Annotated in this window: 149 protein-coding genes, 1 other RNA gene and 2 pseudogenes; 118 read left to right on the forward strand and 34 right to left on the reverse strand. The window is 64.8% G+C overall.

All coding sequences use genetic code 11. The annotated features are described in order from the left end of the window. Positions 1-111: 111 nt before the first annotated feature. The 5 genes from FHY19_RS14045 to FHY19_RS14065 all read left to right on the forward strand — a co-directional run bounded on the left by FHY19_RS14045 (position 112) and on the right by FHY19_RS14065 (position 4664). Positions 112-489, forward strand: a complete 378-nt coding sequence (locus FHY19_RS14045; protein WP_259166774.1) for a hypothetical protein — start codon at positions 112-114, stop codon at positions 487-489. 363 nt (positions 490-852) lie between these two features. Further along, positions 853-1473, forward strand: a complete 621-nt coding sequence (locus tag FHY19_RS14050; protein WP_259166775.1) for a DUF4142 domain-containing protein — start codon at positions 853-855, stop codon at positions 1471-1473. 393 nt (positions 1474-1866) lie between these two features. Continuing rightward, positions 1867-2322: a hypothetical protein gene (locus tag FHY19_RS14055; RefSeq protein ID WP_259166777.1), complete on the forward strand. Its 456-nt coding sequence runs from the start codon at positions 1867-1869 to the stop codon at positions 2320-2322. A gap of 261 nt (positions 2323-2583) precedes the next feature. Beyond that, positions 2584-3132, forward strand: coding sequence for a hypothetical protein (locus FHY19_RS14060; RefSeq protein ID WP_259166780.1), 549 nt, complete (start codon positions 2584-2586; stop codon positions 3130-3132). Between the two features lie 1316 nt (positions 3133-4448). Next, on the forward strand, positions 4449-4664 hold the full coding sequence (locus tag FHY19_RS14065; protein WP_259166782.1) for a hypothetical protein: 216 nt from the start codon (positions 4449-4451) through the stop codon (positions 4662-4664). Here FHY19_RS14065 and FHY19_RS14070 read toward each other — a convergent pair. The 10 genes and pseudogenes from FHY19_RS14070 to FHY19_RS14110 form a co-directional block, all read right to left on the reverse strand. Further along, positions 4645-5723 (reverse strand): IS3 family transposase gene (locus FHY19_RS14070; protein WP_259166952.1). Its coding sequence is split into 2 segments (ribosomal slippage): positions 4645-5492 and positions 5492-5723, totalling 1080 coding nucleotides; the frame shifts between segments, so codons are not numbered across the junction. The genes FHY19_RS14065 and FHY19_RS14070 overlap by 20 nt on opposite strands. 122 nt (positions 5724-5845) lie before the next feature. After that, complete coding sequence (locus FHY19_RS22385) at positions 5846-6262, reverse strand: hemagglutinin repeat-containing protein (protein WP_326521141.1); 417 nt, start codon at positions 6260-6262, stop codon at positions 5846-5848. Further along, positions 6241-6414: pseudogene (locus tag FHY19_RS22390) on the reverse strand (hemagglutinin repeat-containing protein); the annotation flags it as partial. The gene FHY19_RS22385 and the pseudogene FHY19_RS22390, both read right to left, overlap by 22 nt. Then, on the reverse strand, positions 6366-6611 hold the full coding sequence (locus tag FHY19_RS14080) for a hypothetical protein (protein ID WP_326521136.1): 246 nt from the start codon (positions 6609-6611) through the stop codon (positions 6366-6368). The pseudogene FHY19_RS22390 and the gene FHY19_RS14080, both read right to left, overlap by 49 nt. 91 nt (positions 6612-6702) lie before the next feature. Further along, positions 6703-7278: an immunity 42 family protein gene (locus FHY19_RS14085; protein WP_259166786.1), complete on the reverse strand. Its 576-nt coding sequence runs from the start codon at positions 7276-7278 to the stop codon at positions 6703-6705. 484 nt (positions 7279-7762) lie between these two features. Continuing rightward, a complete protein-coding gene (locus FHY19_RS14090; RefSeq protein WP_259166788.1) occupies positions 7763-9106 on the reverse strand; it encodes a hypothetical protein in 1344 nt (447 codons plus the stop codon). An 86-nt stretch (positions 9107-9192) separates the two neighbouring features. Then, positions 9193-9570: a hypothetical protein gene (locus tag FHY19_RS14095; RefSeq protein WP_259166790.1), complete on the reverse strand. Its 378-nt coding sequence runs from the start codon at positions 9568-9570 to the stop codon at positions 9193-9195. After that, positions 9567-21026: a hemagglutinin repeat-containing protein gene (locus FHY19_RS14100; protein ID WP_259166792.1), complete on the reverse strand. Its 11460-nt coding sequence runs from the start codon at positions 21024-21026 to the stop codon at positions 9567-9569. The genes FHY19_RS14095 and FHY19_RS14100 overlap by 4 nt, the downstream gene beginning before the upstream one ends. Before the next feature lie 22 nt (positions 21027-21048). Then, a complete protein-coding gene (locus FHY19_RS14105) occupies positions 21049-22791 on the reverse strand; it encodes a ShlB/FhaC/HecB family hemolysin secretion/activation protein (protein ID WP_259166793.1) in 1743 nt (580 codons plus the stop codon). A 239-nt stretch (positions 22792-23030) separates the two neighbouring features. Next, a complete protein-coding gene (locus FHY19_RS14110) occupies positions 23031-23189 on the reverse strand; it encodes a hypothetical protein (protein WP_259166795.1) in 159 nt (52 codons plus the stop codon). Positions 23190-23683: 494 nt separating this feature from the next. Here FHY19_RS14110 and FHY19_RS14115 point away from each other — a divergent pair, with 494 nt between their 5' ends. The 8 genes from FHY19_RS14115 to FHY19_RS14150 all read left to right on the forward strand — a co-directional run bounded on the left by FHY19_RS14115 (position 23684) and on the right by FHY19_RS14150 (position 36248). Further along, positions 23684-26797: a maltotransferase domain-containing protein gene (locus FHY19_RS14115; protein WP_259166796.1), complete on the forward strand. Its 3114-nt coding sequence runs from the start codon at positions 23684-23686 to the stop codon at positions 26795-26797. Next, positions 26794-30144 carry a maltose alpha-D-glucosyltransferase gene (treS, locus tag FHY19_RS14120; RefSeq protein WP_259166798.1) on the forward strand — a complete coding sequence of 1117 codons (3351 nt, stop codon included), beginning with the start codon at positions 26794-26796 and terminating at the stop codon, positions 30142-30144. The genes FHY19_RS14115 and treS overlap by 4 nt, the downstream gene beginning before the upstream one ends. A gap of 11 nt (positions 30145-30155) precedes the next feature. Further along, positions 30156-32339 (forward strand): 1,4-alpha-glucan branching protein GlgB, encoded by a 2184-nt coding sequence (glgB, locus tag FHY19_RS14125; protein ID WP_259166799.1) that lies wholly within the window; start codon positions 30156-30158, stop codon positions 32337-32339. 389 nt (positions 32340-32728) lie between these two features. Further along, positions 32729-33028: a hypothetical protein gene (locus FHY19_RS14130; protein WP_259159653.1), complete on the forward strand. Its 300-nt coding sequence runs from the start codon at positions 32729-32731 to the stop codon at positions 33026-33028. Further along, positions 33018-33290 (forward strand): hypothetical protein, encoded by a 273-nt coding sequence (locus tag FHY19_RS14135; RefSeq protein ID WP_259166800.1) that lies wholly within the window; start codon positions 33018-33020, stop codon positions 33288-33290. Before FHY19_RS14130 ends, FHY19_RS14135 begins: the two co-directional genes overlap by 11 nt. Continuing rightward, positions 33287-34840 carry a PepSY-associated TM helix domain-containing protein gene (locus FHY19_RS14140; RefSeq protein ID WP_259166801.1) on the forward strand — a complete coding sequence of 518 codons (1554 nt, stop codon included), beginning with the start codon at positions 33287-33289 and terminating at the stop codon, positions 34838-34840. The genes FHY19_RS14135 and FHY19_RS14140 overlap by 4 nt, the downstream gene beginning before the upstream one ends. Before the next feature lie 167 nt (positions 34841-35007). Further along, positions 35008-35475, forward strand: coding sequence for a metallophosphoesterase family protein (locus FHY19_RS14145; protein WP_259159648.1), 468 nt, complete (start codon positions 35008-35010; stop codon positions 35473-35475). Between the two features lie 230 nt (positions 35476-35705). Continuing rightward, on the forward strand, positions 35706-36248 hold the full coding sequence (locus tag FHY19_RS14150; RefSeq protein WP_259166802.1) for a hypothetical protein: 543 nt from the start codon (positions 35706-35708) through the stop codon (positions 36246-36248). 509 nt (positions 36249-36757) lie between these two features. Here the strand turns inward: FHY19_RS14150 and FHY19_RS14155 are convergent. From FHY19_RS14155 to FHY19_RS14165, 3 genes are all read right to left on the reverse strand, one after another. Beyond that, positions 36758-37738, reverse strand: a complete 981-nt coding sequence (locus tag FHY19_RS14155) for a rhamnogalacturonan acetylesterase (RefSeq protein WP_259166803.1) — start codon at positions 37736-37738, stop codon at positions 36758-36760. A 185-nt stretch (positions 37739-37923) separates the two neighbouring features. Beyond that, on the reverse strand, positions 37924-39546 hold the full coding sequence (locus tag FHY19_RS14160; RefSeq protein WP_259166805.1) for a carboxylesterase/lipase family protein: 1623 nt from the start codon (positions 39544-39546) through the stop codon (positions 37924-37926). Further along, the gene (locus tag FHY19_RS14165; RefSeq protein ID WP_259166806.1) at positions 39543-40595 is read right to left on the reverse strand and encodes an alpha/beta hydrolase; all 1053 of its coding nucleotides are present in this window, start codon (positions 40593-40595) and stop codon (positions 39543-39545) included. Before FHY19_RS14165 ends, FHY19_RS14160 begins: the two co-directional genes overlap by 4 nt. 138 nt (positions 40596-40733) lie before the next feature. On the opposite strand from FHY19_RS14165, the gene FHY19_RS14170 reads away from it, so the two are divergent. From FHY19_RS14170 to FHY19_RS14225, 12 genes are all read left to right on the forward strand, one after another. Further along, entirely contained in the window at positions 40734-41555 is an 822-nt protein-coding gene (locus FHY19_RS14170; RefSeq protein ID WP_259166807.1) for a 2-keto-4-pentenoate hydratase, read from the forward strand. Positions 41556-41592: 37 nt separating this feature from the next. Continuing rightward, the gene (locus FHY19_RS14175; protein WP_259159635.1) at positions 41593-42591 is read left to right on the forward strand and encodes a TRAP transporter substrate-binding protein; all 999 of its coding nucleotides are present in this window, start codon (positions 41593-41595) and stop codon (positions 42589-42591) included. 10 nt (positions 42592-42601) lie between these two features. Beyond that, the gene (locus FHY19_RS14180; RefSeq protein WP_259166808.1) at positions 42602-43123 is read left to right on the forward strand and encodes a TRAP transporter small permease; all 522 of its coding nucleotides are present in this window, start codon (positions 42602-42604) and stop codon (positions 43121-43123) included. Continuing rightward, positions 43123-44406, forward strand: coding sequence for a TRAP transporter large permease (locus tag FHY19_RS14185; RefSeq protein WP_046965389.1), 1284 nt, complete (start codon positions 43123-43125; stop codon positions 44404-44406). Before FHY19_RS14180 ends, FHY19_RS14185 begins: the two co-directional genes overlap by 1 nt. A gap of 216 nt (positions 44407-44622) precedes the next feature. Then, a complete protein-coding gene (locus FHY19_RS14190; protein ID WP_259166809.1) occupies positions 44623-46206 on the forward strand; it encodes a family 43 glycosylhydrolase in 1584 nt (527 codons plus the stop codon). 141 nt (positions 46207-46347) lie between these two features. Then, positions 46348-47406, forward strand: a complete 1059-nt coding sequence (locus FHY19_RS14195) for a LacI family DNA-binding transcriptional regulator (protein ID WP_064507993.1) — start codon at positions 46348-46350, stop codon at positions 47404-47406. A 766-nt stretch (positions 47407-48172) separates the two neighbouring features. Beyond that, positions 48173-49027: a 5-dehydro-4-deoxy-D-glucuronate isomerase gene (gene kduI, locus FHY19_RS14200; RefSeq protein WP_259166810.1), complete on the forward strand. Its 855-nt coding sequence runs from the start codon at positions 48173-48175 to the stop codon at positions 49025-49027. Positions 49028-49209: 182 nt separating this feature from the next. Next, complete coding sequence (kduD, locus tag FHY19_RS14205; RefSeq protein ID WP_259166811.1) at positions 49210-49965, forward strand: 2-dehydro-3-deoxy-D-gluconate 5-dehydrogenase KduD; 756 nt, start codon at positions 49210-49212, stop codon at positions 49963-49965. Positions 49966-50244: 279 nt separating this feature from the next. After that, on the forward strand, positions 50245-50910 hold the full coding sequence (locus tag FHY19_RS14210) for an RpiB/LacA/LacB family sugar-phosphate isomerase (protein WP_259166813.1): 666 nt from the start codon (positions 50245-50247) through the stop codon (positions 50908-50910). 274 nt (positions 50911-51184) lie between these two features. Beyond that, positions 51185-52300 (forward strand): GDSL-type esterase/lipase family protein, encoded by a 1116-nt coding sequence (locus FHY19_RS14215; RefSeq protein WP_259166814.1) that lies wholly within the window; start codon positions 51185-51187, stop codon positions 52298-52300. A gap of 435 nt (positions 52301-52735) precedes the next feature. Continuing rightward, on the forward strand, positions 52736-53479 hold the full coding sequence (locus tag FHY19_RS14220; RefSeq protein WP_259166816.1) for a hypothetical protein: 744 nt from the start codon (positions 52736-52738) through the stop codon (positions 53477-53479). Next, complete coding sequence (locus FHY19_RS14225; protein WP_259166817.1) at positions 53464-54471, forward strand: hypothetical protein; 1008 nt, start codon at positions 53464-53466, stop codon at positions 54469-54471. The genes FHY19_RS14220 and FHY19_RS14225 overlap by 16 nt, the downstream gene beginning before the upstream one ends. 186 nt (positions 54472-54657) lie before the next feature. Here the strand turns inward: FHY19_RS14225 and FHY19_RS14230 are convergent, their stop codons facing one another. Together FHY19_RS14230 and phhA are read right to left on the reverse strand one after the other, a co-directional pair. Continuing rightward, positions 54658-55302, reverse strand: a complete 645-nt coding sequence (locus tag FHY19_RS14230; protein WP_259166818.1) for a DUF4375 domain-containing protein — start codon at positions 55300-55302, stop codon at positions 54658-54660. Between the two features lie 299 nt (positions 55303-55601). Next, entirely contained in the window at positions 55602-56492 is an 891-nt protein-coding gene (gene phhA / locus FHY19_RS14235) for a phenylalanine 4-monooxygenase (RefSeq protein WP_259166819.1), read from the reverse strand. A 128-nt stretch (positions 56493-56620) separates the two neighbouring features. Here phhA and FHY19_RS14240 point away from each other — a divergent pair, with 128 nt between their 5' ends. Then, positions 56621-57103: an Lrp/AsnC family transcriptional regulator gene (locus FHY19_RS14240; RefSeq protein ID WP_055853825.1), complete on the forward strand. Its 483-nt coding sequence runs from the start codon at positions 56621-56623 to the stop codon at positions 57101-57103. Between the two features lie 344 nt (positions 57104-57447). Continuing rightward, entirely contained in the window at positions 57448-59649 is a 2202-nt protein-coding gene (locus tag FHY19_RS14245) for a TonB-dependent siderophore receptor (RefSeq protein ID WP_259166820.1), read from the forward strand. A 732-nt stretch (positions 59650-60381) separates the two neighbouring features. On the opposite strand, the gene FHY19_RS14250 is transcribed toward FHY19_RS14245, so the two are convergent. From FHY19_RS14250 to FHY19_RS14260, 3 genes are all read right to left on the reverse strand, one after another. Beyond that, complete coding sequence (locus tag FHY19_RS14250; protein ID WP_259166821.1) at positions 60382-61419, reverse strand: patatin-like phospholipase family protein; 1038 nt, start codon at positions 61417-61419, stop codon at positions 60382-60384. 378 nt (positions 61420-61797) lie between these two features. Continuing rightward, complete coding sequence (locus tag FHY19_RS14255) at positions 61798-62817, reverse strand: TIGR00266 family protein (RefSeq protein WP_259166822.1); 1020 nt, start codon at positions 62815-62817, stop codon at positions 61798-61800. 249 nt (positions 62818-63066) lie between these two features. Further along, a complete protein-coding gene (locus FHY19_RS14260; protein ID WP_259166823.1) occupies positions 63067-63903 on the reverse strand; it encodes an ATP-binding cassette domain-containing protein in 837 nt (278 codons plus the stop codon). A 151-nt stretch (positions 63904-64054) separates the two neighbouring features. Here FHY19_RS14260 and FHY19_RS14265 point away from each other — a divergent pair, with 151 nt between their 5' ends. The 4 genes from FHY19_RS14265 to FHY19_RS14280 all read left to right on the forward strand — a co-directional run bounded on the left by FHY19_RS14265 (position 64055) and on the right by FHY19_RS14280 (position 67900). Continuing rightward, complete coding sequence (locus FHY19_RS14265) at positions 64055-65260, forward strand: fatty acid desaturase (protein ID WP_259166824.1); 1206 nt, start codon at positions 64055-64057, stop codon at positions 65258-65260. A gap of 67 nt (positions 65261-65327) precedes the next feature. Beyond that, positions 65328-65645, forward strand: coding sequence for an EF-hand domain-containing protein (locus tag FHY19_RS14270; RefSeq protein WP_259166956.1), 318 nt, complete (start codon positions 65328-65330; stop codon positions 65643-65645). A 48-nt stretch (positions 65646-65693) separates the two neighbouring features. Further along, complete coding sequence (locus FHY19_RS14275) at positions 65694-66431, forward strand: ATP-binding cassette domain-containing protein (protein ID WP_259166825.1); 738 nt, start codon at positions 65694-65696, stop codon at positions 66429-66431. Next, entirely contained in the window at positions 66428-67900 is a 1473-nt protein-coding gene (locus FHY19_RS14280; RefSeq protein ID WP_259166826.1) for a glycine betaine ABC transporter substrate-binding protein, read from the forward strand. The genes FHY19_RS14275 and FHY19_RS14280 overlap by 4 nt, the downstream gene beginning before the upstream one ends. 125 nt (positions 67901-68025) lie before the next feature. Here the strand turns inward: FHY19_RS14280 and FHY19_RS14285 are convergent, their stop codons facing one another. Then, positions 68026-69207 (reverse strand): aminotransferase class V-fold PLP-dependent enzyme, encoded by a 1182-nt coding sequence (locus FHY19_RS14285; RefSeq protein ID WP_259166828.1) that lies wholly within the window; start codon positions 69205-69207, stop codon positions 68026-68028. A gap of 65 nt (positions 69208-69272) precedes the next feature. Between FHY19_RS14285 and egtB the strand changes: the two genes are divergently transcribed. From egtB to FHY19_RS14300, 3 genes are read left to right on the forward strand one after another with little or no spacing between them, the layout of a single operon-like run. Continuing rightward, positions 69273-70562, forward strand: coding sequence for an ergothioneine biosynthesis protein EgtB (egtB, locus tag FHY19_RS14290; RefSeq protein ID WP_259166829.1), 1290 nt, complete (start codon positions 69273-69275; stop codon positions 70560-70562). Then, on the forward strand, positions 70559-71545 hold the full coding sequence (gene egtD, locus FHY19_RS14295) for an L-histidine N(alpha)-methyltransferase (RefSeq protein ID WP_259166830.1): 987 nt from the start codon (positions 70559-70561) through the stop codon (positions 71543-71545). Before egtB ends, egtD begins: the two co-directional genes overlap by 4 nt. A 15-nt stretch (positions 71546-71560) precedes the next feature. Further along, the gene (locus FHY19_RS14300) at positions 71561-71830 is read left to right on the forward strand and encodes a DUF3253 domain-containing protein (RefSeq protein ID WP_259166831.1); all 270 of its coding nucleotides are present in this window, start codon (positions 71561-71563) and stop codon (positions 71828-71830) included. Positions 71831-72027: 197 nt separating this feature from the next. On the opposite strand, the gene FHY19_RS14305 is transcribed toward FHY19_RS14300, so the two are convergent. Beyond that, positions 72028-75720, reverse strand: coding sequence for an indolepyruvate ferredoxin oxidoreductase family protein (locus tag FHY19_RS14305; protein ID WP_259166832.1), 3693 nt, complete (start codon positions 75718-75720; stop codon positions 72028-72030). 194 nt (positions 75721-75914) lie between these two features. On the opposite strand from FHY19_RS14305, the gene FHY19_RS14310 reads away from it, so the two are divergent. From FHY19_RS14310 to FHY19_RS14370, 13 genes are all read left to right on the forward strand, one after another. After that, positions 75915-76550, forward strand: coding sequence for a tetratricopeptide repeat protein (locus tag FHY19_RS14310; RefSeq protein ID WP_259166833.1), 636 nt, complete (start codon positions 75915-75917; stop codon positions 76548-76550). 460 nt (positions 76551-77010) lie between these two features. Then, positions 77011-77928 carry an AEC family transporter gene (locus tag FHY19_RS14315; RefSeq protein WP_259166834.1) on the forward strand — a complete coding sequence of 306 codons (918 nt, stop codon included), beginning with the start codon at positions 77011-77013 and terminating at the stop codon, positions 77926-77928. A 66-nt stretch (positions 77929-77994) separates the two neighbouring features. Next, positions 77995-79053 carry a hypothetical protein gene (locus FHY19_RS14320; RefSeq protein WP_259166835.1) on the forward strand — a complete coding sequence of 353 codons (1059 nt, stop codon included), beginning with the start codon at positions 77995-77997 and terminating at the stop codon, positions 79051-79053. A 151-nt stretch (positions 79054-79204) separates the two neighbouring features. After that, the gene (locus FHY19_RS14325; protein ID WP_259166836.1) at positions 79205-79837 is read left to right on the forward strand and encodes a ParA family protein; all 633 of its coding nucleotides are present in this window, start codon (positions 79205-79207) and stop codon (positions 79835-79837) included. A gap of 15 nt (positions 79838-79852) precedes the next feature. Beyond that, the gene (locus FHY19_RS14330) at positions 79853-80329 is read left to right on the forward strand and encodes a histidine phosphatase family protein (protein ID WP_005992684.1); all 477 of its coding nucleotides are present in this window, start codon (positions 79853-79855) and stop codon (positions 80327-80329) included. A gap of 3 nt (positions 80330-80332) precedes the next feature. Next, positions 80333-80905 carry a YceI family protein gene (locus FHY19_RS14335; RefSeq protein WP_259166838.1) on the forward strand — a complete coding sequence of 191 codons (573 nt, stop codon included), beginning with the start codon at positions 80333-80335 and terminating at the stop codon, positions 80903-80905. Then, positions 80902-82923, forward strand: coding sequence for a phospholipase D family protein (locus FHY19_RS14340; RefSeq protein ID WP_259166840.1), 2022 nt, complete (start codon positions 80902-80904; stop codon positions 82921-82923). Before FHY19_RS14335 ends, FHY19_RS14340 begins: the two co-directional genes overlap by 4 nt. Before the next feature lie 72 nt (positions 82924-82995). After that, positions 82996-83070, forward strand: a non-coding RNA gene (locus FHY19_RS14345) — sX9 sRNA. Between the two features lie 237 nt (positions 83071-83307). Next, the gene (locus tag FHY19_RS14350; RefSeq protein ID WP_259159571.1) at positions 83308-83736 is read left to right on the forward strand and encodes a hotdog fold thioesterase; all 429 of its coding nucleotides are present in this window, start codon (positions 83308-83310) and stop codon (positions 83734-83736) included. A 21-nt stretch (positions 83737-83757) separates the two neighbouring features. Beyond that, a complete protein-coding gene (locus FHY19_RS14355) occupies positions 83758-84657 on the forward strand; it encodes a lysophospholipid acyltransferase family protein (RefSeq protein WP_259166842.1) in 900 nt (299 codons plus the stop codon). A gap of 63 nt (positions 84658-84720) precedes the next feature. Further along, on the forward strand, positions 84721-85707 hold the full coding sequence (locus FHY19_RS14360; protein WP_259166844.1) for an alpha/beta fold hydrolase: 987 nt from the start codon (positions 84721-84723) through the stop codon (positions 85705-85707). Positions 85708-86153: 446 nt separating this feature from the next. After that, complete coding sequence (locus FHY19_RS14365) at positions 86154-88226, forward strand: tetratricopeptide repeat protein (protein WP_259166845.1); 2073 nt, start codon at positions 86154-86156, stop codon at positions 88224-88226. 745 nt (positions 88227-88971) lie between these two features. Further along, entirely contained in the window at positions 88972-89583 is a 612-nt protein-coding gene (locus FHY19_RS14370) for a YbhB/YbcL family Raf kinase inhibitor-like protein (protein ID WP_259166846.1), read from the forward strand. Between the two features lie 523 nt (positions 89584-90106). Here FHY19_RS14370 and FHY19_RS14375 read toward each other — a convergent pair. Beyond that, positions 90107-90913 (reverse strand): META and DUF4377 domain-containing protein, encoded by an 807-nt coding sequence (locus tag FHY19_RS14375; RefSeq protein ID WP_259166847.1) that lies wholly within the window; start codon positions 90911-90913, stop codon positions 90107-90109. A 132-nt stretch (positions 90914-91045) separates the two neighbouring features. Continuing rightward, on the reverse strand, positions 91046-91840 hold the full coding sequence (locus tag FHY19_RS14380) for an undecaprenyl-diphosphate phosphatase (protein ID WP_259159565.1): 795 nt from the start codon (positions 91838-91840) through the stop codon (positions 91046-91048). A gap of 224 nt (positions 91841-92064) precedes the next feature. Between FHY19_RS14380 and glnA the strand changes: the two genes are divergently transcribed. The 8 genes and pseudogenes from glnA to FHY19_RS14420 all read left to right on the forward strand — a co-directional run. After that, positions 92065-93474: a type I glutamate--ammonia ligase gene (gene glnA, locus FHY19_RS14385; RefSeq protein ID WP_104611882.1), complete on the forward strand. Its 1410-nt coding sequence runs from the start codon at positions 92065-92067 to the stop codon at positions 93472-93474. Positions 93475-93748: 274 nt separating this feature from the next. Then, complete coding sequence (locus tag FHY19_RS14390; protein ID WP_002808480.1) at positions 93749-94087, forward strand: P-II family nitrogen regulator; 339 nt, start codon at positions 93749-93751, stop codon at positions 94085-94087. Between the two features lie 22 nt (positions 94088-94109). Next, positions 94110-95552 (forward strand): ammonium transporter, encoded by a 1443-nt coding sequence (locus FHY19_RS14395; RefSeq protein WP_259166848.1) that lies wholly within the window; start codon positions 94110-94112, stop codon positions 95550-95552. Positions 95553-95817: 265 nt separating this feature from the next. Further along, positions 95818-96873 (forward strand): ATP-binding protein, encoded by a 1056-nt coding sequence (locus FHY19_RS14400; RefSeq protein WP_005992718.1) that lies wholly within the window; start codon positions 95818-95820, stop codon positions 96871-96873. Further along, complete coding sequence (gene ntrC, locus FHY19_RS14405; protein WP_259159535.1) at positions 96866-98293, forward strand: nitrogen regulation protein NR(I); 1428 nt, start codon at positions 96866-96868, stop codon at positions 98291-98293. The genes FHY19_RS14400 and ntrC overlap by 8 nt, the downstream gene beginning before the upstream one ends. 904 nt (positions 98294-99197) lie before the next feature. After that, entirely contained in the window at positions 99198-99797 is a 600-nt protein-coding gene (locus FHY19_RS14410; RefSeq protein WP_259166849.1) for a superoxide dismutase family protein, read from the forward strand. Between the two features lie 47 nt (positions 99798-99844). After that, positions 99845-100492, forward strand: coding sequence for a superoxide dismutase family protein (locus FHY19_RS14415; RefSeq protein ID WP_259159533.1), 648 nt, complete (start codon positions 99845-99847; stop codon positions 100490-100492). Between the two features lie 67 nt (positions 100493-100559). Next, positions 100560-100796: pseudogene (locus FHY19_RS14420) on the forward strand (superoxide dismutase family protein); the annotation flags it as partial. A 434-nt stretch (positions 100797-101230) separates the two neighbouring features. Here FHY19_RS14420 and FHY19_RS14425 read toward each other — a convergent pair. After that, entirely contained in the window at positions 101231-102115 is an 885-nt protein-coding gene (locus FHY19_RS14425; RefSeq protein ID WP_259166850.1) for a hypothetical protein, read from the reverse strand. An 88-nt stretch (positions 102116-102203) separates the two neighbouring features. On the opposite strand from FHY19_RS14425, the gene FHY19_RS14430 reads away from it, so the two are divergent. Both FHY19_RS14430 and FHY19_RS14435 read left to right on the forward strand, forming a co-directional pair. Next, a complete protein-coding gene (locus FHY19_RS14430; protein WP_259166852.1) occupies positions 102204-103499 on the forward strand; it encodes an acetyl-CoA C-acetyltransferase in 1296 nt (431 codons plus the stop codon). Positions 103500-103614: 115 nt separating this feature from the next. Beyond that, on the forward strand, positions 103615-104157 hold the full coding sequence (locus FHY19_RS14435) for a hypothetical protein (RefSeq protein WP_259166854.1): 543 nt from the start codon (positions 103615-103617) through the stop codon (positions 104155-104157). A 56-nt stretch (positions 104158-104213) separates the two neighbouring features. Here FHY19_RS14435 and FHY19_RS14440 read toward each other — a convergent pair whose 3' ends face one another. The 3 genes from FHY19_RS14440 to FHY19_RS14450 all read right to left on the reverse strand — a co-directional run bounded on the left by FHY19_RS14440 (position 104214) and on the right by FHY19_RS14450 (position 107402). After that, a complete protein-coding gene (locus FHY19_RS14440; protein WP_259166855.1) occupies positions 104214-105479 on the reverse strand; it encodes a heme biosynthesis HemY N-terminal domain-containing protein in 1266 nt (421 codons plus the stop codon). After that, positions 105476-106453 carry a uroporphyrinogen-III C-methyltransferase gene (locus FHY19_RS14445; RefSeq protein WP_259166858.1) on the reverse strand — a complete coding sequence of 326 codons (978 nt, stop codon included), beginning with the start codon at positions 106451-106453 and terminating at the stop codon, positions 105476-105478. The genes FHY19_RS14440 and FHY19_RS14445 overlap by 4 nt, the downstream gene beginning before the upstream one ends. Positions 106454-106556: 103 nt before the next feature. After that, a complete protein-coding gene (locus tag FHY19_RS14450; RefSeq protein ID WP_259166958.1) occupies positions 106557-107402 on the reverse strand; it encodes a uroporphyrinogen-III synthase in 846 nt (281 codons plus the stop codon). Positions 107403-107687: 285 nt separating this feature from the next. On the opposite strand from FHY19_RS14450, the gene FHY19_RS14455 reads away from it, so the two are divergent. The 6 genes from FHY19_RS14455 (at position 107688) to FHY19_RS14480 (ending at position 111850) form a co-directional block, all read left to right on the forward strand. Further along, on the forward strand, positions 107688-108497 hold the full coding sequence (locus FHY19_RS14455) for a glycosyltransferase family 25 protein (RefSeq protein ID WP_259166860.1): 810 nt from the start codon (positions 107688-107690) through the stop codon (positions 108495-108497). Positions 108498-108749: 252 nt separating this feature from the next. Then, positions 108750-109220, forward strand: coding sequence for a YiiD C-terminal domain-containing protein (locus FHY19_RS14460; protein WP_055853726.1), 471 nt, complete (start codon positions 108750-108752; stop codon positions 109218-109220). Between the two features lie 30 nt (positions 109221-109250). Continuing rightward, positions 109251-109673: a hypothetical protein gene (locus tag FHY19_RS14465; protein WP_259166861.1), complete on the forward strand. Its 423-nt coding sequence runs from the start codon at positions 109251-109253 to the stop codon at positions 109671-109673. 76 nt (positions 109674-109749) lie between these two features. After that, entirely contained in the window at positions 109750-110184 is a 435-nt protein-coding gene (locus FHY19_RS14470) for a rhodanese-like domain-containing protein (RefSeq protein ID WP_104611868.1), read from the forward strand. A gap of 109 nt (positions 110185-110293) precedes the next feature. Then, on the forward strand, positions 110294-110809 hold the full coding sequence (gene secB / locus FHY19_RS14475; RefSeq protein ID WP_055853720.1) for a protein-export chaperone SecB: 516 nt from the start codon (positions 110294-110296) through the stop codon (positions 110807-110809). Between the two features lie 15 nt (positions 110810-110824). Continuing rightward, positions 110825-111850 (forward strand): NAD(P)H-dependent glycerol-3-phosphate dehydrogenase, encoded by a 1026-nt coding sequence (locus tag FHY19_RS14480; protein WP_259166864.1) that lies wholly within the window; start codon positions 110825-110827, stop codon positions 111848-111850. A gap of 268 nt (positions 111851-112118) precedes the next feature. On the opposite strand, the gene FHY19_RS14485 is transcribed toward FHY19_RS14480, so the two are convergent. Next, complete coding sequence (locus FHY19_RS14485) at positions 112119-112715, reverse strand: diffusible signal factor-reguated Ax21 faimly virulence factor (protein ID WP_064507944.1); 597 nt, start codon at positions 112713-112715, stop codon at positions 112119-112121. A gap of 291 nt (positions 112716-113006) precedes the next feature. Between FHY19_RS14485 and FHY19_RS14490 the strand changes: the two genes are divergently transcribed. The 6 genes from FHY19_RS14490 to FHY19_RS14515 all read left to right on the forward strand — a co-directional run bounded on the left by FHY19_RS14490 (position 113007) and on the right by FHY19_RS14515 (position 128777). Next, complete coding sequence (locus tag FHY19_RS14490; protein WP_259166865.1) at positions 113007-113564, forward strand: hypothetical protein; 558 nt, start codon at positions 113007-113009, stop codon at positions 113562-113564. A gap of 125 nt (positions 113565-113689) precedes the next feature. Continuing rightward, the gene (locus FHY19_RS14495) at positions 113690-113956 is read left to right on the forward strand and encodes a hypothetical protein (protein ID WP_259166866.1); all 267 of its coding nucleotides are present in this window, start codon (positions 113690-113692) and stop codon (positions 113954-113956) included. 30 nt (positions 113957-113986) lie between these two features. Further along, positions 113987-114781 (forward strand): glycosyltransferase family 9 protein, encoded by a 795-nt coding sequence (locus FHY19_RS14500; protein ID WP_259166867.1) that lies wholly within the window; start codon positions 113987-113989, stop codon positions 114779-114781. An 89-nt stretch (positions 114782-114870) separates the two neighbouring features. Beyond that, complete coding sequence (locus tag FHY19_RS14505; RefSeq protein WP_259166868.1) at positions 114871-128283, forward strand: zincin-like metallopeptidase toxin domain-containing protein; 13413 nt, start codon at positions 114871-114873, stop codon at positions 128281-128283. A 47-nt stretch (positions 128284-128330) separates the two neighbouring features. Continuing rightward, on the forward strand, positions 128331-128513 hold the full coding sequence (locus FHY19_RS14510; RefSeq protein ID WP_155273475.1) for a hypothetical protein: 183 nt from the start codon (positions 128331-128333) through the stop codon (positions 128511-128513). 24 nt (positions 128514-128537) lie between these two features. Then, on the forward strand, positions 128538-128777 hold the full coding sequence (locus tag FHY19_RS14515; RefSeq protein WP_259166869.1) for a hypothetical protein: 240 nt from the start codon (positions 128538-128540) through the stop codon (positions 128775-128777). 96 nt (positions 128778-128873) lie between these two features. On the opposite strand, the gene FHY19_RS14520 is transcribed toward FHY19_RS14515, so the two are convergent. Further along, a complete protein-coding gene (locus FHY19_RS14520; RefSeq protein ID WP_259166960.1) occupies positions 128874-129173 on the reverse strand; it encodes a hypothetical protein in 300 nt (99 codons plus the stop codon). Positions 129174-129592: 419 nt separating this feature from the next. Between FHY19_RS14520 and FHY19_RS14525 the strand changes: the two genes are divergently transcribed. The 33 genes from FHY19_RS14525 to FHY19_RS14685 all read left to right on the forward strand — a co-directional run bounded on the left by FHY19_RS14525 (position 129593) and on the right by FHY19_RS14685 (position 158563). Next, on the forward strand, positions 129593-130696 hold the full coding sequence (locus FHY19_RS14525; protein ID WP_259166871.1) for a LysM domain-containing protein: 1104 nt from the start codon (positions 129593-129595) through the stop codon (positions 130694-130696). Between the two features lie 276 nt (positions 130697-130972). Beyond that, positions 130973-132130 carry a tetratricopeptide repeat protein gene (locus tag FHY19_RS14530; protein ID WP_259166872.1) on the forward strand — a complete coding sequence of 386 codons (1158 nt, stop codon included), beginning with the start codon at positions 130973-130975 and terminating at the stop codon, positions 132128-132130. Positions 132131-132140: 10 nt separating this feature from the next. After that, entirely contained in the window at positions 132141-132404 is a 264-nt protein-coding gene (locus FHY19_RS14535; RefSeq protein WP_003488414.1) for a flagellar biosynthetic protein FliQ, read from the forward strand. Positions 132405-132406: 2 nt separating this feature from the next. Beyond that, positions 132407-133177, forward strand: a complete 771-nt coding sequence (locus FHY19_RS14540; protein WP_259166876.1) for a flagellar biosynthetic protein FliR — start codon at positions 132407-132409, stop codon at positions 133175-133177. Next, positions 133177-134250, forward strand: a complete 1074-nt coding sequence (locus FHY19_RS14545; RefSeq protein ID WP_259166877.1) for an EscU/YscU/HrcU family type III secretion system export apparatus switch protein — start codon at positions 133177-133179, stop codon at positions 134248-134250. Before FHY19_RS14540 ends, FHY19_RS14545 begins: the two co-directional genes overlap by 1 nt. Then, positions 134247-136310, forward strand: coding sequence for a flagellar biosynthesis protein FlhA (locus tag FHY19_RS14550; protein WP_259166879.1), 2064 nt, complete (start codon positions 134247-134249; stop codon positions 136308-136310). Before FHY19_RS14545 ends, FHY19_RS14550 begins: the two co-directional genes overlap by 4 nt. Beyond that, the gene (locus FHY19_RS14555; RefSeq protein WP_259166880.1) at positions 136307-136978 is read left to right on the forward strand and encodes a flagellar basal body rod C-terminal domain-containing protein; all 672 of its coding nucleotides are present in this window, start codon (positions 136307-136309) and stop codon (positions 136976-136978) included. The genes FHY19_RS14550 and FHY19_RS14555 overlap by 4 nt, the downstream gene beginning before the upstream one ends. 13 nt (positions 136979-136991) lie before the next feature. Continuing rightward, positions 136992-137759, forward strand: a complete 768-nt coding sequence (locus FHY19_RS14560; RefSeq protein ID WP_259166881.1) for a flagellar hook-basal body protein — start codon at positions 136992-136994, stop codon at positions 137757-137759. Beyond that, positions 137759-138466 carry a flagella basal body P-ring formation protein FlgA gene (locus FHY19_RS14565; protein WP_259166882.1) on the forward strand — a complete coding sequence of 236 codons (708 nt, stop codon included), beginning with the start codon at positions 137759-137761 and terminating at the stop codon, positions 138464-138466. The genes FHY19_RS14560 and FHY19_RS14565 overlap by 1 nt, the downstream gene beginning before the upstream one ends. 10 nt (positions 138467-138476) lie before the next feature. Further along, positions 138477-139040, forward strand: a complete 564-nt coding sequence (locus tag FHY19_RS14570; protein WP_101364505.1) for a flagellar basal body L-ring protein FlgH — start codon at positions 138477-138479, stop codon at positions 139038-139040. Further along, positions 139037-140152, forward strand: coding sequence for a flagellar basal body P-ring protein FlgI (locus tag FHY19_RS14575; RefSeq protein ID WP_259166885.1), 1116 nt, complete (start codon positions 139037-139039; stop codon positions 140150-140152). The genes FHY19_RS14570 and FHY19_RS14575 overlap by 4 nt, the downstream gene beginning before the upstream one ends. 7 nt (positions 140153-140159) lie before the next feature. Continuing rightward, positions 140160-140537, forward strand: coding sequence for a hypothetical protein (locus FHY19_RS14580; protein WP_259166887.1), 378 nt, complete (start codon positions 140160-140162; stop codon positions 140535-140537). Beyond that, positions 140534-140917 (forward strand): flagellar basal body rod C-terminal domain-containing protein, encoded by a 384-nt coding sequence (locus FHY19_RS14585; protein WP_259166888.1) that lies wholly within the window; start codon positions 140534-140536, stop codon positions 140915-140917. Before FHY19_RS14580 ends, FHY19_RS14585 begins: the two co-directional genes overlap by 4 nt. Further along, positions 140917-141213 (forward strand): flagellar hook-basal body complex protein FliE, encoded by a 297-nt coding sequence (fliE, locus tag FHY19_RS14590; protein ID WP_259166889.1) that lies wholly within the window; start codon positions 140917-140919, stop codon positions 141211-141213. The genes FHY19_RS14585 and fliE overlap by 1 nt, the downstream gene beginning before the upstream one ends. A gap of 10 nt (positions 141214-141223) precedes the next feature. After that, positions 141224-142600: a flagellar basal-body MS-ring/collar protein FliF gene (gene fliF / locus FHY19_RS14595; RefSeq protein WP_259166891.1), complete on the forward strand. Its 1377-nt coding sequence runs from the start codon at positions 141224-141226 to the stop codon at positions 142598-142600. Positions 142601-142604: 4 nt separating this feature from the next. Continuing rightward, positions 142605-143051 (forward strand): hypothetical protein, encoded by a 447-nt coding sequence (locus FHY19_RS14600; protein ID WP_259166892.1) that lies wholly within the window; start codon positions 142605-142607, stop codon positions 143049-143051. Further along, a complete protein-coding gene (locus tag FHY19_RS14605; protein ID WP_259166893.1) occupies positions 143048-143692 on the forward strand; it encodes a FliH/SctL family protein in 645 nt (214 codons plus the stop codon). Before FHY19_RS14600 ends, FHY19_RS14605 begins: the two co-directional genes overlap by 4 nt. Then, positions 143692-145017, forward strand: coding sequence for a FliI/YscN family ATPase (locus tag FHY19_RS14610; protein WP_259166894.1), 1326 nt, complete (start codon positions 143692-143694; stop codon positions 145015-145017). The genes FHY19_RS14605 and FHY19_RS14610 overlap by 1 nt, the downstream gene beginning before the upstream one ends. Further along, the gene (locus FHY19_RS14615) at positions 145010-145471 is read left to right on the forward strand and encodes a hypothetical protein (protein WP_259166895.1); all 462 of its coding nucleotides are present in this window, start codon (positions 145010-145012) and stop codon (positions 145469-145471) included. The genes FHY19_RS14610 and FHY19_RS14615 overlap by 8 nt, the downstream gene beginning before the upstream one ends. Further along, positions 145461-146204: a hypothetical protein gene (locus FHY19_RS14620; RefSeq protein ID WP_259166896.1), complete on the forward strand. Its 744-nt coding sequence runs from the start codon at positions 145461-145463 to the stop codon at positions 146202-146204. The genes FHY19_RS14615 and FHY19_RS14620 overlap by 11 nt, the downstream gene beginning before the upstream one ends. Next, positions 146194-146610: a flagellar hook capping FlgD N-terminal domain-containing protein gene (locus FHY19_RS14625; protein ID WP_101364513.1), complete on the forward strand. Its 417-nt coding sequence runs from the start codon at positions 146194-146196 to the stop codon at positions 146608-146610. Before FHY19_RS14620 ends, FHY19_RS14625 begins: the two co-directional genes overlap by 11 nt. A gap of 11 nt (positions 146611-146621) precedes the next feature. Beyond that, positions 146622-147785: a flagellar hook-basal body complex protein gene (locus FHY19_RS14630; protein WP_259166897.1), complete on the forward strand. Its 1164-nt coding sequence runs from the start codon at positions 146622-146624 to the stop codon at positions 147783-147785. 54 nt (positions 147786-147839) lie between these two features. Continuing rightward, positions 147840-148529: a FliM/FliN family flagellar motor C-terminal domain-containing protein gene (locus FHY19_RS14635; protein ID WP_259166898.1), complete on the forward strand. Its 690-nt coding sequence runs from the start codon at positions 147840-147842 to the stop codon at positions 148527-148529. A gap of 27 nt (positions 148530-148556) precedes the next feature. Then, on the forward strand, positions 148557-148811 hold the full coding sequence (locus tag FHY19_RS14640; protein ID WP_259166900.1) for a FliM/FliN family flagellar motor switch protein: 255 nt from the start codon (positions 148557-148559) through the stop codon (positions 148809-148811). A gap of 8 nt (positions 148812-148819) precedes the next feature. Beyond that, positions 148820-149143 carry a hypothetical protein gene (locus tag FHY19_RS14645; protein ID WP_259166901.1) on the forward strand — a complete coding sequence of 108 codons (324 nt, stop codon included), beginning with the start codon at positions 148820-148822 and terminating at the stop codon, positions 149141-149143. Further along, positions 149140-149892, forward strand: coding sequence for a flagellar type III secretion system pore protein FliP (gene fliP / locus FHY19_RS14650; RefSeq protein ID WP_259166903.1), 753 nt, complete (start codon positions 149140-149142; stop codon positions 149890-149892). Before FHY19_RS14645 ends, fliP begins: the two co-directional genes overlap by 4 nt. A gap of 6 nt (positions 149893-149898) precedes the next feature. Continuing rightward, positions 149899-150558, forward strand: a complete 660-nt coding sequence (locus tag FHY19_RS14655; protein ID WP_259166905.1) for a sigma-70 family RNA polymerase sigma factor — start codon at positions 149899-149901, stop codon at positions 150556-150558. A 228-nt stretch (positions 150559-150786) separates the two neighbouring features. Next, on the forward strand, positions 150787-152496 hold the full coding sequence (poxB, locus tag FHY19_RS14660; protein WP_259166962.1) for a ubiquinone-dependent pyruvate dehydrogenase: 1710 nt from the start codon (positions 150787-150789) through the stop codon (positions 152494-152496). Positions 152497-152540: 44 nt separating this feature from the next. Further along, positions 152541-153983 (forward strand): HAMP domain-containing sensor histidine kinase, encoded by a 1443-nt coding sequence (locus tag FHY19_RS14665; protein WP_259166906.1) that lies wholly within the window; start codon positions 152541-152543, stop codon positions 153981-153983. After that, positions 153968-155308, forward strand: a complete 1341-nt coding sequence (locus FHY19_RS14670) for a sigma-54 dependent transcriptional regulator (RefSeq protein ID WP_259166908.1) — start codon at positions 153968-153970, stop codon at positions 155306-155308. The genes FHY19_RS14665 and FHY19_RS14670 overlap by 16 nt, the downstream gene beginning before the upstream one ends. 391 nt (positions 155309-155699) lie before the next feature. After that, a complete protein-coding gene (locus FHY19_RS14675; protein ID WP_259166910.1) occupies positions 155700-156494 on the forward strand; it encodes a hypothetical protein in 795 nt (264 codons plus the stop codon). Between the two features lie 132 nt (positions 156495-156626). After that, positions 156627-157244 carry a hypothetical protein gene (locus FHY19_RS14680; protein ID WP_259166911.1) on the forward strand — a complete coding sequence of 206 codons (618 nt, stop codon included), beginning with the start codon at positions 156627-156629 and terminating at the stop codon, positions 157242-157244. Positions 157245-157336: 92 nt separating this feature from the next. Then, complete coding sequence (locus FHY19_RS14685) at positions 157337-158563, forward strand: MFS transporter (RefSeq protein ID WP_259166912.1); 1227 nt, start codon at positions 157337-157339, stop codon at positions 158561-158563. A gap of 322 nt (positions 158564-158885) precedes the next feature. Here the strand turns inward: FHY19_RS14685 and FHY19_RS14690 are convergent, their stop codons facing one another. Together FHY19_RS14690 and FHY19_RS14695 are read right to left on the reverse strand one after the other, a co-directional pair. Then, a complete protein-coding gene (locus FHY19_RS14690) occupies positions 158886-159362 on the reverse strand; it encodes a tRNA (cytidine(34)-2'-O)-methyltransferase (protein ID WP_259159512.1) in 477 nt (158 codons plus the stop codon). A gap of 26 nt (positions 159363-159388) precedes the next feature. Beyond that, the gene (locus tag FHY19_RS14695; protein WP_259166913.1) at positions 159389-159850 is read right to left on the reverse strand and encodes a hypothetical protein; all 462 of its coding nucleotides are present in this window, start codon (positions 159848-159850) and stop codon (positions 159389-159391) included. A 387-nt stretch (positions 159851-160237) separates the two neighbouring features. Between FHY19_RS14695 and FHY19_RS14700 the strand changes: the two genes are divergently transcribed. From FHY19_RS14700 to FHY19_RS14715, 4 genes are all read left to right on the forward strand, one after another. After that, positions 160238-160558, forward strand: a complete 321-nt coding sequence (locus tag FHY19_RS14700) for a DUF4156 domain-containing protein (protein WP_104611858.1) — start codon at positions 160238-160240, stop codon at positions 160556-160558. 101 nt (positions 160559-160659) lie between these two features. Then, positions 160660-161676 carry a 3-oxoacyl-ACP synthase III gene (locus FHY19_RS14705; RefSeq protein ID WP_039814176.1) on the forward strand — a complete coding sequence of 339 codons (1017 nt, stop codon included), beginning with the start codon at positions 160660-160662 and terminating at the stop codon, positions 161674-161676. Positions 161677-161791: 115 nt separating this feature from the next. Beyond that, positions 161792-162961, forward strand: coding sequence for a Fic family protein (locus tag FHY19_RS14710; RefSeq protein WP_259166914.1), 1170 nt, complete (start codon positions 161792-161794; stop codon positions 162959-162961). Between the two features lie 129 nt (positions 162962-163090). Next, positions 163091-163993 carry an alpha/beta fold hydrolase gene (locus FHY19_RS14715; RefSeq protein ID WP_259166915.1) on the forward strand — a complete coding sequence of 301 codons (903 nt, stop codon included), beginning with the start codon at positions 163091-163093 and terminating at the stop codon, positions 163991-163993. Positions 163994-164052: 59 nt separating this feature from the next. Here FHY19_RS14715 and FHY19_RS14720 read toward each other — a convergent pair whose 3' ends face one another. Next, on the reverse strand, positions 164053-164436 hold the full coding sequence (locus tag FHY19_RS14720) for a YkgJ family cysteine cluster protein (protein ID WP_259159507.1): 384 nt from the start codon (positions 164434-164436) through the stop codon (positions 164053-164055). 218 nt (positions 164437-164654) lie between these two features. Between FHY19_RS14720 and oleC the strand changes: the two genes are divergently transcribed. The 3 genes from oleC (at position 164655) to FHY19_RS14735 (ending at position 167607) form a co-directional block, all read left to right on the forward strand. Beyond that, on the forward strand, positions 164655-166307 hold the full coding sequence (gene oleC / locus FHY19_RS14725) for an olefin beta-lactone synthetase (RefSeq protein ID WP_259166916.1): 1653 nt from the start codon (positions 164655-164657) through the stop codon (positions 166305-166307). A 66-nt stretch (positions 166308-166373) separates the two neighbouring features. Continuing rightward, positions 166374-167384: a 2-alkyl-3-oxoalkanoate reductase gene (gene oleD, locus FHY19_RS14730; RefSeq protein WP_259166917.1), complete on the forward strand. Its 1011-nt coding sequence runs from the start codon at positions 166374-166376 to the stop codon at positions 167382-167384. Positions 167385-167448: 64 nt separating this feature from the next. After that, positions 167449-167607 carry a DUF1328 domain-containing protein gene (locus FHY19_RS14735; RefSeq protein ID WP_003468167.1) on the forward strand — a complete coding sequence of 53 codons (159 nt, stop codon included), beginning with the start codon at positions 167449-167451 and terminating at the stop codon, positions 167605-167607. Positions 167608-167723: 116 nt separating this feature from the next. Here the strand turns inward: FHY19_RS14735 and FHY19_RS14740 are convergent, their stop codons facing one another. Together FHY19_RS14740 and ddlA are read right to left on the reverse strand one after the other, a co-directional pair. Next, positions 167724-168206 (reverse strand): GNAT family N-acetyltransferase, encoded by a 483-nt coding sequence (locus tag FHY19_RS14740; RefSeq protein ID WP_259166918.1) that lies wholly within the window; start codon positions 168204-168206, stop codon positions 167724-167726. Further along, on the reverse strand, positions 168203-169309 hold the full coding sequence (ddlA, locus tag FHY19_RS14745) for a D-alanine--D-alanine ligase (RefSeq protein ID WP_259166964.1): 1107 nt from the start codon (positions 169307-169309) through the stop codon (positions 168203-168205). The genes FHY19_RS14740 and ddlA overlap by 4 nt, the downstream gene beginning before the upstream one ends. A gap of 340 nt (positions 169310-169649) precedes the next feature. On the opposite strand from ddlA, the gene FHY19_RS14750 reads away from it, so the two are divergent. From FHY19_RS14750 to FHY19_RS14765, 4 genes are all read left to right on the forward strand, one after another. After that, a complete protein-coding gene (locus FHY19_RS14750; RefSeq protein WP_259166920.1) occupies positions 169650-170294 on the forward strand; it encodes an SCP2 sterol-binding domain-containing protein in 645 nt (214 codons plus the stop codon). After that, positions 170291-171964 (forward strand): ubiquinone biosynthesis regulatory protein kinase UbiB, encoded by a 1674-nt coding sequence (ubiB, locus tag FHY19_RS14755; protein ID WP_259166921.1) that lies wholly within the window; start codon positions 170291-170293, stop codon positions 171962-171964. Before FHY19_RS14750 ends, ubiB begins: the two co-directional genes overlap by 4 nt. A 9-nt stretch (positions 171965-171973) precedes the next feature. Then, positions 171974-172468: a cupin domain-containing protein gene (locus FHY19_RS14760; protein WP_259166922.1), complete on the forward strand. Its 495-nt coding sequence runs from the start codon at positions 171974-171976 to the stop codon at positions 172466-172468. A gap of 78 nt (positions 172469-172546) precedes the next feature. Further along, a complete protein-coding gene (locus FHY19_RS14765; protein WP_326521139.1) occupies positions 172547-173317 on the forward strand; it encodes a pseudouridine synthase in 771 nt (256 codons plus the stop codon). 391 nt (positions 173318-173708) lie between these two features. Here FHY19_RS14765 and FHY19_RS14770 read toward each other — a convergent pair whose 3' ends face one another. After that, entirely contained in the window at positions 173709-174287 is a 579-nt protein-coding gene (locus FHY19_RS14770) for a DUF2059 domain-containing protein (protein ID WP_259166924.1), read from the reverse strand. Positions 174288-174344: 57 nt separating this feature from the next. Between FHY19_RS14770 and arfB the strand changes: the two genes are divergently transcribed. From arfB to dcp, 5 genes are all read left to right on the forward strand, one after another. Beyond that, positions 174345-174776, forward strand: coding sequence for an alternative ribosome rescue aminoacyl-tRNA hydrolase ArfB (gene arfB / locus FHY19_RS14775; RefSeq protein WP_259166925.1), 432 nt, complete (start codon positions 174345-174347; stop codon positions 174774-174776). Between the two features lie 2 nt (positions 174777-174778). Then, positions 174779-175408, forward strand: coding sequence for a lysophosphatidylcholine acyltransferase (locus FHY19_RS14780; protein ID WP_104611846.1), 630 nt, complete (start codon positions 174779-174781; stop codon positions 175406-175408). Between the two features lie 49 nt (positions 175409-175457). After that, a complete protein-coding gene (locus FHY19_RS14785; protein WP_259166926.1) occupies positions 175458-175742 on the forward strand; it encodes a hypothetical protein in 285 nt (94 codons plus the stop codon). Positions 175743-175941: 199 nt separating this feature from the next. Continuing rightward, the gene (locus tag FHY19_RS14790) at positions 175942-176952 is read left to right on the forward strand and encodes an isoaspartyl peptidase/L-asparaginase (protein WP_259166927.1); all 1011 of its coding nucleotides are present in this window, start codon (positions 175942-175944) and stop codon (positions 176950-176952) included. 241 nt (positions 176953-177193) lie between these two features. Further along, complete coding sequence (gene dcp / locus FHY19_RS14795; protein WP_259166928.1) at positions 177194-179359, forward strand: peptidyl-dipeptidase Dcp; 2166 nt, start codon at positions 177194-177196, stop codon at positions 179357-179359. Positions 179360-179451: the final 92 nt, after the last annotated feature.

Genomic DNA, 179451 nt, shown 5'->3' on the forward strand with positions numbered 1-179451 from the left:
GATCCGGTCGCAGGGGAGGGGACCACGGATTACTCGAATCGCCCGGGTAAGCCCGGACAGGATCGTCACGCCACGGGCCGGAGTCGGCTCAATGTAGGATAAGTGATTGATATGGGTGTAGACCTTAAAAATAAAGCTGGCACTGAATTCTATTTCTCAACGGTAGGGTGGTCGTTTTATTTGAACTTGGCTTCGGTTTATGGATGGAAGCCAGAAGGAACATCGCCCCCTCTTGACTGGATCAATGCAGACCCTTGGGGAGCACATTATGACTGGAATGCGGGGCAATCTGTCGCTGAGTCAGACGCAAGAGAGCTAACTGCTGCACTGGGACGCTATCTATCGGATCCAAATCGCACTGAGCGAGCATTGGATATTGCTAAGAAATTTGAAGAGATTGGTGTTTTTGTAGCCATCCCTGATTCTGAAGATGGGTTTATTGAGAAATTTATAGCTTTCGCTAGAGGTGGAGCTTTTGAGATTTGGTAGGTGAAATAGGGCGAATAAAGAAAGGCGGGGTCAGATTGCCTTGTTTAGATAAACCGACTAGATAACGCTCATGGCCATGTTCCGCGCTCAACATCTGCGGAGAAGCGCTCTCAGATCTCTATCAACGCTTTGCCACCTAAAGTGGTTTATATTCCAAAAAAACTGACAGCAATGTCCCCCTCACGGAGCGTAGAGATCCCCATCGTCGCGCGCTGCCACGTGCGGTGTGGTGCCGCGCATGGTGCGACGTTGCGCATGCGTCCCGCATCCCATGCTTGTGTCTGATTCACCCAGTGGACGTGTATGAGCCTTCTTCACCTGGGCAGGCAGATGCTGCTGTCTTCAATCGAGAGGGAGTGGAGCATGAAACAGTCACTGTTGGTCCTGTCCATGGTCGCAGCGCTGGCGCTCGCTGGCTGCAAGCCTGATGCCGACAAGGAGGCCGCAGCGCCTGCCGCGTCCACCGAGCCGACGCCGACCGGTGGCGCGGCGACCCCGACCACGCCGCCTGTTGGCGAGGCCAGCCCGGCGCCGGAAGGCGCGGCGCGTGCGAGTTCCGGAGACGACATCGCCCTGGGCCTGCTCGGGGCGGTGAACAACCACGAGATCGCCGCAGCGAAGCAGGCGCAGGACAAGAAGGTCACCGGCGCGGTGCTGGAGTACGCGAAGATGATGGAGAAAGAGCACACCGAGAACCTGGAAAAGACCAAGGCGCTTGGAACGCTGGCCGAAACCCCGGACGTCAAGAAGCTGGAGAGCAAGGGCGAGCAGGACCTGTCTACGCTGGGGCAGACGCCCGGCAACGACTACGCGGCGGCCTACATCGATGCAATGATCGCCGGGCACAAGGATGCGCTGCAGCTGATCCAGACGCAGATGATGACGGTGGCGTCGACCGAGCCGGTCAAGCAGCACCTGACCGAGACCAAGACGCACGTCGAGCAGCACCTGGCGAAGGCGGAAGCCATCAAGAAGGCGATGTGAGCGTGGGTGTGGCAGATCGCCGGTCTGCCACACCGGGTCTGCAAGCGGCAAGGCAGCGACATCGATGTTTTTTTGGAGCGTTTGGCACCTGAAAAGAGGGGGGGAGAAAAAAGCAATTCCTTCTATAACGGCCAGCTGCGCTGACACGCCGGAAGAACCGAGTCAGGTTCACTTTGTAGTTCGACATAGCCTCCGTTTGCCGGGCGTTATGCCTTGCATGATTAGGCGTAACAGGATGGGCCCACACGGATGCGGCCTAACGCCTGTTGGCAGCGGCATGTGCATATCTGGAAAATCGATGAGCTTCAAATGCGTGTAGCAATTGACTGCTGTCAGGGAGTTCGCGAGGATCGGTTTATGCCGTGCTTAGGCGGTACGACAGTCCTTAGGCCCATGAAAAAATTACTCGCACTTATGAGCTTCATCATTCTGGCAGCGTGCACATCGGATGTTGTGGAGAGCAACTACGCCACTCTCGCCGAAGCTCGCGCTGACCAACTCTTTGGTCGCGGATGGCTGCCCGACGTGCTCCCCGCGTCAGCTTTCAATATCCGCACCAGTAACAATGTTGACCTGAATCAATCGGAGGGCGAATTCTCCTTCCGCTCGGTCGACTCGGGCGAGCTTTTCCAAAGGTTGCACAGAGGTCCTCCCGACGCAGTGCCGTACCCTGAGTATTCGGCTAACATCTCGGCGCAAGCAAGTCTTGGCTACTCGGTTTGGTCTCTGCAGAAGGAGCAGGCAACGTGGGTGTTCTTCTGTCGTGCATCGGAGGGGCGCTGCATCTACACCATGTGGCTTGACCGGCAAGTGCCTAACAAGTCGAAGAACGGGGGCAGGGTCACTTAAGGAATCAACCTCAAAGAAATGGGGTCAGGTTCACTTATTTTATAAGTCAGCGAGATAGGCAATAAGACATCTCCGCGTCTCGCATCGAAAGACCGCAATCTTGGATCCCTATCAGCGCCCTGCCACCCGGAGTGGTTGACATACGAACAAACCCGTAGTCAAAAAGCTGAGAGGCGAGGTCTGGCCCACTTTAAAAAGCAAGCTATGCCTTCTGCTTTCCAGTGAGAACAGTCAGGTACTTCGTTTCAAGGGGTTTAGTGGTTGATCAAGGCCAACATCTTGCTGAAGATGATGTTTTTCACGCTTCGGCAAGTCATACCTAGGTGTCGAGAGAGAATGAAACGCATCTGTATGCTTCTTTTTGTAGTACTCGTAGCTCCCGCACGAGCGACGACTCCACCACCCGCAGCCCCTTTCTCGGAAAAAGTGTGCCGCGCTGAAAGTGTCTTGATTGGTGTTGCTTCTCGCTTCAAGGTGGTTGGAGTTCCAGGCTGTGCTACCCGTGGCGATGGGAAGCACCTCACCATGTGCGAGGAAGTTCAGGTAAAAGTAGAAGTCCAACGCGTGCTCCGGACGGTCGGATCCAATCCGCCGACGGTGCTCACGTACCGCTTCGGCGGCGGTCTTTTCAATGTCGACAACCTCCGCAAGGATCTTTTGTCCGGCCCTCGCTACTTCTTTTTGGCCGCTCCGTCCTCGGACAAAGCGCCGATTTTCCGCACGTCTTATCCATGGCTCCTGGGAGCTACTGTCAATGTCGAGAACGACGCTGAGGTTCGGCAGGTGCTAGAGCAGTGTCCGCCCGTCTAACCATTCGCTCAAGCCAAGTCCCCTTTGCCAAGAGCAGGGCTCGGTGCAGTTAATAAGTCAACTTACCCCTTCCCAGGGCTCCCATCACGGGTAAGGTTCTGGAGGACGCCTATGCGCAATCGTTTGGGCATGGTGCTCATGCTCTCCGCTTGTGCAGGCATGGCCTGCGGCGCTCGGCCACCCCACACAAACACAAAGATTTTCTATCGGTCGTTCGATAGCACCTCGATCATGGATCTGGATGCTGCGGCTGCAGCTGGAGTGCTGCGGGAGAAAAACCATTCGTCTGACGCGTTTCGTTACAGATGACGGCAACGCTCCCCGCCATTACAACATCCAGTACACGCCCGCGCATGATCCGGAGTATACGAGCGGTTTGATCAGCCTCTGGCAGTGGGTGAATCGGCCTCGCCCCACATAGGAATTCCTGATTCAACGGCAAACGCTGTAGTGACATATAGAATCACGCATGTGCCCAGTAGTTGAACTTGAAACGGTCGGTCTGACGATCGCAGGCCGTCGCGACGCCTGAGCTTTCGCATCGCGGGGTAGGTCATTGATAAGCATGGCCGCCGTGGCTGTGGCGCAGCCAGGGACGATAACTGAGCAGGCGCTTGTCCGTCGCGCCTTAGCACTGGACTGGCTACCACAGCACTCTGCGCGTTGGACAGCCGGCGGTGCCGAATTCTCACACCCCGCGCGGGCCGCATGATACCCTCACCACCGCCATTCTGGCGAAGACGGAAAATCAGGTGACCCAGCCGACACCATCGCAAGCGGTGCCGGGGCTGTCCCGCTAAGCCACGCTCATTGTAAGCGGCTCGGAGACAGGCATGTCATTTCAACCACTACCAGGGAGGTATTCATCGTGAAACTACGCACCACTGCCGCCAATTTCGTACTGGCTGCGGCTTTAGGCCTTGGCTTGAGCGCCCCTGCGCGCGCCCAGACGGTAGATCCTTGCTCGGTGTTTCTGTGCATGGCCGCCGTGTCCGGTTTCGGTGCACCGAGTGCCGAATGTGCAGCGCCGATAACGGCCTTCCACGCCATCCAGATATGGGACCCGTACTTCGACTCGCCGGCTACGGCGGCGGCACGCCGGACATATCTGATGACATGTCCAGGTGCGAGCGTACCGAATCAAGCGGTCCTGGAAGCGATCATCTCGCAGTGGGGCTACACACCTTGACGGGAATCGCCCGCTGACCTAGAGAAGCACCTGCTTCCGAGTCTTTGCCTACCGCCAGACCCCTGCTCGCCAGGGGCATCGCAATACTTTCTGTGCCATTTGGTTCCTAGGCATCTGCCAGTGGCAAGTGAAGCCGCTGCCTGCATGTTCGCCGCTGGATCGCGCACTCTGCCCTTGTCTGTTCGCTCGGTTGGCCGCGTTCCTGGCGGACGCAGCAAGCGCCATCACGTCGCTGCCGGTGATCGCCAGTGTGGCTGACATCGGCGATGTCGGCCTCGGTCTTGACCGTCTGCTTGCCGATGGTGATGTCGACTCCCCGCAATTCAATGCCAGCCAAAACTAGAGGTCTGCGGTTGATGTCGATCACGGAACTCGGCGGGCGTTAGCCCGCCCAGGCTGTCGTGCGTGATCTGTTGGTTGTAGTCGGCCAGCCAGTGTTCGGTCTGTTCGCGGACCTTGCTCAGCGTGCGGAAGACGTGCATGTCCAGCACGCCGCGCCTGTAGCTGCCGTTGAAGCGTTCGATGAAACCGTTTTGCATCGGACGCTCCGGCTCGATGAAGTCCAAGGCGATACCCTTGCGCTCAGTCCATTCGGCCAAGGCTAATGCGACAAACTCCGGGCCATTGTCCAGACGAAGCTTAGCGAGATAGCCGCGCCAGGCTGCGATGTGTTCCAAGGTGCGGATGACGCGGGCGGCCGGAAGATTCAAGTCCACTTCGATTGCCAAGGCTTCCCGACTGAAATCGTCGATGACATTGAACGTGCGGAAGCGTCGACCATCCCACAGCGCATCGGACATGAAGTCGATCGACCATCCGGCATTGGGGCGTGCTCCACATGCCAATGGTTGTAGATGGCGCGTGGGGACCCGGCGCCTGCTGCGACGACGCTGATTGAGCTTCATCAGGCAATACACGCGCCAGACCCTTTTATGATTCCACACATGTCCGCGACGGCGGATGATCTGAAACAGCTTTCCAAAACCACGCTCGGGAAAGCGCTCGGCCAATTCGGACAACAGCGCAATGACTTCCTCGTCGCGATCGGGACGACGCCGATAGCGCGCTGTCGAGCGCGCCACGCCAACGACCGCACAGGCCCGGCGCTCGCTCCAGCCATGTTGCTCGACGAGCCAGGCAAGAAGCGGGCGCTTGTGCGCCGGGTCTACAGCTTTTTTGCAATGACATCCTTGAGTGCGTGGTTTTCCATCGCGAGCTCGGCATACATGCGTTTGAGCTTGCTGTGCTCGGTCTCCAGGTCGCGAAGGCGCTGCACATCAGCGGCCTCCATGCCACCGTACTTGGACTTCCAGAGGTAGTACGTCGCGTCGGAAATGCCCAGCTCACAGCACACATCCTTGACCTGGCGTCCGCCCTCAACCTGCTTCAGCGTGGCGACAATCTGGCTCTAGGTGAACTTGCTTTTGCGCATCGTTGGTCTCCTCGGTGGCTAGTGTGCCCGGAGACCTCCAACTATGGATGGATCAATTTTACGGGGAGTCGACAATGGCCCTAGCCCTAGCCCTAGCCCTTGCCGTTGCTGGCGTTGCCGCTGGACTGGGTGTTGTGCGCAACGTCGAACACGATGTCCTTGCTGGCCAGCAACGAAGCGTTGCCTTCGGCCGACATCTGGGTAGCCTGGCTGGTGATCGAGCCGTCGCTGGCGAGCAAGGTGAGATTGCTCCCCGCCGCCAGCTGGCTGACGCGCGCATCGCTGGTGCTTTCAGTCTGCGACGCGTTGAGCGATGGCTGCTGGCCTGGATCACCACCGGGGTGATCGCGGCCATGGTACCGGCCGCGGCGCCTTCGGCATCGCGGCTGATCTTGCTCATGGTCGAACCGGTATCGACCATGTTCTTGGTGGTCGAATCGCGGGCGCTGCGGTACGACGCGCCCGGGTCGTAGGTCACGCCCACCGAGAAGCCGCTGGACTTGCTCGATTGGCTGGCCTGATGATCGACCGTATCCTGTCGCGCCAGCAGGGCGATGTCCTTGGCGGCCAAGGTTAGGTCTTTGCCTGCCCCGAGATCGGAGCCGGCAATGGTCAGTTGGTTGCCGGCGCTGAGGACCAGGTTGCCATCGGTCGACCCCACCGATGAGGCGACCTGGGTGACGGATTGCGTGAACTCCTGGACTTGGAATAGCCCACGCTCGCCACACCGCCACCAGAGCTACCTGTCAGCCCAGACTTCTTCTGGCGAACACTGTGCGCTTCGCTGCTGGTGTCCTGTGCCGATTCGATGGTGAAGTTGTTGCCTGGGATCAGGCGCACATCGTCCTCAGTAAGCACTGTTGAGCCGACGACAGCGAACGCACATCAGCCTTGTCTCCTACTCCGGTGTCCTCGCAAAGTAACAATAAAGTTAAACTGATTTAAGGGTTCAGGCATTAATTATGCCAAAATTAGAAATAAATCCGCTCACAATATTCGAAGCCTCGTTCTTGGATAAATAGACTTCATGAATGGTTATGGGCATTATTTCCTCCCACTGCAGCACGCCTTCCGCGTCAAGATTTTGATGGCTGACTTGCGCACCTAGTACCCTGACTCGATCTCCCCAGCAAACAGAAAAAACATAAGACCCGCCGTCTTCTAAGTTATAAGTTGATGCCTTATATCGTTCGTCCGGAGGCGGGTAATTGCCATGCGGGTCAAGTTCCTGTGGAAGTATCATCTCCATTATATTTTTAAATGCAATCGATGGAGGTTTGTTAAATAGACCTTCATCCTCTGGGAGAGATATGAGCGGGTGATTGGCATCGAAACAAAATGCATCGCCGCCTAAAGTGGCGACCCTTGCTTTCTCTGGTAAAAAGTTGCCATCAATGATGAAATGAAAAATACCATTCACGTGGCTCCCTGGATCAGTCCACTCATCTACAGGGGCAGCAAGAATAGCGAATTTGTGGGGGTCTCCAAAAACCATTTCGTTACCATCCTTTACCAGGTATGCCAAGGGATTTTCTTACATCATTAGGTATTCTGGATTTCTCAAGCGGTGATGACTTGTCGCCAGTACTGCCCGCCCAGTGCCACGAGCCATCATTAGCGTTAGTGAATGGGTGTACGTTACCCTGATCATCTTTAGCGTACCTTTTTTTACCTGAAATTACAGAATTTCCAAAAAAATCAAGCGAATTTTTTGGCTCGGTTCCTGCTGAGTAGTTATAGCTTGGCTGTCCCGGTGTGTGTTTTCCATTTGATCTGTAAGTGAGCTGATTGGCCGCAGTTGTATTGACTGCTACTGGTAAAGGACTGCCCCGTCCCAGATTGCTTCCTGAAAGAGCCCCTTGCGATATTGAGCTGGAATTCTCATCTCCGTTAGAACGCGGCGCAACACGAAATCCCTCATTCGTATTTGCCGCATTTAAGATTGCGCGTACCTTTGCGGAGGCTATTTCGGCAAGCCCAAAACCTATCGTGAGCGCGGTTTCTTTAGATCAGAGGCCATTTCTCTCAATTGAATTATAAGTGGATTCAGCCCGCTCACCAGTTGTTGCTACGAATCCCTCGATAGGCAGAAGGTAAACAGGCTCAAGGCCGTTTCCTTCAAAAACGTATTGCCTAAATGGCGCTCCCTGCACCGTGTTGACATAAGAATTCAGCGATTGTGCGCTCCTGAGCCAATCTTTCTGAAGTCCAAGTGTTTCTGCATTTGAGTAATCTTCCTTATAGCCGATCGCCTGCGTCATTTGCGAAGCACATGCCTCACTGGAAGGCGCAAGCGTACAAGCGAACTGCATTTGCGCGTCTTGAAGCTGTGACTTAGCGCTGGCTCGCGCGATAACTCCCTCTCTACAGGAGGCATCGCCATCGCAGCTTTCTAGCAGGCGCTCAACGATGGAAAGTTGCTCGTGGCTTAAATAGTTATTGGCGACTTCATTCATTGCTGTCGTACCGCCAGCCGTACCACCAACGGTTGCGCCGACTGTCGTCGATGCCAGTGCAGTCAATGAATTTGCCAGTACGCCATCCACACCGGCGCTCTTCAGTGCGCTGGCAACAGCGGGGGCCGTGAGTGTACCTGCCGCCGAGCCCGCAGCGCCTTGTAGGCCACCTGTCAGTCCGCCAACAGCTGCGTGTGCCAGCACTCGCAACGTGCCGTTGTTACCCCACTGACCTTCGAGTTGCTCTGCCTGACCTAACAGCGCAGCACGTTGATCTGGGTCGGTGGTCGTTTCTGCTTGCAGACGTAACAGCGACGCTTCCTTGGTCTTTTTTTCAGCATAGTCACCGATTTCCTTACTCGCCTGCTGCCCAAACGTCGCCGTGATCTCGGCCCCGGCACTGACCTGCTGCTGCAACTTCTGCCCGTTCCAGCCCTTGACCAGGCCGTTGGCGCTGTCGCCGGTGAGCACGTCGCGGTTCAGTGCAGCCAGCACATCGCTGACGCTCTGGCCTGTCTTGGCCTGTTGGCCTGTCTGGTCGGTGATGACCAACGTGCCGCCGCTGATGCCGCTGGTGGTCAGCGAGGTCTCGCTGCCACTCTTGCTCGAGTAGCCAGCGCTTGCGCCTTGCGCGCCGCTACCTTGGTTTTGCCAAGACCAATTGCTGCCGTTGTTGGTCGTCGGTGGCGTCTGGGTCTCGGTCTTGGCCCCATCCTTGCCGTTGCTGCCACCAGCAGCGTAGCCGCCCGAGAGACTGATGCCCTTGGCTTCGTAGCTACTCGTGTTGGTGATGTCGCTCACCGTCAGCGTACCGGTCTGCAGGCGATTGACGCCGGCATCCACCGCCGCCTGGGTGCTGGCGATCACGCCGCCCTTCAGGTCGGTGTTGCCGCCCACGCGGATGTTGAAGCCGCCATCGCCGGCCTGGATGCCGCTTTGCCAGCATGTTGCTGTCTTCGCCAGTGGCCATCAGTTCAAATGGTTCACTGAATGAATGATAAATCCAATCTATCTATTCTCCAATTTACTATATTTCCATCAAGAAATCCAAAATCTTCTATGAGCGCGTCGTCACAAAAAACTAATTCACCACAATCTACGCAGCTTCCCCGTAGAGTTCCAGTGACTATATAAGAATAGTCATCTCCGCAAGATTTAATTGATGGAATCGCTTCTCCAGATTTCTCAACAAAATAGTCTTCAAAAACCATCGCAATTACTTCAGCTTCGTAAGTCTTTCCTACCTCGATGGCATATGGGAGGTAACTGGCAAAGCATGTAAGTTGTTGACCATCTATGCTAACCGTCAACTCTTCTTCAATATTTTCACTCATGCCGATAATAGTTACCTGCTTAATCATTTTCTTGGCCTCACTGTCTTATTGGAATTATCTCCATTCAGCATCCTCCATAAGCTATTCCCACTTTCGACGTGAATGGTTGTTATTTCACCATTGGAATTCGTCCCGACAAAGCCAAACTTTGCCTTGCCCTTAGATGTGTTGCCCATAAACATAACGTATCCTGTTCTCACCTCGCCTTTGTAGGGATACTTTACTTTATCGCCATTATTGATTATGTCTTTTCCTGCCTGGAGGTAATCATCCGCTGACTCTGATCCAAACTCTTTTCCATGTCGTTCAAAATGATCATTTAATTTTTCCTGTGTAGCAAAGTTGCGATTTTCAGGAACCGTATCGACTGAATGTAGAGTGCTACTTGTTCTAACCTCAGGACTGTCGATGCCTTTACCAGGTCGGCTGCTAATAATTCCGCCACTCTCTCCAAGCCCGATGGGACCTTCAATACTATCAGCTATTAGTTGCCTGATTACCCAGTTGTCAGACCAATCCGTTCCTCTCAGATAGTCTAGTTTACCACCATGTTCCAAGCTGGAAAAAAGGTCTTGGTTTACGGCCCCGATCATTGTTGCTTCTTTTCCGTTGCTCGCAAACTGCTTTAAGACGTTTCCTTGCTTGACGAACTGTATCGCCTGTTCAATCGTTGTGCCATTCTGACCCCATGCGCGATCAGTTGCAGCCACAGCGTAAGCTAGATACGCACCTGAGTAGTCCGGTGCGAACCCCTTGATATTATTTGAGTTGATGCTGTTGTAGGTGGAAAAATTTCCGAGAATATACTCGCTATTGGTAATGTGGTTTGCATATGTATCTGTACCGCGCGCATCAAAAAGGACGCCACCTCCGATATCGCCAACGGTTGGCCCGAAGTGTTCAGAAAGACCCTTGAGAAAACCTGCAGCCTTGGAATCATTCTTAGCCGACGAATTGTTTGAGAATGCGCTGTCGATCTGATAAAGCGCGCGCTCTGTCAGACGTCGCTTCGCTTCCTCAATCTGATCCGGCGAGGGTTCCTCTCCGTCATTTAAATAACGGGCAAACGCTTCTGAGAACTTATTAATTGAATCCGCTTCTTTCGGGTGCAGCAGACGATTATTTGCGTCCTCATTGAACGCCGTCGCTGCGCCGGCAGAGCCGCCCACCGCAGCGCCTAGCCCAGCCGCGATGCCCGCACCCACCGCTTCTCGGACGCCATCAGGCAGGTTTTTGGTCAGCTCGTTGAGCATCGGCGCTGCCGTGGCGGCCGTGGCAGATCCAAGCGCACCTTGTGTTCCACCGCCTAGCAGTCCCATCGCGGTGTGCGCGGCCACGCGATACTCACCGCCTTCATCCCACTTGGCTGCTTCCTCTTCCTTGCCTTGTAAGCGCAATTCAGCTGCTTTGTTGGTCGCGTACTTGCCGACTTCCCTTGAGGCCTGCTGCCCAAACGTCGCCGTGATCTCGGCCCCGGCACTGACCTGCTGCTGCAACTTCTGCCCGTCCCAGCCTTTCACCAGGCCGTTGGCGCTGTCGCCGGTGAGCACGTCGCGGTTGAGCGATGCCAGCACGTCGCCGACGCTTTGCCCGGTCTTGGCCTGTTGTCCGGCCTGGTCGGTGATGACCAGCGTGCCGCCGCTGATGCCGCTGGTAGTCAGCGAAGTCTCGCTGCCGCTCTTGCTGGCGTAGCCGGCGCTTGCGCCTTGCGCACCGCTACCTTGGTTTTGCCAGGACCAGTTGCTGCCGTTGTTGGTCGTCGGCGGCGTCTGGGTCTCGGTCTTTGCGCCATCCTTGCTACCGCCGGCGGCGTAACCACCCGAGAGGCTGATGCCTTTGGCTTCATAGCTGCTGCTGTTGGTGATGTCGCTCACCGTCAGCGTACCGGTCTGCAGGCGATTGGCGCCGGCATCCACCGCCGCCTGGGTGCTGGCGATCACGCCGCCCTTCAGGTCGGTGTTGCCGCCCACGCGGATGTTGAAGCCGCCATCGCCGGCCTGGATGCCGCTTTGCTCGGTGACGCTGGCGAAGTCGCCGTTGACCTTGTTGCTGCTGTAGCTGGCGCTGGCACTGAAGCCCACCCCGAAGGTCACGCTGCCGCCCACCGCCTTGTCCTTGCTGGCGTAGGTGCTGGTGTCCTGCACGCTCTCGATGTTGAGGTCGCCGCCAATGTCAGCCAGTACGGTGTTGGCCGAGAGCACCGCGCCTTTCAGGTTGGTGTCGTTGCCGCTGATGAGGGTGGCGGTATTGCCGGCCGACAGGTGGCTGTTGCGCTGGGTGACGTCCATGCCATCTGCCTTGCCGCGCGAGCCGCTGGCGCTGGCGGTAACACCGGCGGCGAAGCCGTCTGCACCGTAAGTGATCGCTACGCCGATCGCTGCACTCTTGCTCTTGCTGGTGCTGTGCTGCTCGAAGGTGTCCTGCGCAGCCTCCAGGGTGATGTTGTTGTCGGCCGCCAACAGCAGGTTGTTGCCAGCCTTGATGTCGCTGCCGCGCACCAGGATGTTGCTGTCTTCGCCGCCGCCGGTAGCGATCAGGTTGACGTTGCCGCCTGCCTGCAGGGTGGAGCCCTTGGAGGTGGAGCTGCGCTGCTTGGTCTCGCTCTCGCTCTGGCTGCCACCCACGGTGACCGAGATGCTCACATTGGCCGCTTGTGCCGCACCCTTGGCGGTGTCTGCGTTCATGACGCTACTGGCGGCTTGGCCTGCACCGTAGGCGCTGTAAGCGGCAGACGCACCGGCCAGGGCCTGCATGCGCGAGTCGCCTTCGGCCTTCTTGCCGGCATCGGCACTGCTCATTGCCGCCTGGGCCAGATTGAGCGCGGCCGCGCTCAACGTCACCGACAAGCCGCCTTGCTTGAATTCGGTCCGCTGCTCGCTGCTCGAGGTGTCATGCACTTCGGTGATCGCGATGTCCTTGGCCTTGGCGGTGATGTCGCCCTGCAATGCCATCACGTCGCTGCCGGTGATCGCCAGTTTGTTGCCGGCGACCAGGGTGACATTGCCCTCCAGGCTGCCAACGGTGGTGCCGGTGTGGCTGACATCGGCGATGTCGGCCTCGGTCTTGACCGTCTGCTTGCCGATGGTGAAACCGATGCCGCCGCTGCCGAACAGCCCGGTCTTGACCGTCTTCTTGTCGTGCGCCTCGCTGTGCGTGCTCTGCGCTGTCTCAAGGGTCAGGTTGTTGCCCGCTGCCAGCACGACATCACCGGTGCCGACAATCTGCGTGCCTTGGGAGAGCAGGTCGTTGCCGGCGGCGATACGCACGCTCTCGCCACTGAGCGAACTGGTGACTGCCAGGCTATCGTGGGTTTCGTCGTGGGTGGTGACGGTCTTGCCGGATAATGCTTCCTTCTTGCGGATTTCCTTATCCACCACCGCGTCATGCTGCTCCTGCGTGGCCAGCAGCTTGATGTCGTTGCCTGCCGCCAGCGCGATGCCGCCGGTCTGGCTGGCGACCGCGGTCGAGGCCAGGGTGAGGTCGCGGCCGGCCTGCATGACGATGTTGTCGCCGGCACCGAGCTGGGTGCCGCGTACGCTCTCGTCGTAGCTCGATGTCGCCAGCGAATTGCTCTTGGTGACGGTACTGCGCTCCTGCGAGCTGCTGTCCACGGCCGCGACGCTGTTGATGTCGCGCCCGGCCTGCAAGGCCATGGCCTTGCCTGCGCCCACCTGCGCCGCGGTTAGATTCAGATCGTTGCCCGCTGCCAGCACCACGTCGCCTGCGCCCTGGATGGTCGTGCCGGCGTGGGTAGTCTCGCTGCTGCGCTGGAAATTGCGGTCGTTGGCGGTGGTGTCGGTGCTGCGCGAGAGCGTTTGGGTGCCGACGTTGAGGTTGTTGCCTGCCACCAGTTGGGTGAGGCCATCGGTGCCGGCGTTGCGTATCTGCGCAGCCTGCAGGTTGACGTCGCGGCCAGCTACCACCGACAGCACACCGCTGCCATTGGCGCCGGTGACGTACAGACCAGCCACGCGTTCGAGTTGGGTGGTGCTGTACTGGTGGAAGCCGCCGCCTTGCAGGGTTTCCACGGTGGAGGCCACCGTGACATCGCCGACCGCCTGCACGCTCAGCGCATCCACGGCAGTGACGCTGGCGCCTTCGATGCGGATGTCGCTGGCCGAGCGCAGCCCCACCTGGTTGCCGCTGATGCTGCCGCCCAGGTGCTCGATGCGCCCGGCATCGATGGACACCAGCTGGCGCCCGGCGATGGTGCCGGTGTTCTTCAGGCCGCCGGCCAGCGCGATGTCGACGTTGGCGCCGGCCAGCAGCGCGCCGCCACTGTCCAGATCGCCGGGACGCAACCGCAGATACACCTGCGGCACCAGCGCAGTGGTGGTGCTGCCGTCGGGCAGGGTGACCGTCTGCTCCACCAGCCAGACGATGTCGCTGGTGAGCTGGGCCATCTGCGCATCGGTCAGCGCAACACCTGGACGCAGGTTCCAGGCCTTGCCGACGGTGGCGCCGGCATCCAGCAATGCCTGGTACTGGGCTTCGTCGCTCTTGTAGCCGTCGAGAAAACGCCGGCCGGTGAGCTGGCCGATCTGCTCGCGCACCAGCTTCTGCTCGTAGTAGCCATCGCCCAGACGTTTTTGCAGGCTGTCTGCGGAGTAGCCCATCTGGTTGAGCAGATAGTCCGATCCGAGCCAGCTGCGGTAGTCGGTGAACTGCGGGTCGGTCTCGACCAGGTAGGTGCCGCTGGCGGGCCTGAGCGTGAACAGGCTACCGGTCGGGGCGCGTGTATCGGGCGTGCCCATGGCGATGCGGTCTGGCGAGCCGCCGGCGGCATCGACTACGCGTGCGCCCGTCACCGGGCCGCTGCTCCCTACGCCACCGACGCTGCCGGCACCACTTTGTCCTGCGGCCTGCGTTGCCGCAGCCAGCGCACGGTCGGCGGCATTGGTGGCCACGCCCCCCGGGCCAGCAATGCCACCCATGCCGGTGCCGGTCGGCGCTGCCTGCGACCCACGGATGTTGAGGTTGGCCACCGCGGCGCCATCGCGCACGTTGGGTGCGTCGCGCCCCTGATTGAGGTTGCTCAGGTCGCCGACATCGATGCTCAGCGTGCCGCCGCTGGTGATGGCACTGCCGATCTGACCGATCTGTTCGGAGATCGCTGGATTGCTCCAGCTGCGGGTCGTGCCGTTGTACGCAGTGGTGACGTTGCTGAAGCTGTGGGTGCGGAACAGCGTGTAGGCCAGGTTGGTCACGTCGGCGTTCTGAGTGAGCCCGGCGATCGACAGATCGCCGCCTGCGGCAATGCGGGCGTATTCATTACGCAAGCTATCGGTACCGATGCGCATCGTGCCGCCGGCATGGATGACCGCTTCTGGCCCCGCGCCGGGTTGCAGCACGTCTTCGACCACCGTGCGCGTCGCCATGCGATAACGCTCGTTGTCGCTGAGCCTGCCGCCGCCGGTGCCCTGGGGGTTCATCAGGATGTGGTCGGGATCGGTGTAGGCGAACTGTGCCCACAGCTGCACGCAATTGGTGGTGCAGGTGCCGTAGGCGTTTGAATAGCGCAAGGTATCGCTGTTGTAGCGGAATGCCGGTGAGCCGGGCTGAATCTGCGACAGCTCGCGGAAGGGGTCGTCCGCGCCCGCTGACACCTGGTCCGGATTGACCTGATTGTCCTGCCTGCCAGTGTAATAAATGGTCAGCGTGCCCGATTGAGGATCCATGCGCGATCGCTCGCCGGTGGCCTGATACATGCCGCCGCGCGCGAAGAAGTAGGCGCTGGTCTGCGGCGTGACGCGGATGACCGCGCGGCGCACCTGATAGCCATCCGGGGTGATGTAGGGGGTGTCTTCCAGGATGTCTTGCGGGTTGAGGTAGTACACCTCGGACGCGGCATAGTTGCTCGTCGAGCGGATGTTGGAGGTGTCGTTCTCGCCATTGTTGCGCCAGGTCGGCTGATCCAGGCGCACCGGGGCCAGCGTGGTGGTGGTCTGGGTGACCACCACATTCTGGCGGATGTTGTTGATGGTGGTGGCTTGCAGATCGAGATCGCCGGCCACCTCGATGGTGGAGCCGAGATTGTCGACCCGACGTGCGGTGCCGGTGGCGAGGCGATTGCCATCCAGCGCGCCGCCGATGGCGGCATTGCCATCGCTGTAGATCAGGCCGCGATCGGTATTGGTCAGTTGACCGACACCCAGGTCCAGGCGCTCGCGTGCGGCCACGGTGGCCACACGGGTGACACCGGCAATGGTCTCGGCACGGTTTTGCAAGGTACCTGCGGCGATCGCGACGTGGTCGCCATAGACGCGTCCGGTGCCGACGTTGTCCAGCGTGGCTGCCTCCAGGTGGGTCACCGCACCGTCGATCAGCCCACGGTTGACCAGCTGGCCGCCGGTCTTGATGTGCGTGATGCCCTGGCTACTGATTTCCCCGTTGACGGCGTTGTCGAGATTGCGCGCGGTCAGGTCCAGGTTGCCGGCGCGCAGGGTGCCCTGGTTGGAAAGGTCGCCTTCGGTCTGAATGGTCAGGGTGCCGTTGGCGACCATCTCCCCCGTATTGGTCAACCCCTCACGCAGGCTGAGGGTGAGATTGCTCTGCGACTGCAGTTGCCCGTCGCCGCTGAGGTTGCGTGCAGTCACGCTTTGGTTGCCATCCGACCGCAGCAGGCCGGCGCTGTTGGCGACGGCATCGGCCCGCATGTCCAGACTGCCGCCAGAGGAAATCTGGCCGCCTGCATTGTTGAGCGATGACGCCAGTTGCAGGTTGCCTGCCGCGTCGGTGATGACCTGCCCTTGCCGGTTGTCCAGCGATTGCGCCTGCAGCTGCAACTGGCCGGCTTGCAGACCCAGTGCACCGCTGCTGCGCGTATTGCGGTTATCCACGGTCGACGCATTCAAGGTCAGCACGCTGCCTGCAGCGACCAGGCCCGATTGGTTGTCGAGCGCACCGTTCAAGCCAAGGTCGACGTTCTGCCCGGCCTGCAGTCGGCCACCGACATTATTCATGGTGGTGCCGGTGAGCGCGAAATTGCCCGCGGCGCTCAAGGCGCCGGCGGCGCTGTTGTCGACGCTGGTCACCCTCAGGCGCGCATCGCCTTGCGCAAACACCGCGCCACCGCGGTTATCCAATGCACCGCCATCCACTTGCAGGCGGCCGCTGGCGAGAATGCCGCCATTGGCGCCGGAGCCGGTATTGGTAATCGTTTGGCCATTGGTCTGCAGCAACAAGGTTGCCTGCGACTGCAGGCGACCCCCGGCGTTGTTGAGCGCGCCGCTGCGGATATCCAGCGTGCCGATCTGGCTGCCGATGGTGCCGCCGGCGTTGTCCAGCAGTTGCGCCCGCGTGTCGACCAGCGCGCTGCCGCCAATGATGTTGCCTGCGCGGTTGGAAAGACCGGCCGATTCCAGGCGCAGTGCGTTGGTCGCCTGGATGGCTCCGCCGTTGTTGTCGATGGCGTTAGCGGTAACGAGCGTGAGGTCGGTGCCGGCGATGACGTTGCCGGCCGCGTTGTCGAGGGTGGCGGCTTCCAGAACGAGTTGGGCTGCACTGGACACCACGCCCTGTGCGCGATTGTCGAGCAGTCCATCCACGTCCACCTGCAACATGCCGCCGGCCGCGTGCAAGGTACCGGCCTGGTTGTCGATGCTTGCAGCGGTGACGTGCCCGTCACCGGCCAGCAGGATCTTGCCCCGCTGGTTGTGCAAGGCCTGGGCAATGCTCAGCGTGGACTGCCCCGTAGCTGCGGCCTGCAGCGTCCCTTGGGTATTGATGAGCGTCTGTGCACCAAGCGCCAGCACGCCGTTGCCGCCGATCGTGCCGCCGGTGTTGTCCAGCGTGTTGCCAATGCTCAGCCGCAGCTGTTGGTCACCGCTTGCCGACAGTTGGCCGCCTGCGGTGGTGAGGTTGCCGGTGTCCACCGCAATGGTGCGGGCAGAGGTGGTGGCATTGCGTAGATCGGTGCTCTGGCCGGTCACGTGCAAGGTGCCGTTGCTGATCAGCTTGCCGGCGTTACCGGCAAGTGTCTGTGCGTCGATCTGCAGCTGGCCGCTGCCTGCGTGCTGGATCGTGCCTTGTGTGTTGTCCAGCAGATCGCTGGTGAGCGACAAATCGCCATTGCCTGCAACGGTGCCGCCGGCATTGTTCAATGTATCGGCGTGGAGGGCGCTCGCAGTGCTGCCACTGGCGACAATGCGTCCGCCGCGGTTGTCCAGGGTCTGCGCCTGCAGCTGCACGCTGTCTGCGCCGATGGTTGCGTCACGGTGATCGATCGCGGTTGCCGCCACCGACAACGCGCCGCCGGTCACGATGGTGCCCTTGCTGCCGTCCAGCCGTGTGGCGGCGATCTCCAGGCCGCCGCTGCCGGAGTGGCTGAGCGTTCCGTCCTGATTGATCAGCTGATTTGCGCCAATGTGCAGAGCATTGCCGTTGCTGGCAATGCGGCCGTTCGCGTTGTCCAGTTGCCCGCTGATGTCGAGACGGCCGCTGGCGCTGCCAGCAGCGACCAGGCTTCCGCCGCGGTTGGACAGGGCCGCGGCCTGCACGGCGAACGCGCCGTTGCCGGCGATCGTGCCGCCATCGTTGTTGAGCGCACCGGTGAGGGTCAGGCGCAACGCATCGGTACCGGTCGCACTCAGCTGGCCGCCTGCGGTGCTGAGGCTGCCGGCATCGACGACGATGCGCTCGGCCTGGGTGGTGCTGCCGGCGCCCAGATCGATGTCGCCGCCACCCAGCTGCAGGGCCCCCAGGCTGAGCAATTTGCCGCCTGCGCCCTGGAGTGCGTTGGCCTCAACGTTCAAGGTGCCGGTACCGGCATGTTCGATCGCGCCGGCACGGTTATCCAACATGGACGCGCGCGCGATGAGATCGCCGCTGGCCGCAAGGCGGCCACCCTGGCTGTTGTCCAGCAGGTTGCTTGCATTGACCTGCAATGCAGCGCCATTGGCTGCAACGACCGTGCCGCCGCGATTGATCACGCTGCCGGCTTGCAGCTGCACCGCGCCATTGCCGGAAATGGTTCCGGCGCTGTTGTCCAATGCGCCCCCCACCACCAGCGTGACGGCTTCGCTGCCCGCCGCCAGGAGCGCGCCACGCTGGTTATCGACAGCGCCTGCGGCGATCGTAATGCCTGCATTGCTGGCGAGATTGCCATCGCGGTTGTCCAGGCCATCGCGCACGGTGAGCCGTAGCGCTTGATCGCCCAGCGATGTCACACGACCGCCCGCGGTACTGAGCGCATCCGCATCGATGCCAATCTGCTGGGCGGACGTGATGCCCTGTGCAAGATCGATGCGCCCACCATTGATTGCCAGCGCACCATTGCTGATCAGGCGTCCTGCGCGACCCTCCAGTGCAGTGGCATCGATGGCCAGCATGCCATTGCCGGCCTGTTGAATCTGGCCGCCCGCATTGCCCACCGTGCCAGCGCGAATGCGTAGATCGCCATTGCCGGCGATGGTGCCGCCATCGCCGTTGTCGAGGCGGTCGCGCACCTGTAAGGCCGCCTGCTGGTTGCCGGTCGAGAGCAGCGCGCCGCCGCGGTTATCGATGCTGGTCGCTTGCAAGTCCAGCTGTGTGGTACTCACCGTGGCATTGCGATGATCCACTGCACCTGCGCGCCAGGTGAGCGCACCCGGTGTAGCGATGCTGCCGCCGGCACCGGACCAGTCCTGCGCCGACAACGTCAGACCTTGCGTCCCGGCATGTTCGATGCGGCCCTGCGCATTGACCACTGCTTGCGCGCTGAGTTGCAGCGCTGCGGCATTGCTGGAGAGCACGCCGCCCTGGTTATCCAGAAGCCCCCGCACCTGCCAGGCGGCCGCCCCACTACCGGCATGGCGCAGCTCACCGCCGCGGTTGCTCAACGACTGTGCATCCAGGCCGAGCGTATTGGCCACCGTGAAGCGACCCTGGTCATTGGCCAACGCGCCAAGCTGCAGGTCGGCATCACCGTAGACGGCGAGCGTGCCGGCGCGGTTGCCCAGATCGCCGCGCGCAGTGAGTGCGGACACGCCCAGCCGCCCGCCGCTGTTGTCCAGCCCATTTGCAACCGACAGCGACACTGTGCCGCCGCCGTTGATGCGGCCGCCATCGTTGTCCATCACGCCGGAGATAGTCACTGCGCCTGCGGCAAGCGGCGCGACGCCGGGTGCCGGCCCGCTGACGGGAGGCGTCGTGCCGCCGCTTCCACCATCAATGCCGCCGGTGTTCTGATTGCCGTTGCCGCCGTTGCCGTTGCCGGGCGTTGCGCCGTCGCTTGGCGCGACCGCGGCGATTGCACCGATGCTGCCATCGGCACGGTTACGCACACTACCGGCATTCAACGCCAGTGCCTGCACGCCGGTCTGCTCGATCGTGCCGTTCTGGTTGCGTAATGCAGCTGCATCGATCTGCAGCCGTTGCGCATTGAGTACGCCGCCGCTGTTGTCCAGATCGGCCGCTGTAGAGGCGCGCAATTCGCGCGTGGCGCTCAACGTGCCTGCATTGGCGATACCGCCCGTGGCGGTGATACGGGTGTCCTGGCGCGATTGCAATGCACCGGTGTTTTCCAGCCGGCCGTCCACCGTGACAACCAGTTCGCCGGCCTGTGCGCCGATGTTGCCGGCATTGCGCACACCGACCCCCTGTTCGTTGCCAACCAGCCAGATCTTGTTGGCAAACATGCCGCCCAGCGCGCCGACGTCCAGTGCGAAGGTGGGTGCCTGACCGGTAGCGGCTTGTGGCGCGACACGCGTTTGATCGGCGCTGACCACGTTGTTGCCCAGGCTGGCCTGCAACTGATTGGCCCAGATGCCCGCATTGACCTGCAACGAGCGGGTGATCAGATCGGTGTAATCCGCGCCGCTGGTATCCAGGCCGGCGCCGCCTACCTGGATGGCGCCGCCGGTCACGCGGTAGCCTTCCAGCGCCCCGCCGGAGAGGATGGGCGTGCCGGTGGTCAGCGTCACCCGGCTGGCGTTGAGGAACCCGCCGCCGTCGACCTGGATGCCGGACGGATTGGCAATGATCACCTCCGCACGGGGTCCGGCGACTTCCACGTATCCGTTGAGCCGGCTCGCTGGCCCGTTGACCTCATTGAGAATCACCCTGGCGCTGCCGGTGGCAAGCCACGGATTGCCCTGCACCCAGCCGCCTAACTGGGTCTGGGTTTGCCCGCGCGCATTGTTGAGGATGGCGCCTTCGCGGCCGACGTCGAACTGCGAGTAGCGGTTACGCGAGACGCCCGCTGCCGACGGCGTGGTGATGTTGACCATCGGCACGCCATTGGGAGCGGTCAGCACCGTCGGGCGTTCGCCGCCTGGCGCAGCGGGATCGGCCACGATACGGCCAGCCGACTGCGCCTGAGCGATGTCGACCACACTCACCAGGCCAAGGGCGCATAACAGCGCAAATTGCAGCGGCTCCATCGTGCGCCTGTGCACACGCGCGGTAGCGGCACCCTTGCTGCCACCGGGGGCACGTACCAATTCCGATGCCACTTGCCACACGCGCAGGGCACGGTTGAAGACCAGGCGATAGATGCGATTCATGTCACTAATCCTTGTGGAATGTTCAGTAGCGCCAGGACAGGCTGAAACCGAAGGTGGTGTAGTCGGTCGGGAAGTTCGCGGGCTTTTCCACTGCAGAACCGACAAAGCCGTCCAGCGACACGTGCTGCCAACCGCCGCGCAGGCCCAGGCTCATGCCGGCCAGATGGTCGCCGCTCTGAAAGCGCGCGGACTGCCCACCGATGTGCCCGTAATCGGCGCCCAGATACGCTTCGAGCCCGCCGCCGAGCGCCAGGCTGAGGTCATTGCGCAGCGACCAGCCACGGTCGCCGCTGAGCGTCAACTCGCCATCGAACCCGCGCACGGTAAAGCGCCCACCGATCGCAAAACGGTCCTGCGGTGCCAGTGGGGTGCGGTTCCACTGCGCGCGCCAGGAGGCGCTGTAGCGCAGGCGTTGCGAACCAAGCTGGAACGGCACCGCCAGCTGGGCATCGGCGACGATGAGTTTCAGGCGCGAGGTGCCTTCGAGCGGAATCGAAGGATCGAAGGCGTTGGCGAGTTCTTCCGGCGCGCGCAATGCATCGAACGCACCGGTACCGCGCCGATAGGCGACGCTCGCGTCCAGGGTGACCTTGCCGAGGAACTGGCGATGATTCAGGCCCAACTCCCAGCCGGCGGTGCGCCGCCGCTGCACTTCGATCTCGGTATCGTCGATGGCGCTGGTGGACTGCCGCCACCAGCCGCGCCCATATGCCCCGACCTTGATCGTGGCATTGCGAAACAGCAGGCGATCGATGCGCGCTTCGGCATTGCGACTGCGCCCGCTGTAATCGTAGGTCTCGATCGCGCCGGCCACCGCCTGGCTGTAGTCGTATGCGCTGGCGGTGACGCCGAACAGCCAGTAGTCGTAGGGCACGTCGTAATGCACCGTCCAGCTATCGGTGTCCTTGCCGGCACCGTTGAACACGCCCTTGCCGAGGCTGACGTAGAACAACTCGTTGAGGCCCAGCGGATTGTCGAGCGACAGCGTACCGTTGGCCTGCAGTTTGCCGGTGGCATCGCTACCGGCATCGTCCAGGCTCAGGTTGGCGCGTACACGTGACCGCTGTTGCCATGAGATGGCCAGATCGCTCTCTCCAGGGCCGGTTCCCTGGCCCTGGGCAGGGGCGATCTGAATGTCGGCGACCACCGTCGGCACACGCTGGAAGTTCTCCAGGCCCTGCTCGATGTCGCGCAGGTTCAACAGATCGCCACTGCGTGCAGGCACGGCATTGGCGATCGCGGCGCGTGCGGACGCCGGGTCGCTGAAGCGAGCGGAATGCACGCGTCCGGGGACCAGCGACAACGTCAGGGTGCCGCCGGTGAGATCCTGCGGCGCGGCAAGCACACGCGTGGTCACATAGCCGCGTGCGATGACCGCGTTCTGCACGCGTTTCATCACCAGGTTGATGCCATCGGTGCCCAGGCAGCGGCCTGTGGCGGGATCTTGCCGGGGATCGGCGGCTTTCAGCGACCAACGAAATTCATCCGCATCCTGCCCATCGAGCACGATGCGCCCGATCCGGAAGCATGGCGACTCATGGGTGGGAAGCCGTTCCACACCATCGTCCGGGGTACGTTCCAGGCGCACATCCGGCCGCGCCTCCTGCTGCTCGCGGAGCACACGCTCGCGCTCCTGCTGTCGCAACAACTCCTGCGCGGCGGGATCGGCGATCTGTTGCGCAGAAACCTGGGCTGCCGTGCCCGCAAAAAGCGCAATGCACCACGTGGCACGCATGCGTGCCCTTCCTTTTGTGCCTGAATCCATGTGCAGATAACCGCCCGACTCGATAACGACCTACCGACGCTTTCGCGTCGCCCCTAACGATATTTTAATGCAGGCGGAAGAGCTTGCCTGTAGGAAAAATCCTGACCTTCTATCGCCGGGCGTTATACGAGCACGATTAATTAATCTGTCGAAATGAAAGATATAGCCTCGTTACGGTGGATCCTTGTTTTCCAGAAATACTGGTTTGAGGATCCATTTGATTAAGCTATGGAAGGCGGTTATTCAAATAAAGCCGCTGGGTCCAGCTGTTTTGCCTTCTGCACGCCAGCGGTCATTTGACGTCCGGATTGAATCGCTTGAAATTCTGGCTGCGCTGCCCGGAGTGTTTGTTGATCTGCGCTGCGTTTGACGTGATCGGGCCGGATCACGTCTGCCATGATGGCACTCCACCGCTTTGAATATCCGGCCAGGGTCTGCGGCAAGGCCAGGGCGACACCCGCAAGGCATCGACGTGGTTCAAACGCTGGGTTGATGGTGTCGTGCACATGACACAACAGGTATGTCCCAAGACATGTCTTGCGCCACGTTCTGTGACTTACCCGACCTCAGCCACTGCTCGCTCTTGCGCCCGCCTTGCTTCACCGCTGCGCTTGTTTGATTTTCGTCAACTCCACCGACACACGGTATTCGCAACCAAGGTGCTTGACTGCATGGGTCAAGAATCGTTGCGGAGTTGCGCATGAGTGCAGTCACAGGTAGCAGGGTCGGTCGGGCGTCGATCCGACAGGGGTCGAGGCGGCTCGGCGTGATCCAGGCGGATATTGGATCGGCGCTACATCGGTACGGCGCTGCAACGCGGCGGCACGGCGCGTGCGGCATGGCTTCCATCGTCACGGTGCGTTCGCGCGCCGCTGTCTGCTGAGGGGGCGCCATGCGGATCTGTGTTCTCAACGATGCGTCTTCGTCTGTCGGGCTGGAGCAGCGCTGTGGTGCGGCCCGCGAGGCGGGCTGCGATTACGTGGTGATGGCGGCGCCGTTCGCGCGCGATGCGCAGGGGCGCTTGATCGAACCGGCGGCCGGTGCGGACGCACAAGACGGCCGTCTGCGCGAGACGGCGCAGGCAGCGCATCGTGCGGGTGTGACGTTGCTGATCGATGTGCGCCTGGATGAAATCGGCGGCGCCAGCGCGGTGGTGCGCGATAACCCGCAGTGGTTTCGTGCGCGCAGCACGGCAGTACCTGACCCACGCCAGCCGCGTGCCACGCCGGAGGTCGCCGAGGCGCGCTTTGCCTACGCGCAGGAAGGTGCGGCGTTGGTGGAATGGTGGAGCGCGCGCCTGCTGGAGTGGGTGGGGCAGGGCGTGGGCGGCTTTCGGCTGCTGCAGCCGCATCAGGTGCCGGCACAGCGCTGGCGCGAGCTGATCGCACGTGTGCATGCGCAGGCACCGGAGGTGGTGTTTGCAGCGTGGACCCCTGGCCTGGGCCTGGACGCCTTGCAGCAGTTGTCCGGTGCCGGTTTCGATGCGGCGTTTTCGTCGCTGGCGTGGTGGGACGGGCGCGGCAGCTGGTTCTTCGATGAAGACACGGCGCTGCGTGCGTTGGCGTCGCAGGTCGTTGCGGTGCTCGATGCGCCCGATGGCAAGCGTGCGGCTTCGCCCGAGCAGCACTGGCAGCTGGCGCGTGCCCTGGGTGGGGCGTGGTTGCTCGACGAAGCGCATCTGGAGACCTTGCCGCCTCCGATCAGCGTGTCTGACGGCCTGCCGACCAGCCACGCCGGCCTGCGGCTGCGTCCGCTGCTGCGCGAATCCACCGGCCTGACCGCCGTTGCGGTGGAGCCACTGGGCGGTCTGCCCACCTTGCTATTGATCAATGGCGACACCCGGCATGTGGTGCCGGTTCCGGCATCGGACCTGTTGCGACTGCTGGGCGATGCCGAGGCGCTGCTGGCCGAGGATGGCCGCACCTTGTCCGGCGCAACGCTCGACGCACTGGAACCCGGCGAAGTGCGGGTCTATCGCAGCGTGCCGGCACGGCATGTGCTGGCGGTGCCGCGGATGCGCCCGCGTGCGCAGACCGCGGCCACCTGGCCACGGGTGTGCATCGAGTCGGTGACGCCGTCGGTCGACAACGGTCGCTTTCCGGTTAAGCGCACCGTGGGCGACCGCATCTGCGTGGAAGCCGATGCCTTCTGCGACGGGCACGACCGTATCGCAGTCGCGGTGCTGTGGCGGCCGGCCGATGCCAAGACCTGGTCCATTGCGCCAATGCGCGCGCTGGGCAACGATCGCTGGCGCGCGGAGTTTCCGCTCGAGCGCATCGGCACCTACGAATTCCGTGTCGAAGGCTGGCGCGATGTATTCGCCACCCTGCATGCGGATCTGGAAAAGAAGCGTGCGGCCAACACGGTGCTGCCGGTAGACGTGCAGGAGGCGGTGGCCGTGGTGCAGGCCGCGCACGCACGCAGCAGCGGTGCGTTGGCCGAGCGCCTGCAGGCCATCCTCACCCGCATCGGTGCGCAGCGCGAGCCGTTGCAGCAGTTGGCCATCGTGCTGGAGCCGGACACCGCGCAGGCGATGGCGCTGGCCGACGACAAGCCGTTCCGCTCCGAGACACCGGTGACCTACCGGGTGGAATCCGAGCGGCGCGCGGCGCATTTTGCCAGCTGGTACGAACTGTTTCCGCGCTCGCAAAGCGGTGACCCGCAGCGGCACGGCACCTTCGACGATGTGATCGGGCGGCTGGCGCATATCCGCGCGATGAATTTCGATGTGCTGTACATGCCACCGATTCATCCGATCGGGTTGAACAACCGCAAGGGTCGCAACAACTCGGTCACCGCGGTCGATGGCGAGCCGGGCAGCCCGTATGCGATCGGTGCCACCGATGGCGGCCACACCGAGGTGCATGCCGAGCTCGGTGGGCTGGACGGGTTTCGTCGCCTGATCCAGGCCGCGCGTGCGCATGGGCTGGAAGTGGCGCTGGACTTCGCCATCCAATGCGCGCCGGATCATCCGTGGTTGAAGGACCACAAGGACTGGTTCACCTGGCGTGCGGATGGCTCCATCCCGTATGCGGAAAATCCGCCGAAGAAATACCAGGACATCGTCAACGTCGATTTCTACGCCAGCGGCGCGGTACCGGACCTGTGGAACACGCTGCGCGATGCGGTGCTGTTCTGGGTCAATGAAGGCATCACCCTGTTCCGCGTGGACAACCCGCATACCAAGCCGTTCCCGTTCTGGGAGTGGCTGATTGCCGACGTCCGCGGGCGCCGGCCGGACGTGGTGTTCCTGTCGGAGGCCTTCACCCGGCCGAAGATGATGTACCGGCTGGCCAAGTGCGGCTTTTCGCAGTCGTATACCTACTTCACCTGGCGCAACCACAAGCACGAGCTGCAGGAGTATGTGGAAGAGTTGAACCAGGGCGTGCCACGCGAGTGCTTCCGCCCGCACTTCTTCGTCAATACACCGGACATCAATCCGCTGTTCCTGCAGACCAGCGGGCGCAACGGGCACCTGATCCGCACCGCGCTGGCAACCACGTTGTCGGGGCTGTGGGGCATGTACCAGGGCTTCGAGCTATGCGAGGCCACGCCGCTGGCGCCGGGCAAGGAAGAGTATCTGGACTCGGAGAAGTTCCAGCTGCGTGCCTGGCCCGAGCGCGTGCCCGGCGACATCGTCGACGAGATCACCCGCTTCAACCAGCTGCGGCGCATGCACCCGGAATTGCAGTCGCATCTGGGCACGCGTTTCTATCAGGCGCACAACGATCAGGTGCTGTACTTCGGCAAGTTCCTGGACGCCGGTTACCTGTCTCGCAGCCGCAGCATGGTGCTGGTGGCGATCAACCTGGACCCGCAGGCGGGCCAGGACGCGGATATCGAAATCCCGTTGTGGGAGCTGGGCCTGCCCGATCACGCCACCGTTGCCGTGGAAGATCTGTGGGAAGGGCACCGCTTCGAGTGGCAAGGCAAATACCAGCACATCCGTGTAGAGGCAACGCGACCGTTCGCGTTATGGCGCATCCGCGCAGGAGAGGTCGCATGAATGCAGTTCCCGCTTTACAAGCCGACGCAGAACAGTCGGCGGTGGTCGCCGACCAGCTCTGGTACAAGGACGCGATCATCTACCAGGTGCACGTCAAGTCGTTCTTCGACTCCAACGACGATGGCATCGGGGATTTTCCGGGCCTGATCTCCAAGCTGGACTACATCGCCGAGCTGGGCGTGGACACCATCTGGTTGCTGCCGTTCTACCCCAGCCCGCGCCGCGACGACGGCTACGACATCGCCGAATACATGGCGGTGCATCCGGACTACGGCAGCATCGAAGATTTCGAGCAGCTGGTGGCGCAGGCGCATGCGCGCGGCATCCGCATCGTCACCGAGCTGGTGATCAACCACACCTCCGATCAGCACCCGTGGTTCCAGCGCGCACGCAATGCACCGGCCGGCTCGCCCGAGCGCGACTTCTACGTATGGTCCGATACCGACCAGGAATACGAAGGCACGCGGATCATCTTTTGCGATACCGAAAAGTCCAACTGGACCTGGGACCCGGTGGCCGGGCAGTACTTCTGGCATCGCTTCTACTCGCATCAGCCGGACCTGAACTTCGACAACCCCGCGGTGCTGGAAGCGGTGCTGGAGGTGATGCGCTTCTGGCTGGACCGCGGCGTGGATGGCTTGCGTCTGGACGCGGTGCCGTACCTGATCGAGCGTTCGGGCACTTCCAACGAAAACCTCCCCGAGACCCACGCCATCCTGCGCAAGATCCGCGCCACCCTGGATGCCGAATACCCGGACCGCATGCTGCTGGCCGAAGCCAACATGTGGCCGGAAGATACGCAGCAATACTTCGGCCAGAACGCCGACGAATGCCATATGGCATTCCACTTTCCGCTGATGCCGCGCATGTACATGGCGATCGCGCGCGAAGACCGCTTCCCGATCACCGACATCATGCGCCAGACCCCGGAGATTCCGGAGAGCTGCCAGTGGGCAATCTTCCTGCGCAACCACGATGAGTTGACGCTCGAAATGGTCACCGATTCGGAGCGCGATTATCTGTGGCAGACCTATGCCTCCGATCGCCGCGCCCGCATCAACCTCGGCATCCGTCGCCGTCTGGCGCCGCTGCTGGAGCGCGACCGTCGCCGCATCGAATTGATGACCTCCCTGTTGCTGACCATGCCCGGCACGCCGGTGCTGTATTACGGCGACGAGATCGGCATGGGCGACAACATTCATCTGGGCGATCGCGACGGTGTGCGCACGCCGATGCAGTGGTCGATCGATCGCAACGGCGGTTTCTCGCGCGCCGACCCGGCGCAGCTGGTGTTGCCGCCGGTGATGGACCCGCTGTACGGCTTCCAGGCCGTCAATGTGGAAGCGCAGATCCGCGACCAGCATTCGCTACTGACCTGGACCCGCCGCGTGCTCAGCGTGCGCAAGCGCTACCGGGCCTTCGGTCGCGGCACGCTGCGCTTTTTGTACCCGGGCAACCGCCGCATGCTGGCCTACCTGCGCTGCCATCAGGACGAAACCGTGCTGTGCGTGGCCAACCTGTCGCATACGTTGCAGGCGGTGGAGCTGGATCTGTCCGAGTTCGAAGGCCGCGTACCGGTGGACATCATCGGCGGCGGCAGCTTCCCGCCGATCGGCCGGCTGACCTACCTGCTCACGGTGCCGCCGTTCGGTTTCTACGCGTTCCAGCTGGTCAGCGAAGGCACCTTGCCGGACTGGCACGTGCCTAGCCCGGTGCCATTGCCGGATTACCGCACGCTGGTATTGCGCAGCGACACCGACGAAAGCAATGCATTGCTGCCGCATCTGCCCACCTTGGAAGGCGAAATCCTGCCGGCGTGGCTGTCGGCGCGGCGCTGGTTCTCGGCCAAGGATCAGGCGCTGCGCAGCGTGCGCATTTCGCGCCGCACACCGCTGCCGGGCGATGAGCCGATGAGCCTGCTGGAGCTGGACGTGGAGCTGGAAGACGGCCACCACGCCTCGTACATGCTGCCGATCGGCATCGTGTGGGAGCGCGACCAGCCCAGCACCCTGGCCGAGCAGCTGGCCCTGGCGCGCGTGCGGCAAGGCCGCGAGGTGGGCTATCTCACCGACGCGTTTGCCCTCAAGCCGATGGTACGTGGGGTGATCGACGCCTTGCGGACCGATGCGACGCTGGACTTCTGCGATGGCGACGATCCCTCGCAGCAAGGCCAGGTGCGATTCGAAGCCACGCCCGCGCTGGCCAGGCTGGAAATCCCGGCCGATCCGGACATTCGCTGGTTGTCGGCCGAACAAAGCAACAGCTCGCTGGTGGTCGCCGACAAGGCGGTGTTCAAGCTGCTGCGGCATGTTGCGATCGGTGCGAACCCGGAGATCGAAATCGGCCGCCGCCTGACCGAGCTGGGCTACGCCAATGCGGCGCCGCTGCTGGGCAGCGTCAGCCGCGTCGACGGGCAGGGCACTGTGACCACGATTGCATTGCTGCAGGGCTTCATCCGCAATCAGGGCGATGCCTGGCGCTGGACGCTGGACCATCTGGCGCGCAGTTTCGACGAATACGCCACCGCGCAAACCGACGAGTCGCGTGCCGAAGCCATCGCCGGCTATGACGCGTTTGCGGCGGTGGTCGGCAAGCGCCTGGCGGAATTGCACGAAGCGCTGTCGCGGCAGACAGACGATGCGGACTTTGCGCCGCAGCGGATCGATCTGCCCACCGCCAACGATGTGGTGGCCGGTGTGGCGCGGCAGGTCGAAGAGATGTGGGAGATGGTCAACGCGCGCTTGTCCGGCAGCGAAGAACCGGGCGAGCGCGAGGCACTGGAAGCGGTGCTCGCAGAGCGCCCGCAGCTGGATGCCCTGCTCGCCCAGGCGCCGAGCGTGCTGGCCGATTCCTTGCTGACCCGCGTGCATGGCGATTTCCACCTGGGCCAGATCCTGGTGGCCTTCGACGATGTGGTGCTGATCGATTTCGAAGGCGAGCCGGCCAGGCCGCTGTCCGAACGGCGCGCCAAGGCCAGCCCGCTACGTGATGTGGCCGGCTTCCTGCGCTCGCTCGATTACGCCAGCGAAGTGTCGGCACGTGGCGAAGAAGGTACCGCCGCACGCGCGGGCGTTGGGGTGGACACGCATCTGGATGAATTTCTGGTGCAGTTCCGCCGGCGCTCCACACAAGCCTTCCTGGACGCTTACCATGCCGTGCTCGACGCCAGCGCCCATCCGTGGATTGCGCCGGCGGCGTTCAACGCGGCCACCTTGCTGTTCCTGGTGGAGAAGGCCTGTTACGAAGTGCGCTACGAAGCGGCCAATCGCCCGGGCTGGTTGATGGTGCCGATCGAAGGTTTGCGACGCATCCTGCAACGCGCACGTGCCGGTGCAGGAGACACATGATGAGTGGAGTGATGACAGCAGTGACCAATCGATGGGATCCCGGCGTGGTACGCGCCCTGGCCGAAGCACGCCATGGCGACGCCTTCGCTGTACTGGGCGCGCACCCGACCGACGCAGGGCGGGTGTTGCGCACCTACCTGCCGGGCGCCGAGCGGGTGAGCGCCGTCCTGGATGACGGGCAGACGATCGCCCTGGAGGCTGGCCCGGAAGCCGGCTTGTTTGCCGGTGAATTGCCGGCGCAGGGTGCGTATCGGCTGCGCATCGGCTGGCCCGGCGGCGAGCAGGACACTGCCGACCCGTATGCGTTCGGGCCGCAACTCAGCGACTTCGACCTGCACCTGATCAGCGAAGGCCACCACCTGCAGCTGGCCGATGCACTGGGCGCGAACGTGGTGGAGGTGGACGGCGTGCGCGGTACGCGCTTTGCGGTGTGGGCACCCAATGCCTCGCGCGTGGCGGTGGTGGGCGATTTCAACAGCTGGGACGCACGCCGCCATCCGATGCGGCTGCGGCACCAGTCCGGCGTGTGGGAGCTGTTCGTGCCCGACGTCGGCCCTGGCGCGCATTACAAGTACCAGTTGCGCGGCCCGCATGGCCATGAGCTGCCGGCCAAGGCGGACCCGGTCGCGCGTCGCGCCGAGCTGGCGCCGGGCACCGCCTCGATCGTGGCCGATCCCACCCCGCATCAGTGGAGCGATGACGGCTGGATGGCCACGCGCGCGCGCCGCCAGGCGCACGACGCACCGATGAGCATCTACGAGATCCATGCCGGTTCCTGGTTGCGCGAGGAAGGCGTGGACCTGGACTGGGATGGCCTGGCCGACCGCCTGATCCCATACGTGGCGGACATGGGCTTCACCCACGTCGAGCTGATGCCGGTGACCGAGCATCCGTTCGGCGGCTCGTGGGGCTACCAGCCGCTGGGCCTGTTCGCGCCGACCGCGCGCTTCGGCTCGCCGGATGGTTTTGCCCGTTTCGTCGATCGCTGCCACCGCGAAGGCATCGGCGTGATCGTCGACTGGGTGCCGGCGCACTTTCCCACCGACGCGCACGGCCTGGCGCACTTCGACGGCACCGCGCTGTACGAACATGCCGACCCGCGCGAGGGCTTCCATCGCGACTGGAATACGCTGATCTACAACCACGGGCGGCGCGAGGTGTCCGGGTTCCTGATCGCCAGTGCGCTGGAGTTCCTGCAACGCTTCCACGTCGACGGCCTGCGCGTGGATGCGGTGGCGTCGATGCTGTACCGCGACTACAGCCGCAATGCCGGCGAGTGGGTGCCCAATATCCATGGCGGGCGCGAGAACTACGAGACCATCGCCTTCCTGCGCCGGCTCAACGAGGTGGTGCGCGAGCACACCCCGGGTGCGGTGATGATTGCCGAGGAATCCACCGCGTTTCCCGGCGTCACTGCCGATGTGGCGCATGGCGGCCTGGGCTTCCACTACAAGTGGAACATGGGCTGGATGCACGACACCCTGCATTACGCCGCACTGGATCCGATCTACCGCCGTTACCACCACAGCGAGCTGACCTTCAGCATGGTCTATGCGTATTCGGAGCGCTTCGTGCTGCCGATCTCGCACGACGAAGTGGTGCACGGCAAGGGCTCGTTACTGGGGCGGATGCCGGGCGACGACTGGCAGCGCTTCGCCAACCTGCGCGCCTACCTGGGTTTCATGTTCACCCACCCGGGGCGCAAGTTACTGTTCATGGGCTGCGAATTCGGCCAGCCCACCGAGTGGAACCACGACGGCGGCATCCCCTGGCACCTGCTCGACGACCCACGCCACCGCGGTGTGCAGACCCTGGTGCGTGACTTGAACAGGCTGTATGTCGAATACCCCGCGCTGCACGCGCAGGATGACGATCCGGCCGGGTTTGCGTGGGTGGTGGGCGATGATGCGGCCAATAGCGTGGTGGCGTTCCTGCGCAGGGGCAAACGCGGCGATGCCCCGGTATTGGTGGTGATCAACTTCACCCCGGTGGTGCAGCACGGCTACCGCATTGGCGCGCCGCAGGGCGGCCAATGGCGCGAAGTGTTCAACAGCGATGCCGGCATCTACGGTGGTGCCAATCTTGGCAACGGCGGTGTGGTGACTGCCGAGCATCAATCCATGCATGGGCATGCGCAATCGTTGCCGCTGCTGCTGCCGCCGCTGGGCGTCATCGTGCTCACGCCGCACGGCTGATGCACCGCACACAGCGCCGGACCGCTGGTCCGGCGCTGTGGCACCTGCTAGATTGCGCGCCTTGGAGCGGCCAACACCTTGCTGCGTGCGCCACTGGGCGGCACAGCAAGGTTGTCATCCGCGAATCAGGTGGCCCGGGGAGGGCTGCCGGGCACAGCCGCCGCCATGCCTTCCGTCGACCGCTTGTACGGGAGTGTGTGCGTGGGCGTCTTGATTGCTGTTGTTGCTTCGCTGGTTGAGTCCTCTATCCATGCCGTGCGCATCGCTGGGTGCGCGCATGCACCCATGTGGCCTGCACGTTCACCGTGTGTCGGCGCGCAAGGTGTCGGCACGCGGCCTGTGCAGCTCGGTGCGCTGGTGCCGTTTTCCGCTTCGACGCAGGCGCAGGCATGAGCGGCCTGTTGACACTGTGCTATCTGCTCACCGCTGCGACGTCGGCGCTCGGGTTCTACATGGCAACAAGGCATCAGCGCCTGTGGCCGCAGCGCCGGCTGTCCGTGCGCGCACTACGCATCGGCGCCAGCGCATTGCTGCTGCTGTCGCTGGGCTGCGCCACGCAAGCGTTGGGCACCTGGGCCGGCATCTTCGCCGCGGCGACGGCGCTGATGCTGGCGGCGGTGGCGCTGCCGTCTCTGGATGCCTGGCAGCAGGCGCGTGCGCAACGCAGGCAGGTGCGCCATGGGGGCTAGGTGGCTGGCTGCAGTGGTGCTGGGCCTGCCGCTTGCGGTGGGCGTGGTCGGCCTGTGCGCCTTGTTGCTGCCGGGGCCGCAGCAAAGCTACACGCTGGCATGGTTGCTGCTGATGTTTCCGGTATGGATCGGTGCGATGGCCTTGCCGTTCGTGTTCCGTAGCGCATCGCGTGCCTGGGTCGCACTCGGTGGGCTGACGCTGCTGTGCTACCTCGCGCTTGCAGGCATCAAGGCAGTGGGCTGGATGGAGCCGGGCGCATGAAAGCATCGACCTTGCGCGCGTTTCTGTCGGTCCACAGCTGGATGGGTCTGTTGGCCGGCATGGCCTTGTTCATCGCCTTCTATGCCGGCGCGATCACCGTGTTCACCCATGAGCTCAGCGCCTGGCAGGCTGCGCCGGTGGTTGCGGACAAGGCGCCTGCCGAGCCGGTTGCCGCTGCGCAGACCTTGCTGGACACGGTCATCGCCACACACCCGCAGGTGGCCGAATCGTTCCTGCTGCTGTTGCCCGGCGAGCACGGGCCGATACCGCGCTTGTACTGGTATGGCGCGCAGGCCGATGCCAGCGGTGGCATGCGTCAGTACCAGGCCGCGCCGGACGGCGGCCTGCTGGAGCTGCCGCAGCGTGTGGGCTTTGCCGATTTTCTCTACGACCTGCACTTCACCGCCGGCCTGCCACGCGTTTTCGGCACCTATCTGTTCGGTGTGGTGAGCGTGCTGTACGGGCTGGCGCTGGTCAGCGGCGTGGTGCTGTATGCGCCGGTGTTCTTCAAGGACCTGTTCGCACTGCGCATCGGCGCCAACCTCAAGCGCCTGTGGCAGGACGCGCACAATCTGGTGGGCATGCTGTCGCTGCCGTTCCATGTGATCTTTGCCTGGTCCGGCGCGGTGCTGTGCCTGGGCGTGTTGCTGCTGGCGCCGTTCCAGTTCCTGGTGTTCGACGGCAAGCTGATGCAGATCCTGGAGCCGGATTTCGAGCTCGCACCGCATGTGGCGCCGGCCAGACGCGCTGCACCGCTGCTGCCGATCGCAACCCTGCTGGACGCTTCGCGCGCGGCCAGCCCGGGCTTTGTGCCGGAGTCTCTGGCCTTCCACGATGCCGGCGACGCCAATGCGTGGGTGGAGGTCTATGGCCATCACGACCAACGCCGGCTCAACACGCTGGGCGGTGTGGCGCTGGACGCCACCACGGGCCAGGTGCTGCGCGTGCTGGCACCGGCCACCATGTCGCCAGGCACCGCTGCGTTACGCGGCCTGCAGGCGTTGCACTTCGGCAACTTCGGGCATACGCCGGTACGCTGGCTGTACTTCCTGCTCGGCCTGGGCGGTGCCTTCCTGTTCTACAGCGGCAACCTGCTGTGGATCGAAACCCGGCGCAAGCGCCGCCAACCCGCGCAGCCACGCCGCACCCATGCGATGGCGCGGCTCACGGTCGGTGTCTGTCTGGGCAGCGTGGCCGGCATCTCGGCGTTGTTCATCGCGGCGCGTTTGTTGCCGGCCGGACAGGAGGGTTACGTCTATTACGCGGTCTTTGCGGCCGTATTGGTGTGGGCGCTGATCCGCCCCACCGCCCGGGGTGCGCACGAGGTGCTGCTGGTCTGCGCAGGTCTGACGGCGCTGATTCCGCTGGCCAGCTGTGTTTCCGCGCGCGGCCTGGTACTGCCATGGCAGGACGCCACGGTACTCGGCGTGGACCTGATTGCGCTGGTGTTGGCATGGACATACTGGCAATTGGCGCGTGCAAGCAAACGGCGCGGACTGCAGGGCGATCCCAACAGCGTCTGGGCCTGGAAAGCGCGTGCACCGCACTGAGGCTATGCCCTGAGTCGACTGATACCCGGCACGCCACGGTGCGGGCGGCAGCTGCCATGGCGGGGTTGGGCTGCTGGAGGTGCTGCCGCCTCGACTCCGTAGCACGTTGACGCGAGGGCATCACCCGGCAGTGCATCCTCATCGCCCGCCACCCTCACCCATAACCGATGACGGCTTCAGCCTTACGCATTGGCCTGATCTCCGACACGCACGGCGTGCTGCGGCCCGAGGCGGTGGCTGCATTGCAGGGCTGCGCGACGATCATCCATGCCGGCGATGTGGGCAAGCCGGAGATCCTCACCGCCCTGCAGGCACTGGCACCGCTGCATGTGATCGCCGGCAATATCGACAACAAGCCCTGGGCAGCGCAGCTTCCGGAAACGCTGGACCTGTTGATCGCAGGCGTGCGGATCCATGTGCTGCACGATCTCAAAACGCTGGCAGCGGATGTTGCTGCAGATGTGATCATCAGCGGGCATTCGCACAAGCCATCGATACGGACGCACGACGGTGTGCTGTACATCAATCCCGGTAGCGCCGGTCCCCGTCGCTTCAGCTTGCCGATCAGCATTGGCACGCTGTGGCTGGGTGATGGCCCGCCGCGTGCGGCATTGCAGGTGTTCCAATCGCATTGATTCCATGGGCGACTGCAATAGAGTGGCGATTGGCGAGCCCTGGCAGCACGCGCACGTTCCGCCGGCCTGCCGCTGTGCTATCCGAAGATGCTGTGCTTGCGCAGGCGCAAGCAACGGTCTGCGACCCAAGCGCAACCTTGCCAGCTAATTCGATGCCGCTGGAAATCCCGGTCGCTAGTGTGGCGGGCGCTGCCATGCGATGGTAATACCATCGACTCTCGGGGTGATCGATGCGCAGTCTGATCAAGCTATTGAAACGTCTTGTGCTGGTATGCGGGATCGTCGCAGCAGCGGGTGTGCATCTGTGGATGGTCTTGGGACTACAGCAACGCCTTGATGCCATCGTCAGCATGCACGAACAATTGCAGCGCAGTGGACTTGGGCAGGTCACGTCCTTGCGCGGGATACCGCAAACCTGCGGGAAAAACGATTACTTTTTCGGAGACATGTACTACTTGTACGCTGTCGATGTGGCGAATATTCCGGACGCGTTCTGGCAAGGTCGCGCGGCGCGCGGGATTTGGCACCGAGGTCCTGACACGTATGATGAATTTGATGTATTTAAATTCGAAATGCCGCCAGATGACCTCCAGGGGTGTCCTGTCGCACCTGGAATAAATTCGTCGCGCTTTTTCTTCACCTTGGTGCCGAACCCAGCGGATGATCTTGGTCCGAACACTCCAGCTTCTTCAAAGGCAATCAACGTCATGGCCTATGACACCGAGACGTCAAGGCTTTACTGGGTATACCAGCGTTTCTCCGGTTTTCCGTAGCACGCCAGGTTTGGAATCCATTCCCTAGTCGGTGAGGGTTGATGGCGGAGATGGATTTATCTAAGGAAAAATCATCGGTTGCCCGCGTAAGAAGCCCTGGCAGACGACGCGATCAGGAGCCTGTCTTCGATCTGCTGACAAACCACACTGTGCCTGATGGAGATTGTCTCAGTTGTCGGTTGAAAGCTCACGGGGGCGTTGCTCAGATCCTTCCGGGAGCGTGTTATGAATGTTGAAAGAGCGTTGCTGTATTTCCCAGCATGGGGATCCTGAAGATACCGACATGCAAGCTAACCAAGGTTTCAGGCAGTCGCTCGTAGTCGCGTAGCAGTCGTCTGAAACGACTGACCCATCCCAGGTGGTGCTCGACAAACCCACAAGCGCGGCCCAAGACAACGCCTTCCTTGCTTGGGTTCTTGCAGCTTGGTCACATGCAATTCGAGGCCATCGTCCTTTGCCGCCCGCGCTCGCGCCGGCTCCTGGCCGGTCTGGCCCTTGCCGGCTTGGCTCTAGGGAATCAGCAACGGCCGCAGCGCAGGTAGCTGCTGCGCCAGTTCGTCGGCCATGATCGCAGCAAACAGGTCCGCTCCGTCCGGGCCGAGATGCGTGTAGTCGAATGCGAGTTTGGCCTGGCCCATCGGCTCGGCGCTGGCGTTGTCCTGCGCGGTGGCAGCGGCGTTGGTGGTGGGCGCGTTCTTCGACGGCGAGGTGGACGCGGTAGATGGCGCAACCGTCTGCGCCGGCGTCTTGCCGATGGTGGTCCCCGCTTGCGCGGCAAGCACCTGCGCAGGGTCGGCCGGGCGCTGCGCCAGGCGCATTGCCAGCACCGGGCCCATGCCCTGCACCAGGGCGCGGCTGCGCGCGTGCAGATCGATCAGCGGCACCTGCAGTTCGCGCGCCACCGCACGCGTGGCCTCCGCCCAGGGGCCCAGGTCGTCCAGCAACTGGCCGCGTTCGAACTGCCGGCGCGTCAACGGCGTCACCAGCACCGGCACGGCGCCGGCAGCACGCGCCTCGGCAACATAGCGGCGCAGGTTGGCGGGAAACTCGGTCGCCAGGTCGGTCGAACGCCCTGGCTTGCCGGGCTGGTCGTTGTGGCCGAACTGGATCAGCACCACCACCTGCTGGTAACCACCGCTGCGCAACTCCTTGAGGGCGATGCCCCACGATCCTTCGGCGCGATAGTTCGAGGTGCTGCGCCCCCCGCGTGCCAGGTTCACGCAACTCAGGAACGAGGTCACATGCTGCGCGCAGAAACTCGGCCCCCAACCACCCTGCACGGCGGTGGTGGAGTCGCCCACCAGCACGATCTTGCTGGCGGCAAACGCGGCTGCCGCGGCAGGTGCGTTGTTTCTTGAGGTATCGGTGGTGGATGCCGGAGACGCGCGCGGCGTGTCGACCAGCGCGGCAGCGGCGGCATCAGCGAACGGAAGGCATGCCACTGCCAGCGCAGTCAGCAGCAGCGATGAAACAACGCAGTCACAACGCATGGATCACCTCAAGATCGAATCAACACTGCTGCAAGATCGAATAGACGCTGCTGCGCAGCGCAGCCAGGGCGCGGTCGGTGCCTGGACCGGCATGTATCACCGACTCCCTGCGTTTCAACGCACAACCTCCTCATGCGAGTGGCGACCATCCGGCACGTCCATTGGTTTTCGCAGAACAGACGTGGTCAGAACGTCCCGCGCTGGATGAAGGGGGCTTGTTGGTAGAGCCGTCGTTCGCCGCCGCGCGGGTCGTTTGCCAGCCGGCTCGGCACATCGAACAACAGCGTCTCGCGACGTTCCAGCGAATACGGCTTCCAGCGCGGCAGGCCGCGCTGATTGGGGTCGCCGTGGCGCGCAAACGCGAGCAAGGCAGCGCTCATCTGCTCGGCCATCTGCTGCGCCGCGGGGCCATCGCCGGTGCGTGAGCCGGGCTGGGCAATGGTGTCGAACACCAGCGGAATATCCAGGGTGTGGAAGGCGCCGAACTTGCCGCCATCCAGTGGCGATCCCCAATCCAGCTGGTACACCCACGTCGGTGCGCCCTGGCGTGCGCGCGCTTGGGCCTCTTCGACCGCGCCGCGCCACGAGCGGCCGGCGGTGGTGGCGGCAAAGAACACCTCCGACGGCGAATAGTGCGGATACAGGCGGCGGTATTCGGCGATCACCACCTGCGGCAACAGATCCACGTATTGCTGCGCTTCCAGCTTGGCGGGCAAGGTGTCCCAGGTCAGCGCGAAGTTGGCCGCATCATTGCCGAGAAACGCGCGCGTCTCGTCGCGGGTGTTGCCGATCACCATCGGAATCGTCGCCGACTGCAGCGGTGCGTCAGGCCAGAACGGATGCACCGGCACATTGCGCGCATCCAGCACCGGGCCGAAGTACAGCGCGCTGTTTTCCACCCGCGACGGGTCGCGCACCTGCGCGGCAGCCAACAGCTGCGCCACCGGCACGCTGCGCAGGCGCGCCAGATCGGCTGGCGCAATTTTCAATGCGTCCAGCAGCAGCTGCGCGCGCTGGGTGGCCGCGCGCGGCCCTGCCACGGTGACCTGTTGCCCGCTCATGGTCCAGGCGCGGTGGAACAGGCCGCGCGCGGCGGGCATGGCCATCAGCGTGGCGATCTTGGCGCCGCCGCCGGACTGGCCGAACACGGTGACATTGCCGGCATCGCCACCGAATTCGCCCGCATGCTGGCGCACCCACTGCAAGGCCTGGATCAGGTCCAGCTGCCCGGCATTGCCGGAGTCGGCGAAGCTGGCGTCGCCCAGCTGCGCCAGCGACAGGTAACCGAACAGGTTGAGCCGGTGATTGACGGTGATTACCACCACATCGCCGCGCTTGCACAGGCGCACGCCATCGTAGAGCGGGTCGCTACCGGAGCCGGTGGTGTAGCCGCCACCGTGGATATAGAACAGGATCGGGCGCTTGCCGCCATCGCGCAGGCCGGGCGTCCACACGTTGAGGAACAGGCAGTCCTCGCTGGTGGGTTCGCTGGCCTTGGGCTGCGGTGCAGCGGCGCCGAAAGCGCTGGCATCGCGCACGCCCTGCCAGGGCGTTTCCGGCACCGGCGCCTGAAAGCGCCGCGCCGCGGTGTCGCCGCCGTACGGAATGCCCTTGAACACGCAGATACCTTGATCGCGATAACCGCGCAGTGCGCCGCCACGCACGTGTGCCAGCGGCGTACTGTCGTCGCGCGCAGGGGCTGCTGCGGCCGCGCCTGGGAAACCCGGCAGCGCAGCTGCAGCGGTGGCAAGCAAGCCGCCCCGCAGCAGCGTGCGTCGGCGCACGTCGGGCGTGGATGGCACGGTCATCGCGCCGCGTCCTGCGCGGTAGCCGGTGCCTTGCCGAGGTGCGCAATCCATGCCTGTGCCAGCCGCGGCCACGCCGCCACGGTCAACCCGCTGGTGGCCGCTGTGCCGAAACCGTGCCCGCCCTGCGGAAAGACATGCAGTTCGCTAGGGACGCCGGCGCGCAGCAGCGCGTCGTGCATCAGCAGGCTGTTACGTACCGACACCACGGTGTCGTCCTGCGCATGCAGCAAGAACGTCGGCGGCGTGCGCGCATCCACGTGCCGTTGCGGCGAATACGCGCCGACCTGCGCAGCGCTGGGCGCCTTGCCGAGCAGGCGCTCGCGCGAACCCAGATGCGCATTGGCGCTGTCCATGTCGATCACCGGGTAGATCAGCAGCGCGAAGTCCGGCCGTGCGCTCAATGCATCGGCGGCGTCCTGCGCCGGGTACACCTGCGCGGCATAACGCGTGGCCAGGCTGGCGGCGACGTGGCCGCCAGCCGAAAAGCCCATCACCCCGACCCGCTGCGGATCGATGCCGTAGCGGCCCGCATTGGCGCGGATCAGCCGCAGCGCGCGCTGCGCATCGGCCAGCGGCACGTCGGCGCCGTGCGGGTGGCCCTCGCCGGGCAGCCGGTAGCGCAGCACGAACAAGGTGATGCCGGCCTGGTCGACGAAGCTTGGCAGCAGGGCGCTGCCTTCGTTGTCCAGCACGATGCGTTGGTAGCCGCCGCCGGGCGTGACCAGCAGCGCGGTGCCGTTGGGCCGCTTGGGGCGGTAGACCACCAAGTAGGGCTGGCTGATGTTCTGGATGTAGCGGTCGGGCAGGGCGTCATCGCTGTTGCGGTCCACGATGCGCTGCGGCTGCGGCAATGGGGTGTCCCCCGGTGCCATCGCCTGCGGCCACAGCGGGATCCGGCTGGCCTGCTCGGCAGCAGTGTCGGCGCTGGCGCGCTCTGCCGACCAGGCCGTCCCACTGGCCATTGCCAGGACGGCCAGGGTCGTGGCCAGGCAGCGGCGCAGGGCCCGCACCGCCAGGTTTCCAAGGTGTTTCTGGCGTGTCTGCTGCATCTACCCCTCCCAGGGCCACTTCGGTATCGCGGTCACAATGTCGCACTGCACATTGCCAATGACACCGGTTTACCATATACAGCACACCGTGCCGCTGTCGATTGGCAGTGCAACAAAACACCTATCAGGGAGACACCCTTGAGCAACGACGCCGCCACCCCGCCAACGTCCACATCCACGCTGTCCGACATCGCCCAGCGCTTTGTGGAGGCACGCCGTGCAGGGGCCTCGCTTCCCGACTTTCCCGGGCAAATTCCCGTCGATCTGGTCACTGCCTACCAGGTGCAGGACATCGCCATCAGCCAGTGGCACGACCACGTGGTTGGCTGGAAGGTGGGGTATATCGCCGCCGAGCGCCGCGATGCCTCCGGCGACGAGCGTCTGCTCGGCCCGATCTTCTCTCAGAAGCTCTGGAATGCTACCGGTGGAACAACCGAGTTTCCGATCTATGTCGGCGGCTTCGGCGCAGTGGAGGCGGAGTATGTGCTTCGGCTGGAGGCCGATGCGCCGGGCGACAAGATCGACTACACGCCAGATGAGGCTGCTGCGTTGCCGGCCACGCTGTTCATCGGCGTGGAGATCGCCAGCAGCCCGCTGGCGACCATCAACAAGCTGGGCCCGCGTGTGGTGATTTCGGATTTCGGCAACAACAACGGGCTGATCCTGGGGCCGGAAGTCACCGATTGGCTGGGCCGCGAGGAAACCGCGCTGACCGCCGAAACACTGATCGACGACCAGGTGGTGGGCACCGGCGGCGCCACCACGCTGCCGGGCGGATTGCGCGCGGCCTACGCATTCGCGCTCAGCCGTTCGGCCCGGCGCGGGCGTCCGCTCAAGCGCGGTGATCTCATTGCCACGGGCAATGCCACCGGTATCCATGACATTGAAGTGGGACAGCGTGCCCTGATTCGCTTCGCCGGCATCGGCGACATTTCCTGTACGGCTGTGTCCGCCAAGTAACGGTGGACCCGGTGACCAGACGCTTGGGAGGGCGCCAATGATCACTCGCAGACATTTCCTCGGTGCCGGGCTCGGCGCCGCCGCGGCCGGCCCCTGGCTGGGTGCCGGCGCCACCACGCCGATTCCCGGCGGGCAGCTGCTGACCGCCACCGACGTGCACGTCGGCGACTACCCCACCGTGGAAGCGGTGCGCTGGTTCGGCAAGCAGCTCGAAGCGCGTACCAATGGCCGGCTCAAGCTGCGCCAGTACCACTCCGGCCAGCTGGGTCGCGAGTCGGAGGCGATCGACATGGCGCGCTTTGGCGCCATCGACATCACCCGCGTGTATTCGGGTGCGTTGAACAACACCTTCCCGCTCACCCAGGCGCTGTGCCTGCCGTACGTGTTCGACTCGGTGCCGCATCTGCGCCGCGTCATCGACGGCCATGTCGGCGACAGCATCCTGCGCAGCTTCGAACAGCGCGATCTGGTGGGCCTGGCGATCTATGACTCCGGTGCGCGCTGCTTCTACAACACCAAGCACCCGCTGCACCGCCCGGAAGATCTCAAGGGTCTGAAACTGCGCGTGGCCTCGTCGGACATCTTCCTCAAGCTGATGCGCATGCTGGGCGCCAACCCCACTCCGATGTCGCTGGGCGAGACGTTTTCGGCGATGGAAACGCACATGATCGACGGTGCGGAAAACAATATGCGCAGCTTCCAGTCCAGCCGGCATTTCGAGGCGGCGCATTACTGGTCGCAGAGCGAGCACTCCTACGCGCCGGACATCCTGGTGATCTCGCGCAAGAGCTTCGAATCGCTGAGCCCGGCCGATCGCGGCCTGGTGGTGGAACTGGCGCGTGCGTCGGTGCCGGTGATGCGCCAGTTGTGGGATGCGTCTGAAACGGTCGCGCGCAAGCAGGTGATCGATTACGGCGTGAAGCTCAACCAGGTCGACATGCCGGCGTTCCGCGCCGCCGCCGCACCGCTGCTGGCCGAGTACCGCAAGCAGCCGGAGATCGAAGCGCTGTACCGCCGCATCCGCGATTTCGCATAGAGGTATCCCGATGACCGAACCCGAGACCGTCGCCGTCCCGGTCGCGCCGTTGCAGCGCGCGCTGGACCGCGTTTCCGATACCGCCATTGGCGTGGCGTCGCTGGCGCTGCTGGGCCTGGTGGTCGTGCAGGGCTGGCAGGTGTTCACTCGCTACGTGCTCAACGACTCGCCCAGCTGGACCGAGCCGGTGACGCTGTTGCTGCTGAGCACCGCGCTGAGCCTGGGCGCCGCCGCCGGTGTGCACACCAACCGCCACTTCGGCTTCTATCTGCTGGGCGAACACGTGCCGCCGCTGGTGCGCAAGATATTCGAGGTGATTCGCCCGCTGATGATCATCGCCATCGGCGTGGTGCTGGCATGGTGGAGCGCCGCGCTGCTGATCGATGGCCTGGACATCAAGATGGCCGGCGCGCAGATGCCGCAGAGCATCAACTACCTGCCGCTGTCCATCGGCGGTGCGCTGATGGTGGTGTTTGCCTTGTACAAGTTGTGGCGTGTGCTGCGCCCGATCCACACCGGAGGAGTGCGCTGATGGGCATCGCCATGTTGTTGGGAACCTTCGTGGTGCTGCTGCTGATCGGCGTGCCGGTGGCCTACGCCTTGGGCGCGGCCGCACTGGCCACGTTGCTGTATCTGGACCTGCCCACGGTGGTGCTGGTGCAGCAGATTTCCGCCGGCAGCGGCTCGGCGTCGTTGATCGCCATTCCGCTGTTTATCTTCGCCGGCGAGTTGATGTTGCGTGGTGGCATTTCCGAGCGCCTGATCGCGCTGGCCTCCTCGTTGGTGGGTCGCGTGCGCGGTGGCCTGGGTCAGGTCAGCGTGCTGTCGTCGCTGTTCTTCGGCGGCGTGTCCGGCTCGGCGATTGCCGATGTGTCGGCAGTCGGCGGCACCATGATTCCGCAGATGATCAAGCGCGGCTACGACCGCGATTACGCAGTGAACGTGAGCATGACCGCAGCGCTGGTGGCGTTGCTGGTGCCACCCTCGCATAACCTGATCCTGTTCTCCGCGGCGGCCGGTGGCGGCCTGTCGATTGCCGATCTGTTTGCGGCCGGCATCGTGCCGGCGCTGCTGATGACCGCAGCGATGATGGTCACCGGCTATGCGGTGGCGCGCCATCGCGGTTACGGCACCGAGCCGTTCCCCGGCTGGCGCGCGGTGGCATTGCGCCTGTTCGGCGCACTGCCGGGCCTGGGCCTGGTCGCGCTGATCTTCATCGGTATCCGCGCCGGCATCTTCACCGCGGTGGAGAGCGCGGCGATCGCGGTGGTGTACGCCTTGATCGTCACCGCGCTGCTGTATCGCCAGTTGCGTTGGGCCGAGTTCTTCGCGGCCGTCACGCATGCGGCGCGCACCACCGGCGTGATCCTGTTCGTGATCGCCACGGCTGCAGTGTTCGGCTGGTTGCTGGCCTATCTGCAGGTGCCGGCGGCGGCGGTGAAGTTCCTGCAGGCCATCGCCGACAGCAAGAACACCGTGTTGCTGATGATCGTGGTGATGCTGCTGCTGCTGGGCATGTTCATGGACCTGGCACCGAAGATCCTGATCTGCACGCCGATCTTCCTGCCGGTGGTCAAGGCCTACGGCATCGACCCGATCCACTTCGGTCTGGTGATGGTGCTGGCCGGCGGCATCGGCCTGATCACTCCGCCGATCGGCTCGGTGCTGTTCATCGGTACCTCGATCGGGCAGATCACCATCGCCCAGAGCATGCGCACGATCTGGCCATTCTGGCTGGCGGCCTTGTGCGTGCTGTTGATCGTGGCGTTCTTCCCCGAACTGTCGCTGTGGTTGCCACGCGCATTGCGCGCGTAAGGCCATGACGCGCTGAGCGATCGGGTGCCTGGTGGATGGGCGGTATCGATGCGGCAGGTGATGCCGCATCGATGCCCCACCTGCCGGGCGCGTGCGACGCCTTGCCGAGCGTGCAGGACGTTGCTGCTGGCGGGAGGTTTCCGCCTCATTCGGTTAACCGGTGGTACTGCCTGCCGGTGACCGCATCGCCCCATCCTTTGGGGACTAGGAGACAGCATGCGTGTACGTATCACTTCATCCCGGCTGCGTTGGCTGGTTGCTGCCGGATTGCTGCTGTGTGCCGGCCTGGGCGGCGCGGCCGACTGGAAGCGCGGCATCGAACATCAGCGCATTGCCGATCAGGGCAACGGCACCTTCCTCAACCCGGTGCTGGCCGGCGATCACCCTGATCCGTCGGTGCTCAAGGATGGCGAGGATTACTACCTCACGCTGTCCTCGTTCGACGCCTATCCGGGCCTGCCGATCTGGCATTCGCGCGATCTGGTCAACTGGCAGCCGCTGGGCCACGCCATCAGCCAGAACGTCGGCGCGATCTGGGCGCCGGACCTGATCAAGCACGGCAAGCGCTATTACATCTACTTCCCGGCGCGCCGCGGCGACCAGGGCGAGCGCAGCAACTTCGTGGTCTGGGCCGACAACATCAAGGGCCCGTGGAGCGCGCCGATCGACATCGGCCTGGGCAAGTACATCGACCCCGGCCACGCAGTGGGCGAGGACGGCAAGCGCTATCTGTTCCTGAGCGGTGGCGATTACGTGCAGCTCTCCGATGACGGCCTGAAGGTGGTCGGCACGCCCAAGCATGTCTACGACGGCTGGAAATACCCGGAAAGCTGGGACGTGGAAGGCTACGCCCAGGAAGGCCCCAAGATCACCCGCCACAACGGCTGGTACTACATGACCACCGCCGTCGGCGGCACCGCCGGCCCGCCGACCGGGCACATGGTGATCACCGCGCGTTCGCGCTCGATCCACGGCCCCTGGCAGAACGCGCCCAACAACCCGATCACCCGCACCAGGAGCGCCGACGAGCCGTGGTGGTCGCGCGGCCACGCCACCCTGGTGGAAGGCACCGACAAGCGCTGGTGGATGCTGTACCACGGCTACGAGCACGGCTACTGGACGCTGGGCCGGCAGGCCTTGCTGGACCCGATCGAGTGGACCCCGGACGGCTGGTTCGTCGCCAAGGGCGGCGACCTGGGCACGCCGTTGAAAAAGCCCAGCGGGCAGGCCCTGTCGCACGGTCTGGCGCTGTCGGACGACTTCCGCGCCAGCACGCTGGGCCCGCAGTGGGCGTTCTTCAACCCGGCCGCCGACGAGGCCAAGCGCCTGCAGGTCGGCGATGGCGTGTTGCGGCTGCAGGGCAAGGGCACCGCCCCGCGCAACGCCTCGCCGCTGACGGTGATCGCCACCGATCAGGCCTACCAGTTCGAGGTGCAGATGACCGTCGCGCCGGGCGGGCAGGGCGGGGCACTGCTGTTCTACAGCGACAAGCTCTACGCCGGCGTGGGCAGCAATGGCGAGAACTTCGTCATGCACCGCTACGGCGAGGAACGCCCCGGCACGCTGGCTCCCAGTGCTACCGGTGGCACCCTGTGGCTGCGGGTCACCAACAACCGCCACATCGTCACCATCCACAGCAGCACCGACGGCACCACCTGGACCAAGTACCCGGTGCAGATGGAAGTGTCCGGCTACCACCACAACGTGGCCGGCAAGTTCCTGGCCCTGAAACCGGCGCTGTACGCCGCCGGGCAGGGCCAGGTGGAGTTCCGCAACTTCCGCTACCGCGCCCTGGACTGACCGTTCTGCACTGCCGGGCATGCCATGGCGCTCCCCGCTGCGGCAGGCCCGGCCTGGCAGGTCCGGTGCAGCGGCAGGCGTCGCTCAGGTCTGCCGGCCCCAGGGCCGGTAGAATCCAATCAACTTCACTGGTTGACCGCTATGCCCGCCCGCAAGATGCCTGAAGAGGGAATGCCCGGCCTGCCGAAGGGCAAGGTAGCCACGATCAACGACATCGCGCGGATGTCGGGCGTGTCCAAGAAGACCGTGTCGCGGATCATCAACAACTCGCCGCTGGTGCGCCAGGACACCCGCGAGAAGGTCGAGGCGCTGATGCGCGAGGTCGGCTACGCGCCCGACCCGCTCGCGCGCGGGCTGGCGTTCCGGCGCTCGTTCCTGATCGGCATGGTCTACGACAACCCCACCGCGCAGTACATCGTGGACATGCAGTACGGCGCGCTGGACGCGCTGCGCGGCTCCAGCTTCGAGCTGGTGGTGCACCCCTGCGACAGCCGCAGCCCCGGCTACATCGAAGGCGTGCGCCGCTTCGCGCAGGCGCAGAAGCTGCACGGGGTGATCCTGGTGCCGCGCGCCTCCGAAGACCAGGCACTGGCCGACATGCTGGCCGAGATCGGCTGCCGCTACACCCGCATCGCCTCGATCGCGCTGGACACCACCTCGCAGACGGTCATCACCCACGACCGCGACGGTGCAGCGGAAGCGGCCGATTACCTGCTCTCGCTCGGCCACCGCGACATCGCCCTGGTCACCGGCCCCAGCGCCTACCGCTCCTCGATCGAGCGCACCTCCGGCTTTGCCGATGCACTGACCCGGCGCGGCATCGAACTGCCGCCCGAGCGCATCGTCGAAGCCGGCTACACCTTCGAGTCGGGCGTGGCCGCGGCCGAAAAGCTGCTGCTGGGCAAGAAGCGCCCCACCGCCATCTTCACCGGTAACGACGAAATGGCCGCCGGTATCTACAAGGTGGCGCTGCGCGCCGGCATCAGCATCCCGCGCCAGCTGTCGGTGATCGGCTACGACGACAGCTCGCTGGCCTCGCGCCTGTGGCCGCCGCTGACCTCGGTGCGCCGCCATACCCGCGACACCGGCCGCACTGCCGCGGCGATGCTGATCCAGCCCGACAACGCCCCGCAGCTGCCCACCGCCAGCGTGCGCCCGCACCTGATCGTGCGCGACTCCTGCCAACCGCCGGAAGATTGAGGGCCGCGCCGGAAGATTGAGGGCCGCGCGCCGCGGCCCCACGTGGTGCCGGCCTTCCGCTCCACCTTGCAGGACAGTGCGCCCGTCGAGGTGAGAACAGCTGGCTCGATCGGCCAACGGCTTGCCCCCATCCGCCCTTCGGGCACCTTCCCCCGCAGGCGGGAGAAGGCAGTCCGTCATTCCGGCACCCTCCCCGCAGGCGGGAGAAGGCAGTTCGTCATTCCGGCACCTTCCCCCGCAGGCGGGAGAAGGCAGTCCGTCATTCCGGCACCTTCCCCGCAGGCGGGAGAAGGCAGTCCGTCATTCCGGCACCTTCCCCGCAGGCGGGAGAAGGCAGTCCGTCATTCCGGCACCTTCCCTGCAGGCGGGAGAAGGCAGTTCGTCATTCCGGCACCTTCCCCGCAGGCGGGGGAAGGCAGTCGGCCGGTCGCTGCCGTGAAGCCCCTCTCCCGCCTGCGGGAGAGGGGTTGGGGTGAGGGCAAGGCGGCAGACAGCCATCTGAAACGGCAGCAGGCAGCCATCCGAGAAGCGCGGGATGAACCAAGCGCGCAAACGCACACCGACTGCCAGGCCGCGCTCTTCAACACGACGCGCGGCCTGGCACCCTCATCCTGCGCTGCGCGCCACCTTCTCCCGCAGGGAGAAGGGACAAGTCGCCGCAAGGCCAGCTCCCCATCGTGCACTGCGCAATGACACCGGTTAACCAGTACCGGTAGAATGGCCTGGTACAAGCCAATCCCCCCGCGCTTGGCACCGGAGATCGCGCATGTCCCTGTACTGCAAGACCCACTACGCCACCCATCCCGACGCCATCAAGGGCGCCAGCAACGACGACCTGCGCGAGCTGTACCTGCTCGACGGCCTGTTCGTCGACGGTGCGGTGACGCTCAAATACACCCACTACGAGCGCTTCGTGCTCGGTGGTGCAGCGCCGCTGGGCACCGCATTGGAGCTGCCCAGGCAGACCGAGCCGGCCTCCGCCGCCGGCCACCCGTTTCTGGAGCGCCGCGAGCTGGGCGTCATCAACGTCGGCGCCGGCAGCGGCACCGTGACCGTGGATGGCACCGCCTACACGCTCGGCCCCAAGGACGGCCTGTACGTAGCGATGGGCAGCACCGATGTCAGCTTCGCCTCCGACGACGCCGCCAACCCGGCCAGGTTCTATCTGGCCTCGACGCCGGCGCATGCGCGTTTTGAGACCAAACAGCTGTCGATCAAGGATGCCGTGGCGCTGGACCGCGGCGCGCTGGAAACCAGCAACGAGCGCACCATCTACCAGTACATCGTGCCGGCCACCTGCCAGTCCTCGCAGCTGCTGCTGGGCCTGACCGTGCTCAAGCCTGGCAGCGTCTGGAACACCATGCCGCCGCATCTGCACGACCGCCGCAGCGAGGTGTATTTCTATTTCGACCTCGGCGCCAACGATCGTGTGTATCACTTCATGGGCGAGCCCGACGCGCAGCGCCACATCGTGATCCAGAACAACGAAGCGGTGGTGTCGCCGCCGTGGTCCATCCACATGGGCGCCGGCACCAGCAACTACGCCTTCATCTGGGCGATGGGCGGCGAAAACCTCGATTACACCGACATGCACGTGCTGGACATCTGCCAGCTCAAGTAAGCCCGGTTCCCGCACTCCGTTCGCTTGGGTGACGTCTGCAATCCAGGCCGGCACCGGCACCGTCGGCGCGCTCCACCTTGGGCGTTGGCGGTGCAGCAGTTCAAACCACATCAACGCACTCTGCCGCGCCCCGCGCGGCTCACCCATCACAACGTGGCACACCCAGCAGGAGCGATAAGGTAATGAGCAATCTGTTCAGTCTCGAAGGCAAGGTCGCACTGGTCACCGGTGCCAACACCGGCTTGGGCCAGGGCATTGCGTTGGCATTGGCGCAGGCCGGCGCCGACATCGCCGCCGCCGGCATCCAGGCGCCCACCGAGACCGAAGAAAAGGTCAAGGCGCTGGGCCGTCGCTTCCTCGCCATCGAAGCCAACCTGATCAGCATCGAGCCGGTGCAGCGCATCGTCGACGAGACCATCGCCGGCCTGGGCGGACTGGACATCCTGGTCAACAACGCCGGCCTGATCCGTCGCACCGACGCGGTGGATTTCAGCGAGCAGGACTGGGACGACGTGCTCAACGTCAACCTCAAGTCGGCGTTCTTCATGGCGCAGGCCGCCGGCCGCCATTTCATCGCCCAGGGCCGCGGCAAGATCATCAACATCGCCTCGATGCTGTCGTTCCAGGGCGGCATCCGCGTGCCGTCCTACACCGCCAGCAAGTCGGGCATCGCCGGCATCACCCGCCTGCTGGCCAACGAATGGGCCAGCAAGGGCGTGACCACCAACGCCATCGCACCGGGCTATATGGCCACCGACAACACCGCGCAGCTGCGTGCGGATGCAGATCGCAACAAGTCCATCCTGGACCGCATCCCGGCCGCGCGCTGGGGCGTGCCGGCCGACCTCGGCGGCACTGCGGTGTTCCTGGCCAGCAGCGCCTCGGACTACGTCAACGGCGCCATCATCCCGGTCGACGGCGGCTGGCTGGCGCGCTGATCCAGATCGCACGGCGATGGCGCGCACCCTCCAAGGCGCGCAGCCGTCCTCGCCATCCCGCGATCCACGTCCTTCTCCCGCGCGCGGGAGAAGGTGCCCGCAGGGCGGATGAGGGCAGCTACCCGCCCGCAACCACGACCAACGGCACGCGGCTCCTGGGTCACGCCTTGTTCGTTTGGCGCCAAGACGCCGTAGGGGCCGGCCATCGAAGCATCTGGCAGCAACACCGTCGTTTCCAACGTTTTCCGAACCACTTCCCCAACCAATCGGAGCATTCCCATGAAAATCGCACTCATGAACGAGTTTAGCCAGGCCGCCAAGAACCCGGTGATCCTGCAGCAGCTCAACGACGTCGCCGGCGAGCAGGGCCACACCGTCTTCAACGTCGGCATGGACGGCGACAACGACCACCGCCTGACCTACATCCACCTGGGCATCGTCGCCAGCCTGCTGCTGAACTCCAAGGCCGTGGACTTCGTCGTCGCCGGCTGCGGCACCGGCCAGGGCGCCATGATGTCGCTCAATGCCCACCCGGGTGTGTTCTGCGGTTACTGCATCGAGCCGACCGACGCCTACCTGTTCGCGCAGGTCAACAACGGCAACGCGCTGTCGCTGGCATTCGCCAAGGGCTACGGCTGGGGCGCGGAAATCAACGTGCGCTACATCTTCGAAAAGGCTTTCAGCGGCGAGCGCGGCCTGGGCTACCCGGCCGAGCGTCGCGAATCGCAGGCCGCCAACGCCGGCATCCTGACCCAGGTCAAGCAGGCCACTGCCAAGTCCTACCTCGACGGCCTGCGCGCCATCGACCCGGAACTGATCAAGCAGGCCATCGGCGGCGAGCGCTTCCAGCAGTGCTTCTTCGACAATGCCCAGGACGCCGAGATCCGCGCCTTCGTCGCCGGTGTACTGGGCAAGCCCGAAGCCGCTGCAGCAGCGGCAGCTTAATCGGCCCCCGAAGCGCTAAAGCCCCTCTTCCTCCGGGGCGAGAAGGTACCGCTTGCGCGCCATTGGAGCGCCCGCGCTGCTAGCGCGGGCAGGGGCGTGGAGCGGGGGGTGTGAGGGTACGGCGGCAGACAGCACTGCAAACGGAGAAGGCTTGGACGACGCCGGCACTGTCCAATAGTTCCAATGCAGTCGCACCCTCATCCGCCCTCCGGGCACCTTCTCCCGGTGGGAGAAGGAACAGCGTCAAGCACTCAGCATTTCCCCGGAGTCCACCATGCGTCTGCTGCTCTTCGCATCGTTGCTGCTGCTCTCCACAAACCTCGCCCACGCGGCGCCCCAACGGATCTTCATCGCCGGCGATTCCACCGCCGCCGAATACGGCGCCGAGCGCGCACCGCAGGCCGGCTGGGGGCAGATGCTGCAGGACTGGTTCGATCCGGCCCAGTGGCGGGTGCACAACCACGCCAAAGGTGGGCGCAGCACGCGCAGTTTCATCGCCGAAGGGCGCCTTGATGCCATCGCAAAAGAATTGCAACGCGGCGATGTGTTGCTGATCCAGTTTGGCCACAACGACGCCAAGCGCGAAGATCCCACCCGCTACACCGACCCAACGACCGACTACGTGCAGTTCCTGCGCCGCTATATCGCCGTTGCGCGTGATCAGGGGGCGACGCCCATCCTGATCACCCCGGCCGCGCGCCTGCTCTACGACTTCGGTGCATTGCTCGACACGCATGGCCGCTACACCGTGGCCATGCAGCAACTGGCTGCCGAAGAACACGTCGGCCTGATCGATCTCAACGCCAGTTCCAGCGACTGGATTCGTGCGCTCGGCGAACAGGCTGCCAAGCCGTATTTCCTGTTCGTGCCCGGGCAGAACAAGGCAGACGGCACCCACTTCAGCCGTGCCGGTGCCACCGCAGTCGCCTGCCTGGTCGTGCACGGCTGGGCGCAGCTCCAGCCTGAGCTAAAACCCCGGCTGCGTCGCGACGCCGACTGCGGCGCAGCTCCCGACACCGCCGCGCAACGCGCTGCACAGGCGCATCCGTCGCTGGTGGTGCACGAGCGCGACCTGGCCCGCGATCAGCCCGGGCCACACGGCGGCGCCGGTCCCACCACGGCGTATCCATTCTTCGCGGACGCGCCGGAGCTGAAGTTCGTGCTGCGCAAACGCGTGCTGCACAAGGGCGCCGGCATCGGCCTGCACCTGCACGACAAGGACGAGATCTATTACATCGTCAGCGGTCGTGGCCTGTATGCGCTGGATGGCAAGCAATACCGGGTCGCTGCAGGCGATGCGCTGCTGACGCGGCCGGGCAGCACGCACGCGTTACAGCAAACCGGGGAAGACCCGTTGGTGCTGTTGCTGGCGTACACAGCATCCCGCTAGGCACAGCTCGACATGCGGTTCAGCCGCAGCAGCCAGGCGCTGCATCGTGCCTGGTGGCCAATGTGCCGGCAGGAGGCAGCAGTGCTGGGCAGATCGCCAAGCGGCATGCCTCGGCACTCGGCTGGTCCGCCAGCGCAAACGCGGATGTACTGCAGGGGACGTCGACGGTGCTTTGCCGATGACCGGCAAGGGTGTGAAGGGACCTGAAAACTGGCATCCAACGCCGGCGTGACAAGCGGATGGGGTTGCGTGTCCGGGCAGTGGCGGTGAGACGGCAAGCGTTGCGCAAGTGACCTCTCGGGCCTGGATCTGGCGCCGAGCTGGCTCAGATAGCCGCCACCGTCTGCCGCAAGCGCCGCAGGCATCATGACCTTCGGCATGCTGGCAGGCGGGCGCGACCGGCGGCATGATCGGCCAACCCAGAATGCGCGCCCCATGAACACTCCCTGGTCCCTGCTGTTCGTACTCACCACCGTGGCAGCCGGCGCGCTGGCCCGCCCGGCGCCGGTTGTCCCCGCACCGGTCGCCCTGGACCTGCAACTTGTTCCCTACGCGGACAAGGGCGAGGTGAACACGCTGGAGGTGCGCCTGCGCTTTGCGACAGCCACCATCGCGCGCGACGAGATCGTCGTGTCCCTGCCGATGATGGCGGCCAACGTCGATACCGCTGCCGAAAGCATTGCCTCCATCGAGGCGAGCGATGCGCAGGGCACGGTACAACTTGCAGCACGCGCCTCCACTGCGGAAGAAAGCGAGGATCAGCCGTTGCGCGTGTGGACTGCGCCACGTGCCCTCAGCGGCCCGCTGACCTTGCGCTACCGGGTCCCTGCCAATGCGACGCGGCCTCCGCGCGGCCCGGCACCGCCGATCGAGTTCCGCAACGATGACCAGGCATTTTCTGCGGCGTCCAGTGTGTTTTTGGTGGTGCCGCCGAAGCGGCAGACCTACGTCCTGAACATCGATTGGGATCTGTCGCATCTGCCCGATGGTGCCAAAGGCGTGAGCTCGTTCGGCGAGGGCGATGTGCAGGTCGGGGATATCGATAGCGGCGGTTTGTCCGGGCTGTTCTTCATGGCCGGGCAGATCGGACACTGGCCAGGCGTGCCGCGTGCGGACAGGTTTTCGGTCGCCTGGCAGGGGAACCTCCCTTCGACGCGAATGCCTTGTCCGCGTGGGTAGGCAAGCTGCACGACCAGTTCGAGCTGGCGTTTCCGCAGCGCGAGTCCAGGCCCTACACGATCTTCCTGCGCTACAACCCGGTCAACGCCGGCGGCGGGACCGCACTGAACCAATCCTTCGTCACCACCTATGGTGCAGGGGACGGCGCCGATATCAACCTGGTCAAGATCACCTTGTCGCATGAGATGTTCCATACCTACCAGCCGCGCCTTGCCCAGCACGGGTCCGAGTCCACGACCTGGTTCAGCGAAGGCTCGGCGGTGTTTTACGAGGCGCTGCTGCCGTTGCGATTCGGTTTGCTCACCCCACAGCAGTTTCTGGATTCCCTCAACATCACCGCAGCGCGTTACTACACCAATGCGCTGGGAAATCTTCCGAACGCGCGCATCGACGAGGAATTCTGGAAGGACACCCGTATCCGCACGCTCGCCTATGATCGCGGCATGTTGTATCTGGCCACGGTGAACGATGCGCTACGCAAGAAGTCGCACGGGCAGCGTTCGCTGGATGACGTGCTGCGCGCCTTGCTGGAAATCGGCCGACAGCGTCCCGGACCCACGCAGGCGGATTGGGAAACCCAGCTGGCACAGGAGCTTGGTGCAGGCGCGGTCGAGGACTTCCACGCCTTCCTCGCCGGAACACCGCCGCTGCCGGCTTCCGATGCGTTCGGCCCCTGCTTCCGCCGCACCAGCAAGCCCTTGCGCGAATACGTTCTGGGATTCGAGCCGGCCGTGCTGGCCGAACCCAGGCGCATCGTGCGCGGTCTTGTCCCCGACTCGGCGGCCGCCGTGGCCGGCGTGCGCAATGGCGATGAAATCGTGCGGCCGGTGCCGCAGGATGGCATCCAGGGTAATCAAACCGAACGGTTGCATCTGCGCCTGCGTCGCGATGGCAAGGAGTTCGATGTGGACTATCTGCCACGTGGCAAGACCATGGACACCTGGCAATGGGAGCGCGTCCCCGGCGTGCCCGACGATCGCTGCGCGCTCTGACCGCACTGCGCAGCCGCGCTGCCCCGCACAGTGCCGTTCGAATCACCGATAGATGCGGCGGCAACGCGTGGATGCACTAGCGGGTGCATCCACGCGCTGGTTGGGCGGGCATCGCAGCGTGCCTGTGCACTCCCGCCGCTGGCGTTGGCCAATGCGTCCTGCCAGCTGCGCATCGCCCAGACGACGTTAGGCCTTGTCCACCCCGTAATGCACCAGCCCCAGCCGCGCCAGGTCGCCGGAGCGGCGGTAATAGACCTCTTCCCAGCCCTGCACGCGTTGGCGGTCGGCTTCGTTCATCGCGTCGAGGATGTCCTCGATGCTGAGCAGGTCGGGGTCTTCTTCCAGCCGCTCGAACACTGCGCCCAGGCCTTCGATCGCCTGGCGGGTCTGCGCTGCGCCCATCGCTGCCAGACCGCGCACCGCGTCGCTGCGGGTAGCCGCATCCCAGCGGTCGAAGTAGCGGGCGTAGCCGCTCTCGGTCATGTCCGCATCCAGCCGCGCGAGTGCGACCAGCTCGCGTTCGCCAGGCGACAGCCCATCCAGACGTCCGCGCAAGCTGGCCAGCTTTGCCTGCGCGCGTGCGGCGCGGCGGCGCCACAGCAGCTCGGGCATGTTGAGCAGGCCTTCCGGTGTGGGCGGTGCGATCGCGGGCCAGTTCACGCCATGGCCGTCCTCGGTGATCTGCCATTGCGCGCGCTGCGGCGGCGCTGCCTTGAGCAACAATCGATGCGCCTGGATCGGCTCGTCGATGCGGATGCCGTTGGCCAGGGTGAACAGCAGGCGGGTGTCGTCCAGCTCCAAGCGCCGGATGCGCAGATGCGTCAGGTCCATTGAGCGAAGGCGAGGTGGGGAATCTGGACCATAGTCCGCGCTGGCGGCGGTGTCGAGCCGCGACGTATCCGATATTCCCGTCGCGCGACGGCGCAGCGCCTGGCCAGGGTCAGGCTGTCGCTTGGGCGAGGCGCGCGAGGGCAACGCACTCGGCCCGCGCGCGATTGCGTGCCGAATCCAGCAATCGCACCGCATTGCGTCCCACAGCGAGCGCAGTACGGTGCCAACACGACCAACCTGCCGCGCTCGTCAAGCTCACCGCCGTCCCACCGCTGCCACCGCGTCACCAGCGCACCGCCTCACACGTCGCCGTCGCGGCTCCAGCCTTCGCCACTACCGCGCTGGATCAGCGCATCGCTACTGAGCACATCGCCGGCCGGCACCTGCGCCTGTTGCGCCAATGCAGCGTAGATCGGAGTGAAGTCCGGGCTGGTCGCCTCCATCAACTGCGCAAAGCTGTCGATGACGAAGTAGGTCTTCTGAAAACTGTCGATGCGGTAGCGCGTGCGCATGATGCGCTGCAGATCGAAGCCGATGCGGTTGGGCGCGGGCGAGTCCAGCGAATACAGCGATTCGCCCTTCGACGACACGATGCCGGCGCCGTAGATGCGCAGGCCTTGCGGCGTGGCGATCAGTCCGAACTCCACCGTATACCAGTACAGCCGGGTGAGATTCTGCAGCGCGTCCGGGCCGATGCCGTGCGCCTTGACCCCGCCACGGCCATAGGCCTGCATGAAGTCGGCAAACAACGGGTTCATCAGCAGCGGCACGTGGCCGAACAAGTCATGGAACAGGTCCGGCTCGGCGATGTAGTCGATCTGATCGGGGCGGCGGATCCACCACGTCACCGGGAAGCGCTTGTTGGCCAGGTGATCGAAAAAATCCAGCTCCGGCAGCAGGCCTTCCACGCCGACCAATGTCCAGCCGGTGGCCGCCTGCAGTACCGCGTTGAGTGCGTCGAAGCGCGGGATCTGGCTGTCGTCCATGCCCATGGCGTCCTGCGCCTGCAGGAACTCATCGCAGGCGCGGCCCACCAGCAACGCGCGCTGGCGGCGGTACAGCGTGCCCCAGGTGGCATGGTCGTCGCTGCTGTAGCCGTCCCATGGCTGGTCGACCACGGCGGTGGTGTAGACCGGCACGTAGCCCTTGTCGGTAAGCTGGTTTTCGACGCGGCGCGGGGCAGTATTCATGCGGCAGGACTTCCGTGGCGACAGGGATTCACCTTAGCCGGATCGCCGCGCAACAGGATTGCGAATCTTGCGCAACGCTGCCGGTATCGCGCAAGATTTGTGCGTATCGATCTGCTGCTGCGCAACATATGGACCAACCTATCGCTCTTGACCGCACCGATCTGCGGTTGCTGGCCCTGCTGCAGACGCAGGGGCGCACCAGCAACGCCGAACTCGCCGTGCAGGTGAATCTGTCGGCATCGGCCTGCCTGCGGCGCACGCAACGGCTGGAGGCCGCGGGCATCATCGCCGGCTACGGTGCGCGCCTGGATGCGCGCGCGCTGGGGCTGGGTCTGCAGGCCTTCGTGCGCGTGCAGCTGGAGCAGCACGGTCAGGCCGATATCGAGTTGTTCGCCGATGGCGTACGCGGTTGGGACGAAGTGGTGGCGTGCTGGGCGCTGACCGGCGACATGGATTATCTGTTACAGGTCCAGGTGCGCGATCTGGAGCATTTTTCGCGGTTTCTGCTGGACCGGTTGCTCAACGCCACCGGCGTGTCCGACGTCAATTCCAGTTTCGTCCTGCGCACCGTCAAGGCGCCCGAAGGCTTGCCGCTGTCGCATCTGGCGTGACGCGGCAGTTGCCTTGCCTGGGCGCGCAAAGCGTGTTCTCGACGACGTAAGGCGCACCCGAGCGCGCGGAGCCCTGGCGCGATCAAGCGGCTTGGCTGACCTGCGACGCCCGCTTGTCTGGCGCCGCCACGCAGCTCGCCCCACGTAACCCAACCACGCCGCACTTGCCCTGCAAACGATAACGATTTACATTTACCTAACGTCCGGCCGCCTCCGGCCACGTCCTGTTCGTCGATCCGCCAGCCTCGCCAGGCCAGCCAGCTCGTCGCCCGAGCAGCACGCCGACGCATGCCTGCTTCCTGTCGCCACGCCCTGGCGTGCGCCCCACGATCGATGAGAGACCGATGCCTGCACCGACCCACCCACTGACTCCGCTGTCTGTTGCCTTGCTGTGCGCATTGACCTGGCCCGCTGCTGCGCACGCCGCCGACCTGGCCGATGCCAAGACGCTAGACCAGGTCACCGTCAATGGCGCGGTCAGCCGCGCGCAACCGGCCACCACCACGCGCTTGCCGCTGACGCTGCAGGAGACGCCGCAATCGGTGAGCGTGATCGGGCTGCAGCGGCTGGAGGACGAGTCGCTCTTCAGCATCGATGACGTGATGCGCAATGTCACCGGCGTCAACGTGTCGTTCTACGACACCCAGCGCCCGCTGTATTTTGCGCGCGGTTTCCAGATCACCGACTTCCAGGTCGATGGCCTGCCCACCTACAGCGGCGCGACCAATCAGGAATACGACACGGTGTTTTACGACCGCATCGAAGTGATCCGCGGCGCCAACGGCCTGCTGACCGGTGCGGGCATTCCCTCGGCCACGGTGAACCTGCTGCGCAAGCGCCCGGGCAAGACGTTCGACGCTTCGGTTGCCGCAAGCGCCGGTACCTGGGACTTCCGCCGCATGCAGGCCGACGTCAACGCCCCGCTGACCGACGATGGCCGCTTCCGCAGCCGCGTGGTTGCGGCCTGGCAGGACCGCGACTATTACTACGATCGTTACCACGACAACAAGATGTCCGGCATGGCGGTGCTGGAAGGCGACCTGACCGACAGCACCACGCTCACCGTGGGCTACCAGCGCCAGGACAACAGCCCGGTCGGTTCGACCTGGGGCACGGTGCCGTTCTTTGCGGCCGATGGCATGTTGGCCAATCTATCGCGCTCGACCAACATGGCACCGGAATGGACCCGCTGGCAGCGCGAAACCAGCACTGCATTCGCCAATCTGGAACAACGCTTCGGCGAGAACTGGTTGCTGCGCGTCAACTACGCGCACACCAAGGGCGATGTGCAAAGCATTCGCGTCTACGGCACCGGCTACCCGGCCGCCGATGGCAGCGGCGTGTTCCTGCGCACCGGCACCGGCGAAACCAGCGATGCGCGCGATGGCGTGGATGTGTACCTGTCGGGCGGGTTCTCGCTGTTCGGCCGCCGGCACGACGTGGTGCTGGGCGGCAGCTGGCAGGATCTGCAATCGACCACGTACGGCCTTGCCCAGCAGTACCCCAGCGGCTGGGGAACGTGCATCAACGAAAGTGGCGCGCCCGAGCGCTGTTATCGGATTCCCAACATCCGCAACTGGGATGGCGATGCCCCCGAGGTGACCTACAGCCGCACCGGCTCCCGCCGAGAAGCGCGCACCACCCAGCGCGGCGTGTACGCCTCCACTCGGTTACGCCTGGCCGAGCCGTTGTCGCTGATCGCCGGCGCACGCCTGAGTTCCTGGGAAACCCGCACCCAGGCCTTCAACACCAACGGCGCCTACACCGGCACCAGCGGCCGGTACCAGGTGAGCGATGAAGTCACCCCGTACGTGGGCCTGGTCTACGACATCGTGCCGGACGTGTCGCTCTATGCCAGCTACACCGAGATCTTCAATCCGCAGAACTACCGCGACAAGGACAACAATCTGCTCGCACCGGTGGAAGGCTCCAATCTGGAAGCCGGCATCAAGGCGCAACTGCTCGACGGTCGCGCCATGGCCACCGCCGCCGTGTTCGAGGCCAAGCAGGACAATTTCGCGGTGCGCGACATGACCCAGCCGGAATCCTCGTTGCCGGACGGCAATTCGGCCTACATCGGCATCAACGGCACCAAGAGCCGCGGTTGGGAAATGGATTTCAACGGCGAGATCCTGCCCGGCTGGACCGTCAACGCCGGCTTTACCCACGTCAAGGTGACGCGCCCGCCCACCGATGCGATTTACGCCAACCTGCCCGAGGACTATCTGCAGCTGTCCACCCAGGTACGCCTGCCCGGCGCGTGGGACCGCCTGAGCATCGGCGGTGGCGTAAGTTGGCAGAGCGCGGTGCGCGGCTTCAACATCGCACGCCCCACCGGCGACGGCAGCGGCGCCACCACACCGGTCACCGTGGTGCAGAACCCGTATGCGTTGGTGCACCTCAACGCCAACTACCGCATCAGCGATCAGTGGACAGCCACGCTGGCGGTACGCAACGCGTTCGACAAGACCTACTGGGCCAACCTGGATTACCAGAACTACGGCGAACCGCGCTTTGTCAGCGTGTCCCTGCGCTGGCGGTACTGAAGAAACCACGATGCCGGGCCGATCACCGCGCGGTGCATGCACCACGATCATCGGCCCGGCATCGCAATCGCAGGTCATGTCGCAACCATAGGTCCTGAAACAGCACCCAAGGTAATGTTGCTGTTGCATCGCAGCGGCTCCGGCCGCGACGCCGGACAGACACTGCATCCGCGCCTGGGCAGCAGGCATCGACCGACGCAAAAAAAGCGCGTTCGCCTGGATCACTGCATCGCACGCGACGGGGTGCAACGCCGACACACAGGCAGACACCGCCACCCACCATCCGGCCGAGATTCCACGCCTCGTAGGAGCGGCCCTGGCCGCGACGCCGTCCCGACACAGCACCCGCGCTTCGGCTGCAAGCATCGACCAATGCAAAAAGAAACGCATTCGCCTGGATCACTGCATCGCACGCGACGGCGTGCAACGCCGACACACAGACAGACACCGCCACCCACCATCCGGCCGAGATTCCACGCTTCGTAGGAGCGGACCTGGCCGCGACGCCGTCCCGATAGCGCCGATGCGCAAGACTATCTACCAGACAGCAAAGAGCCCGCCCACGCGCGCCAACGTGCGTAATGCAGGTCGCCATTGCACTCAAAGGCGCGCTTGTACGCAGCGAGTAGTGACCGCAGCATCCGGCGGCTGCTACAACGCCCCGCGATCACCCTTGCCTCGAACCGGACAACGCATCGTGCGCAGCGCAGCTGCCGCGGCACGACAACCGCCTTACGGCGCCACGCAGTCCTCGTCCTTGCCGCGCAATTTCTGCCAGCGCGAACGTTGTTCCAGGCAGCGTTGGTAGGCCTGTTGTTTCGCCGCTGCGGCCTGGTCGGCCGCGTTGCGCGTGGCACTGCTGCGCGCGGCCTGCAACTGCGCGATCTTGGCGCGGATCTGCGGCATCACGGCCATCGCGGCGCGTTCGCCTTCCAGGATGGCGACACTGCGCTGATTGAAATCGGCCGAGCCGATATCGTTGACCTTGGGGCGCACCACCACGTCTGCACGTTTCAGTTCGGCTTCGCCCAGGCGCTGGCCCATGATCGAGATCGACTGGTTCACCGTGCCCAGCAGATCGCCCGGATTCTTGCCGCTGGCCTTGCTGGAAATATCCACTGCCACCACGAACTCGGCGCCGAGCTGACGCGCGGCATCCACCGGCACCGGGCTGACCACGCCGCCGTCGACAAAATGGAACTTGCCGATGGTCACCGGCTCGAACACGCCGGGAATGCTGCTGGATGCACGCACCGCCTGGCCGGCGTTACCGCGCACGAACACGGTGCGCTCGCCGTCTTCCAGGCGTGTGGCCACCACCGCAAACGGCTTGCGCAATTTCTCGATGGGCTTGCCGCCGAGTTGATCGTTGACGTAGTCCTGCAGCTTCTGGCCCTGCACCAGCCCGCCGGAAAACAGCCGCACATCGCGGATGCTGGTCTGGTCGAGCGCGACCGCCTTTTCCTGCATCTCGAACGCATCCATGCCGCTTGCATACAGCGCGCCGACCACGCTGCCCGCGCTGGTACCGGACACGACCACAGGCGCAAATCCGTTGGCTTCGAGCATCTTGATCACGCCGATATGCGCAAAGCCCTTGACCGCGCCGCCGCCGAGCGCGATGCCGATCTTCACCGGCTTGACCGCAGCCGCCGAAGGCACCTGCACCACCGGCGCAGGCGCTGCCGGGCGCGGCTCTCCACCGCAGGCGCAGAGCAGACCGAGCATGGACAACAGGGCAAGCGAGCGGGGGCGGCGGAGCGCAGTCATGGCGAAAACGTCGATGGGAAAGGCGAGGGAGAATACACGCGCGCCGTCACTGTGGCGCTGGTGGTTGGCGTGAGTGGAGCTCATTCACAACGGCATCGTCGGCAGGCGTTGCACTCCCTTGTTCCGGCGGGAGAAGCAAGCCGGTTCATTCATGCGATGGGTGCAGCCACCTGCATCCAGCACGGAACCAGAGCCCCTCTCCCCCGCGCCGCAAGCGCGGGCCGGGGCGCGGAGCGGGGCTTGGGGTGAGGGGACGGAACGAAGCCAGATGGGAATGAGCGCACAGCAGGCCTCGCCCGTCCCCTCATCCCGCGCCACGCGCCACCTTCTCCCGGCGGGAGAAGGGTGGCAGCACACCCGCCAGCCGCTTCACCCCCATCAAAACCGGTTATCGCCATCCAGCAGCCGTCCCAGGCCGCCGAGCACCGAGCCTTCGCCGCGTTGCTGGCCGCCGGCTTGCGGGGCGGCCTGCAGCATGCGGCCGGCCATGCGCGAGAACGGCAGCGATTGCAGCCATACCTTGCCGGGGCCGGTAAGGGTGGCCAGGAACACGCCTTCGCCGCCGAAGAACATGCTCTTCAATCCGGCCACGCGGCGCACGTCCATGTCCACGCCGGCGTGATAGGCGACCACGCAACCGGTGTCCACGTCGATGCGCTCGCCGGGGCCGAGCTCGCGTTCCATCACGGTGCCGCCCGCATGCACGAACACCCAGCCGTCGCCTTCGAGCTTCTGCATGATGAAGCCCTCGCCGCCGAACAGGCCGGTGAGGATCTTCCTCTGGAAGGCAATGCCCAGCGACACGCCGCGCGCGCCGGCCAGGAAGCTGTCTTTCTGGCAGATCAGGCGCCCGCCATGCTCGGACAGTCGCAGCGCCAGCACCGTGCCGGGGTAGGGCGCAGCGAAGGCCACCTTGGCCTTGCCGCTGCCGGCGTGGGTAAACACGGTGGTGAACATGCTTTCGCCGGTGACCACGCGTTTGCCGGCCGACAGCAATTTGCCCATCAGCCCGCCGCTGCTGCCGCCTTGACCATCATGCGAGCCGTCGCCGAACACGGTGTCCATCTGCACTGCCGAATCCTTGTACATCAGCGCGCCGGCCTCGGCGATGGCGCTCTCACCCGGGTCCAGTTCCACTTCGACAAACTGCATGTCGTTGCCGACGATGCGGTAGTCGATCTCATCGGCGCGCCCGGCGCCGGCGACGCTGCCGAGCGGTGGCGGTGCGCTGCCGGCGCCCTGCAGGTCGGCCAGCTGACGCGCCGGCGTCCAGCCATCGAGTCCATCGCGCCAGGCCAGTGCGTCGGGCTGGCGCTGGGCGTACGCGCGGGCGCTGGCATCGTCCAGCGGGCCGATGCGGTCGGCCTGTCCGGGAATATGGAAATACCACTGGGCCATCGGGACGACTCCTGTCTGTGTGTGCGGCGAGTCTAGCCGCAGCAACGGCCACCGCGTCCCGTGTCCAAGGTCATGCCGTGCAGGACGCTCAGGCGCGGTTGCGACCGCTGGACGTCGCAGGCGTGCTGCCGGACCTGCACGCGGCCGTCGCGGTCGTGGTCAAGCCGTTGCGCTGGCGCTGGCGTGGGCCTGGTCGGCGCCTGTCTCCGGCCGGGGCGTCACCCTGATCGTTGCAGCAGCGCCGCCGGCTCACTCCCCGACTGTCGCCCAGTAGCGCTCGCCATCGCGGTGCACGCGCACCAGGCCGTCGAACACTTCCGACAGGCCGGCATCGGTCAGCAACGCATCGCGCGGGCCGTCGGCGACCACCTTGCCGCCGCGCAGCAGGATCACCCGCGCGATTTCCGGCACGATTTCTTCGATGTGATGGGTCACCAGCACCAGCGTGATGCCTTGCCGGGCGAGGTCGCGCAAGGTGTCGAGCAAGTGTTGGCGCGCCACCAGGTCCAGCCCGGTGGACGGCTCGTCCAGCAGCAGCGCCTGCGGGCGATTGACCAGGGCACGCGCGATCAGCACGCGGCGGGTCTCGCCGGCCGACAGCTCGGCATAGGGGCGGTCCAGCAACGGCAAGGCACGCGCCAGTGCCAGGGCCTCGCGCGCCCGCGCGCGCATGTCGTCGCTGATCTCACGATGCGGCGGCACCACATAGCTGGCGAAAAACCCCGACAGCACCGCGCTTTCCACATCCAGCCCCGGCATGTCGGCCAGGTTGACGCTCAGGTCGCCGGTGACGATCCCCAGTTGCGAGCGCAACCGGTCCACCTGCCAGCGCGCCTGCCCCAGCACCTTCACCGCAGGCTGACCATCGCCACGCGCCAACGGATACAACTCGCGCGTGATGAGCTTGATGAAGGACGATTTACCGCAGCCGTTGGGGCCGAGGATGGCGGTGTGCTGGCCAAGCGCGATGCGCAAACGCAACGTGTGCAGCACACGGACCTGGCCGCGCATCACACTTGCCTGGTCGAGTTCGATCAATGCAGTCGCATCGGCAAAATCATCGGCAACATCGGTGGCAACAGTCATACGCAAGACATCTGGCAGTGGAGGAGAAGACACGTGTGAACCGCTTTAGAAAAGCGGACGTCACCCTACGCATCCGAAGGGTGAAGTTTGCCGCGATCGCCCCCATCATGTCTGCATCGACCAACGAGACACCGCCACCGTGGAACTGCCGATGCTGTCCGATCCGATCATCGACTTCCTGACCGCCGGCGTGGCCGGGCTGGGTGTGTGGGGCATGTTGGCGGTGCTGCTGGTGTTTACCCAGCTCACCATCTTTGCGGTGACCTTGTATCTGCATCGCAGCCAGGCGCACCGCGGCGTGGATTTCCATCCGGTGGTGGCGCACTTCTTCCGCTTCTGGACCTGGCTCACCACCTCGATGATCACCCGCGAATGGGTGGCCATCCATCGCAAGCACCACGCCAAGGTGGAGACCGAGGAAGACCCGCATAGCCCGCAGACCAAGGGCATCAGGCAGGTGTTCTGGCGCGGCGTGGAGCTGTATCGCGAGGCGCGCACGCAACGCGCCGACATCGAGCAGTACGGCAAGGGCGCGCCCAGCGACTGGATCGAGCGGCATCTGTACACCCCGCACGCCAATGCCGGGCCGATCGCGCTGCTGGTTCTCAACGGTGTGTTGTTCGGTTTGCCCGGCATTGCGCTATGGGCGATCCAGATGGCGTGGATTCCGTTCTGGGCGGCCGGCGTGGTCAATGGCCTGGGCCATTGGTGGGGCTATCGCAACTTCGAATCCGCCGACACCTCCACCAACCTCACTCCGTGGGCGCTATGGATCGGCGGCGAAGAACTGCACAACAACCATCATGCGTTCCCGAGTTCGGCGCGGTTTTCGATGCGGCGTTGGGAGCTGGATATCGGCTGGATTGTGATTCGCGGGCTGCAGGCCGTGGGTCTGGCCAAGGTGCTGCGCGTGGCGCCATCGCTGGATATCCGCCCCAATATCGCCGTGCCCGATGCCGACACGCTGAAGGCGCTGTTGTCGCATCGCTTCCAGGCCATGACCGATTACCAGCGCAACGTGCTCAAGCCGGCCTTGCGCGAGGAGGCCGCTGCGACCGGCGCCAAGTTGCGTGAGTTGTTGCCGCGGCGTTTACGTAAAGGCCTGGTCGATGACGGGCGCTGGCTCAAGCCGGATGCGCGCGCGCAGTTGCAGGCCTGGGTGGCGCAGCGTCCGCGCATGCGCACGCTGGTCGAGTACCGCGCGCGCCTGACCGCGGTGCTGGAAGCGCGCAGCCATGATGCGTCCGAGCGTCTCAAGCAGTTGCAGCAGTGGTGCCATGAGGCCGAAGCCAGCGGCAATGCTGCGCTACAGGCGTATGCCGCGCGGCTCAAGGGTTATGCGCTGAGTGGCGGGTAAGCGCAGCGGTACGCGTGCTGCGGTGTGCGCACGCGGCTGGAAGGGCCTGGTGGCGCGCGCGTTGTCGATGGCATGCCTCGCCTGTGCGTGCGCGTGCGCAGCGCACGCACAGGTGCAGGACAGCCAGGACTATCTCAAGCGCATGGATACCGATGGCGATGGCCGGGTCAGCCGCGATGAATATCTGGCCTGGATGAGTTACGCCTTCGATCAGCGCGATGCCGATCACGATGGTGTGCTGCAGGGCGACGAACTGCCTGGCCGGCGCGGCAAGCCGATTACCCGCGCTGCGCATCGCACCACCTTGATCGAGCGCTTCGCACGCCAGGACGCCAACGGCGATGGTTATCTGAGCGCACGCGAATTGCTGGCGCCGCCGCGTTGACGCGCGCCTTCGCGCCCGGCTGACGTCGCCTTCGGCAAGCTCGAGCGCATGTTCACACTCGATCAGGTCAGCCGACGCTACGGCCAGTCCCTCGCACTCGATAACGTCAGCCTGGCGTTCGACAGCGGCGTCACCACCGCGGTGATCGGGCCCAGCGGTGCAGGCAAGTCCACCGTGTTGCGCCTGCTGGTGGGGCTGGAATGGCCCGACAGCGGCACGGTCGCCTTCGATGGCACGCCACTGCAACGCGAGCGGCTGCAGGCGCAGCGTCAGCGCATCGGCTATGTGATCCAGGAGGGCGGTCTGTTTCCGCATCTGGATGCGCGCAGCAATGTGGTGTTGCTGGCGCAGACGCTGGGCTGGACGCGCGAGCGCATCGATGCCCGCCTGGAGACGTTGTGCGCGCTGTGCCAGCTGCCGCCGGAGTTGCTGGGGCGCTATCCGGCCGAGCTGTCGGGCGGGCAGCGCCAGCGCGTTGGCCTGATCCGCGCGCTGATGCTGGACCCGCCGGCGCTGTTGCTGGACGAACCGCTGGGTGCACTCGACCCGATCGTGCGCTACGACCTGCAGGCGCAGATGCGCGGGCTGTTTGCGCAGCTCGGCAAGACCGTGGTGCTGGTCACCCACGATGTTGCCGAGGCGGCGTATCTGGCCGACACCCTGGTGCTGATGCGCGCCGGCCGCGTCGTGCAGCAGGGCAGTGCGCGCGCGCTGCTCGAGCACCCGGCCGACCCGTTCGTGCAGCGGTTTCTCACTGCCCAGCGCAGCATCGGCGACGCCACATGAGCGCGCGTGCGGTTATGGCAGTGCTGTTGTTGCTGTGCAGCCTGGGGGCACACGCTGCGCAGGTCACCGTAGGCTCGAAGAACTTCACCGAAGCAGTGATCCTGGGCGAAATCGCCACTGCCGCCGGCAAGCGGGACGGGGTGGATGTGCAGCATCGCGCCCAGCTCGGCGGCACGCGCATCCTGTGGCGCGCGCTGGAAACCGGTCAGATCGATGCGTATGCCGAATACACCGGCACCCTGGCGCAGGAACTGCTGCAACTACCCAAGGCCAGCCACGCTGAGCTGCGCGCCGCACTGGACGCGCGCGGGCTGGCGATGACGCAGTCGCTCGGCTTTCAGAACACTTATGCGTTCGGCATGCGGCGCGAGCGCGCCCAGGCGTTGGGCATCACCGCGTTGTCGGAACTGGCGCGCCACCCGGATTTGAAGATCGGGCTGAGCAACGAATTCATGCAGCGTGCCGACGGCTGGCCGGGCGTGCGCGCCGCCTATGCCCTGCCGCAGGCCGCCACTGGCCTGGATCACGATCTGGCCTACCGCGCGCTGCAGAGCGGTGCCATCGAGGTCACCGATCTGTACAGCACCGATGCGGAGATTCCGTACTACAAACTGCAGGTGCTGCGCGACGACCGCCAGTATTTCCCGGACTACCAGGCCGTGTTCCTGTACCGCAAGGATCTGGCACAGCGTGCGCCGAAGATGCTGCAGACCTTGCAAGGCCTGCAGGGACGCATCGACGAAGCGGCCATGCAGCAACTCAATGCGCAGGTGAAGCTGGAGCGCAAGAGCGAATCTGCAGTGGCCGCGCAATGGCTGGGCGTTGCGGCCACCGCGCAAGGCGATTCGCGCGGCGGCCGTTTGCTGCGCAACACCCGCGAGCACCTGGCGCTGGTGGGTATCTCGCTGGGTTTTGCCTTGCTGATCGCGCTGCCCCTGGGCGTGCTCGCAGCGCGGCGGCCGCGCCTGGGCCAGGGAGTGTTGTCGCTGACCGGCGTACTGCAGACCTTGCCCTCACTGGCGGTGTTCGTCTTCATGATCCCGTTGTTCGGCATCGGCGCCAAGCCGGCCATTGCCGCGCTGTTTCTGTATAGCCTGCTGCCGATCGTGCGCAACACGCATGCCGGGCTGACCTCGATTCCGCGCGAACTACGTCAGACCGCCGAAGCGATCGGCTTGCCCGCCTGGACGCGACTGTGGCGTGTGGAATTGCCGTTGGCACGTCGCACCATCGTGGCCGGTATCCAGACCGCGGCGGTCATCAACGTGGGTACCGCCACGCTGGGCGCATTGATTGGCGCCGGTGGATATGGCCAGCCGATCCTCACCGGCATCCGTCTGGACGATATCGGATTGATTCTGGAAGGCGCGATTCCCGCCGCCGTCCTCGCACTGCTGGTGCAGGCGGCATTCGAGGGGCTGGAGCGTTGGGCAACCCCGCGCGGCCTGCGACTCAGCCAGCGCGGTTGAGCAACGATTCAACCGCAGACCCCGATGCGCCTGAGCCCGTAGGGCGGACCAGGCCGCGACACCGCCTTACCCGGATCGCGTCCAGTCGCGGCCAGGTCCGCTCCTACATGCGCTGGCGTGGCGCTTCATTCGCCCGGCAACGCCGCAATCAGGCGTAGGAGCGCATCCTCGGCGACACCCACGTGCGGCGCGATACGTAAACGTCCGTGCCGCCGCGTGCAGATCGCACCCTGTTCGCCGAACGTCTTCGCCACTGCATCCAACTGTGTCGCTGGCGGCCGTAACGCGGTCAGGTGCGGCGCATGACCGGGCGTGCACCAATGGCCGAGACCGCGTGCGGACAAGGCCGCATCCCACTGCGTGGTCAATGCGCCCAGTGCCGTGGCGATACGCGCAGGTTGCCAGGCCGTCACCTGTTGCAAGGCGGCTGTCGCCATCGCAATCCGCAATGGGTCGGCAACGCCGCCGGCATCGAACCGCCGCGCACCCTCGCGATAGTCCGGTGCCTGCGCCACCGGATACTCCCAGCTGCTGCCGGCATCGCGACCGATCCAGTGTTCTTCGATCGGCACGCCGTGCGTGCGCCATTGAGGCGCCACCCATAGCCACGCCAGGCCCATCGGTCCCAGCAACCATTTATGGCCGACACTGACCACGAATTCAGGTTTCCAACGCGACAGGTCGGTCGACATGACGCCCAGACTCTGGCTCAGATCCAGCACCAGCGCCGCGCCGCGCGCCTGTACCGCGGCGCTGATCCGGTCCAGATCGAGCTGCCGCCCGTCCAGCCAGTACGCATGCGGCAGGCTGACGATGCGCAGCGCAGGCGTCTGTTCAACCGCCTCCAGCACCGCATCGGTCAGCACCATGCCGGCAGTGGTCGGTACCGCCACGATGCGTGCGCCCACCTCGGTGCAGCGCCGCTGCCAGATCAGCAGGTTGGACGGGAACTGCCCATCCAGCAGCAGCACCGCATCGCCGCGATGCAGTGGCAGATTGCGTGCGGCCGTGGCCAGCCCGTGCGCGGCCGACGGCACCAATGCCACCGCATCGACATCGTTGTCGAACAGGCCGGAGGCCAAGCGGCGCAACCGCTCGATGTCGTGCAGCCATGCATCGAACGGCAACCGCCATGGCGTGGCCATCGCATCGACGGCCTGATGCGCCGCGGCCTGCACCGCAGTCAGCAACGGCCCACGCGAGGCGGCATCCAGATAGAGCACATCGCCGGACAGCGCAAACGCACGTTGTCGATGTTCCCAGAGGACAGGAGCGGGGAGCGAGCTGGGCAGCGAAGACGATGACATGCCAACAGCTTACCGCTGGCTGCCATGCCGCCGACACGGCGCGTTCACAGGCGCTCCTCAAGCATATGGCGATGTCTGCACTCTCACCTCTGCTGGGCCACCACCAGCAACAGCAGCTGACGCTGCTGGAACGCTACGCGCAGACCCGTGCGCTGAGCGATCGCCTCGCCGCACCCCTGAGCGCTGAAGATGCGATGGTGCAGAGCATGCCCGACGCCAGCCCCAGCAAATGGCATCTGGCGCATACCACCTGGTTTTTCGAACGCTTCGTGCTGCAGGCCGACCCTGCGTACTGCGTCTTCGATCCGGCGTGGGACTTTCTGTTCAACAGCTACTACCAGAGCGTCGGCCCGATGCATGCGCGCGCACGTCGCGGGGTGTTGTCGCGGCCATCGCTGCAGCAGGTGCGCGACTATCGCGCGGCTGTGGACACTCACATGCACCAGCGCCTGCAAGATGGCGCGCTCGATGTGCAGGCCTGCACCATCGTGCAACTGGGCATCCAGCACGAGCAGCAGCACCAGGAGTTGCTGCTGACCGACATCAAGCACGCGCTGTGGAGCAATCCGCTGCAGCCGGCCTATCGCGATGCGCCGGCACCGCCTGCTGCAGTCGCCAGCACGTTGCGCTGGCAGGCGCGCGACGAACAGATCGTGGAGATCGGCGCAGCGGCATGGCCGCAGGCCGACACCTTCGCCTACGACAACGAGTCGCCGCGTCACCGCGTGCTGATCGGTGCCCACGCCTTGGCCAATCGCGTCGTGACCAATGCCGAGTTTCAGGAGTTCATCGACGCTGGCGGTTACCGCAGCGCCGGTGTCTGGCTCAGCGATGGCTGGGCGATGGTGCAGGCGCAGGGCTGGCAACATCCGTTGTACTGGGACACAGATGGACGCGAATTCACCCTGGATGGCTGGCGCGCGCGTGATGCGTATGCGCCGGTCTGTCACCTGAGCCTGTTCGAGGCCGATGCCTTCGCCCGCTGGGCCGGTGCGCGACTGCCCACCGAAGCCGAGTGGGAACAGGCTGCTGTCGGTGTGTCGGTGCAAGGCAATTTCGTCGATACCGACGCACTGCATCCGTGTGCTGCCCAGGCAGTGGACACCGGCATGCAGCAGCTGTTCGGCGATGTCTGGGAATGGACCGGCAGCGCCTATCTGCCGTATCCCGGTTTTGCGCCCTGGCCCGGCTCGCTGGGCGAATACAACGGCAAATTCATGAATGCGCAGTGGGTACTGCGCGGCGGCAGCTGCGCCACGCCGGCCAGTCATATGCGCGCCAGTTACCGCAACTTTTTCCCCTCCGATGCGCGTTGGCAGTTTGCCGGCGTGCGCCTTGCCAAGGACCTGCCTTGAACGCCGCCGCCCATGCCATGCAACGCGCGCACGCCGCGCTGACGGACCTGCGCCCGCAACCAGACGACATCACCGCCGACGCACTGGCCGGCTTGTCGCAGACCCCGAAGACACTGCCGTCGAAATATTTCTACGACGCGCGCGGCTCGCAGCTGTTCGAAGCCATCACCCGCCAGCCGGAGTACTACCTCACCGGCACCGAACTGGGACTGCTGGAAGCCAGCATGCCGGCGATCGCACAAGCGATCGGTGCCGGAGTGCACGTGGTCGAATACGGTAGCGGCAGCGGCCGCAAGACCGAGCTGCTGCTGCAGGGGTTACGCGATGTGGTGGCGTACACGCCGCTGGAAATTTCGCGCACTGCACTGCTGGAAAGCACCGCGCGGCTGGCCCAGCAATTCCCGCAGATCCAGATGCTGCCGGTCTGCACCGACTTCACCAAGCCGTTGCGCCTTCCCGCTGCGCAGCGACCCTCGCGCCGCCATGTGGTGTTTTTCCCCGGCTCGACACTGGGTAACTTCACCGACACCGCTGCCATTGCCCTGATGGACGCGATGCGCCAGACCATGGGCAGCGATGGCTGCGCGCTGATCGGTATCGATCTGGACAAGGACGCCGGCCTGGTCGAAGCCGCCTACAACGATGCGGCCGGTGTCACGGCCGAGTTCACCTTGAACCTGTTGGCGCGACTCAACCGCGAGATCGGCAGCGACTTCGATCTGGACGGCTTCCGTCACCATGCGGTGTATGCGCGCGAGCGCGGGCGCATCGAAACCTTCTTGATCAGTCAACGCGACCAGCGCGTGCACGTGGGCGGAAAGGACTTCGCCTTTGCCGATGGCGAAGCCATGCAGGTCGAGTACAGCTACAAGTACACCGATGCGCGCTTTGCGGAACTGGCCGCGGCCGCCGGGCTCAAGGTCACGCACGGTTGGAACGACACCAAGGATTGGTTTGGCCTGCGCCTGCTGCGCCCATTGTGATCACGCGGGGCAGGCGTGCAACCGCCCAGTGATGCGCAGATCGCCGCGCTGATGCGGCACTTGCTCGCACAACGGCAGCCCGAGCAATCACTCTGCCCCTCGGAAGTAGCGCGCGCGTTGAGCGACGACGCTGCCGTGTGGCGCAACCTGATGCCGCAGGTGCGCGAGGTGGCCGCGGCAGCCGCACGCGCCGGCGTCGTCCGTGTCACCCAGCAAGGCAGGACAGTGCAGCTGCCGGAGGTTCGCGGACCGATTCGCCTGATGCGCGGGCCACAGTTCGACTGAGGACTGGCGTGCGCGACCAGCGGCTGACAGGTCGATCTCACGCTGAGCTATGGCGGAGCGCTCGATGCCAGCTCCAGCTGGTTATCTTGCAAGCCTCTCACTTCAACCCGCGCAAGTGGCCCACGCCGCTGGCGAACAAGCCAGCCCCTGGCCAGCGTCAGCCACAGCCGCGCAGCAGCGAATCATGCCTGCTGCCTTCAGGCCGTCTGCACCACATGCAACGCCTTCGGATTGCGCCACTGCGCGAGCAGCGCGGCCTCGCGCGCCTTGGCCTCATGCAGATGCGCCTCCTTGACGTGGCCATAGCCGCGGATGTGTTCGGGAATGCTGGCGATCTGCGCAGCGAGCCCCACATTGTCGGGATCCAGACGCTCCAGCAGCCCGTCCACGGTGGTCAGGTAATCGACAATCAGCTGCCGCTCGCTACGCCGCTCGGCGGTGTAACCGAACACATCGAGCTTGCCGCCGCGCAGGAATTTCAGCCGTGCCAGCAGCTTGAAGGCGCTGAACATCCATGGCCCGTATTCGCGCTTGATCAGATTGCCGTGCGCATCTTTCTTGGCCAGCAGCGGCGGTGCGAGGTGGAAGCGCACGGTGTAGTCGCCCTCGAACTGCTGCTGCAGCCGGCGCTGGAAATCGCCACGCGTGTATAGCCGCGCCACTTCGTATTCGTCCTTGTAGGCCATCAGCTTGAAGGCGTAGCGCGCCACCGCTTCGGTCAATGCACTGCTGCCGGGTGCGCGCTGGGCCTCCTGCGCACGCACCCGTTCCACCAGCGCGCGATAGCGCTGCGCGTAGGCAGCGTCCTGATAGTCGGTCAGAAATGCGATGCGGCGCGTAATCGCTTCGTCCAGCGACTGCGCCAGCTGCTCATCGTCGAGCGGATGCACCGGTGCATCCACCTCGCCATGCAGAGTGCTGCCATCGGTCTGCGCCAATGCACGCGGTGCGTTCTGTCCGCTGAGGTCGTGGTCTTCCCAGCTGCCGGGCCCACGCGCGGCCGGGGTGTCGCCGTGCAGGTGTGCAGAGGCGTGCGCGGTACCCAGGCCGGCCGCGCGCTGCACCGCCGGTAGATCCACTGCCGCCAGGCGGCCCCAGGCGAAGGCCTGCTGGTTCATCGCCACCGCCGCGCCATTGAGCTCGATCGCACGCATCAATGCCGCATGCGACAACGGCACCAGCCCGTGCTGCCAGGCATAGCCCAGCACGAACAGGTTGCTGGCGATCGCATCGCCCAGCAGTGCGGTGGCCAGCTGCGTGGCGTCCAGCAACAACGGGTCCTTGCCGCCGAGCGCGGTGCGCACGCCTGCAATGATCTCGGCGGCCGGGAACTGCAGATCCGGCTGCGTGGTGAAGCTGCCCGGCATCGCTTCGTAGGTATTGAGCACCACCTGGGTGCGGCCATCGCGCACCTTGGACAGCGCCCAATAATCGTTGACCACCACCATGTCGCAGCCCACCACCAGGTCGGCTTCACCGGCGGCAATGCGTACTGCGTGGATGTCGCCGGGCGTGCGTGCGATGCGGATATGCGTGGTCACCGCGCCGCCTTTCTGCGCCAGGCCGGTCTGGTCCAGCACCGTGGCGCCCTTGCCTTCCAGATGCCCGGCCATGCCCAGCAGCGCACCGATGGTCACCACGCCGGTGCCGCCGACGCCGGTGATCAGGATGTTCCAGGGCTGCTCCAGCGTGGTGCGTTGTGGCGGTTCGGGCAGGGTATCCAGCAACGCACTGGCATCGCGCTTCTTGCCCTTGCGCGGCGCTCCGCCATGCACGGTGACAAAGCTCGGGCAGAATCCCGACACGCACGAATAATCCTTGTTGCAATTGGACTGATCGATCTGCCGCTTGCGCCCGAATTCGGTTTCCTTCGGCAGCACCGACACGCAAAAACTTTTCTCGCCGCAATCGCCGCAGCCTTCGCAGACCAGCGAATTGATCATGACGCGCTTGGGCGGGTCGACCAGCTTGCCGCGCTTGCGGCGCCGGCGTTTTTCGGTGGCGCAGGTCTGATCGTAGATCAGGATCGATACGCCCTTGACCGTGCGCAGGTGCTGCTGCACCGCCTCCAGTTCGACACGATCATGAAATGCGACGTCGGCGGGAAACAGATCGCGGCGCCGCGTCCATTTGCCGATGTCGTCGCTGACCACCGCAATCTCGTGGATGCCTTCGGCGCGCAGCTGATGGGCGATGTCGGGCACGCTGAGCGTGCCGTCCACCGGCTGGCCGCCGGTCATGGCCACCGCATCGTTGTAGAGGATCTTGTAGGTGATGTTGACGCCGGTGGCGACCGATTGACGAATCGCCAACGAGCCGCTGTGGAAATACGTGCCATCGCCCAGGTTCTGGAACACGTGCGGGGTGTCGGTGAACGGCGCCTGCCCCGACCAGGTCACGCCTTCGCCGCCCATGTGGGTGAAGGTGTCGGTGGAGCGGTTCATCCAGGTCACCATGTAATGGCACCCGATGCCGCCCAGCGCGCGCGAGCCGTCCGGCACCACAGTGGAGGTGTTGTGCGGGCAACCGGAGCAGTAATGCGGCACGCGCGGAAACTGCGCACGCGGCAAGGCCATTTCCGCTTCCTTGCTGTCCATCCAGCGCAGCCGCTGCTCGATCGAATCGGTCGTGAAAAAGCGCTGGATGCGCTTGCCGATCACCGCGGCGATCGTGGCCGGCGTCAGCTCGCCGGTGGAGGGCAGGATCCATTGCCCATGCTCGTCGTACTTGCCGACGATGCTCGGCCGCGCACCGGCGCTGGCCGGCCAGTTGTAGAACAGCTCCTTCATCTGGCGCTCGATGAAAGCCTTCTTTTCTTCCACCACCACGATGTCGTCGAGCCCTTGCGCAAACGCGCTGATGCCCACCGGCTCCAGCGGCCAGGTCATGCCGACCTTGTACACGCGGATGCCGATCTGCGCGCAGGCCTGCGCATCCAGGCCCAGGTACTCCAGCGCCTGCAATACATCCAGATAGCTCTTGCCGGTGGTGACGATGCCCAGCCGCGCACGCGGCGAATCCAGCACGATCCGGTCGATGTGATTGGCCCGCGCAAATGCCTGTGCCGCCCCCACTGCGTAGCGGTGCAGACGCATTTCCTGATCCACCGGCGGGTCCGGCCACCGGATGCTCAAGCCGCCCGGCGGCAGCGCGAAATCCTCCGGCAGCACGATGCTGCGCGCGAACGGGTCCACCTGCACCGAGGCCGACGATTCCACCGTCTCGGCGATGGTCTTGAAGCCGATCCAGCGCCCGGTGTAGCGGCTCATCGCCCAGCCCAGCAGGCCCATGTCCAGGATGTCCTGCACCCCGGCCGGGTTGAGGATGGGCATCATCGCGCTGACGAATTCCTCTTCCGAACCATGTGGCAGCGTGGAGCTGCGGCAGGCGTGGTCGTCGGCGGCCAGCGCCAGCACGCCGCCGTAGGGCGAGGTGCCGGCGGCGTTGCCGTGCTTGAACACATCGCCGCTGCGATCCACGCCCGGGCCCTTGCCGTACCACATGCCGTACACGCCCTGGACCTTGGCGCCGGGGAACAGGTTGGTCTGCTGGGTCCCCCACACCATGGTGGCGGCCAGATCCTCGTTGAGTCCGGGCGTGAAGGTCACCCGGGCCGCATCCAGGTGCTTGCGTGCGCGCCACAGCTCCAGATCGAAACCACCCAGCGGGCTGCCGCGGTAGCCGCTGATGAAGCCGGCGGTGTCCAGGCCGGCAGCGTCGTCGCGCAGGCGTTGCAGCAACGGCAGCCGCACCAGGGCCTGTACGCCGGACAGATAGATGCGCCCGTCGGTGCGCGTGTATTTGTGGTCCAGGGTGTAGTCCGCATCCACCCGGCCGAGCTCCGGCGTGTTGGCAGAGTCGGGAGAAGAGAGTGCAGCGGTACTGGTCATGGCGTGCCCGGAAAGGGTGGCTGGGACCCGGTGCGTATCATTTGAAACCAATGACGCGCCCGACGGATTCCAAAACGGCGGCGCAAAGTGTAACAGTCAGCCTTCACGCGCCCGTTCGCATGCGGATGCGCAGCCGTCGCGCTGCGGGTAGGATGGGGACGGGAAGGGGTCGTTTGCTGTCAGGGGAAAACACAGTGAAAAGGAAATACGCATGGGCCGCCTTGGCCCTGCTTGGAGGCGCGTGGTCGCTGGCGCAGGCACAGAGCCTGCCCAAGCCCAAGGAGTTCTATTTCGACGAAGACCGCAGCACCACCAAGACGGTGGTTGCGGTGCCGGGGCAGGGCGATGCCGTGGTCGACCGCCTGGCCGCGATGGTGCAGCGTGACGCACGCGCCGCCGAGCCCCGCGCCCAGCTGGCGTCGCTGGCCTATGCCGGCGGACGGACGCAACTGGGCGATGAGCTGTACCAGGGCGCGTTGGCCCTGGTGTCCAATGGCAGCCAGCAGTACCGGGCCATCACCTGGAACTATGGCTGGGACCTGCTACGTGCCGATCACGCAGACAAGGCGCTGCAGCAGTGGGCCAACCTGGCCAACGGCCGTCCGGCCACGCCGGCATGGCTGCCAACCACCGCCGCACTGGCGTTGTGGCGGGCCGGGCGCAAGCAGGAGGCGGTGGAGTGGTATGCGGCGGCCGTGCGCACCTGGCCCGACCGCTGGGGCAGCACCGCCAACTACGCCGGCCTGCTGCCGGACTGGCGTGAGGCAGAGCGCGCCACCCTGGCCGAGGTCTTCGCGGCCTGGCAGGCCAACCCGCCCGCGTTCCCGTAAGCGCCTGGCCCCGCTGCGGGAATGTCGCGCAGCGGGCCGTGCACCGGGCGGATGTTGCGCCGGCATCGTGTCATTGTGGCTCACCATCGATCTGGTGCGCCGCCCTGCCGCTTTCCAGGAACGGGACTCATACGTCGACTCCGCTATCTGAGTGGAAGGCCGCTCAGGTGCGTGCGCCTGAGCGTCGCCACGGTTGAAGCTCGACTTCCTGACGTCGCGAAGCTGATGCGTGGGATGACAGCGTGGTCTGCACGTTTGCTGCAAGGACCAGTCAAGTTGGTCGGTGCGCAGGGTTTTCAACCCGTAACGGCAAGCCGCGCGACGCGGTGTCTTCGTTCTTCGACAGAACCACCAGCCAACTGTCTGGTGCGGCGACGGCGCGCGCCACGCCAGCGTTCTGCCGACGCCCGCGCAGCGTCATGCGATCCTGTGCCTCTATTTCCAATGGACCTGACCCTGCATGGCGGTGGATGCATTTGCGTTGATCCTGGCGATGCTGGGGCTTGGCCTGGTGTTCGCGCGGCTCAAGGTGCTGCCCGACAACAGCGCCGATGTGCTCAACCGCATCGTGTTGTACATCTGCCTGCCGGCCTCGGTGCTGACCTACGTGCCGCGCCTGCATCTGGACGCCTCGCTGGGCGGGGTGATCGCCACGCCGTGGCTGCTGACCGCCATCATCGTGCCACTGCTGTGGGGCTGCAGTCGCCTGCTGCGCTTTGGCCGTGCCGAGTACGCCGCGCTGCTGATGTGCGTGGTGTTCACCAACTCCAGCTTCATCGGCTTTCCGATGGTGCGGGCGCTGTTGGGCGACCACGCCCTGCCGTACGCGGTGGTCTACGATCAGTTCGGCACCTTCGTGCTGCTGTCCACTTTCGGGCTGTACGTGCTGGCCCGCTACAGCGGCGATACGCCCCCCACCGCAGCCATGATCCTGGCCCGGGTGCTCAGGTTCCCGCCGCTGTGGGCGCTGCTGTTCGCGCTGACGCTGATGCCGGAGCAGCCGCCGGCCTGGATCGGCTCGGGCCTGAAGAGCCTGGCCGATGCGATGTTGCCGCTGGTCATGCTGGCAGTGGGGTTTTCGCTGCAGTTGCGCCTGCCGGCCGACGAGCTCAAGCCGCTGGCGGTGGGCCTGGTCTTCAAGCTGGCGGTGATGCCGATCCTGGCGCTGCCGCTGTCCTGGGCGCTCTGCCTGCGCGGGCTGATGCTGCAGACCAACGTCCTCGAATCGGCCATGCCCACCATGATCACCGCCGCCGCGCTGGCGATCTCCCATCGCCTGGCCCCCCGGCTGGCGGCGGCCATGGTCGGCTACAGCATCCTGCTGTCGCTGCTGACCTTGCCCGCCTGGTCCTGGCTGCTGGCGCGCCTGGTGGCTTGATCGGCCCGCAGCCGCATGGAATGCTGGCCTGCGGCATGGTGCCGCGCCCACACGCAGGACGACCACATGCAGGGATATCGTCGAATCGGAGTCGCGTTACTGTGCCTTGGCGCCAGTCTGTCCGCCTCTGCGGCAACAGCGCCTGGCACCCCCGACCCCGCCGATGCACCCGAGGTGCAGCAGTGGGTGCAGCAGGTTGGCCGGGCCATGCAGGCGCGGCTGCAGACACTGGCAGTCAGCGGACAGCCGGGTCAGCGTTATGTTGCAGGCCTGCTATGGCTCGGCAATGACACGCCGGCTGATACGCAGTCCGCCGCCACCGGCTATGCGCCGGCCCAGCGGGCACTGCTGCAGGGAGCGCTGGATGCACGGCCACGCGATCTGCTGGTCGCGCGCGCAGAGGCCAACGGCTGTCCTGCAGAGCTGCGCTGCGACCCCGCTGGCGCACTGGCTTTTCTGGAACAGGCCGATGCCGGCAACGCCGATGCGCCGTTGCGTGCCTTTACCGCCGCGCAGCGACGCGGCGATCGCATTGCCGCCGAATCTGCCTGGCAGGCCGCCGCACGCGCGGACCATTTCGACAGCGGCGCGGTTGCGCTGGGGCAGGCCTTGCACGCGGCCTATGCCGGGGTGCAATGGCCGCAACTGCAATCGGTGCAGCTACGCGCGCAACTACAGTCACAAGGCCTGCCGTCTACCGGCGCAGAGATGGCGATGAGCTACGCGGTCGGCGCCTGGGCGGCCCAGGTGATTCCGTCGCTGGTCGAGATCACGCGCCGATGCACCCCGCCCATCGCCGCACCTGCATTGCGCGATGAGTGCATGGCCATCCTCGGCAACCTGGGCAATGACGACGCAATGCTGGTAACGGCGTTGATCGGCTCCGAGCGCATGGCGGCGCTGAGCACCGGCGGCGATGCGGCGTACTGGCACGCGCGGGTGCGCGAGTTGCGCTGGTTGCAGCAACATCAATACAGCCGCCCGCCCGGCGTTGCCACCGCCGCCGCTGAGCTTGAGACCACTTTGACGCAAGGTGAAATCCCCTCGCTGCGCGCGTACTTGCGGCGCAACGGCATTGCCGCCGTGCCACCGGCACACTGGCATCCGGTCGCGGCACTGCGTTGATAGATGGCCTTGCAGCATGCGGGCGCGGCTGAACCGTGCGCCGATGCTGCACTGCGACGACGAACGCGCGTATCGCGTTTAACGCGTTTCGACTACTTCCTCACCTTGCCGCGGTGTACGCTGCCGGCTTGCTCCCGGAAGCGAGGCGTGCATGAAGACAGTCCTGGTGGCCGCCTCCAAAGGCGGCGTCGGCAAGACCACGATCGCCACCAATCTGGCCGCTCACGCGGCATTGCAAGGCCAGCGCACCGTGCTGGCAGATGCCGATCCGCAAGGCTCGTCCACACGCTGGGCGCAACGACGCGCCAGCCTCGAAAGTGCAGTGCTGCCGATCGACGCCACCAAGCGGCGCAACTGGCAGGCTGCGGTTCCCGATGGCGCCGACCAGTTGATCATCGATGCACCGGCCGGTGCGATGGCCGATGACCTGAGCGGCTTTCTGGACCATGTCGACGCCATCGTGGTGCCGGTGCTGTCGTCGGCACTGGATATCGAAGCGGTGGTGGGATTCCTCAACACGCTGGCCAAGGTGCCGCGCGTGCACCAGCGCAAGCTCCCGGTGGGTCTGGTGCTCAACCGCGCCCGTCCCTGGACGCAGACCTCGCAGCAGGCCGCCGACATGATCGGTACCTGGCCCTATCCGCTGGTGACCCAGTTGCGCGACACCCAGGCCTACGTGGTCATGGCCGGGCTGGGGCGCAGCTTGTTCGATTACCGCTCGGCGCAGGTGCGCGACCATCAACAGGACTGGGAGCCGCTGTTGAAGTGGCTCAAGAAGTCCTAGAACCGGAAAGTTCCTATGCGCGAATTGATCTTGTTGCGACACGCCCATGCCGAGCCGGCCGATACCGGTCAGGCCGACTTCGACCGCCCGCTGTCCCCGCACGGCATCGCCGAGGCCGAATCGGCCGGGCGCTGGCTGCGCGAACAGCGGCTGGTGCCCGACCGGGTGCTGTGCTCGCCGGCACGGCGTGCCCGCGAGACCCTGGAAGCGGTGCTCGAGCTCACCGGCTATATCGAACAACGTCTGGACGAGCGCATTTACGAAGCAACACCGGGAACCCTGGCCAGCCTGGTCGACGAACACCGCGAGGCCGAGCGCCTGCTGCTGGTCGGCCACAACCCGGGCCTGGAGCGGTTGGCCGCGTTGATGCATAGCGGGCAGACCGGCGATTACCGCGGCATGCCGACCGCCTCGATCGCCTTGCTGGCCCTGCCGCTGGACGCCACCATCGAGCCAGGGATCGCCCGCCTGACCGCCTTCTGGTGGCCTTGATCCGTGTCATCGTCGCTGCGCTGGTTCGCCTGGCTCGCGCTCTGGGTCGCGCTCCCCTGCGTTGCGCAGCAGAAAGTGCACCTCATCGATCCGGTGCAATCGCGCTTCGGGTTCGAGATCAAGACCCGCTTCGGCATGAAGATCGAGGGGTTCTTCCCACGTTTCCGCGGTGAAGTGGTGGAGTTGCCCGACAAACGCCAGCAAGTCAGGTTCCGCCTGGATGCCACCCAGGTGGAGATTCCGGGCAAGGACCGCTATACCGGCTGGATGCGTGGCGAGGATTTCTTCGATGTGGCGCGCTACCCGGTGGTGGAATTCGAGTCGCTGCCTTACACCGAGGAAGCGATCAAGGACGGCGGCAACATCACCGGCAACCTGACCATCCGTGGAATCACCCACGTCGAGACCTTGCACGTTGCACCGGCTGAATGCGCGCGGCCGGGCTATGATTGCGATGTGATCAGTCGAGGTACGGTCCTGCGTGGACGTTACGGAATGAATGCGTGGCAGATGGCCCTGGGCGACAGGGTGACATTCATTCTGCGTGGGCGGTTGCAGGAGGCGCGGCGTCCGTGAGGCTCCTGTTGAGGCTGCTTGTGCTGGCAACCCTGTTGCTCGGCACCGGATGCGCCGGCCTGTCGCAAGTCGAACGCAACCGTGCTGCCGGCGTCGCCGCTGCGGCGCGTAGCACCGTGGTGAGCTGCACCCAGGCCAATCACTGCGCCCAGCCCTCGCCGCTGCGCACGCTGGGCGGCGATGCCATCACCGCTTCCACCGCGGCCGCGCCACGCCATTACGCCACCATCGTCGACCACGGCGAACAATCCCTGGTGGCGCGGCTCAACCTGATCCGCAGCGCCACCCGCAGCATCGATCTGCAGACCTACATCTTCGACAAGGACGACAGCGCGCGCATGGTGCTGGACGCGCTGACCGATGCGGCGCAGCGCGGGGTCAAGGTACGGATCCTGATCGATCAGCTGTCGGCAATCGCCGACCTGCAGATTCTCGGCGCGCTGGCCAGCACCCACGAAAACCTGCAGCTGCGCATCTACAACCCCACCTTCGGCAAGGTCAAACTCAATTACTTCGATTACGCCGGCAGCGTGCTGTGCTGTTTCCGGCGCTTCAACCAGCGCATGCACAACAAGCTGCTGGTGGTGGACGACGTGCTGGGGGTGGTCGGCGGGCGCAATTACCAGGACGACTATTACGACTGGGACAGCGAGTACAACTTCCGCGACCGCGACGTGATCCTGGCCGGCCCGGAAGTGCGCGCGATGGCGGCCAACTTCGATGCGTTCTGGCGCGCACGGCGCAGCGTGCCGGCCGAGCGCCTGAACGATGTGGGCAGGCTGCTGCTGGAGCAGGGCGCCCCGCAGATGCCGCCGGCACAGTTCCGGCGCCCGGATCGGGTGGCGCGGGTGGACCAGGAAGCGCGCGATCCGCAGTTCGTGCGCGATGCCTTCGTCGCGCCGGCGATGTCGGTGCAGCGCGTGCTCTACGTAGCTGACCTGCCGCAAAAGCATCGCAAGGAACATGCGTCCAAGGCGGTGTCGACGGCGCCGGAACTGGACGGCCTGATCGCCGGCGCGCAGCAGGAAGTGCTGCTGCAAACACCGTATCTGGTGTTGTCCGACGAGGCTCAGGCGATCTTCCGCGCGCTGCGCAGTCGCCCGCAGCCGCCGCGCATCGTGGTGTCGACCAATAGCCTGGCAGCCACCGACAACCCCATCGTGTATGCGCTGTCGTACAAGTTCAAACGCCGCAACATGCGCGAGCTGGGCTTCAACCTGTACGAATTCAAGCCATTTCCGCTGGATGCGCCGGTGGATTACGCCAACTTGGTGCCGGACCCGCTCAATCCAGCCTCCGAGGTCAATGAAGACAGCCGCACCAATCGCCTGATCGGCGGCAGTGCGGCCGGCAACGCGATGCGTGGCAGTGGCGCTGGTGGCGATGCCGGCGGGCAAACGGCGCCGGCCAGTGCGCTGCGCGGCAGCGGCGCCGGCCGCGCGCCCGGCGGCAGCGAGGTCGACCGCCGCGTGCTCCGTACCGAAACCCGGCCGTCGTTTCTGGGCACGCGCGCGGTCAACAAGCCGCTGCCGGTCACCCGCGCCGGCGCGCGCATGGGGCTGCACGCCAAATCGCTGGTGGTGGATCGCCGCATCGGCGTGATCGGCACGCACAACTTCGATCCGCGCAGCGAGAACTACAACACCGAAGCGGCGGTGGTGATCGACGATGCGCGCTTTGCGCAGGCGCTGGCCGCCAGCATCGAGCGCGACATGCGCCCGGAAAATGCCTGGACAGTGGCTCCGCGCGAAAAGCCGCCGGTGCTCAGCGGATTGAACTATAGCGTGGGCAAAGTCTCCGAAGCGTTGCCGGTGCTGGACTTCTGGCCGTGGCGCTACGCCACCAATTACGAGTTCCAGCCGGGCCCGGGTTGCCCGTTCCCGCTCAAGCGCCAGGACCCGCAGTTTCGGCAGTGCTATGTGGCGGTAGGCGATTTCCCCGAGGTCAACGTCGGGCCGAAATGGCTGCTGGTGCGCATGCTGACCGCGTTCGGCGCCGGCCTGGTGCCGATTCTCTGATCGACCGCTAAGAGCAGCCAACAAGGTGGCCGTGCTCACCGCCCAGCGGGCGCGGCCTTGCCCGGTACGGCATGGGGCCCTCGCACCCGCCGGTTCCGGGCGTGCCGTCCGCACCCGCCCACGACTGGTCGTTACGTTGTGTTGGCCGCTCTAAGGCTGCATCTTTCGACGGAAACGAGCGGCGCACTGGTTGCCGGCATGGCGTCGGACCGCCCTGTCAGCCGGGCGGCGCGACCACTCCCGCCAATCCGGGGCAAGCAGCGACCCCGACGATTGCAGTAGCCTTGAATCCACCAGGCAGCGGCAGGCGTTGCACCAGCCACGCTCCCGCCGATGCGATTCCCGATTCCCGATTCCCCATTCCCCATTCCCCATTCCCCAGCCATGACCTTCCGCGCTCCCGTCGATCTAGCCGCCCTCAATGCCTCCAGCCGAAATACCCTGATCGAGCAGCTGGGCATCGTGTTCACCGAAGCCGGCGACGACTGGCTGCGCGCCACCATGCCGGTGGATGCGCGCACCAAACAGCCGTATGGCCTGCTGCACGGCGGCGCCTCGGTGGTGCTGGCCGAAACCCTGGGCAGCAGCGCCGGCAACCTGTGCGTGGATATGACCACCCAGATGTGCGTGGGGCTGGAGATCAATGCCAACCACCTGCGCGCGGCCACCGAGGGCCTGGTCACCGGCACCGCGCGCGCGGTGCATGTAGGGCGCAGCACCCAGGTCTGGGACATCGTCATCGAAAATCCGGCCGGCAAGCGCGTTTGCGTCTCGCGCCTGACCCTGGCCGTGGTGGCGCGCACCCATGGCTGAGTACGCCTGGCAGTTGCATCAGTGGAACAGCACCACCCGCTGCCGGCACTGCGCCGCGGCCGAGCTGCTGTCACAATAGTCGTGTCTCCTTCTCCCGTTACCGGTCCCGTTCGTCGAATGAGCGAGTCATCCCTGGACGCCACGCGCGACGCTGGCGGCCCGCTGCGTTGGTTCCGGTACCTGTATCGGGTGCCGCTGCTGTTGTTGCATCTGTGCCTGTGCCTGCCGATCACCATGCTGTGCGTGGTGACGCCGCCGCTGGCGCGCATCCGTACCGGACCCGCGGACACCCTGGACGAGCTGATGATCCGCTGGTGGCAGGGCAACCTGATGCGCATCTTCGGCTTTCGGCTGCGCCGCTTCGGTACGCCGCTATCGGGCGCCACCTTGTTCGTGGCCAATCACGTCAGCTGGGTCGATATCTCCATGCTGCACAGCCAGCGGGTGATGGGCTTTGTCGCCAAGCGGGAAATCGCCGGCTGGCCGCTGGTAGGCTGGCTGGCGGCCAAGGGCCAGACCATCTTCCATCAGCGCGGCAATACCGAATCGCTGGGCGGGGTGCTGCTGGAAATGCTGCAGCGCCTGCGCAGCGGCAAGCCGGTGGGCGTGTTCCCGGAAGGGCGCACCCGCGGCGGCACCGAGGTTGGCCCGTTCCATGCGCGCATCTTCCAGGCAGCGGTGGAAGCCGGCGTGCCGGTGCAACCGGTGGCGCTGCGCTACGGCGCGCGCGGCAATGCGCAGGCGGTGGTGGCCTTTGGCGAGCGCGAAAGTTTCTTCGCCAACATCGTGCGCCTGCTCGGCGAGCCGTCGCGTCTGGCCGAAGTGCATTTCCTGGAGCCGATCGGTGCGTTCGATGTCGAAGGACGTCGCCGCCTGGCCGACACCTCGCGTCAACGCATCATCGCCGCGATGGAGTCCTGAGCCGGCGATGCACGCGCTCATCCATCCAGGGGCCAGCATCCTGCTGCCCGGCCCGATGAGCGCATGAACGCCTCCGACTTTCAGCCGCCGCGCTGGCTGCGCAATCCGCACGTGCAATCGGTGCTGGGCAGCAGCGCCTTGCGCCGGCTGCGCAGCCGTCAGTTGCTGAGCGCCAGCGGTGCGGTCACCAGCGAACATATTCTCGACGGCGGCGACGGCGTGCGCCTGCAGGGCTGGATGAGCGTGCCGCCGGGCGATGCGCCGGTGCGCGGCACCGTGCTGCTGCTGCACGGCTGGGAAGGCAGCGCCGATTCCAACTACATGCGGCTGACCGCCGCGCGCCTGCTTGGCCTGGGCTACCAGGTGTTCCGGCTGAATTTCCGCGATCACGGCGACACCCACCATCTCAATGTGGACCTGTTCCACTCCGATCGCATCGACGAGGTTGTCAACGCGGCCGGCGATCTGTGGCGGCGCTTTCCCGCGCCGCAGCTGCTGGCGGCCGGCTATTCGCTGGGCGGCAACTTCGCGCTGCGGCTGGCCTTGCGGGCACCGGCCGCTGGCCTGCCGCTGGCGCGGGTGGCGGCGGTGTGTCCGTTGCTGGACCCGGCTGCGACCATGACCCAGCTGGAAAAGGGTCCGCAGTTCTACGATTGGTATTTCCGCCGCAAATGGCGCGAATCGCTGCTGCGCAAGCGCAAGCTGTTCCCGGACCAGCACGGCTACGACGACGCCACCCTGGCGCTGGACATGCGCGAGCTGATGGCCTGGCTGGCGGTGCAGCACACCGGCCACGGCTCGCTGGAAGCGTATTTCGACAGCTATTCGATCGCCGGCGAACGTCTGGCCGGCCTGCAGGTGCCCTCGCACATCCTTATGGCCGAAGACGACCCGGTGATTCCGTTCGAGGACTTCGCCGGCTGGAAACTGCCGGCGCACGCGCACCTGGAAATCGCGCGCTGGGGCGGCCACTGCGGCTTTCTGGAAAACGCCCGCGGCGACGGATTCGCCGAGCGCTGGGTGGCCGAACGGCTCACCGCAGCGCTCTAACGGCCGCGCTAATCGTGCTGAAAGGACATCCGCCTCTGGATGCCCTGGCCGCGGTTTCATCGGCGCTCGCCGGTGCCCTGATGGTCTACGACAGCGCTCTCAGGCTCCACGCCTAGCTGCAGACCGGCGAGATCCTGTTCTTTGCACAGACAGGACCGGCCGCCATCGGCGCCCAGGCTGCGCTCTGGTATGCGGGGCATCTGGTCCCTGGGATGCTCTGTGGCCTGCGACGCAAGCGTGCCTGGCCGGATGTGGGCGCGTGTGCCAACGTCCGACCCATGCGGTCACTCGAGCTGACAGCCGCAGTGGCGATGGACGCCGGCCCTTGCAGACACTCTCGGGCAGTCACGGCAAGCGGGCGGCAATAGACCGCAGTGTCGGGCGTACACCAAGCCGCCGCAGCGCGCATCGTTACAATAGCGGTTTGTCCGGGACACGCCGCCGCCATGCAAGACGCCATTCTTCAAGCCCTGCGCCGCAATGCGGCCAACGATGCGGTGGCGCTGGCCCGCGAGTGGGCGACCACCGAGCCGGACAACGCTGCCGCGCACCGCTGGCTCGGGCTGTCCTTGCAGCAGCAAGGTCAGCCGGCGCTGGCGCTGACCAGCATCGAAACCGCGCTGACGCTGACCCCGGAAGATGCCGACCTGCATCTGCTGCGTGCCGGGCTGCTGCTGGCTACGCGCGATCTGAGCGCGGCCGATGCCGCGTTGTCGCGCAGTACCGCGCTGGATCCCAATCAGTTCAACGCCTACGTGATGCAGGCGGATCTGGCCGTGGCACGCGGCGATCTGGACGATGCCGAGCGGCTGAGCCGCACCGCTGCACGGCTGTCGCCTGACCACCCACAGCTGCTGGCGGTCGATGGTGTGGTGGAGATGCGTCGCGGCCAGAGCGACCGCGCGCTGTCGCTGCTGACCCGCGCCGCCGAGCAGCTGCCGGACGACCCGCGGGTGATGTTCGCGCTGGGCTTTGCCTACCTGCAGAAGGAACATTTTGCGTTCGCCGAGCGCGCCTTCGAGCGCGTGGTCGAGCTCAATCCGCCGGGCACTGCCTTGCGCGCCTTCATCGCCCAGCTGGCCCAGCGGCAAGGCCGCCTGGACGATGCGCTGACCGCGATGCAGGGCGTGCTGGCGCAGCCCGACGGCGATGGTCCGGCGATGCGCCGGCTGGCCGGCGAAATGGAACTGCAGGCCGGTCGCCCGGACCAGGCAGCCGCGCATCTGCGCCTGGCGCTGGCGCATTGGCCGGCCGACCGCCGCACCTTGCACGCCTTGCTCACCGCCTGGGAGCGTCTGGGCGCGGTGGACGATGCGCGCGACACCCTGGATGCGGCGCTGGCCACCTCCAGCAATGCGCATGATCTGTGGCTGGCGCGGTTGGCAGTGGAGCCGGTCGGCGGGCCGCAGGCGCAGGCGGTGATCGAGCGCTGGCTGCTGGGCATGCCCGAGCACCTGCCCGCGCTGGAAGCGCTGATGCGCGTGCACGACATGCAGGGCCATGCCGACGAAGCGGAAATGGTGGCGCGGCAGATCGTGGCGGTGGAGCCGGGCCGCATCAGCGGTGAGCAGCGCATCGTCGAAGCGCTGCTGGAGCGCGATCCGCCGGCAGCGATCGCCTGTGTCCAATCCTTGATCGAGTCCTTGCCCGAACCGCAGCAGACCGTCCTGCGGCCTTGGCTGGGCAATGTGCAGGACCGCGCCGGCCAGCCCGACGCCGCCCTGGCTACCTGGATGCAGTTCCATCGCGAACAGGCCCAGCACCGCCTGCCGTTGCCGCCGCAGGCTGCCAAACAACCGATGCAGTGGCCGGCGCTGGGCAGCATTCCCGACACCGTCACCGCGCGTCCGCTGTTCGTCTGGGGCACGCCTGGCTCGCATGTCGAACGCCTGATCGCGGTGATGGACGCGGCCACCCCGCTGGTGCGCGGCGACCGTTACGGCGCCACGCCGCCGTCCGATGCGTTGCAGAGCTATCGCAGCGTCGAGCAGCTGGCATCCGGCGAACTGGCGCCGATGGCCCTGGTGGAAGGCTGGAAGGCACAGCTGCCGCGCCGCGGCATCGACGATGGCAACGTCATCGACTGGCTGCTGTGGTGGGACAACACCCTGCTCGCCGCGCTCCGCCCGCATCTGCCCGAGGGGCGGCTGGCGATCGCGCTGCGCGATCCGCGCGACATGCTGCTGGACTGGCTCTCGGCTGGCGCGTCCGCCCCGCTGGCGGTGCAGTCGCCGCAGCAGGCCACCGACTGGCTGCTGGCCGCGCTGGAACAGCTGGCCGTGCTGCACGAACGCGATCTGTATCCGCACCGGATCATCCGCCTGGATGGCATCGAAAGCGATCCGCAGGGCATCTCCACCGCGCTGGAGCAGGCGTTCGGGCTGAGCTTCCCGCTGGTCGAGCCACGCGGCCCGGCCCGCCTGGCCGCCGGCCGCTGGCGCAACTATCGCGGCGTGCTCGGCGCCCAGTTCGACCTGCTGACGCTGATCGCCGTGCGCTTCGGGTATCCGCAGGACTGACGCGCGGCCTGCCGCATATATCCCACAAGCGCGACGCCATCGTAGGAGCGGACCCGGCCGCGACAAGGCGTTGCCGATACCGGTAATGCCCGTCGCGGCCAGGTCCGCTCCTACGGAGATCCAGAGACCTGGACGACGCGGCACGCGTGGACACCGATGGCGTTCAACGATGCCTGCAACCGATGCCCGGAGATCCCCGGTGCGCGAGGCTGTTGTAGGAGCGGACCCGGCCGCGACGAGGCGTTGCCGATACCGGTGAAGCCCGTCGCGGCCAGGTCCGCTCCTACGGAGATCCAGAGCCCGGACGACGCGGCACGCGTGGACGCCGATGGCGTTCAACGATGCCTGCAACCCATGCCCGGAGATCCCCGGTGCGCAAGGCTGTCGTAGGAGCGGACCTGGCCGCGACAAGGCGTTACCGATACAGGTGAAGCCTGTCGCGGCCAGGTCCGCTCCTACATAGACCCAGAGCCCGGACGACGCGGCACGCGTGGACGCCGATGGCGTTCAACGATGCCTGCAACCCATGCCGGGAGATCCCCGGTGCGCAGGGCTGTCGTAGGAGCGGACCCGGCCGCGACAAGGCGTTGCCGATACCAGTGAAGCCCGTCGCGGCCAGGTCCGTTTCTACGGAGATTCGGAGACCCGGATGACGCCAGCTGTGCCACACAAGGTTCCACTGCGACGGCTTCCGTTGCGGTGCCAATCCAGGCAGGCTGGGCGCTTGGATCCACGGAGACTTTGCATGCGTCTGACCAGCACCAGCATCGAAAACGGCAAGCCCATCGCAGCGGAATTTGCTGCCGGTACCCCGGACGGCTTCGCGCCCAACCGCAACCCGCATCTGGCCTGGAGCGATGTCCCGCAAGGCACGCGTTCGTTCGCGCTGCTGTGTCTGGACCCGGATGTGCCGACGGTGCCGGAGACGGTGGGCCGTGAGGATCTGCAGATCCCGGTCGAGCAGCCACGCACCGATTTCGTGCATTGGGCGATGGCCGACATCCCCGCTGGCGTGCACGAGATTGCCGTAGGCAGCTGCAGCGACGGCTTCGTGGCCAAGGGCAAGCAGCAGCCGGCCGGTCCCGCCGGTGCGCGCCAGGGCCTGAACTCCTACACGCAGTGGTTCGCGGGCAATCCCGACATGGCCGGCGACTATCTGGGCTACGACGGCCCGTACCCGCCGTTCAACGATCTGCGCCTGCACCGCTATTTCTTCCGGGTGTTTGCGCTGGATGTGGAAAAGCTCAGCCTGCCCGCCACCTTCACTGCAGCCGATGTGCTGTCGGCCATTCAGGGCCACGTGCTGGCCGAAGCGGCGCTGCATGGCACGTACACGCTGAATCCGTCGCTGCGCTGAGACCGCGCAATCCGACCGCGTGGCCGCTGGCTTCGCGGTCGGCACAGGGGAGGAGGGCGTTCGGGTCGAACGCTCGATCCGGCGCATGGCAAGCCGCGTCCTGCGTGCATGGCGTCTCGCTCAAGCGGCGCTGCAGGGCACGCGAATGCTGAATCCGTCGCTGCGCCAGGACCGCGAAGCTGGCCGCGTGGCCGGCGGCTCTGCGGTCGGAACGAAACGAATGCCAGCTCGATCGAGCCAGTAGTCGGCTGCCCAGTCAACGCGAGTCGTGCACGGCCTTCGCACGCAGGCGACGCTGCGCGTCTGGCGTACCCGCCGCACCGTACCGGCACGTCGATCGGTGTGCATGAGCGAAGTGATGCCTCGGGCCGTCGAAGCGGCCGCCGGTTCTGCCAAGCACCGGCTCGTCGCGCCTGGCCGATCGGCATGGTCGTCGCAGAGCGCCATTGCCTGGCCGAACCTGCAGTGGCTCGATGTCAGACCAATCCCGACTCCCCAATCCCCAATCCCGGCTTATCACCCGCTAGCCGCTCGCCTCGATCATCTGCTCCAGCACATAGACCGGCGCGCCATCCTGACCGCCCGCCGGCGGATAGCGGGTGACGCGCAGCAGGGTGCGGATGCCGGTCTCGTGGTCGAAGCCTTCGATCCTGCCGTCGAAGCGGCGCCAGGAAGCAGTCGCCGGCTGTCCGTCGGTGCGCTCGCGCAGTTGCAGGCAGGCGCGCGATGGGTCGGAGGCGCAGGGCACGGTGTCGGCCGCCACTTCGATCAGCAGCGTCTGCCCGGGCCCGCCGTAGCGGGTGGTTGCCGTGGGCACGCCGTTGAACAGGAGGCGGGTGCCATCGCTGCGGATCAGGGTCAGCCGGGGCGCGGCGTGCGCGGTGTCCAGCGTCACCGCAAAGCTGCCGGACAGCAGTTCGCTGGCGGCGCGCTCCTGGGACATTTTGCGCGGCTGCGCGCATAGCCGCTTGCTCGATACCACCCGGCCGATCTGCAGCTGCGTATCGGCCACGCTGTAGTTGGCGCCCAACGCGTTGCAGGTCTGGCTGACCTGGATGCGTTGATCGGCAAAGTCCAGTTGCAGCGGCGCGCTGCCGGCCACGAACAGGCTGCGCAGTGCCGTGCCGTGCGCATCGCTGGCCTGCTGCAGCTGCCAGTGCTGCGCCTGCAAGGCAGCGCGCAACGGGGCGTTGTCGCTGACGGGCGCGGTCGCTGCGGTCGAGGCGGACGTTGCGCCTGACGCGGCGCCGTCGGCACCGGGCGTTGCGCCCGAGCCGCAGGCCGTCACGCCCGCCGCCAGCAGGGCTGGGGCAAAGAACACGGCACGCATCGGCGGCTCCCGGTGGTCAAGGCACCAGTGATACCGCCAGCGCGCGGCGGCGGCAATGACCGGCGTCACTGCCCGTGCAGTTGCCCCGCCGCTCGCCGCTGTGGCGACCGGCAGGGCATGCGCATTCGCGGCTCAGGCCGCGACCGGCAACCACAGCAGCAGGGCGGCGCCGAGCACGATGCGGTACACCGCAAACACCGTGAAGCGGTGCTTCTTGATGTAGCCCAGCAGCCACTTCACCACCACAAAGCCGGTGATGGTCGCCGCCACGAAGGCCACCGCCACATCGGCCCAGTTTTCGCTGCCGAAGCCGCCTTCCTTGTACATCTCCAGCAGCGCATAACCGCTGGCCGCGAACATGGTCGGGATGCCCACCATGAACACGAAATCCGCCGCCGCAGAGCGCTTGCTCAGGCCCAGCAGCATGGCCAGGAAGATCGCCGAGGCCGAGCGCGAGGTGCCGGGGAACACGCCGGCCACCACCTGCGCCAGCCCCACCGCGATGGCCACCTTCCAGGTCACCACATCGCGCTCGGGCAGCTTGCCGGCAAAGTGCTCGGCCACCAGCATCCACAGGCCGCCGATCAGCAGCGCCCAGGCCACCGGATGTACGGTTTCCGGCAGCTGCCAGCCGGCCTTGCGCACGATCAGCCCGACCACCGCGGTGACCATGAAGGCCACGCCGATCTTGAGCACGTAATCGCGGTTGGCGCGCTCGCCCAGGCCGGTGGCCAGGGTCCACAGCTTCTGCCGCAGCGCCAGGCAGATGGCCAGGATCGCGCCGGCCTGGATGACGATGTTGAAGAAGTCAGAACGGCGTCCGAGCCATTGTTCGGCGATCAACAGGTGGCCGGTGCTGGAGATCGGCAGGAATTCGGTGAGGCCTTCGAGAATGCCCAACAGCAGGGCGGAAATCAGATCGGACATCGGACGTGAGGAGGGGATTGGGGGAGGCGTCAGGATAGTGCATTGCGGCATGCACCATATCGGTGCATCCTCTGCGCGGATAGCACCTGAATGGTGCTATCGAGCCACGAGCGACCTCAAGCGACGCAAGCAAAATCAACGACTTGTGAAAGTCTGCCATTTGGCATGGTCCCTGCTGTAGTTCCGCCCACGAGCCACTTCACTCCAATCCGAGGTTTCTTCCGATGTCCGTGGAAAACGTTGAAAAGCTGATCAAGGACAACAAGGTCGAGTTTGTCGACCTGCGCTTCGTTGATATGCGTGGTGTACAGCAGCACATCACCTTCCCGGCCAACATCATCGAGCCGGCGCTGTTCGAAGAAGGCAAGATGTTCGACGGCAGCTCGATCGCGGGTTGGAAGGGCATCAACGAGTCGGACATGGTGTTGCTGCCCGACGCCGGCACCGCGTACCTGGATCCGTTCTTCGCCGATCCGACCATCGTGCTGACCTGCGACATCCTCGATCCGGCCACCATGCAGAGCTATGAGCGCGACCCGCGCGGCATCGCCAAGCGCGCCGAGGCCTACCTGAAGTCCTCCGGCATCGCCGACCAGGCGTTCTTCGGCCCGGAACCGGAATTCTTCATCTTCGACTCGGTGCGCTTCGCCAACGACATGGGCCACACCTTCTTCCAGGTGGGTTCCGAAGAAGCGGCCTGGAACACCGGTGAAAAGTACGACGGCGGCAACAGCGGCTATCGTCCGGGCGTAAAGGGCGGCTACTTCCCGGTTCCGCCGACCGACACCCTGCACGACCTGCGCGCGGAAATGATCAAGACCCTGGAACAGGTCGGCATCGAAACCGAAGTGCACCACCACGAAGTGGCCACCGCCGGCCAGTGCGAGATCGGTACCAAGTTCAGCTCGCTGGTACAGAAGGCCGACGAACTGCTGACGATGAAGTACATCATCAAGAACGTCGCCTACCGCAACGGCAAGACCGCCACCTTCATGCCCAAGCCGATCGTCGGCGACAACGGCAGCGGCATGCACGTGCACCAGTCGCTGGCCAAGGGCGGCAGCAACCTGTTCACCGGCGACGGTTACGGCGGCCTGTCGCAGCTGGCGCTGTGGTACATCGGCGGCGTCTTCAAGCACGCCCGCGCGATCAACGCCTTCGCCAACTCCGGCACCAACAGCTACAAGCGCCTGGTCCCGGGCTTCGAAGCGCCGGTGATGCTGGCCTATTCGGCGCGTAACCGCTCTGCCTCGTGCCGCATTCCGTGGGTCACCAATCCCAAGGCGCGCCGCATCGAAATGCGCTTCCCCGATCCGTTGCAGTCCGGCTACCTGACCTTCACCGCGCTGATGATGGCCGGCCTGGACGGCATCAAGAACCAGATCGACCCGGGCGCGCCGAGCGACAAGGATCTGTACGACCTGCCGCCGGAAGAAGAGAAGCTGATTCCGCAGGTGTGCTCCAGCCTGGATCAGGCCCTGGAAGCGCTGGACAAGGACCGCGAGTTCCTCAAGGCCGGTGGCGTGATGAGCGACGACTTCATCGACGGCTACATCGCGCTGAAGATGCAGGAAGTCACCAAGTTCCGTGCTGCGACCCATCCGTTGGAGTACCAGCTGTACTACGGCAACTGAGTTCCACCGCGGTGATGGCGGAGGCCCCCCCTCCCACCTCCGCCATCGCCGCACATGTTCGATGGCTCTCCGGCACCGCCGTGGAGTCGAGGGGAACGAGAGAGCACACAGTTCGCGGCGCGCGGGCCTGACCTCTCCCACGAGGCGGATGCCTGGCATCCGTCGGGGTCTGCGCGATCCGCGAACGATTGGATGCCGGGGTTGGCATCCAGGTGAATGACACCGCCGGGCGGCGCAATGCCGGCCGGTTCCTTCCACCTTTCGGGGTATGCGCATGAAATTGATCACCGCCATCATCCGGCCGTTCAAGCTCGACGAGGTCCGTGAGGCCCTGTCCGCCGCTGGCGTGTCGGGTATTACCGTCACCGAGGTCAAGGGCTTCGGGCGGCAGAAAGGCCACACCGAGCTGTATCGCGGCGCCGAATACGTCGTGGATTTCCTGCCCAAGATCAAGATCGAGACGGTGGTCACCGACGACCGGTTGGATGCCGTGGTCGAAGCGATCCAGAACGCGGCCGGCACCGGCAAGATCGGCGACGGCAAGATCTTTGTGACTGCGATCGAGCAAGTGGTGCGGATCCGCACCGGCGAAATCGGCGCCGATGCGCTCTGAGTCCCCCACCTCCGGAGGTCGTATGAAGACAGCTCTGTTTGCCGGGTGGAAAGCCCGGTTCTATAGCGTGTGCATGCTGATGCTGTTCAGCGCGTTGGTGGTGGGCGGCATGGGCAGCGCGCAAGCGCAGTCCACCCCGCAGGTCACCCCGTTGCCGACCGAGCCGGTCACCACCGAACCGCTGCCGTCTGCGCAGCCGGTCGCCGCGCCGGCCGCCGCGGCCGAAGCCGCGCCGGTGGTCGACAAGGGCGACGTCGCCTGGATGCTGACCTCCACGCTGCTGGTGCTGCTGATGGTGGTGCCGGGCCTGGCGTTGTTCTACGGCGGCATGGTGCGCGCCAAGAACGTGTTGTCGGTGCTGATCCAGGTCGCAACGGTGTTCTCGCTGCTCACCATCCTGTGGGTGCTCTACGGCTACAGCCTGGCGTTCTCCGGCGAAGGTCCGTGGATCGGCAACCTGGACAAGGCGCTGCTCAAGGGCGTGACCATCGAGAGCCTGTCGGCCACCTTCACCAAGGGCGTCAGCCTGCCGGAATACGTGTTCGTGGCGTTCCAGGCGACCTTTGCCGGCATCACCGGCGCGCTGATCGTCGGTGCCTTTGCCGAACGCGCCAAGTTCGCTGCGGTGCTGCTGTTCTCGGTGATCTGGTTCACCTTCGGCTACCTGCCGCTGGCGCACATGGTCTGGGCCACCGGCGGCTACCTGTTCGGGTTGAGCGCGCTGGATTTTGCCGGTGGCACCGTGGTGCACATCAACGCGGGTATCGCCGGTCTGGTGGGTGCCTACTTCGTCGGCAAGCGCGCCGGGTTGGGGCGTGAGGCGATCAAGCCGCACAACGTGACCCTGACCTTCGTCGGTGCCTCGCTACTGTGGGTGGGCTGGTTCGGCTTCAATGCCGGTTCCAACCTGGAAGCCAATGCCGGTGCGGCGCTGGCCTTCCTCAACACCCTGCTGGCCACTGCCGCTGCCATCCTGGGCTGGTCGCTGACCGAGAAGATCATCAAGGGCAAGTCGTCCGCCCTCGGTGTGGCCTCGGGCATGGTCGCCGGCCTGGTCGGCATCACCCCGGCCTGCGGCACCGTGGGTCCGTTCGGCGCCATCGTGATCGGCCTGGCGGCCGGCGTGCTGTGCGTGTGGGGCGTCACCGGCCTGAAGCGCCTGCTGGGCGCGGACGACAGCCTGGACGTGTTCGGCGTGCATGGCCTGGGCGGCATCATCGGCGCGATCCTGACCGGCGTGTTCTCGGCGGCCTCGCTGGGCGGCCAGAAGGGCGGCGACTACGACATCCTGCATCAGGTGAAGATCCAGGCCCTGGGCGTGGGCATCACCGTGGTGTGGATCGGCGTGGTGTCGGTGGTGGGCTTCCTGGTCGCCAAGCTGGTGTTCGGCCTGCGCGTCACCGAAGAAGCCGAGCGCGAGGGCCTGGATATCACCTCGCACGGCGAAGCCGCATACGAGTCCTGAGCATGCACACCCGCGGCCACGCTGCCGCGGGTGGCGCAACGACCCGGCCGGGAGAACCCGCCGGGTCCGTTTTCCCGCCGCCGCCCTGCTGGCTGCGGACCAACTGCCGAGGTGCCTGCATGACCAGCCCCACGCCCGTCGCTGTCGGCGCGGATGCGAGCCGGGTCTGGCCATGCCATTGCGACCCGGCCCGAGACACTTCGCTGCAGGCTGCGGTCGGCGCGCCGGTTGCGCACGCCGATGCTGCTTGCACTAAATTGGTGCAATGCTGATGACGACCTCAACACCGTCGCTCGACAGCCTGGGCACCCCGGTGGCCTGGGCCGACCGCGAAGGCCGCGTGCTGGGGGTCAACCCGGCATTCGCGCGCTGGCTCGGCGTCAGCGCACGGCGGCTGGTCGATCAACCGCTGGCCGCGCTGGAAGTGCAGGGCGACGCACTGGCGCGCTTCCTGCTCAACGACGAACGCGACGTGCTGCGCCTGCACCGGCTGGCGCTGGGCCTGCCCAATGACGCGCCACGCTTTGCCGAAGGCTGGCTGTCGCGGCTGGACGATGGTGGCTGGTTGCTGGAGACGCACCCGGTCGACGAATTCCCCGCGCTGGACCCCACCCACGCATTGCCCAATGCCTTGAGCGCTGCGTTGAAGGGCCTGGCGCACGAACTGCGTAACCCGCTGGCGGGCCTGAAGGGCGCCGCGCAGTTGCTGGCACGCCGCTCGGCCGGTCGCGATGAAGACGAGCGCGAGCTGATCGAGCTGATCGGCACCGAGATCGAACGCCTCAACACCTTGCTCGAACGCCTGCTCTCGCCATCGCCGCTGCGCCCGCACGATCGCCTCAACATCCATGTGGTACTCGAGCGCGTGCTGCGCCTGGCAGAGGCCGAAGGCGGCTGGTCGGTGCAGGTGCAACGCGATTACGACCCCAGCATTCCCGACATCCTCGGCGATGTGGACCGGCTCACCCAGGCGGTGTGGAACCTGGTGCGGAACGCGTTCCAGGCCGGCGCCACGCGGGTGACCCTGCGCACCCGCGTCGAGCACGGCCAGCGCATCCGCGACCGCGTGCATGCGATGTCGTTGCGGCTGGAAATCATCGACGACGGCGGCGGCGTGCCGGAAGAACTGGCCGAACACCTGTTCCTGCCGCTGGTCAGCGGCCGCGCAGAAGGCAGCGGGCTGGGCCTGGCCCTGGCCCAGCAGGTCTCGCGCGAACACCACGGCACCCTGACCTACCGCTCGCGTCCGGGCCATACCGTTTTTACCCTGCTGCTGCCCGAGCTGGCCGGCGATCACGACAAGGAGCATCTGCATGGCTGAGGCCGCCGCCGCATCCCACCACATCTGGGTGGTCGACGACGACCGTTCGGTGCGCTTCGTGCTGTCCACCGCCTTGCGCGACGCAGGCTACGCGGTGGATGGCTTCGAAAGTGCCGCCGCCGCATTGCAGGCACTGGCCATGCGGCCCACCCCGGACCTGCTGTTCACCGACGTGCGCATGCCCGGCGAAGACGGCCTGAGCCTGCTCGACAAGCTCAAGTCCAAGCACCCGCAGTTGCCGGTGATCGTGATGTCGGCCTATACCGATGTCGCCAGCACCGCCGGCGCCTTCCGCGGCGGTGCGCACGAATTCCTGTCCAAGCCCTTCGATCTGGACGATGCGGTGGCGCTGGCTGCCCGCGCGCTGCCCGACGCCGGCGCCGGTGTCGACGAGCTCATCGGCATGCCGCTGGCCGAAGGGTCGGCCGCGCTGATCGGCGATACCCCGGCGATGCAGGCCTTGTTCCGCGCCATCGGCCGCCTGGCGCAGGCACCGCTGTCGGTGCTGATCAACGGCGAAACCGGCACCGGCAAGGAGTTGGTCGCGCGCGCGCTGCACAACGAATCGCCGCGCGCGCGCAAACCCTTCGTGGCGCTCAACACCGCCGCCATCCCCGCTGAGTTGCTGGAAAGCGAGTTGTTCGGCCATGAAACCGGCGCATTCACCGGCGCCACCAAACGGCACATCGGCCGCTTCGAACAAGCCGATGGCGGCACCTTGTTCCTGGACGAAATCGGCGACATGCCGCTGCCGTTGCAGACGCGCCTGCTGCGCGTGCTGGCAGAGAACGAATTCTTTCGCGTCGGTGGACGTGAGTTGATCCGGGTCGATGTGCGCGTGATCGCCGCCACCCACCAGGACCTGGAAGCGCTGGTCGAGCAAGGCCGCTTCCGTGCCGACCTGCTGCATCGCCTGGATGTCGTGCGCCTGCAGTTGCCGCCGCTGCGCGAGCGCCGCGGCGACATCGCGCAGCTGGCAGAAAATTTCCTGGCCATGGCCGGACGCAAGCTCGACATGCTTCCCAAGCGGCTGTCGTCGGCCGCGCTGGAAGATCTGCGCCAATACGACTGGCCCGGCAACGTGCGCGAACTGGAAAACGTCTGCTGGCGCCTGGCCGCCCTGGCCACCGCCGACATCATCGATGTGATCGACGTGGACGCGGCCCTGGCGCGCGGCCGCCAGCGCACCGGCCGTAGCAGCGCCGGGCAATGGGACGACATGCTGTCCAGCTGGGCCGCGCAACGCCTGAGCGAAGGCGCCCAGGGCCTGCATGCCGAAGCGCGCGAGCGCCTGGACAAGACCCTGCTGGAAGCCGCCCTGCAACTCACCCAGGGCCGTCGTGCCGAAGCGGCCGCGCGCCTGGGGCTGGGCCGCAACACCGTGACCCGCAAACTCGGGCCGGGGCGCAAGCGCCGCTGATTGGCCCACACCCGGAGTCGAGCCCCTCTCCCGCCTGCGGGAGAGGGGTGGGGGTGAGGGCGCCTGCGAAGCGCCGTGCTGCGCGCGCAGGTGGTTGAGCCAAGCAGCGAACCAGACGAGATTGACGAGCATCACAGCGGCAAGCGTGCATGAGCGCGCCGCGTTCTTGCACGCAGGCACCGCTGTCTCGATGACCTGGCGGCGCACGACGCCCCCATCCGCCCTTCGGGCACCTTCCCCCGCAAGCGAGGGAAGGAAGCAATCCGGAAGGCGAGCAGGGAAGGAAGCAACCCGGAAGGCGAGCAGGGAAGGAAGCAACCCGGAAGGCGAGCAGGGAAGGCGGGAACGCGGGGAAGGCGAGCAGTGAGCGTCATGCTTGAGCCCCTCTCCCGCCTGCGGGAGAGGGGTGGGGGTGAGGGGCGCCTGCGAAGCGCCGCGCTGCGTGCGCAGGTGGTTGAGCCAAGCAGCGAACCAGACGAGATTGACGAGCATCACCGCGGCAAGCGTGCATGAGCGCGCCGCGTTCTTGCACGCAGGCACTACTGTCTCGATGACCTGGCGGCGCACGACGCCCCCATCCGCCCTTCGGGCACCTTCCCCCGCAAGCGAGGGAAGGAAGCAATCCGGAAGGCGAGCAGGGAAGGAAGCAACCCGGAAGGCGAGCAGGGAAGGAAGCAACCCGGAAGGCGAGCAGGGAAGGCGGGAACGCGGGGAAGGCGAGCAGTGAGCGTCATGCTCGGGCCCCTCTCCCGCCTGCGGGAGAGGGGTTGGGGTGAGGGCGCTGTTTGCGCACATCCCGGCCCGCCACACCAGCCCCGTAAACTCGTGAGCTGCCCCGAGCGCATTTCATGACATGTGAACACGCGCCCGCATAGGTTTTCAGCCTGATCAGGAGAACAGCTCGATGCGTTATCGGTCGTCCACGATCGTTGCCCTAACCGCTGTGGCGCTTGCCGCCTGCAGCACCACCCCGCCGCCGCCACCGCCGCCCCCGCCTGCGGCGCGCGTCGTGCCCGCGCGTCCGGTGCAGCAGGCCGAAGCCGCGCTGGCTTCGGCATCGGGCAGCCTGATCAGCGGCCGGGTCGTGCTGGTGCCAGCGCTGCAGGGTATTCGCATCACTGGCACGGTCGGCGGCCTGCGTCCAGGCGGCGTGGCGGGCTTCCATGTGCACGAACGCGGCGACTGCAGCGCGGCCGATGCCAGCAGTGCGGGCGCGCATTTCAATCCCACCGGTTCGGCGCACGGACGTGCCGGCAGCAATCCTCATCATGCCGGCGACATGGACAATCTGCGCGCCGATGCCGAAGGTGTCGCGCACCTGGACATGATCGTCGCCGGCATCACCCTCGGCGATGCCGCCCCTACCGATGTGATCGGCAAGGCGCTGATCGTGCATACCGATGCCGACGACTATCGCAGCCAACCCAGCGGCAATGCCGGCGCCCGTCTGGCCTGCGGCGTCATCCGCGTCACCCAGTGGCGCACACCCCCTTCGCAGCCCTGAGTTGGGGCATCAATGGCCGCAACTGCGGTCTCTACAGGAGTTTTCCCATGCGCATTCTTCCCACCACCCTGTTTCTGGCAACCGCGCTGGTGCTGACCGCGTGCAAACGCGACGAGCCCGCACCGGCCGATCCCGCGCCCGCACCGACGGCCAGCACGCCGGCAGAGGCGGCCCACGGCGGCGAGCACGCCGCCGCCATGGTGACCGAAGCGGCCGCCACCACCACGGCCACCGCCGAACTCAAGCCGACCAAGGACAGTGAGGTCAAGGGCACGGTGACCTTCAAGACCGTCGACGGCGCATTGCGGGTGAGCGGTCAACTCAGTGGGCTCAAGCCCAACAGCGAGCACGGCTTCCATATCCATGAAAAGGGCGATTGCAGCGCCCCGGACGGCAGCAGCGCCGGCGGCCATTTCAATCCAGCCCAGTCCGACCACGGCAATGTCAGTGCCGACCCGCACCACGGCGGCGACATGCCCAACATCAAGGCCGACGCGCAAGGCAATGCCAGTATCGACGGACCGGTGTCGAGCAACGTCAATCTCGGCAAGGCCGACCAGTTCGATATCGCTGGTCACGCGGTGATCGTGCACGCCGATGCCGACGACTACAAAACCCAGCCCACCGGCAACGCCGGCGGCCGCCTAGCTTGCGGCGTAATCACCACCGACAACGCGCCCGCACCGACCAAGTAAATGAATGTCGATGGTCACGCCGCGGTATGCCCCGGCGTGACCACAGCGACGCTGTCAGAACACGTGGCACCACGGCGGCGACATGCCCAACATCAAGGCCGACGCGCAAGGCAATGCCAGTATCGACGGACCGGTGTCGAGCAACGTCAACCTCGGCAAGGCCGACCAGTTCGATATCGCTGGTCACGCGGTGATCGTGCACGCCGATGCCGACGACTACAAAACCCAGCCTACCGGCAATGCGGGCGGCCGCCTGGCTTGCGGCGTGATCACCACCGACAATGCGCCCGCACCGACCAAGTAAATGAATGTCGCTGGTCACGCCGCGGTATGCCCCGGCGTGACCGCGGCGACGCTGTCAGAACACGTAGCACCGTAGGAGCGCGCTTGCGCGCGATGAAGCGTTACCCGAGAGATGCCCTCACCGATCACGCCCCATCGCGCGCAAGCGCGCTCCTATCCATGGTGGCGATCGCCAACGCGTCGTGGATGTGTCCGCATCCGTCGTGCGCGCAATGGTGCTGCCGGGCAAGCGCACAGCCGTGGTCGTACTGCTTTGCAGGAGCAACACCTGCGCGGGCGCAATCGCATACGTCGCCATGCGCGCGTCTCGGCGTATCTGCTGCAGGCAAGGCACGCCCGCATGAAAGACGCAGGCACGCTCGAGCTCTGCCACGGACACTCAGGTCTCCAACACGCCCAGTCGTCAGGCAGGCATCGCGGACACCTGCGTGCTGCCTATGCGGACAATGCCTGCCGCGGATCCTGGCCTGGCTTCACGTGCACATACAGCACCGGCAGGCCATGCGCCTCCAGCACCGCAGCCATTTGCCGCTGGCGCGAGAGGAATTGTTCGTAGACGCCGCGCAGGCGCTCGCAGTTTTCGCGGTCGTGCGCGTAGTAATCGCACCAGCCGGCCGGGTCGAACAGGGCGATGCGCACTTCGCCATCGACATAGCGCAGCACTGGCTCGGGCGGCTGTTCCAGCCACTCTTCGCTATGCGGCGCCAGCAGGGCGGCTTCGATCAGCGGCCACAACGGGGCCAGGCCCTGGTTGTCGTACTGCATGGAGATCATCGCCGCCAGATCGTGCGCAGTGAGATAGCGGGCATGTTCGATACGCGCGCCGAAGCTCTCCTGCGCCAGCAGCGCGGTGTCGGCCTGCGCCATGCCCTGGGCCAGCAGCACCTCTTCCATCGCCTCGGCCACGGTGGCCACGATCTGCGGGTTGCCGGTGAGCAGGAACGGCAATACGCGCAGCCCGCCACCGGTGAGCTGCGCATCGGCCTGGAACGGCAGCGGAATCTCGCCCTGCGCATCGGCGCCGAAGGCCAGCACCCGCGGGCCCTGGTCGCGGCCCGGGGCGCGGGCATGCAGTTCTTCCAGGCGGCGGTGCAGCGGCCAGCCCGGCCGCAGCACTTCAGCCGGGTCGAAGTGCGCCATGCCCACGCTGAGCTCGAGTTCGCGCACCTCGGGGATCCACTGCGCCAGGTCGCGGCCAATACGTTCGGCCAGCATGCCGGCCTGCTCAGGCGCCAGGGCGCCGCGCTCGGGGGCGGTGCCGCCCGTCAATTCCAGCGCCATCACACCCATGGCGGTCACGCCGTGTTCGGTCTTGCTCATGATTCGCGGTTGGCCCATCACGGGGTCGAAGCTACACTGCGGCCATTATGCCTGCCGGCCCTGTGCAGGCCATGTCCCCGAGTCCTTCATGCCAGGTCAACCGATGCCCGCAGCCCGTCCCGTCGCCATTCTGGGCGGCGTTCGTATCCCGTTCTGTCGTCAGAACACCGCATACGCGGACGTGGGCAACCTGGGCATGTCGGTGCGCACGCTGGGCGCGCTGGTCGAGCGCTTCGGCCTGCATGGGCAGCAACTGGGCGAAGTGGCGATGGGCGCAGTCATCAAGCACTCCTCGGACTGGAGTCTGGCCCGCGAGGCTGCGCTGTCGTCGGGCCTGTCGCCGCTGACGCCGGGCATTACCCTTCAGCGCGCCTGCGGCACCAGCCTGGATTCGGTGATCACCATCGCCAACAAGATCGCGCTAGGCCAGATCGATTCGGGCATCGGCGGCGGCTCGGACACCACTTCGGAAGTGCCGATCGTCTACGGCAAGAAGCTGCGCGCGCGGCTGATGGCGGCCAACCGCGCCAAGGCCACCGGCGACAAGCTCAAGGCCTTGCTGCGCGGCTTCAAGCTGAGCGAACTCAAGCCCGAATTCCCCGGCGTGGCCGAGCCGCGCACCGGCAAGAGCATGGGCGACCATTGCGAGGACATGGCCAAGGAATGGAACATCTCGCGCGATTCGCAGGACGAGTGGGCGGTGGCATCGCACCACAAGCTGGCCGCTGCCTATGAGCGCGGCTTCTTCGACACGCTGATCGCGCCGTTCCGCGGCGTCTCGCGCGACAACATCCTGCGTGCCGACACCTCGCTGGAAAAGCTGGCCACGCTGCGTCCGGCCTTCGACAAGAGCTCCGGCCGCGGCACGCTGACCGCGGCCAATTCCACCCCGCTGACCGACGGTGCGGCCGCAGTGCTGTTGTCCAGCGAAGCCTGGGCGCTGGCGCATGGCCACACCCCGATGGCCTATCTGCGCGATGCGCAGGTGTCGGCGGTGGATTTCGTGCATGGCGAAGGCCTGCTGATGGCGCCCACCATTGCGGTGCCGCAGATGCTGGCGCGCCAGGGCCTGACCCTGCAGGACTTCGACATCTACGAAATCCACGAGGCGTTTGCCGCGCAGGTGCTGTGCACGCTGCGCGCCTGGGAAAGCGAGGATTACTGCCGCACGCGTCTGGGACTGGACGCGCCGCTGGGCCGTATCGACCCGGACAAGATCAATCCGCTGGGCTCGTCGCTGGCCACCGGCCACCCCTTCGCTGCCACCGGCGCACGCGTGGTGGCCACGGCCGCCAAGCAACTGGAAGAACGCGGCGGCGGCCGCGCGCTGATTTCGATCTGCACCGCCGGCGGCATGGGCGTGGTGGCGATCGTGGAGCGGTGACGCTGCTGCGCAGCGTGGGATTGGGCATTCGGGATCGGGGATTCGCAAAAGCAGACGCGGACTCCTGATTTCACCAATCCCCAATCCCGAATCCCAAACCTGCAAGGACGCATGGATGTCGAACGTTGATTCACACGAACCGCCTACGCTCTATCTGCCTCCGGCGCAGGGCGATGTGTGGCGCGAAGGCGATGTGCTGGTGTGTACGGCGGGCGCCAATCTGCCGCCGCGGTGCGTCAAGTGCAATGCGCCGGCCGACATGCCCCCGCGTCGCTACATCTTCCATTGGCACCACCCGGTGATCTACGCGGCGCTGCTGCTCGGCGTGTTGCCGTACCTGATCCTGGCCATTGCGTTGCGCAAGCGCAGCGCGCACGTGCTTACCTTGTGCGCGCGACACGAGCGCAGCCGCGTGCGCTATGTCGCGGTGGCGATGGCATCGGTAGTGGCGTTGCTGGTCTGCGGGCTGTCGATCGATAGCCAGTTCCGCTGGCTGATCGGTGCCGGCGTGATGGCAGCGATGCTGCTGATCGGACGGCTGGGCGCGCGCGTGTTGTCGCCGACTCAGGTCGACCATGCGCAGGCGCGCTATCTGGGCGCCTGCGATGCCTTCCTGAGCGACCTGCCGCCACCGCCGCAGGTATCGCGCCAGCGCTGATGCACTGCGGCGCACCTGGGGTGGGCGCCGCTGCAACGTCGAACGGGCCGCATCGATTACAGGATGCGATCGTCCTGCGCGAGTGAGTCGGACACCGGTGTCGAACCTGTCGCTACCAACGGCCCACGCAACGACTGCTGCGGCATGGGCTCATGCACCGGCTCGCCGCGGGCGGCACGCAACGCATTGGCATAGCAATGCTGCGCGGAGAGCAGGTCGCCGGCGGCGGCAAATCCATGGCCCAACTCTTCCCAGGCCTCGCTGCCGGCGCCGTTGGCAAGCGCGCGGTGCAGGAACTCTTCGGCCTGCGACCACTGCTGCTGATGGCGGGCCAGACGTGCCAGCGTCAACAGCAGGCCGGGGCTGTCCGGATACTGGGTCAGCCAGCGCTGCGCGCTGGCCCGGCGCGAGTCGTATTTTTCCAGCGGCAGCACGCCGTACAGACGCACCAGCGATTCGTCCCACTGCGTATCCAGCGCCTGTTCCAGACTGTGCACGGCGGCATCGTCCCAATGCAGCACCGCGGCACGTTGCGCATAGGCACCGACCACGGCCGGGTAGGTGCGCAGCGGCTTGGGCAGCGCTTCCCAACGCTCGGCCAGCGCATTGGCATCGCCGGCCTGCAACAGGGTCTGTTCGGCCAGCGTGGCCTCAAGCGCGCTGTAAGCCTCCGGTGCGAGCACCGCCTGCTGACGCAAGGCGCCGAGCTGGCCGTAGGCCTCGTCGGCACGTCCGATCTGCGTCAGCGCATGCGTGCGCAGCAACAGGCCGCGTGCCGGCAGCGGCTGCGCGTTGGGGGCATCTAGCGCATTGATCGCCTCGACCGGGCGTTGCCGCGCCAGATGCCGCTCACCCTGCAACAGCGCATGCGCTGTGGGGTCGCGCTCGGCCAACTGCTGTGCGAGCGCATTGGCTGCTGCCTCGTCGCCGCGTGCATCGGCCACGCGCACCGCGCTGGCGAGTGCAATGCCGCTGACTTCGTCGTCTTCGCTGGCGGTGACCAGCAGCCGCTCTGCGCGCTGCCACTGGCCGTGGTCGGCGGCGCGCAGGCCTTCGATCAGGCGCGCGCGGCCCTTCTTGCGGCGGTACTTGCCCCACACGCGGAAAGGCAGGCTGATCAGCGTCCACAGCAACCACAGCACCAACAGCGCGATGATCAGGATCAGCACTGCCTGCGGCATCGCGGCGCGATAGTCGTTGCCGCCCACGCTGACCACCACGTTGCCCAGGTCGTAGCTGTTCTGATGCGACAGCCACTGCGCACCGAGCACGCCCAGGGCCACGGCAACCAACAGGATCAAGACGGTACGCAGCACTTTCATTGGGTGGATCTCCCTTCACGCATGGCCTGCAGTTGCAGCAGGGTGGTGCCCAGTTCCGGCAATTGCGGACGCAGTGGCGCTTGTTGCAGCGTGCGCAGGCGCGCGCGCACCTGGCGGCGATGCGGCGATTCCGGCCACAACCGTGTGGTCCAGGTGTCCACGCGGCGCAGCGATTGTGCAAAGCCCTGCGGATCGCCGCGTTCGGCGGCGGCGCGGGCGAGACTGATTTCGATCTGCAAGGCATCGCTGGCGGCATGGCGGTCGCCGGCAGTCAGCAAGGCATCGCCACGGCTGGGACGGATGTCCACCAACGGTGCCAACGCCTTCTGCCACCACGGCCGCGCCGCCTCGGTCGCTTGCGCCGACTGTTCGGGCAGGCGTTGCAGATCGCTGGCCAGCTGGTCCAGCGCCTGACCCACCTGGGCCTGCGGACCGGCGCCTAGGCGATCCAGCGCATCGCGCTCTTGCACCAGTGCCTGGCGCAGATTGAGGTAGCCCGGATCGTCGATGCCATTGAGTGCGGCGTTGGCCAGCGCGTAGGCGCGGCGGGCGCCATCGGCGTCGCCGGCGATGCTCAGCCGCTGCTGGCCGAGCCGCAGCAGCAGTTCCACTTCGTCCAGCCGCAGCGCCTGTGCGCCATGCCGGTTCGGGTCGGCAAGCTTCTGCACGGTGTCTTCGAGCAAGGCACTGCGCTGGCTCAGGCCCAGCATTTCATCGCGCAGCACGCGATTGGTGGCCGCAGCGTCCTGCAGGCGCTCGTTGGCCAGGCGCTGATCGCGTCGCAGTGTTTCCAGCATTTGCTGGGTACCGTCCCAGCGCTGCTGCTGCGCCTGCGCTGCCTGCAACTGCGTCTGGTGATAGCCCTGCCATGCACGCCAGCCGAGAAACAGCGCCACGCCCACAGCGGCAACGGCCAGCACCACTGGCAGCAAGGCCCAGGGAAACCGTCGCGTGGGTGCGGGCATTTCGGTCATTCGAACATCCTCGGGCAGTCACGACCGGCGCAGGCGCCGCAGTCATCTGGCACAGCATGGCGTGCGCTGGCAGAGCGCCGCAAGCTGTGCTTGGGTTCGCAGTTCAGCAAGGTCGCGACGGCGTCACGATGGCTGCCGCAGCGGCGACCAGCTGTTCCGGCAACGGACCTGCGGCGCGGACGACCCGGCTGAAGCCTGCGGCATGCGCGGCGTCGCACAGGCGTTCGCTGGAGGCGACCAGCGGGCGTTGCCGCACTGCCTCGCTCAGCCCTGCGGGCAACTGCTGCAGCACCAGCGTCAGCGCCTCGGCACTGCTCATGGCCAGTACGCTGCGCGGCAGTGCGTCGGTCAAGGCATGTAGCGCCGATGGGCGCAAACGCAGCGGGACGCGTTGATACACATCCGCCCGCAGGATGCGCGCACCGCGTTGTTCCAGGGCAGGCGCCAACATGCCGCGTCCACCCGGCGCGGTGATCAGGCCGACGCTTTGCAACGGCGCTGCGAACAGCGGCAATGCGAGCAGGCCTTCGCTGTCCATGCGCGCAGGACGCACGACCGCATCGATGCCACAGGCCTGCAGCGCGCGCGCGGTGCCCTCGCCCACGCTCACCCACTGCGCCTGCGCCGGCTGCTGCAATGGCTGCAGCTGATGCGCGGCGCGCACGGCCGCCGGGCTGGTGAACACCGCGATGGGCGCCTCCAGCGCACCCTGCAAGGCGGCGCGCGCCTGCATGGTGTCGTTGGTCTGCAGGCGCCAGGGCGACAGTGCCAGCAGCCGCCCGCCATGCCGCGCCACCGCCCGTCGCAACGGCGCGTGCTCGCCGCTGGGACGGAGCGAGAGAAGGGTCCATGTATCGGCGAGCCGGGGAGGGCGGGTCATCTGGCGATTATGCGAGAGCGTTGCCGTCTGGGGGCGGGTATCGCGTGCTGTGTTGGCGCGGACGGTGATCTAGACCGGTCTGCACGGAAGTGGCGCGCGGCTGCCAGAAGGGCGCCGACGGCTCCCTGGAATCCGCGCGTCAGCGCGGTACATGCCGATTCCGGCACCTGGTCGCGCCCCTCCGATGGCCACGCAGTCGCTCTGGTCGTCGCGCTTCATCCGCGCGCCTGGTGTTGCGTTGTGTGCCGCTCAGCAGGATGCCTGCGTTTCTGCGGCCACAACCTCGCGCTGGGGTCTGTGCCGATTGCCGCCTCCGCCCACGATCCGCCACGACAATCGAGCTGGAGTGGCGCCGTGATCAAGTCCTACCTCATCAACATGCAGCGCAGCGGCGATCGCCTGCAAGCGATGTCGGCGCGGTTCCAGGCGTTGGGGATTGCGTTCGAGCGCCTTCCTGCAGTCGATGGCGCAACGCTCACGCCTGAGCAGATCGCCGCCTTCGTGCGTGAGCGCCCGCTGGAAAATTCCGGCGATGCCTTCAGCACCGGCCCGCGCAAATGGACTGCGTCCAACATCGGCTGCTTTCTCAGTCATCAGGCGGCCTGGCGCATCGCAGCCGAGTCCGACGATGCCTACACCGCCATCTTCGAAGACGACATGCACCTGTCCGATGCGCTGCCCGCACTGCTGCGCAGCACCGACTGGCTCCCGCCGGGCAGCAGTGTCGTGCGCCTGGAACCGTCCTACAACCGGATCAAGCTCGATGCCAAAGTCGCCGACATCGCCGGGCGCCAGCTGCGCCTGGTGCGTCCATCGACCTATCAACATTGCTGGCCGGTGTGCGCCGGTGCGCTGATCATCAGCCGCGAGGCGGCGCGACTGTTGCTGGCCGCCGACGCGCGCTGGCACACGATGGCCGATATCTTCTTGTTTGGCTGGAACGAATCGCCGGTGGCGCAGCAGCTGTCCACCTATCAGCTGGCACCGGCAGCCTGCATCCAGGACAAGTTCTTTCACGCAGCGCCGGAGCAGATCGTGTTCACCAGCACCATCGATGTGCCGCTGACGCGCGCGCAGAAACAACGCAGCGCGCACTGGAAGGCCAAGGCAACCACGCTGTTGCGCGTGGCGCAGGGCTATCGCAAGGTCGTGTTCGCACCGTAAAACCACGCTCGACACGCTGGCGCCGTGGTGATCGCAGGTCTTGCAGTTGCGCATTGGGGCGCTGACGCTGCGCGCGCAAGCGGCGGCAGCTGATGCCGATGGATCTGCGGTTTTGACGACGCAACACCCGCCGTGCAACCACCCGAGGCTGCACGCGTTCACCATGCGGTACCGCATGTCATCCATATGCACAAGACGCTCGCCGGACATTGCGGCATGATGCCGCCCTTCGCCGTCAGCCAGCCATTGTCGATGACTCCTTCTTGCACGCTCGTCTCCGCCCTGCAGTCGCTGCAGCAGCAGTTCATCGCCATGCCGCCGGTGCTGTCGATGGGCATTGCGGTGGATGGCTTGCACGATGGCGCGCTGCGCCTGCGTGCGCCGCTGCAGGCCAACGTCAACGACAAGGCCAATGCGTTCGGCGGCAGCCTGGCCTCGTTGATGACGCTGGCCAGCTGGGGATGGCTGACCCTGCAACTGCAACTGGCCGGCCACGAAGCCGACGTGTATGTCGCCGACAGCCAGCTGCGTTATGTCGCGCCCGTGTACGAAGACCTGGTGGCCGATGCCGAGCCCGCGGAGCTGGGTGGCTGGGATGCCTTTCTGGCGACCTTCCGGCAGCGCGGCAAGGCGCGCATCGGCATGCGTGCACAGATTGCACTCGGGTCGGGCGCGGCGGCGGCCACGTTGAGCGGGCGCTTCGTGGCGTTTCCAAAACGGTAGGATGCGGGCTGGATCAAGGGGGAAATGCGCATGCGTGCACTGATTGGGGCGCTGGTCCTGCTGGGGCTGGCGATGCTGAGCGGGGTGGCCATTGCGGGCAGCCGTGCCCAGGCGCGTGTGCTGGAAACCACCCAGGCCGCCTATGCGGCGGCGGTGCGCTGGAGCGATTTCGATGCCGCGCAGGGGTTTGTCGAACCGACCTACGCCCAGGCCCATCCGCTCAGCGACCTGGAACGCTCGCGCTATGAGCAGGTGCAGATCTCCGGCTACCGCGAGGTGCGCGTGGGCGAAGATCCCAATGGCGACCTGCGCCGGGAGGTCGAACTGCGCGTGATCAACCGCAATACCCAGGCCGAACGGCTAGTGCGCAGCATCGAGATCTGGCACTGGAACCCCGAACAGAAGCGCTGGTGGCTGGTCAGCGGCCTGCCCGATCTGTGGAAGGGTCAGTAGCCCGGCCGCTGCCCGGCTGGCCGTCGCGTGCGCCAGCTGTGCGACAATTCCCGCCCGCTCGACTGACCCTGACCCCGTGAATTTCGAAGAGCTGCAGGCCTTTGTCGGCCGCAACCCCATGTTGTCGCTGGCCCTGGTGGGCCTGACCATCGCCCTGATCGTCACCGAGGTTGCGCGCCTGTTCCGCGGGTATCGCGCACTCAAGCCGGCCGAGCTGACCCGTTTGATCAACAGCGAAGACGCGCTGGTGATCGATCTGTCGCCCACCGCCGATTTCGAAAAAGGCCATATCGCCGGCAGCCGCAACGTGGCCCTGGCCAAGTTCGACCCGGCCGGCAAGCTGCTCGCCAATGCCAAGGCATCGCCGGTGGTGGTGGTCTGCCGTAGCGGCACCACCTCTGCAGGCGCGGCCAAGACGCTGAAGAAAGCCGGCTTCGAGAAGGTGTACTGGCTCGAAGGTGGCATCGCCGCCTGGCAAATGGCCGAGTTGCCACTGATCAAGGGCCGCTGATCCGCCTTGTGCGGCAGCTCGCAAGCCCCCATTGCTTGCGTGAGATACTTGCGTTTTCACGTCTGCATCACTCAACGCTGCACCCACCGAACCGCTTCTGGAGTTAGGAATGTCCGACGAAATCCTCAACGGCGCCGCCGCGCCGGCCGACGCCGCTGCTGGCCCCGCCTTCACCATCGAAAAGATTTACGTCAAGGACGTTTCTTTCGAATCGCCGAATGCACCGGCCGTCTTCAACGACGCCAACCAGCCCGAGCTGCAGCTGAACCTGAATCAGAAGGTCCAGCGCCTCAACGATAACGCCTTCGAAGTCGTGCTGGCCGTGACCCTGACCTGCACCGCCGGCGGCAAGACCGCCTACGTGGCCGAAGTGCAGCAGGCTGGCGTGTTCGGCCTGGTCGGCCTGGAGCCGCAGGCAATCGACGTGCTGCTCGGCACCCAGTGCCCGAACATCCTGTTCCCGTATGTGCGCACCCTGGTCAGCGACCTGATCCAGGCCGGCGGCTTCCCGCCGTTCTACCTGCAGCCGATCAACTTCGAAGCCCTGTACGCCGAAACCCTGCGTCAGCGTTCGCAGGGCGAAGGCACCTCGCTGGCCGATTCCGAGCCGGCTGGAAACGCCTAAGCACTGTCTGCGCCGATGAGCGATTCGACCCGCAAGATCGCCGTTCTCGGCGCCGGTTCCTGGGGCACGGCTCTGGCCGCGCTCCTCGCCAGACACGGTCACCCGACCGTGCTCTGGGGGCGCGATGCGGCGATGGTGGAGGCCATCGACCGCACGCACGAGAACGTGCGTTACCTGCCCGGCATTCCGCTGCCGGAGACGTTACGTGCCACGACCGATCTGCAGGCCGCCGTTGCCAATGCGGACTGGATCCTGGTCGTGGTGCCGTCGCATGCATTTACCGAAACCATCCGCCTGATCGCTCCGTTGCGTCCGGCCAGCGCTGGCGTTGCCTGGGCAACCAAGGGCTTCGAACCCGGTTCCGGGCGGTTCCTGCATGAGGTGGCGCGTGACCTGCTGGGCCCCGGCGTTGCGCTGGCGGTGGTGACCGGGCCGTCGTTCGCCAAGGAAGTCACGCTCGGTTTGCCCACTGCCATCACCGTGCACGGCGACGATGCGGCGTTTGCGCAAGTCGTGGCCGATGCCATGCATGGCCCAACCTTTCGTGCCTACACTGGCGATGACATGGTCGGCGCCGAGCTCGGTGGCGCAATGAAAAACGTGCTGGCGGTGGCCACCGGCGTGGCCGATGGCATGCAGCTTGGCCTCAACGCGCGGGCCGGTTTGATCACGCGGGGCTTGAACGAGATGCTGCGTCTGGCCGCAGTGATCGGTGCGCGCCCGGAGACCCTGATGGGCCTGGCCGGGTTGGGCGATCTGGTACTCACCTGCACCGGCGATCTGTCGCGCAACCGCAGGCTTGGGTTGGCGCTGGGACGCGGACAGAGCCTGAACGATGCGATCCGCGAGATCGGCCAGGTGGTGGAATCGGTGCAGACCGCCGATGAAGTCATGCGTCAGGCCGAGCATCACGGCATCGAGTTGCCGATCTCCAACGCCGTGCGCGCGGTCCTGCATGGCGAGATCACCCCGGAAGCCGGGTTGAAGGGGCTGCTGGCCCGCGAGCGCAAGCCCGAGTACCCGCAGACCCTGTTTACCTGATCGGCGTGCAGCGGGCTTGCGCGCTGCATGGCATCAACAAAAAGCCCGGCATTGCCGGGCTTTTTGTTGGCCGACGACCGCACCCCGCAGGGCGGCTGCAGCCGGTCACGCGCATTGCCCTATCGAAGGCCATACGCGTTGCATCGGCTTGCTGCCGTTTCTGCACGCGCTTTGCGGACCGATCGCGCAAAAGAAAGAAGCCCGGTCGGGGGACCGGGCTTCCAATGCAACGCGGGAGAGAGAGTCGCGTTGCAGTCAAACGTGCGGCTTACCAGCTGAAGCGCGGGCCGACCGACCATTCCTTGTTGCCGTCGCCATCCATACGGATGTCGCCGTTGATGCCCCAGTTCTGGTTCAACTTCACCTGGGCGCCAAGGCGGCCGTAGAAGTTGTCACCGATGTCGATGCCGCGCTTCTTGGAGAAGTCTTCGTAGCCAGCCAGGGCATAGACTTCGAAGTGTTCGCCGAAGGCGTTACGCAGGCCGGCTTCCACGCTGTAGCCGTCGAAGCTGATGTTCGGGGTGTCCAGGTCCAGCTTGCGGTACGCAACGCGCGCAACGAAGTCGGTGCTGGTGGCGATCTCGTGGTTGTAGCCCACACCCACGCCCCACTGCTGGAAGTCGGAGTTGGAGCTTTCGAACACGTTGTCGTTGTCGTCGGCGTTCTGCTTGCTGTAGTCACCGAACACGTGGAAGTTCGGAGCAACGGCGTACGAAGCCTTCAGGCCCCAACCGTCTGCATCGCGACCTTCGGTCGGGGTGCGCACGTAGTCGCCTTCGACGAAGTTGTAGGAGAGGTTTTCAGCAGCGGAGGCCGCAAACGGCAGGGCTGCGAGGAGGCCGAGGGCCAGCAGTGAAGTCTTCATGATCAATACCTGTACTTATGGTTTGGGCCGGCGCTGAGGCGGATGCCGTTCGCTGCCGAGATGTAAATTCTCCGTTATTCGATGGAACGCGGCCTGAATTTTGAACTGACTGGTATATGAATCATCGCGCCTGGTTCAGCTGCGCTTTTTGGCGTGAAGGTCGCGATGCGAGTGGGTCAAACCCAAAGTGTGATCGCGGTTGTGTCCGGCGATTGTGCTGCTGGCCGCTAAACTATTTGCGCTGGAAGGGGATAGACACATGAGATGCCCATATTCCGATTGTGAGAACACATGACACAGAGCACAGACGATCTTCTTGCACGTGCAACGCAGGCCATGCTGGACGCGAAGGACGCAGAGTCGCTTGCGCTGCTTGGCACGCTGCTTGAGCAAGACCCCATGTGCGCACAAGCTCACTATCTAATGGCCGCGCAGCAGGCGCAGCTTGGAGAGCTTGGTGTTGCCGAGCAGGAATTCAGGGCGGCGTTGCAGCTGTCACCGGGGTTTGTCATGGCGCGCTTCCAGCTCGGCCAGCTGCTACTTGTCACCGCACGCAATAACGAAGCGATTCAGATGTTGACGCCATTGTCCGAATCAGTCGATGGAGCGCTCGGGGGTTATGCCAGTGCCTTGATCTCGATCGCAAACGATCACATCGAGCTTGCCATTTCGCAGCTGCAGATGGGGTTGGCTCAGGCACAGCCCGTCGTCGCACTGCAGGCAGATATGCAGCGGCTCGTGCGCACGCTGTCAGAGGGTCAAGCGACAGCGCAGACAACACAGCCCGACACTGCCGGCGCATTGCCTGGTGCATCGATGCTGTTGTCGAACTACAGCCGTTACAACTGACTATGGAATTGGGCCGGCTCTCTCCGACTGCTGCGTTGATCGCGGCGATCCGTGGCGAGACAGTGCGAGGGCGGGGTCGGGTCGCTCCAGCGTCATCGAACAACCGCAGGGCCGAAGCAGCGTCAGTGGTCAAACAGGCAAAGTCGACTGCGCAGCTGGAACGTCAGTTGATGGAGCTCGTTCGCGAGCTGCCAAGTGACGATCTGCCTGCAGTGCTCCGGGCGCGGCCGCTATTGATTCGACAAGTGCTGCTTTGGGAGTTCGGCCAGACATTCCGCGAGCATTCCGAGTGGGCCTCGATCATGCGGCGGATCGAAGCGCAGCTCGATGCGACCGATCCTGAGGGACGTGCCTTCGCCGGCTTGGTGCGTTCATTGCAGCGCAAGGCGTAGCGGAACGTGGGCAACAATGCAGCTTCCAGCTTGATCTTTTCTGAGTGGTCGCCGGATGGCGTCGTGTTTCCAATGGAAGGCGCGCATACCGGCGATCTGGTGATGGCGCTTCCGGCGATTGGCGCTGCGCTCCAGCAGGGCCCGGTGGCGGTGGTAGGCCTGCGGCCGAACTACTACCGCTCGCTACGACGATTGCCAATCCACTTTCGCTTCCACATCGATGGTGGGCGTGTGCTCAGGCCGCACTGGCGCGCGAACATGCATCCCACCGATGTCTGGCTGCAAAGCCTGTCGCAGGATGCACGGGCGGTCAGAATGGACATCCCGACCGACGATGGACCATGGGTATCGCACCTGTTGCCGGGAGGGCCATGGGTCGTGTTGAGCCCATGGGCCGACTTTGCTCCGAAGCGATGGGAGCCTGATCGCTGGCGCGCATTTGCGCAGTATGCGGCGGATAGAGGATTCCCGGTTGCGGTATTCGGCCCGCCACAGTCGCAGGCGCTGGCCGATCACATCGCCGGCGGTGCGCACGTCAATCTGGTCGGCATGGATACGCCGGAAAACTGGCCGGCGTTATTGCGACGCGCCAGTCTGGTGGTGACGGTGGACAGCGGCCCGTTGTATTTCTGCGATGCAATGAATGTCCCTGTCATCGGGCTGCATGGACGGACCCGACTCAGCGAGGCCGGCCCCTATTGGGACAACAGCTTGTGCGTGGAAGCCTACGGGATGGCGGCGGTTTCGTTCGATGCGGTCGTGGCGTCTTTCGAGCGCTGGGCTACGGGTTTCGGCGCAGCCTCATGCGTCACCGGGAGCGCGTAACGCCAGGCCTAAACTAATTTCTGCGACCCGGGATTGTAGGGAGGTAACGGCGAAAGAACGCCGACCGACAATCCATTAGGAGCAGGGGCATGGTGGCAGTGTTTACGGGCAATGGACTGGGACTGTTCGACAGTTCTCTGGCTGCCCTCGGGGCGACAACCGGCGGTACCGCCTCGCTGGGTCAAGGACGCGACCGGCAATACGTCAACGTGGCGCAAGGCAATCTTGTCCTGCAGGCCGCAGATGAGCATCTGAACTTCCGCGGTTTGTCGGTCGGGTTGAACCGGACCTACAACAGCCTGGGGCAGCTTTCCGACGTCGGTGCAGACGGCTGGCTGACCGGATTCGAGCGTAAGGTCAGTCTGTTCGGCACGCTCAATACCTCCGGTTCGCGCGCGCGCCTGCAACAAGGCGATGGCAGCACCACCGAGTTCCTGTACGACACGACCACACGCAAGTACGTGTCCACCGCAGGCGCCGGTGCGCACGACACGCTTTCCTGGGATGCCGAGTCCAAGATCTGGACCCTGACCGAGGGCAGCACGCGCCGTCAGGAAATCTTCGCCGATCATGCCGATGCGAGCTTGCAGGGACGGCTGCTGCGCATCATCGCCGGAACCACCGATGGAGGCGCCTCCGCAGCCTTTGATGTGGTGTACGACATGGATGGCCGCATCGGCGCGGTTGTGCAAGCCGACGGCACCAGCGGCAGCGATGCGCTCGTCTTCTCTTACGATGCACAGGGCCGCCTTGCATCGGTGGGGACGCGCCAGGCAGGTGTGATCGAGCACCAGATCGCCTACGAGTACGACGCCCAGGGGCGATTGACTGCCGTGGTCACCGACCTCACCCCCTGGGACGACACAGATAACGTCTGGAACACGTCGGACCGCGCGGCCAACGATGGCCACCTGTTCCGTACCGAGTACAGCTATGTCGATGCGACCAGCCTGAGGATCGCCTCGGTGCGCCAGAGCGATGGCGTGGTCACCCGTTACAGCTATCAAAGCGATGGACGTCTGGCCAGCGTCGCATATGGCGAAGGCGCGCAAGCACAGGCGTACACCCTGGCGTATGCCAGCGATCAGCGTCAGACCGATATCACCGATGCTGCGGGGCGTACCTGGAGCTATCGCTTCGACGCGTCCGGCCAATTGCTGGAAGTCCTCGCCCCGCCGGTGAGCGGCCAGCGCGACGTCACCAGCTACACCTATGATGCGGCAGGCAACCTGCTCTCGACCAGGCAGGCACGCGGCAGCGCCGTGCTCACCCAGGTCACTTACATCTACGACGCCAGCGGCAATCTGCTGCGCGAGACCAATAAGGCCGGCGAGGCCACCGTGCGCGCCTACTCGGCGCAGAACCAGCTGCTTTCCGAAACCCGCTATCTTGCCGGGACCACGAACTTCAGCACCGCCGAGCCCCCCGTCGCAGGCGCGCTACGCACGCGTTACGTCTACGACAGCCAGGATCGTCTTCGCTTCGTCGTCGATGCCGAAGGCCGTGTGAGTGCGTTGGCGTATGCGAGCAGCGGCACAGGGATCGGCCAGTTGGCAAGCACGCGCAGTTTCGTCAATGCAAGCTACGCCGGCACGACCTACACCGAAGCGGCATTGCAGGCCTGGGCTGCGCCGTTGCTGGCAGACACCTCGCTGGTCGAATACAGCTACGACCCGAATGGGCGTCTGGCACTGACGGTTGCCTTTGCGCAAGTGGACGCCGACGGTACGGGTGTACGCGATCAAGCCACGTTGACCACATTGTCCACCTACAACCGCCAGGGATTGTTGCTGCGCAAGGCCACCGTGCGCGGCACCGCGGAAGCATCGGTGCTGAGCGAGATCGTTGACTACTCCTACGATGGCATGGGCCGTCTGCTGGGCACGGTGCAGAGTCCAGGAGCGGGCGTTGGCTCGCCTGCTCCAGCAGACCCCGTAGATCCGGTAGATCCGGTAGATCCCACGGATCCAGTCGATCCGCCAATTGCCCCGCCGCCAACCCGCACAACCACATACCAGTATCTGGATAGCGTGGGACGCATTGCCATCGCGCAGACTGCTGGCGCAACGCAGATCCAGGTGCGAGACAGCGCAGGGAGGATCACGACGACGACGTTGGAAGATCACACCAGCGTGGGCGCCGCGCGCACGCAACGCTACATCTATGATGCTGCAGGCTTGCTGCGTGCATCCGAAGATGCGTTGGGTGGGCGTGTATACCAGTTCTACGATGAAAAGGGCCGGCTGGCGGCACAAGTCGATGCCACGGGCACCGTCATCGGCTATAGCTACGACGGCGCGGACCGGGTGGTCGCCACTACGACGTACGCGAATCGCGTCACGACCTCAACCTGGCTGGTGGACGGAGCAGTGGTCCCGGCCATGGTGTCGCAGATCGGGCTGCAGACAGACAGCGCCAACGACCGCGTCACCCGTCGCAGCTACGACGACGCAGGTCGGGTACTGACCGAGACCAGTGCGGTCGGTACGGTGACTCGCTATGCGTACGATGGCGCCGGGCGCCTGATCACTGCCACTATCGGTACCGGGGCCACGGCGCGGGTTACACGTAATTTCTACGATGCTTCGGGCCTGCTCACAGCGACGCTGGATGCCGAAGGCTTCCTGGTCGAACGCGGCTACGACAAGGCGGGAAGGCTGATTCGCACCATCGCCTATGCAACAGCCACAACGGCTAGCCTGCGCGCCGCCGGCACGCTGCAGCAGCTACGTCCAGCAGCCGCAGACGGGGATCAGACCACTCGCCTGTTCTATGACGGACGCGGGAATCTGGTCGGCCAGCTCGATCCGGAAGGCTACGTCACCGAGTACGTCTTTGACGAGGATGGCAATAGTCGTGCGACGTTGTCGTACTACAAGCAGGTGCCGGAGGCGTCTCGCACGGGTGACTGGGCAAGCATTCGCGGGCAGGTTGCAGCGGTAGTAGATGAAGCTGCCTATCGGCAGCAGCGTCGGCAGTTCAATGGCATGGGTCAGCTGGAGACCGAGGTCTCCACTAGTGGTCTGGTGACGCGCTACACGTACGATGCGGCGGGTCGTCTGGCGCAGGCCATCAGTGAAGACCGCCGTACAAGCGAGTGGGGATGGGAGATCGTCAAGACGCGGGAAAATAACCGCTTCTATAACGCGTTTGGTGAGTTGGTCGCTGAGCTCGATGGTGCTGGCTCCGAGAAACTGGTCGATGCGCAGTCAGAGCAAGAGCGTCAGGAGCTGATTGCCCGTTACGCAACGCATTATCAGTACGATGCGCTGGGTCGCATGATCCGCAGCACCAATCCCAACGGGGTCGCGACATGGTTTATCCATGATGCCGAAGGGCGCCTGCGCTACACCGCGCAGGGCATGTCCAGTGCGGAAGGCGTCAAGAACGCACAGGCCGAAGTCACCGAGTGGCGCTACAACGCTTTTGGTGATCAGACGGAGCAAATCCGCTATGTCGGCCGCCTGCAGTTGGCCGTGCCCGACAGCCGTCAGAGCCTCCTGGATGCACTCGGTACCCTATCTTTCACAGCCGCAACCGACGCGCGCCAACAATTTACCTACAACGCAAACGGCCAGGTCATCACGGCGACCGACACGCTCGGTGTACGCACGCTGCAGACCTACAACGTGTTTGGTCAACTGGAGCGGATCGAGCGCGCAGCAGGCACGCCACGTGGCACGGTCACGACCTACAGCTATGATCGTCGCGGTCTGCAGTTGCAGACTGTACAAGATGCTGGAGCGCGACGGCTCAACTTGACGCAAAGCGTTCGCTACGACGCCTTCGGACGCGCGGTCAGCCAGACCGATGCACGTGGTGGTATCAGTAGCTTTGCATACGACAGGAACGGCAGGCTCATCCAGACATCGCGCCAGGTAGAGGGGCGCGATGAAACCACGACCACTCGCTATGACGCGTTTGCGCGTGCATTGGAGATTACCGACGCAACCGGCAACACTGCACGCTTCAGCTACGACGATGCGGCGCTGGAAGTAAAGATGACATCCGCATTGGGTGTGGTCACCCGATCGCGTTACACCAAGTTTGGCGAGCTGCGGCAGGTGGATGGTGCCAAGCCGGCGAGTTACGACTATGACGCGAACGGGAGGCTGGTGTTCTGGAAGGATGGAGCAGTCAGCAAGAATCGTGAGTATGACGATGCTGGCAGGCTCGTTTCTACCGATGAAACGGGTCCGCGCTTTGTCTATACGTACGACGACGCTGGAAGGCAGATCGCCAGCATCGAGCCGAACTGGGGCTACAACCCGGATACGGGTTCTGACGAAATTCTGCCGGGCAGCCCTTCCACCCGTTATACATATGATGCGCTCGGGCGCCAGCTTCGCGTGGTGGATCCCAGGGGAACGATTACCGATTTCCGCTACGACCTGTCGGGTCAGCTGCTGGAATCGATAGTCGATCCGAGCGGGCTCGCAATCAAGACCACCTATGCCTGGGACGAACTCGGCCGACAGATCTCCGTCGTCGAGGCCGCAGGCACGACCGCAGCGCGGACCACTCTCTACACCTACGACACCGCCGGCAGACGCATCAGGGAGGTAGTTGACCCGACCAAGCTCGCGTTGACCACAACCTACACCTACGATGCCAACAGCAATCTCGTTGCGCGCCAGGATGCCAGCGGCAGCCTGACGCGTTACACCTATGACGACGCCAATCGTCTAAGGTTCCAGATCGATGGAGTCGGCGCTGTCACCGAACGTCATTACGATGCGGCGGGTCGCGTCGTGGCGACGAGGACATACGTTGAACCAGTCGCGCTAAGCAGCACTGCGCTTCAGGCAACAAGCGCACAGGTGCAGGCCTTGGTTGTGCGTAACGATGCGCGCGACCAACAACAGTATGTCGTCTTCAATGCCGACGGCCAGGTTTCGCTCACGATCGACGGTGCGGGTGCGACCTCTTCGTACCGGTACGATGCCAAGGGGCGCCAGGTCAAAACGACTCGGCATGTGTGGCCAATCGCACTAGATAGCACTAAGCGACTGGCCCTCGAGAGCGGTGAATCGAACATGGACAGCATCGAGGTAGAGCTGGACGGGCGCGATGCTGTCGAGTGGAAAGCCTACTACGCCAGTGGCGCTATCGCGGCGACCGTGGATGGTTCCGGCGCGGTCACCGAATTTTTCTATAATCAATCCGGACTGCTCTCGGGTCGTAGAGAATACTCCCAGAGAATAGACCTCGATCAGTACACGAGCCAAGGTGTCGATCAAATTGTACGAAACCGGCTCGACCGCGGTGAGTATGAGGCGGATGATACAAATCAAAGATATACAGAGTCGCAGCTCGGTCTGGCGAACGACCAGGATTACGGGTATCGCGAAGTCGGCTATATCCGCGACAGTGCAGGCCGGGTCATCTACGAACTGCAAACAATCAACGAGTATCGCTTCGGTTATCGGGATAGCGGCAAGCTTTCGGTGAAGGAATATGTGTACACGGCTGCAGGCGAACTGTCGTCAGAAACGATATATGGACTGGGCATCCGGGCACCGGGTGATGGCGGCAAGCCGGTTCTCGGGAATTCGTGGATCGATGTAGGGCAGCGGCTGGAAAGCGAGTTGGCCGAGCTCGGCCAGAACGAAAGCAGGCAAAGCCTGATCCGTACCCGTAACTATTACTACGACGCGGCGGGCCGGCAGCGCTTCGCGATCGACGCGAGCGGGGCAGTTACAGAGCAGAAGTACGATGCGATGGGCCGGGTTATCGACAAACGCAGCTACGGCACGCTGCTGACCAACGTACCGAACACCCTCTCCGAGGTCGAGGCCGGGGTCGCCACCGACACGAATTACCAGGGTGGCTTGTTCCGCTACGATGGCGCTGGCCGTGTGATCTCCCAGGTAGATCGATTGGGGAAGGTTGACGCCTTTGGTTATGACGGTGCGGGGCGCATGATTCGCCACCAGGACCGCAATGGGGCGGTGTGGACCTACACCTACGACGCGGCCGGCAACAGAACCGCGCAGTTCAGCCCAATCGTTACGATCGCAGCGGCCGATGCTTCCGGCGTCGTCACCAGTACGCAGCGCAGCGTCGTCACACGCTATACCTACGACGGGCAGGGCAATGTCACCTCGATGATCGAGGATGCCGATGGTGGGCGGCCTCGCGTCACGAGCTATGAGTACGACAATCGCGGCAATCAGATCCGTACCCTTTTTCCCGATGCCGGCCGCCTGGATGCGACTGGTCAACTGATTGCATCCGGCCAACGCGCAACCGTCGAAGTCACCTACGACGCGTTCGGCAACGCGATCATGCAGAAGGACGTGCGCGGCAAGTACAGCTACAAGGCCTACGATCCTGAAGGAAGGCTGGCCTATGACGTGGATGCCGAAGGCTATGTCACCAGTTACGGGTACAACGCGTTCGGCGAACAGTCGCGGCTGACGCGACACGGCTACAAGGCGAATATCCCCACCGATGGCCCCGCTGAGTATCCGGAAACGATCGATCGCTACCTGCAGTGGATGGACTCATCTGAAGATCGAACGGTTTATACGTTCTATGATCGCGCGGGCCGCAAGTCCAGTGTCGGTACGATGGTTTTGACTGTGCCAACATTGGCAAGAGCATCTGACCAGATGCAAGCAACTTACTGGGGCCAGGATCCGGTTGAACAAGACCTGGACTGGAGAGCTACCTCGCGCACGACGTTTTACTATGATGCGTTTGGAAACTTGAGGAAAGAAGCGGTTTTGCTTGACCGGGATCATTGGGGGCCTTATACCGATCTCGGTTACGGAACGTTCGCAATGACGTACCACGTCTACGATGCGAATGGTCGCGAAATCCGAAGGACGGATGCGCAGGGCTATGTCACCGCTTACGAGTACACGGCGACAGGTCAGCTCGCCAAGCAGACCGAGTATGCCTCACCGATCACGTGGGCAAATCCTGAGGACGTCAATTACATCAGTCCATCCGGTAATGATAGAAGCACGACTTACGCTTATGACGCACTGGGAAGGAAAGTCTCGGAAACGGTAACCCGTCGGGCGCAGGACAGATTTGGCGCCGAAAGTGTCGGCTCTGTGGTCAATACCTATGCTTACGACAGCGAGGGTCGCCTCACTCAGTCGCGCATCAAAGACCAGATTGTCAGTATGGCCTACGACGCACTAGGTCGTATGGTGCTAACACGAGAGGCTGTGCGCGGCGTGGTCAGTGCCGCTGCACCCGGGTTGCTGGCAAGTGGGCAATTCTCCGGGATCGACGATCCAAAGCTGTACCAAGACGTGCTTCCGACCACCACGATGCGCTATGACGCGTTCGGCAACCTGGTCGAGCAATCCAGTGGCGCCGATGGTGCAGATTGGGTCACCCAAACCTTCCGCTACGACTGGCAGGGGCGCAATGTCTGGCAGCGCGATGTGCTCGGCAACGAGCTGACGCGTACGTTCGATGCAGCCGACCGTGTTCTGGAAGAGCGGCGCAAGATCAACTATGCAACGTTCTCGCAGTCCGAGAGCGGCAAGTTCAGTTACACCTGGCAGGCGGCGGCCGAGCTGGGCGAGTGGGCATGGTTCAGCACGCGCTATAGCTACGACAACATCGGGCGCCAGCTCGGCAAACAGTCGTTCCGCGAGAGCTTCGTTAGTAACCAGAGCTTGGGCGAGGTTGTCGAGGCCAGCGAGCGCGTGGAGTACAACGCGTTCGGCGAGATTGCTGTCAAGGACATGCATACCGCCGGTGCGGAAGTGGACCAGACGATCCAATATCAGTATGACGATCATGGGAATGTCGTTTGGACCAATGCCGATGGCGTGGAGCGACGCTTCACCTACGACGCTGGAAATCGCCAGATCTCCGAGTCGCATCAGGTTGGTGGCTCCAACGGTGAGTCCTGGGATGGCTGGTATGTACAGAACTCGCTTGAGCTTGATCTCCTTGGCCGAGTGATCAAACGCACGCGTATGGCATCCGGTCAGGATGGCAACGCGGCTGATACGGTTACCCAGCACATTTACGACCGCTGGGGTAACCAGACCTGGGTCAGGGATGCCAAGGGCAATGAAACGTCGTTTGCATACAACGACGCGAATCAGCTGATCTCGCAGACGGCGCCGGAGGTCAAAGTCGTATCGGCGACTGGCGCAACGACCTACGAGCGCCCGGTAATGCGCTGGTTCTACGACGCAATGGGCCAGTTGGTGGGAACGCGGGATGCCAACGGCAACGGCCGTCGTTACACGTACGACATCCGGGGCCGGATGACCAGTGAAGAGGATGCCGCCGGCGGCATCAAGCGCTACCGTTACGACGCGCTAGGCCGCCAGACACTCACGTCCGATGCAGATGGCACTCTCACTCTAAAGCGGGTGGATGCTGCTGGGCGCGTGGTGTCCGTGTGGGCCGACAACGGCAATAGAGCCGATGGCAGCCGCAGCTGGCAGGAGATGGAACGTTACGTGCTGGACCAGGACGGCAATCGCCTGGTCAGCATCGACAGCAATGGCAAGGTGACCAAGGCCTCCTACGACAGCCAGGGCCGGATGATTCGTTCGGAAAGCGCTACCGGCGTGGTGATGGAGTACGCCTATGATCTGCGAGGCAACAAGATCCTGGAGCGTAACGCACTTTCTCGTGGTGACACGTCGGAGCCTTCTGAGGGCTGGGACTGGAAGCTAGACAGGGAAAATCAGCAGGTCTTCTTGGACGAGAAGACATGGGCCTATGACGCTTTCAATCGGGTTATCGACCATAACGATTTGAGCGGTCTGGATTACGACTACACCTATGGCCAGCAGTCCGGTCAGTTGCTTTCGGTTTCGATAAGCGACAGGCCGGGCGAGCTTTTTAGAACAGCCAGTAGTTCTGCGCAGATGGAGCAAGATCCGGAATTTCCCGGAGATCCGGGCGAACCAGAGCCAACCATTCCGACTTACGTTGAAAGTCAACGAAACTATTTCTACAACGCCGACGGCTTGGTCGTACGTGTCGATGAACCGAGTGCGCTGTACGATCCCACCACCGGTTCGCTCAGGACCAACACCACCCGTTACGAATACGATGCCAACGGCAACCGCACGCTGGAAGAAACCACCAGCTACGACGCCAACAACCAGTTGCTGCACGTCTCCACACGCACCAGTTACGACGCCCACAACCGCATCGAGCGTGTAATCCAGGACGACCTGGTGGCGCAGCGCCGTCTATTGGATGTGCGTTATTCCTATGACGCCGTGGGCAATCGCCGCCTGGTCGAAATGGGCAGCGCGTTCAACCCGGCGGGCGAGCAGCCGGCCAATGCGAGTTTCGAAGACGGCAATCGCGGCTGGACGTCGGGCGAAGGCTGGGTGATTAGCCAGCGCGGCGCTGGCGGTGCCGCAACCACCGGCACTTGGGGCGCCGAGTTCAAGGGCTCCAACAAGGGGCCGCAAAGCATCACCAACAACAAGCGGGTTGACGTCACCGCGGGTCAGACGATTACGGCCAGTGCCATGATCCAGCAAGGTGCTTCGGCCGCAGGAGCTGCCACGGCGCGCGTACTGGTGATCTGGTACGACGCTGCAGGCAACATGTTGCCAGGCGGCGAGGGCAAGTCGTGGAGTGCCGGCAACCTGATTACTGGCGGCTCAAATGGCGAATGGTTCAAGTCGCAGGTCACTACGACCGTCCCGCCCGGCGCAGTTTCCATGTCCATTGGCGGCAGCGCCAACAAGCGCGCCAACGCCAATTCGCTCTGGATGGACGATTTCCAATGGACCATTGGGCCGATTCCCAACCCGGCCCCGATCAACGCCGGCATGGAGCAGGGCAGCACCAACTGGGACCTGGGCGAAGGCTGGACGATCGGTCGGGAAGGCGCGAATGGCGATGCGTTCACCGGCACTTTCAGCGCGCAGTTCAATGGCTCCAATAGCGGCCCCAAGAGCATCACCAACCAGGAGCGCGTACCGGTTGTGCCGGGCAAGAGCGTCACTGCCAGTGTGATGGTGCAACAAGGCGCCTCCAGTGCCGGCGACGCCTCTGCGCAGGTGCTGATCGTCTGGTACGACGCCGCTGGCAACATGCTGCCGGGCGGCTTGGGCTCGTCGTGGTCGGCCGGCAATGTCGTGGACAGCGGCTCGAACGGCCGCTGGCACCAGTCCTCGGTCACCGCCACGGTGCCGCCGGGTGCGGCCTTCATGACCATCGGTGCCAGCGCGCTCAAGGGCGCCGGCGGCGATCCGTTGTGGGTCGACGACTTCCAGTGGACCTATACCCCGGTCGAACCCGGCATCAAGGAGTTGCCGGTCGACAAGGCGTACTGGTTCGAGTACGACAAGGAAAACCGCGTCACCGTCAGCAACGGTGTGCTCCAGGCCGGCAAGATCGTCATCGCCAACGACGACACCAGCTCGCTGCAGAGCTACGACAAGGACGGCAACGTCACCTTGCGCCAGTCCTACGACAACGGGGTGCTCAAGCGCCAGCAGTTGTTCTACGACGACCAGGGCCGGGTGGTGCGCATCGTGCAGACGTTGCCAGACGGCGTCACCCGCCTGCTGGAGACCAGCCGCTACGATGCGTCCGGGCGGTTGCTGGAGCGCCGCCAGTACGCCGATGACGGCTCGGCCAAGCGTATCGATGTCAGCAGCTACGATGCCGATGGCCAGCTGATCAGCCAGAGCGCCTACGGCATCCCGATGGGCGGGGTGTATCAGCCGGTGGACGAGGACGGCAACCCGCTGCCGCTGCCCGACGACGGCCTGGAAGGGCTGCAGCTGCTCAGCGTGGTCAACTACCAGGACGGCACGCCGGCCACAGGCTACGACGCGGCCGGCCGCCTGCGCGGCTACCGCTACTCGGTGGTGCGCAACGAGCAAGGCAGTGGCATGACCACGCCGGAGGGCTACACCCACACCTACCGCTACACCTACCAGGGTGCGGAGACCTACCTCACTCAACAGGTGACCGGCACCAGTACGCACCGCGATTTCAAGACCAGCAACAGCACCAGTACCTACGACGCCTGGGGCAAGCTGCTGTCGGTGCGCGAGAACACGCCGGGCGGCAAGGTCGACGACCGTCTGCGCTACTTCACGATGGATGCCGAGGGCAACATCCTGCGCCGCACCGAGGGCACGTTCGAGGGCGGCAAGTTCACCCAGGACGATGCCGAGCGCCTACGCACCGAGCAGTACGCGTTTGCCAATGGGCAATACGTGGCATCGGGCCGTTTCGACGGCAAGACCGACGTGCTGGGGCAGATGAACGCCTATGCCAGCACCGACGTGGGCACCTACAAGGTGACGGTGCAGGCCGGCGACACGCTGCGCGGCCTGGCGCAACGGCTCTACGGCAACGGCAACCTGTGGTACGTGCTGGCCGAAGCCAACGCCATCGACGACGACAGCGGCCTGGTGGCCGGTGCGACGTTGAACGTGCCCGATGTCAAGGCCAATACCAACGACGCCACGACGTTCAAGCCGTTCAATGCCAGCGAGGCGATCGGCTCGACCACGCCGTCGCTGCCGTACATCCCCAAGCCGCCGGAAAGTGGGTGCGGCACGTTGGGGATGATCATCATGGTGGTGGTGGCCATTGTGGTGACGATTTATACGGCCGGTGCGGCATCCGGACTTGTAAGCGCGGCGGCGGCCAGCGCCACGACTGCCGCAGGCGGCACGATCGGCGCAACGATGGCAACCGGTGCTGCGGCGCTTGGTGGAACATTTGGGGCCACAGCGGCCGTCGTGGGAGGTGCTGTCGGTGGCTTCGCCGGAAGTCTCGTGAGCCAAGGCGTCGGCAGTGCGATGGGCCAGACCAGCTTCAGCTGGCGCAACGTGGCGGCCAGCACAGTGGCGGCTGCAGCAACTGCAGGATTTAGCTCAATGATGAGTGGTGTTGCCAGTCCCCTGGTAGGTGCGATGGCAACGGCAGCAGTCGGCAACGTGAGTAACTACGCTGCCAACAAGCTCGTTGGCAACGAGGCCAGTTTCAGCTGGAAGAGCGTCGCTGCCAGTGCGGTCGCGGCGGGCATCACGCAGCAATTGGCGCCCACGATAGCTCGTTCCATCGGTGTCGATTCAACGCAGTATGGGCAAGCCATCGTTTCCGGCATTACTGGCGGCATTGTCAGCGCACATGTGCGCCAAGGAATCGTGGGCGGCGCAATCGACTATCAGGATGTGTTCGTCGATGCATTCGGTAATGCGGTCAATGGCGCGTTGATGCAGCGTGGTCAGGCGGCTTTAGCCGCTAGATCGCAAAGTGATCGGCCTTCGCTGTCGGCGTCGATTGGTGGTACCGCTGCGTTGACCAATCCGGACTACCGGGCCGACTGGCTTTACGGCAATGGAGCTGCAAGCAGCCCAGCAGGCGCTGGTACCGGTCTGGTGGAAATCGAGGCGATGCAACGTATGGTCCGGGAGCGCAGTGGCCTGCTGCCAACGAAGTCGGTGGATGCAGAGGGCCGGCCCGTTGGCTATTACGTTCCGGCAAATGCCGACATCGATGACGTCACCGGCAATCAGCTGATCCTCGATACCTTGGAATACAACCGTGGGTTGGCAGTACAAGGGATATCAATGCCTGTGCTGTTGCCATCGGTCAATGCACCGTACGCAGATTGGGTGTCTGCCAATCACGAATTGCAGGAATGGATCTACGGCCAAGAATCGTCAGTGCTCTCCATCACTGATCCTGCCAATGCAATCGATGCAGTGCCGTGGTCGATCAATGAAGGCATGCAGAGCACACGTGCCGATATCAAGGACTACACCCTCAATGCGCCGAATGCGGCAATGGCCGCAGTTGGTGCTGGCACGTATGCCGTAGTGAGTCTTGCAGGAACGCTGACCGAAGGTGTCACGAGTGGGATACGTCTTGCCACCAACACGCAGATGCGCAAGCAGGCGATTCTTGGTGCAGCACATGCGGTGACACACCCGGGCGAGACGATACGAGGCGCTGCCAACGGCTGGATGAACATGTCCGATGAGCAGCGGCTACTGGCCGGCGGCAGCATGCTGGTCGGCATGGCGGCACCGGTCTCGCGGTTGGGTGTGCTGGCTGAGGCCAGAGGGACCGTGGGCGGCTTGTCTTCACGGATAAATTCGTGGGAGGATTTGGGGGTTCCGAACCAACTTAATGAGCTTGACTACGTTGAGGGAGGCCGACTGGGTGGGCAGACCTACGGAGCTGATAAAATTTCACAATTAGGCTCTTACCTTGAGAAGCGTGGTATCACCCTTAAGGTTGGTGATGAATATCTGCCGCCAGGATATGCTGGTGGTTTTAGCGCCGGAGAACGGGCTCTTGTGCTTCGTAGCGATCCTACAAGCTATGAGGTATGGCATGAATTGACTCATTATCAACAGTACAAAATGCTTGGTGAAGATGTTTATTCCGCACAAACAAGAGTTATGAAGGAGCAATATGTTTTTGACAAGCTTGAGTCGATGCCTAAGCGCTGGGGGAGCTTTACCCCTGAGGAAAGATCACATGCGCGTTGGTACATTGATAAGGTTGGTGGACTATGGTAAATATAATTTCTAAAGATAAAGCTAAAGAATTGGCGATAGAGCACGTCATGAAGCTTGATCTTCGTGGATATAAGTATAGTTTTGTGGGCATTAGTTTTGATGAAAAATGGCCGGGGGAGTGGGGGGTTATATTTGACGTTTACACTCCTTCAGGAAATTTAATGGATGGCCCAGTTATATTCGTGGTCGAAAAAGATACGGGTAGAGTTAGAGGGTTCGAACCGAAATGAGGTCGAGGCAGTCATTAGTAAATCATGGCATTTTACATAAAAATCAGAAAATCGGATGAGATTGAATCATCGGTAATTTATTATTTTGAAAGCGATTATGATCGTTGCGGCACACTCAGATTTAATAAAATGACCGGTGAGGTAAGCTTGATTGAGCCGATGCCGGGCGATGAGAGAAATCAGTGCTTCAATCGTGCTTCTGTGAAGATCATGCGCGAATGGAAAGCGGGTAAGTTGCCAGATTTTTTGGAATGGGCCTCATGAATTTCGCCTATTTTTACTAACTACTAAAGATTCGGTTGTTGTATATTTTTATATAAATCCACTGCACTGGGCGCGAATGAGCCCAGTGCAGTCAGATTAGTCTCGCGAAGACGCAACCCGCTCCTGCATAGCGTAGACGGTGTCTTTGGCAGAAGTTGCTAGTGCACGCGAGGCGTAGAACAGCCGATCGGTCAGATCCCCATCCAATCTAGGCTGTCCACCTTGGTAGGCTCCTTCGCTTGCATGCAACACCTCCAGTAGTCCATGCAGACCAAGCACGCAGTGGTCCAGATGAGCGCAGTGCAGGGCGAGACCGAAGTTCATCGGAAGGTCTGACCAGTGAATGCCGTTACTTCCTTCCGCACCTCGTGCCTCAGCCAGACGACGAAAGAAAATATCCTCGCGTGCGTCGCTGCGATTGGATTGGACGCCGTCAATCTTGGTCTGTCGGTCTACAGAAGACGGTGCTGCGTTATCGCTTGAGCGAGCGGATTTTGAGCGGGCCATGCTGAACTCCTCGGATAGGATGAAGTCCGTCACCGCGCTGCTAAACGCAGGTGACGGACGATGCGCGGTTAGCAGACCGGTCCGAGGGCCGGCAGGCCTTGCGGCCTCCGCGCACCGCCCGCCATAAAGCTGGCAAGCATGTGCCCATCGCATAAACAACAGACATAAAAAAACGCCTGTCATCGATCGATGGGCGCTGGTGCGCCTCGGAGTGTTCGAGCTGCTAAACCCGGCTGCGGGATTGACCACAGCAATGACGATGCTGCTCGCGGCCGTGGACGCTGTCAAGCGCAGACGGCAAGGTCACCTTGCGCCAGTCCTACGACAACGGGGTGCTCAAGCGCCAGCAGTTGTTCTACGACGACCAGGGCCGGGTGGTGCGCATCGTGCAGACGTTGCCGGACGGCGTCACCCGCCTGCTGGAGACCAGCCGCTACGATGCGTCCGGGCGCTTGCTGGAGCGTCGCCAGTACGCAGATGACGGCTCGGCCAAGCGCATCGATGTCAGCAGCTACGACGCCGATGGCCGGCTGATCAGCCAGAGCGCCTACGGCATCCCGATGGGCGGGGTGTATCAGCCGGTGGACGAGGACGGCAACCCGCTGCCGCTGCCCGACGACGGGCTGGAAGGGCTGCAGCTGCTCAGCGTGGTCAACTACCAGGACGGCACGCCGGCCACCGGCTACGACGCGGCCGGCCGCCTGCGCGGCTACCGCTATTCGGTGGTGCGCAACGAGCAGGGCAGTGGCATGACCACGCCGGAGGGCTATACCCACACCTACCGCTACACCTACCAGGGTGCGGAGACCTACCTCACTCAACAGGTGACCGGCACCAGCACGCACAAGGACTTCAAGACCAGCAACAGCACCAGCACCTACGATGCCTGGGGCAAGCTGCTGTCGGTGCGCGAGAACACGCCGGGTGGCAAGGTCGATGACCGGCTGCGGTATTTCACGATGGATGCGGAGGGCAACATCCTGCGCCGCACCGAGGGCACGTTCGAGGGCGGCAAATTCACCCAGGACGATGCCGAGCGGCTGCGCACCGAGCAGTATGCGTTCGCCAATGGGCAATACGTGGCGTCCGGCCGCAAGACCGACGTGCTGGGGCAGATGAACGCCTATGCCAGCACCGACGTGGGCACCTACAAGGTGACGGTGCAGGCCGGCGACACGCTGCGCGGCCTGGCGCAACGGCTCTACGACAACAGCAACCTGTGGTACGTGCTGGCCGAAGCCAACGCCATCGACGACGACAGCGGCCTGGTGGCCGGTGCGACGTTGAACGTGCCGGACGTCAAGGCCAATACCGACGACGCCAATACGTTCAAGCCGTTCAACGCCAGCGAGGCGATCGGCTCGACCACGCCGTCGCTTTGCGCTACTGCAATTCAGTCAGAAGCGAACTGAGCCATAGGGTTTGTCTTTCGAAATGTGACATCAGCCTCGGAAAAATCTTTCACTGACATGCTCGGCATCGCTTGACATGCCTCCCGGGGGAGGCCGTAAAGTTCACACCGTCATCACAGGGGGATGCGGCGAGCTCGCTTCGGGGGATAGTGACTATCAGGATGGATAGCCACGCACGAGCGCTGCAACGACGGGTCCAAAACGTACCAAGGTTTCACCCATCGTTCTCTAGGCCGCCTGGCCTGGCATGGTGGTTTGCGTCTCATGGATGTGGCGATGCCGTCTGTCGATAAACTTTACGCTTATTGGGCGCAGGATCCGGCCAATCCGGAACTTGCCTGCCAGCTGCTCGATGCCCTGATCGAAACCGGTCAGTCCGCGCGCGCAGAGACGGTAGTCGCTGCGTTGCCGACCGAGACGGTGCTGCTCGCGGGCGTGCAGTTCCGTGCTGCGCGGCTGGATCTGCTGGCTGGCCGCTATGCGGACGCCGAAGCACGCTTGCAGCCGTTGGCCGAGCGCCATGCCGCCCCTGCCCTGGATCATGACATCGCCTTTGCGCAGCTGTGCCAGCAGAATCTGCAGGGTGCAATGGCCACGTTGGAAAAGGCACGCGCACGCCATGGCGACAGCGCGGAGTTCGCTGTGCTGTGCGCACGTATCGCCCTGATGCGTACCGATTACCCAGCCGCCGACGAGGCACTGGCGGCGGCACTGGCGTTTACACCCCAGCATCCCACCGCATTGGGGTTGAGTGCGATGTGTGCGCTGGATGCAGGCGATACAACACGCGCCGTAGAGCAGGCACAGCGCTGCCTTGCGCTGTTTCCGGATCAGCACGAAGCGCTGCTGACCGCCGGTGCGCTGGCGCTATACGCGCAAGACGGCGCAGCGGCTGCGATGCATTTTGAGCGGGCTCTGGAGCGCTTTCCGATGTCCGGCCGTGCGCTGTCCGGTCTGGGGCAGGCGCAGATGCTGCAGGGCGCCTTGGCACCGGCCAAGGTATTGCTGACGCAGGCAACACAGGCCATGCCGGACCACATCGGTACCTGGCATGCATTGGGTTGGCTGCATCTGCTGGACGGCGAGCGGTTGGCTGCCGAAGCCTGTTACCGGCGTGCCTATGCGCTGGATCGCAACTTTGCCGAATCGCATGGAGGTCTGGCAGTGGTGGCATTGCTGGATGGGCGGCGCGAAGAAGGCGAAGCGCATCTGCGGCGTGCACTGAAGCTCGATCCCAACAGTATCAGTGGTCGCTACGCACAGTCGCTGTCGCTTGCCGACCATGGCGAGCAGGCGCAGTCGGAGGCTGTCTTTGAAGCCTTGATACGCGAAGGTGCGCTTGCAGGTGCGCACGCGCTTGGCGCGCAAACGCCGCCAGAGATGGCGCGGCGGCTGCGTGCGCGGTTGTCGTCCAACGCTGCAGAAACGCCTTGAAGGCCCGCTTGTGGACGCCGATACCGCCATGCATCTGCTTGCCGAGACCTTGCTCGCCTCGGCCAAGATCTCGGCACCGATCCTGCTGATCACCTTGGTGGTCGGGCTGGTGATCTCGGTGCTGCAGGTCGTCACCCAGATCCAGGAAATGACGCTGACCTTCATCCCCAAGTTGATCGCAGTGGGTGCGGTGATCATGGTGCTGGGAAGCTGGATGCTGCTGACCGCCGTGGAGCTGGCCAAGCGCATGTTCGACTTTGCGGCCGGGCTCTGACGATGGAAGCACTGACCGGTCTGGCTCTGTTGTTTGGCTACGCATCGCTGCGCTACCTGCCGGTGATGGTGTTGCCCGGGCTGTCGCCGCTGGCATGGGCGCCGATGTTGGTGCGCATCACCACGATGCTGGCGTTCGCATGGTTGACGCTGCTGTCGCTGCCCGACGGCTACGTCTCTCCGACGATCGGGCAACCGATGGCGCTGCTGGTGGCCGCGCTTGGCGAGCTGATGATTGGCGGAATCTTCGGTCTGGCCTTCATGCTTCCCAATGCCGCGTTGCACACCAGCGGCTGGCTGTTGGACATGCAGGCAGGTCTGGGCGCTGGCGCCCTGCTCAATCCGGCAAGCGCCGACACGCAGGAATCGCTGCTAGGCCACGGGCTGATGCTGGCGGCCACCGTGCTGTTCTTCTCGCTGGATCTGCACGTGCTGCTGTTCAAGGGTCTGGTTGCGAGCACCACAGTGCTGCCGCTTGGACGCATGAGCCGGCCGATCGATGCGGAGGCGTTCTTCGCATTGCTTGGAGGCAGCTTTGTCGGCGCGCTGATGGTGGTAATGCCGGTGGTCCTGGGACTGTTCTTCGTCGATGTCGCGGTGGGCTATGCGTCGCGCTCGATGCCGCAGGCCAACGTGTATTTTCTGGCGCTGCCACTCAAGGTTGCCGTTGCGCTGGGGTTGCTGGCATTGACGTTGGCCTATGCACCAGGCCTGATCGGCCGGTTGTTCGGCGATGCGTTGGATCAGGCACCGCAGATGCTGGGAGCGCCCTGATGGCCGACGCCGACCAGGACAAGACCGAGCAGCCGACCCAATCCCGGCTGGAAGAGGCGCGCCGCAAAGGCGAAGTCGCCAAGAGCCCTGACCTGACCGCCGTCCTGATGCTGGGGATTTTTGTGGTGGTCACGATGTTGACCGGGCGCGACATTGCCGTGGCGCTTGCCGACGCCACCCGCAACACCATGCAGCTGGCTGGAGTGCAACCACGGATCGGCGCGGATCTGGTGGCCTGGTTGATCGAGACCTACAGCGGCCTGCTGCAGGCGATGACCCCGATGATCCTGGCGTTGCTGGTGGTTGCGGTGGTGGCAAACCTCGGGCAGACCGGGCCCATCTTCAGCACGCATGCGCTTGCACCGAGCCTGCAACGCATGCATCCCATGAACGCGATCAAGCGGCTGCTGTCGATGCGCGGTCTTTGGGAGCTGGGCAAGTTGCTCCTCAAACTGACCTTGCTGGGGCTACTTGCCTACAGCGCGGTCGGCCGCGCAGCGGATTTCGTCGGCAAGATCGCGCTGTCGCCACCGGCGCTGCTGATCGAGCAACTACGTTCGGGCTTCTGGACGACGTCGGTCTATGTCTTGCTGGTGCTGCTGGTGGTTGCGGTGGCGGATCTGGCATTCATGCGCAAGGATCACGGCAAGAAGATGCGCATGAGCCGGCGCGAAGTCCGCGACGACGCCAAGCGGCGCGATGGCGACCCGGAAGTGAAATCCAAGCAGCGCCGTCAGATCCGTGAGTTGCTCAAGACGGTGCGCTCGCTGCCGCGCGTGGCAGATGCCGATGTCATCCTGACCAATCCCACCCATTACGCCGTGGCGGTGCAGTACCGGCCGCGCAGCATGCGGGCGCCGATCGTGCTGAGCAAGGGACGCGGATTGCTGGCCGCCCGCGTACGACGTGCCGCGCAGCGTGCCGGCGTGCCGGTGATCCGTATGCCGGCGTTGGCGCGTGCGCTGTATCGCGACTGCGCGATCGACGCACCGGTGCCGGAAGATCTGTTCGACGCCTTGGCACCTGTCTATCGCACGCTCTACGCCAGTCGACGTGCCGGGGTCGCCGCATGAAGGGAGTGCTTGCGGCCTTCCTGCAGGACAAGCGCGACCTGGCCTTGGTAGGGCTGGTTGTCGGCATCTTGATGGTGCTGTTCGTGCCGGTGCCTTCGGCGCTGCTGGACCTGCTGCTGATCATCAATATCAGCCTGGCATTGTTGATATTGCTGGTGACGTTCTTTACAGAATCGCCACTGAATTTTTCGACCTTTCCGACCCTGTTGCTGATCGCGACGATGTTCCGGCTGGCACTGAACGTGTCGGCAACACGCCTGATCCTGGATGGCGCCGATGCAGGTCGGGTCATCGGCGCGATCGGTACGTTCGTGATCCGCGGCAACTACGTGGTCGGTATTGTGGTGTTCCTGATTCTGGTGGTGGTGCAGTACGTAGTGGTCACCACCGGCGCGCAGCGTGTGGCCGAAGTGGCCGCGCGTTTCACCCTGGACAGCATGCCCGGCAAGCAGATGAGTATCGATGCCGACATGAACATGGGGCTGATCGACGAGCACGAGGCACGTCGGCGGCGCAAGCAGATCGAGAAGGAAGCCAATTTCTACGGTGCGATGGACGGTGCCACCAAGTTCGTCAAGGGCGATGCGATCGCCGGCATCGTCATCGTGCTGATCAACATCATCGGTGGTCTGGCGATCGGCATCGCGCAGATGGGGATGCCGTGGACCGAAGCGGTGCAACGTTTTACGTTGCTGACCGTCGGCGACGGCATCGTGACCCAGATTCCGTCGTTGGTGATCGCAGTGGCGACCGGCATCATCATTACCCGCGCTGCGGCGGACGCGCGCCTGGGTGCGGAGATTCCACGCCAGATTCTGTCCAATCCACGTGCGCTTGCGGTGGTTGCCGCCGCACTGTTGCTGATGCTGACGTTACCCGGCTTTCCCAAGCTGCCGGTGATCGCCGCGTTGATTGGGGTCGCGGTCTTGATCCGCTACAGCCTGATCAAACGCGATCCCAGCGATGACGTGGGTGTGGAAGATGCATCGCAAGGTCCGACTGCGCAGGAAGAACTGCAGCAGGCCATGCGGGTGGAACCTATCGAAATACGTATGGGTGCCGCATTGCATGAGCTGCTGCTGGGTCCGGCTGGCGACTTCGCGCTACGCATCGTGAACCTGCGCAAGCAGGTCGCCGGCGAGCTTGGATTTGTGATCCCGAAGGTGCAAAGCAGCCTGCGTGCGGAACTGGAGCGCAACCAGTACGAACTGCTGGTGGAGGGTAACCGCGTCGGCCAGGGGGAGATTCATCCGGATCGCTTGCTGGCGATCAATCCAGGCGGCACGCGCGTCAAGTTGGAAGGGTTGGAAACACGAGATCCCGCATACGGTCTGCCTGCGCAATGGATCGCACCGGAGGCGCGTCAGGCTGCGCGCGCGGGCGGCTACACGCTGGTCGAACCCGACACGGTGCTGGTCACGCATCTCAACGAGCTGGTCAAACGGCATGGGCCGGACCTGCTCAGTCGCAGCGAGACCGAACGCCTGCTGTCGCGCCTGGATGAGCATCGCGCGCCGCTGGTGGCCGAGTTGGTCCCCAATGTACTGACGTATTCCGATGTGCAAAAGACACTGCAGCTGTTGTTGCGCGAGCAGGTGAGCATCCGCAATCTGGAAGCCATCGTCGAAGTACTGCTCGATGCCGGCCGCAACCAGAAGCAGCCCGACGAGCTGGCCGAGCGGGTACGTGAGCGCCTGGGCGCGACCATTTGCCAGCGCTTCCAGGATGCACGCGGCGAGCTGCATGTGTTGACGCTGGAGCCGGGAATCGAACGGACGCTGATGGGCCAGCAGCGCAGCGGTGAGGGCCGCAGCGCGTTGTTCACCGACATGGCGCAACTGGATGGTTTCATTCGCCAACTCGCCAAACAGGCAGAAGCGATGATGGGACAGAACCGCCTGCCGGTGCTGTTGTGCCCTTCGCCGCTGCGCAGGCCGCTGCGTGCCTTGATTCAACGCTCACTGCCGCATGTTGCCGTGCTGGCGCTCAATGAGGTCCCTTCCACTGCCCCGGTCCGCTCGTTCGCGGCGGTTGGCACACCCTTGCAGGTTGCAGCATGAGCGACACCATCCAGGCAATCAGTCGAAGTTTGAATGCGGATATCGACGCCTTGACCGCGGTCAGCCAGAACGTGGCCAACCTCAACACGCCCGGTTATCAGAGCGTACGCGCCCGTGGTGATTTTTCCGCAGCCAGCGGGACGACGGCGATGAGCGTGCAGCGGGGCGATGGCGCCTTGCGTGAAACCGGACGCGGGCTGGATCTTGCGCTGCGCGGCAATGGCTTCTTCGTGACGCAGCAGGATGGCCAGCAGCGGTTGCTGCGCATGGGCAGTTTCGTGCGGGGCGCCGATGGCAGCCTGCAGACCCGCGAGGGAGCAGCGGTACTGACCGATGCCGGCATGCTGACCCTGCCGCAGTCCGACATCCGTGTCGACGAACAGGGCGGCATCTGGGATGGCGAAGCATTGCTGGCGCATCTGCGCATCGTCGATGTGGCAGAACCGGGCCGCCTGATTCCCAGCGACGGCGGCTACCGCTATGACGGCGTGACCGCACCATGGGGCGGCACCGTGCAACAGGGCAGCGTCGAACAATCCAACGTCGATGCGGCCGCCGAAACGCTGCAGCTCATCGAACTCTCGCGCCACGCCGAATCGGTACAGCGCGTGATTTCCCTCTACGACCGAGCGATGGATACGGGCATCAACCGGATTGGCGACAACTGACAGGACTGCCCTCATGATCGACGCTCTTTACATCTCATCCACCGGCCTGCGCGGTCAGCAGCAGCAGATCGACGTGATCTCCAACAACGTCGCCAACATGCAGACGCCGGGCTTCAAGCGCGGACGCGTCAACTTCGCCGAGATCGCCAATGCACCGCTGCCCGGCCAGGGTATCGGCCAGGCCGGCAACGTGCATGGCGGTGGCATTCGTGTGAGCTCCACCTCGGTGGAGTTCGGTGCCGGCGCACTGCAGCCCACGCGTAATCCGTTGGACCTGGCCATCGATGGCGATGGTTTCTTCGAGATCGAGAATGCCAATGGCGAGCGGTTCTACACACGCTCGGGTCGTTTTCATGTCGATGCCGAAGGCTATCTGGCCATCTCCAACGGCATGCGTCTGTCGGCAGGAATTCAGATGCCGCAGGGTGCTGCGGATGTGCTGATCTCTTCGGCTGGTGAGGTGAGCGCCAAGCTCGATGGCAGCGAGGAGCGTTCGGTGCTGGGTAGTATCGATCTGGTCAGCTTCGTGTCCACCGAGGGCCTGGAGTCGCGCGGAGAGAACGTGTTTCAGGCGGCGGCCCGTTCCGGCGAAGCGATTCCGTTGGCCGCAGGCAGCAATGGGGCCGGGAAAGTGCAGCAGGGCTATCTGGAAGCGGCCAACGTCGACATGATCGATGAGATGACCGGACTGGTGCTCGCGCAACGGGCCTATCAGCTCAACGCGCGGGTGCTGCAAGCCTCCGACCAGATCCTCGAAACCATCAACAACCTGCGCCGCTGATGACCAGGATGCTCGCCTTGTGGTTGTTGATGGCCTGTGCCAGCGCGCAGGCCGGCAACATCTCGCCCGATCGACTGATCGCGACGGCGCGCGCCTCGCTGGAGGCGTTGTCCAGTACGTTGCCGGGCGAACTGATTCTGACCGCGTCTGCGCTGCCGGCCTCGCAGTTGGACACGGAAACGGTCGCCGCACAGATGACGCTGAAGGCCGGGCCGATTGACGGAACCTGGCCCCGCAAGCGTGTGGGCGTCCCCGTCCAGATTCTGCTCGATGGCGTGCCGACACAGACCAGGATGGTCTGGTTCACCGTGCAATGGTGGCTGGAGCGGCCGACCTATGCACGTGCATTTGCCAATGGCACACCGGGTGAGCAGGTGGTTGTCGTGACTAAACGCATGGACGTGGCCGGTGTGCTTGCCGTCGACGCGGTGGCGGCGCCAGGCAAGGCACCAGCGGCGGTCCGCTTGAAGCACGCGGTGCGCGCAGGCGATCTGGTGCAGATGCAGGATTTCGCTGCCGCCCCTGCGATCGCGCGACGTGATCCGGTGACCCTGCACATTCGCCGTGGTGCGGTCGAACTGCAGTTGCCGGCGATCGCGGCGGCCGATGGACAACCCGGTGAGGCGATTGCCGTCCTGCCGCAGGGCGCACGCACGCCGGTGCAGGCACGTGTGGTCGCCAGTGGTGAGGTGTCCATTGAACACTAGAGACACGCTCGTGCTCGCTGCGCTGCTGTCGGCGACTGCGAGCCAATGCGCCTTCGCGCAGGAAAGCCTCATCAACCCGAACACGTATCGCGGCATCGCTGCCGACCGACGTGCTTACCGCGTGGGCGACGTGTTGACGGTGAACGTATTGGAAGCAGCCAGGGCGCGCTCTGGTGCAGCCACCGATGCCGGTTCGGATGTTCGCCTGAGTGGCACCGCAGGCAACAATGCCTATCGCGGCAGCTTCGACGCCGGTCTGTCTGGGGCCACCAAAGGCAGCGCGGAAACGTCGCGGGTGGGTGAGTTACGCACGCAATTGTCCGTACAGGTCAAGGATGTGCTGAGTGATGGATCGCTGGTGGTCGAAGGCGAGCAGTCGCTGTTGATCAACAAGGAAGATCAGCGCATCACGCTGAGCGGCATCGTGCGGCCGGACGACATCCTCGCCGATAACACCGTGTGGTCACATCGGCTCGCCAATGCGCGAGTGGAATTCAACGGCAAAGGTGTGGTTGCCGAGTCGCAACGTCAAAGCGTGGCCTACCGGCTGCTCAAGTGGCTGAGGGTGCTATGAATCTGCGCTTGCTGGTGCTCCTGCTTACGCTGTCGGCCGCATCTGCGTATGCCGCTCCGGTCTCCGATGTCAGAATCAAGGACATCGCGCGCATCGCCGGTGTGCGCGAGAATCCGCTGACCGGCTACGGGCTGGTGTTCGGTCTTTCCGGCACCGGAGACTCGGCCCGTAACCGCGCGACCGTGCAATCGGTCGGTAATACGCTGCGCAACTTCGGTGTCAGCGTCGAACTGGGCGACCTGTCCAGTCGCAATGTCGCAGCCGTGCTGGTCACGGCCAAACTGCCGGCGTTCGCCGAGCCTGGCCAGCCGCTCGATGTGCAGGTCGCCTCCGCGGGCGATGCTCGCAGCCTCACCGGCGGCACCTTGATGCTGGCGCCATTGAGCGGGCCCGATGGCAAGGTCTACGCCATCGCACAGGGGGCGATCTCGGTCGGCGGCTATCAGTTCGAGGCGATCACCGCATCGGTGCAGAAAAATCATCCCACTGTCGGCTGGATTCCCTCCGGTGCCACCGTCGAGCGTGCAGCCGCGTTGGATGTCGCCGGTGAGCCAGGGACCTTGAGCATCCTGCTCGACGAAGCGGACTTCACCACCGCCAATCGCATCGCGCAGGCAGTGAGTGCCAGCTTGCCGGGCGTCACCGCAGAGGCCGAGCATGCCGGCAAGGTCGTCGTTCACTACCGAGACAATCCTAGCCGGGTGGCGCGTATCTCGCAGATCGAAAATGTACGTGTGTCGCGTGAGCGGCCGGCACGCGTGATCATCAACGAACGCACCGGCACGGTCGTGGCCGGAAGCAATATCCGCCTGGGGCAGGTAAGCATTTCCCATGGCGACCTGCGGGTGGAGATTTCCACGCGCTATAGCGTCTCGCAACCGGATGGGCTGTTGGTGCGTCCGGGCGCCGGGGTGCGCAGCGTGCTGGTCCCGGAGAGCACCATCAGCACTGAAGAGCCGATCGCACCGCTGGTGTCGGTCGCAGAAGGTGCCACTGTGGCCGACCTGATCTCCGCGTTGCGTACAGCCAAGCTGACCACCCGCGATGTCATCGCGGTCCTGCAATCCGTCAAATCCGCAGGCGCCCTGGATGGCGACCTGATCATTCAGTAGGTCACCCATGTCACAAGATCTCACCGTCGACGCCGTGCGCATGGCCCTGAGCCTCAACAAGCTCAAGGCCGAAGTCACCAGCTGGAATATCGCCAACGCATCGAGTCCGGACGCGCCGGTGTTCGTGATCGATCACAGCCGTACCGATCGTGTACTCAATGCCGCTGCCGGCGCCAGCCCTGAGGATGTTGCCGCACTGCTGGGCAACCCGGATTCACCCACGCTGGCGATCGTGGACCAACGTTACGACCGCGAGCGCGCCAGCCTGGACGACTTGGTCGCCGAGTCGGTGTCGGCGGGCCTCAACTACCAGGCATTGACCGAATCGCTGAGCCGGCACTTCGGTCTGATGCGCCTGGCGGTGACCGGTCGGAGCGGCGCATGAGCATCGATGCGATTCTGGACGCAAGCCGGGCAGGCATGCAGAACGAGCGGCTACGCATGGACCTGGCCGGCCGGCATATTGCGGTCGCCAATCAGCCGATCGATCCCCGCCAGCTGGCTGTCCCGGCTACCGGTTCGTTCGCCGAGACGGTGGGCCTGGGTGCTGGCATGGACGCGGCACGCAGTCTTGGAACGCGCACGGTCCTGGATCCGAAGAACCCGATGGCCGACGCGCACGGGCAGGTGCACTACCCGGCGGTGGACATGGTGAGCGAGATGACCAGCCTGATGACAGCCAGTCGTGGCTACGAGGCGAATGTGCGCTCGTTCAACGTGCTGCGCAGCATGGTGTTGCGTGCTTTTGAGATTGGAGCCAAGTGATGGCGATCGAGGCAATTGGAGCGATTGGGCCTGCGCAGGTGGAAACACTCGGCGCACCGGCTGTTGCAACCGAAGGCGTGAACTTTGCAGATGTGGTCGCACGTGGCATCTCCGGTGCAGACAGCGCCATCCAGACGTCTGATCAGCAGATTCGTGCAATGGCCGCAGGCCAAGAAGTGGCGCCGCACGATCTGATGATCTCGCTGGAAGAGGCGCGCATGCACCTGACGTTGCTGGCCGAGGTCCGTAACAAGCTGGTCGAGGGGTATCAGGAACTCTCGCGGATGCAACTGTAAGGACACTGACGTGCTTTCCTCTCTCAAAACGACTTACTCGGCATTGACGCCCGCCCGCAGGGTTGGACTGCTGGCTGCCGTTGGCATCTTGCTGCTGCTGACGGCAGCCACGATCTGGTGGGTGCTGGCGCCGCGCCAGGCGCTGCTCTTCGGTGAATTGAAGCAAGCCGATGCTGCCGAGGTTTCTGCAGCGCTGGACGAATGGAAGATTCCCCACAGCTATACCGCAGACGGCAGCGGCATCCTGGTGGAACAGGCGCAGGTGCATCCATTGCGGATGCGCCTGGTATCTGCGGGTGTTCCGAAGGGGGGGCATGTCGGATTTGAGCTGTTCGATACCAATGAGTTCGGTGTCACCGAGTTCGCCCAGCGCATCAATTACCAACGTGCGCTACAGGGCGAAATCGAGCGCACCATCGCCACGATTCCCGGTGTCGAAGCGGTGCGCGTGCACCTTTCGATTCGCCGCCCCGGGGTGTTTCTGGCCGAAGACAGTCAGTCAAAGGCATCGGTGGCCGTGTCACTTGTGCCCGGTGCCGCGCTGACCGCAAAGCAGGTCAGCGGAATTCGGGATCTGGTTGCCTCGGCCGTGGACGGATTGGCACCGGAGGCCGTGGTGGTGGTTGGGCCGACGGGCATGCAACTGGCAGCAGGCGCCAACGAGGCCGCCGGCGGAGTACAGGGCGATCTGGCACGCCAGCTGGGAGCCGATTACGAACGTGATATCCGCAAGATTCTTGAGGCGCAGCCGTCCACCGCGGGCGCATCGATTTCGGTCAATGTCGCACTGAACTTCGACAAGGTACGCACCACCAGCGAGCGCACGCTGGTGGCGCCAGGCCAGGATCACGGGACGCTGGTGCGTCGCAGCTCCAGCTCGGATCGCGCGACCGACGCCGGCAGCGGTGCGGTCTTGAACGAGCAGGTCGAGTACGCACACGGCACCGAGAAGCAGGAGATCACGCGTGCTACCGGACGCGTGGAGCGGATCAGTGTTGCGATTGCACTGCGCCAGCCGTTGACCGAGGTCGAACAGCAGCGTCTGCAGCGTCTGGTGATGGCGGCAATCGGTGGCGATGCCGCGCGCGGCGATGTCGTCGAGATCGGCGTGGGGGCGGCCGCGTTACCCAGCCGGCAGACGGTGCAGCCGACCTTGGCTGCACGCACTCCCGAGCGCCCGGTTGCTGGTGGTGGCATCGCGTCGACCTGGCCAGCAAGCCTGTTGATCTGGTTGCTGGTCGCCCTAGCACTTGGCCTGATCGCCGGTCTATCGATAGGCAGGGCAGTGACGCGTGCGCGCAACAAGCGCCTGAGCAGGGAGCAGAGCGAGCAGGCAGCGCAACAGATTCGAAACTGGCTGCTGGGGCCTGCGCATGAGCGAGGCTGAGTGCATGCGCAAGTCAGCGCTGCTTGCCAGCGTCATGCGCTCTGGCGAGCGTCGGCGCTTGCTGGCATCGTTGCCGGCGGCTATGGCGGCACAGTTGCGTGAGCAGATCGCAGTCGTTCGCCGTCACGGCTGGGACGATCTAGCGCTGGTGGATCCGGCGCTGCAGATGTCGAGGTTGTCGATCGCGCACGCCGACACCGAGCTGGGTCTGGAGCAGATCGTGCAGCTGTCCGGCACATTGGGTGCGGCCACCTTGAGTCGCGTGGTCATGGCAACGACATCGGCGGACCCGTCTTTCATCCTTGCCGCGCTAGCGCCTGCGACAGCCAGGGACGTTCGCGCCGAGCTTGCGACGGCCCGGCCCTTGCCGCCAGCGCTGGCGGCTGCCGTGCGCAGCGCGGCACACGCGCAGACCACAGCTGCACATCCATCCATGCGGGCACTGCCATGAAGCGCCTTGCCATCACGTCGGACTGCCGCCCCTGGTATGCGCCTGCAGAGCCTGCATCGGACGACGGGGAGTCCGCCGTCGCGCAAGAGCACTTGGTGCTGGAAGACGCACGTGCGAAGGGATATCAGGAGGGTCTGGCGCGCGCGCACGAGGAGGCCGCAACGCTGGCGCAACGCGAATTGGAAAAGGTGACGGCCTCCTTGCAGGCCCAGGCCCACGCCGCGCATGAGGCAACCGAGCGCGTACGCGTGCAGATGCAAACCCTGATTGCCGGGTTGGCGCAGGTCATCGAGCAGCAGGCACAACGCAGTCGCGAGGTTGCCGTGGAGGTGGCGTTTCACGCCGTCACCCACGTTGTTGGGGCCGCGTACGCAAAGGGGTCGCTGCTGACGGAGTTATGCCATCGGGCCGTGCGGGATGCCGGTCATGAAGCGGTGGCGCTGCATGTGTCGGAGCAGGACCTCTCGTTCTGCGCCAACCTGGCCGCCTTGCCGGTCCACTGCGATCTGGCGCTGCGGCCCGGGCAGTGCATCCTGGAAACGCGCGCGGGCAGAACCGAATTCGGGCTGGATGTGCGCCTTTCGGCGCTGCAGGCCGCCTTGCTGGACGGCTTGTCCACCTATACCCCAGTGGCGGATTGATGAGCCTGAGCCAGCATCTGACCACAGCCATCCAGGCAGCGCGCTACGTGCGTCGCTACGGGCGTGTCTGTGCGTTCAATGGGCTGGTGATCGAAGCCGATGGGCCTGACGCGCGCGTGGGGGATCTCTGTGAAGTGGTTTTGGCGGCAGACGACCGGCGCGTGGATGCGCAGGTGGTGGGACTTCGGGACGGCAAGTTGTTGCTCATGCCGTACGGAGAGATCGCCGGTCTCGCACCAGGGGCAAGAGTGGAGACCACGACACGGTCACTGGACGTACCGGTGGGCCATGCCTTGCTCGGGCGCGTCGTCGATGCATTCAGTCGCCCGCTCGACACGCTGGGGGCGTGCGTTCTCGATCGACGCTACCCGCTGCATGCAGCGCCACCCAATCCGCTGGAGCGGCGTGACATCACCGAGATTCTCGAAACAGGCGTCCATGCGGTGGATGGCTTACTGACCCTTGGCAAGGGGCAGCGCGTTGGCATCTTTGCAGGCAGCGGCGTGGGCAAGAGCACCTTGTTGGGAATGTTCGTGAGGCGTGTGACAGCCGACGTGATCGTGCTTGCACTGATCGGCGAGCGTGGTCGCGAGGTTGGCGATTTTGTTCGCCATACGCTCGGACCGGAGGCGATGAAGCGCTGCGTGGTGATGGCTGCCACTGCCGATCAGCCGGCATTGGTACGCACCCATGCAGTGCACGCAGCGCACGCGGTTGCAGAGTTCTTCAGGGACCAGGGTAAATCGGTATTGTTGGTGGTGGATTCGATGACGCGGTTCGCCATGGCGCAGCGCGAGATTGGTCTGGCCAGCGGCGAGCCCCCAACCTTCCGAGGCTATACGCCGTCGGTGTTTGCATGGTTGCCACGGATTGCCGAGCGCTGCGGGAACTTCCAGGGTGGCGCAATCACTGCGATCTATAGCGTGCTGGTGGAAGGCGACGACCTCAACGAGCCCATTACCGATCATATGCGCGCCATTCTGGACGGGCACATCGTGCTGGATCGCAGGCTGGCGTCAAAAGGGCAGTATCCGGCCATTAATGTACTTGCCAGCGTCAGCCGCCTACTTACCCAACTTGCCACCCGCGACGATGTGGACGTGGCGGCGCGCGTTCGGCGCGTGCTGGCCATTCTTGAGGACTCTCGCGATCTGGTGGAACTGGGCGCGTATCAATCCGGAGCGAATCCCGCGCTGGACCAGGCATTGGAGGCCTGGCCGCAGGTGGAGGCGGTTCTCAAGCAGGCCGGGCTCCCCTCAATGACGCGGCTGCAAACCCTGCAGACCTTGCAGCGCGCGCTACCGCTGGAGGATGCGCATGTCTGACGATTACGCGCGTCGACAACTGCAACGAATTGCCGTGCTTGCGCGCGTGCGCGATCTGCAGACGCGCAAGGCGTCGCTGGCGCTGCAGGGCACGCTGCGGGAAAGCCGCAGAGCGCATGCGTTTGAGCAAGCCAGCCAACAGCGCGTTCACGCGGTCGCTGACTGGAAGCAGCGGGCAGCCAATGGCGTGCTGCAGCTGGATACCTATCAGGTCGCGCTGCAGGTCGAGGCTGCCTTGCATGCAGAACATATCCAGGCCTCGCTAGAAGCGGATGCCTGCTACGCCAATGTGGAAACCGACCAAGCCGCTCATCGTGGTGCCTCGGCACAGGAGCGAGCTGTCGACGAACGCCATCGGCGCCTGTCCGAGCAGACACTGCATGAGCGGGAACGCGCCGAATCCGACACCTGTGCTGAACTCTGGCTTGCAAGGAGGGCATGCAATGGCCATTGAGTCTGCAACGCCCTCACCTGCTGCGGTTCCGCCACGGCCCCACGGCGAGCCGCGCGAGCAGGGCCCATCGAATGACGCCGTGGCGTTTGAACGCTGGCTTTCATCCGAGCGCGAAGCAGGCGGTTCGTCTAGCGCAAGTTCCGAGCAGATGGTGCATGCCGGAACCGCGTCGACCACGCGCGCGTCAAATACTGTCGACCAGAGCCTGGAACTGGATTCGATCGTGTTCGAGTGGATGTCAACGGCGACGTATCTGATGTCGTATGTAGATCATCGCAGTCGTGGTCAGGATGCGGTGGTGCCGAGCGTTACTGCACTCGATGTCAACGCGCGGCCGTCGGCACTGGCCGGGTCGGCCCTGCATGCACTGAACCTGCAACAGTCCAGTCATCCGGCGTCATTTGCGTCGGGGTCGCAGATAGCTGGAGCAGGCTTGCAGGTTACCTCGACCGCGCATACCGCAGCAGATGCCAACTCGTCGCCACGTGCATCCTCGGCGAGCAGTATGGGTGCGTTGGCAGAGTGGATGACGCGCGCGATGAGACAGATCTCCGATGCGCAGGGGCGCTCCACCTGGTGGATACGCGACTACCGACTTTCCGCCACCCAGATTCCTGCCCTGCTCGACGCGCTCTTGCACTCCGGGCAAGGCCAGCCTGATCGGATCATGCTCAATGGTGCACCCGTTTGGCAGCGCCCTTCCAATATTCAAGGAGTCAACAATGGCGATTGATTCGATCGGTGCGATCGTGAACAACGGCAGTGCAAGTGCGCAATCGAACAACACCATCGACCAGGATGGCTTCATCAAGCTGTTCCTGTCGCAGCTTCAGTTTCAGGATCCACTGGAACCGGTGGATAACCGCGAGTTCCTGGCGCAGCTTGCGCAGTTCAGCAATCTGGAGCAATCGCGCCAGCTCAGCCTCAACTCCGAAGGGGCGCTGAGCATGAATGCCACCAGCCAGGGCCTCAGTCTGCTGAGCCGCAGGATTGAAGTCACCCAAGCAAGTGGCAACACCGCAACGGGTGTGGTCAAGGCGATCGAGTTCAGCGCCTCAGGTCCGCTATTGACGGTCGAGACCAGTGCCGGTGTTCTCACGGGCATCCGCCTTCCGCAGATCACTTTGGTTCAGCAGTAAGGAGGCGACGCATGTTTCAGGCACTCTACAACTCGCTCTCCGGACTTTTCAGCTTTTCCAAAAGCCTGGATACGGTGAGTAACAATGTTGCAAACATGAACACACCCGGCTTTCGGGGAAGCGACGCGTTTTTCGAAAATCTGGCTGGCGAACATGGGACACGGATCGTGGGCTCTGGCTTGCGAACCACTGCAGGGGATCTGCGGCAGACCGGCAACGCGACGGACGTCGCGGTCGACGGTGCCGGCTATTTCGTCCTGCGCGACTCCAGTGGCGGGCTGCATTACACGCGCGCGGGCCAGTTCATCATCGATGACCGTGGCGTCTTGGTGGACAGCGTCAGTCGCTATGACGTGATGTCGATCAGCAGCACTGGACAACTATCGCAGCTGAACCTGGACGGCCTGCGCACACTGGATGCAAAACCCACGACAAGTGTGAGATTGAGCGGCAATCTGTCGCCCACGTCCACTGGCAGTTCGGTGGCCGATATCAAGGTCTATGACGCGGCAGGCTCGGTCCACACCCTCAAGGTCACCACCAGCGCGCCGGTGGCATCGGTTGGATCCGGTCGGACCTACCGTGTCACCGTGACCGATGAATCTGGCGCACAGGTCGGTAGCGGCGATTTGCGTTTTAGTACCAGCGGGATGCTGGAAACGGGCTCGGGCAATCTTGAGGTCACCCTCTCGGTGGGTTCCAGCACCCAGAAGGTCGCGCTTGGCTTCGGTACGCCAGGCACGTTTACCGGGACCACCAGCCTGTCCGGTCTGACCGATAGCCTGACCGCCACGGTGGAAGACGGTAGCCCGGTGCTAGGCATCAACGCGCTGGCGTTCGACAGCAAGGGCGTCCTGCAGGTCACCTACAGCTCGACGGAAAAACGCCAGGGCGCGCAACTGGCGTTGGCGGCGTTCCAGAGCGAGAGCACCCTGGAACTGTCCAGCGGACGCATGCTGTCGGACGTGGACAGCCAGCGCAGCGAGCTTGGGCGTGCCGGATCCAGCGTGTTTGGAAGCATCCAGGGCGGCAGCCTGGAGATGTCCAATATCGATCTCACCCAGGAATTTGCAGACATGCTGATCATCCAACGCGGGTATCAGGCCAGCTCGCGTGTGATGACGGTCAGCAACGAGATGATCGAACAGCTCTACAACAGCACACGGGGCGGCTGACCCATGAGACGCCTTGGTTGGATACGTCCTGCCAGCGCACAGGCGCTGTGCGGCATGTTGCAAATGCGCTTCGGTGCATGGCTTGGAGAGTGGTCGGCTTCGGATGGGCAGGTCGATACTGTTGATCGCGCTGAAGTCGCCGTGACCGAAGAGGTTCCGGATGTCGTGCAGTACCAAATCGTGACGACACGCACTGGCGGCCTGTTCGGGCTTCGTCTTTGCAAGGGAACGGCCTCGGCGCTCGGTGCGGTGTTGATGGGTCTTCCCGGCGCCGCCGACGTAAAGTTGTGCGGATATGTCGGTGAGCAGGCGTTGCGTGCGCTGTTGGCTACGCTGGCCGACACGAGCCCTGCCGGGGCTTCGACGCCGACGCATCCCGTCGATCCACCTCGGTTCCTGCCGAGATACGGCGCGCTTTGTGCACGCGCGCAATGGGGCGACTTCCAGGTCGAATTGATGGCCGATGCGGTGTGGTGCGCAGCGCAGGATGAGAGCGTCGAGCCAGTGCAGCTGCCTGTGCTGACGGCACGTAGTGAAGCACTGCGCAGTCAATCCGTGGCGCTACATGCTCAATTGATCCTGGGCGAAGTGGAACTTGGCGAGTTTTCCACGTTGCGCGTGGGAGAGCTCCTGGTCGTCGAAACCGATGCCCATGTTCCAGTCCAGCTCATGAGCGGAACCCATGTGCTGGCTGCCGCACGGCTGGTGGTCGCGGACGGCCAGCGTGCGCTCGAAGTGCAGTGACCAAAGAATCAGATCGAGGAAATGAAGATGAAAATGGAAACGACCACTGTGACGCGCGACCTTTCGATTTTCGCTCACGTCAAGGCGAAGCTCGTAGCGCATATCGGGCAGGTGGAGATGAGCGTTGACCAGATCATGGCACTCAAGCAGAGCGACGTCGTTTCGCTGGAAGAGTCCTGCGAGGCGCTGGTCACTCTCATGCTCAACGGTAAGGCGGTCGCCAGAGGGGAACTGATGGCGGTCGGCGACAAGTTGGGCGTGCGCATCCAGGAACTGCTCTGAGCAAGAACATGCCGTCTGCCATTCCCTACCGCAGCGATACGGTACTGAGCGCAGCATCGCTCAGTCCTGTTCTCATCTGGACTACCGTCCTGTTGGCGGTATTGATCACCGTGTTGTTGTGGCTCAAGAAGAAAGGCGTGATTGCGCGTTGGCAAGGTGGGGCGCAGGGAGCCGTTGCGCCTGGGGCCATCGTAAAGCGTTCGGAATACCGCGTAAGCCGCCACACGGTCGTGCATTTGCTGGAAATCGAGGGCGAAAACATAGTGGTTGCCGAGTCCAGGGGCCAGATAAGTCTGCAACGCCTGGGTCCGACGGCAGGAGCCTCCAAGTGACGCGCCTGTACGCCGGTCGCCGTTTATTGGCTGGACTTGCCGCAGTGGGCTTGTTGGTCGTCGCCACCAATGCTTGCGCAGATCCGTTGGGCGAGCTGATGAACGCTGCAGGCAAACAGGAGTTTTCGTCAACGTTGCGCGTCTTCGTGCTGATGACGATGCTCTCGTTCATCCCGGTCATCGTGATCGGGATGACATGCTTCACCCGCATCATCGTTGTCCTGGCCTTGCTGCGACATGCGCTGGGCATCCCACAGACGCCGCCCAATAGCGTGCTGATCACCTTGGCGATGCTCCTCACCCTGTTTTCGATGGGGCCTGTGCTGGACAAGGTTCAGCGCGATGCGTTCTCACCTTATCTGGCGAACCAGATCACTTCAACGGAGGCGGTATCGCGGGCAACGCCGGCGCTACGCGACTTCATGGTCCGCCAGACGCGCGAGTCCGATCTGTTGGCGGTTACTGAAATGGCACGCGTTGCGCCGCCCAGGACGGTAGAGGACATCCGCTTCACCCATCTGGCGGCGGCTTTCATCTTGAGCGAACTGAAGACTGCGTTTCAGATGGGGTTCGTGATCTTCCTTCCGTTTCTGATGATCGACCTGGTGGTCTCGGCGGTGCTGATGGCGCTCGGTATCATCATGCTGCCCCCGGCAACCGTCAGCCTGCCGCTCAAGCTCTTGCTGTTCATTTTGATCGACGGATGGGTGCTCGTGTCCAGGACGCTGCTGGGCAGCATCTGGTCCTGAATTGCGATGGACAGGGAGGCACTTGTCGCCGAGCTTTGGAGACGATTCAAGGCTGACCACGATCTGCAGGCCAGGGATTTTCTGGTGACGGAGTATTCGCCCTGGGCCAGGCTGGTTGCTGCGGATGTGTATCGGCGTATTGGTCGCCGCGACCTGGATTGGGCCGATCACCTGCAGAATGCGCATGTCGGGATGCTGGAGGCGATGACCCGGTATGACCCGTCACGTGCGATTCCGTTCACGTTGTACGCAAAACGCCGTGTGCGGGGTGCTGTATTCAATGGCGTCCGACAACAAAAGCGTTCCAGTCGGGCCGATGACTCCATCGATGTCGTTGCCGACGACATCGGCGGACTGGAGGGCTTCATCGGCTCGATTCTGGAAATCGCCACCCAGCATCTGGTCGAGCATGCCACCGATGCGTGGCCTGGGCGGGATCTTGCAGAGGAACAGGCGCGCGGCATTCTTGCGCAGGCGATGTTGCAGCTGGCACCACGGACACGGGAGATCTTCATGTCCCACTACTACCTGCACAAGCCGTTCGTTCAGATCGCAGCTGAGCTGGGCGTGACCAAGGGCAGGGTCTCCCAGTTGCATTCGCAAGGGCTAGGAATCCTGCGCGCGCACCTGAACGAGGGATGTTTCCAGAAAGGCGACTTTCTGTAGCATCCGCCCCGAGCGCGTCCTGGGTGGCTGGCATCGCGTGTCTAGGTTGGGGGAGCGATCCTGACCGTCGGCCAGGGGCTGTTCGACCGGTCGGTATGCGAAGAAGTTGTCCATGACGTGCAGTCCGGACCGGTCACCTGCAGTCACTAGACATTGGACATACATCCACGCTGCCAAGCTATCCACTCAACGTTGGCGTGGAGCAGCATCGTGGCAAAGAAGAAGACGATGGCGCGGTATCTGGCCGAGACGCTGCAGAGCGCGGGGGTGGAGCGGATCTGGGGGGTGACCGGCGACAGCCTCAATGGCCTGACCGATGCATTGCGCGAGATGCAGACCATCGCGTGGATGCATGTGCGTCACGAAGAAGTTGCCGCGTTCGCCGCAGGCGCGGAGGCGGCGGTGACCGGCGAGCTGGCGGTGTGCGCCGGCAGTTGCGGGCCGGGCAACCTGCATTTGATCAACGGTTTGTTCGACTGCCATCGCAGCCGGCAGCCGGTGCTGGCGATCGCCGCACACATCCCCTCGTCCGAGATCGGGCTGAATTATTTTCAGGAAACCCATCCGCAGGAACTGTTTCGCGAGTGCAGCCACTTTGTGGAACTGGTGACCAATGCGGCGCAGCTGCCGGAAGTGCTGCATCGTGCGATGCGCACGGCGATCCTGCAGCAGGGCGTGGCGGTGGTGGTGATCCCCGGCGACATCGCGCTGCTGGAGGTGGACAAGCATCTGTCCAGCGCATGGCCGGCCCTGCGCGCGCCGCGCGTGTTGCCCGCTGCCGACGATGTGCAGCAGCTGGCCGAGGTGTTGCAGCAGAGCAAGGCGGTCACCCTGCTGTGCGGCAGCGGCTGCGCCGGTGCGCATGATGCGGTGGTGGCACTGGCAGATACCCTGGGCGCGCCGATCGTGCATGCGTTGCGCGGCAAGGAGTATGTGGAGTGGGAGAACCCGTTCGATGTCGGCATGACCGGCTTGATCGGTTTCAGTTCCGGCTACCACGCGATGCTCAACTGCGACACCTTGATCATGCTGGGCACGGATTTCCCGTACCGGCAGTTCTATCCGAAGGACGCGACCATCGTGCAGGTGGATCGCGACCCCGGCGCGCTAGGACGGCGCACGCCGTTGCAGCTGGGCATTGCGGCGGATGTCGGCGAAACCATCGCGGCCTTGCTGCCGCAGTTGCAGCGTCGCGAAGACCGCCGTTTCCTCGAAAAATCGCTGGAGCACTATCGCAAGGCGCGCCAAGGGCTGGACGATCTGGCAGTGCCGGCGGATCCGGGCGAGCCGCTGCATCCGCAGTTCGTGACCCGGCTGATCAGCCAGATCGCCGACCAGGATGCGGTGTTCACCTGCGATGTCGGCACGCCCACGGTATGGGCGGCGCGCTATCTGCGCATGAACGGCAAGCGCCGTCTGCTGGGATCGTTCAACCATGGCTCGATGGCCAACGCGATGCCGCAGGCGCTGGGCGCGCAGGCGGCGTTTCCAGGGCGTCAGGTGATTTCGCTGTCGGGCGATGGTGGCTTTGCCATGCTGATGGGCGATTTCATTTCGCTGGCGCAGTTGAACCTGCCGGTGAAGGTGGTGGTGTTCAACAATGCCTCGCTGGGGTTTGTGGCGATGGAAATGAAGGCAGCCGGTTACCTGGATACCGGCACCGAGTTGCGCAACCCGGATTTTGCCGCGATGAGCAATGCGATGGGCATCCTGGGTATCCGCGTGGATGAGTCGGCGCAGCTGGAGCGCGCGTTGCGGCAGGCATTTGCGCATTCCGGTCCGGCGCTGGTGGATGTGCGCATCGCCACGCAGGAGCTGGCGGTGCCGCCGGCGATCAAGCTCGAACAGGCCAAAGGCATGGGGCTGTATCTGCTCAAGGCGGTGATGAGCGGGCGGGGCGATGAGGTGATCGAGCTGGTCAAGACCAACCTGCGCTAACACTGCCGGTTCTATCATCGGTCGACTTTCCTCGGATTGCCTTCATGCCACGTTCGCTGCTGCGGCAACTGCTGCTGATCTGGGTGGTGATCGTGGCCGCCTGCCTGGGCGTGGCCACGATGTTGTACGGCTTGTACCGTCAGACCGAAGGCGTGCGGCTGGAAGATGCGCGCCAACAGTTGGGCAACCAGTGCACACGCATCGTGCAGCGTTATGCCGGCGCAAGCGAGGCCGCGCGTAGCGGCGACAACGGCGCCGGGTTGGCTGCGGTGGTGGTGCAATTGGTGCTGGCCGATGCGCCCGGTGTGGAAGGCGGCGTGTGGAATGTGGACAAGGGTTTCATCGCCTATGCCTACCCCACCTACGACGGTAGCGATCACAAGACCGATATCCCGGCGGCCGAGTGGGCAACCATCGTGGGCACCGCGCGGCAAAGCGCGCAGGGACGCAAGCCCGTGCAGTTCCGTCGCGATGGCAGTCGCGAGGTGCTGCTGATCAGCGCCTGCCCGTTGGCGGCCGGTACCGCCGCGTGGACCATGTCGCGAGTGCCGGCGAGCAGCTCGGACGCGTGGCGGCCGCTGGCGATCGGCATGGTGTTGATCTTTGCGATGGTGGCGGTGTCGGCTATTGCGCTTGGGGTGGTGGTGCGGCGCTGGAGCCAGCGCTTGCAGAAGATTCAACACGCGTTGGCGGCCGACACCGAGATACCGCAGATTCCGCATACCGGCGCGCCCGAACTCGACCGGCTCGGCGCTGCGGTCACTGGGTACGCGCAGCGCACTGCGCAGGCGCTTTCGCAGACCCGCAAGTTGGCCGACGAGCTGTCGCGGCATGAGCGGCTCGCCGCGCTCGGGCGCATGACCGCAACGGTCGCGCATGAAATCCGCAACCCCATCGCCACCATGCGGCTTGCGGTGGAAAACGAGATCGCACGCCGTGATCTCACCCCCGACGATGCGGCGCATGGTGCGCTGATGCTGGCGCAGATCCGGCGCCTGGATGGCGTGGTCGAAAGCCTGCTTGGCATGGTGCAGCCGATCCGCCTGCAGCTGGAAACGGTGGTGGTACAGGACTGGCTGGAAGAGCTGCTGGATCCGGCGCTGTTGCCGCACGCCGCGCATCGACTGCAGCTGCAGGTGCCGGATGCGCCGCTGCAGTGGCAACTGGATCCGCAGCAACTGGGACGCGCGCTGCACAATCTGCTGCGCAATGCGCTGCAGCATGCAGACCCCGGCACGCAGGTCGCAGTGCGCGCGCAGCAGCGCGAAGCTGCGTTGCATCTGCAGGTGAGCAACCACGGTGCACCGGTCCCCGAGCCGATCGCAGCGCAATTGTTCGAACCGTTCGTCAGCGGTCGCAGCGACGGCAACGGGTTGGGGCTGGCGTTGGTGCGCGAGATCGCACGCGCGCACGGCGGCCAGGCGCAGTACACCCATGCCGACGGCATGACCCATTTCATTGTGGAGCTGCCATGGCGTGCATCCTGATCATCGACGACGACGCAGCGTTTCTTGCCACCTTGCAGGCGACGCTGCGCTCGCTCGGGCATCGCGTGATCGCCGCCAGCAACGGCGCGCAGGGCCTGGCGCAGTTGCGCGAAGGCGGTATCGACCTGGCCTTTGTGGACTTCCGCATGCCGGGCATGGATGGGATCGAGGTGCTGCGCGCGCGGGCAGGCGATGCGCAGGCGGCCCAGGTGCCGCTGGTGATGCTGACCGCCCATGTGTCCAGCGGCAACACCATCGAGGCGATGACGCTGGGTGCGTTCGACCACCTGGTCAAACCGGTGGGGCGTGCCGATATCGTCGATGTGGTGGAGCGCGCGTTGCTGAGCCGCGCCGATGCTGCGACCGCCGAGCCGCCGATCCCGCTGCCCGAAGAAGACGATGCGCTGGTCGGCCACAGCCCGGCGATGCGCACGGTGCACAAGCGCATCGGGCTGGCGGCCGCATCGGAGCTGCCGGTGCTGATCACTGGCGAGACCGGCACCGGCAAGGAGTTGGCCGCGCGCGCGTTGCATCGTGCCAGTGCGCGCGCGGAGGCGGCGTTCGTGGCGGTCAATTGCGCCGCGATTCCGCTGGAGTTGATGGAGAGCGAGTTGTTCGGCCATCGCAAGGGCGCCTTCTCCGGTGCGACCAGCGACCGGATCGGCCTGATCCGCGAGGCCGATGGCGGCACCTTGTTCCTGGACGAAATCGGCGACATGCCGCTGCCGATGCAGGCCAAGCTGCTGCGCTTCCTGCAGGAAGGCGAAGTGACGCCGCTGGGCGGCCGCGGTGCGCAGAAGGTGGACGTGCGCGTGCTGGCGGCCACCCATCGCGATCTGGCCGCGTGGGTGGCGGCCGGGCAGTTTCGCAGCGACCTGCGTTACCGCTTGAACGTGGTACCGATCGAACTGCCGCCGCTGCGCGAGCGCGGGCAGGACATCGTGCTGCTGGCCCAGTACTTCCTGCGGACCGGGCCAGGCGGTGCGCGCACGCTGTCGCCGGCCGCGCAGGCGCGTGTGCTGGCCTACCCCTGGCCGGGCAACGTGCGCGAGTTGCGCAACGTGATGCAGCGCAGCCAGGTGCTGGTGCGCGGGCACAGCATCGAGGCGGACGATCTGGACGAGGCGCTCGGCGAGATGGCGCCGCCGCAGGCGATGCCGGCGGCTGCGGAAATGCAGCTTCCCGAGGCGGTGGCGCGGCTGGAGAAACAGATGATCCAGGACGCGCTGGCGCATAGCGGCGGCAACCGTGCCGAGGCAGCGCGCCGGCTCGGCATTCATCGCCAACTGCTGTACCGCAAGCTCGACGACTACGGGTTGCAGTAGGCGCGCGGGCGGCACCAGTGCAGCGGTGCGGATGGGCGATCAGGTGGTGCTCATCGAACGGTTCGCCGGCCCGTGCTGACCCGCGCCGGCACAAGGTTGCATGCCGATGCATTCCGCAGGCAGTGAATCGGCCAGGCAGCCATGGGCCAGCACAGTCAGCCGCGTAGCCACACCCGCAGGTTGCAAGCGCTGACGCCGTTCTTCAGTGCTGCCCGGACAGCGGACAGCGCAGCGCAGGGTGTCTGCAAAACGGACGCGGTTGGATGAAATGCAGACGTCCATTCGCCCCGTTCCAGGCCCTCCGCCTTGAAAAACAAGGCTTCCACAGTTGGCACGATGCCTGCGTTGTACCTACTGCGAGCGGCACTCCTTGCCGCGCTGGAGACATCACATGCTTCGTCAGACCGCACTTGCCTTTGCATTGGCCTGCAGCGTGGCCACCGCTGCGGCGCAGGTTCCACCGCCGCCTGCCGCGCCTGCCGCACCGCGTCCGCCGGTGGGCACGCCACCGCCACCGCCGCCGATGCCGCCTGTGCCGCCAGCACCGGTGGCCGCCGCGCCGGTGCAGGTCACTGGCACCGTCGAGCGGTTCATGCTCACTCCCAATGGTGAGGTGGAGGGGTTGTGGCTGCGCGACGGCACCCAGATCGGGTTTGCACCGCATCGGTCCGATGAACTGCAGGCAGCCGTGCGCCGCGGCGATACGGTGAGCGTGCAGGGCTATCGCCTCGGCGATCTGCCGGTGCTGCGTGCCAGCAGCATCCGCTCCACGCGCAGCAAGCGTGAGGTAGTGGACCGCCCGCCGTTGGCCGGCGACATGCCGCCCCCGCCGCCCCCGCCTGCTGCACTGACGCCGTTAACAGCGGATGGTCGCATCGAGCGCCTCGTCTATGGCCCGGGCGGCGAAACCAACGGTGCGTTGCTAAGCGACGGCACCGTGGTGCGGATGCCGCCGCATCTGGCACTTCAGTTGGGCGACCTGCTGCGCACCGGAGCACCGCTGAGCGTGCGCGGGTTCGGCGTCGCCACCGCCGCCGGGCGTTCGATCGAGGCTACCGAGGTGGGCCGCGACCGCGCCTCGCAGCGTGCGTTGTTCACGGCTCCGCGTCCGGATGGCCCGCTGCCACCGCCGCCGGCACCACCGGGGCCGCCCGTGCCACCGGCCGCACCGCCGACACCGCGCTGACCCGGGGCGCCGCCGCGAAGGCGACGGCGGCGCCCACGCGCAGCATTCGTTTACGCACCTCCGCCGCGCCCCTTGCGTGGCGGCGGGTGCGGCTTGCCGGCGTTGGCCGGTCCTACCTAGTTGGAGTCCACAATGCATTGGGTCGATCCTGATTTCCTCCCTGAAACCCGCGGCACCCTGGCGCGTTTTCTGCTCAATCCCAAGGCCGATATCGATGGCCTGCTGTTGACCGACGGCACCGAGGTCCACACCCCGCCGCATCTGTCGGCAGCCCTGCTCAAGGCGCTCAAGCCGGGCAGCGCCTTGACCGTACGCGGCCTCAAGCCACGCGATGTGGACATGCTGGTGGCCCTGGCGATCGATCCGGCCGGCGGCAAGCGCATCCTCGACGAAGGCCCGCATGGGCCGCATGCCAAGCCCAAGCCCAAACCGCCGGCCGGCAAGCCGCCCAAGCCGCAGCTCACCCAGCACGCCGGCACCATCGCGCGGCTGCTGCATGGTCCGCATGGGCAGGTGCATGGCGTGCTGTTGGACGATGAAGTGACGGTACGCTTCCCGCCGCATGCCGGCGCCGACTTCGCCAGGCAACTGGTGGTCGGCAAGCCGTTGGTGGTCGAAGGCGATACCAAGGCGACACCGCATGGCGTGTTGATCCACGCGCACGCGCTGGGCAGCAAGGCCGCCGGGTTGAAGCAGATCGAGCATCCGCCGCATGGCCCGGGCGCGCCCAAGCCCAAGCCCAAGCACTAGGCGCCGCGTATGTGTCCGCTGCGCTGGAATGAGCAGGTCGTCATCGGCGTTGTCATGCAGGCAGGCCGTGCCTGGCAACAGGCAACAGGGCGATGCGCATGAGCACCGCACGCCGACCGCCTGGTACGCGCGCGCTGGAAGCGCTGCATTTCAGCGTGGCCGATGTCCAGGACGGGCTGGGGCCATTTTTGAGTGTGTTTTTGCAGTCCAAGGGCTGGTCGGTGGCGGCGATCGGCACGGTGATGAGCGTGGGCGGGATTGCCGGCATGCTCGCCACCACGCCGGCAGGCGCATTGGTCGATGCCACCCGGCGCAAGCGCGCCGTGGTGGTGATCGGCTGTCTGGCGATCCTGCTCGCCACCGCGTTGATCTGGCTGCGCCCGACCGCTTCCGGGGTGGTCGCCGCACAGATCGCATCGGCGCTGGCTGCGGCGGGCATCGGCCCGGCGCTCACCGGCATCACGTTGGGCCTGGTGCGTGCGCGCGGGTTCGATCATCAACTGGCGCGCAACCAGGTCGCCAATCACGCCGGCAACATGCTGGCCGCAGTGCTGGCCGGCTGGTTGGGATGGCGCTACGGGTTTGGCGCGATCTTCGCGCTGACTGCGGTGTTCGGCGTGTTGGCGCTGGCGGCCGTGCTGTCGATTCCGGCAACCGCCATCGACCACCGCGCTGCACGCGGCCTGGCGCATGCCGATGGCGCAGACGCACTGAGTGCCTGGCGGGTATTGCTGACCAGCCGGCCATTGGCCTTGCTGGCGGTCACGCTGGGGCTGTTTCATCTGGGCAACGCGGCGATGCTGCCGTTGTACGGCATGGCGATCGTGGCCGCCCACGCCGGCGATCCGAGCGCGCTGACCGCCACCACCATCGTGGTCGCCCAGGCCACGATGGTGGTGGTCGCCTTGCTGGCGATGCGCTGGATCCGCGTGCACGGACATTGGTGGGTGTTGCTGCTGGCCTTCATGGCCTTGCCGTTGCGCGCGCTGGTGGCGGCCTCGGTGATCCACGGCTGGGGCGTGTTTCCGGTGCAGATCCTCGATGGGCTCGGCGCCGGCCTGCAAAGCGTGGTGGTCCCGGCATTGGTGGCGCGTTTGCTGCATGGCACCGGCCGGGTCAACGTCGGCCAGGGCGCGGTGATGACGGTGCAGGGGATTGGTGCGGCGCTCAGCCCGGCCTTCGGCGGCTGGCTCGCGCACGCCTTCGGCTACCGCGTCGCGTTCTTGAGCCTGGGCGCAATCGCCTTGCTGGCCGTTGCGTTATGGGCAGGGTGTCGCGGCATGTTGCAGGCAGCGACCGGCGTGCAGACCGCGCCGTAGTGGCGCCGCAGGCGCGTGCAAGAAAGCGCGTGTGTCCTGGAGTCCATCGCGAGCGGTGCGTGCGGCCTGGCGCTGGACAGGCGGGGGGCGCAAGCCTTGATGCAAGCACGCAGCACGCAGCACGCGCAGTGCGCATGCAGGCAACACGGCAAGCAGAGCGTGCCGTGGGAGGTGGGCCGTGCCGGGTGTCTGGCGTCCGATCAGGCCTGGTCAACGGCTGGGTTAGACCTCTGCGGATCCGGCTCAAGAACCGAACGTACGGCGGTCCATCCCCACTGCCGGGAGCGGAGCCGCAGTTGTGGGCGATGGTGCTGCGTCGCGGTTACTGACCGCCGGCGAAGTTCCACTGCCGCCAGGCTTCGAACACCATCACTGCAACGGTGTTGGACAGGTTGAGGCTGCGGTTGTCCGGGCGCATCGGCAGGCGCAGACGATGCTGCGGCGGGATCGACTCCAGCACCTCGGCCGGCAGGCCGCGGGTTTCCGGGCCAAACAAGAACGCATCGCCATCGGCGAATTGCGGTGTGTCGTAGCGCACCGTGCTGCGCGTACTCAGCGCAAACACGCGCGTGGGCGCGATGGCAGCCAATGCAGCAGGCAGATCGGCGTGCACTTGCAGGGTTGCGTATTCGTGGTAGTCCAGGCCGGCGCGCTTGAGCTGCTTGTCGCTGAGGTCAAAGCCCAGTGGCTCGATCAGGTGCAGGCGCGCGCCGGTGTTGGCGCACAAGCGAATCACATTGCCCGTGTTGGGCGGAATTTCCGGTTGGAACAGGATGACATCGAGGACGGGTGCTGGCATGCGCGCAAGTGTAGCTGCGCGCAGGCTTAGAGGCGGACGGCTGCGCTGACCAGGGCTTCCAGCTCCGCCGGCGACGGCTGCAGCTGCGGCACCGGCAGATTGACCATGACCTGGCCCATCAGCGCACCGATGGCGGCAGCGGCCTGGCCGGAGGCGCTCTGGGCGGTGGCGGCGCTGCTGCGGACCACCAACTCGGCGCGCTGTTCGGCCGACGGACGCACCTGCACTGCAGCCAGGGTGATCACGCGCGGACCAGCCTGTTCGGCGGCCAGGGCAGCCAGCTGTTCGGCGGACGGGCGCACCTGGACGGCGGCCAGGGTACGGATGTCGCTGCTGCGTTCCAGCGTCTGTTGGGCGATCTGGTCGGCAGATGGGCGCACCTGCACCGCATCCAGCGTGGTCAGGCTGGAGGCCTGGGCAAAACCGGCGAAGCTGGTGCCGGCCAGGAGGGCGGCGGAGAGGGCGATGCGCAGGGTCTGGGTCTTCATGGCGAGGTCTCTTGGTGTGGGTGATCAGTGGTGTGGTAGTAAGGTAGTACACCGTTTCGGTATTCGCAAGAACTTTCGGAACTTTCCTTCGCTTGTTCAGCAGACAGTCATCTTTGCGTCATGCGCTTCGATGGCCACGTGACTGCAGCAAGCCGCGTGCCATCTTTAATGTGTTGTTTTTAAAGAATTTTTCAGAATCAACCAGTGTCCGCGTCCGGACACCCGGACGCAGCGACAGGCACCGGACGGCATCCAGCGCCGCTTGCATCGGGCGATTGAGTGGCGGTTGCGCTGTGCTGAATGAGGCGTATGGACAATGCTGTGCACGCGTTTGGCTGCCGGGCAACTGCGGCACAATCCGGCTTTACCCTTCGGTGTGGATGACTTATGCGCGTGCTGATGCTGTCTGTTCTGGTTGCCACCACCACCGCGGCGTGCACCTGGGTGCCGATCGAACAAAGCGGCAAGAGCGTGCAGGTATTGCCCGCAGGCCCTGTGCCGGCTGGCTGTCAGCAGCAGGGCGAGGTGGTGGTGTCGGTCAAGAGCAAGGTCGGCTTCTACAACCGCAACCCGCTGCGCGTGCAGGAGGAGCTGGAAACGCTGGCGCGCAACGAGGCCCCGGGTGCCAATGCCAATGCCGTGCAGGCACAAGGCCAACCGGCCGACGGAAGCCAGCGCTTCAACGCCTTCCGCTGCCCGCCGCGCTGAACCGTTGGGCTGGGGCGGCGGCCATTCAAATGTAAAGATGCGGTAAAACCAGCCAGCAGCTAGACTAGCGCCCCCTCGCCTGACGCCATGGCGCTACTTCGATGCTCTTCCAGAATGTCTCCATCGCGGGACTGGCGCATATTGATGCGCCGCACACGCTGACTTCCAAGGAAATCAACGAGCGCCTGCAACCGACCTACGACCGCCTCGGAATCAAGACCGACGTGTTGGGCGACGTTGCCGGCATCCATGCACGGCGCTTGTGGGACCAGGATGTCCAGGCCTCGGACGCCGCCACCCAGGCTGCGCGCAAGGCACTGCTCGACGCCGGCATCGGTATCGAGAAGATCGGCCTGCTGGTCAACACCTCGGTGAGCCGCGACTACCTGGAGCCGTCCACCGCCTCCATCGTGTCCGGCAATCTCGGGGTCGGCGACCACTGCGTCACCTTCGACGTCGCCAACGCCTGCCTTGCCTTCATCAACGGCATGGACATCGCCGCGCGCATGCTCGAACGCGGCGAGATCGACTATGCGCTGGTCGTCGACGGCGAGACCGCCAACCTGGTGTACGAGAAGACCCTCGAGCGCATGACCTCGCCCGACGTCACCGAAGAGGAGTTCCGCAACGAGCTCGCTGCGCTGACCCTGGGTTGCGGTGCCGCGGCCATGGTGATGGCGCGCACCGAGCTGGTGCCCGACGCGCCGCGCTACAAGGGCGGCGTGACCCGTTCGGCCACCGAGTGGAACAAGCTGTGCCGCGGCAACCTGGACCGCATGGTCACCGACACCCGCCTGCTGCTGATCGAAGGCATCAAGCTGGCGCAGAAGACCTTCCTGGCGGCCAAGCAGGCGATGGGCTGGGCGGTGGACGAGCTGGACCAGTTCGTCATCCACCAGGTCAGCCGCCCGCATACTGCCTCGTTCGTGAAATCGTTCGGCATCGACCCGGCCAAGGTGATGACCATCTTCGGCGAACACGGCAACATCGGTCCGGCTTCGGTACCGATCGTGCTGAGCAAGCTCAAGGAGCTCGGCCGTTTGAAGAAGGGCGACCGGATCGCGCTGATGGGGATTGGTTCTGGCCTGAACTGCTCGATGGCGGAAGTGGTCTGGTAATGCGTGTGATACTGGCCGGCCGATGCTCTTGCACGCCGGGCAAGATCGCTGCTTAGGTAAAAAAGTGGTATCTAAGTTTCCTTGCAGGAACAGCTGCAGTCTGTAAGGAAAGACGATGGCTCAGCGCATCACCGGACACTATGTTGCTGGCGCTCTCGCAGGGAGCCGTTACCAGGCGTTCGTCCCTGATCCGTTGCCGGCAGTGCCGGCACTGGATTTCGCACAGGCTGAACTGGTGGCGCGCAAAGAGCGCGCCGACCAGGCACTAGGGCGACTGGACGGCATCACGCTGATGCTGCCGGACCCGGAACTGTTTCTCTATCAGTACATCCGCAAGGAAGCCTTGCTGTCGTCCCAGATCGAAGGAACCCAGTCATCGCTCTCGGACCTGTTGCTGTTCGAGATGGATGCGGCACCGGGCGTGCCTGTCGACGATGTCGAAGAAGTGTCCAACTATGTCGCGGCCCTCAACCATGGCTTGCGGCGCCTGCGCGAGGACGATTTCCCGCTGTCGCTGCGTTTGATCCGCGAGATGCATGCGCTATTGCTGCAGGGCGGGCGTGGAGCCGGCAAGCAGCCAGGTGAATTTCGCCGGAGCCAGGTGTGGGTAGGTGGGGCCTCGCCTGCACTTGCACACTTTGTTCCGCCACCGCCAGATGCATTGCCCGACGCGCTGTCGGCACTCGAACAGTTTCTGCATGCGCCGCAGGGGCAGATGCCGCCGTTGGTGAAGGCGGCGCTTGCCCATGTGCAGTTCGAAACCATCCATCCCTTCAGCGATGGCAATGGGCGCCTGGGACGGCTGTTGATTACCTTGATCCTGTGCAGCGAAGGCGTGCTGCGGGAGCCCAGCCTGTATCTGAGCCTGTATTTCAAGCGCCGTCGTGCCGATTACTACGATCGCCTCAATGCGGTGCGACTCAACGGTGATTGGGAAGGATGGCTGGGCTTCTTTCTGGATGGTGTGGCAGAGACCGCGCAACAAGCCGTCGACACCGCGCAGCGCCTGCTGGCACTGTTGGCACGTGATCGGGCCCGCATTGCCGCTTTGGGCCAGCGAGCAGGCAACGTCGGCCTGGTGTTTGAGCAGTTCGCGCGGCGCGTGGTGTTGGCGGTGCCGCAAGTGGCGCCCACCCTGTCGTTGAGTGCGCCCACCATCCGTGCCGCAGTACGCACCCTGCAGGAGCTGGAAATCGTCAACGAACTCACCGGCCAGCAGCGGCATCGTATTTTTGCCTACCACGCCTATCTCGACATCCTCAGCGAAGGAGCGCAGCCGCTGTGAGCGATTCGTTTGCGCACGGCCGTTGCCGACGAGGCACAGAGACCCAGCGTATTTTCGATACTGTCGTGGCGATGTAGCTGGCGACTTGCCAGACACACCCAGTCCAAGCTTTAGCAAATAGAGAGATCCATGAACTACCCCGGCTATCCCTTCACTCCCCAGCGCCTTGACGTGCGTCCCGGCATTGCGATGTCGTATCTGGACGAAGGTCCGCGCGATGGCGAGGTGGTCGTGATGCTGCACGGCAATCCGTCGTGGAGCTATTTGTGGCGGCATCTGGTCAGTGGCCTGTCGGATCGCTACCGCTGCATCGTGCCGGACCATATCGGCATGGGGCTGTCCGACAAGCCGGACGATGCGCCCGACGCGCAGCCGCGCTACGACTACACCTTGCAATCGCGCGTGGACGATCTGGATACCTTGCTGCGGCATCTGGGCATCACTGGGTCGATCACGCTGGCCGTGCACGACTGGGGCGGCATGATCGGGTTCGGCTGGGCGTTGTCGCATCACGCGCAGGTCAAGCGGCTGGTGATCACCAACACCGCTGCATTCCCGTTACCGCCGGAAAAGCCGATGCCGTGGCAGATCGCGATGGGCCGGCATTGGGGATCGGGCGAGTGGTTCATCCGCACGTTCAATGCGTTTTCGTCCGGCGCTTCGTGGTTCGGCGTGTCGCGGCGGATGCCGGCCGACGTGCGTCGCGCTTATGTGGCGCCCTACAACAATTGGCGCAACCGCATCTCCACCATTCGCTTCATGCAGGACATTCCGCTGTCGCCAGCCGACCAGGCCTGGTCGTTGCTGGAGCGCTCGGCGCAGGCATTGCCCTCGTTCGCAGACCGCCCGGCTTTCATCGCGTGGGGCCTGCGCGATATCTGCTTCGACAAGCACTTCCTGGCCGGCTTTCGCCAGGCATTGCCGACTGCCGAGGTCACCGCGTTCGACGATGCCAATCACTACGTGCTGGAAGACAAGCACGAGGTGCTGGTGCCGGCGATTCGCACGTTCCTGGATACGCATCCGCTGTAAGCGAGGCATCCGACACCGATCAATGCGCCGATGGCGTATGCGTCAGCAGCCAGGTCCGGTCACGGCACTGGCAGCGGATTGCGCTGCGCGTCGTCCACGCCGATCCAATCGTCCTGCGTCAGCGCATGCAGACCATGCGCCAGGCGCGACTTGTCGCATTGCGCACTGCGCTGGCCGAATTCCAGCGACGCCGGCACGGCGGCGCAGGAGGACGGGCGGCGGTCGTGGATGCTGCAGCGGCTATAGCGGCCGATGTCGGCATCCAGGGCGATGCAGCGCGGTTGCGATTGCGAGGTGCCGCGCATCACGCGCTCGTGCGTGCGCAAGGAGTCGGTCAGTTCGATCGGTACCCTGCCGCCCAATGCGGGATCGGCTTCGCTCCAGTGGAAACTGACGCGGAAATAGGCGCAGCAAGCGCCGCAGGTAAGGCAGGGGTGTGCCATGGAATGCCGGGCCTGGCGCGGCGAAATCGCGTGGGGAGCGCGGCATTCTGACCGAACCGTGCTGCGATACAAGAGGCATGCGGCCGCCGCCGCTAAGCGATTCATGCGTCGGCATCGGACGGGCGCGTGCCCCGACCACGGCGCGCATCCGCTGCAGGTGCAGGCGCGCCCTGCGCACAAGCGGCCAGCACCGTGAGTGCATGGGTGATAATACGGCGATGACCACTCTCTGCAATATCGCGGCCACCTTGCCGCAGCTGGCGCGCGAGCGCCCCGATCAGATCGCCATTCGCTGCCCCGGCCGCCGCGCCGCCAATGGGTTTGCCGCCTACGACGTGACCTTGAGCTATGCCGAACTGGATGCACGCAGCGATGCGATCGCCGCCGGCCTGGCGCTGCACGGCATCGGCCGTGGCGCGCGCGCGGTGGTGATGGTGCGTCCGTCGCCGGAATTCTTCCTGCTGATGTTTGCCTTGTTCAAGGCCGGTGCGGTGCCGGTGCTGGTGGATCCGGGCATCGACAAGCGCGCGCTCAAGCAATGCCTGGACGAAGCGCAGCCGCAGGCGTTCATCGGCATACCGCTTGCGCAGTTGGCGCGTCGTCTGCTGCGCTGGGCGCGCTCTGCAAAGCAGATCGTCAGCGTCGGTGGCCGTTACGGGTGGGGCGGGGTGACACTGGCGCGCGTGGAGCGCGATGGCGCCGGCGCCGGCAGTCAGCTGGCCAACACCGGGCCGGACGATGTGGCCGCCATCCTGTTCACCAGCGGCTCCACCGGCGTGCCCAAGGGCGTGGTTTACCGACACCGGCATTTCGTCGGCCAGATCGAGTTGCTGCGCAATGCCTTCGGCATGCAGCCCGGTGGCGTGGATCTGCCGACGTTCCCGCCGTTTGCCTTGTTCGATCCTGCTTTGGGGCTGACCTCGGTGATTCCGGACATGGATCCGACCCGCCCGGCCACTGCCGACCCGCGCAAGCTGCACGATGCACTCAACCGCTTCGGAGTGACGCAGTTGTTCGGTTCGCCGGCATTGATGCGCGTGCTGGCCGACTACGGGCAGCCGCTGCCCAAGGTGCGCCTGGCGACGTCGGCAGGCGCACCGGTGCCGCCGGATGTGGTGGCCACCATCCGCGCGCTGCTGCCGGCCGATGCGCAATTCTGGACGCCGTATGGCGCCACCGAATGCCTGCCGGTGGCGGCAATCGAAGGCCGCACCCTGGACGCAACGCGCGCTGCCACCGAAGCCGGTGCCGGAACCTGTGTGGGACAGGTGGTCGCGCCCAATGAGGTGCGCATCATCGCCATCGACGATGCGGCCATTGCCGATTGGAGCGGCGCACGCGTGCTGGCGGTGGGCGAGGTCGGCGAGATCACCGTCGCCGGCCCGACCACCACCGATACCTATTTCAATCGCGATGCGGCCACCCGCATCGCCAAGATCCGCGAGCGCAGCGACGATGGCAGCGAACGCATCGTGCACCGCATGGGCGATGTGGGCTATTTCGATGCGGAAGGACGCTTGTGGTTCTGCGGGCGCAAGACCCATCGCGTGGAGACGGCCACAGGCCCGCTGTACACCGAGCAGGTGGAGCCGGTGTTCAACGTGCATCCCCAGGTGCGGCGCACCGCGCTGGTCGGTGTAGGTGCAGCCGGACAACAGCAACCGGTGCTGTGCGTGGAGTTGCAGCCTGGCGTGTCGGCATCGGCCTTCGCGGACGTGCAAACCGCATTGCGTGCGCTGGGCGCCGCGCATCCGCATACCGCCGGTATCGCACGTTTCCTGCGGCATCCCGGTTTCCCGGTCGACATCCGCCACAACGCCAAGATCGGCCGCGAAAAACTGGCGGTCTGGGCGGCGCAACAGCGTGCGTAAGCACATGCAGCGGTGCGCGCAGCTTAGTGGTTCTTCCGTGTTTCCTCTTGTGATCGGTGCAAAGCGATGAAGATTCTGGTGACCGGCGGTGGTGGATTTCTTGGCCAGGCGTTGTGCCGCGGCTTGCGCGCGCGCGGGCACGAGGTGGTGAGTTTTCAACGCGGCGATTACCCGGTGTTGCAGACGTTGGGCGTGGGCCAGATCCGTGGCGACCTGGCCGACCCGCAAGCGGTGCGGCATGCCTTCGCCGGCATCGATGCGGTCTTCCACAACGCCGCCAAGGCCGGTGCATGGGGCAGCTACGACAGCTATCACCAGGCCAATGTGGTGGGCACGCAGAACGTGCTCGACGCATGCCGCGCCAATGGCGTGCCGCGGCTGATCTACACCTCCACACCCAGCGTCACCCACCGCGCCACCAACCCGGTGGAGGGCCTGGGCGCCGATGAGGTGCCATATGGCGAAGACCTGCGCGCCGCGTATGCGGCGACCAAGGCGATCGCCGAGCGTGCGGTGCTGGCAGCCAACGATGCGCAGCTGGCCACGGTGGCATTGCGTCCGCGGCTGATCTGGGGGCCGGGCGACAATCATCTGTTGCCGCGGCTGGCGGCACGCGCGCGCGCCGGTCGCCTGCGCATGGTGGGCGATGGCAGCAACCTGGTGGACAGCACGTACATCGACAACGCCGCACAAGCGCATTTCGATGCGTTCGACCATCTTGCGCCGGGCGCTGCCTGCGCGGGCAAGGCGTACTTCATTTCCAACGGCGAACCGTTGCCGATGCGCGAGTTGCTCAATCGCCTGCTTGCGGCAGTGGACGCACCGGCGGTGACGCGTTCGCTGTCGTTCAAGACGGCGTACACAATCGGTGCAATCTGCGAGACCATGTGGCCACTGTTGCGTCTGCCTGGCGAAGTGCCGCTGACGCGTTTTCTGGTAGAACAGTTGTGCACGCCGCATTGGTACAGCATGCAACCTGCGCGTCGCGACTTCGGCTATGTGCCACGCATCAGCATCGAAGAAGGCCTGCAACGGCTGCGATCCTCATCTTCCAACGACATCGCCATCACTCGATAAAGACTGCCACATCTTCAGGATACGTCTGCGCCGATTCGGCACGACAACTTCTGGAATCTTTGCCATGCTGCATTACGCCATCATCTTCTTCGTCATCGCCATCATCGCCGCTGTGCTGGGCTTCAGCGGTATCGCCGGTGCGGCGACCAACATTGCCTGGATCCTGTTCGTGGTGTTCCTGATCCTGGCAGTGATCTCGATGTTCCGTCGCGGCAAGGTCTAACGTCCCGCTGCGATACGCCACGGCAGCGGCGCTGCCGATCGGTGCTCACATGGCCCGCTTCCGCAAGGAGGCGGGCCATGTGCGTTATGGCGGTTTTTCAGTGGGGTCTTTGCCCCTCACAGCAGTTTTTCCAGGTATTGCACCTGCTTGCCACCAGCCAGCACCGCATCGCCGATCGGTACGAATCCCAGTTGCCGATGCAACGCCAGCGATGCCGGATTGGGCGGGCTCAGATTCACTTCGCACACCAGGCGCGGCTGCGCTGCCGCACACGCGCTGCGGATGAGGTCGGCGTACAGTTGCCCGGCAAGGCCGCGTCGCCGCGCATGGACGCCGATCACGATGCGGTCCACATAGACAAAGCGCGCAAAGCGCTTCGATAGCCACGCATAGTTGGCATTGGCGTAGTCAGCGCTCTGATCCAGTGCGATCAACAGGCCGTCTGCCGGCGGGATCACGCTGGCATGCCATGCCCGTTGCAACAACGCGGCCAGCCCATCGGCATCGAGCAACGACAGTGCTGTGGCATGGGCATTGTTGAGTGCGAGCAATGCGGCATGGTCGTGCGCCTGCACTGCGCGCGGCTGCGCGGCGCTCATGCGCGGGTGTCTACCGCGCTGCGCAGCAATTGATCGTCCGCATGCCGTTGCAGTGCCAGTTCGATCAACTGCGTGATCAAGCCGCGATAGTCCAGCCCGCTTGCCTGCCAGAGTTTGGGATACATGCTGATGCGGGTGAAGCCCGGAAGCGTATTGACCTCGTTGATCACGATGCGTCCGTCTGCACACAGGAACACATCCACGCGCGCCATGCCGGCGCAATCCAGCGCTTGATACGCCTGCACCGCAAGGTGCTGGATGCGCTGCTGCGTCTGCGCATCCAGCTCGGCGGGGATCACGATGTCGGCGCCGTGCGCGCTGATGTATTTGGTGTCGTACGAATAAAACGCATCGTGCACCACCACTTCGCCGCACACGCTGGCCCGTGGCGTGGCATTTCCCAGCACCGCGCATTCGATCTCGCGGCCGACAATGGCCGCTTCCACCAGCACCTTGTGGTCGTAGGACAACGCCAAGGCGAGTGCGGCGGTAAAGGCGTCCGCGCTGCGCACCTGGCTGACGCCCACCGACGAGCCCTGATTGGCCGGTTTGACGAACAACGGCAACCCCAGCTGCGCGATCAACGCATCCACATCGGCGTGCGCGGCGGTGTGACGGTTGAAGCAGACAAACGGTGCCACCGCCAGGCCGGCATCGCGCAGCACGCGCTTGGCCATGTCCTTGTCCATCGCCACCGCCGAGCCAAGCACGCCGGAGCCGACGAAGGGCAGGTTGGCCATGCGCAGCAATCCCTGCAGCGAGCCGTCTTCGCCCAGGGTGCCGTGCACGATCGGGAACACCACATCGATCTGCGCCAGCGCCTGCTCGGTGTCCACTGGCCGCAGCTGCGCCTGCTCGGCGCCGGGTAGCACCGCCACCGAGCGTCCGCTGCGGTGCAGGGCGATCCGACCCAGGTCGTCGGCATCGTGCAGAAAGCCCTCCGCCGCGCTCAGATGCCACTGGCCCTGCTTGTCGATGCCGATCAGTACCGGCTCGAAGCGCTGCGGGTCGAGCGCGTCCAGGATGTTGCGTGCCGACTGCAGCGAGACCTCGTGCTCGGCGGATTTGCCGCCAAAGATGAGACCGACCCGGATCTTGCGCATCGCCTGCTCCTGCCAGTTATTCGAAAAGATCGCCAGCATGCCCGTGACCGGCAGGCCGAAGGAAGCCGGCAGATCGGGCGGGCGGCAACTGTGCGCGGACGCTGCGCTCATCGGCGCAGGGAGCGATGGTCGCGACGGGCCGCCCGCACCGCGCCGCGAGCGCACCATCCTGGTCAGCCGCCGTGCAGCGCCGGCCTGCCAGGCACCCCAGGCGTCGACCGGTGCATCGATCGTTCCACCGCCAGGCAAGCGCCTGCCGTGGCCACCGCAGCAGCCTCCGGCGCGCAGCGCCCCACCATCGTCAGCCAGCTGCGACATGCGGGGGCGGTAGAATGCGCCCATGTCCGCATCACTTTTCAATTCTCTCAAGCCGCTCGCCGGCCAGGCCCTGCAGGCCGCGCTCAATCGCGCCCTGGCGCTGGACCCGGATACCCGCGACTCCCTGTTGCCGCTGGAAGGCCAGCGCATCGCCCTGACCCTGGACGCGCCCGCACTTGCGCTGCAGATCCGCGTGCACGAGCGACGGCTGCTGGTCGGCCCGGTGGATCAGGCACAGGAGCCGGATCTGGCGGTGCGCAGCAGCCTGGCCGGCCTGCTTGGGCAGCTGCCGTTTCTGGCCAATGCGCGTCGCAGCGGTGCGCCGGCGGGGCGGCTCAAGGTCTCCGGCGACGCGGAGCTTGCGCGCCAGCTGCAGCAACTGGCCGGGCGCTTCGACCCGGATTGGCAGCTGCCGTTCGTGACGGTGTTCGGGCAGATCCTGGGTGTACAGATTGCCGGCGCGGTGCGTGCAGCGCTGCAGCAGGCCCGTCGCAGTGCATCGGATCTGGCACATAGCGCGGCCGAATTCGTCACCGAGGAATCGCGCGATGTGGTGCCGCGGGCCGAGCTCGAGGCCTTCCATGACGACGTGGACGAGCTGCGCGACGATGTCGAACGGCTGGCTGCGCGCGTCACTCGCCTGCGCGCCGCCGGAGGCACGCCATGAAGGCGATCCTGCGGGCCAGCCGCATCGGCCGGGTGATCCTGCGCTACCGCCTGGACGACCTGCTGCAAGGCACGGCCGCCGAGCGCTGGCTGCGTGTGGCCAAGCCGTTCGTGCCGCGTGCCAGCGCCGAGATCGCCGCGCAATCGCGCGGTGCGCGGCTGCGGCTGGCGTTGCAGGAACTGGGGCCGATCTTCGTCAAGTTCGGGCAGATCCTGTCGACCCGTCGCGACCTGATCCCCGCCGACGTGGCCGAAGAACTCACCTTGCTGCAGGACCGGGTCAAGCCATTCGATGGGCAGGCCGCGCGTCTGATCGTGGAAGGCGCGCTCGGCCTGCCGGTCAGCGTGGCGTTTGCCTCCTTCGACACCGTGCCGCTGGCCTCGGCGTCGATTGCGCAGGTGCATGCGGCCACGTTGCCGCCGGACGCCGATGGCGTGCGCCGCGAAGTGGTGGTCAAGGTGCTGCGCCCGGACATCGAGCGCCAGATCGATGCCGACATCGCGCTGCTGCATTCGCTGGCCACGCTGGTCGAGCGCACTCACCCGCGCGCCGACAAGATCCGCCCGCGCGAAGTGGTGGCCGAGATCGAAGGCACGCTGTCGGCCGAGCTCGACCTGCAGCGCGAAGGCGCCAATGCCAGCGTGCTGCGCCGGTTCTGGGAAGGCTCGGACGATCTGTACGTGCCGGAAGTGATCTGGTCGCACACCGCCGAGCGCGCGCTCACGCTGGAGCGCGTGTACGGCATTCCGTCCGACGATATCGTCAAGCTCGATGCCGCCGGCATCGACCGCAAGGCGCTGGCGGCCAAGGGCGTGCGGGTGTTCTACACCCAGGTGTTCCGCGACAACTTCTTCCATGCCGATGCGCACGCCGGCAACATCTGGGTCGACTCGGATCCGGAGCGCCGGCTCAATCCGCGCTTCATCGCGCTGGATTTCGGCATCATGGGCCAGCTCTCGCAGGAAGATCAGTACTACCTGGCCGAGAACTTCATGGCGATCTTCCACAAGGATTACCGCCGCATGGCCGAGCTGCACGTGGAGGCGGGCTGGATGCCGTCCAACGTGCGCATCGACGAACTGGAAGCGGCTGCGCGCTCGGTGTGCGAGCCCTACTTCACCCGGCCGCTGTCGGAGATTTCGCTGGCGCAGGTGCTGATCAAGCTGTTCCGCGTGGCGCAGCGCTATGAACTGACCCTGCAGCCGCAGCTGATCCTGCTGCAGAAGACCTTGCTCAACATCGAAGGCGTGGGCCGTCAGCTCGACCCCAAGCTGGATATCTGGGCGGTGGCGCGACCGGTGCTCGAACGCATCCTGCGCGAGCGCTACAGCCCACGCAGGATGCTGGGCGAGTTGAGCAAGCGGCTACCGGAAATCATGACCCACGCACCGGACATGCCGCGCCTGGTGCACAGCTGGTTGAAGCAGCAGGTGGAAGGCCGCCATCAGCTCGACATCCGCTCGGCCGAGTTGCGCGCGCTGGACATCAGCCTGCGCAAGCTGCAGACCCGCGTGGTCACGGCGATCACCGGCAGCGGCTTGCTGGTGGTGGCGGCCGTGTTGTATGGCCTGCATCCGGACGGCTGGTACCTGGGCACGGTGCCGGTATGGAGCTGGATCAGCGGCGGCGCCGGGTCGGCGGCCCTGCTGGTCGCCTGGCTACGGCGATAGGATTCGGCCATGTCCGACGACGCAACCGATGCACTGCCTGCTGCGCCGATTGCCGCGCTGGATGTACCGCCGCGTACGCAGAGTTCCAGCTATCCGCCGGTGTTCGCTGCGCAGATGGACGGCCGCCAGAAGCGTGCGCTGGGTGCCCTGTTCGGGCTGCGCAACTTCGGCGTCAACCTGACCACGCTGGCGCCGGGTGCACGCTCGGCGTTGCGGCACGGGCATTCGTTGCAGGATGAATTCGTCTACATCGTCAGCGGTACGCCGAGCCTGATGAGCAACGCAGGCGAGCGACTGCTGCAGCCGGGCATGTGCGCCGGATTCCGCGCCGGGGACGGCGATGCGCATTGCCTGATCAATCGTAGCCAGGCGGCGGTGACGTATCTGGAAGTGGGCGACCGCAGCGCCGGCGATTGCATCACCTACCCGGACGACGATCTGATGCTGGTCAGCACTGAAGACGGGCAGTGGTCGTACCGGCACAAGGACGGCACGCCTTACTGAGGGCGCTTGTGGTGAGCGATCCGCGGGCTGGGCCACCGCCGTGGGTCAGTTCAACCGGTTGATCGGCGCAGCGACGCGGTGGCATACGCTGTCGGCGATGGGGATAATCCGCCGGTGAGCACATCACCCAAGCATCTGCAGATTCTCTACCAGGACGATGTCCTGGCCGTCGTCGACAAACCCGCCGGCCTGATGGTCCACGACAGCAAGCTGGCGCGCGGGGAGGACGACTTTCTGGCCGACCGCCTGCGCGAACAGCTGGGCAAGCCGATCTTCCTGGTGCACCGGCTCGACCGCGCCACCAGCGGCTGCCTGCTGCTGGCGTTCGACCGCGACGCCGCCAGCGCGCTGGGCAAGGCCTTGATGGCCGGCGAAGTGGAGAAGGACTATCTGACGGTGTGCCGCGGCTGGCCGGCCGAGGAGCGCTTCAGCGTCGACCACGACCTGGACGGCGGCCCCGGCAAGCCGGTCAAGAAGCCGGCGGTGACCCACTTCCAGCGCCTGGCCACCGGCGAGCTGGAGATCCCGTCCACCGGCTTTGCCACGTCGCGCTATGCATTGCTGCGCTGCCAGCCGCAGACCGGGCGGTTCCGGCAGATTCGCCGACACATGAAGCATCTGTCGCATCACATGATCGGCGACACCAGCCACGGCGATGGCCGCCACAACCGCAGCTTCCGCATGCTCGGCGTCCACCGCATGCTGCTGCACGCCGAGCGCCTGGGGTTTCCGCATCCGGCCGATGGACGGCGCATCAGCGTCACTGCGCCGCTGGATGTGGAATTCGCCAAGGCCTGTGCGTTGTTCGGGTGGGAGATGGCGGGGTTGGGAGTCGTGCCGACGGCGTGATGGGGCGTGCCTGGTTCAGCGATCGGGACGTCCACTCAGCCTGCAGGAAATCTGCGCAGCCGTCCCCTCACCCCAACCCCTCTCCCGCAGGCGGGAGAGGGGCTCAGGCGTGACACTCATTGCTCGCCTTCCTCGCCTTCCTCGCCTTCCCGCGTTCCCGCCTTCCCTGCTCGCCTTCCAACTTGCTTTCTTCCCTCGCTTGCGGGGGAAGGTGCCCGAAGGGCGGATGGGGGCAAGCCCGCCACTGGGCCCTCAGGACAACAGCACTCCCGACGGGAGCGGGGCTGCTTCGGTCAGCGGAAAAGTGGATGCACTGCGTTGATCGGCAACGCACCGCAACCGCCGCCACGGCGTTGCGATTCCCCAATCCCGAATCCCGAATCCCCGCCCTTCAGGGCTTCTGCGCCGCCGCAGCCGGCTCGTTGACGATCTTCTCCAGGTCCTTCTGCAGATCGGCAAACAGCGGCAGCATCTTCTGCTGGATGGCGCCCATCAGGTTCTGGGTCAGGGCGGGGGTCTTGTCCAGCAGGCTCTGGCCGGCCGAGCTCTCGTAGAACTCGGCCATGGCCAGCACGTCCTCGCGCGAGAACGAGCGCTTGTAGATGTCCACGTACATCGGGCGCAGCTCCGACCACGACAGCGCCTTGCGCACGGTCTGGCGGGTACGCTCCTGGATGCGTTGCAGCTGCGCCTGCTGGTCGGGGTCGAGCTGGCGCTGCGCGGTGAGCTGGGCGAACTGCTGCTGCTGCATCGCTTCGATCTGCGGCAGCATGGTGTCCAGCATGGTCTGCGCGCGCGAGGCGGCCAGCAGACGGTTGACGTCGGCATCGGTGGGCGCCTGCGCCAGCGCGGTCGGCGCGGCCACCGCCAGCAGGGCAGCCAGCAACAGGCGGCGGGCGAGTGCGCCGGCGGCGGCGAGCGAATCGAGTGTCATCGGAGCATCCTGCAATCGGGGAACCGGCCGCAGCATACGGGAAGCCGGTGTTCGCGCGCGCGTCCACGCCGCTGCCGATACAATCGCCGGACAATGGCCAGCGACCCGATCCAGATCACCCCCAGCCTGACGATTCCGCCCAGCGAACTCGTCGAACGCTTCGTGCGCGCCAGCGGCGCGGGCGGGCAGAACGTCAACAAGGTCTCCACCGCGGTGGAACTGCGTTTCGACGTGGCCGGCTCGCCGTCGCTGCCCGAACCGTTGCGCGCGCGGCTGCTGTCGCGGCGCGATCGTCGCATGACCGCCGAGGGCGTGCTGGTGATCGACGCGCAGCGCTTCCGCACCCAGGACCGCAACCGCGAGGATGCGCGCGAGCGGCTGGCCGAGATCATCAGTGCGTGCCTGTCGGTGCCCAAGCGCCGGGTCGCCACCAAACCGAGTCACGGTGCCAAGCTGCGGCGGCTGGATGCCAAGCGTGAGCGCAGCCATATCAAGCGTGGACGCTCTGCGTCCCACTGGGAGTAAGCGTGAGTCACACCGACCCGTCGTTGCCACCGGTAACACAGGCCAACATCCTGCTGCAGCCATCCCCTCCCAGAATGCCGCGGGCGCACGGCCGCTTCGGCCGCTGGCTGGGGCGTACGGCGCTACGTCTGACCGGCTGGCGCCTGCTCGGGCGGCTGCCCGACGAGCCCAAGCTGGTGATGATCGTCGCGCCGCATTCGTCCAACTGGGACGGCTTCCTGGGCTTTGCGGCCAAGTTCGCGCTGGGCTTCGACGTGCGCGTGCTGGGCAAGACGCAGCTGTTCTGGTGGCCGCTGGGGCCGCTGCTGCGCAAGCTCGGCGCCATCCCGCTGGATCGCAGTTCGCCGCAGGGCACCATCGGCCAGGCGGTGCGGCTGATCCGCAACTCCGAGCAGATGTGGTACGTGATCACCCCCGAAGGCACCCGCAAGCGCGTGGAGAATTGGAAGGCCGGTTTCTGGAAGATCGCCTCCGATGCCAAGGTGCCGATCCTGCCGGTGTACTTCGACTACCCCAGCAAGACCGTGGGCATCGGCGAGCCGTTCTGGACCGGCACCGACATGGCGGCCGACATCGCCGCCATCCGCACCTGGTACCGCCCGTGGCGCGGCAAGCATCGCGATACGCTGTAGGTGAGCGTCTAGTGGCGCCCATGCGCCTTGCCAACAGGTATCAGGTCACGTGAAATACATTGACGTTGAGTGGAAGCATCAAAATATCGATGAGCCGACACGGTTGGTGTCGGAGCTTGATCACCACAGCTGCGAGATCCGCAAACTTGAGTTCTTCCTAGATGGCAAGGTCGGTTTTGCGACCCGGCACATCAACTCCCCTGGGACCGAACTAAGCAGCACTGCAATACCTCCACTTGCGGAGGTCAACCAATCATCCGAGTTCAATGGAGTTTGCATCAGCGCTCAGATATTTGAGAGCCTGTGGGCGGCTCATGCACCGGTGAAGGCCTAACACTTACTCAAGACAACGCCGTGTCGCGAGTCTGCTAACTCTGGTATTTGGCCAATCGTGGGAGGCATCATTTTGAGCCATGGATGCATTCGATATGGCGCATTGGCCGGCGTCGAACTAAGCCCGTATTCACCGATCAGACTTGCCTAGCTGCCCGGCATGGACGGTCACCTCAATCAATTGCAGCAGAGGAAAAATCATGATCGCTTCGTCAGCGCGTGCGTTGTGCCTGTCGCTAGCGTTATGTAGTGGTCCCGCACTGGCGGCCACGTCGATGCTGGTGATCCACGGCGGCGCCGGGGTGGAAAAATCCAGCCTTTCCAGCGAGGAACAGGCGCAGGCGCGCGAGGCGATGCAACGCGCGCTGCGTGCCGGGCACGCGGTTCTGCAAGGTGGCGGCAGTGCGGTGGATGCGGTGGCGGCCACCATCACCGTGCTGGAGGATGCGCCGCAGTTCAACGCCGGGCGCGGTGCTGTGTTCACCCATGACGGCAAGAACGAACTGGATGCCGCGATCATGGACGGCGCCACCGGCAAGGCCGGCGCGATTGCCGGCGTGCACACGGTCAGGAACCCGATCCAGCTGGCGCGCAGCGTCATGGACCATTCCAAGCACGTGATGCTGATCGGTGACGGCGCCGAACAGTTCGCGCGCGAGCAGGGCGTCACCCTGGTCGACCCAAGTTACTTTCGCACCGACAAACGCTGGCAGCAGCTGCAAAAAGCGCTCAAGGCCGAGGCCGGCGACCGCAAGGCACAAGCCGAACTGGATCTGGAAACCGCCAAGCACTTCGGCACCGTCGGCGCGTTGGCGCTGGACCGCGACGGTCATCTGGCCGCCGGCACATCCACCGGCGGCATGACCAACAAGCGCTATGGCCGCGTGGGCGATGCGCCCATCATCGGCGCCGGTACCTACGCCAATGCGCAGTGCGCGGTGTCCGGCACCGGCTGGGGCGAGTTCTACATCCGTGCGGTGGCCGCCTACGACATCTGCGCGCGCATGAAGTACGCCGGGCAATCGCTGCAACAGGCCGCCGAGGCGGTGATCGATCAGCAGATCCCGAAGGCCGGCGGCGATGGCGGCGCCATCGCGCTGGATGCGCAAGGCAACATCGCCTTCCCGTTCAATACCCAGGGCATGTACCGCGGCTGGATCGGTGCCGACGGCACCGCGCATGTGGCCATCTTCAAGGACGAGACGCTCTGACGGGGCTTGGGCGTGGCCCCCACGCCCGCTAGCCGACGGCTGCCCGCAAGCAACCCTGAAAAATCCCGTGCTGCACGCTGTCGCCCGTGGCTGGTGACCGGTGCCGGGCCTGCATCTGCGCCCCCTTCAGCTTTGCCAATCCCAACCGGATTCATCCAGCCAATCCAACGGCACATGCCGGCGCTGCGCAAACCCGCTAGCGTGACCGGTTGCCGTAACAACCACTCAGGAATCACACGCCATGTCGCGTACCGTCGTTCTGGCCGCCGCCATCACCCTGGCATTGGCCGCATGTTCTGGAAAAGAGCCATCCGGTAAGGAGTCCACCACCGTGCCCGAAAAGACCACCACGCCGGCCGCGGACGCAGCGCCGAACCCGTTGCTGACCGCCAGCACGCTGCCATTCCAGGCGCCGCCGTTCGACAAGATCAAGGACAGCGATTACCTTCCCGCGTTCGAAGAAGGCATGCGCCTGCATCTGGCCGAGGTGCGCAAGATTGCCGACAACACCGAAGCGCCCACCTTCGACAACACCATCGAGGCACTGGAGCGCAGCGGCGAGACGCTGACGCGCGTGTCGCGCATCTTCTTCGGGCTGGTGCAGGCCGATACCAGCGATGCACGCCAGAAGATCCAGGAAGAGATCGCGCCCAAGCTGGCCGCGCATCAGGACGAGATCAACCTTGATCCGAAGCTGTTCGCACGCGTCAAGACCCTCTACGACCAGCGCGATACGCTGAATCTGGAGCCGGAACAAAAGCGCCTGGTCGAGCGCGACTACGAAGAACTGGTGCGCTCCGGCGCGCAGCTCTCCGATGCCGACAAGGACAGCCTGCGCAAGCTCAACGTGGAAGAAACCACGTTGTCCACGCAGTTCCATACCCGTCTGGTTGCAGCCTCCGCTGCCGGTGCAGTGGTGGTGGACGACAAGGCCAAACTAGATGGGCTGAGCGAGGGCGACATCGCCGCCGCCGCCGATGCCGCCAAGGCGCGCAAGCTCGATGGCAACTATCTGCTGACCTTGCAGAACACCACCCAGCAACCGGTGCTCGCTTCGTTGAAGGATCGCGCACTGCGCGCCGAGGTGTTGAAGGCCTCCGAAACCCGCGCAGAAAAGGGCGATGCCAACGACACGCGGCAGACCATCCAGCGCCTGGCGCAGCTACGCGCGCAAAAGGCCAAGTTGCTCGGCTTCGCCAATTACGCGGCCTACAGCCTGGGCGACCAGATGGCCAAGACCCCGGAGGCGGCGCTGAAGCTGCTGACCGACACCGTGCCGGCGGCCACTGCCAAGGCGCGCCGCGAAGTGGCCGAGATGCAGAAGGTCATCGACGCGCAGAAGGGTGATTTCAAACTCGCCGCGTCCGATTGGGATTTCTACGCCGAGCAGGTGCGCAAGGCCAAGTACGACCTGGACGAGGCGCAGATCAAGCCGTATTTCGAACTGGACAACGTGCTGCAGAACGGCGTTTTCTACGCCGCCACCCAGTTGTACGGCATCACCTTCAAGCAGCGCACCGACATCCCGACCTATCACGCGGACATGAAGGTGTACGAAGTCTTCGACGCGGACGGCACCTCGATGGCGCTGTTCTACACCGACTACTTCAAGCGCGACAGCAAGTCCGGCGGTGCCTGGATGGATGTGTTCGTCGAGCAGGACGGCCTCACCGGTGCCAAGCCGGTGGTCTACAACGTCTGCAACTTCACCAAGCCGGCCGCCGGCCAGCCGGCGCTGTTGAGCTTCGATGACGTCACCACGCTGTTCCATGAGTTCGGCCACGCGCTGCACGGCATGTTCTCCAAGGTGAAGTACCCCTCGATCGCCGGCACCAGCACCTCGCGCGATTTTGTGGAATTCCCCTCGCAGTTCAACGAGCATTGGGCCTCCGATCCGAAGGTCTTCGCCAACTACGCCAAGCATTATCAAACCGGCGCAGCGATGCCGGCCGAGCTGGTGGAAAAGATCAAGAAGGCCAAGACCTTCAACAGCGGCTACGCCACCACCGAATATCTGTCGGCCGCGCTGCTCGATCTGGCCTGGCATACCCAGCCGGCCGACGCGCCGCTGCAGGACGTAAGCAAGTTCGAAGCCGACGCGCTCAAGCGCTTCAAGGTCGACCTGGCCGAAGTGCCGCCGCGCTACCGCAGCAGCTATTTCGACCACATCTGGGGCGGCGGTTATTCGGCCGGGTACTACGCGTATTTCTGGTCGGAAGTGCTTGACGATGACGCGTTCGAATGGTTCAAGGAAAACGGTGGCTTGACCCGCAAGAACGGCGACATCTTCCGCGCCAAGATCCTTTCGCGCGGCAACACGGTCGATCTGGCCACGTTGTATCGCGACTTCCGCGGCAAGGACCCCAGCGTCAAGGCGCTGCTGGAAAATCGTGGACTGACCGATTAAGGAATCTCTGAATAACGCACTACAGATACGCGACACTATCCGCCTCATGTTGAGGAGTGATCCATGCAACTGACGTTCGGTGACGCTGAGGG

Origin of the sequence: Xanthomonas sp. 4461 (assembly GCF_024806475.1) — a bacterium.
GTDB classification, from domain to species: domain Bacteria; phylum Pseudomonadota; class Gammaproteobacteria; order Xanthomonadales; family Xanthomonadaceae; genus Xanthomonas; species Xanthomonas arboricola_F.

Coding starts and splice junctions, on each gene's coding strand:
- FHY19_RS14370 (WP_259166846.1), top strand. CDS start 88,972: ATGCGTCTGACCAGCACCAGCATCGAAAACGGCAAGCCCATCGCAGCG.
- FHY19_RS14705 (WP_039814176.1), top strand. CDS start 160,660: ATGCTCTTCCAGAATGTCTCCATCGCGGGACTGGCGCATATTGATGCG.
- FHY19_RS14630 (WP_259166897.1), top strand. CDS start 146,622: ATGTTTCAGGCACTCTACAACTCGCTCTCCGGACTTTTCAGCTTTTCC.
- poxB (WP_259166962.1), top strand. CDS start 150,787: ATGGCGCGGTATCTGGCCGAGACGCTGCAGAGCGCGGGGGTGGAGCGG.
- FHY19_RS14770 (WP_259166924.1), bottom strand. CDS start 174,287: ATGCTGCGGCCGGTTCCCCGATTGCAGGATGCTCCGATGACACTCGAT.
- FHY19_RS14460 (WP_055853726.1), top strand. CDS start 108,750: ATGACTCCTTCTTGCACGCTCGTCTCCGCCCTGCAGTCGCTGCAGCAG.
- secB (WP_055853720.1), top strand. CDS start 110,294: ATGTCCGACGAAATCCTCAACGGCGCCGCCGCGCCGGCCGACGCCGCT.
- FHY19_RS14490 (WP_259166865.1), top strand. CDS start 113,007: ATGACACAGAGCACAGACGATCTTCTTGCACGTGCAACGCAGGCCATG.
- ubiB (WP_259166921.1), top strand. CDS start 170,291: ATGAAGGCGATCCTGCGGGCCAGCCGCATCGGCCGGGTGATCCTGCGC.
- FHY19_RS14175 (WP_259159635.1), top strand. CDS start 41,593: ATGATCACTCGCAGACATTTCCTCGGTGCCGGGCTCGGCGCCGCCGCG.
- FHY19_RS14285 (WP_259166828.1), bottom strand. CDS start 69,207: ATGTCATCGTCTTCGCTGCCCAGCTCGCTCCCCGCTCCTGTCCTCTGG.
- FHY19_RS14240 (WP_055853825.1), top strand. CDS start 56,621: ATGGACCAACCTATCGCTCTTGACCGCACCGATCTGCGGTTGCTGGCC.
- FHY19_RS14580 (WP_259166887.1), top strand. CDS start 140,160: ATGTCACAAGATCTCACCGTCGACGCCGTGCGCATGGCCCTGAGCCTC.
- FHY19_RS14685 (WP_259166912.1), top strand. CDS start 157,337: ATGCGCATGAGCACCGCACGCCGACCGCCTGGTACGCGCGCGCTGGAA.
- FHY19_RS14610 (WP_259166894.1), top strand. CDS start 143,692: ATGAGCCTGAGCCAGCATCTGACCACAGCCATCCAGGCAGCGCGCTAC.
- FHY19_RS14670 (WP_259166908.1), top strand. CDS start 153,968: ATGGCGTGCATCCTGATCATCGACGACGACGCAGCGTTTCTTGCCACC.
- FHY19_RS14250 (WP_259166821.1), bottom strand. CDS start 61,419: ATGACTGCGCTCCGCCGCCCCCGCTCGCTTGCCCTGTTGTCCATGCTC.
- ntrC (WP_259159535.1), top strand. CDS start 96,866: ATGGCTGAGGCCGCCGCCGCATCCCACCACATCTGGGTGGTCGACGAC.
- kduD (WP_259166811.1), top strand. CDS start 49,210: ATGAGCAATCTGTTCAGTCTCGAAGGCAAGGTCGCACTGGTCACCGGT.
- FHY19_RS14695 (WP_259166913.1), bottom strand. CDS start 159,850: ATGAAGACCCAGACCCTGCGCATCGCCCTCTCCGCCGCCCTCCTGGCC.
- FHY19_RS14480 (WP_259166864.1), top strand. CDS start 110,825: ATGAGCGATTCGACCCGCAAGATCGCCGTTCTCGGCGCCGGTTCCTGG.
- FHY19_RS14615 (WP_259166895.1), top strand. CDS start 145,010: ATGTCTGACGATTACGCGCGTCGACAACTGCAACGAATTGCCGTGCTT.
- FHY19_RS14165 (WP_259166806.1), bottom strand. CDS start 40,595: ATGCAGCAGACACGCCAGAAACACCTTGGAAACCTGGCGGTGCGGGCC.
- FHY19_RS14255 (WP_259166822.1), bottom strand. CDS start 62,817: ATGGCCCAGTGGTATTTCCATATTCCCGGACAGGCCGACCGCATCGGC.
- FHY19_RS14265 (WP_259166824.1), top strand. CDS start 64,055: ATGCTGTCCGATCCGATCATCGACTTCCTGACCGCCGGCGTGGCCGGG.
- FHY19_RS14245 (WP_259166820.1), top strand. CDS start 57,448: ATGCCTGCACCGACCCACCCACTGACTCCGCTGTCTGTTGCCTTGCTG.
- FHY19_RS14220 (WP_259166816.1), top strand. CDS start 52,736: ATGAACACTCCCTGGTCCCTGCTGTTCGTACTCACCACCGTGGCAGCC.
- FHY19_RS14735 (WP_003468167.1), top strand. CDS start 167,449: ATGCTGCATTACGCCATCATCTTCTTCGTCATCGCCATCATCGCCGCT.
- FHY19_RS14400 (WP_005992718.1), top strand. CDS start 95,818: ATGCTGATGACGACCTCAACACCGTCGCTCGACAGCCTGGGCACCCCG.
- arfB (WP_259166925.1), top strand. CDS start 174,345: ATGGCCAGCGACCCGATCCAGATCACCCCCAGCCTGACGATTCCGCCC.
- FHY19_RS14600 (WP_259166892.1), top strand. CDS start 142,605: ATGCGCAAGTCAGCGCTGCTTGCCAGCGTCATGCGCTCTGGCGAGCGT.
- FHY19_RS14375 (WP_259166847.1), bottom strand. CDS start 90,913: ATGCGTGCCGTGTTCTTTGCCCCAGCCCTGCTGGCGGCGGGCGTGACG.
- ddlA (WP_259166964.1), bottom strand. CDS start 169,309: ATGCGCAAGATCCGGGTCGGTCTCATCTTTGGCGGCAAATCCGCCGAG.
- FHY19_RS14625 (WP_101364513.1), top strand. CDS start 146,194: ATGGCGATTGATTCGATCGGTGCGATCGTGAACAACGGCAGTGCAAGT.
- FHY19_RS14180 (WP_259166808.1), top strand. CDS start 42,602: ATGACCGAACCCGAGACCGTCGCCGTCCCGGTCGCGCCGTTGCAGCGC.
- FHY19_RS14105 (WP_259166793.1), bottom strand. CDS start 22,791: ATGGATTCAGGCACAAAAGGAAGGGCACGCATGCGTGCCACGTGGTGC.
- FHY19_RS14760 (WP_259166922.1), top strand. CDS start 171,974: ATGTCCGACGACGCAACCGATGCACTGCCTGCTGCGCCGATTGCCGCG.
- FHY19_RS14410 (WP_259166849.1), top strand. CDS start 99,198: ATGCGTTATCGGTCGTCCACGATCGTTGCCCTAACCGCTGTGGCGCTT.
- glnA (WP_104611882.1), top strand. CDS start 92,065: ATGTCCGTGGAAAACGTTGAAAAGCTGATCAAGGACAACAAGGTCGAG.
- glgB (WP_259166799.1), top strand. CDS start 30,156: ATGACAGCAGTGACCAATCGATGGGATCCCGGCGTGGTACGCGCCCTG.
- FHY19_RS14190 (WP_259166809.1), top strand. CDS start 44,623: ATGCGTGTACGTATCACTTCATCCCGGCTGCGTTGGCTGGTTGCTGCC.
- FHY19_RS14360 (WP_259166844.1), top strand. CDS start 84,721: ATGAACGCCTCCGACTTTCAGCCGCCGCGCTGGCTGCGCAATCCGCAC.
- treS (WP_259166798.1), top strand. CDS start 26,794: ATGAATGCAGTTCCCGCTTTACAAGCCGACGCAGAACAGTCGGCGGTG.
- FHY19_RS14315 (WP_259166834.1), top strand. CDS start 77,011: ATGGCGGTGGATGCATTTGCGTTGATCCTGGCGATGCTGGGGCTTGGC.
- FHY19_RS14095 (WP_259166790.1), bottom strand. CDS start 9,570: ATGATTAAGCAGGTAACTATTATCGGCATGAGTGAAAATATTGAAGAA.
- FHY19_RS14555 (WP_259166880.1), top strand. CDS start 136,307: ATGAGCGACACCATCCAGGCAATCAGTCGAAGTTTGAATGCGGATATC.
- FHY19_RS14640 (WP_259166900.1), top strand. CDS start 148,557: ATGAAAATGGAAACGACCACTGTGACGCGCGACCTTTCGATTTTCGCT.
- FHY19_RS14275 (WP_259166825.1), top strand. CDS start 65,694: ATGTTCACACTCGATCAGGTCAGCCGACGCTACGGCCAGTCCCTCGCA.
- FHY19_RS14680 (WP_259166911.1), top strand. CDS start 156,627: ATGCATTGGGTCGATCCTGATTTCCTCCCTGAAACCCGCGGCACCCTG.
- FHY19_RS14230 (WP_259166818.1), bottom strand. CDS start 55,302: ATGGACCTGACGCATCTGCGCATCCGGCGCTTGGAGCTGGACGACACC.
- fliE (WP_259166889.1), top strand. CDS start 140,917: ATGGCGATCGAGGCAATTGGAGCGATTGGGCCTGCGCAGGTGGAAACA.
- FHY19_RS14425 (WP_259166850.1), bottom strand. CDS start 102,115: ATGAGCAAGACCGAACACGGCGTGACCGCCATGGGTGTGATGGCGCTG.
- FHY19_RS14115 (WP_259166796.1), top strand. CDS start 23,684: ATGCGGATCTGTGTTCTCAACGATGCGTCTTCGTCTGTCGGGCTGGAG.
- FHY19_RS14750 (WP_259166920.1), top strand. CDS start 169,650: ATGTCCGCATCACTTTTCAATTCTCTCAAGCCGCTCGCCGGCCAGGCC.
- FHY19_RS14325 (WP_259166836.1), top strand. CDS start 79,205: ATGAAGACAGTCCTGGTGGCCGCCTCCAAAGGCGGCGTCGGCAAGACC.
- FHY19_RS14390 (WP_002808480.1), top strand. CDS start 93,749: ATGAAATTGATCACCGCCATCATCCGGCCGTTCAAGCTCGACGAGGTC.
- FHY19_RS14655 (WP_259166905.1), top strand. CDS start 149,899: ATGGACAGGGAGGCACTTGTCGCCGAGCTTTGGAGACGATTCAAGGCT.
- FHY19_RS14720 (WP_259159507.1), bottom strand. CDS start 164,436: ATGGCACACCCCTGCCTTACCTGCGGCGCTTGCTGCGCCTATTTCCGC.
- FHY19_RS14585 (WP_259166888.1), top strand. CDS start 140,534: ATGAGCATCGATGCGATTCTGGACGCAAGCCGGGCAGGCATGCAGAAC.
- FHY19_RS14635 (WP_259166898.1), top strand. CDS start 147,840: ATGTTGCAAATGCGCTTCGGTGCATGGCTTGGAGAGTGGTCGGCTTCG.
- FHY19_RS14260 (WP_259166823.1), bottom strand. CDS start 63,903: ATGACTGTTGCCACCGATGTTGCCGATGATTTTGCCGATGCGACTGCA.
- FHY19_RS14505 (WP_259166868.1), top strand. CDS start 114,871: ATGGTGGCAGTGTTTACGGGCAATGGACTGGGACTGTTCGACAGTTCT.
- FHY19_RS14270 (WP_259166956.1), top strand. CDS start 65,328: ATGGCATGCCTCGCCTGTGCGTGCGCGTGCGCAGCGCACGCACAGGTG.
- FHY19_RS14195 (WP_064507993.1), top strand. CDS start 46,348: ATGCCCGCCCGCAAGATGCCTGAAGAGGGAATGCCCGGCCTGCCGAAG.
- FHY19_RS14055 (WP_259166777.1), top strand. CDS start 1,867: ATGAAAAAATTACTCGCACTTATGAGCTTCATCATTCTGGCAGCGTGC.
- FHY19_RS14620 (WP_259166896.1), top strand. CDS start 145,461: ATGGCCATTGAGTCTGCAACGCCCTCACCTGCTGCGGTTCCGCCACGG.
- FHY19_RS14100 (WP_259166792.1), bottom strand. CDS start 21,026: ATGAATCGCATCTATCGCCTGGTCTTCAACCGTGCCCTGCGCGTGTGG.
- FHY19_RS14135 (WP_259166800.1), top strand. CDS start 33,018: ATGGGGGCTAGGTGGCTGGCTGCAGTGGTGCTGGGCCTGCCGCTTGCG.
- FHY19_RS14280 (WP_259166826.1), top strand. CDS start 66,428: ATGAGCGCGCGTGCGGTTATGGCAGTGCTGTTGTTGCTGTGCAGCCTG.
- FHY19_RS14430 (WP_259166852.1), top strand. CDS start 102,204: ATGCCAGGTCAACCGATGCCCGCAGCCCGTCCCGTCGCCATTCTGGGC.
- FHY19_RS14710 (WP_259166914.1), top strand. CDS start 161,792: ATGGCTCAGCGCATCACCGGACACTATGTTGCTGGCGCTCTCGCAGGG.
- kduI (WP_259166810.1), top strand. CDS start 48,173: ATGTCCCTGTACTGCAAGACCCACTACGCCACCCATCCCGACGCCATC.
- FHY19_RS14560 (WP_259166881.1), top strand. CDS start 136,992: ATGATCGACGCTCTTTACATCTCATCCACCGGCCTGCGCGGTCAGCAG.
- FHY19_RS14110 (WP_259166795.1), bottom strand. CDS start 23,189: ATGGCAGACGTGATCCGGCCCGATCACGTCAAACGCAGCGCAGATCAA.
- dcp (WP_259166928.1), top strand. CDS start 177,194: ATGTCGCGTACCGTCGTTCTGGCCGCCGCCATCACCCTGGCATTGGCC.
- FHY19_RS14210 (WP_259166813.1), top strand. CDS start 50,245: ATGAAAATCGCACTCATGAACGAGTTTAGCCAGGCCGCCAAGAACCCG.
- FHY19_RS14435 (WP_259166854.1), top strand. CDS start 103,615: ATGTCGAACGTTGATTCACACGAACCGCCTACGCTCTATCTGCCTCCG.
- FHY19_RS14740 (WP_259166918.1), bottom strand. CDS start 168,206: ATGAGCGCCGCGCAGCCGCGCGCAGTGCAGGCGCACGACCATGCCGCA.
- FHY19_RS14155 (WP_259166803.1), bottom strand. CDS start 37,738: ATGCGTTGTGACTGCGTTGTTTCATCGCTGCTGCTGACTGCGCTGGCA.
- FHY19_RS14145 (WP_259159648.1), top strand. CDS start 35,008: ATGACGGCTTCAGCCTTACGCATTGGCCTGATCTCCGACACGCACGGC.
- FHY19_RS14545 (WP_259166877.1), top strand. CDS start 133,177: ATGGCCGACGCCGACCAGGACAAGACCGAGCAGCCGACCCAATCCCGG.
- FHY19_RS14715 (WP_259166915.1), top strand. CDS start 163,091: ATGAACTACCCCGGCTATCCCTTCACTCCCCAGCGCCTTGACGTGCGT.
- FHY19_RS14540 (WP_259166876.1), top strand. CDS start 132,407: ATGGAAGCACTGACCGGTCTGGCTCTGTTGTTTGGCTACGCATCGCTG.
- oleC (WP_259166916.1), top strand. CDS start 164,655: ATGACCACTCTCTGCAATATCGCGGCCACCTTGCCGCAGCTGGCGCGC.
- FHY19_RS14160 (WP_259166805.1), bottom strand. CDS start 39,546: ATGACCGTGCCATCCACGCCCGACGTGCGCCGACGCACGCTGCTGCGG.
- FHY19_RS14130 (WP_259159653.1), top strand. CDS start 32,729: ATGAGCGGCCTGTTGACACTGTGCTATCTGCTCACCGCTGCGACGTCG.
- FHY19_RS14605 (WP_259166893.1), top strand. CDS start 143,048: ATGAAGCGCCTTGCCATCACGTCGGACTGCCGCCCCTGGTATGCGCCT.
- FHY19_RS14150 (WP_259166802.1), top strand. CDS start 35,706: ATGCGCAGTCTGATCAAGCTATTGAAACGTCTTGTGCTGGTATGCGGG.
- FHY19_RS14675 (WP_259166910.1), top strand. CDS start 155,700: ATGCTTCGTCAGACCGCACTTGCCTTTGCATTGGCCTGCAGCGTGGCC.
- FHY19_RS14690 (WP_259159512.1), bottom strand. CDS start 159,362: ATGCCAGCACCCGTCCTCGATGTCATCCTGTTCCAACCGGAAATTCCG.
- FHY19_RS14140 (WP_259166801.1), top strand. CDS start 33,287: ATGAAAGCATCGACCTTGCGCGCGTTTCTGTCGGTCCACAGCTGGATG.
- FHY19_RS14380 (WP_259159565.1), bottom strand. CDS start 91,840: ATGTCCGATCTGATTTCCGCCCTGCTGTTGGGCATTCTCGAAGGCCTC.
- FHY19_RS14550 (WP_259166879.1), top strand. CDS start 134,247: ATGAAGGGAGTGCTTGCGGCCTTCCTGCAGGACAAGCGCGACCTGGCC.
- FHY19_RS14305 (WP_259166832.1), bottom strand. CDS start 75,720: ATGACCAGTACCGCTGCACTCTCTTCTCCCGACTCTGCCAACACGCCG.
- FHY19_RS14700 (WP_104611858.1), top strand. CDS start 160,238: ATGCGCGTGCTGATGCTGTCTGTTCTGGTTGCCACCACCACCGCGGCG.
- egtB (WP_259166829.1), top strand. CDS start 69,273: ATGGCGATGTCTGCACTCTCACCTCTGCTGGGCCACCACCAGCAACAG.
- FHY19_RS14485 (WP_064507944.1), bottom strand. CDS start 112,715: ATGAAGACTTCACTGCTGGCCCTCGGCCTCCTCGCAGCCCTGCCGTTT.
- FHY19_RS14185 (WP_046965389.1), top strand. CDS start 43,123: ATGGGCATCGCCATGTTGTTGGGAACCTTCGTGGTGCTGCTGCTGATC.
- FHY19_RS14395 (WP_259166848.1), top strand. CDS start 94,110: ATGAAGACAGCTCTGTTTGCCGGGTGGAAAGCCCGGTTCTATAGCGTG.
- FHY19_RS14575 (WP_259166885.1), top strand. CDS start 139,037: ATGAATCTGCGCTTGCTGGTGCTCCTGCTTACGCTGTCGGCCGCATCT.
- FHY19_RS14350 (WP_259159571.1), top strand. CDS start 83,308: ATGACCTTCCGCGCTCCCGTCGATCTAGCCGCCCTCAATGCCTCCAGC.
- phhA (WP_259166819.1), bottom strand. CDS start 56,492: ATGAATACTGCCCCGCGCCGCGTCGAAAACCAGCTTACCGACAAGGGC.
- FHY19_RS14365 (WP_259166845.1), top strand. CDS start 86,154: ATGCAAGACGCCATTCTTCAAGCCCTGCGCCGCAATGCGGCCAACGAT.
- FHY19_RS14440 (WP_259166855.1), bottom strand. CDS start 105,479: ATGAAAGTGCTGCGTACCGTCTTGATCCTGTTGGTTGCCGTGGCCCTG.
- FHY19_RS14215 (WP_259166814.1), top strand. CDS start 51,185: ATGCGTCTGCTGCTCTTCGCATCGTTGCTGCTGCTCTCCACAAACCTC.
- FHY19_RS14565 (WP_259166882.1), top strand. CDS start 137,759: ATGACCAGGATGCTCGCCTTGTGGTTGTTGATGGCCTGTGCCAGCGCG.
- FHY19_RS14515 (WP_259166869.1), top strand. CDS start 128,538: ATGGCATTTTACATAAAAATCAGAAAATCGGATGAGATTGAATCATCG.
- FHY19_RS14645 (WP_259166901.1), top strand. CDS start 148,820: ATGCCGTCTGCCATTCCCTACCGCAGCGATACGGTACTGAGCGCAGCA.
- FHY19_RS14045 (WP_259166774.1), top strand. CDS start 112: ATGGGTGTAGACCTTAAAAATAAAGCTGGCACTGAATTCTATTTCTCA.
- FHY19_RS14465 (WP_259166861.1), top strand. CDS start 109,251: ATGCGTGCACTGATTGGGGCGCTGGTCCTGCTGGGGCTGGCGATGCTG.
- FHY19_RS14790 (WP_259166927.1), top strand. CDS start 175,942: ATGATCGCTTCGTCAGCGCGTGCGTTGTGCCTGTCGCTAGCGTTATGT.
- oleD (WP_259166917.1), top strand. CDS start 166,374: ATGAAGATTCTGGTGACCGGCGGTGGTGGATTTCTTGGCCAGGCGTTG.
- FHY19_RS14330 (WP_005992684.1), top strand. CDS start 79,853: ATGCGCGAATTGATCTTGTTGCGACACGCCCATGCCGAGCCGGCCGAT.
- FHY19_RS14530 (WP_259166872.1), top strand. CDS start 130,973: ATGCCGTCTGTCGATAAACTTTACGCTTATTGGGCGCAGGATCCGGCC.
- FHY19_RS14050 (WP_259166775.1), top strand. CDS start 853: ATGAAACAGTCACTGTTGGTCCTGTCCATGGTCGCAGCGCTGGCGCTC.
- FHY19_RS14445 (WP_259166858.1), bottom strand. CDS start 106,453: ATGACCGAAATGCCCGCACCCACGCGACGGTTTCCCTGGGCCTTGCTG.
- FHY19_RS14320 (WP_259166835.1), top strand. CDS start 77,995: ATGCAGGGATATCGTCGAATCGGAGTCGCGTTACTGTGCCTTGGCGCC.
- FHY19_RS14415 (WP_259159533.1), top strand. CDS start 99,845: ATGCGCATTCTTCCCACCACCCTGTTTCTGGCAACCGCGCTGGTGCTG.
- FHY19_RS14510 (WP_155273475.1), top strand. CDS start 128,331: ATGAAGCTTGATCTTCGTGGATATAAGTATAGTTTTGTGGGCATTAGT.
- FHY19_RS14665 (WP_259166906.1), top strand. CDS start 152,541: ATGCCACGTTCGCTGCTGCGGCAACTGCTGCTGATCTGGGTGGTGATC.